This is a genomic window from Pseudoalteromonas sp. 31A1 (genome assembly GCF_011378815.1).
Classification (GTDB): domain Bacteria; phylum Pseudomonadota; class Gammaproteobacteria; order Enterobacterales; family Alteromonadaceae; genus Pseudoalteromonas; species Pseudoalteromonas arctica.
In genome coordinates this window covers 57,672-288,357 of the sequence record NZ_WTKY01000005.1, presented here as the reverse complement: position 1 = coordinate 288,357, position 230,686 = coordinate 57,672, and the positions used below count along the sequence as shown (strand labels likewise).

Below are 230,686 nucleotides of genomic sequence, written 5' to 3'. Positions count from 1 at the left end.
TACCCCTGATGCCTTTTGACCGGCAACGTTTAGTACTGAGTTTTGAATTAAAGTAATTTCACCATTAGCATTACGTGTGATTAAGTTACAGTACTGATTGTTTATACCTGTTGCGCTATCTACACAGCGATCAAGAATGTCTTGCGCGTTAATTGTGTCAATTGCATCTTCAAGTTCAATTTCCCAGTAATCAATAGTAAGTAGCGCGTTTTCTAAAAACTCTGGTTGGTAAACAATGCCTACAGTTGTACTTGTTGACTCTTCGCCTTTTACATCGCGGTTACCACTGCTTAAACCATCTAAAGAGGCTGAATCGTAATCTGAGTTAAAGTCACTCGCTACGCCTAATGCGGCACAGTTTGCAGTACGTGTTGCACCGTTTGATAAGTCACCTAAGTTTTCAGCGCGACACGGGTCGTCTACATTGTAGAAAGTTTGGCTTGCTGCACCAAATACTTCACTAATGTTTGGCGCACGAAGTGCTGCAGATTGAGTTACACGTACACGTAGTTCATCGTTTACAGTCCAATCAAGGCCAAGTTTCCAGCTAGTTGCTTCGCCAATCGTACTGTAGTCAGCATGACGTACTGCTGTATCAAACACTAAATCTTGAATAAGCGGTAAATCAGTTAAAATTGGCATCGTCGCTTCAAAGAATACTTCGCGAACGTTAAACGAGCCCTTATCTTCGCCCAGTGCGTTAAAAAAAGTACCTTCAGCGTTATCAGGCTCTTTAGTTTCGCTTTCTTCTTTACGGTACTCAGCACCAAATGCAACACCTACATAGCCCGCTGGTAATTCAAAAATAGCGCCATTAGCGAGTGAGCCAGAAATAACTGTTTGCTTAATAGTTGAAGTGCCAACAGATACCGTATTAATGTAATCAATGGCTTGTTGAGATGGCGAACCAAACCCCATAATATTTACAGGAACACAGCCATCAGCTTGGGCTGCAGCACTACGACATACTACGTTACCATTTGTATCTTCAACGGCATCAAGTGCATTAAAGTAATTTGCTACAATCATGTTAGCGCCATTTTCGCGCTCTAGATCAGTTTGGCCGTATACTATTGAGGTATCTAATTCCCAATCATCAAATACTGTGCCTTTTAAGCCGGTAACAAAGCGCGTTGTTTCACGCGTATTGTTTTCAATGCGGCGGCCAAGGTCGGTCATCATGCGGTTAACCATGATCGAATCAACACCTTGCTCTTCCATACGTGCTTTAATGGCTGGGTCTAGGTAAGGGTTGTCGATTTTGATGCTGTTTTCATCGTCAAAGAAGAAAAACGCAGGTTGACCTATGCTTTCGCCTTGGCTATTTACGTATTTTGCATCAAAGTAAACGTTTAAGTCGTCGGTAACATCGTAGTTAACTTTAAAGTTTACGTTGTAGCGCTCAAACTCAGGTTGAATCTCTTCAAATTGACCAAGATTAAACGAATCACAGTTTGCACACGACAAGCCATCTACATTATCACCTATGTATAAGTTGCGAGCGCTGCTGTCGGCATTAAAGCTATTAGTATATCCATCTTCAAGTGCATAAACACCGGCGTTATTAATAGCGTAATAACCTGCATTAGGCGTTAAAATTTTATCAGGGAAAGCTGCGCTATCTTTGTTTGCTTCTGTTTGGGCTTGATTACGTAAACTACTAAACGAAGTGCTAGTCCATGGGTGGTCAAGTGCGTTTAATGAATCCTGGCCTGAGTACTCAATAGCAAAAGCTGCATTACCACGATCGTTATCAAAGTTAGAGCCGTATGAGAACGTCGCTTTTTCGTTGTTGTAGCTGCTTAAATCGGCAAAACCACGTGTAACGCTAAAGTCCATGCCTTCAATGTTGTCTTTTAATATAAAGTTAACAACACCTGTTACCGCATCAGCACCGTATACAGCAGATGCACCACCAGTAATTATCTCTACACGTTCAACCCATACACTTGGAATAGTGTTGGTATCTACAGATTGAGAACCTGCAGAGCTTGATACATGACGCTTGCCATTTACAAGTACCAAAGTACGATCTGTACCCATGTTACGTAAATCAAGAATATTTAAACCCGCAGTACCAATAAAGCGGCCTGAGTTAGCCATAGAATATGTATTGCCAAGTGCTGGTAAATTGTTTAGCGCTTCACCAATGTTTACAGCGCCAGTGTTCATTAGCTGCTCGCCACTGATGACTGTAACAGGTGCAGGCGCAATCGCACCTTCACGTAAAATACGTGAACCCGTTACTTCAACACGTTCAATTTTTGTTGCTTGCTCATCTTGTGCAAGCACAGAATTACTTGCTGTTGCAGCAGCAGTAATTAATGCACATTTAATGCTAGTAGAAAGTAAGTTATGACGTTTCATTTGATTCCCAGAGAACATTTTTAGTAATTAAATACAATGTAGCTTTATTATGAGGGCGGCGATTATTGCATGCTGATTATTTTATTAAAAGTAGCTAACTCACTGTAAAGTAAGTAACTTGAAATAACCTGAAGAAATTTTGTTGTGTTTTTTGGTATTAATTACAAAAGCTTTTTAAATGATTTACTGAGGTTTTTTACATTTAGTTTTTCTTATGTATTTTAGTTATTAACATTGGTTTTTATTTGTTAAATTTTCAGTTGTTTTTTAAGTCAACTTTTTGCGGTTTATAATTATTCATATATAAATTTTTATTTATTTGAAGTTGCCAGTGAGTGTTATATGTACTTATTTGTAAAGGTTATGTGTGTTATTACTCTTTTAAAATGATTTTTATTAGATGTTTTTTATTCAAAAAAAATCGTTATTTGAATATTTTTCACTATTGCAGCTTTAAAATGATTAATTTGTAAACCCCCTTTACAGTTCAAAGTACTCATAACAGCTCGTAAAGTTACTTTACTACGTAAACTTGATACAATTTAGGTGTTTTTAATTAATAGGTTTGACCATGAAGTATTTAGTAATTATTTTTACCTTTGCGTTTAGTTCAATGTCTTTTGCGCAGCAAGAAGTCGATCTTGAAATAAATATGAAAAATACGGGCCTTGCTTATAAACAAGCAGTGCAGGCAACTCAACTTAGTGAATTTAATACTGCGATTGATGAATTTATAAAGCTAGTAAAAGTAAGTAAAACAGCTAAGTTTTACAAAAAACCTGAGCAGTCATTGCAGGGCCTTGATAAAGTGATTGCTCAAGCTGAACTTGCAAAAAAGGCAGCAATCGAGCAGGGGCTAAGTGCGGCAAAAGAACCACTGAAAAATATAGATAACTTACGTAAAAAATATCATGAGTTACACGAGCCTCCAGGGTTCTTTGAATTACTGTTCGGTTCATAAACCTAGACACTATGTATCTTTAGTAGCTACTTTTAAGCTAATTATGTTAAAGGTATCTGCAGCAATAAATATAAGGAAACACAATGGAAATTTCAGTTTCAATGTTAGAAGGCCAAAAGCAAAGCGCTAAATTTGGCGACCTAGAAGTAATAAGCGATCAAAGTGTAAACGCTGGTGGCAATGCAGAGCATCCAGAACCGTTTGATTATTTTTTAGTAAGTATGGTTTTATGTGCAGGTTTTTATGCGCGTAAGTTTTGCGAGCAGCGTGATATTTCAACGCAAGGTATGACGCTTACCCAAAACAACGAAAATGTAGATGACAACGGTAAAAAGTTATTTTCAATTGAGATTAACTTACCTGATGGTTTCCCTGATAAGTATAAAAAGGCGCTTATTGCAGCTGTAAATACCTGTACGGTAAAAAAAGTAATTCAGGCAGTGCCAGAGTTTTCAGTAGTGGTAAAATAGTCCCCCTAAATTAGGTAGCTTAAGCAAGCTACCTAATTATATGTTGAGCATCCCCGTTTAACTTATTTCTTTTTCATTCCTTGTACTGCTTTAAAGCGTGGGTTGTTTTTACAAATTACAAATACGCGGCCTTTGCGTTTTACAATTTGACACCCCGGACGTTGCTTAGCACTTTTAAGAGAGCTTAATACTTTCATACCTTTTCCTTTTTAACAGTCGATAAACTTTTAAAACGACGATTAAACTGCGCAACGCGACCATCTGTAGCGGTTGTTTTTTGCTTGCCTGTATAAAATGGGTGCGAGTCACTTGATACATCAATAGGTACGTATGGGTAAGTATTACCATCGATCTCGATTGTGCGATTGGTTTTAATGGTTGAGCCAATAATAAAGTAAGAATCGGCAGCGGTATCGTGAAAAGCAACCACGTGGTAATCAGGATGAATATTTGGTTTCATAATACGCCTCAATAAATGATATGTGATAGTATATCATTTTAATTTAACGTATTTATTCCCCCATTGCAAATTATTTAAATGTTCCTCAAAAAGGCCGTAATTGCTGGCTATTTGCGCAAACAAATCAAAAAAATAAGCACTTGAATCAAAAATGCTGGCTATTGGCGTTTAGGCTGTTATAACTATATTTAAGAGTTAAAACGTTAACAAATACGGTTATAAAGTTATTACAGAGGTTATGTATGAGTGACGCAACACAACAACAAGAACAAATTGATCAAGGGGTAATGGAAACCCTAAGAGAGCGCGACCACAGTACCTTGGCGCAACAAGTAAATCCTTTAACCTGCAACCATAACGATATTGTAGAATTACTAGCGCGGTATATGGCACTAAGCGAGCAAGAAGATGATGAGCTGTTTGATGATTGGTTTGATAACCTAACTAAAGAGCAACATACTGTTTTAAAAGTATTTGAAGTTTACCGTGGACAATATGAGCACCAAAATTAAAGTGTTTATTTTTGTAAGTATGCCAAATCCAGTGGTTATTTAAATAAAACTAAATAGCCACTACTACTTTTTCATTAAAGAGTAGCTATGTTGTATCAACCACTACTCCCACCTGTTTAAATCATAATTTTTTGCGGATTGAATCTTATATTTATTTAGGCACGACTTACTGATATTTATAAATATTTATTTATTGCTATTTTTAGGTAATGTTCTAGTTTGAATAGGCAGACTGTTTATAGTTTAAATAAGTTTATCGGATTATATACTCGAAAATATTCGCTCCAGTTTCGTAATTTATAAAACATTTAAAATTAATAGAGCTTTAATGATTAAACCTGAGATTCCAAATAACGAAGCTGAGCGATTACACGCGCTTAGAGCATTAAAAATTCTAGATACGTCTCATGAAGAGCGCTTTGATCGTGTTACTCGTATTGCCAAGCGTATGTTTAATGTTTCTATTTCATTGGTTACTTTGATTGACGAAGACCGCCAGTGGTTTAAATCAAGGCAGGGGCTTGATGCGCCTGAGCTTCCTCGCGAAACCTCATTTTGTGGCCACACCATAAATCAAGACGAGTTATTAATAATCCCAGATACAGCTCAAGACGAAAGATTTTTTGATAACCCCTTTGTTACAGGCGATCCTAAAGTACGCTTTTATGCAGGCTTTCCTTTAAAATTAAGGGAAGGAGTCATTATAGGCACTTTGTGCCTTGCCGATAATAAACCTAGACAACTCAATGATGAAGAAAAACAATTACTAAGAGATTTAGGCACGTTAGTCGAGCGAGAAATTCAATCAATTCAACTAGCCACAATTGATGAGTTAACAAGAATCTCTAATCGACGTGGCTTTTTAAACCTTGCCGAACATACGCTAAATGTATGTAGGCGAAACAAAGTATCAATGTCGTTTATTTTGTTTGATCTCAATAAGTTTAAACAAATTAATGATATTTATGGACACCACGAAGGCGATTTTGTATTAAATAAATTTGCACAAATTATGCTTAGTTCATTTCGTGATTGTGAAGTAATAGGTCGACTTGGCGGAGATGAATTTGTTGCGATGTTAAGCGACTCAGACGAGACAAAAGCAGAGTTTGTTTTACAAAGGTTTGCGGATGCAATAGCGCATGCTAATAATACCTTAAACAAGCCATACAAAATTGATTACAGTGTAGGAGTAACACACTTTAAACACGATACAGGTAAATCAGTTGAGGATATGATTCAAGATGCTGATGTTGCAATGTATCAGCAAAAAAAGCAGCAATCACTTTAGTGAACTGTTTAGTTTAATTGCTGCTTGAACTTCACTTAACTTCCTCATGCTAGTACGAATTTTATAATATGCCGTTATTCGCTATTGCAGTCATTTTTTGCAGCGGGTGATGCTAAAGACACATTTGGTTGCCAAACTCTGTTCCATATTTTATGAAGATTGTTTAATTTTGGCCTTTGACTTATTTTTTCAAAGTTACCAAGGTTTACTTCTGAATCATTTTTTTGACCCACTACAAAATTAAACACATAGTTGCATTCCATACCCATACGTAAATCAGAAAGTACAATATTGCTTTGCTGTTGGCGTACCGAATAAAACCCTTTAGTAAACCACTGCAAGCGTTTTATAGCCCATTCATCGCTAATATTATTTAACAATGAAGGCGTCGTTTGATAAGCCGTTAAAGTAACATCGTTGGGCGCGTCAAATACTGATGCATAACCCTCATAGTATTGCCCGTCAGACATCACAACAATACGCCATAGCAAAGTAGTTAGCGGAGCAGGCGTACTAACATACGCATTTACTGGTATTTGCCTGTTATTGAGGGCCGTTTTTACCTTGTTATCAATATTTATTTTTAAAATTAAAGCACAGAATAAATATAGGCTACTTAAAACTAAGGCTGCTGTATTTATACGATAAGCCGTTGCTGCTTTTATTTTGGGAATCAGCGTACATATTACGCCAATCAATAAAGGAAACGTATAAGCGGGATCAATAATAAACACACTAGAAACCGCAAAGGGGTACTCAGTAAAAGGCCAGAGTAGTTGTGTACCGTATACCGTTAGGCTGTCTAATAGGGCATGTGTAGATAAACTTAAAAATACTAGCCAAAACCAGCGCACTTTATAAATTTGCATTCCCGCGTGTACTTTTAATATTAGCCATACAATGAGCGGGCTAATTAATAAATGTATTAATAACGAATGGCTAAAGCCACGGTGATAAGTAAATGCTTCTACAGATCCGCCATATGGCAAAAATACATCTAAATCAGGGAGCGTGCCTAAAATTGCTCCCCATAAAACGGCTTTTCGACCTATTTTATTGCCTAACACCGCATAACCTACAGCACTGCCTAATGCTACCTGCGTTAAAGAATCCATTTTAATTAATACCTTTAATTACTACTTTTGTTATTTATACTTTTTGATTATTAAAAAGCGTCAAAAAATCGGTTAAACATTTAATAAGCATATTAATATTAATATACAGAGCTTATAAACTAAGCCTAAGCTTTATGAAATCTAAAAAAGCCACAATTCGCGATGATACCGCACTGTTTCGCCGCTGCTTGCGCTAAGCGAAAACGTAAATAAAATGAGTTTTACTAACGGCCAAGTTTACGAGCATGTAAGTTCGAATCTTATAAATCACCAATACGTATGGCTAAGTCTGTTTTATGCTCGAGTAAATTAATAGTACTGCCGTGTGAGGTTATATCAAGCGTTATGTGAGGGTATTATTTAGCGAATTCACCAATTAAAGGCGTAAGTTGATGCAATACAAAAGGGTTTGCCGCATCTATTAGCTGCTTGCCATTTGGCGCTTGTTTTAAAGCTTTATGGCGTTTTCATCTGTGCATAAAATATTTAGCCTTTCGCAGGCGTATTTTAAAAGTATAGCTTTCCTCGCATTTTAAATTAAGCAAAATAATACCCCGTGGCGACTTATAAGTCCTGTTCCCGTTTAAAATACGGATGGTCAATTTGTTACCATATTTGGAATGATAATTGCTTCTAATTATAAAAATAAAGTCGTCAATTTTTAGACACATGAGGCAAAAATGAATTTTGGAACTCTTTCTTCGCAGTTATACAATGACAATGGCTATTCAAGCCTAAGTAATTTAAATAAAAACACTGTAAAAACGGATGATCCTAGTAAAAGTCCAGAGGCTAAAGCAGACTCTTCTTTAAATAAAGACGCCGAAAAAACTACGAGCTCTACTGCAGCTACTGAAGACGCAAAGTCTATTATTAGCAGCGAAACAGAAGATTCGAGTGACAATTCAGCAGTTCAAATGAATAAAGCGATCGAGTCAATTAAAGATTTACAGAGTAAAATAAGAGAAATGACCAATAGTTCTGATACGCCCACAGAGGAAACGATAGAAGAGCTAAGCGAACTTAAAAAGCAACTCGATAGTGAGCTATCGTCGATACAATTAACAGTGCGAAAAAATGTATCTACTTTAATGGATTCAATGTTTTCATCATCTTCAGATAATAAAAATTCAGGTTTGCTTTTTAATAACCAAGCATAATTTAACTTGCTTTTTAATATAGTTATAAGCTTAGTCGTGGCTTTATAAAGTCTAAAAAAGCCACAATTCGAGACGATACCGCACTGTTTTTATAATAAACGGCTTGTATAATTTCTCGGTTATTTGGCGAGCTAATTGCATTGGGTAACACTTCAACTAATTTACCTGTTTTTAGGTCATTGCCAATCATAAAGTGAGAAAGTAGCGCAACGCCTTGGTTTGCAATACATAGTTGGCGCACTGTTTCGCCGCTGCTTGCGCTAAGTGAAAACGTGAATAAAGCGGGTTTTACTAATGGCCAGGTATTTAATTTAGGGGAGTCACTAAAACCAATTAACTTATGATTTTGTAAATCATCAATTTGCGCAATTGCTGTGTTGTTTTTTATATACTCTGGGCTGGCTACAATACGTAACTGACTGCTGCCGAGTTTACGAGCATGTAAGTTTGAGTCTTTTAAATCGCCAATGCGTATGGCTAAATCGGTTTTATGTTCAAGTAAATCAATAATGCTGTCGTGCGAGGTTATATCAAGCGTTATGTGAGGGTATTGCTTAGCAAATTCGCCAATTAAAGGCGTAAGTTGGTGTAATACAAAAGGGCTTGCAGCATCTATTCGCAGCTTACCACTTGGCGCTTGTTTTAAAAGCTTTATGGCTTCTTCACCGGTATAAAGCGTATTTAACCCCTCGCGCGCATATTTTATAAAAGTATGACCCTCTTCGGTAAGTTCTAATCGGCGTGTTGTTCTGTTTAGCAAAGTGCATTGCAATGTATTTTCAAGGCGTGATACAGCTCGCGACACTTTAGCCACCTGTTGATCGAGCAAATTAGCCGCACCCGAAAAGCTTCCGCAATCTACTACCGTTATAAACGTTTCTAAATCTTCAGTTTTTGAATGAACAGCCATAAGTATACCAACATCATCTTTGCATTATTAACAAAAGTATTTTGTCACTAATGCTGTTTTTTGCAAATGATATTTTAGCCAAACTACATTCTTCATATATTAATGAGGATATAACTATGCCATTGGCTTTGTGGGCGCTTACCTTAAGCGCATTTGCAATAGGAACAACTGAGTTTGTAATAGTGGGATTAGTACCCACCATTGCAAACGACTTGGGCGTAAGCCTACCTTCAGCGGGTTTGCTTGTAAGTTTATATGCGGTTGGCGTTGCTATTGGTGCGCCGGTGCTAACAGCTTTAACAGGTCGTTGGAATCGTAAAGTGGTATTAATAAGCTTAATGGGTTTGTTTGTACTGGGCAACTTACTTGCTTTGCAAGCGCCAAGTTACGAAACATTAATACTTGCGCGTATTTTAACGGGGCTTGCCCATGGTGTGTTTTTCTCAATTGGATCGATGATTGCCACAAGCTTAGTAAGTAAAGATAAAGAAGCCAGTGCAATTGCGATTATGTTTACCGGGCTTACTGTGGCATTAGTAACTGGTGTGCCATTAGGTACATGGATTGGCCAGCACTTTGGTTGGCGTGCTACGTTTTTAGTTGTGTCGGTATTAGGCTTAATTGCATTAATTGGCAGCTCTATTTTAGTACCAAAAAACTTAAAACAATCAATACCAGCAACGTTTAAAGAGCAACTACAAGTAATTGTAAAACCACGTTTATTACTCGTATATTTAATGACTATATTAGGCTACGGCGGCACGTTTACAGCGTTTACTTATTTAGCACCTATTTTAGAGCAACAAACAGGTTTTGCGCCTTCGGCTATTGCTTTAATAATGCTTGTTTACGGTGTATCGGTAGCGATAGGTAATATTTGGGGTGGAAAGTTAGCTGACAAACGCGGCCCAATTAGCGCACTAAGTATTATATTTAGCGCTTTGAGTATTATTTTACTGATATTTACCTTTACGATGGAATCAAAAATTGCCGCTGTACTTACTATTTTAGTCTGGGGCGCATTTGCTTTTGGTAATGTACCGGGCTTGCAACTTTATGTAGTAAAGCAAGCGCAAAAGCACACGCCAAATGCAGTAGATGTTGCATCAGGTTTAAACATAGCCGCATTTAATATTGGTATTGCACTTGGCTCAATTATTGGCGGTAGCGTAGTAGAGAATATGACCCTGCAAGATACAGCATGGATAGGCGCTGTTATCTCTGTTTTAGCACTCGGTGTTACACGCTACAGCGGTATGCTTGATAAACGTGAAATTCAGCAAGCGTAAACTATCCTCTGTTAAGGTTGAAACTAAAATTAATGACCTCATACCTGTTATGAGGTCATAGATTTTTAAGTGACAGTCGTAATAATAAGTAAAAGGTGTATTTCGTAAAGCTTCAGTGAAGTTTGTATTTCAAAACCGATTATTTTATAAGGATAAACCATGACACAACGTGTAATAGAAATGCCAGAACTCGGTATGGGAACATTCCGCTTAGAGGGCGACACTGCCTATAACTCAGTAAAAATGGCACTCGAAGTTGGGTTTCGCCATATTGATACCGCACAAATTTATGGCAACGAAGAGCAAGTAGGTCAAGCTATAAAAGACAGCAATATTCCGCGCAGTGAAATATTCTTAACTACCAAAGTGTGGAATAACAAATTAAATAAAAGCGATTTTATTCCAAGCGTTAAAAAGTCACTTGAAAAGCTACAAGTTGATTCGGTCGACTTACTGCTAATTCATTGGCCATCGCCTGCTAACGACGAGCCAATGAGTGAATACCTTACTGAATTATTAAAAGCAAAGCAGCTTGGTTTAACTAAGCACATTGGTGTTTCTAATTTCACTATTGCAAACTTAAATGAAGCAATGCAAACGCTTGACTCACGTGAAATATTTACCAATCAGGTTGAGGTACACCCGTACTTAACTAACACTAAATTGCGTGCTTTTTGTGCCCAGCACGACATTCATGTAACAGCATATATGCCATTTGTTGTAGGTAAGGTGCTTAAAGATCAAACCATTATCGATATTGCTAAAAAGCATGATGCAAGCCCGGCACAAGTTGTTTTAGCATGGGTTAACGCCAATGGCATGACGACAATTCCATCATCAACTAAGCGTAAAAACTTGGAAGATAACTTTAACGACCATGTTAAATTAGATGATGAAGACATAGCCCGCATTGATGGCTTAGATTGTGGCGACCGACAAGCAACACCAGACTTTGCGCCGCAGTGGGATCAGTAAACTTACCTCAAACGCAAAGTTAAATTAAATATTTTAAGGTGTAGATTATCTACACCTTAACTTTTAAAAGGAATACACATGTTAACGGTTATAGCTGCACTATCGTGCAAAAATATTGATGCAGATGTAATGCTTACAGCACTTGAAAACTTACAAAAGTCATCGCGCCAAGAAGTAGGGTGCTTACGTTATGAATTATCGGTAAAAAGTGATGCTGAGCATACTGACTATGTAGTTAGCGAACAATGGGCGTCTGATGAGCACTTTGAAGCGCATAAAAACGAGTCACACTTTAAAGCGTTTGGTACGCAAGTTACCGGGCTTTTAACCAACAGTAGTATTGATGTATATAGATCAATTGGTTAAGCGTTCCTATACCACTTAGCTAAATTACATATAACCAAGTAAATACTCAAACAGGTGCTGTTAACTTACATCACCTTCTATCCTCAGCCCAGCCGTCCTAAATACTCAATTCCCCCAATATATCAATGAAACCGAATAGGACTCTATTTTGTTAATTCGCAGTGTGGCGAAATCTAAAGTGCTCCATAAAATTATTAAAAGTCGTTTTTTGTATCACAGATTACTCTAATAAATGGCTTATTTAATTTATTGTTTACATTAAAGTTCTCTGGTGTAAATATAGAAACACTCATAGGCACTATTACGTGCCTTAGCGCATGGAAAGTATAGTGACCGATGTAACATCAATCACTAGAAAATTGCTAGCTGAAAAATCACAGCCAATAAAGCCTTAATAGTTTTAAGCTGTATCAATTTATATGGAGATAATAATGAAAAAATTAATGGCAATAGTCGCGTTTTTAGGCTTTGTCTCATTTGCACAAGCAAATGAGAGCTTTGTAGTGAACGCCAAATTTTATGATAATAAAAACCTAATTGGCTCACCTACTTTAGTTGTAAATTCAAACGAAGATGCATCAGTTTCAGTTGATAATTCCTATAGCTTTGCCCTTACACTAACGCCAATTGATGACTCGACCGTTAGCTTAGCAACCGACCTGAAATTAGGTGGAAAACATATGGCACCTTCTTTAGTCGTTGAGCTGGGCAAAGAAGCAAGCATAAACATTGATGGTAAAGAGCTTTCAGTTTTAGTAAATAAATCAAGCAGCTAATAAGTTAAAATTAGGAGTATAATTAATGAGAAACTCAAGAAATGAAATAGTAAAATATGGAGTCTCTTTTGGTACAGCCCTAGCAATTGCCATTTCATGGAGTGCTAATGAGTCTGTGTTATGGGCAATCTTGCATGGTTTTTTATCTTGGTTTTATGTTATTTGGCATGTAATTACGCGATAAGTTTTTCGCGCTCGCACTGATTGATTACGTTTACTGCGGTAAATGTTAATAGTCGAGCAATTACCATTCAAAATGATTAATTTAAAAATATAAAAGGAATAATTAATAATGAAAGGTGCGGGTGGAAGCTCTGGTGGTATTGGGCATTTTTTTATTGGTTTGATTATGATGTGCGGTGGCTTTTATATGCTGCTAAACGCAATTTCGGTGACCTCTAATTTTGGACTAAGTTCTCGTATTTATAGTGTTAATGCTTTAGGTGGCTTTGGCGTTACAGGCGGCATGGTTATGATCCCCTTTATTTTTGGTGTGGGTCTGATTTTTTATAATTCTAAAAATATTTTAGGCTGGGTGCTATCGCTAGGATCGTTAACCGCACTAATATTTGGCGTTATATCGAGTGTTCGATTTAGCATGCGGACTATGACGTCGTTTGATTTGATTGTTATTATAATTTTAGCGTTTGGCGGCTTAGGTCTGTTTTTACGATCGCTTAAATCTATTGATACTTAAATAATTACCACGCTTTGTTTTAAATACAATTTTAATTATAGGCATTTAACATTATGTTCTAATGCCTAAACTAGCACATTAATAAAGTAATCCTTCCTATTTACTGCTTAACCAGTAACGTATTTTAAAGAGATTTATGTGAACAACTCAATACAGCTAAAACTAATTGCTACTCACTTAATGGCACAAAGAGAAGAAAACCCAGCACGTTCAAACTTTCCTAAAGAGTTGGTATTAGACTCGACTGACGATGCAATAGAAGTACAAAAGTTGATGATTTATTTAAATGATCAAACTGTATATGGCTGGAAGTGTATGCTGCCTTTAGATAATGGCTCAATTATATTAGCACCTCTTTTACATGCACCTATAAAACAAGCTGAAAATTGCCAACTGTACACAACAAACAATAAAGCGCTGATAGAACCAGAAATTGCATTTATTTTGCAAAGCGATTTACCAAGTAATAAAACCTATACAAATGAAGACGTGGATACTGCATTTGCCAGCGCCCACTTAGCACTTGAGCTTATTCAAAAAAGGTTTGATGAAGACACTCCAAGCACTCACATTGAAAAACTGGCCGATGGTTTATCTAACCAAGGTGTGTATTTAGGCCCAAAAATAGATAAAGCCAAAGCGTATAACGCAAGTAGTGTAAACATTAACGTTAAGCAAACTGAGCTGGAGTTAAACCTTGCGGGTATTCACCCTGCCGAACTTGCGCAACTTCCACTTTATTGGGCGGTTAATTACTTATCAGGCAAAGGAATCAACTTAGAAGCAGGGCAAGTGTTTATAACAGGCTCTTACTGTGGTGTTGTTGAGCTTAATACTGATCAGTTAACCACAATTAGTTACGAAGACTTAGGGTCGTTTAGCACTACGTTTTTATCAAAGTAAATTTAAACGTTATTTAATAGACAAATCGTACTTTAAAATAAGCGCATCTATGTAACGGGTGCGCAATGTGTGTTGTTTTTCATGATCGGCGCCGTGCCCTAGTGCTTTGTTTAAAAGCTTCATGGCCGGGTGCAGTAGCGCTCTTTCGTCTTGGTTTAAGCTCGCTTTACTGCGCAGTTCGGTAATGTCGTCAACTAATAATCTTCCAATATCTACCGAGACTATTTCGTCTATTAATCCATTTTGAGTAAGTACGCCGTACTTACTGCATAAAAACTGTTGCCAAACTTGTTGTAGGTGCTCGTCTATTTCGCAGCCAAATAACTCTTCGTTAAACGTAAATCCTTGCTGAGCGAGTTTAGTTAGGCTTGCAGTATATTGCTGTGCAAAATAATTAAAAGCGTGGCTTGATGATTCTATTTTTTGTTTTAAAAGACCTTGCCCCCAATTAACACAGCCGCGCGGGTAATAGTCGTCATACTCTTCGCATTCATATAAGCCTGAATATGAGCTGCAGCTAAGTTGGCTTTTAATACAGTAACTTGGTTTGGGGAAAACACTTCGCTCTTGCCAAGCTAAAAGTATATCTGCATCTATATTTAATGCTTGGCACAGTTCATCGGTGTTATAAAAATGAGTTGCTAAGTAGTCAGATAAACGCATAAAGCCTCTGGTATCGTTAAAAATGGAATACTGTTTATATATACAGTTATTCATTTTGTATTACCAAACTTAATAACACAAGCGATTTTATAATTAAATGTGCGCTTACACCTCCAAAAGTATCGGCAATTATGTTACAAATAGCGCAAGTTTTATAAATAATGATTTTTTATGCGCACCCTAGAGAAAATTAAACAAGCAAGCCTTATTACAGCTATCAAAACGCCATACTTAGCAAACGGTGAAATAGACCTAGCAAAGTACGATGAACTCGTAGAAATACAAATTGCAGCGGGCGTTGATGGCGTTGTAGTCGGTGGCACAACAGGCGAAGGCCAGCTAATGAACTGGGAAGAGCATTTAATGCTTATAGCGCACAGTGCAAACAAGTATGGCGACGAACTAGTTATTGTCGGTAATACCGGTAGTAACAACACCCGTGAAGCGATTAAAGCAACTAAATATGGCTTTGCCAGCGGTATGGATGCAGCACTGCAAATTAATCCATATTACGGACGTACGTCTATTGCGGGTGTTAAAGAGCACTTTAAGCGCGTACTTGATATTGGACCTGCCTTTATTTACAACGTAGCAGGGCGAACAGGTCAAGACCTAACACCTGATATTATTGAGCCACTCGCTAAACATGAATATTTTATTGGTGTAAAAGAGTGTGGCGGTAATGAACGTATTGCCCATTATGAACAACAAGGTATTGCATGTTGGTCGGGTAACGATGACGAAAGTCACGATGCGCGCCACACACATAAAGCGCACGGTGTTATTTCGGTTACTTCTAACCTTATACCTGGTTTGTTCCGTCAGTTAATGGATACGCCAAGTAGCGAGCTAAATGCGTCGTTACAACCATTGATGAACTGGTTGTTCTGTGAACCAAACCCGATTGCTATTAATACCGCATTGATGATGACTGGCGCAGTAAACCCAGTATTTAGATTACCGTATTTACCGCTTAGTAATGAGCAGCAAGCTCAAGGCGAAGTATTAATTAATGAGTTGAATAACAACGATGTTGTTGGCGGCAAAGCTAAGTGTATTAAGCAAGGCGATATAGCCCTGCTTTCTTAGTAATATGAGCGAGCACTGAACAGCTTGCTAGTTCGGTGCTTTTTGTTAAAGATTATTTACTTCTATTGCTAAAATCGGTAAAATTCCCTCCCTTATTTTTAATAAAATACGTTGAACTGTGAAATTTGTTGTTGAAGAACTCGCTATATGGATAAAGCCCGAACAGCGACAAATAAAAGAGAGTAATTGGTTTGATTCCTCTGTATTAAATCTTAGTTGGGTGCCTGCTATGCAGCGACGCCGAATGACTTCCTTTATTAAAATGGCACTCTTTAGTGCTCATCAAGTAAGCACTCAAGGTAACTATGTTAATTTACCGAGTGTTTTTTCTTCTCGCCACGGTGATTTTCACAAAACGTCTAACTTACTTATTGATGTAGTAAATGATCAGCCACTGTCGCCCACTGGTTTTGGGTTAAGTGTGCATAATGCCGCATCGGGACTTTTTGGGATAATACAGGGTAATACAAGTGCTACAAATGCTATAGCTGCAGGAGCCGAAAGCTTTATTTATGCACTCGTAGATGGCTTTGTAAGACTTGCTGATAACGATCAGCAACACATGTTAATAGTTCATACCGACGAGACTCTCCCCGATATTTACGCTCAGTACGCCGATGAACAGCAAATAGCACACTCTATTGGTTTAATAATAAGAGCGCCGCAAAAAGGCGAACCCCATTTTAGTTTAAACAAAGTATTTAATACGGGCATGGAAAAAAGCGACTTACCAATGAGTATTCAATGCGCTAAAGCTTTGTATGAGCGAAGCAATACATTACTTGTTCATAACACGCTTGAGCACGATTGGCAGCTTACATACCATGCTTAAAAATGTACAAAGGTTATGTGGGTTGATTTGGCGGATTATTGCTACTGCATTTTGCTTTTCAGTTTTTGGGGTTGGTGGTTTACTATTAGCCTTTATTGTTTTTCCTGCTCAGCGCCTATTTCAAAGTGACTCAGTTAAACAAAATATTAAGGCTCGAAAAACAGTACATTACAGCTTCAAATGGTTTGTTAGTTTAATGCATGTAACGGGCGTTATTCGATTTCATGTCAACGATAAAGCAAAAATTGAAGGCTTAAAAGGGCAACTGATATTAGCAAACCATCCTTCTTTAATTGATGTTGTTGTTTTAATTTCGGTAGTAAAAAATGCAGATTGCGTAGTAAAGGCGCATTTATTTAAAAATCCTTTTATGCGCGGCGTTATTAAAAGCACCGGCTATATAAGTAATGACGATCCGCAGGAGCTATTACGAGAATGCGAGCGCAGTTTGCAAAAGGGTAATAACTTAATTGTATTTCCTGAAGGGACACGGACAGAGCCTCACAAAACATTAAAGTTTAAACGAGGCGCTGCAAATATTGCAATTAGATGTCATGCGCCCATTACTACTTTTTTAATTAAAATGAAGCCAAACACTTTAACCAAAGGCACACCTTGGTATAAGGTCGCGCCATATCAGGCGCATTTTACAATGGGGCTTGCGAGCCAGCAGTTTAATTGTGCAACGTACGACAGCGATATGCCTGCGATGCAATCACGCCAATTGACTAAAGATTTACAACATTATTTTACACAAGAGCTAAAAAATATATGAGCGAATTAAAAGAACAAATAAAACAACTGATTATCTCAAGCCTTGACCTTGAAGACATGACCACTGCTGACATACAAGATGATGACGCTTTATTTGTAGATGGCCTAGGACTAGACAGCATAGATGCATTAGAGCTTGGTCTTGCGATAAAGAAGCAATTTGATGTGAAAATAGATGCAAACTCTGATCAAACTAAAGCGCACTTTGCCTCAGTTAATTCTTTAGCAAAATTTATTGAACAAGCACGTTCTTAATATATAAAAGTAGGAAGAAAGATGAAAACCGCTGCTGAAATTTATGATGTATTACACGGCATTTTAGAAAACGAATTTGAAATAGACCCAGAAGATATTAGCTTAGAGGCTAACCTGTACCAAGATCTTGATTTAGACAGTATTGATGCAGTTGACTTAGTTGTAAAATTAAGAGAAATCACAGGTAAAAAAATTGAGCCTGATGCCTTTAAGCTTGTGCGCACAGTGCAAGACATAGTCACCGAAATAGAAAAGTTAGTTAACTAATACTATGTTAAAAGCAGTTTTAACAACGTTAATTATGATTTGCTTGGCTTGCTACCCTATTATTGTGTACGTAGGCCTTACGCGTTTTAATAGTCAGATTATTACAGTATTACTGCTATTTTTACTCGGGCTTAGACTTTGGTTAAGCAAAGCCCTGTTTGATAAAATGCCGTGGTTAAAGCCCGCTACATTTTTAGCAGCCATTACTATTTTGATTTCCAAGGTAATGGATAGCGACTTAGGGCTGCATTTGTATCCCGTAATCATTAATTTAGTTATGTTAGTTGTGTTTGCGTATTCTTTGTATAAAGGGCCTTCTATTATTGAAACCTTTGCGCGCATTACTGAGCCCTCACTTGATGAAAACGGTGTAATTTATACAAAAAAAGTAACGCTAGTGTGGTGTGTGTTTTTTGTATTAAACGGTGGTATTGCCCTGTACACCAGTATTTTTAGTAGCCTAGAAACCTGGGCTTTTTATAATGGTTTTATTGCTTACTTAGCTATGGGCACATTGTTTGCTATAGAGTGGCTAGTCAGACAAAAAGTAAAAAGGAACGCCGGTGTTTAATGCTTTTCAAAGTAATGCGATAAGAACATGTTTTAATCATACTGATAAGGATATTTCGGAGCGTCAGTTTGTTAGTGATATAAACGAAGTTTTAGCAAAGCTATCAACGTTAAATGCTAAATCATCGGTTGTTTTATACACCACAGACACCTACAAATTTGCCGTGTACTTATTTGCTTTGGCACTACACGGAAACACAGTGATTTTGCCGCCTAATGGGCAACCTGCAACGTTAAACTCCTTGCTTAAACAAACACCTTTTTTTATTGGTGAGTCTGAATTAGTAGCCGATTTAGAGGCTGATTTTTTAGATATAGGCACCTTAGTCAATCAACCTCACTTTGTATCTATTGAAACAATTAAATGGCCTCAAGAAGGCACAATTGTTTTTTACACGTCGGGCTCGTCGGGTAAAGCAAAGCCAATTGTAAAAACGTGGCAGGTAATAAATAAAGAATTAAGTACATTAATTAATAGCTACGCACTGATTGATAATCCTATTTTTATAGCGAGTGTTTCGCATCAGCATATATACGGCTTACTGTTTAGATTATTGTGGCCATTACGTGCAGGAAAGGTTGTAAATACAGAACTATTGCATTACCCAGAACATATAGCTACAAAGCTCAAGTTATTTAAAAAAGTAGTGTTTGTTTCAAGCCCAGCACAGTTAAAACGGTTATGTATTGATAATGTTTTAGTGGATGATAAGTCTCATTTACAATGGATTTTCTCATCAGGTGGACCGCTATTAAACGAAGATGCTGTATCGTTGTTTACGCAATTAAATAAACCAGTTACACAAGTTTTTGGTAGTACCGAAACAGGTGGTATTGCATATCGACAAGTTACTTCACTTGAAAAGGTTAGCCTTTGGCAGCCATTTTCGGGTATTAAAGTACGGGCTTTGGACGATCAGCGTTTAATTTTAAACTCACCGCTCGTTCGCGACAAAAATTACCCTTTAGATGATAGAGGCGAAGTACTTAAAAATGGTCAATTTAGATTATTAGGCCGATTCGATCGAATTATAAAATTAGAAGAAAAGCGATTAAGTTTAGATGAGCTAGAACAATATTTGTGTACTAGTGAGTGGGTAAGTGAAGCTAAAGTAATCGCCTTGCCTGGTGAGCGATTAATTCTAGGCGCTATTGTTGTGCTTACGCATAAAGGGCAGATGTTTTTTAATGGTGACGGTAAGTTAGCTACAAATAATTTATTAAAAGCGCATGCATTAGCGCGCTTTGAGCGAATTTGTATCCCTAAAAAGTGGCGTTTTGTAGAGCAATTACCATACAACTCACAGGCAAAGTTAAATTTAAAAGCATTGGAGAGTCTTTTTGCAAAAGTTGACTAAAACACAGCCTGATTTACTGTCTTGTGAAAAAGCAGAGCAAAAGTATAAATTAAGCTTACTAGTTCCTCATGATTTAGATTATTTCAAAGGACATTTTACGGATGGCCCAATACTCGCAGGTGTTGTGCAATTAGACTGGGCTGTGGCTGCAATTTGTAAATATTATAATGTTCAGCAACCTGTTAAAAATGTTGAAGTATTAAAATTTCAGGTAGTGATTACCCCAAGTATAACAATCGAATTATTACTTGAGCAAAAAGCAGAGAATAAATATACCTTTTCGTATAATTCAAATAAAGGACAGCATGCGTCTGGCCGTGTTGTTTTTGATAGCCTGATAAATGAATAACTTTTGTATTGTTATCCCAAATTATAATCACGTTACGGTTATTGATGATGTACTGAGCCAATTATCGTCATTTAATCTTCCTATTATTATGGTTGATGACGCAAGCAACGCCGAAGCTAAAAATGTGTTCAGTAAGCTCGATGCAAAACACGCGCAGTTGAGTGTAGTTGCCCACGACGATAATCAAGGCAAAGGCGGCGCGGTACAAACAGGCTTAAAGCAGGCACATAAGCTAGGTTTTTCGCATGCGATACAGATTGATGCAGATGGGCAGCATGACTTATCTGATATTAAAAAACTAATAGCGCTTTCAAACGCTCAGCCTAAAGCGCTTATAAGCTGTTGCCCAATATATGACGATTCAGTGCCTAAACACCGTTATTTAGCACGTTATTTAACGCATGTTTGGGTATGGATTGAAACGTTAAGTTTTACAATTGTAGATTCGATGTGTGGCTTTAGAGTGTATCCGCTTGAGCAAAGTACAAAGCTAATTGATGAGGTATCGCTTGGAAAACGTATGGATTTTGACCCCGAAATTTTAGTGCGTTTATATTGGCGCAATGTGCCTTTTGTATTTTTACCTAGCCAAGTAATTTACCCCGAAAATGGGCTTTCTCATTTTCAGCCATTACACGATAACGTGCGTATTTCGTGGTTACACACCCGCTTGTTTTTTGGAATGTTGATTCGCTCTCCTGTGTTAATTTGGCATAAATTAAAGAGGCGTTATGGCTGCTAAACACTGGTCTAAAATGCAAGAACGCGGTAATTTCTTAGGTATTCAAATACTGTTATTTGCTCATAAATTACTGGGTAGAAAAGGGCTGTGGATTATTTTGTTTCCTGTCGTTTTTTATCTTTTTTTAACAGGAAAAGTAGCGCGTGTAGCATCTAAAGCGTTTTTAGAGCAAGTTAATGTTTACCAAGGCTGCAAACAACCTGTTACGTTTAAAATGCAATTAGCGCACTTTTGTAGTTTTGCAGATAGCGCATTAGATAAAATTGATGCTTGGCTTGGGCGAATAACCCAACGTGATATTAAATACACGAATGAGCATTTATTTGCTGAGCTAGATGAGAAAAATCAAGGGGCTATTTTTATAGGTTCTCACTTGGGTAATTTAGAGGTGTGCAGGGCACTTAGCCAGCACCGCAGCAGTAAAAAAATAAATGTACTGGTGTTTACCCATCACGCTGTTGAATTTAATAAAATGCTTAAAAAGATTAACCCAGATGTGTCGGTTAATTTAATACAAGTGACTGATATGGGGCCTGACTTAGCTATTTTACTAAAAGAAAAAGTAGAGCAGGGAGAAATAATCGTTATTGTTGGTGACAGAACAAGCACAACAACGGCTTCTCGGTCGGTACAGGTACCATTTTTAGGCAAAAATGCCCCATTTTCACAGGGCCCTTTTATATTAGCCGCGCTGCTTGATTGCCCTGTTTACTTTTTGTTTTGTTTAAAGGATAAAAAAAGCAAAAAGTATCAAGTGATATTTGAACATTACAGCCAATCATTAAAAATGCCTCGACGAGAGCGACAGCAGGCGCTAACACTTATTATTACTGACTATGCACAGCGTTTGAGTTATTACGCAGCTTTATATCCTTATCAGTGGTTTAATTTTTACGATTTTTGGAAAAGTGATCAGCAGGTAGTGCGCGATCAATCAATGGAGAACAAGTGTGACTGAACAAAATATACAGCTTTTTGGCAATCAGCGATTATCAATTGAAGATATTGTTCGAGTTGCCTTTAATGAAACACAAGTGCAATTAAATAGCTGTGAAACTTTTAGCGTTAAAATTAATAGCGCTTTGCGTTTTTTAGACACACTTTTAAAAGAAGATGGCGTGATTTACGGCGTTACTACTGGTTACGGTGATTCTGTAACGGTGGCTGTACCCCTTGATTTAGTTGATGAATTACCTCTGCATTTAACTCGCTTTCACGGCTGTGGACTCGGGGATGTATTTAATAAAGTTCAAGGGCGTGCAATTTTAGCGACCCGCTTAACATCACTTTCACAGGGCTACTCTGGTATTAGCTGGGAAATGCTGCACCTACTTAAAGATTACTTAAATAACGATATAGTGCCTGTGATCCCGCAAGAAGGGTCCGTAGGTGCCAGTGGCGATTTAACACCGTTATCTTACGTTGCAGGTGCGATGGTAGGCGAGCGTGATGTGTTTTACAAAGACCAAGTACGTAACAGTGCAGAAGTTATGAAAGAAGTTGGCTTAGAACCACTAACACTAAGGCCAAAAGAAGGTCTTGCCGTTATGAATGGCACAGCGGTAATGACTGCATTAGCGTGTTTAGCGTTTGATAGGGCTAATTACTTAGCTAAACTGGCGAGCCGTATTACTGCATTATCAAGCTTAGCGCTTAAAGGAAATAGCCATCATTTTGATGAGATATTATTTTCAGTTAAGCCACATCCTGGGCAGCAACAAATTGCACGTTGGATAAGAGACGATTTAAACCATCACGATCACCCTCGTAATGCAGACAGACTTCAAGATAGGTATTCAATCCGTTGTGCACCTCATGTTATTGGTGTGCTGCAAGACAGTCTTCCGTTTTTTAGGCACATGATAGAAAACGAGCTTAACTCAGCAAACGATAACCCAATAATTGACGGCCAAGGTGAGCATGTATTACACGGCGGGCATTTTTACGGAGGCCATATTGCAATGGCAATGGATAGCATGAAAACAGCCGTTGCAAACCTTGCTGATTTAGCCGACAGACAAATCGCTTCTTTGGTTGATACTAAGTACAACAATGGGCTACCTTCAAACTTGTCTGATAGTGCACCAGAGCGCCGTTATATTAATCATGGTTTTAAAGCGGTTCAAATTGGCTGTAGTGCTTACACAGCAGAGGCATTAAAGCTAACCATGCCGGCCAGCGTTTTTTCTCGCTCTACGGAGTGTCATAATCAAGATAAAGTGAGTATGGGAACTATTGCGTCTCGCGATTGTTTACGTATTTTACAGCTAACAGAACAAGTGTTAGCAAGTACGTTATTAGCCAGTATTCAAGGTGTTAGATTGCGTATAAAACAAGGCGATCTTGAGTTTTCGACTTTAACGCAAGATATGCAAAACATGTATACCGATATAACTGATTACTTTGAAAACCTCACTGAGGATAGACCAATGGAAGCCGTGCTAAGGCAAACAATAGGGTATATTCAAACTAAACGTTGGGCGTTGTATGAATAGTAAAGGTGCATTATTAACGCATGTGGTAGAAATTGAAATTCCATTTCATGACTGCGACCCAATGAATGTTGTATGGCATGGAAATTACCCACGTTATTTAGAAGTAGCGCGCTGCGAGTTACTGCGTTTATTTGATTATGATTACCCGCAAATGCATGAATCGGGCTACGCGTGGCCAATTGTTGATATGCAAATAAAGTATGTTGCCTCAGCAGTATTTACTCAAAAAATTAAAGTAGCGGCTTACTTAAAAGAATACGAGAACCGACTACGGATTGATTACGTAATCACTGACTCGCTAACTAATAAGCGCCTTACTAAAGCCTCAACCACGCAAGTTGCGGTTGAGGTTAGCTCCAAAGAAATGCAATTTGAATCACCCGCTATTTTATTTAATAAGTTAAAAGCGGTTTTGAATTAAATTTTTATTTTATAGGCGATTAAATGAATTTTTTAAAATGTTTTACATTGAGCATAGCCATTAGCTTTTTGCTGTTTTGCTCTGTAGTAAATGCAGCAGCTATTAAAGGTGAGTTTAAGCAATATAAGCAATTTAATGGATTTGCTAAGCCTTTTATTTCGTCGGGTGTTTTTTCGTTAATTGATGAAAAGCTAATTTGGCAAGTGAAAATGCCTGTTGAGAGTATGCTCATAATAGAAAACGGCAAAGTGCTTGCACAAAATGCCAATGGTGAGTTAATACCACAACCCGGTAGCGAGCAATTTGTAGGATTACTGAGTGACTTACTTAGCGTAAATATGAGTGCTCTGGAAACACGTTTTGACATTGCTAAAATGCAAGACAGTTGCACACAGTTAATACCAAAAGAAGCGATGCTACAGCAATTATTTAGTGATTTTATTTTATGTGAAACTGCTAAGCAAGTGAGCAGTATTACACTAAATGAGCACTCAGGAAATAACACAAAAATTGAGTTTACTTATTCCAAATAAAATTATGTTTTTAAATAATGCAGTGGTTAATTAAGGGAATAGTGCAGTGACAAAACGAATTACCGTTATTGTAGGGTGGTTTAGCAGTTTAATTTTACTTTTTGCTGCAGCTTTTTGGCTGTCTAAACCAACGTTTAGCGCCGATATGTTTAGCTTATTGCCAAAGTCGCACTCCCAAATTGCACATGCGGAAGATGTTTTTTTTCAGCAAAATGCTAACCGTATTATGTTCTCGTTTGCAGGAAATAATAAAAATAAAGCATTTGATGATTTCCAAAAATGGCTCGACGATAATGCAATTAAAAGCACATTTAACTTTCCGTCCGTTAACGATTTAGCGCAAACATTCTCACCTTTCAAACATGCGTTATTAAGTGATACTTACAAGCAAACATTAAGCAAAAAAACAACGTTTGAACATTATTACCTTGAGCAATTAAATCAGTTAGGCAACCCATTTGTAAGTGCTACCTTAAGCAAAGATACAAGTTTGAGCCTAGCGGCATTTATAGAAGATAACTTAAAACAAAGCCAATTGTTTACGCTTGAACAAGGTCGTTTAACTCGACGTTTAAAAGGCGTTGAATACCGTGTCATTTTGGCAAACTTAGCGCCCGAAAATTTAGGGGTTAATAAATCAATTGATTTAGCTGGCGCGATAATTAAACAGATCAATATACTTAATAAAACCTACCCTGATTTAAGCATTACTTACTCTGGTGTGCTATTTCATACGGCTGAAAATGCTAAACAAGCTAAATACGAGATGAGCCTGTTTGGTGGCATTAGCTTATTAGCCCTTATTGCTATGGTATTTTGGGTATTTAGGCGTTTAAACAGTATTTTATTAGCAAGCTTTACCGTACTGAGCGCACTTATTGGTGGCGCTATCGCTATGGTGTTGCTGTTTAATACTATTCATTTATTAACGCTTGTTTTTGCAGTTACCTTGATTGGTATTGCCATTGATTATGCATTTCATGGTATGACTGACTTAGCCAAAAAAGAGCATGAAAAAGGCTACAGCAAAGGGACACAATCTGCGCTTTTACTCTCTCTTATTACGACTACGTTGGGTTATTGCTGCTTACTAGGTGCGCCACTAACGTTATTATCTCAAGTTGGTGTGTTTGTTATTGCGGGTTTAGTGAGTGCTTGGCTATTTACAGTTTTAGTTTTGCCATTGTGGCAATCTACACTCAGGTTATCGCCTTCGAGTTTATTGATGAGTCAAAAACTCATTAAGGTTTTTTTATACTGCAATAGTTTAAAAAAACCGATACTCATTACGTTATTAGCCCTTATAAGTGCGTTATTTTTAATAAAACCCATTAGCTTTAATGATGATGTAAAGCTATTAAATGCAAGCTCCGAACATTTAATGCTAAACGAAAAAAAGCATTTGTTATTACTTGGGCAATGGGATAGCCAAATTGTTTTTATGTTTGCAGATAGCGACGAAGCACTTTTACAAAAACAAGAGCAATTTTTAAAACGCTTAACCCAACTAAACCCTAATTTTAAACATAATAGCATTAGCCATTGGTTGCCTAGTTTACAAAAGCAGAGCGATAACCAAGCCTTGTTTGAACAGGCTAAAAATAAAGGGACTTTGGATATTGCAGAGCGCGTTACAGGGCAAGCGTTAACAAGTACAAAGGCACCGTTATTAACTTATAAAACACTCGCCACGAGTACATTTAAACCATTACTGCTTTCTCAAATGGTTGTTGAGTCAGAACAATCGATAACGTGGATGTCTATTTCGGGTATTTCATCTGATCAATTAATTAATGAAGTTGAAAAAAGTAAAGGTGTTTATATTTATAATAAACCTAAACAAATTAGTGCTTTATTAAGTGATTACCGTGAATATTTACTATTAAGCCTAGTGTTTGCGGGTTTTATTAGTTGGCTGCTTTTTAGTTGGCGATTTACGATTAAGATAGCGCTGCTGCAGGTGACCATTTTATCTGTTGTGGTGTTGAGCATGCTTTGGGTATGTAATGCGATTCAAGGTAGCTTGTCGTTATTTAATTTACTCGGTGCGTTACTTGTTATTGCCTTAGCAATTGATTACCTCGTTTTTTATCAAATAAATAAGTTAGAGCCCAAAAATGTGTTAGCGATTAGCTTATCGGCTGCGTCATCTATGTGGGTATTTGGCATGTTGAGTGCATCTGATACACCCGCTATTTTTAGCTTTGGGCTGAGTGTAATGGTAGGGATTTTAGCTATTTACTTTTTATCACCGCTGAGTGTTTTAAAGTCTCAAAAGGAACAATAATTTGAATAACCTTGAGCAGTACGATGTTGTTGTTATTGGCGCTGGGCCTTCGGGTGCATTGGCTAGTAGTCTTTTAGTTCAAAAGGGATGGCGGGTACTGGTACTTGAACAGCAGGTGTTTCCACGTTTTTCAATTGGTGAAAGCTTACTGCCGCAATGTATGGCGTACTTAGAAGACGCGGGTTTAATCGATACACTACATGACAATGCAGCGGCTTTAGGTTTTCAGTTTAAAGATGGCGCTGCTTTTCATCGGGCAGGGCAAAATACAACTATAAATTTCACTGAAAAATTTACTAAAGGCCCAGGCACTACGTATCAAGTGAAAAGAGCCGACTTTGACAAATTATTAGCAGAAAAAGCACAAGGACAAGGCGTAGAAATCAGATATAAGCACACGGTGGTTGACTACTGTGATGAGCCAAATGGTGCATCATTAGTGGTACACAATGAGCAGCAGCAAGCTTATCGCGTTAATGCCCGATTTGTATTGGACGCAAGTGGCTTTGGGCGTGTATTACCAAAATTGTTAGATTTAGAGCTTCCTTCTAACTTTCCTATTCGAAGCGCTCATTTTAGTCACTTTAAAGACAATATTAGTGATACAAGCTTCGATCGAAATAAAATTTTGATTACCGTACACCCTCAATATTCAGACGTGTGGTATTGGCTTATTCCCTTTAGTGATGGTACTGCGAGTATTGGGGTTGTGGCGCAGTCAAAGCGTTTTAATGATGATGAATCTAGCGATTTACTAAATCAATTTATAGAGCAAGACCCTTATTTAAAAACACTGTTAGCGCAGCGTGAGTTATTAACTCCAGCAAAAAATATAAAAGGCTACTCGGCAAATGTGAGTAAGTTATATGGTAAGCACTTTGCTTTATTGGGTAATGCGGGGGAATTTTTAGACCCGGTATTTTCATCAGGTGTAACAATTGCACTCAAATCTGCAAATTTAATTGCCCCACTTGTTGATCGCTATTTAAAAAACGAAGTCGTCGATTTTGACGCTCACTACGCACAGCCATTACAAGCTGGGGTCGATTGTTTTAGAACATTTGTAACAGGGTGGTACGATACGCGTTTTCAGGATGTGATATTTTACTCTGAACAAAATACTCAGGTGCGAGAAATGATTAGTGCTATTTTAGCGGGCTACGCATGGGATACAAATAACCCATTTGTTGCACAAAGTGAACGCCGTTTAAATGTGTTGGCTCAGTTATGTCAAAATTAATTAAGTATGTGGTGTGTAGTGTATTTATATTTGCTGTATTGAGCGCATGTACGAGTTTTACAGCATCTAAAAATAGAGTGTATCTATCACCTAATATTCAATTAAATATTAATAGTGTGCCAGCACAAATGTTTGATAAGTCTTGGCAGCATGTTTTGTATATTACGAATCAGCAAAACACACACACTGTATTTGCCCAATTAGCTATAAATGACAAAGGTGCAATTAAGTTATTGTTAATGACAGTGCAAGGCTTTCCGATTATGGAGCTTGAAAAACCTTTAAATGGCCCAGTAAAAACACGAAATATGCTGGCGGTAGAAGGGATAGACCCTCATTATATTTTAGCGGATATTGCATTAGTACATTGGCCAGTAGCATTTTTACAAAAGCAGTTAGAGGGTGCTTTAATAGAGCAGGTTGGCTCTAATCGGGAAGTATTTAACGATGAGGGTACATTTATCACCATTGACTATAGTGATGAGTCGACAACGTTGAACAATATTTTACATCAGTATCAAATAACATTTAAAAAGGTAGAACAGTGACATATTGGCTGAATGATTTAGGCATTGTGAGTGCGATGGGCATAGGCCAAGATGCAACCACAACAAGCTTAAATAAATATAACCCTGCAACTCCTTTATTAACTTTAAATAAAAGTTTAAGTGCTGAGCAAACTCCGCTGTATGTCGGGCAAGTTCAGTCTATTGCTTTATCAAATAATAAACGTATCAATACATTTATTGATCTAGCTTTAGAGCAGATTAAGCCAACCTTAGATAAACTTTCGCATATTGATAAGTCGCGTATCGCAATTGTAATGGGTACTAGTACATCAGGTATTCATGATGGCGAAAGAGCGCGTAAAAACTATGAAAGTACAAAACTCTGGCCTGATGACTTTAGTTACAGTGATCAAGAGTTAGCTACACCCGCTCATTATATTGCACATAAAATAGGGGCTCTAGGGCCTTGTTACAGTATTTCTACTGCGTGCACGTCGAGTAGCAAAGCGTTAATTAGCGCCCGAGCTTTGCTAAATGCTGATTTAGCCGATGTGGTAATTTGTGGTGGTGCGGATAGTTTGTGCCAATTAACAATTAATGGCTTTGACTCGCTCGCTTCTTTAAGCTCGGGTTTATGCCAGCCTTTTTCTAGCACCAGAGACGGCATTAATATTGGTGAAGGGGCCGCTTTATTTGTAATGACTAAAAATAAGCCAATAACAAATAACGGTGTTATGTTACTAGGCAGTGGCGAAAGCTCAGATGCGCATCATATGTCAGCCCCCGATCCTAATGGGATGGGCGCCCAAGCCTCAATGGAAAAAGCACTAAAAAGCGCAAAGTTATCCTGTGGTGATATTGATTATATTAACGCTCACGGTACGGCTACTGTAAAAAATGACGAAATGGAAGCACTTGCAATTAATCGCGTGTTTGGCAACAATACCCCGCTTAGCTCAAGTAAGCATTTAACAGGGCATACTCTTGGTGCTGCAGGTGCCATTGAAGCCGGTATATGTTGGTTATTATTAAAAGACAGCGGCCAACATATGCTGCCGTATAACGCGATTAAAGAAGGCAGTGATTTGGCTGATATAAAAATAATAAAACAAGCGTTTAAGCCCGCTCTTAAATACTGCTTATCTAATTCATTTGCGTTTGGCGGTAATAATGCCAGCTTAATATTGGGAGTTAACGTTGACTAATTACCCTATAGAGCAAGTAGTCCCGCACGATGCGCCTATGATTTTAATAGATAGCCTTTTAACACACAGCGAAGATGAAGCTCAATGCGGCGTTACTATCACTGAGCAAAGCCCTTTTTTTAGTCCTGCAATTAACGGCGTACCTAGCTATATTGGTGTTGAGTACATGGCGCAGTCTATTGCCGCTTACGCTGGTGCGTTAGCGAATGATGAAAATAAACCTGTAAAAATTGGTTTTTTAATTGGCACGCGAAAATATCAAACTTATCAACCGTGTTTTAAAAACGGCAGTAAGCTGACTATTGAAGTGAAAAAGCTATATCAAGAAGAGTCAGGTTTAAGTGTATTTGAATGCCAAATACTCGTGTGTGAAACTCTACTTTGCCAAGCAAAAATTAATGTATTTCAGCCTGAAAACCCGTTGGAATTTATAAGAGAAAATCAATGACAAAAAGAATTTTAGTTACGGGTTCAAGCCGTGGTATTGGTAAAGCTATTGCGTTAAAACTTGCTGAGCAAGGGTTTGATATTGCAGTACATTGCAGAGCGGGTGTTGAGCAAGCTCAAGCAACATGCGATGAAATTAATGCATTAGGTAGAGCCACCAGTTTATTACAATTTGATGTATGTGACAGAGAGCAGGCCAAAGCACAAATAATAGAAGATATAGCTCAGCATGGCGCTTATTATGGCGTGGTGTGTAATGCAGGTATTACTAACGATATGGCATTTCCTGCTATGCAAGGGGAAGACTGGGATTGTGTAATACGTACAGGCCTTGATGGGTTTTATAATGTAGTACACCCAACTGTAATGCCTATGGTACAAAGCCGTAAAGGTGGGCGAATAATTACAATGTCATCGGTGTCAGGTATTGCAGGTAACCGAGGACAAGTAAATTATAGTGCAGCAAAAGCCGGTATTATTGGGGCCACTAAAGCACTTGCATTAGAATTGGCAAAACGCAAAATCACAGTTAATTGTGTGGCACCTGGTTTAATAGAAACCGCGATGACTGATGAATTACCTATTGATGAAATGATGAAAATGATACCCCTTAAACGCATGGGGAGCGTTAAAGAAGTTGCGGGAACAGTCGCTTTTTTAATGTCTGATGATGCAGCTTACATAACACGCCAAGTGATTTCGGTTAATGGTGGCATGGTTTGATTAAACGCGTTGTTGTAACAGGGATGTCGGTGGTCACTGCATTGGGCGATGATTGGTCTGAATTCAAACAAGCCTTAATTAAAGGCGAAAATGCTGTTGTTACTATGCCAGAGTGGGATATAGCTGACGACCTCAATACTCGTTTAGCCGCGCCAGTTAAACACTTTGAGCGACCAAGTCATTACAAACGAAAACAAGTCCGTTCAATGGGGCGAGTGTCACTTATGTCAACTCGTGCTACTGAATGCGCACTTGAACAAGCCAAATTACTCGAGCACGAAAGTCTAACAGATGGCTCTACGGGCATAGCGTATGGCTCATCTACTGGCTCTACTGAGCCACTACTCGCCTTTGCAAATATGATGGAAACGGGGTCGATGTCAGGTGTAACAGCCACGAGTTACATTAAAATGATGGCACATACTGCCCCTGTAAATGTTGGTGTGTTTTTTGGTTTAAAAGGGCGTGTTATAACAACAAGCTCTGCTTGTACATCGGGATCTCAAGGAATAGGCTTCGCCTATGAAGCGATTAAGTTTGGCCGACAAAAAATAATGGTGGCTGGTGGAGCTGAAGAGTTATGTATTACTGAAGCCGCCGTATTTGATACGCTTTATGCAACATCTACAAAAAATGAAACACCAAAACAAACACCAAGACCTTTTGATAAAAATCGCGATGGCTTAGTGATAGGCGAAGGCGCGGGTACACTTATTTTAGAAGAATACGAACATGCAAAAGCGCGCGGAGCAACAATATTAGCTGAGGTGGTTGGTTTTGGTTGTAATTCTGATGGACAGCACGTTACTCAACCAACATCAAAAACAATGCAACTAGCGATAGAAATGGCACTGCAAGATGCCAATTTAGAACCAGGAAAAATTGGTTACGTTAATGCTCATGGTACATCAACAGATAAAGGTGATATTGCCGAGTCTCACGCAACGTTTAAAGCATTGGGCAGCAAACCTATTAGCTCGTTAAAAAGTTATTTGGGGCATACATTAGGTGCTTGTGGTGCAATAGAAGCATGGGCAAGCATTAATATGATGGCTGATAACTGGTTTGCACCAACAATTAATTTAGATAACGTTGATGACGAATGTGCTCAGCTTGATTACATAAGGCATCAAGGGCGTGAGATTAATACCGATTACGTGATGAGTAATAACTTTGCGTTTGGTGGTATTAACACCTCTTTAATATTTAAACGCTATAAAGTAGATTAAACACGTTAAAAGATAAGTTATGACTAACTGTTAGCTCGTTTTTACTGTATAATTTGCGACCCTTGATAATGTGGCCGTAGGTTATACAGCATGAATTTTAAATCTTTTAGTTTCGCTCCTGAAATCATCCAGGCGTTGGACGAACTTAACTATCACACCCTTACGCCCATTCAGCGCGCAGCAATTCCTGCTGTTCGTAAAGGTAAAGACGTTTTAGCCAGTGCACAAACTGGTACCGGCAAAACTGCCGCGTTTGCTTTACCTATCATCCAAAAATTGGTTGAGTCTGAACTCAGCACAACTAATGCACCTCATGCATTAGTACTTGCTCCAACGCGTGAACTTGCAGAACAAATTGCAAATAATTTTAGAGATTTTGCAAAGCATACATCACTTAAAGTCGTTAGCTTATTTGGTGGTGTTAGCACTGCCGGCCAAGCAAATGCTTTAAAAGAAGGTGTAGATATTGTTGTTGCAACGCCAGGTCGTTTATTTGATCATATTCGTTTAGGTAACTTAAGCCTTGCAAGTGTTAAGCACCTTGTTCTTGATGAAGCTGACCGTATGCTTGATATGGGCTTTATTGAAGATATGCAAAACGTTATTAAAAGCTGTGCAGAAGAGCGCCAGATTTTACTTTTCTCTGCTACATTCCCTGCAGCAATTAAACAATTTGCATCTAAAGTATTGAAACAAGCTGAAATAGTGCGTGTTGATCAAACTAACAGTACAGCAAGCACCGTTGAGCATGTTGTTTACCCAGTTGAAGAACGTCGTAAGCAAGAGCTACTTTCTGAATTGATTGGTAAGAAAAACTGGCAACAAGTGCTTGTCTTCGTAAACATGAAAGAAACAGCTGATGAGCTTGTTAAAGAGCTTAATCTTGATGGTATCCCGGCAGGTGTTTGCCACGGTGATAAATCTCAAGGTAACCGTCGTCGTGCTTTACGTGAATTTAAAGAAGGCAAGGTACGCGTATTAGTGGCTACAGAAGTCGCTGCTCGTGGTATTGATATTGATGGCTTACCTCGTGTAATTAATATTGATTTACCATGGCTTGCAGAAGATTACGTTCACCGTATTGGCCGTACAGGTCGTGCTGGTCGCCAAGGTCAAGCAATCTCATTTGTTAGCCGTGAAGAAGAAAACACTTTGTTTGAAATTGAAACGCTAATCGGCCAAAAAATCAAACGTGTATATTTAGAAGGTTATGAAGTAAGTAACCGTGAAGTACTAATTGATAAAATTGGTAAAAAACCAGCGCATTTACGCCGTACACGTTCTAACAAGTTATCAGGACAAGCAACCGGTGAAGCGAGAGCAGTAAATCGCTCACGTATTTCAAGCGTTCGTAAAAGCTTAAAAGGCGAAAAACTGTCACTTAAAAAGTCATAGTTAACGCCGTTTAGTTTAAAAAAAACCTGAGTTTACTCAGGTTTTTTTGTGCCTGGTGATAACACCTCGTCAATAATATTTGCGTATAAATAAGCCGCTTGCTCGTCCTCTTTATTTGCTATTATGGACAAACCAACCGGTAAACCACTTACTTTTCCGACCGGTAGGGTTATGTGCGTTGTGCCAGCAATAGCAGATAACGAACTACTACTGCCATTAAAATTATCACCATTAACTAAGTCAGTTTTCCAGGCGGGGGATACTGTAGGCGCTATAACAATATCAAGCTTGTTGTTTTTGTATACATTAACAATGGCTGTCGTTGCTAAAGTGCGATAGCGTTCTTTAGTCTCCTGGTATTTTTGTTTGTTAGTTAAATCAATAGCCTGTGATTGAACTAGGATGTCTTGCTCAAAGTGGGGCATTTCTGTTTTTTTATTTTGAATATTAAAATTAATAAGTGCTTTTAGGCTTTTAACAGCCACTTGTGTTGGAGTGTTTGCGAGGTAATGATTAATTTCGGCTTTGAAGTCATAAAGTAAAATATAGTATTCATCAACAAATAGCGTATCTAAGTTATCAGTAATATCTACATTAATAACAGTGTGCCCAGCCTGTTTTAATGCTTGTAACTGCTTGGCATAAAGGCGCTGCGTTTCAACTGTAAATTTGTCGCTAGGCAGTGCACCAATAATAAGTGATGATTTTGATTTTAGATTACCTGTTTTTAATTCAAACCCTGTAGTTGTCGCATCAAGGGAGTCTTCACCTTGCAAAACAGATAAAACCAGCAGCGAATCTTTAAGAGAATGCGCCATCGGCCCTACTGAATCTTGGCTACTTGAAAGAGGCACAACGCCTGAGCGTGATACTTGGCCCATACTCGGTTTTATTGCATAAACTCCATTTACTGAGGCAGGGCACGTAATTGAACCGTCTGTTTCAGTCCCTAATGCTATAGGCGCAAAGTTAAGTGCTACCGCAACAGCAGAACCTGCGCTAGAACCACATGGGTTACGTGTTACATCGTGCGCATTATGTGTTTGTCCGCCTACGGCACTCCAGCCTGAAGATGAATAGGATGAACGAAAATTTGCCCACTCACTTAAATTAGCTTTACCTAAAATTATAGCGCCCGCATTACGTAGTTGTTTAACAACAAAAGCATCATTATCAGTAACGTTATTTTTAAGTGCTAAAGAGCCAGCCGTTGTGGGAAGTGTGCCTTTAGTTTCTATATTATCTTTAAGAAGTACAGGTATTCCATGTAATGGCCCAGCCCAAGTTCCTTTGACGGCAAGTTCATCTAACGTTTTAGCTTGAGCAATAGCTGTAGGCTCTAAACTAATAACCGCATTATAGTGTGGATTAAGTTTATTAATTCGGTCTATATAATTTTGGGTGAGTTGCTGTGCATTAATAGAATTATTTTTATATGCACTGTGAATTTCATCGATGGTTTTTAGCTCTTGTGCTTTAGCGTTAAAAATTGCTAATACACTAAGCAACGAAAAGGTAAATGTTTTGATCATTGTTGAGGTGCTTGAGGTGTTATTATTTTCTATACATTTAGCACAAAAAAGCCTCACAAAGTGAGGCTTTTCGATAAACGGCTTAAAAAAGAGGTTTAAGCGTTTTCTAACATAGACAGTGCGACCGCTTCAGCCGCTTTAATACCATCAATACCCGCTGATAAAATACCGCCCGCGTAGCCTGCGCCTTCACCTGCAGGGTAAAGCCCTTTGGTGTTAATACTTTGGAATGTTTTATCACGCTTAATACTAATAGGCGACGAAGTACGTGTTTCAACGCCGGTTAGTAAACCGTCGTTAGTTGAAAAGCCACGAATTTGTTTATTAAACGCTGGTATCGCTTCGCGAAGGGCATCAATAGCAAATTGTGGTAGCACTTTACTCAAGTCAGTTAACTTAATACCGGGTGTGTAAGAGGGTTGTACTTCACCTAAGTTTTCTGATGATTTACCTTTCAAAAAGTCGCCAATTAACTGGGCTGGTGCATCGTAGTTGCTACCACCAAGCTCATACGCTTGCTCTTCAAGTTTACGTTGTAAGTCTATTCCAGCAAGTGGATTACCTGGGAAATCTTGCTCCGGTGATATGCCTACCACAATAGCGCTGTTAGCGTTGCGCTCACTTCGTGAATATTGGCTCATACCGTTGGTAACAACGCGGCCCTTTTCAGAGGTTGCAGCGACTACTGTGCCACCTGGGCACATACAAAAGCTGTAAACTGTGCGGCCATTGTCGCAATGATGAACAAGTTTATAATCGGCAGAGCCTAAAATTGGGTTTCCTGCATTTGCACCAAAACGACATTCATCGATCATTGATTGTTTATGTTCGATTCTAAAACCGACTGAGAATGGCTTTGCTTCAACATAAATCCCTTTTTTGTGGATCATATCAAACGTGTCACGTGCGCTGTGACCAACGGCTAATACAACATGGCGAGTGTTTAGTTGCTCGCCATTTGAAAGCGTTAAACCTGTTACTTGCCCGTCGTCTAAATGAATATCGTCAACACGTGTGCTAAAGCGAATTTCGCCGCCTAGTTCTATTATACGAGCGCGCATTTTTTCAATCATGGTGACAAGTTTAAACGTACCAATGTGTGGCTTACTTACGTATAAAATTTCATCGGGTGCGCCTGCTTCTACAAATTCAGTAATGACTTTACGACCGTAATGTTTTGGATCCTTTACTTGGCTGTATAACTTACCGTCTGAGAATGTACCTGCGCCACCTTCACCAAATTGTACATTTGATTCGGTATTAAGTGTGCGTTTACGCCAAAAGCCAAACGTGTCTTTTGTACGTTCACGTACCTCTTTACCGCGCTCTAATATAATGGGATTAAAGCCCATTTGAGCAAGTAATAAGCCTGCAAATAAACCACAAGGGCCAAAACCAATCACAACAGGGCGCTCTGTTATATTTTCGCTGGCGTGGGCTACAAATTTATAGTTTGTGTCTGGCGCTACTTTTACATGTTGGTCTTTTTCAAATGCCGCGAGTAGCTCGGCTTCGTTATCAACTTCTATATCGAGTGTATAAATCAGTAAAATAGCTGATTTTTTACGTGCATCATAACCACGCTTAAACACATTAAAACTGTGCAATTGTTCTGGTTGGATTTTTAGTTTATTTACAATTGCTTGACCAATTGCATCTTCGTCATGATCAAGTGGCAGCTTTATTTCGGTTAAACGTATCATTTATATCTCTTTTAGGTGTCATAGCGGGGTATTATTACCGCTCACAATAAGGGGATGCAGGGCACAACGGGTGTGCAAACATAAGGCGCGTATTTTACGTTAAAATAGGGTGATATGGCACTTATTTATTGTATTTTTGGAGTGGATGGGTATGATCCACAACTGTTGTTTAAAATCTTAGGTATTAAAATAGTATGGCGTTTGTAGTCACCGAAAATTGTATAAAATGTAAGTACACCGATTGCGTATCAGTGTGCCCGGCAGATGCATTTTTTGAAGGCCCTAATTTTTTAGCAATTAGCCCGATTGATTGTATCGATTGTGGTTTATGTGTCCCTGAGTGTTCAGCTGATGCTATATATCAAGAAGATGAATTACCAGAATCTCAAAAAGAGTTTACTGAATTGAATGCTGAACTTGCACTGGTCTGGCCGCGCATTACAGAGGTTAAACCTGCACCAGAGGACGCTGATGTATGGAATGGTATAGACGATAAACTTAAACTACTCGAAACATAATACGTAACAATTAGTTACTCCTTTATCATTAAATAGTTAATTTTTTATTTCAAAGTATTAACAAATGTACCTGGATAAATTACAATCCCCAGCTTAAGTTACTCCCTATGAGTAATTACAGTCTAAATGGATGTTTATGCAGTACTTTATAATTATAATAAAAAAGTTTACCTTCCTATTTTTAAGTTGCGTTTTATTACTCTCAAGCCTTGATGTAGCGGCTGGTAAACAGCAAGTATCCTTATCTCGTATTGATTCAAATATCACTATTGATGGTGTTATGGATGAAGCGCACTGGCAAAATGCGACACGTATACCTCTACTCTACCAAGATGAGCCTAACGAAAAAGGCACACCTCCTGTAAAAACTGATGCCTTTATTTACGAAGATGGCACAAACTTATATGTTGCCTTCATTGCAGAGGATCCAAACCCTGAACAAATTCGTGCATCACTTCGTGATCGCGATACGCTATGGGAAGACGACGTAGTCATTCTTGTTATTGATACATTTAATGATGAACGCAGTGGTTATGAATTTCATGTAAATCCCCTTGGTGCACAAGGCGATATACGAATGACCGACACCGATGGATGGAGTTCTGATACCTCATGGAATGCTATTTGGGATAGCGCAGGACAAATTAACGACAAAGGTTACATTGTTGAAATGCGTATTCCTTTTAAAGCACTGCGTTTTCCTGAAAATAAAAATGAGCTAACGTGGGGTTTTTCTGTAATGAGAAACTACCAACGAGATGTGCTATATCAGCTATCAAATATGGGGTTTGATAGAAATGTGAAATGCAGCCTTTGCCAGTTTGATAAGTTAGTGGGTTTTAGTGACATTGAATCGAGTAAAAATATCCAATTAACACCTACATTAACCACACTTCGTAACGATAATAAATCTGCGTTGCCAGGCGATTGGGATAAGGGTGATATAGATACTGAAGTGGGCTTAGATTTACGCTGGGGTTTAACAAAAGATGCTGTTTTAAACGCGACAATTAATCCTGATTTTTCGCAAGTAGAAACTGACTCTTTAGAGCTTGATGTAAATACAACCTTTTCAATTTATTACGCTGAAAAACGTCCTTTCTTTTTAGATGGTGCTTCTTACTTTAAAAGTAGCTTATTTGAGCTTTTATACACACGTACAATTGCAGAGCCTACTTTAGGTGCAAAATTAACGGGTAAAACGGGTGATCATAGTTATGCGTTAATGCTCGCTGATGACGACAATAGTAATATTTTACTGCCAACGAATCAGGGCTCTGGCTTTGCAAGCTTAAACGAAAAAACGAATGCAGCCGCAGGGCGTTATCAATATGACTTAGGTCAGCAAGGTACTATTGGTATTTCAAGCACGCACAGAGAAAGTGATGACTATCACAACACTGTATTATCAGTGGATGGAAGCTACTGGTTTAATCAATCGGATACTCTTTTGTATCAAGTATCATCTGCTGATACACGTAACTCTGAATTTTTAATTCAAAATTATAACTTATCTGAAACTCAGTCAGATGAAGCATATGCCCTGGAACTTACCCGCGATAAACGTGATTACAAATTATTTGCATCTTATGAAAATATTGGGCAGGACTACCGCACCGATTTAGGTTATCAAGCTAAAGTTGATTATGAAAAAGTAGGCTTTGGTGGCGGACAAACATGGTACAGAGATGAATCTGATTTACTTACCTCATGGTCATACGAAGCTGACTGGGATAAAACGTGGGCGCAAAACGGCGACTTACTTGAAGAAGAATACGAAAGCTTTTTAAGCTTTAAAGGCCAAAAACAATCTATTTTTGAAATTGGTTTAGTGCACCGTTATGAAAACTATAACGACAATTTTTATAATCAAAATATTGGTTTTATTTATACGGGCTTTAAACCCACTAAAGATTTAAAGCTTTCGTTATATATTGAATACGCTAGCCGCATTGATTATGCAAATGAGCAATTAGGCGATGCGTTTGACACTCAAACCCAAGTGGTTTGGGACATTAACGACCATTGGCAGCTCGATGTAAAACATAACTACAGTCAATTAGATAACCCGCAAGGGGATCGCGTATTTACTGCTAACTTGGTCGACTTTAGACTTCATTATAAATTTAGCATGCGTTCAATTCTTAAATTAATTTTACAATTTGAAGACATTGATAGAGACGAAAACGCCTACTTTTACCAAGTTAGTCAAATCAATAAAGACTATGGCAGCCAGCTTGTTTACTCATATAAAATTAATGCGCAAACACTGTTTTATTTGGGTTACTCAGATAGAGGTTACCAAGACGATTCTCTTAAAAATATTGAGCGAGATCAGCGTACATTTTTTACAAAAGTTAGCTATGCATGGCAGCTGTAATCGCTAAAAATTACAGTGCAGCAGAAATGCTCGTTATATTAGCCGGTTGTGCAGCAAAGCAGGATATTACTCGCTTTGAAACAAATAAACCTAAAACAGTATGTATTGCTGAGCATAAAGCTGTTAAAGAAGGTGTTATAGATGCGATGAAAAAAGGTTTTGCAAAGCATGATGTTGAAACTCGGGTAATTCCAGCCAATTATGTATTGAAACACCAAGACTACCAGACCGAATTACCAGGTGCGGATACGACAGGATGTAATGCAGTGGCTTACTACGTAGCAAATTGGCGTTGGGATATAGCGCTCTATATGGCATACGCAAATATTTGGATTAAAGACGTTGAAACGAATGAAAAAATAGCACAAGCATCTTATCGCACCGGTGGTGGATTGGATAAGTTTATAGACGCTGAAGAAAAAATTATAGAGCTTATTGACGGTATGTATTAAATTTTAAACAATTAGAACCTTTTTGTTTATTTTTGTTAATCCCACCTATACTATATATCAAATATAATTAGTTAATCCGTTATTGTTACAATTTTTTGTTATTCTAATGGCTTAGGATTATATCAATGCTTGCGTAGTACTAAATGCAAGCGATATAATCCGTTTTTGGTAATAGGTTTGATAGGAGAAGCAAAGTAGATGGATTTTTTTTATGAGTAAACTTAAGCCGCTCGGTTTTATTTTCCTAATCATAATTCTATTTTGTTTTTGCATAAACATAGAGTTAACGAATCAGATTAATCGTATAAATTTATTTAGTACCAGTATTGATATACGAAATTTCGAAATAACGAATACCACTCTTGATATGGCTCCTTGGTATAATCCGATCTTAAATGGCCACTATATAATTGAGCAGCCCACTGCCGACTTTTTGCTTATTAAAACCACTGACACCCAGTTTGTAGCTGCTGATTCAAGTAAGTTAATTATAATGACACTTGCATCACCTATTAATTTTTTACTTTTATGTATCTTAATATTTGGTTCTGGCCTGTACTTACGCAGAGAGCGTAGAAAGCGTCATTATAAAAATCAAATAGCGGAGCTTAATCTTCAAGCCAATAGCTTACTCACTGCATTTAATTTGCAAGTAAAACCGGCAGAGAACCCTTTGGGTGTAAGCAGCTTAAGCCAATCAATAAATAGTTTAAATACGCATGTGGCTAATTATGTAAAACAAACTCAAACCAGTATATGCCAAGATAAACTGACGTTATTAATTGACCGTCATGCATATATTGAACATATCGACAGACAAATTAATCATGCTAATCAAGAAGATCTCAAGTGTGCGCTCCTGTTTATAGACCTTGATGGTTTTAAACAAGTAAACGACTCGTTTGGTCACAGTTTTGGTGATGAAATATTAGTTCAAGTTGCTAGTAGACTCGCAAACGTTTTACGCCATCATAAATTAAGTAATATAAATGGTGCTAACCAGTTAGAGCAAAATTTATCCCGTTTAGGAGGCGATGAATTCTCCATTTTTATAGAACTGCTTGATGATAGCGATAGAGTTGTTGAAATTGCAAAGCACGTGCTAAGTGAGCTTGAAAAAGACTTCGTATTAGGTAATAAAATAGTAAAAATTAGTGCCAGTATTGGTATAGCTGCTTATCCAGAAAGTGCGTCAACGCCGCAAGCTCTTTTGCAATTAGCAGACGTGGCTATGTATAGAGCTAAAAGCGATGGTAAGGGAATATTTAAAGTTTACTCGCCAGAAATGGGTAATAAAATGCGCCGTTACCATTACTTACTTGAAGAGCTTCGTTTGGCGGTCGCTTGTAAAGATTTTTACTTATCTTTTCAACCGATTGTGCATGTTGAAGATTGCATGATTGATTACTTCGAAGCGCTTGCCCGATGGGATCACCCTGTAGAGGGTATGATCCCACCTTCAGAATTTATTCCAATAGCTGAAGAGTCTAATTTAATATTAGAACTTGGCGATTGGATTATGCTTGAATCGTGTCGACAAATGGCTGCTTGGCATAATGCAGGTATGCGAAAAGTCAAAATATCAGTAAATGTTTCAGGCATTCAATTAAAGCATCGTGATATTTATGATTGGATAATGAAGAAGCTTAAAAAAACCGGTTTACCGGCTACGTCTTTAATGCTTGAAATTACAGAATCAACGTTTATTAAAGCCAGTCCTAAAATAATTAAAGAGCTAAGCAGGCTAAGAGAAGAGGGCATCACCATTGCTATTGATGACTTTGGTACAGGTTTTAGCTCCCTAAGCACATTAGCTGATTTACCAATAGATGTTATTAAAATTGATCGCTCGTTTATAGCCCAAGCCAATAAAAGCCAAAAATATAACGATATATTAAATACAATTAGTGATCTTGGGAAAAAGCTAGGTCTTAAAATTGTAGCTGAAGGCGTTGAAGAAATAGGGCAGTTTGAACTTGTTAAAAAAATGGGTGTGAGTTCTGTTCAGGGTTATTTAGTAAGCCGACCTGAGTCATCAGCTAATGTAGGTAATAAAGTATTACGCAATAACACCAGTAACCTTTCAGCATCGGGTACAAGTGCTTGGGATATTGTTAGTTAGTTAGTTAGTTAGTTAGTTAGTTAGTTAGTTAGTTTACAAATAAAAATGCCACTCTAAGTAGAGTGGCATTTTTTGTTTAATCAGTAATTATTGTATTAAAGATCAAATGTGCGTGAAACAGCAAGTACGATACGCTCATCAGCATAATCGTAATCTAAGCTTGTGTTTTCAGCGGCCACTTCAATACCAAACCCTTCATAACTAGTTTGATATGCTAAACGGTAATGGTTGTATGATTTTTTCTCGTTTACGTCCCACGCCCATTTTTGTCCATCAAGCGAGTTTGAAATATCAAAGCTTGCACGTAGTGCATGATTTGGAGCCAGCTCATAGGTGTGTGCAATCATTGAGATTACATGGCCTCCACCTTGACCAAAGTAATCCCAGCTGTACCAAAAATTAAGCTCAGTTTGGCCGTACTCACTTGCGAAACCAAATTTAGTGTAAGCCTCAGCGTAGTTGCCATCGCTGTTATTACCTTGATAAGTGTAATACGCAATACCGTAGTCAACGCTAAATTGCTCATCAAGTTGTACATACTTACCTACATAGGCATCAAGCTCAAAATCAGTGTCGTCACCAAAATCTACATTTGAAGCCCATACACCTGCGTAAACACCACTATCAAAGGCGTAGTCCAAGCTACCTTGAATTGCAGGGTCGCTATCAGTTTGGCTCACACCATTAAAAGTGTAGTCAGACGCTGCCGTGATTGTTGTTGACCAATCAGCTGCTGCAGTCGTTGATAAAAGTGCAAATGGTAGTGCTACTACAAGTTGTTTTAGTTTGTTATTCATTATTAATCCCTAGTGTACTGTGTCTATTTTTGTGTAATCAATTGCGTTTGCTTTTGGTGAGCTATCTATATTCGTTACTGTTTTAAATTTACTGTAACAAATGAAGCCAGCACAGATAAAGAACAAGCCAATAACTAATGCGCCTACCCATTGAATTTGTAAAAATTCTAATTTAAACAATAGTGTAAGTAGTGATAGGGCAACAACATTTCCGATTATGTATTTCATTTTGCCAAAACGCTTTACGGTAAAGTTTAGGTTATCTGTATATAAACGCACTAACGAATCGAGAGAGTTAATTACAAATATGATACCTACAAATACCATGGCAAAGTTTTTAATACCTTGAGTAGGGATGCCCGCCTCATGGTAGTGATAAAGTACGCTAAACCAAATCGCAATCGGAATAGAAGGGAAAATCAACATCGCACCCAATACTTGGTATGTTTTAAGTCCACCAACAAAGCGTGATGTAAATTGACCAATCATTATGCTCCACGCAAACCACCAGAATAAGTAAAACTCATGGTAATCATTAAGCGGTAAAACAAATTCATTAATGTTGGCAAAGTAAGTACCAATAGAGCCTAAGTTATTCGTAAATGCTGACATTTGACTATCACCAATTACAAATGCGCCAGCCCACATAAAGGCGATTAAAGCTAAAAATAACCACGTAGTAGAAATACTTAAAATACGCACATATTTAATATCAGTACTTGAGTAAACCGCAAAACAGATAGCCGCAAACACAATTAAATAAAACTCAGAAACTATGCTTGTTCCATCACCTAATTCGGGTAAATACCACGGTAGGTTTGTAAGCAGTAAATAAGCGGTAAATGCACATGTACCAATAATTACAACATTATTGATAAATTTAACCCAAGGAATTTCGAAAAATTTCACTTTAGGTTCTATTACACAGAAATAAAAGCACGTAAGAAAGTAAAATCCCCAGATCAAAAATCCCCAATAGCCAAACTCAATAGCTAGTGGATTTGCAAACGCGTATTCTGGGCTTGCTTTTATGTCTGCATAACCTGCAAACTCAGTTAAAGGAAACATGATAAGGCCAACATCTAGGCCAGAAGTAAATAGTATTGCTATAAACGTAAAGGTTCGAACTGGTGTTACACCTACTACGCGAACATTACCCCATTTAATTAAAATAGTGATAATGGCAAGTAAGGTAAAAATGATCCCTGCATTAAGCCAAATAGTCATTGTTACCCTCCAGTAATGAATAAAAATAATTCATAAGCACTCCGTATTTTATTGTTTTATTCTCGCATTAACACAACGTAACCTATTTACATCGTGTGCCACTGCAAGGCACGCATTGGTTTAGCCCGACGAGACTAAACCTAAGCATGTGGCTAAAGTTAGATCTCCGAACTACGTTGTGTGTCTTGCCAGTTTGTTGTTATGGCAACATTCACATCCGATTTCTGTAATGGGTCTTTACCTAAAATTATGTCAGCTGCTTTTTCGGCAACCATAATAGTAGGCGCATTCAAGTTTCCGTTAGGAACAGTTGGGAATATAGATGAGTCAACAACACGTAGTCCTTCAATACCATGTACTTGCGTATTTGAGTTAACAACGGCCATATCATCTTCACCCATTTTGCATGAGCAAGAAGGGTGGTAGGCACTTTCTACGGCTTGGCGTACAAAGGCATCTATTTCTTCATCTGTTTGAATATGTTTACCGGGTTGAATTTCTTCATCGCGGTATTCATCAAAGGCACTTTGCTCGATTATGTCGCGTGTTAAGCGAACGCACGCTCTAAAGCCTTCAATATCGTCTTGGTGTTCAAGGTAATTAAATAAAATGGTTGGTGGTTGCTCAGGATTAGCAGAAGCAATAGTCACACTACCGCGACTTTTTGGTTTGTTATGACCAACATGTACCTGAAAACCATGACCTGAAAATGCACTTCTACCATCGTAACGCATAGCCGCTGGTAAAAAGTGATACTGAATATCTGGCCATTCAACACCTGGTTTTGAGCGAATAAACGCACACGATTCAAAATGATTCGTTGCCCCTAAGCCCGAACGCGTTAATAACCAGCGCGCACCAATCAACCCTTTTGAAACAATGCCTAGCTTGCCGTTAAGCGTGATAGGTTGCTTACACTTGTATTGAAAGTAAAACTCAAGATGATCTTGTAAGTTTTGACCAACACCTGGTAGATGATGCTGTACTTCAACGCCTGCTTTTTCAAGCGCTTGAGTATCACCAATACCAGAGAGTTGTAAAATATGTGGAGAGCCAATTGGCCCTGCACTTAGTACAACGTCTTTTGCAGCATGTGCAGTTTTAACGTCGCCATTTACTTTGTATTCAATGCCAGTGGCTTTTTTGCCATCTAAAATCACGCGTTGTGCTAGTGCACCGGTAATAATTGTTAAATTACTACGCGATTTAACAGGGTCTAAATACTCACGAGAAGCAGAGCTGCGCACGCCGTCTTTTACGGTCATGTGCATTGGGCCAAAACCTTCTTGCTGCGACGCATTATAATCATCTGTAGAAGCATAACCGGCTTGTACACCTGCTTTGATAAAGGTACGGTAAAGCGGGTTTTTCATTTCGTTGCCGTTATTAACGCCAAGCGGGCCTTTGCCACCACGGTAAGTATTTTCACCAAGGTAAAAGCTTTCTGCTTTTTGAAAATACGGTAAACACGATTGGTAATCCCAGCCGTTTGCACCGTGTTGCTGCCATTCGTCAAAATCTTTTGCGTGGCCACGTACGTATACCATGCCATTAATAGATGACGAGCCGCCTAATACTTTGCCTCGAGGACAATGCATTTCACGGTTATCTAAATGAGGCTCAGGTTGCGTATGAAACTGCCATGCGTATTTGTCACTATTCATAGGAATAGATAACGCGGTTGGCATTTTTATAAAAATACTTTTATCGCTACCGCCAGTTTCAAGTAGTAACACGCGGTTGCTTGAATCTTCAGATAAACGGTTTGCTAAAACACAACCCGCCGAACCCGCGCCAACAATAATATAGTCGTAATGATTACTCATAGTAGGGCGCCTTAAAATGGGCTTTCTATGTCGGCCATACCAACATAAATAGACTTAGTTTGCGTGTATTGATCAAGAGTTTGTATACCATTTTCACGGCCAATACCCGATTGCTTATAACCGCCAACCGGCATTTCAGCAGGTGAGTTACCGTATGCATTAATCCAACAAATACCGGCTTGTAACTTATGAATCACGCGGTGCGCACGTTTAATATCGCTAGTAAATACGCCTGCAGCTAAGCCTAGGTGAGTCCCGTTAGCGCGTGCAATAACATCGTCTTCGTCGTCAAAAACAAGCACGCTCATTACAGGGCCAAATATTTCTTCTTTAACGATAGTCATATCGTCATTACAATCAATAAACACAGTCGGTGCTACAAAATAGCCATTAGGTGCAGATTTAGGTGAAAGCGTTGTACCACCGGTTAATAGCGTTGCACCTTCTTCGATGCCTTTATTAACGTAGCTCATTACTAGTTCTTGGTGCTTTTTAGAAATAAGTGCGCCAAAGTTAGTATTTAAATCTTGTGGGTCGCCAGCAATAATGTTTTTCTCAGTGCGCGCTTTAAGCTCATCAATAAACTGCTGATATACATTTCTATGAACGTAAATACGTGTACAGTTAGTACAAATTTCGCCTTGCGTATAAAAGTTACCTAACATAGCAGCGCTAACCGCTTGCTCAATGTTGGCATCATCAAATACTAATAGTGGAGATTTACCACCAAGTTCCATCGTGACATCTTTTAAAGTACCGGCAGCACTTGCTACTACTTTTTTACCTGTGCCTACTTCACCCGTAAATGATACTTTATCAATATCGCTATGCTGCGTTAGCCACTGGCCTACATCGCCCGCGCCTTGAACAACATTAAACACACCTGCAGGTACGCCAGCTTCAACAAAGACTTCTGCAAGTTTAAGTGCGCCAAGTGGTGTTTCTTCAGATGGTTTGAATATAAATGCATTACCAGCTGCAAGGGCAGGGCCCGACTTCCAACACGCAATTTGTAGTGGGTAGTTCCATGCACCAATACCCGCACAAATACCTAATGGCTCTTTACGTGTGTAGTAAAAGTCATCACCAACCATTTGTTGTTGGCCTACTTGTGCTGGCGCAAGGCCTGCAAAGTATTCAATTACATCAGCGCCGGTTTCAATATCAACACAATTTGCTTCTTGCATTGGTTTACCGGTGTCAAGTACTTCTACAAGTGCCAGCTCATCGTTGCGCTCGCGTAAAATAGCCACTGCTTTTAATAAAATGCGGCTACGTTCAATGGGTGTCATTGCTGACCACTGAGCAAAACCTTGCTTTGCACTGGCAATGGCTGCGTTTTGAATAAATTCGTCGGCAATTTCTACTGCGTAAATAACCTCGCCCGTTGCTGGGTTTGTTACATCAAATGTTTTGCCGTTCTGGTTTGCAAGAAAATGGCCGTTAATAAAATTTTGATAGACAGGTGTAGTCACGCTAGGCTCCATATTGCTTGATAAGTGAAAGTACATAGCTTTTTGCTAACTTTTCACTGTGTTTAAACTGATTATTGTCTGATTTACTCAGCACTGCTCTTAACCATAGGCCATCGATCATTGCGGCGCTAAGTTCTGCAGCTTGCTTTGCTTGCTCAATAGGCATTAATTGCTTAAAAGAAAATGCTAAATTACTTTGCAAGCGTTTACTGTTTACGTTTTGTAGTCTGTGTAATTCTTCATCATGCATCGATTGCGCCCAAAAACTTAACCACGTTCGGGTTGTATCATTACGCTGTTGTACAAGCGCAAAGTTGGCTTCGATAATAATCATTAAACGTTCAATGGCATTCGTTTGGTTATTTACTTTACTTATTAAGCCTTGTTTTAAGCTTGTTAGTAAGTATCTAACAGTGGCTTCAATTAACCCCTGCTTACCACCAAAATAATGACTAATAATGCCTGACGATAAACCGGCATTTTTACTAATGCTGTTTATAGTTGTGCCTTGTAGTCCATTAGTTGCAACTGACTCTATAGTCGCGTCAATTAGCTGCTGACGTCTGACAGGTTCCATTCCGACTTTAGGCATAATTTTTATTAATTGAACGTTCAATAAACATAAGCTTAAGGTAATAGCTCTAACAATTCAAGGCTGAAGTAAATATCTAGATGCCAAAATGTAGATTAATCATTAATAAAAGCGCAACTAATGCGATAAAGAAGATAAGGTTTTACTTTGTTTTATTTTATTTAAAACAAAGGCTTGTGAATTTTATTTTGAAATTAAATAATAGTAATGATTTGTTTACAGCAATAAATGAATAAAATGATCAATAATCATTAGTGCAGTAATAGTTAGAGTACTAATAGTATTAAATTAATACAAAAGCGGGCTAAACCTGCAATTGCTTAGTGCTCTAATAAATTTATATAGAGAGTAAACTTTGTGGTTTTATCGTTTTAAAGGGCTTGGTTTTGAAAGGTCAGGTATTATTAATAACGCCTTTAAAAAGTAGGGGGTAACGTCTTAGTCTATTGCCAATATAGTCATCAGCTAAAATTTGCTGGCAAATAAAGTCTATATCTTTGCTTGCTTCAAAAACCCAATCAAAGCGCTCTATAGCCAGTAAAAAACCACGCTTTAGATGAGTTTGAGCACGGTACTGTTCTAAATTTTCTTGAATAATTGAGACTTTGCTTGGATCAGCTCTAAGCTCTTCTACTACTTGGTTTATAAAAGTAGTATTGAGCTTACTGGTAGGGCGGTGTCTGCGTTTTCGTGGTTGCATTAGCTCTCGTTTGCAATGTTATATAATTTTTTCAAAAAGTCGTCTTTATGCTTTTCATGTTCGTAGTCAAGGTGGTAAGTATTATGAAAACCAAAGCGCAGTTCAACGCCGCTACCTTGTAAATATATCGTATAGCCATCTACGTCTGAATAAGCTGTAACACCCTGATAATATTTACCTTCATTAGTCATTTCACCTTTTTGGATGATACGTTCATACACAGCCAAAATCTGTTTGTTATCGATTTCGTTTTTCATGTTTTATGCCCTTCCTTTAGTAACTCATACGATACAGATATGAGGGTCGATCATCTTAAAAACAATAGCTAAAAAAGTGTGATATTACTTTGTAATTTCGCTTTTTTAAATTATGCTCAAAACTCATTTATTGTTGAGCTTAGAGCATGATAGACAAGGCGTTACTACTAAAAACTCGTGAGTTATCGGATCAATTAATTGCATTGCAAACTCCAATTAGGATACTCGATGCTATTAATTGGGATAAACAAACTAAAGAGGAGTTTTTTAGACAGAAATGTCAAAAAAACCCACTCATCGATCGTGCATATTATCAACAGCGCGACCTTGGTTTTGTACCTAGCGAGTTACGCCAAGCATTTTCTACTTTGCACCGTAACATTATTAACCAATTGGGGCAGTTAAATCCGATTGCTCAATATATGGGAAAAATGTGCACCGAGTATAAAACGGTATTAAGTATGCTTGAGTATCGTGGAACGCCAGAGTTTCATGACTTATCGGTGGAGTTATTTGGTCACCCTAAAGACTTATTCCATGCTGGTGAGCCCTCACTTTCTGAGCTAGCTAATATGCTAGATAAACCGCTGCAAAATTTACTTATAGCCGACATACTGCCTGACGACCCTAAAAATATTGATGCTGTTGATGCTGTGCGTATTTTGTCTGAGCAAGTAAATGCCAGTATGACAGGGATAAACGTAGAGGTAATGCTTAGCGATGGTATTGTTAGTGATGCAGCCGCAGGTGCTAATAATATAAAGCTTAATCAAGATGTTAAGTTTTCTCAGCGTGAACTTGATATTTTAGAAGTTCACGAAGGGTGGATACACGTAGGTACCACTCAAAATGGTTTAGCACAGCCGTATTTAACATGTTTGAGTAAAGGCACGCCTAGCTCAACTATTACCCAAGAAGGCTTAGCAGTATTAACCGAAATTATTACTTTAAAATCGACACCAAGGCGTTTATCTAAATTAGTTAACCGTATTCAAGCGGTTACAAAGGTAATAGATGGCGCTGAATTTGTAGATATTTACCGTGACTATGTAGCGCAAGGTTTATCAAAAGATGACAGCTACACACTCGCGCAGCGTGTATTTAGAGGCAGTACGCCAACAGGCCTGCCTTTTACAAAAGATATTGCCTACATTAAAGGCTTTGTACTGGTTTATAACTTAATACGCGTGGCGATACAGCTTGGTCGAATCGATAGACTCCCTTTATTACTGGTAGGTAAAATATCGATAGATGATTTTAGATTAATATCGCAGCTTCATGATTTAGGTGTAATTGAGAGCCCGCAATTTGTGCCACCACACTTTAAAGACTTACGCGGTTTGGCAACTTGGTTGAGCTTTGGCCGCTTTATTGGCGATTTATCGTTTGAAAAGTTAGAAAACGATTATAAACCGTTATTTTTATAATTAATCAACATAACTTACCGACATAAAAAAAGCCCATAACGGGCTTTTTAAATAAAGTACTTTAGGTTTTGCTATCGAGCATTGGTGCTTTCAAATATTTTGTCAGCTGAGGCTGCAACAAAACCAGTATAAAGCTCACCGTCGGCTTTAGGGTAACGAATAGCAAACTCATAAAAACAGCTAGGGATGCTCATATCACCGTCACTAAAGGTAACAGAGTATTCATCAGCAAGTGTTGACGATTGCTCTAGTAACACCTCTGGTGAGCCTTTAACTTCACCGCCTGACGTATTAAGCGAAAAGCCGGCGTCTTTTAGGGCTTGGTTAACATCATGAATGTTATCAAACTTAGCAAGCGTATTAATATTTACTGTAAAGTGATTGGCGCGGTAACCCCACGCCGACATCCACGCTGCATACTCGCTTTCAGCTAGCAGCTGCTTATAAGTATCGGTGCTTACTTGCCAATGCGTGCCTGAATACAAAAAGTTATCAGCTGTTACTGCGCTTTCATCAATTTTGTCAACCATGTCGGTTACGATGGCTTGTAACTCAGGCGAGCATTTTTCAACTAATAGCTCAGAAATAAACACTTTTGGCTGATTAGGATCGCTATGCTCGTAGTGCTTTGCATAGAGTTTTTTAGCTTCAAAATGGTACTCACCACATTCTTTGTAACCAATAGCTAAAAAGTGAGCAGCGAGCTTTTCAAGACCCACTTTTTCAATATTAAACGTACGCAGCGCAATATGATCGTTAATAATGTCATCTTTTTGCGTTGACCCTAAAAGGTCATGAATTTTGTCTGCCGATGGTGTTACGTTTAAGTAGTTTTTCCAAAGGCTCTCAAATAATGTGTTTACATCAGTATGCATGTTAAATCCTTAAATCTAAAATTTTGGTTTTATTGCTTATTCAATTACCAAGCCTGGCGCTAGGGTTTGCGGTAAGCTCACTTTGTCTGACTCAACAGATGCCACAGGGTATGCACAATAATCGGCGGCATAATAGGCACTTGCTCTGTGATTACCACTGGCGCCTATGCCGCCAAATGGAGCCGCGCTAGAGGCACCCGTAATAGGGCGGTTCCAGTTAACAATACCTGCACGAATGCGCTTTAAGAAGTGAGTGTAATCATCTTCACTGTCGCTAAGTAAACCTGCAGATAAGCCAAAGCTTGTGTTGTTAGCTTCAATAATTGCGCTGTCAAAGTCGTTGTAACGATACACTTTAATAAGCGGTCCAAAATGCTCTTCATCTGGCATGTCGGTAATGTTTGTTACATCAATAATACCTGGGCTTACAAAACCGGTGCCTGATTTTAATTGCTTAAGTTCAACAAGGATTTGCGCGCCTTTTGACACTAATTCACTTTGCGCAGCGACCATACCCAGTGCTGCTTTTTCGCTTATCATTGCACCCATAAAAGGCTGCTCTGTAGCAAAACTGTCGTCTACAACTATGTTTTTAGTCGCGCTTATTAGCTTTTCTAAAATAGCATCGCCATTGAGCGATTTTTCAATAAATAAGCGGCGTGCACACGTACAGCGCTGACCTGAGGTAATAAAGCCTGATTGAATAATATCGTGCACAGCAGCGCTTACATCACTCACGTCTTTTACAATAAGAGGATTATTACCGCCCATTTCAAGTGCTAAAATTTTGCCAGGGTGCCCTGCAAATTGCTTATGTAGTAAGTGACCTGTGTTTGAGCTACCGGTAAAAAACAATCCATCTATATCTTTATGAGAAGCAAGCGCTTTGCCTGTTTCAATTTCACCTTGGACAAGGTTAATAACACCCGCTGGTAAGCCCGCTTTTAACCAAAGTGAGAGGGTGAATTCTGCAACGTGCGGTGTTAGTTCTGATGGCTTAAATACTACGGTGTTGCCTGCTAAAATTGCAGGAACAATATGCCCGTTTGGTAAATGCCCCGGAAAGTTATACGGGCCAAAAATAGCCACAACGCCATGCGGTTTGTGTCTAATAAACGCTTTAGCACCGGGCATTGGGTTTTCGGTTGTACCGGTACGCTCATGGTACGCTTTTACAGATATAGCTACTTTGCCTGTCATTGCGCCCACTTCGGTACGGGTTTCCCATAATGGCTTACCTGTTTCGCGTGCAATTATGGTCGCAAATTCTTCACTGTGTTCTTTTAATTGAGCTGCGAAGTTTTCAAGAATGGCTATACGCTCTTCAAGCGGCTTATCTGCCCATTGTACCTGTGCTGCTCTGGCTGCTTTTATAGCTGAGTTTACTTGCTGGGCGTTTGCGCCATTACCTTGCCATACCACATCGCCATTACTTGGATTGATTGACTCAAATGCTGGACCAAGGCCCACATGCCACTGGTTATTAATTAGGTGTGTATTCATAAATAATTTACAGGCGGAAAAATCGCGCTGCATCTCCTTGACTTAAATTAAGTGCTTTAGCCACATCTTGGCTAATGACGAGAGTATGTTTTGCATGATTGTAATGTGCGTCTTTGGTAAATGTTGCTCTAAAGCCACTTACGCCTTGATTACATACAGCCAGCGTATCAGAGCTATTTTGTGATATGTGATCAAGCTCACCAATAGTAATAGGGCAAACTTGAGAGTCGCGAATGCTGCGAATATTACCAAGCTTTGCTTCAACCGTTGGGCCTGCGTCAAATAAGTCAACGTAGCCTCTGTGCTCAAAACCTTCTTTTTCTAATAATTTTAGCGCAGGTTTTGTTTTTTCATGCACATGCCCAATAACTGCTTGGGCTTTCTTGCTAAGCAAGTTCACATAAATAGGGTATTTAGGCATTAACTCGCTAATAAATACCTTATCGCCTAAGCCAACTAAGTGATCAGCTTCTGGAAATTCAATACTAAAAAAGTGCTCTTGCAGCCATTGCCAAAAAGGAGAATGGCCGTCTTCGTCGCTAACACCGCGCATTTCTGCGATAACAGTATCGGCAAAACGCTCGCTATGCTGAGCCATAAACAAAAAGCGTGAACGCGATAAAAATCGACCCGTTAAACCTTTACGGCTATTTTCGCGCAAAAATAATGTGCATATTTCAGAGCAACCTGTGTAGTCGTTACACATGCTTAAAATATCAACGGTGTTATATACATTTAAAGTAGGCGAGTGGTGTACTGTTTTACCTAAATGATAATGATATAAAGGCACCGATAAACCTACTGCGGCTTCTATAGCGGTTGTGCCAATAACGTCACCTGTTTCACTGTCCTCTAAAACAAATAAATAGCTTTCATCAAGTGGCTGGTTAATGTTTTTGGCAAAGCTTTTTTCAGCACGTTCAATTTTTTCTTTAAGCTGTGCATCGTCCACAGGTAAAGAGGTGAACCCATAACCGGACTCAATCGCTATTTGTTTAAGCGCGTCAAAATCATTGGCAGTAATAGGACGTAATACTTGCATTTATTGCTTGCTCCAATAGCACGCCAGTAGGCGTGCTAATTTAAACTATATTAACCGTTTACTACATCGCTAACGGCTTTTTCAAAGCGCGCTAAGCCTTCTTTAATATCTTCAAACGGGATAACTAAAGACGGTGTAAAGCGAATTACATTCATGCCCGCTACAAGGTTCATTAAACCATTATTAGCACTGGCTACTAAAAAGTCGCGTGCACGTCCTTCAAATTTGTCATTTAGTACTGCGCCAATTAATAAGCCTTTACCACGTACTTCGCTAAATACGTTGTATTTTTCGTTGATTGCGTTTAATCCGTCACGGAATAATTGCTCCCGCTCTTTAACACCGTTTAGTACGTCAGGTGTATTTACTGTATCAAATGCCGCTTCGGCTACCGCACAAGCAAGTGCGTTTCCGCCATAAGTAGAACCATGAGTACCAATTTTTAAATGCTCAGCAATTGGTGTACGAGTGATCATAGCGCCAATTGGAAAACCACCACCCAATGCTTTTGCCGTTGTTAAAATGTCAGGAACAACCCCTAAACCTTCATAAGCGTATAAATCGCCTGTGCGACCAACACCTGTTTGTACTTCATCAAAAATAAGTAACGCGTTATGTTTAGTACAAAGTTCACGTACTTTTTTAGCAAATTCATCTGTTGGTGAAATAATACCGCCTTCACCTTGTAATGGTTCCATCATAACAGCACATGTTTTATCGCTGATCAGCGCTTCAAATGCCGCTATATCGTTAAAATCACAATGTACTATGTCAGCAGGTTTTGGACCAAAGCCGTCAGAATATGCAGCTTGCCCGCCCACAGTTACTGTAAAGAATGTGCGACCATGAAAACCTTTATTAAATGCAATAATTTGCGTTTTTTCAGCGCCATATACATCCAGTGCATAACGACGCGCTAGCTTAAGGGCTGCTTCGTTTGCTTCTGCGCCTGAGTTTGCAAAGTAAACTTTATCAGCGAATGTTGCTTCAACCATTTTTTGAGCTAAACGAAGTGCTGGCTCATTAGTCATAACATTCGATAAATGCCAAATTTTTTCGCCTTGCTCTTTTAATGCTTTAACTAATGCAGGATGACAGTGACCCAAACAGTTAACGGCAATACCACCAGCAAAATCGATAAACTCGTTATCATTTTGATCCCAAACGCGTGAACCTTCACCACGAACTGGAATGATTGCTGATGGATTATAGTTTGGTACCATTACGTCGTTAAATAAGTCTCTTGTTACTTGCATTTTTACACCTAAATTTAATGGGCTTAGATAAAAGATTAGTTGCTAACTCAAAGAAGAATATAGCCTTTATTCTTCAGCAAACACGTTATTATTTCTTGTAGAGGTCATTATCGAAGGTTAGCTATTAAAATTGCAGTGCTATTTTGTGAAAAATGATTAAAATAAAAGACAAAATAACGAAGAAAATAACCATTATGATAACTCCACAAGATGAAAAGCTACTTTCTGTACTAAAAACAAATGCTAGAGCGAGTATTTCTGACCTTGCTCGTATGCTTGACTTATCTCGTTCAACGGTACAAAGCCGTATGCTCAAACTAGAAGAAACGGGTGTAATTAAAGGCTATAGCGTTGATTATGGTGACGACTACCTCAGTAAAATGGTATCAGCTCATGTGTCTATAAAAGTAAGACAAAAATTAACAACTAAAACAAATATCGAGCTTAAGCAAATTGATGCAATTTCGCAGCTCTATGCCATAAGTGGTGAGTTTGATTTAATTGCTGTAGTACAGGCTCAAAATTTAGAGCAGCTTAGCCATTTACTAGACGATATAGGAAATCTGGATGGAGTAGAGCGCACAACATCTTCTGTTATTTTAGAAACTAAATTTAAGCGCTAGAGTCAGTGAGTTTTTGTTTTAGTCGTTAAGTGAACACTCTGTATACTTTAGGTAAGTAATAGAAAGGCTAGGGTTTGTTGATCTTTCAAGGTTGAATTTCAGTAGCCTGTTTAGTATTCAGGCAAGGCAGAGCCTATGCAGTGTGGTTACTCCCCATAAATGGGCGATAACGTAGCATTAATGCCAAACAGGCGCTGCTCAAAGGGTCCTTCCTAGGCGCTATTTACTCTTTGCTCGGTTTTTACTTATTCTTACATGGACGTAAGCCATTAGAACAACGCAGGAGCAGTTATTGAGCCCACTAGGTTACAAATCTCGCGCCGCGATTAAATAGCGCCTAGTTTGAACGGATTTTAATCCTCAAAGATCAACAGACCCTAGATATAAATGCATTAATTTAAATATTTAAGTGTACTTTTTATAAGCTAATAGCAGTAGAACATAGATTTAAATATTGAAGCCATTGATAAGATACAAAATTTTGTAAGGAGAATTTATGCTTTTTTAATATGGATGACTATACTCATTTTAATTTGTACAATATTTAGTAATGGATTATGCCTGCATATTTTTTTACCCTTTTATTGGGTTTAACTGAGCCTCTTCAGTTTGGAACAAACTTACCCACCACTGCACCTGATAATGCAGTCAACCAAGTTGAGTGTATTTTATTTGAAATGGGAGCCCCTTTTCAGCTACAAACCTTGCCATGGTTACGTGCACGTCGAGAAGTAAAGTTAGACCGCTTAGATGGTTATTTCACAACTCATTTAATGCCTGAAATGAAGGCCTATGGGCGCATATCATCCCCCATCTTTTTAGAAAGCTGGTACTGGTTTACTCATCCAGAGAGCATTAATAAACCAAAAAATAAAATGCGTTATGGTGCAGTAAGAGGGAGTTATCAGGCTAATTGGTTTAAAACTCAGAATATTATTGCTGAGGTAGAAGTAAATTCATTAGAAGAAATAGTAAATGTTATGCACCATAAGCGGATTGATAGAATTCTACTTGATTTAGACGATTTTGAATTAGCAGCCTCTAAGCTAGGCATTAATGAAGATGAGTATCAAAGAGAATTTTTTAGGTATGTGCCTTTGGGATTATTTGCTTCGCATTCACTTATTAAACGCTTCCCTAAATTTATGCAGCAGTTTGATGAAAATATAAATACTTGCGCGCAGGCTCCATTTTCACTATCAAAAAGTGAAGAAAAGCAAATACTTGATAGGTTGTCCAGTAGTGCTAAAACCTTACTAAACTTACCTAGTTTAGTAGAACAAGTTCAAATAAGTAATGAGTCTCCCTTAAGTGAATCTGAAATTAAAAAACTAGACCGGCTATGGATAAAAGAAAGTAAACAAGTTGAGCACCCTGATGGGTTAACTATGCTTAATTTACCGTTATCTAAAGTATTTAAAAAATGGCAATTACAATTTAAAGGTGTTGTTACTGAGCTGATATTGACTGATAACCAAGGAAAAAACATCGCTATTAGTAAGCTAACCAGTGACTACTGGCAAGGAGATGAAAATAAGTTTACTAAAATATTTAAACAGTCAAAAGATTTTAACTTTGATAGCGTCACATATGATGCATCAACACATCATTTTCAAGTTCAGCTAAGTTTTCCTGTTTTAGATGATAATAATAGTCATATTGGAGTGTTAATTTTAGGTGTTGATGTAGAAAAAGCACTTCATTCGTCAAACGCAAAGAGTAATTAACTCATTACCTTTCACATAAGTTAGCTAAGCTTTAATGCTTCAGCTTAGCTAACTATATGCTATGGAAGTGTTTTTTCTGAAATAGGTTTTTTTCTTATAACTTCTTTTTTGGCTTTATCAAGCTTTATAAAATAAGCATTACCGCCTATGCCTTTAAACTCTTCATCTGTAAATACAATCGTATTGTCATCAAAAAAGGTGACTGCTTCTTTTTGAGTAACAATCCCTAAGTCTATTTTTGATACATCACCAGAGAAAAACTTATCACCTTCAAAGTTTTCAAATAACCAAAGACTTGTTGAATCAAGTAAGACTAATTTTTTACGATCGGGGCTGAGCGCCGCAGAGGTTATCCAGCATAGTTTTTCAAGCGTGGTACACGTTTTAAAAGAGTCAATTAGCTCAGCATCAAAATTTGCTGCATGATCGCCCACTTTATACACTTTAGTAATACCATCGAAAGGTTCTGTGCGGTTTTTAGTAAATAAATATAAATGACGACCTAGTGCTACAAATGCTTCTAAATCAAAATTGCGGTCATTGGGTTTTATTGGACTGCCATCCATTTCAGGGTAGGTAAACTTAATTATTTCGGCTTGGGTTGTGTTTGTTTTTATATCTATAGGGTTTTCTATTTTATAAATAGTGAGCCATCTACGATCATTTTTGTTATTACCAAAATCCCCTAAAAAAAAGTGCCCAAATTTGTTTTGGGTCATGTCTTCCCAATCAATGTTTTTAGCGTTTTCAACCAAAATTTCTTTGGCGATAGAACCATCTTTGTTAAGGCGGTAAAGCTTGGGTTCGTTGCCTCCGTCGTTAATAGCCCATAGACGTTTTTGTTTATCAAATTCAATACCTGAGATTTCTTTTAATTTAGGATCAACTGAGATTTCTTTTTTACTATAAAGGGTATAGATTGAAGAACCAACAAGTGTGGCTATTATTAAAAAGATGATGGCTATAGTTATTAAAATGCTTTTTTTCAACATGAAAATTATGATATTTCAGAGTATTAAGATGCTGTGTATTATCGCTGATGAAAGTACAGAACAAAAGAATTTTATAAATTTAGGCAATACTTTTGGATTATTTAACTTTAAATTCGATTAAATAAATAATATGTGATGTACGCTTAGTTGGTTCAAATATTGCTCTGTACTACTGAGCTTTTTAAAAAAGATTGTTTATATACTAACCGCACTTTTTAAGTGCAGAAAAAATGAATTGTTGCACTGTAATAATGCGTAAATAAAGTTTTGGTTAACTTACAACGTGTTTAATGATTTTGAATGGAATCCACATCGCCTTTTTGTTTAGTTGTATGGCCTGTGGCAAAGATTAAGTACCCTTTTTGGTTTAGTTGGAGCCTGCTATGTTGAATAAACGTTTTTTTAAAACAAAAGATGAAGCTGAAGTAACCTTTGAATTTTCTCATCCAGAGGCAGAAGAAGTTTGCTTATTAGGCGAATTTAATGATTGGCAACCTGTGCCAATGAAGCTTAATAAAAAACAAGGTGTGTTTAAATTTAAACAACGCTTACCTATCGATCAACAATTTCACTTTCGTTATTTAATAAATGGAGACATTTGGGATAACGACCACCAAGCTGATGGTTATATTGGCAATACATTTGGCACAGAAAACAGCATAGTAAATACTCAACGCATTAATTAAGGCGATTCAATGGATGCTCTTTCGCAGTTGTTTTACCTGCATGGTATTGGCTTTGAATTCACTAAGTATACAGGTGAACAGGTGTTTTTTAGCGAAGACACGCGTAAACGTGCTTTGCAATGTTGCGGTGTTGATACAAATAACGAAGCCGAAATAACTCAACTAACTTATGATTTAGATGCATCGCTTTGGCTGGATTTAGTACCCAGTGTGAGTTTGGTTGACCAAAAAAAATGCGCTTTAAAGCTTCGTATAGACGAACGTCAGCAGTATTTAGCCGCCAACATTAATGTCCCTTCTCTTGGGATTAATATAGCGGTTGAGAACCTTTATAATTTGGCAGTTACAGGTGAATATTACTTACATGGCGTTCGCTATATTGAGCTGGCACTACCCATAGATAATATGCCAATTGGCTATCATGACGCCAATGTTCAGGTAGGTGAGCAACACGCTATTACACAAATTTGGTGCGTGCCTGAGCAAGTCTATCAAGTTGAAGACACAAAGCGCACAGGGTTATCTATTCAGCTTTACACATTAAAAAATAAAGCGCATTTAGGTATTGGCGACTTTGACGATTTACTAACGCTTACAAAATTATGCAGCTCGCAAAATATGGATTACATATTACTTAATCCACTGCATTTGTTATTTGCTGATATGCCAGAGCGTGCAAGCCCTTATAGCCCTAGTAGTCGGGCTTTATTAAACCCTCTTTATATTTCTATAGTATTAAGCGAAGACGCACAAAATAACACAGTTCTGCATGACCTCATGCAACGAGACGATGTAATTACACTTATAAAAAGTAATGATCAATTTATAGATTATGAAAATGTAAGCCGTATAAAGTATGCGTTATTTGAAGCGCTTTATAATCAGTTTGAATTAACGGCAAGTGATGAGCGTCGCCAAGCGTTTACTGATTTTTGTAATACTCATTCAACTACGTTAAATACCCTCGAGTCAGATAACTTAACATTTGATTATTACCTGCAGTGGCAAGCGCATACGCAATTGGCTCTGAGTCAACAAAGTTGTGCAGAGCGAGGTATGGCTATTGGCTTAATCAATGATTTAGCTGTTGGTTGTGCGGGTGATGGGGCCGAGTTTAAAAATCAGCAGTCGTTGTTTAGCCAAGGTGCAAGTGTAGGCGCTCCACCTGATCCATGGGCCGAAGCTGGCCAAAACTGGGGGCTTCCAGCACTAAATCCTCAAAGTCTTAGTAATAATCACTACCAATTCTATCGCTCGCTCATTCGCGCAAACATGCAAAATGTAGGTGGACTTAGAATTGACCACGTAATGGCTATTAGGCGCCTATGGTGGTGCTTTGAAAGCAATAGTGAACAAGGTGGCTGTTATGTTTACTACCCGTTTGAGCACTTACTCGCCATTTTAAAAATTGAATCACATATTAATCAGAGTATTGTTATTGGAGAAGATTTAGGCGTTGTGCCGCCAGAGGTAAGGCAGGCTTTGGCATCTAGCGGTATTTTTTCTAACAGCTTATTTTATTTTGAAAAACAACACAGTGGTGAGTTTTTATCGACTGATGAGCTAGCAACACAGTGTTTGTTAATGATAGCCAATCATGATGTACCGCCTTTTACAGGTTGGTGGCAGCATGCTGATTTAAATATTAAGCAACAATACAAGCTTATTACTTGCAATGAATACGAGCAATTAAAGCAACAACGAATAGAAGAGCAACATAGGATACTACGATTTATTAATCGCCATACCAATACAACCGAGCTTCTATTACATAGTAATTCAGTCGAAGTATATAACGCACTAGCATTATGTTTGGCGGGTTCTCAATCGCGTTTATTTGCAATACAAATAGATGATTTAGATGAGCAGAAGTATCCGGTTAATATCCCCGGGACAGACAAAGAATATCCTAATTGGCGACGTGTATTAACGCATACCAGTGAAGAAATTTTTACCAAAAATGCCTCACTTTTAGCTGCAATCGATTCAATAAGGAAAGGTTAAATGAGCAGTACAATTAATAAAAAATCTTCAGCGCAGGACAGCTCAGAGCTTGCTAATTCATTACAGGACAGCTCAGTACATGAAAATAGTTACGATGCACAAGTACATGCATTAAATACCGGACGATTTAAAGACCCATTTAGCTTTTTAGGGGCACATAAAACGGATGCTGAGGTTGAAATTCGTTTTTACTTACCTTGTGCAATAAGTGTGAGTGTTACATTAAATAATAAAAGTATTAAGGCGCAGCGCTACCAACAAAGTGACTTATTTATAGTCAAAGTTGATGCGCTGCCCACTGCGCCTTATCAATGCATTGCTCAGTACACAAATAGCAGCACTACCTTTTATGATGAATACAGCTTTGAAAGCACACTTGATGCAGAGGCAATGTATTTATTTAACGAAGGCAGCCTTGAACATGCTTACTCTCATTTTGGTGCACATTTTAGCACTCAACAAAATGTAGAGGGTGTGCGCTTTTGTGTATGGGCGCCTAATGCAGCAAGTGTCTCTATTATTGGTGAGTTTAATTTTTGGCAAGCTAATCGCCACTTTATGCGTTTCCATCCTGCAAGTGGTGTATGGGAGTTATTCGTACCAGGTCTTAAAGCCGACATGTGCTACAAATTTGCAATTACCGCCCAAAGTGGAGAAGTACTCGAAAAAGCTGACCCCTATGCATTTAAAATGCAACAAGCACCAGGTACTGCAAGTGTACTGCAGTATAAACCAGAACCTATAACGCTCGGCGCTCAGGCACTTCAAAACCGACAAAAGCGTAATCATATTGATGCGCCAATTAGTATTTATGAAGTGCATTTAGGCTCATGGCAACGCGCTGAAAACAACCGCTATTTAAGTTACACAGAGCTTGCTGACAAACTCGTTAGCTACGCCCTTGAAATGAATTTTACCCACCTTCAACTTATGCCAATAAGTGAATACCCGTTTGATGGTTCGTGGGGGTATCAGCCTGTTGGTTTATTTGCACCTACCAGTCGTTTTGGCGATTACAACAGCTTTAAATACTTTGTAGAGCAATGCCACAAAGCTAATTTAGGTATTTTACTTGATTGGGTGCCTGGGCATTTCCCCAGCGATCCGCATGGCTTACATCGATTCGATGGCACTCATTTATATGAGCATGCCGATAAGCGCCAAGGTTTTCATCCTGATTGGAATACCTACATTTATAACTACGACCGCCCTGAAGTTAAAAGCTTTTTGATTTCAAATGCTATGTATTGGTTACATCAATTTGGTTTAGATGGTCTGCGTGTAGATGCCGTAGCCTCTATGTTGTATTTAGATTACAGCCGAAAAGAAGGCGAGTGGATTGCTAATTGTTATGGCGGGCGCGAAAACTTAGGTGCAATTGAGTGCCTAAAGCAAGTCAATATGCGCAGCTATAAAAACAACCCAGGCATTATGATGGTGGCTGAGGAGTCAACAGCGTGGCCGGGTGTCACCCAAAGTGTTGAGCACAACGGCTTAGGCTTTGGCTATAAGTGGAATATGGGTTGGATGAACGATAGTTTGCATTACATGCAGCACGACCCTTTATACCGTCAGCATCATCATCACGAAATGACTTTTTCGATGGTATACGCTTTTAGTGAAAACTATATATTGCCATTAAGCCACGATGAAGTAGTCCACGGTAAAGGATCGTTAATTGAAAAAATGCCAGGCGATGATTGGCAGAAATTTGCTAATTTACGCGCTTACTACGCATTTATGTGGGCACATCCGGGTAAAAAACTCTTGTTTATGGGCGGTGAAATTGCACAGCGAAAAGAGTGGGGACACGATCATTCTATCGATTGGCATTTACTTGAGCACCAAAGCCATAACGGTATAAAGCACACCGTAAAAGCGCTCAATACCGTTTATAAAAACCAACCCGCATTGTATGAGTTAGATTCGAGCGCGGCTGGTTTTACCTGGATAGATAACAATAATAATCAGCAGAGCATTTTAAGCTTTGTTCGCTATGCTAAAAACGCAAAAGACTTTGTGGTTGTTATTGCTAATTTTATCCCCGCGTCATATGAAAACTACGTTATTGGCGTACCGAGTAAAGGGCGTTATAAAGTTGTTTTAAATACAGACGATACTCAGTTTTTTGGCTCTGGCGTTGAGGTAACTAAAGATTCATCGCAGATAGTTCAGGCAATAAATGAATCAAATCATGGCTTTAAACACAGTATTTCAATTGCCATTGGTGGCTTAACAACTATTTACTTACAAAAGGTTGATGATGAGTAACCAATTTGATGTAGCCCCCGGTAATGTAGAACCGCTAGGTTCTAGTGTTATTAATAATGGGGTTAACTTCGCGCTTTATGCGCCAGGTGCAAGCCAAGCCTATGTGTGTTTGTTTGATAAAAGTGGCCATTCAGAAATCCTAAAAATGGCGATGAATATCAACGAAGGGGGGGTTTGGAGTATTCATATTTCGCCATTAAGCGCAGGCGCACTTTATGGCTTTAGAGTTGAGGGTGAATATAACCCTAAAAATGGTCAACTATTTAACGAAAATAAGCTACTTATAGACCCGTACGCAAAAGACTTGTTTGGTGAGTTTACTTGGAGCGAACGCCATTACGGGCAAATGCCAATTGGCACTAAAAGCACCGTAAATAATACCATTGATATACCTAAATCAAAAGTAGCGGCTCCTACTTTGTATGCGGATAAAAAGCCAAACCACCGTTGGTCAAACACGGTTATTTACGAGTGTCATGTTAAGGGCACAACGTGTCGTCATCCTAAAATCCCTAAATCTCTTCAAGGAAAGTTTTTAGGGATAAGCCACCCAAGCTTTATTGAGCACTTACAAAGCTTTGGCGTTACAGCAGTTGAGCTTTTACCTGTTCATTCATTTATTAGTGAGCAATTTTTAACAGGAAAAGGGCTGCAAAACTACTGGGGTTATAACACGCTTAACTTTTTTACCCCTCATAAAGACTATTTGGTAAACGACGATATAAACGAGTTTAAGCAAATGGTGCAAGAGCTTCATGCAGCCGACATAGAAGTTATTTTAGATGTTGTTTATAACCATACAGCAGAGGCGGGGGCAGATGGCCCTATATTATCGCTAAGAGGCTTTGATAACTTAGCGTATTACCGCACAGTAGAGGGGCAGCCTGATGTATATATAAACGATACCGGCTGTGGCAATACCATAAATATTGACCACCCTAAAACACTGCAACTTGTACTTGATAGCCTTCGTTATTGGGTTGAGGTAATGGGGGTTGATGGTTTTAGGTTTGATTTAGCGACCATTTTAGGTCGCTCAAAAACAGGCTTTAGCTCCGCACATACTTTTTTACAAGTGGTAGCTCAAGACCCTGTGCTAAACAAGGTTAAGCTAATAAGCGAGCCGTGGGATATCGGCCCTGGTGGCTATCAGTTGGGTGCATTTCCGCCGCCGTGGCGAGAATGGAACGATCAATACCGCGATGTAATTAGGCGTTTTTGGCAAAGTGAAAAAGGCATTATAGCAAGCGTTGCAAAACGTTTGCATGGATCGTTTGATATTTTTGAGCACAGCCAGCGCGGACCACTCAATAGTATTAACTTTATAACGAGTCATGATGGTTTCACGCTTGCTGATTTAGTGAGTTATGAGGAAAAACATAACGAGGCTAATGGTGAACAAAACAGAGATGGGCACAGTGCAAATCATTCGTTTAACTGCGGAGTTGAAGGCTTTACCAGTGACTCAAAAATAAACGCACTGCGTTTGCAACAACAAAAGAACTTTTTACTTACTTTAATACTCTCAAAAGGTGTTCCCATGATTGCCGCTGGCAGCGAAATGGCGCACTCTCAAGGGGGTAATAACAATGCTTATTGCCAAAATAATCGCACTAGCTGGCTTGCCTGGAAAGATTCTCAACTTAATCATTCGCTAACACGATTTATTGATGATGCTTTAAAAATTAGACGCGGGCACAGTGCGTTCAAACACAGTGTATTTTTAGATGATATAGACGAGCGTTTTACCGTTAAGTGGTTTACCGAACAAGGTAAAACCATGACCGACGCTCATTGGCATGAAGATACCAGACAGTTTTTAATGTATAGCTTACTTGATAAGCAAAACAATCATGCATTACTGATGGTATTTAATGCCAGTAAAAAAACAGTTTTTTGCCAAATGCCGCCTTCGCCTATTAATGCGCCGTGGCAAATGGTTTTATCAAGTGTAAATAATGCATCTGTGAGTAGTAATGAAGATGTGATGGTTGAAATTTCAGCACAAAGTAGTTGGGTTTTTAGTGCTAATTTAGAGGATGTAAGTCATGGCTAAACAAAGTGAACAAGTGTGTGTAGTAAAGGGCTGGCAAGAAGGTCCTGTTATAGATGAAAGTACGCTTAAAGATGACTTAACACGGCATTTTTATTATACCCTAGGTCGCGATAAGGTCGGCGAATCAAGACTGTATTTATACCATGCTTTAGCGCTGACTATTCGCGACAGACTTGTTGCCCGCTGCAGAGAAACGAATCAACAAATTAAGCAAGAGAAACGCCGCAAAACGGCTTACCTTTCTCTTGAATTTTTAATGGGACGTGCGCTAGGTAATGCAATACTAAACCTAGATTTAGACGACCAAGTTGCTGCTGCATTACAAGAATACTGCACAACAGTAGAAACGCTTGAAGATGCCGAGCACGACGCAGGTTTAGGTAACGGTGGTTTAGGCCGCCTAGCTGCTTGTTTTTTAGATAGTTGTGCAAGTCTAGCGTTACCTGTCATTGGTTATGGCCTTCGTTACGAATACGGCATGTTTAACCAATCCATTAAAGATGGTAACCAAATTGAGCAACCAGATAACTGGCTGCGCGAAGGGCACCCATGGGAGCTAAGCGCGCCAGAGCATGCAAAACGTGTGAAATTTGGCGGCTACGTGCAAAGTTACACGGATAAATTTGGCCGAGAGCATCGTCAATGGATGAGTTCACAAGATGTATTAGCTGTCCCTTACGATGTCCCTGTCCCAGGTTATAAAAACAATATTGTAAATACGCTACGCTTATGGAAATCAGAAGCGACAGATGAATTTAATTTGACCGAATTTAATGCAGGCAGTTACTCAGAAGCCGTCGCACAAAAAAACCTAGCTGAACAAATTACCATGGTGCTGTATCCAAACGACAGCAGCGAAAATGGTAAAGAGCTTAGATTGCGCCAACAATACTTTTTATCATCTGCGAGTATTCAAGACGTAGTTGATCAGTGGGTTTCCCAACATGGCGAGAACTTTAGCGACTTTGCTGATTTTCATGTTTTTCAGTTAAACGATACACACCCAAGTATTGCTGTTGCAGAGCTGATGCGTATTTTAATTGATGATTACGAACTTGATTGGAACGATGCTTGGCAAATCACTACTAAAACAATGGCCTACACAAACCATACGCTACTTCCTGAAGCGCTTGAAAAGTGGTCTGTTTCGTTGTTTTCAAAATTATTACCACGCATTTTAGAAATAGTTTACGAGATAAACGCACGCTTTTTAGCACAAGTTGCACAGCAATGGCCGGGTGATGTTAATAAACAGCGTGCATTGTCGTTGATTGAAGAGGGCGATGAGCCGCAAATTCGTATGGCTTACTTAGCCATTGTAGGGAGTTACTCTGTAAATGGCGTAGCAGCACTGCATACCGAACTGTTAAAAGCGGGCTTATTTAAAGAGTTTTACGCGCTTTGGCCAGATAAGTTTAATAACAAAACAAATGGTGTTACCCCAAGACGTTGGCTTGCACATTGTAATCCCGTTTTAAGTAAATTAATCAGCGAAAAAATTGGTCATGACTGGGTTAAAAACTTTTCAACAATTAGCGACCTACGTCGCTTTTACGATGACAAAGCATTTCATGGGCAATGGCAAAATGCTAAACGCGAAAACAAACAGCGTTTAGTTGATTTAGTTAAGGCGCGCTGCGATGTTGATTTTGACGTATCGATGATGTTTGACGTACAAGTAAAACGTATTCACGAATACAAACGTCAGCTATTAAACATACTTCATGTGATTCATTTATATGACCGTATTCGCCGTGGTGATACCCAAGGGCTTGTTCCTCGCTGTGTTTTATTAGGTGGTAAAGCAGCACCGGGTTATTACATGGCTAAAAAAATTATTAAGCTTATTAATAACGTGGCAGAGGTTATAAATAAAGACCCGTTAGCAGCCCCGTATTTACGCGTCGCCTTTTTACCTAATTACAACGTAACCGCTATGGAAGTTATTTGTCCTGCAACCGATTTGTCAGAGCAAGTATCTACCGCAGGCAAAGAAGCGTCTGGTACTGGCAACATGAAGTTTATGATGAATGGTGCATTGACGATCGGCACGCTGGATGGTGCAAACATTGAAATTAGAGACGCCGTTGGTGCAGACAACTTCTTTTTGTTTGGGGCACAAGCTCATCAAATTGATGATATTAAGTCACGTTACAATCCTGAGCATTTAATCGCGCAAAATAGCGATTTAAATAATGTAATGCAACTACTCGAAAGCGGCCATTTTAACTTGTTTGAACCATGCTTATTTGACGATATTACAAATGCAATTAAGAGCCCGCACGATCCATGGCTTGTTGCGCACGATTTTGAAAGTTATGTAGCAGCTCAAAAAGAAGTAGATAAAGCGTACGCAGATCAAACCTACTGGACACAAATGAGTATTTTAAATACGGCAGCCAGTGGAATGTTTTCAAGTGATAGAACCATAAGCCAATACAGTGAAGACATTTGGCATTTAGAACCCCTCAATATTAGTGAAACAGACTTAACGACAACTAAAAGCCATGCCACTAACAGCCTAGACTAAATGGAGAGAGTATTATGCCCAATTATGCAAATCGCTACATAAGTAGCCTAACCAGAGAAACTTACGCGTTAATACTGGCAGGGGGTCGCGGTTCTCGCCTGCATGAGCTAACCGATTGGCGAGCAAAGCCAGCAGTTTACTTTGGTGGTAAACATCGAATTATTGATTTTCCACTATCAAACTGCATTAACTCGGGTGTGAGACGCGTTGGTATTGCCACACAATATAAATCGCATTCATTAATTCGCCATGTAAACCGCGCGTGGGGCCACTTTAAAAAAGAGCTGGGTGAGTCGGTTGAAATACTACCTGCATCTCAGCGCCAAGGTGATGATTGGTACTGTGGAACCGCAGATGCTGTTTTTCAAAACATAGATATTATTCGTCACGAACTCCCTAAATATGTGATGATTTTGTCTGGAGATCATGTGTATCGCATGGACTATGGCGCTTTATTGGCTGAACATGTGCAAAAGGGCGCAGATATGACAGTGTGTTGTATTGAAGTCCCAGTAGAGGAAGCCGCAGATACGTTTGGTGTAATGACCGTTGATGAAGAAAACAGAGTGTGTCGTTTTGATGAAAAACCAGCAATGCCGAGCTCCGTACCCGGCAAGCCAGGTACATGTTTAGCATCAATGGGGAATTACATTTTTAATACTGAATTTTTGTTTGAGCAACTTAAAAAAGATTCTGAGAATGAAGGCTCTGGCCGAGATTTTGGTCACGATATTATTCCAGCAATTATAGAAGAGCATAATGTATTTGCTTTCCCATTTAGAGATCCAGACCAAGAAGGGCAACCTTATTGGCGCGATGTAGGTACACTAGATTCGTTCTGGGAGGCTAATATGGAATTGGTAATGCCAGAACCACAACTTGATTTATACGACCCAACGTGGCCAATATGGACATATCAAGAGCAACTACCACCTGCTAAGTTTATTTTTGATGACGAAGATAGGCGCGGTATGGCATTAGACTCAACTGTGTCGGGTGGGTGTATTATTTCGGGCTCTGCGGTTAGAAAGTCACTCTTGTTTTCTAATGTCCACGTTCGCTCATTTTGTACCATTGAGCAGTCGGTAATTTTACCCGGTGCGGTTATAAATCGAGGTTGTAAAATTAAGCGTGCAATAATAGATAGAAGCTGTGAAATACCTGCAGGTCTTGAAATCGGTTTTGACAAAAAAACAGATGAAGAAAACGGCTTTAGGGTCTCTAAAAAAGGCATCGTTCTTGTTACCCGTGATATGCTCACTGAGCTTGCAAAAAAGTTAGAGCGCCAAGCGCGTGAGAATAAAAAGCTAGCGTAAAATACGTTAAATATTAAGCACGACAACAAAGCTTGCTCATTCATGAGCAAGCCCACACAGGTCTAAAGGAAGTAGTAAATTAATGCATGTATTAATGGTTGCAGCAGAAAATGACGCGTTACCAGGCGCAAAAGTAGGCGGTGTGGCAGATGTAGTACGCGATGCCCCAAGGGCGCTCGCAAAGCAAGGTATAACGGTTGACGTTGTTATTCCTGACTACGGGTTTGAGCCGCTTGAGCGTATTTATATAGGTGAAGTAACCGTTGCATTTAATGCTCAACCGCATGTATTAACAGTTTTTGAAGTACAACAAGCCCAAAATAATGTAAGCCAAATTGTTATTAGCCACCCGCTATTTAGTGAATCAGGTAGTGTATATTGTAATGATGCACCGGGGAGGCCTTTTGCAACCGATGCCACAAAATTTGCTCTATTTAATGCAGCTGTCTGCGAAGCATTATTACAAGGTGTATTAAAGCGCCCTACAGCGCTACATTTACATGATTGGCACAGCGCCTGCGTTGCAGTTTTACTTAAGTTTGAGCCACGTTATAGCTCACTTAATACCTTACCGATTGCCTACACAGTGCATAATATTGCACTGCAAGGTATAAGACCTTTTAAACACGACGACTCAAGCTTAGAGGCATGGTTTCCGTCACTTAGTTATAATGGCCAGCAACTATGCGACCCGCGTTACCCTCATTGCTTTAATCCTATGCGCAGTGCAATAAATCTTTGCGATAAAATACATGTTGTATCACCAACCTACAGCCAAGAGGTACTTGAACCTAGCAATTACGAGCATGGTTTTTTTGGTGGTGAAGGGCTTGAGCAAGATCTTCAAAACGCAGCAAGGCAAGGTAAGCTTGTTGGTATTTTAAATGGCTGTGAATACCCAAGTAACACTTTAGAAGAGGCTACAATCGCTGATTTTTATAGCCAAGCAGAAAACACATTGTTTGGTTGGATGGCAAATAGCGAGCAGTTACAAAGCGGCTATTATATTGCTCATCAACGACTACAACAATTTAAAGCTGTGGCTAATGATGGGCCACTAGTCACAAGCGTTGGCCGGCTTACAGAGCAAAAGGTTTTGTTATTGTGCCAGCAGGTAAATGGAACTTTAGCGATTGATAAAGTGTGCCAAGTAATTAATGAATATAACGGCAGGCTTATTGTTTTAGGCTCGGGTGACAAAGAACTCGAGAGCATATTTACAAAAGCAATGGCACGTAATTCCAATCTTTTATTTTTGAAAGGTTATGGTCAAGGTGTTGGCGATTTAATGTATCAATTAGGTGACTTATTTTTAATGCCAAGCTCATTTGAACCTTGCGGTATTAGCCAAATGCTAGCAATGCGTGCGGGGCAACCGTGTTTAGTTCACAGTGTTGGCGGACTAAAAGATACAGTTAAACACCACGAAAATGGTTTTAGCTTTAATGGAGATACGTTAGCAACGCAAACGAGTAATTTAATTAGCTGTTTAGACGAAACTCTCTTAATTAAAAAGCAAAATCCTAAAAAGTGGCATAAAATTAAGCACAGCGCAGAGCAAATGCGTTTTTCGTGGCCACAAGTGGCAACTGATTATATAACAACCTTATACCGGTAAATCGTTGCTGTACTTTAAAGTTTAGTGACAAATGTACCTGCTTAGGGTTTAATTACTTAGTATTATATAAAAACTAAGAAGTAGGTAATGTGTCTGTATTTGTTGCAAGGCAAGCAATATTCAATCGAAGTAAAAAAGTAGTAGCCTATGAGCTACTTTTTCGTGATAGTCCAAAAAATTATTTTCCAGATATTGCAGAAGGCCAAGCAACAGCAAGGCTTATTATGGAAAATCAATTAAATTTAGGTACACGCCATATTACATCAGGCAAAAAAGCGCTTATTAATATAGGACCAGAATCATTAAAACTCGATTTATGTGCTTTCCTACCATGCCAAGACGTTGTGATTGAGTTACTCGAAACCATAGAACCCACCGACGATAACTATGAACTATGCCGAGGTTTATTTCATAGTAACTACAAACTCGCACTCGATGACTTTGTATATAAACCACAGTGGGATCGTTTTTTAAAGCTTGTGAAGCTCATTAAATTTGATATTGCAATTACACCTCTTAGCGAAATACAGCCCATAATTAATAAGTTACAAGCGCATAAACAAATAAAAATACTAGCGGAAAAAATAGAAACCCAAGACGATTACAAGCTCGCCTTTGATATGGGATTTGATTATTTTCAAGGCTATTTTTTTGCAAAACCCACCATGATCAAACAAAATGACATTGACTATAACTATGGTTTAGTCGTCGCTATTTACGCCGAAATAATGAAAACAAGTCCAGATATAAAAGCTATATCGGGTCTGTTTGAGCTTGATGCTGCACTTGCATATAAATTGCTGCGTTTAATAAACAGCGGTGTGTTTCCTATACAAAGCCAAATATCGTCACTCAAGCAAGCGCTTGTGTATTTAGGGCATGAACGCCTTAAAAAGTTTGTGAGCCTTATTGTTACTGCTCATACCGCAGGTAAAAAACCGGCAGAGCTAATGCAAGTGTGTGTTGTACGCGCACGTTTTTGTGAGTTATTAGCAAAAAAGGTTAATAAGAGCCAGCCAGGCGAAGCATTTTTAACCGGATTATTTTCACTGCTCGATGCAATCCTTGATCAACCCATGAGCTTACTTGTTGAAAAGCTCCCTTTTCCTGATGAAATAAAAACGGCATTATTAGGGGATAAAAACACACTGTATTATATTTTAAATGTTGTTAAAGCATACGAAACAGGAAGCTGGTGGGCACTTGAGCAAGCGGTACTTTTGCTAAATATAGATAGTGCTATACTACCTCCACTTTACCAGCAGTCAGTCGATTGGGCTGACAGTTATAAGAATAATATTTAACGGATAATAGCTTTAATGCGCAATTATAATATGGACTTTATTCGCGGCGTTGCCGTGCTTGGCCTAGTTTACATGAATGCTTACGCCTTCGGCCTTTTTGAATACGGGTATACCTCTTTAACTAATCCTCCTGTTAGCGACTCAATTATTCACACCTTTAGCAGCGTGTTTGTAGATGGGCGTTTTAGAACGCTGTTTAGTTTGCTTTTTGGCGCCGGGCTTTACATTCAATGGCAACGTTATAAGTCTGAGGTGCAATTAAAAAGTAGGCTTTATTGGTTAATACTCTTTGGTTTAGCGCACGGGTTTTTACTTTGGGCAGGTGATATTTTATTTGTTTACGGTGTATCTGGCTGGTTTGTTATTAAATATTTAGAGAGTGATAGCAACGTACTTTTAAAAAGAGGACTTGAGTTTATTTTGTTATCGGGTGTAGCTACCGTGCTTGTTATATCTAGCGTACCCGATGAAGTGATTTACCGCGATTCAGCACAGTTTATAGATTTATATAACCCACACTATATTGATTACTTTATTAGTAACCTCGCCATGAACACATTGATGCTTGTTATGGTGCCAATAATGATAATGTGGATGTGCGTGGGTCTTATGCTCATTGGTATTTATTTATATAAACAAGATGTTTTTAGTAAAGGCTTAACGACTCAGCAATTAATAATTTGCGTTGCAATAACCATTATTTTTTGTGGTGTTAGGCTTTATGCATCACAGCTTAGTGGCAGCTTAGGGTATGGAGTGCAAGAATTTGTAAATATGTTTGCGGCGCTAGGTATGGCTACGCTTTATATTCATTTAATTGTTAAATTTTGCAATAACAAGGCACACGTCGGCACGCTTATTCAACAAGCAGGGCGCTTAGCATTTACTTTATATATTAGCCAAACACTCATGCAATTATTGTTATATAAAGTGCTATTTACGCACTGGGTACTCAGTTTTGATCGTATTGATTACTGGTTAGTAGCAACCGGTTTAGTTGTGCTGCAGCTCATATTTACCTTTATATACAGCCGCTATTTTAATCAAGGTCCGCTTGAATATGTATGGCGTAAATTAACGAAAGCAAAAATTAGTGCTTAAACGTCTATAAATAGTAAATTAGGGGCGAAAAAATAGTGTGGGTGGTTTACACTACTCGCCTTAAAAATTACTACGCTATAAGTGCCATGACCGAATTAAAACGTTTAAATAAATTTATTAGTGAAACAGGATTTTGTTCACGCCGCGAAGCCGATAAATATATTGAGCAAGGTCGTGTCAGCGTTAATGGCTACTCACCAGAAATGGGCGTAAAAGTAGCCGCTACCGATGTTGTATTAATTGATGGTAAACCGCTTAAAGCGACGCCAAAGCGCGTTTACATTGCCTACAATAAACCTGTTGGCATAACGTGTACTACCGAAAGTAAAATTCAAAGTAACATTATACGAGCGGTAAATTATCCTACACGTATATTCCCAATAGGGCGCTTAGATAGACCGTCTGAAGGGCTTATATTTTTAACTAACGAAGGCGACATCGTTAATAAGATTTTGCGTGCAGGTAATAATCACGAAAAAGAATACGTTGTTACGGTAGATAAACCGCTTAATCGTCAGTTTGTTACAAAAATGGCGAATGGCGTGCCTATTTTAGATACCGTCACTAAAGAATGTAAAGTAACGCAAAATGGCCCAAAAGAATTTAAAATAGTACTTACCCAAGGTTTAAACCGTCAAATACGCCGTATGTGTGAGTATTTAGGCTACGAAGTTGTAACGCTAAAGCGTACGCGCATAATGAACGTAACACTTAAAGGTTTAAAAGTAGGGCAGTGGCGTCATTTGTCAGATATTGAAATGGCGCAAATAAACGATTCAATTTCTGATTCTGGTAAAACCCAAGAGCACTCGCTTGATACTAATAAGCAATCAGAAAATAATGCACCTTTAGCACTTAAAAAACGTGATTTTCAGGGCGAAAACCCACGACGCTTTAATAATGGTGATCGAAATAATGAGCGTAGTACTGAGCGAAATACAAATCGTAACTCTGAGCGCAGCAACGCTAACGGAGAGCGCAAAAATGAGCGCAGTAATACTCCTTACCAAAAGCGTTCTACAACGTATGTGGGTAAGCCAAAAAGCATTAAAGAGAACAAGTCGTCTAATGCTAAATCAGACTCAAAACCAAGCTCGGACCGTATTCTCAGTCTAAAAAAATAATGTGCAGCTAAGTGGTATTCTACTACCACTGTATTTCTTGTACTATATTACCAAGTGGGCTTTTAACGCCCACTAAGTTTACGTTGTTATTTTGTAAACCCACCAATCTACCTTTATCTAAATACCATCTAAAAGTGTGCTTTTTATAGCTTTTTAAATCTAGTACAGTCAGTTTTGCGCAACTGTATTCATAATCAGTTGGACAAGTACCTACTTCGAGTAACTGATATTCTTGCTGCCATATATTATCGCCGTATTTATTAGCCAGTAACTTTACTGAAATACATACTGACGTCCACAACCATAAGTAAATTAAAATAGGTAAACCGATTGGTATAAATACTGAGCGGAATTTCCCGTGCTCAACAATATAATCTTTAACCGTATGTTTAAATTCAAAGTTATTCTTGTATTTTTTATATAGGTGCCTAAATAAAGCAACCGATAACACGATCGTCATTATTGGAAATAACGTAAATGTTAAGGTGTTATATATACCATTGGGAATAAAAGCGGGATCAGCTTGTTCATCCCATGCAAGTAAAACCAGTGGAGGAGCCGTTGCTAAAAGTAGCAGAGCGCTGTTGAATAGTTGTTTAAAGGTCACGGGGTATTCACTTATAAAATGCTGCTTGTATAAAGCCCAAACTAGCGCTTAATGTTTAGCTATTGAATGCTAAAGCCAATATAAAATAAGAGTATACCTAAATAAATTGTAATCGCCGATAACGAGTTTTTAGAGCGCAGGCGCTTAACAAGGTCGCGAGTGCCATCGAACATACCGGAAATAACCAAAAAGTATAAAAAGACTGCCCGCTATTAATACTGCAATTTTAAAGTTTTCCAAGGCTTTTCCATAATATTGAGTTAGATACTAAAATGCCACTGAGTTTAGTCAGTGGCATTTAACTATATTACGAATTTAGTATTTATCCATATTTACTTTGCAAAACCACCTAGAGGCTTTAATAGAAGTGGTGACAGTGCAGCATGTTTATCGGTTAGTTCTTTAGGTAAATCACCCAAATGAACCATACGTGTTGGTGTTGCTGCAGCAATCCAGCGCTCTGCATGATCATCCCAGTTTTGGATGTGTATGTGCGAGGCTTCTAAATCTCTAAAGCGCTCATAAACCATAATATCGCCATCGTCAGACATGTAATATTGGTAATTTAGTGTACCAGGCTCTGTTTTTGCACGTTCTACTTGTGAATTCATTACTTCACGAAAGGCATCTAACTGGCCAGGGTTTAGCTTGGCTTCAACAATCCAGCCAAAATTATCAAATGTCGTATCACCGTTTTTGTTAATTTGACTCGTTTGTTCTTCTTCGCGAGAAAAGCCACCAAATGGTTTTAGCCAAAGAGGGCTTAAAGCCGCATGACGCTCACGAACATCATCAGGTAATTCGCCTAAATGCACCATGCGTGTAGGTGCAGCAGCCGCCATCCAACGTGCTGAATGATCGTCCCAATTTTCAATATGTTCGTGTGAAGAGTCTGCATCAGCAAAGCGTTCGTAAACTAAAACATCGCCAGCATCAGACATATAATATTGATAATTTTTAGTGCCAACTTCATTAAGTGCGCGATTAACTTGTGAATTCATCACCGCTTTAAAGTTTTCAAGTTCACCAGCATTAAGTTTAGCTTCTACTATCCATCCAAAATTTTTAAACATGACTTTCTCTACTTAAATAAATTGCCTCTGTATAAGTGAGGCTAAAAAGTTAAAGGCAATTTCTATCGCCCTAGTTAGCATACCTATCGCTTAATTGGTAAGTGCTTAGATAACGAAGCTAAGTGTACAGAGTATTTAAATATTGATAATAATCGCATTTACTTAATCAGTTTATAGTAAATGTATATAATAGTGGTTAGCCTATTTTGCAGGCCATTTAAATTTTTAAGTTAAAATTGCTTTATAGACGTGTTGTTAAGCTATTTACAAGTACACTTAGTTATATGAAGGGTAAGCTGTTAAGATGCGCCGTCTTAATAATGTAGAAAGGTTATAGAAGTAACATGTCAAAATTTTTCTTTATGGGTAAGCCCGACATAATGGGTAAAAATAACAGTAATGGATTTGCGCCAAATCGTACCGCAAAGGTAGGCACAGAGTTGCACCCGTTAACGCTAATTGTAAACTCAGCTGAACGACAATCAGAAATAGAAGCAATACTAGAAGAGCATTCGCTGTTTGCTTCAATTGAAGTTAAAGCAGACGTACCAGAAGATATTCGCGAACTAGACTTTGCGCTTAGCAAGTCAACACCACAAGTATTTGATAAAGTACCAGAGCGTAACGCACCTTGTGTATGTGGTAGCGGCAAAAAATATAAGAAGTGTTGCGGTTAGTTTCTTAACAACTAAATATGTAGCCTTTCTTTTTTCATCGGTATTAAATAAAAATGCCACAGGATTTTGAGCCTGTAGCATTTTTTAATGTTAACCAATTATATGTTTAACTACTTACGTGGCTCGTAATCAATTCTAAATATAACCGTGTAAAGTACTGGCACTACAATGAGGGTTAGTATGGTAGCAAAGCCTAAACCAAACATAATCGTTACCGCCATTGACTGAAAAAACACGTCAAATAACAGCGGGATCATACCCAAAATAGTCGTTATAGCTGCCATTGCAACTGGTCGCACACGGCTCACACCAGAGTCAAACACGGCTTCATAGGGCGATTTACCTTCCCTTAATTCAAGATTTATTTGATCAACTAATACAATACCGTTTTTAATTAGCATACCGCTTAAGCTTAACAAACCAAGTAGCCCCATAAAGCTAAACGGCGCATTCATAGCTAACAAACCCGCGCTTACACCAATAATAGCCAACGGCACAGTTGCCCAAATAACAAGTGGCTGTTTGAGCGAGTTAAAAAGTAGTACGGTTACTGCAAACATAGCTAAATAACCCAGCGGTAATGAGCCAAATATTGCTTTTTGCGCCTTGCTTGATGACTCAAACTCGCCGCCCCATTCTAGTTGGTAACCACGCGGTAGTTCCATGTTCTCTATCGGACCGCGAATACGGGCAAATAGTTTTGCAGGTGTTTCATCCCCTAATACATTATTATCGGCCATTACTGTAATAGTACGTTTGCGATCGCGGCGCATTATTAGGCTGTCTTCCCACTGCACATCAAATTCGTCTACAACTTGAGTCACTGGTACAAATACACCAAGAACTGGGCTGTATATTTGAAGGTCGTGTACGCTTTCTACGTTTAAGCGCTCGTTAGCAGGAGAGCGAGCAATAATGGGTAGCAATTGCGTGCCATCGCGATATACGCCCACTTGTTTACCCGATAAGCTCGTTAGTAATACATTGTCTAAGTCTGATTTACTAATGCCTAATCGACGTGCTTTTTGCTCGTTAAATTGCGGGCGAATCATTTTAGTACGTGCGCGCCAGTCATCACGAATATTATAGGCGCCATCGTCGCTACCAATCAATTCTTCGGCTGTAGCAGCGAGTTGTCTTAAAATAACAGGATCAGGGCCCGAAAAACGTGCTTCTATTTTTGCATCAGTAGAGGGGCCAATTTCCATCGGTTTAATTTTAAGCTGTGCAGAGAGTGCATGATTGCTTGAGTAATCACGCACTGTTTGCATTACAGTTGCTACGGCTTCTCTGTCGGCAACACGAATAATTAATTGCCCGTACGCGGGATATGATTTTTCTGGCGCGTAGGTAAGCATAAAGCGCGGTGCACCTTGGCCTGTTGTACTTGTTACTTCTTCAACAAGGTCTTCTTTTTGTAAAAACTCTTCAAGTTTTTTAACGCCCTCAAGGGTTGATCGAATATCAGAGCCTTGCTCTTGCCAGTAATCTACATAAAACATAGGTGTATTAGAGGCAGGAAAAAACGACTGTTTTACAGAGCCAAAACCAATAACCGCAGTACACAGTAAAACAACCATTAATATAAGCGTGGTTTTTCTAAAGTGCAGCGCTAAATCTAAAATCGCTTTGTAACCATTAAAAATAAAGCCTTTGTATGGGTCTTCATCTTCTTGGCCTTCTTCGTTTTTAAATTCGTTTTCTTTAAACATTAAATTGGCAAAAAATGGCGTTAGCGTAATGGCTGTTATCCAGCTTAATAAAAGCGAAATAAACAACACCCAAAACAAGCTACCGGCAAATTCACCACTGGCATCAGAGCTTAAACCAATTGGCGCAAATGCAGTTACTGCAATAACTGTTGCACCTAGTAAAGGCCATTTTGTTTGCTCAACAATATTAACAGCCGCTTTGAGTTTTGTTTGGCCACGTTTGAGGTTTATCAGTATGCCTTCGGTGACGACTATTGCGTTATCGACCAGCATACCAAGAGCAATAATAAGTGCCCCAAGCGATATACGTTGCAAGTCGATAGCAAACAACTTCATAAATATAAACGTACCCAGTACAGTAAGCAGTAAAATACCACCAATTAAAATGCCGCTTTTTAAACCCATAAATAACAGCAGTACAACAATAACAATCGCAATGGCTTCAAGTAAGCTGATAATAAAACCATCAACCGATTTTTGAACCTCTTGTGGTTGGTTGTATACCGAATTTATGTGAATACCATGAGGGCGTTGATATTCAAGTGATGCTAAATGCTCGTCTATGTTTTTACCCACATCAACCACGTTAACACCCGACATAAACGACACGCCAATAAGTAAAGCTTGCTGAGAGTTATAACGAATAATGTTATTTGGTACTTCTGCGTACTCTCTGTAAACCTTTGCTACATCGCCTAAATAAATAAGCTCATTGGCACCTGATTTTGAAATTAATAAGGTTTCGAGCTCTTTTACATCTTTAAATTCACCAGTAGGATGCAAGCGAATTGATTCATCGCCCACGCGAATTTTACCCGCGTTAGATACCGTATTTTGCGATTGCAATAACTGGAATATATGGCTTGGCGCAATACCTAATTGAGCGAGTTTACGCGTAGAAACTTCAACCATTACTTGCGCTTGTTGTTGGCCCGCAACGGTTACTTTACTAACGCCTTTAACCAATACCAGTTCGCGCTTTAAAAAATCGATGTAATCTTTAAGCTCATCATACGAATAACCATCGCCGGTTACCGAATACATAACACCGTAAACATCGGCAAAGTCGTCCAAAATAGTGCTTGGGTAAACACCACTGGGTAATGACGGAGAAAGGTCGTTAATTTTACGACGCATTTCATCCCAAATTTGGCGAAGCTGTTCTTTACGATAATTGCTTTTCATTTCTACAGAAATTTGTGATTTACCGTTAGATGAAATAGACGTAACGTAATCGACATAAGGCAATTGCTGAATCGCGTTTTCAATCGGAAAAGTGACTTCTTCTTCAACTTGCTGCGGCGAAGCGCCAGGGTACATGGTAATAACCATGGCTTTTTTAAGCGTAAACTCAGGGTCTTCTAGTTGCCCTAAATCAAAGTACGACACACTACCGCCAATTAATAGCAGCAGCGTAAACATCCAACTGATTACTTTTTTCTCTATGGAGAGTTGTGCAAAGCTCATAATTATAAGCCTCGCTCTTTATTCCATGCTCTTACTTTCATGCCTTCTTTTAGTGAATGCACACCGGCAGAAACCACAATTTGGCCTTCTTCAATACCGCTTAATACTTCAATGCCATCGCGGTGCAACTGGCCAACCTTTACAGCTTGTTTATGCACTTGGCTAGTTTTTGAATCAAAAAGCCATACGTAGGCGTTATCTTCAATTGATTCTTGCGGCTCAGAAAACACCGACTCGATAGGTAAGATTGTATAAGCAACTTGCGAGCGCGTTACTTTACTTAAATCAATAAGCACGCTACCCGTCATACCGGCTAGTAAATTAAAGTCCTCAGGTACTGGTAGCGAAAATACAACTTTATAAGTAAGTGTTGCAGGATCTGCTTGGGTATCCCACTCTTTAATATCAAGTATGTATTCTTTGTCGTCAAAGCCATCAAACTTTACAGTAGGGTGGTAATCGGTGCCTTTTTTAAAGCGAGCGACTATTTTTTCAGGAACCTGAATTTCTACGTCCATTAAATCGCGTGTTTCTAAGCGTAATATATTTTGCTTTGCTTGAATATTTTCAAAGTTTTTAACAAACACCTTAGCCACTGTGCCTGAAAATGGTGCGCGTAGTTCACTGTACTCAAGGTTCGTTTGTGCAATTCTAAATGCAGATTCAGCAATTTGCATATTAGCAGTGGCTTGATCTAATTCTGATTGGCTGGTGATTTTTTTCTCAAACAATTGCTCAATACGACCAAGTTGTGATTTTGCCAGTTCAAAGCGTGCTTTACGCTCGTCAAACTGTAGCTGAAAATCTTCTGGGTCTAGCTTTGCTAATAAATCACCTTTTTCAACGTGTTCACCAGCAAGAACCGGAAACTTAATAAGTTCGCCATTTACTCTAAAAGCAAGGTACGAGCCTTGGTTTGCAACAACTTCAGCAGGAAAACTACGAATGTTAGTTTGAGAATCATGACCTATGTTGAATAATTTAACTGGGCGAATGGGCTCTTCTTTAACTTGTTGTTCTGGCTCAGAACAGGCTATTAAGCTAAGTAAAGTCGTTGTTAATAAACATAGACGAAAGAGTTTCATGTCTTCTCCGTTGCAATGATGGCAAAATAATTAAGTGCAGCATACGCTGCAAACATATAAAATAAAAATCATTAAATTTTAGAAACTCAATAAGTTTTACTTATAATGTTGCAGAGTGCTATATGAAGCTGAATCAATTAATAATTTTAGATGCCATAGTGCAAAGCGCGAGCTTAAGCGGGGCAGCACTAAAGCTACATAAAACACAGCCAGCGCTTACACTCGCTATTAAAAATCTAGAAGAAAAAATAGGGTTTGAGTTACTAGACAGAAGTAAGTACCGATTACAGCTTACTGAAAAAGGGCGTATTTTTCATCGCGAAGCGAAGCAACTCTTGCATGCCAACGACGAGCTGGCACAACTTGCTAAAGAATTGGCACTCGGTAATGAGCCCCAATTTAGAATTTGTTACGAACAACTTTGCCATATGCAAAGTTACAACGAGATCATAAGTAATACTTTTAGGTTGTTTACAAGCACAGAATTTAGCTTAACAAGCGGAAAACGCTTTATTTCATTAGAGCAAGTAAACAGCGGACAAGCCGAATTAGGCATTGGCCCGTGGTTTGATTTATTTCATGCAACAGGCGATTTAGAAAGCGTCCCCATAGGTAGGCTCGATATTGGCATTGTGAGCGCTAAAGGCGTACTCCCTCAAAAACTCACCTATAGCGAACTGCAAACGTATCCGTGTTTAGCCATGTTTGAAAGTGACTTGAGTATCGACAGCGACAGGCTATCGTACTCAAAAGGCTCCGCCATGATGAAAATTGATGATGTATCGACTTTAAAATCGTTTTTACTCTCAGGCGCAGGTTGGGCAATGATGAGCCTAGAGCACTGCGACTCTGAAATAAAAGCAGGTTTACTTCAAGAAATACACATAACTGACCGAGAGCATAAATTTAGCGCGCAAATTAGAGCCTTTAGGCAGCATGCAATGCATCACGGCCCTGTAGCGCGTACTATTTGGGAGCAATTTAAACAATTAAGTAAGGAATACTCCAGGACCAGTTAACAATGGATATTGATAAAGAAACACTTATTTTTACTGTCATTGGCTCAATACCAGCAGGCTCTGTGGCAAGCTACGGGCAAGTTGCAGGACTTGCGGGCTACCCGCAAAACTCACGGTTGGTCGGGCGCTTATTAAAAGTGATGCCAAACGACTCGGTTATACCTTGGCATCGCGTAGTGAATAGCCAAGGTAAAATATCGTTTCCAGCGGGTAGTGAAAAATACCAAGAACAACGCGAAAAGTTATTATCAGAAGGTGTATTGTTTAAAAACGACAAAGTGAATATGCGCGAGTGCCGGTGGGAGTGACATGATTATTATCGGCAGGTAAGTGCCAGTGTAGGTCGGATAAGCGAAGCGCCATCCGGCACAGCAAAATACCTTGCCAATTATTATCAACATTTCACGTTGTCGAGTGGCTGGAGAGTGCCATAAGGAGACATTGAAGATTCTTAATGTGTGAAGTCAGGATTTGACCCCATTCTCTCCAGCTAACGGCCTTTACTTATATCTATGGGTGACAAAGAGTAAATTAGCCAGAGACAACTCAAAGGGCATGTTTAGCATTTATGTAATTTAAAGTTATAAAAATAATCACTCACACAGTTAGTAGATTATAATTCGTGTCTCCATAACAATGAGGGTAAATTTTTATTGTTATTTTTACCTAATTTGATACTTTGTAAAAAGGAAAAAAATAGCTAAGGAACAGCGTGATAGTACACTTAAATTACGATCTGATTAAGCGTTTTCATTTTATAGAACTTATTGTATTTTGGGAAAATCGCTTAACTACTAAACACATACAGCAACACTTCAACATAAGCCGTTCAAGTGCATCTAAATACATACAAGATTACTTAAAACAGCATTCTGATTTTTTGGTTTACAACAACTCAAAAAAAGGATATCAAGCTACAAAATACTTTATACCAGAGTATGGTACACACGATCTTGGTACTTATTTAAGTATTACCCAGCAAGGTATTCAAAGCGAATATTATAATCACTTTACTGCAATGCAATCCCCCCTAATGCCAGTAAACCCTCAAAAGGTAAGTGGTATATTACACGCACTTAAACATAAACAACGAATAGATGTAGGTTATGCTTCTGTATCAAGTCCTGAGTTCGAATCACGTATTATTAGTCCGCATAATTTAGTTTTTGATGGCACTCGCTGGCATGTACGTGCGTATTGTGAAAAAAATCGAGATTTTAGAGACTTTGTTCTTACTCGTTTTAATGGTGAGTGTGAAATAGAAGGGCCCGCAGAGTACGACCAACAACACGACACATTATGGCAAACCCAACTTATTGTTAGCATAGAGCCCGACCCTCGATTAACCGCTAATAAGGCAAGAATAATAGCGCTCGATCACCAAATGAATCAGCAATCAAATGGCCATTACACACGCAATATAAAAATACGCGCCGCTTTACTACTTTATGTATTAAAACAACTACGTGTAGACAGTTACCAAGTAAACCCCGAAGCGCAACAAATTATACTCAGCCCCAATTGCTTAGCTAACTTACAGCCTTATATGCCATAGTATTTAACGAGCAACGCAAATAATAATAAACTAAAAATATGCATAAAATTACGACAGGTGATAAACGTACAGTGTTGCCCAAAAGCTAAACAGCCAGTAATTTAAAGGGAATAACAATAAAGGATGAAAGTAATGGATGATTTTAGCCCAAGTGACTTAAAAACAATTTTACACTCAAAACGTGCCAATATGTATTACCTAGAATACTGCCGTGTTATGCAAAAAGATGGGCGTGTTTTGTACCTTACCGAAGCTAAAAACGAAAACCAATACTTTAACGTGCCTATTGCTAATACCACCGTACTATTACTAGGAAATGGTACATCAATAACGCAAGCCGCAATGCGAATGTTATCACAAGCGGGTGTGCTCGTTGGTTTTTCTGGTGGAGGAGGTACTCCTTTATATATGGCGTGCGAGGTCGAATGGTTTACACCACAAAGCGAGTATAGACCAACCGAATATTTACATGGATGGCTACAGTTTTGGTTTGAAGACGAAAAACGTTTATTAGCCGCAAAAACAATGCAGCAAGCCCGTATTAGTTACTTACAAAAAGTATGGAACAAAGATCGCGATTTAAAAAACGAAGGGTTTGACTTTAATAGTGAACAAATGCAAAAAGCATTAAGTACGTTTGAAGCACGCACTAGTGCAGCAACTAAACAATCAGAGTTACTCCTTACTGAAGCGCAATTAACCAAAGTACTTTATAAATACGCCGCTAATAATACCAGCACCGCAGCATTTAAACGCGAGCACCAAAGCACCGACAAAGCCAACGACTTTTTAAATCATGGTAACTACCTTGCCTACGGATTAGCGGCAAGCTGTTTATGGGTGTTAGGCATTCCTCATGGTTTTGCTGTAATGCATGGAAAAACCAGACGCGGCGCCTTAGTGTTTGATGTAGCAGATTTAATAAAAGATGCCATTGTTCTACCTTGGGCATTTATATGCGCCAAAGAAAATGCCACAGAGCAAGAGTTTCGCCAGCAAGTATTACAAGCCTTTACAGATCATAAAGCACTCGACTACATGTTTGATACGATTAAAGCAATTGCACTGCAAAATTACTCACAAAACCACATAGAGAAACATAATTTATGATGGTTACGTTTGTATCGCAGTGCGAAAAAAACGCGCTGAAAAAAACACGTCGCGTACTCGACGCCTTTGCTAACAGAATAGGCGACAACACCTGGCAAACCCTGATCACCGAAGAAGGTTTATTAACAGTAAAAAAAATGCTCAGGCAAACCGCAAGCAAAAGTACTGCACTGAGCTGCCATTGGATACGTTCACGCAGCCGTAGTCAATTTATATGGGTGATAGGAAATAAAAGTAAATTTAATAGTGAAGGTATCGTGGCAGTTAATAACACAAAGAAAAACTTATTAAACAGCGAAATAGAAAGTGACTGGAAGTATTTGCCCTTAATTAAATCACTAGTGGGGATTTCTGCCTTATTACATGATTGGGGAAAAGCATCACAATTATTCCAAGAAAAATTAAAACCTAATAGCAAAAATAAATTTAAAGGTGATCCGTTACGGCACGAATGGATTTCTGTTCTATTGCTCAATGCGTTAGTGAATAATAATGCTGATGAGGTTTGGTTAAATGAACTTATTACAGTGGGTGTTAAAGAGAACCAATTAAAAGAAACAATTAAAAAAGAAAATTTAAAGCCGCTTAATGAATTACCTGATGGAGCTAAATTACTCGCATGGTTAATTGTTTCACATCACCGATTACCTAACTACTCTCATAGTATAAAAGAAACTAGAAATGAGTGGCTAGGTGTACAGTCTGAAAACATTGATGTATTACTAGAACGTATAACTCAAGAGTGGGGTTATGAAAACAAGCAAGACGAAGCTGAATATAATAGACGCGTTAAACAATGTTTTGAGTTCCCCAATGGTCTGTTATCAGAATCTAAAGAGTGGCGCAGGCAAATAAATCGATGGGCAATAAGCCTAAAAAACAATCTACCTTTACTTGAATCAGCAATGCAAGATGGTAGTTATCGTTTGGTGTTACACCATACGCGTTTATGCTTAATGTTAGGTGATCATTTTTATTCATCACAAGGTGCGGCTAAAAATTGGCAAGATAGTACAGGGTTATTTGCTAATACAGATAGAGATACAAGTGAGCTAAAACAAAAGCTTGATGAACATTTAATAGGTGTCGCAAAAAACGCATTAAACACAGCTCATTTATTACCAGCATTTGAACAAGAGCCTCCTGTTTCAAACGATATTCAAGTACTAAGAAAGGCAAGTCCTGATGTCTTTAAATGGCAAGACAAAGCCGTTACAAAAATTAATGACTGGAAAAAAAAGCAAGATAAAAAAGCGTCGGGATTTTTCGCAGTAAACATGGCAAGTACAGGCTGTGGTAAAACTTTTGCTAACGCTAAAGTCATGCGCGCTTTGTCGGTTGACGGTAAAAGCTTACGTTATATTTTAGCTCTTGGTTTACGCACATTAACCTTACAAACTGGCGATGAATACCGCGATAGAATAGGGCTAACTAAATCTGATTTAGCGGTACTAATTGGCTCAAGAGCTGTTGCTGAATTACATAACCAGCGCGAAATAAAACAAGATGAAATATCAGATGAAGTGTTAGGTTCTGAATCAAGAGAAGCCTTACTAGATGAGTTTATTGATTATGATTGTGAAATCCCCGAAGAAGGATTAAGCACAGTATTAACCTGCACTAAAGATAAACAATTTCTATATGCTCCTGTACTCGCGTGTACTATCGATCACATGATGGCAGCAACAGAAACTAAACGAGGTGGGCGATATATTCTACCGAGTTTACGATTAATGTCGTCAGACTTAGTGATAGATGAAATAGACGACTTTACCGGTGATGATTTAATAGCTATTGGCAGACTTATTCATTTAGCAGGCATGTTAGGTAGAAAAGTGATGATTTCATCAGCAACTATTCCACCTGATTTAGCGTTAGGTTATTTCAATGCTTACAAAAAAGGTTGGCAAATTTTCACTGATAGCCGAGATGAAGCCAAAGCTGAAATAGGGTGTGCGTGGGTAGATGAATTCACTACACATGTACATAGCGTGAAAGTTCAACAAAGTGGCAGCGCCCTTGAGCAATATCAAACCAACCATAGTCAGTTTATTGATAAACGAGTGGTTAATTTACATAAACAAGTCGCCAAGCGTAAAGCTAATATAGTTGCTTGCCCGTTATTATCTGCAGATTCATCAACACCAGAAAATCGAACTGAGGAAAGTAAACAAACTCATTATTTTTCAACAGTAAAAAAAGCTATTTTAATTAAGCATGAGCAACATAATAGTATTGATGCTAAAACAGGTCTAAAAGTATCATTTGGTGTTGTACGTGTAGCGAATATAACCCCTTGTGTTGAATTAACTAAATATTTATTACAAGCTGATTACCCACAAAATACACAAGTAAAAGTAATGGCTTATCACAGCCAGCAAGTACTACTTTTGCGTCATGAACAAGAAAAACACCTTGATGCCGTATTAAAAAGAAAAGAAAAAGCCAGCGAGCCACAACAAGCATTTTCGAATTCAATAATTCGACAACATTTAGACTCATGTAGTGAAAGTAATAGCACCGTAAAAAATATCATCTTTATTTTAGTTGCCACACCCGTGGAAGAAGTAGGGCGCGACCATGATTTTGATTGGGCCGTTATCGAACCATCTTCTTACCGATCTGTAGTGCAATTGGCGGGGCGAGTGAGACGCCATCGAACCGATGCTGTTGAACTACCTAATATTGGCATCATGCAATATAACCTTAAAGCCTTTAAAAACAATGATAAGCAAGGTGAAAAGTATTTTATTAAACCAGGTTACGAAGATGGTTGGGATAAAACATTACATAATCATGATATTAATAAATTAGTAAATGAATCGTCGATTAGCGAGAGTCTAAATGCCATACCTAGGATAAAAGTACCTATCCAAACTGATAAACAGTTATTAGCATTTATTGAGCACAAAGTAACTGCGGCACAATTAACAAACTTTTCTGCATGTGGCGCAAACACTCTACAAGGGTATTTAACTGAAACATGGTACTTAACTGCTTTACCACAAGTATTAACTCCTTTTAGAAAAAGTGAAGCCAGTATTAATTTATTTTTGTTTTATAACGAAAAGAAAGACAGTTGTTATTTCACCCAAAAAGATGATGCTGGCAAAGCATTAGTCGATATGAATAACGAAGTCGTTAATCGCGAAAATATACTTAATATTACCAGAATAGAATTAACAGAAAAAGAACAACAAAATTTATGGCTTGATCGTAATTACCAAGAATTATTAGCGAATTACATTAGTGAGCCGTGGCTAATAAGCCTTAAACGAGTGTCACTTCGGTATGGTGAAATAAACATGGTAGAGCGTGAAAATGCACAATACGAATATAACGACCAGTTTGGGCTGGTTAAAGTGAATAAAATAGGAGGTCAGTAATGTTAGATCCTGCAATACAAAATTACTTCGTTGAACGCAAAGAAGCCTGGTTAAAAAAGAATGTAAAAGCATCAATGGAAGAGAACGAAATAAAAGAACAAGAGCTATTGTGTGACCAGCTGTTCTCATTAAATGAATGGTTACCTAATGCTGCGAAAAGGGCAGGGCAAATATCTCTGTCTACTCACCCTTGTACTTTTAGCCACCCTAGCGCACGTAAAAATAAAAATGGCTATGTTTCATCTGTTTTAGCTGAAATTGATAGAGTTGCAGATGGTTATTTAAAAACCGGGAATGTGGAAGTAGATACCGATGCGTTAGGTAATGCTGCGGCTTTAGATGTATATAAATTTTTAACCTTGACTATGCAAGATGGCAATAATTTACTAACTCATATTCAACAAGAAACAGATTTAGCAAAAGTATTACTAACTATTAAGTCTACTAGTTATCAAGATTTGAAAGTTGGATTTTTAGCCATGGTAGAAGGGTCAACTGAAAGTATAACTAGCTCTAAAATTAAGCAGGTTTACTTTCCTGTTGATGATGATTATCACCAACTATCGCTGTTAACCAATTCAGGGATGGTTTATCAATTACGTTCACGACTTGATAAATTACGTTTTTCAGATGAAGTAAAAGAATTGCGTGATAAAAAGCGAAAAAATGAATTTAGCGAGCAGGGTTATAGTGAAATATATGGCTTAACCACCATAGGTTATGGTGGAACAAAGCCACAAAATATCAGCGTGTTAAATAATCAAAATGGCGGTAAAGCGCACCTTTTATCGTCATTACCGCCGAGTATTGAAAAGCGAAATGTTCACTTTCCTAAAAGTGATTTTTTTACAGAGTCATTTAAAAAGTATGAATACGCCGATAATTTCAAAGCACTGCATAAACTATTTCAGACTGACCATAACAATATAAAACTTCGTGATGCGAGAGATCGTAACCTTCAACAAATCATAGATTTACTGATTGAGAAAATGTGGGCGGTTCGTGCGGTTTCACAAACGCAATACCACGCACAAACGTCTTCACTATCAAATATACAACGAACTTGGCTACATGATGACTTTGCAGATGAAAGAGAAAAATCAGAACAATGGCTAGATACACTTATCACTGAAATATCTGCATGGTTAACGCGTAGTTATGAAAAAGTATTAGATAAACAAGCGATTAAATTAGGTGAAGCAGAGCGTTTATTATTTGTCGACATTGTTGACCGTAATAGGGAGTTTTTAAAATGAGCAATATAAAACGACTACTTTTATTACCGCATATAGAAGTACATAACGCTAATGCCCTTTCAAGCCCTTTTACTATTGGCTTTCCCGCAATGACAGCATGGCTTGGTGCGGTGCACGCATTACAACGAAGATTGAATTCTAAAGGTCATAGCAGTATTAATTTTGAGAGCGTTGGGGTAGTTAGTCATCAATGTGATTTACAAACACATAAAGGAATTGATGACTTTGTTCATTCAATTATTGGCACAGGTAACCCGTTAGATAAAACAGGTTCAAGAAGTGCGTTTATAGAAGAAGCACGTTGTCATTTAGATGTGTCATTAGTGATTGAATATAGTGGCATTGAAAAAAATGACGAACAAAATCTAAAAGAAAATATCACTCATCTACTTAATAGCAGAATGAAAATGGCTGGTGGCGATATTTTAACGTTTAAAGAGCCTCAATTTTTTAAAGTCGAAAATGGAAATGCAGCAGACCTTGCAGTATTAACACGAAAGCTTATGCCGGGTTACGCCATCATTGAACGCCGAGATTTAATGGTTGAGGCTATGAAAACAGGCCAAGATGCGATGGATGCACTTATTAACTATCTTGCCATTCACCATCAATGTGAAAAATCACTTGTTGAAGATACAGATAAAATAACTTGGACAAGCAAGCGAAAAAGCAAAGGGTGGATAGTACCTATAGCGACAGGTTTTCATGGTTTAACTGACTTAGGTAAAGCTAAAAATCAGCGTGATCCTAATACCCCACATCGTTTTGCTGAAAGTGTTGTGACGTTAGGTGAATTTAAAATGCCACACAGTATTAAATCAATCGATGAAATATTGTGGCGTTATCAAACAGACAGAACAAATAATTTATACCTTTGTGCTCAAACACAAAAAACTATTCAAACCGAAGATGAAATTGAAAACGCTTATTACGAATAACTTAATTTATTAAGAAGGAAATTATCATGGCTACAAAAAATGACACGGCATCAGTACTAGCATTTGAAAAGAAATTAGTACCGTCAGATGGTTACATGTATGGCACGCAATGGGATGATCGTAACAATAAAGTTAATCAAACGTCATTGGAGTTAATTGAAAAGTCAGTACGAGGGACTATTTCAAACAGATTAAAGGCGGCGATTAAAAGTGATCCCGTTAAATTAAATGCAGAGGTAGAAAAAGCTAACTTACAAACTGTTGATAGCTGTGCACTTGCACCAGAGCAAGATACTTTAAAACTGCACTTTACATTAAAAGTGTTAGGTGGCGTACAAACCCCTTCAGCCTGTAACAACGCATTATTTAAAGAAAGCTACAGTAAAGCGGTATCAACTTATGTTGAAAAAGAAGGCTTTAAAGAATTAGGAAAACGCTATGCACTTAACTTAGCGAATGCACGCTTTTTATGGCGTAATCGTGTTGGTGCCGAAAATATAGAAGTACAAGTAAACGCATTAAATAAAAACAGTAAGCAATCATGGGTATTTGACGCAACGCAATTTAGTACGCGTCATTTTAATCATGATGACAAACAAGTTACTGAATTGGGCGAACGTATCGCAGCTGCACTATCAAGTGAAGATGATTTCTTAATGTTGGAAGTTAATTGCTTTGTGCAGGTAGGTAAGGCACAAGAAGTGTACCCAAGTGAAGAGTTAGTGCTTGATAAAGGTAAAGGTAAAAAAAGTAAAATATTGTATTCAGTAAAAGGCATCGCAGCGATGCATTCTCAAAAGTTAGGTAATGCGCTACGTAGTATTGATACGTGGTATCCAGAGTATGACGATGAAGAAAAAACAGCAGGTCCAATAGCAATAGAACCTTATGGAGCAGTGACCAATTTAGGTAAAGCGTATAGAACACCAAAAGATAAACAAGATTTTTATACCTTTTTTGATAAATGGGCACGTGGTACTGAGTTAGACAGAATCGAAGATGAACATTATGTAATGGCTATATTAGTACGTGGTGGTGTATTTGGCGAAAGTGATAAGTAGCCTTTATTTAATACTTTATTCAATAAAGGAGGGAATCAAATGAAATATTATCTCGATATAACTCTATTGCCAGAAGCCGATATTACTCTAGGTTTTATTTGGCAAAAGGTCTATCAACAAATCCATATTGCATTGGTTGATAACAAAGTAGGTAAGAGCGAATCGGCAATTGCAGTGAGTTTTCCTCGCTATGGCACTGAAAAAAATAGCGAGCAAGCTTTTCCGCTTGGAAACCAATTAAGGTTACTGGCAAATGCAGAGTCGCAACTAACTGAATTAAACATAGCTAAGTGGCTTAATCGCTTTGAAGATTACGTGCATATAAAATCAATAAAACCCGTACCAGACAAGGTGGCACACGCGAGTTTTGTTAGGGTGCAAGTCAAAGGTGAAGCGCGTATAGAAAAAGATATGCTTAGCAAAGCGCAGCGTTGGTCTGAAAAATCTGGACAACCGCTTGATATTTGCTTAGCCGAGCTTGAAAAAAGTAAACCTAAAGCGAATAGCAACGCACCTTTTATTTGGTTAGAAAGCCAAGAAACGAAACAACGTGATTTAGCTAGCAGTAGAAAATTTCCACTGTTTATCAAAAAGGTAGACGTTGCCGAGCAACAATTTGGAAAGTTTAATTGTTATGGTTTGAGTGTAAATCATAGCCATAAAGAAAAACTGGCAAGTATTCCCCAGTTTTAACCTTTATTTTTGCTCTTTAAAAATAAGAAACTAAAACAACAAGTTACAACAAGCGATAAAAATAAGGTAAAAATTCATATTTTACCTTAATCCACTGTTGTAACTTGTTTTTTGCGTGATATTCTATTGTTCACTGCCGCACAGGCAGCTTAGAAAATTATTTTATTGTATAAACCCGTGAAATACTCGTTCACTGCCGCACAGGCAGCTTAGAAAACCCCGTTAAATAGCATTCGCCCTGCCCTTCGGTTCACTGCCGCACAGGCAGCTTAGAAAATCAACATCAATACCAACATCACCCACGCTTAGTTCACTGCCGCACAGGCAGCTTAGAAATGCTCACACATAATTAATCTATCTGTATTGCCGTTCACTGCCGCACAGGCAGCTTAGAAAAGCCCTTATGATGATTCAATAATGAGCGAAATGTTCACTGCCGCACAGGCAGCTTAGAAAATTCACACACAAGTCATCATTAATAACCGTGAGTTCACTGCCGCACAGGCAGCTTAGAAAATTGCAGAAATTACCGCAGGATATTCCGAATCGTTCACTGCCGCACAGGCAGCTTAGAAAACGGCGGGGCGTGGGGCGAGGAAGGGCGTACCGTTCACTGCCGCACAGGCAGCTTAGAAAAATTAGGGCTCGCCTGCGGTAATGATAAAGATGTTCACTGCCGCACAGGCAGCTTAGAAAGTTGAAGATATGGCAAATAAAGCCAAGTTAAAGTTCACTGCCGCACAGGCAGCTTAGAAAAGTAGCACAGCTAAAGAATGCGCGCTTTGAAGGTTCACTGCCGCACAGGCAGCTTAGAAATATTCAACATCAATAATTTAAATAGTGTTTACGTTCACTGCCGCACAGGCAGCTTAGAAATGTTACAGCAGCCGCCACCCGCCGCCAAGCGAGTTCACTGCCGCACAGGCAGCTTAGAAAATCTAGTGACGGATTCCAAGAACGTACCGTAAGTTCACTGCCGCACAGGCAGCTTAGAAAAATAACCGCCGCTTGTAACCATGCGGGCTTACGTTCACTGCCGCACAGGCAGCTTAGAAAGCTAATCACATTTTAAAACAAAGGTGGCGCAGGTTCACTGCCGCACAGGCAGCTTAGAAAATTCAACCGCTGTAATCGGTATCGTGGCTTTCGTTCACTGCCGCACAGGCAGCTTAGAAAGCTACAAGTGGCCCTGCTTAACATGATGACAAGTTCACTGCCGCACAGGCAGCTTAGAAAATCAAGTTTCCGATACTATGGCTCATTGATTGGTTCACTGCCGCACAGGCAGCTTAGAAAGCGCCCATAACCTTGTATTGACCTTTCATAGTGTTCACTGCCGCACAGGCAGCTTAGAAAATTGCAGCATAAGCTTTACCACCGTTTTTAAGGTTCACTGCCGCACAGGCAGCTTAGAAATAAAACATGGTCTGCTGGTTGGACTGACATGGGTTCACTGCCGCACAGGCAGCTTAGAAAAATCTGAATTGCTCCAGGTAAAATACTGTGGCGTTCACTGCCGCACAGGCAGCTTAGAAAGACCTAACGACTACGAAAGCGTTGATTCCTCAGTTCACTGCCGCACAGGCAGCTTAGAAAGCTACATGCAATCAAAGGCTATGTATGAAATGGTTCACTGCCGCACAGGCAGCTTAGAAATTACCACTGTGTAGGTTCTGATGTTAAGGTAGGTTCACTGCCGCACAGGCAGCTTAGAAAAAGGCATCGGCAGCAGCAGAGCAGATGGGCAAGTTCACTGCCGCACAGGCAGCTTAGAAATTGATAACGATGCAATTATAAGTTTAATTAAGGTTCACTGCCGCACAGGCAGCTTAGAAATCGCCCGATATTATGAATGCGTTGCTAATATCGTTCACTGCCGCACAGGCAGCTTAGAAAATATAGCAGCCGCCACCCGCCGCCAAGCGAGTTCACTGCCGCACAGGCAGCTTAGAAAATCTAGTGACGGATTCCAAGAACGTACCGTAAGTTCACTGCCGCACAGGCAGCTTAGAAAAATCGGTAACTTTTTAGCACAAGTACAGTTCGGTTCACTGCCGCACAGGCAGCTTAGAAAATTCAATCATATCAGCGATGCTGTATTCAACCGTTCACTGCCGCACAGGCAGCTTAGAAATAAAGGTAACTTTGCATTATCTCAAGGTGATTGTTCACTGCCGCACAGGCAGCTTAGAAACGCCGCCAAGTTACCCGACATAGCCAATGCATGTTCACTGCCGCACAGGCAGCTTAGAAATAGAACAACAACAAATCTAGCATGTACTTGGTGTTCACTGCCGCACAGGCAGCTTAGAAAAAGAGGAAAACGAAATTATGTGTCAATTAGTTGTTCACTGCCGCACAGGCAGCTTAGAAAATTCGAGCGCGACAATTAGCTTGAGCAGGGCAGTTCACTGCCGCACAGGCAGCTTAGAAAATTCAACCGCTGTAATCGGTATCGTGGCTTTCATTCACTGCCGCACAGGCAGCTTAGAAATATTCATGCCTCATTCGGTAATTTTTTAATAAGTTCACTGCCGCACAGGCAGCTTAGAAAAAACGCAGGCTTTTTCCTAAACTCTGAAAAGCGTTCACTGCCGCACAGGCAGCTTAGAAAGGTCAAATAGCAAAAACACCAACCGCTAAAAAGTTCACTGCCGCACAGGCAGCTTAGAAATGTCTAGCATGACGCAGACACGCGACCTTCACGTTCACTGCCGCACAGGCAGCTTAGAAAATTCACGGCACGCACCGTAGAAATATCATTTAGTTCACTGCCGCACAGGCAGCTTAGAAAATTGAGTTCACTTAGGGTCCTCAACAACAAGCTCTACAGCTGCATATGCAGCTGTAGAGGTCAATTAACTTGCTCTCTAACTTACTCAATAAACATAGTTACTAATCGAAATATAATGGCAAGCACACCCGGCAATTACAAACAAATGCCAAATTGCATGGCTAAACTGGGTGCTTTTAGCACTGTAAAAAAAAGTGCCTAAACTATAAAAAATACCGCCGGCAAGTAGCCAGTAAAGTGCTTTTACATCAACACTTGAATAAAGCGGATATACAATAGCCAGTGCAAACCAACCCATGAGTAAGTAGGTGGCGAGTGATATTTTTTTATTACCGTTTTTTACAAATACTTTGTACGCAACGCCCGCCAGTGCCACAGTCCATATAAATGTAAGTGTTGCCCATGACCAAGCACCGGTTAATGAGATTAATAAAAAGGGAGTGTAGGTGCCGGCAATTAATAAGTATATGGCGCAGTGATCGCACTTTTTATAAAAGGCTCTTAAGCGCGGTTGAATACTGGCATGGTACAAAGTGGATGACAAAAACAGTACAAATAGACTGCTGCCATAAATTGCAGTACTAATATACGCTTTAGTGCTGGTGGCTTGGCTAAATAAATCCCACATAACAAACGCGGCAAATATAATACCGAGTGCATGGCTGATTACGTTTAATTTCTCTTCTTTACGGGAATAAGGCGTTTCTAACGACATAACTGTTCCTACCACTATTGGAATTAATTTCAGTGTACAACTGTACGCTGAAGGTTTCAATCTTAGCTGTGAGTAATTCTAAATAACTTTATTTGATACGCTACTTTATCTTTTACTTGATTTTAAAGAGAATTAATTCACTATGTTGGTGTCTAGTGTAATACATATTACGAGCTGAAATAACCATGAAACAAGATCTAAAAGCTGCTTTACTTACCGCCATTGTTTATCCTGGAGCGGGGCATTTTTCTTTAAAAAAACACTTTATAGGCGCTATTTTTGCGGGCGTATTTTCTGTTCTTTTAATTTTAACCCTACAAGATATATTTGCGATTGCACAGTGTACTGCAAATGAAATTGTAAACGGAAAAATCCCCATGTCGGTTACGGCCATTTTAAAAGCTGCGCAACAACCATCTGACGCTTGCGCTCAACTCGCTGAATATAAATATTTACCTTTAATGATTATAATTTGGGTGCTGAGCATGATGGATGCATACCGTTTGGGCAGAAAAGCGCTGCCCACTAAAAAATAAGCCACTTAATTAGAACTCGGTTTGGTTGGCTTATTAATTTTCTTCCGCATATTTATCCCTGATATTTAGCTATTATTGATGGCGGTAATAATTATTATTACCGCCTTTTCATTTTTATACATATTTTTTGTAACCGAAATTTTTTGCCCGCATCATGTAAACATCGTGTAAATGCCTGTATATACCCAGTAAAATCCTCAAACCTCGTTAAATCGCTCACTTGTTGATATTTAGTTAACTAAAATCCTTATCTTTGTACCTTTTTATTCATTTAATGTTAATAAATAAATGGTACTTTCTGCTCGCCAAATTAACTTTATTTGACTATTAAGTATTGGTTTGGTGTCAATTTATTACGTCAAGCAATGACGACTGATAATTTCAATTTAAGGAAATACGATGAATAACAGTTCAAATAATCACAAAAGAAAGGATTTTAAAGTGGCGAGCTTATCGTTAGCTTTATTATTAGGATGCTCAGCAATGGCCAATGCCGCTGTTGAAAAGTTAACGGTGAGTGGAAATCAAATTCTTGCAGGTGGGGAAAGCACAAGCTTTGCAGGACCTAGCCTATTTTGGAGTAACACGGGGTGGGGCGCTGAAAAATTTTATACAGCAGAAACAGTAGCAAAGGCAAAAACTGAATTTAATGCAACATTAATTCGTGCAGCTATTGGGCATGGCACAAGTACGGGTGGTAGTTTGAACTTTGATTGGGAGGGCAATATGAGCCGTCTTGATACTGTTGTAAACGCAGCTATTGTTGAAGATATGTACGTTATTATTGATTTTCATAGCCATGAAGCACATACCGATCAAGCAACTGCAGTTCGCTTTTTTGAAGACGTAGCTACCAAATATGGGCAGTACGACAATGTTATTTATGAAATTTATAACGAGCCGTTACAAATCTCGTGGGTTAACGATATTAAGCCTTACGCAGAAACAGTTATTGATAAAATTAGAGCAATCGATCCTGATAACTTAATTGTGGTTGGAACGCCTACGTGGTCGCAAGATGTTGATGTGGCATCACAAAACCCAATTGATCGCGCCAATATTGCTTACACTCTGCATTTTTATGCTGGCACGCATGGTCAATCGTATCGAAATAAAGCACAAACAGCACTCGATAACGGCATTGCACTATTCGCCACAGAGTGGGGAACAGTTAATGCTGATGGCAATGGTGGTGTTAATATCAATGAAACCGATGCATGGATGGCATTTTTTAAAACAAACAATATTAGCCACGCTAACTGGGCTTTAAACGATAAAAACGAAGGTGCTTCGTTATTTACTCCAGGCGGTAGTTGGAATTCACTAACATCGTCAGGCTCTAAAGTTAAAGAGATCATTCAAGGTTGGGGTGGTGGTAGTAGCAATGTTGATTTAGATAGCGACGGGGATGGCGTAAGTGACAGCCTTGATCAGTGCGATAATACTTCCGCAGGTACAACGGTTGATAGTATTGGTTGTGCAGTAACTGACAGCGATGCCGATGGTATAAGCGATAATGTTGATCAATGCCCTAATACACCTGCAGGTGAAACTGTTAATAATATAGGTTGTGTTGTTGAAGTAGTTGAGCCACAAAGCGATGCGGATAACGATGGTGTGAATGATGATATTGATCAGTGCCCAGATACACCCGCTGGTACAAGTGTTGATACAAACGGATGCAGTGTTGTAAGTTCAACAGATTGTAACGGTATTAATGCATACCCTAATTGGGTGAACAAAGATTACTCAGGTGGTCCGTTTACTCACAATAACACTGACGATAAAATGCAATATGAAGGTAATGCATACAGTGCAAATTGGTATACAAACAGTCTTCCAGGAAGTGATGCTTCGTGGACGCTTCTTTATACTTGTAATTAAGCACGTTAAATAAAATATGCGAAGAAGGTAAATAATACATTTACCTTCTTTTTAAAAGTATTAGCCTTTATAAACACTTTGGTGTTGTTCAACAATATTGTAGCTTGGTGAGTTTATGTTATCTATATAGCGCCAATCGGTTGTGATTTGCTCTTTAGTAATAGTCAGTAGCATATACCCACGGTGCGATAGGTCACAATAATTTAAGTCGTTTATTAACAATGAAAGCGAGTCAGCCATTTGCTTTGCTTGTGCAGTATTAAGCGCTAAATAATGCTCCATACCCGGGGATGTAACGCCAGGTGTTGCAAACTCTACTCCTACGCTTTCGCCTTTTGCATTTTTTAATGTGCCATGCCACGCATTGTGCGTATCACCTGCAACCACGACTAACTTTTTATTTAATGCAGTAACGCTTTTGTATAATGCTTCGCGCTCGCTGGGGTAACCATCCCAAGCATCTAAATTATAAGGCATTAAAGTATTTACGCGTGCGAGTTGCGCGGGTGTTACCGCTTTATTAGCTAACACGGCTTTTTTAATGGCAACAAGCTCTTTTAACACCTGAGGTATTTTAGTGCGATCGGACTGCGAGAATATTTCAGTAGGTAGCCACATTTTAGTCATCAATACTTGCTGGCCCAAGACTTGCCATTTTGCATTTGATTTAGTTATTGCACTCGTGAGCCAGTTTAGTTGTGTGTTACCTAGTAACTGCCTATTTGTATTATTTAAATCGCTCGCAAAGCGCGCAACATCCATTTGTTTGGTCTCTAGGTTTTTATAGTCGCTGTAAGCGAGTTGTTTATCGCGTGCTATTACGCGCGTATCTAGCATGTGTAAGCTTATTAAATTACCAAAATCGAAGGTGCGGTATATTTGCGGGCTTTGCTCGCCCCTAGGCGGCCTAATTGGCAGCCATTCGTAATAGGCTTGAATGGCTGCTGCACGGCGTTTAAAAAAGTCACCTTCGTCAGGGGTATGATTTTCAGCTCCTTCTTTATATGTGTCATTAGCAACTTCGTGGTCATCCCATATAGCAATAAAAGGCGCTGCGGCATGCAGTGCTTGTAGGCCTTTGTCTGTTCTGTAAATAGCATAGCGTTTACGATAGTCACTAAGTGTAATAATTTCACCGCTGTTATCGGCTGCTAATTGGCGGCCAATGTTTTCTGCATTTTGTGTGGCGTACCCGCCCATTGGGTATTCGTAAATGTAATCTCCCAAATGCAGTACTACATCTAAATCTTTTTGCTTAGCGGCATCTGTGTAGGCATTAAAATACCCCGCAGGGTAGTTTGAGCAAGACACAACAACCATTTTTATTTGTTCAATATTACTAACCGGCAGAGTTTTAGCGCGGCCAATAGGGCTTTGTGTATTTAACCCAATAAAGCGATAAAAGTATTCTGTATTTGGAGTAAGGTCTTGCACATCTATTTTTATTGTAAAGTCGCGGCTTTTATCGGTTTGTTCGCGCCCGCTGCGAATGATGTTTTTAAATTGAGAATCACTTGCCAACTCCCAAGCAACAATTACTTCTGACGTTAATTGAGAAGTCGTTGCGCGTGTCCATATTATTAAAGCATGACTGAGCGGATCGCCACTTGCTACCCCGTGTTTAAATTCAATTGCTGATAGAGGCTTGCTCATTAATGTTTGAGCACAACCTGTAATGGCGCTCGATACCGCAACTGTAAATATGCTTGCTGCTGAGGTTTTTAAGAAATTTCGACGAGATGAAAGAGTCATAATGCACTTTTTTAATTATTAATAGTGGTGCGCACTTTAACGATTAGATATGACGTTTTTATAAACGATAAATGTATTTACTGTGACCGTATTAATACACTTAAAGCTCTTTTATTTATTAACTAAAAAATAGTCAAAAAATTAAATTAAATGGTTAAATTAACGAGGCATGAATTACTCGAATCAAACAACCGTACATAAAGTCTTTTAATTACATTGGTTTATATTTTATTTTTATGTTGGCACAACCCTTGAGTATATAACTACGTCTAAACAATACACAAACAAGGAATACCATTATGAAACATTCAATTAAAATCGCTATGGCAAGTTTATTAGTATTAGGTTCTGCGCAAGTACATGCAGTCGAAGTGGACCTAGATGTAACTGATATATTAACTCAAAGTGTAGCAAGCTACGTAAAGCAAACCACAATCGAGCTTGAAAAATCACTAAAGGAAACGCTTTATTTTGATGCTAAAACTGTTTTAGAGAGTTTACTAGATGAGCCAGTTTTAACAGATAGCGCAACGATTAAAAATACTGACGCTAGCGTTAAAAACGTAAAATAAACCACTTAAAGGATTAAGACGATGAGCAGTGAACTTGGATTATTTGCATTAATGTTAGCACCCGTAGTAAGCATGATTAGTGCTTATTACTCGGTTCAAGTGTTTAAAGCTATGGGAGGTTGGTTTAATCTTTAACCAATTATATAGCTGGTAATTAATTCGATTCATACAAAGCTGATCGACTTAGCAAAAGCGCACGTAAGTAAAGGCAGAGTGTTTGAAATAAGTAGACTTTATGAAACGTGCGATTTTTCCATTACCCATTTTTATGTTACCTGAAGGTTTTACGCGATTACGCATATTTGAGCCTCGTTATTTAAATATGGTTAAAACCGCATTAAAAAATAATTCAGGGTTTGTGCTTTGTACATTTGAGCACGACACGCCATTTAATATAAGTGCGCAAGGTTGCCTTGTCGATATTATCGATTTTGACCAAGACGATAACGACGTACTATTAATTGATGTATTTGCCTCGCAAAATGTGCAAATAAACGATGTTTACCAAGACGAAGACGAACTACGTCATGGCTTAGTGTCGCCTTGCAATACGCCTTATTGGTATAAGGATTCTAACAACGACATTGGCGATCATTACCTATTACACTACGCGCTTAAAAACGTATTTGCAGGTAATTCAGAGCTTAATTTATTGTACAAAAAAACTCATTTTGACAAGTTGCCTTGGATTGCAGCACGTTGGCTTGAGCTCCTACCTATATCAATTGAGAAAAAACAGCAACTTGCGTTTGAAACGAACTTTGATAACTTGCTGAGTTTCCTCCATACTGTGATTAATAACGAATTTGCCTAAATTTTATGATCCTAAATTAATTATTGCCCGTATTACTTAATACAAAAGCAATAACGGGATAAATTATTATGGTAAGTCAACAACAGTCACCACGTTGTGAACCTAATACAGGTAAGTACACTGCCATGCCAGAAACGCCGAGTAAAGAGCTCATGCAAGCGCTTATAGATGTTGCGCAATCACGCGATAAAAAAGCATTTTCCTATTTATTTGAATACTTTGCGCCAAAAATTAAACGCTTTGGAATTAAGCAGTTTGGTGTTGAAGCGCAAGCTATGGAGCTTGTGCAAGAGACACTAACGTCAGTTTGGCGTAAAGCACATTTGTATCACAGTGAAAAAGGTGCGGCGACTACGTGGGTTTATACCGTTATGCGTAACGCTTCATTCGATATGCTTCGTAAAATGAAAAGTAATAAAGAAGAAAATATAAGCGAAGACATTTGGCCGTTATTAAACGACTCACAAGATACACATCACGAATACAGTGATCATTTAGAAGATAAGCAAATTAAACGCTACCTCGATAAATTACCTATTGCTCAACGCGAAGTGGTAAGAGGCGTTTATTTTCAAGACATGTCGCAAGAGCAACTTGCGCATCAACTTAATATTCCAGTAGGCACGGTAAAATCACGATTACGTTTGGCCTTGCAAAAATTACGTAATGAAATGGGAGATCAGCATGATTAAACATCACCCGAGTGAAACTTTACTGACACAGTATTGCGATGCATCACTTGCTACATCACTAAGTTTAGCCGTATCTATACATGTAGATATGTGCCCTGTGTGCCAAGCTAAAGTAGCCAAAATTGAAGCAAGTAATGCGGACGCATTATTTAGTGAAGAGCCAGCCAAATTTGAGAAACCTCAAACTGAGCAATCTGAATTACTTGAAGAATTTGAATTAAACGTACTTGATATGATCATGTCTGATGATTCTATCGATGAGGTTTATGAAGTTGAGCCTGTGTCTGTAAGTATTAACGAACACAATTATCAGCTGCCGCGTGCTTTAACACGTATTTCTCATAGCAAATTTACACAAGTTGGTAAGCTAGCGCGTTCTCGTGTTGCATTAGATGATGGCGCGCTGCGTTCAAGCTTATTGCATATTGATGCTGGTGGTGAAATTCCTGAGCATACACATACCGGATTTGAAGTTACTTTACTACTAGACGGTGAGTTTAGTGATGAAGATGGTAATTACGTACCAGGCGACTTTATTTGGCAAGATGGTAGTCATCAACATACACCTTTAACGAAAGATGGATGTTTATGCTTTACAGTTGTCAGTAGTGCGCTACATTTTAATAAGGGCTTCAGCAAGTTACTAAATCCAATCGGTAATTTGATTTACTAAGAGAACATATGCAAACAGATATAATAAAAATAGGTATAAGCGCCTGCTTAGCAGGCGAAAAAGTCAGATTTGACACAGGACATAAAAAGTCTAATTTTTGCATGGATGAATTAGGCAAACACGTTGAATATACACGTTTTTGTCCGGAGGTAGCAGTAGGTTTACCGATACCTCGTCCAACTATTCGTCAAGTTAAAGTAGGCGATACTATTAAAGTATGTCGCCCAGATGGTAGCGGCGAAGTAGGGCAACAACTTACCGAATATGGTAAAAAAATTGCAACTGAACAAGCTAAAGAACTAAGCGGATTCGTATTTTGTGCTAAAAGCCCGAGCTGTGGCATGGAGCGCATTAAAATATACAACGAAGCTGGTACAGGCAATACCTCAGAAGGTGTTGGTTTTTTTGCTGAGCAAATAATGAAGCATAACCCATTGTTGCCATGTGAAGAAAATGGACGTTTAAACGACATGCACTTACGTGAAAACTTTGTGATGAGAATTTACGTTTTTAAAAATTGGCAAAAGCTAGTACAAGAGCCGCTGTCGGTTCACAAGCTTACTCAATTTCATTCTCAGTATAAGTACTTGTTAATGGCTCATAATTACCAAGCTTATCGCGACTTAGGTAACCTACTAGGAACATATGTAGGTGACGATATAAGCGCAGTTGCTGATGAATATATTTTAGGTTTGATGACAGGTCTTAAAAAGCCAGCTTCTCGAAGAAATAACTGCAACACGCTGATGCATTTACAAGGTTACTTTAAAACATTTTTATCGAAGGTTGAAAAACAAGAACTTCGTGATGCAATAGATGAATATCGCGAAGGGTTGGTGCCATTATATGTACCACTTACCTTGTTAAAACATCATTTGAAGGTTCACCCAAATGAGTACCTTGAAAAACAAGTGTTTTTTAACCCTTATCCTCACGATTTAAAATTACGATTTGGTATTTAATGGATACATTATTTTGGTTTAGGCGCGATTTGCGCCTTTTTTCTAACGAGGCGTTAATTCAAGCGCTTAATAATGGCGCTAAACACGCCATTTTTTTTGTGTCTGAAAAACAGTGGCAACAACATCAAGCTGCGCCTATTCAGATTGACCTACTCAAGCGCCGAGTTGCTTACCTTCAATCACAGCTTGCTGATGTCGGTATTACTTTACACATTATTGAAGCGCCAAGCTTTTGCGATTGTGAGCGTGAACTTATTAATTTTTGTAAGTTAAACGATGTAAAACATGTAATAGCTAATGCAGAATACGAGCTTAATGAAGTAAATCGCGATAAGGCAATTTTGCATGAATGCGATGAGCTTTCTATTACTTTTACCTTGTACGAAGGCGATTTAATTGCACCTGTTGGCACGGTTAAAAACCAAAGTAATGAAATGTACAAAGTGTTTACTCCGTTTAAGCGAGCGTGGTTAAAGCAGTACCAAGATACACACTTTAGTTTGCCACAATGGCCTTTAGCTTCTGAGCCAATAAAGTTTGATGAAAGTGACTTACTAAAAAGTGATGGAAGCTCTGATAAGTGGCCGGTTGACGATGAAACACTAGCAACCGTGGTCGATAACTTTATATGCGATAAGCTAACAAGCTACGACGATCAGCGTGATATTCCTAGCATAAAGGGTACATCGGGTTTAAGCCCTTATTTAGCATTGGGTATTGTAGGTACTAAGCAGCTACTTATTAATATTCAACAGCGTTATCCAGATATTTTAACTACGTCGAAAAGTAAAACCTTTACGTGGATTAACGAGCTGATATGGCGTGAGTTTTACAGACACTTAATTGCTGAGTTTCCTAAGCTTTCGCGCGGCGATAACTTTAACGAAAAGTATAACGCGGTAGTGTGGCGTAAAAACGAAAGTGAATTTAAAGCATGGTGCGAAGGGCGTACAGGTTACCCGTTAGTGGATGCTGCAATGCTACAACTAAAGCAAACCGGTTGGATGCATAACCGTTTGCGCATGGTTGTTGCGAGCTTTTTAACCAAGCATTTATTAATAGATTGGCGTGAAGGTGAGCGCTTTTTTATGCAGCACTTAATTGATGGCGATTTAGCTTCAAATAACGGTGGTTGGCAGTGGGCAGCTAGTACGGGGTGTGATGCTCAGCCTTATTTTAGAGTGTTTAATCCTATCAGGCAAAGCGAGCGCTTTGATCCAACAGGCAAGTTTATCCGTAAGTATTTACCAGAGCTTGAAAACGTGCCAGATAAACACATTCATTTTCCTCACACTTATTTAGCCACAATAGGTAAAGATAAAGAATGTTACTGGCCAGCAATAGTTGATCATAAAGCGGCACGAGAACGTGCACTTGCTGCATTTAAGGTGTGATATGGATAACCCGTTACCAGTAGATAAGTTTGTTGAAATATACCAACAGCTTGATAGTACAAATCTTGATTTATTAAGTGATATTTACTGTGACAACATACAGTTTATAGACCCCATGCATGAAATTAATGGCATTGTGGAATTACGCAGATACTTTGCTAACTTGTACAGTAACGTTAAACATTGCCAGTTTGATATTAGTGATTCGTTTAATAGCGGCAATAACGCTTTCATCTATTGGACTATGCACTACGCACATCCAAAACTTTCATCAGGTAAAACCATATCAGTGGAAGGTCATAGTAAGCTTATTTTTGAAAATGGCAAAATTATCAAACACCGAGATTACTTTAATGTAGGCGAGTTGTTATATAAGCATATTCCTTTACTTGGTAGTGTTATAAAGCTAATTGATAAAAGGGCAGGTTAATTATGATCACACTTATAACGGGAGCTACTTCAGGTATTGGTGAGCAGCTAGCAATTAAATATGCGCAGTTGGGAGATACGGTTATTGCCTGTGGTCGTAATAGTGAAAAGCTCGCTGAGCTTGCTAAATACGACAATATTCAAGCATGCAAATTTGATGCAACTAATCTACAAGACATTAAAGAGTCTACTATTGGCTTTCCTCATTTTGACCGTGTTATTTTAAACGCGGGTAACTGTGAATATATAGATGACGCGCGAAATTTTGATAGTGCATTGTTTGAACGTGTAATAAACGTAAATTTACTCTCTATGGGGTATTGCCTTGAGGCGCTACTTCCTAAAATAAATTCAGGTGGTCAGCTTGTTTTGGTCAGCTCAAGTGTTACCTATCTTGCGCTACCTCGCTCAGAAGCTTATGGAGCCTCAAAGGCTGGCGTTAGCTATTTAGCTAAAAGCTTAGCTGTTGATTTAAATGATGTTGATGTGACTTTAGTTCATCCTGGTTTTGTGAAAACTCCGCTTACTAATAAAAATGATTTTCCAATGCCGATGGCAGTTACCGCACAAAAAGCGGCTGACTACATGATTAAAGGAATACATAAACGGCGTAAAGACGTTCACTTTCCGTATCGTTTTACACTTATATTAAAAGCACTGCGCATTTTGCCGCTCCCGATTTGGCTTAAAATCGCAAAAGGATTAGCCCGTTGAAAAAAATAGCAATAATAGGAACTGGTGTATCTGGTTTAACATGTGGGCATTTGCTTCACAAACATTACGATGTAACCGTATTTGAAAAAAATGATTATATTGGTGGTCATACAGCAACTGTTGATGTTGATGTATGTGGTATAAAATACGCAATAGACACCGGTTTTATTGTGTTTAACAACAGAACTTACCCTTATTTCGAAAAGTTACTTTCACGAATCGGCGTAGACAAACAAGAAACACAAATGAGCTTTAGTGTTCATAACGAAGCTACTGGTTTTGAATATAACGGCCATACGTTTACAAGTTTATTTGCACAGCGTCGCAATATTTTTAGACCTAAGTTTTGGCGTTTATTGTACGACATTGTTAGGTTTAACAAGCTATGTAAAGCTTTGCACGAAAAAGATGATTACCAAGTAGACCAATCATTAGGGCAACTTTTAATTGACAATCACTTTAATGACTTTTTTAAATACCATTACATTCTTCCAATGGGCGCGGCTATTTGGTCTACCAGTATTAAAGAAATGGAAAATGTAGGCGTTGAATTTTTTGTTAAGTTCTTTTTTAATCATGGCCTTTTAGATGTAACAAACAGACCACAGTGGTATGTAGTACCAGGTGGCTCTCGTCAGTATATTAAGCCACTGATCAGAGGTTTTGCTGATAAAATTAAACTTAATACAGATATTAAATCTGTTACGCGTCAAAATGATGAAGTAACAATAGAGTTTGCCAATGGTGAGCAAAGTAAGTTTGATAAAGTAATATTTGCTTGTCATTCAGATCAGGCGCTTGCACTTCTTGGTGATGCAACTGAGCAAGAAAAGTCAGTATTGGGTGCAATAGCTTACACTGAGAATTCAGTTGTGCTGCACACCGATACAAATCTTTTACCAGATAGAAAAGCGGCATGGGCAAGTTGGAACTACCTACTTAATAACAACACTGATAAAGCAGCTGTTGTTACTTACCAAATGAATATTTTGCAAGGTATACAATCGGATACACAGTTTTGTGTAACGCTTAATCATCTTGAAGGAATAAACCAGAGTAAAATTTTGCGCGAGTTTACTTATCATCACCCTGTATTTAACCAAGAGTCAATTGCTGCTCAAAAGCTTAAACACAGTATTGATGGACAAAACAATAGTTATTTTTGTGGTGCTTATTGGTACAATGGTTTCCATGAAGATGGCGTACACAGTGGTGTAGATGTAGCCAAGCAACTTGGGGTCGAATTTGACTAGTGCAGTGTATTTAGGCGATGTAAAACATCGCCGTTTTGCTGTTAAAGAACATCGTTTTAGTTACCCTTTGTATATGATGTGGGTAGATTTAAATAATCCTCAACAACTAAATGGTGTGCATAAGCACATAGGTACATCAGGCTTAAAAGCGTTAAAATTTAATGAAGCTGATTATCTTAAAGATACCTCAGAACTTGCGAAACGACCTCTTATTGAGCGTGCGCATGATCAACTTGCCAATTTAGGTATTACTGAAACCTTTTCTCATATTTACATGTTAGGGCAGTTTCGTTGTTTTGGTGTGTATTTTAGCCCTGTTAATTTTTACTTTTTTGGCCACAACGACACCCGTTTTAAGTACATGATAGCTGAAGTGAGTAATACACCATGGAACGAACGTCATTATTATTTAGTCCCTTTAGAAAAAAAAGTGAACTTTAAGAAGGTTTTTTCCGTATCACCTTTTATGAATCTGGATATGAACTATCATTGGCATGTTAAACAATCGCCTGATAAAACATTGATACACATTGAAAATAAGCGAAATGAAGAGTTATTATTTGATGCAACACTTCGCTTGAAACGTAAAGAACTCACTAACGAAGAGATTAATAAGTTGTTTAAACGTTTTCCGGCCATGACATGGTCTATTTTCAAAGGTATTTATTATCAAGCGTTAAAGTTGTTTATAAAGCGAGTGCCTTTTTTAGGTCACTCAGGTAAGCCATAAAGCACATCGATAGTCAGGACAATTAATAGGTATTTTAATGGATAAAGTGTCGAGCTTAAATTGCGAGCAAAGTACGAGTTGGTTAACTAATATATATAAAAAATTAGTGACTAAGGCTTTCGCGTCAATTAAAACAGGTCAAATAATTTTAATTGACGCAAATGAACGTACAGTTTTTGGTGATGCATCGTCAGCACTAAAAGCAACAGTAACAGTTAATGATAAAGCTATGTATAAAGCGTTTGCGTTATCTGGAAGCGTTGGCGCTGGCGAAGCGTATATTTTGGGACATTGGTCTTGTGACAACTTAACTTCATTCATCGAGATATTTGCTATAAATGAAAAGCAACTTGATGAGTTTGAAAAAAAATTCGCATTTTTTAGTAATATTGCACACCGGTTTAATCACATAAAAAACAAAAATTCAGAATCGGGATCTAAGAAAAATATTGTTGCTCATTACGACTTAGGTAACGATTTGTATGAATCATTTTTAAGTAAAGAAATGCTTTATTCAAGTGCTGTATATCCTACAAAAGAAGCCACACTTGAAGAGGCTCAGCAATACAAGCTTAAACGCATTTGTGAGCAAGTTGAGCTTCAAAAAAATGATTCAGTAATTGAAATTGGTACAGGGTGGGGGGCATTTGCTATATATGCAGCCACACATTACGATTGCCATGTAACAACAACAACCATATCTGATGAGCAACATGATTATGTAGCTAACAAGATTGTTGAACTTGGTCTTGAAAGTAAAATAACATTACTCAAGCTCGATTACAGGCTACTAAAAGGTAAATACGACAAGCTTGTTTCTATCGAGATGATAGAAGCGGTTGGTCATGATTATTTGCCGAGCTTTTTCACTCAGTGTGGTGAGCTTTTAAAAGACGACGGCGCCATGCTTATACAAGCAATTACTATTGGCGATCAGCGTTATAAGCACTACTTAAAAAACTCTGACTTTATTCAGCAGTATATTTTTCCGGGCGGATGTTTGCCATCGCTTAACGAAATGAGTGAGCAGATTAAAAATAATACCGATATGGTTATCCATACTGTTAATGATATTGGCGCTCACTACGCACGAACATTAGCAGATTGGCGAACTCGTTTTATAAAAAGCTGGCCTGATTTAGACCGCTCTAAATTTGATGAACGCTTTTATCGTTTATGGTTATTTTATTTTGCTTATTGTGAAGGTGCGTTTAGAGCCAGAGCAACAAGTACAGTACATTTAATGGCGCGTAAACCTCGTTTTACTAGTGATAACGATGATATTGCGCTCGGTTACTAATTTTGTTTTATTTCAAGCAGTGTGGTTTTTATCACTGCTGCTTGAAGCCAATTCGCTACTTTTTAGTGGCTTGATTATTGTTTTAATGTTTTGTTTGTCAAAGCAGAAAAAACAAGACTCTTTACTGTTAATTAAAGCCCTACCTTTAGCACTATTGTTAGAATTTATAGCGGTAAAGTTAGGCTTGTTAGAATTTAAAGTTTATCCCTTCCCTCTATGGCTCGTCTTTTTATGGGCTGCATTATTACTTTCTTTGAATACCTCTATGGTTTTTTTGAGTAAATTAAAGCTTTGGCAGGCCTTTTTGGTATGTATGGCATTTGCACCAGCAAGTTATTGGGCTGGAGCGCGCTTTGAAGTAATAAGCCTAGAATTACCTTTATGGCAATTTTGGCTTGTTTACGGGGCGCTTTGGTCTACAGTGTTTACTGTTATTCTTTTTATAAACCAAAAAATCAAGTTATTCATCAATCGCTGATCTTCCACAATTTCTATTTCGTAACATTACCCAGTTATTCAAAGGGAGCTTATTTTGAAATTTTTACTAAAGGCAGTTACTTTTTATTTGCTTACCACTTCAATTGTTTTAGCTAACACACAATTTAATAAAGTAGGCGAAGCACGAATGGAGTATTTATTTTGGGATGTATATGACGCTGTGCTATTTACCCCTTCAGGTAATTACAGCGCAGGAACACATCCTGTTAAGTTTAAGCTTACCTATTTACGTGACTTTGACGCTAAAGAAATAGTAAAAGCAACAAATGAGCAGTGGCAACATCTTGGAAAAGCAGGGCTGGCAGATAAATACGACCGTAAATTGTTGTCTATTTGGCCTGATATAAAAAAGGGTGACTCACTAACATTGGTGACAAATGAGCAAGGTATGAGCACTTTTTATCATAATGATGAAAAAATGGGTGAAATTGATGAACCTCAATTTTCGAGTGACTTTTTAGCTATTTGGCTTGATGAAAAAACCTCTGAGCCAAAACTACGAAAGCAATTATTAGGGAATTAATATGAACATATTAAACACGTTAAAAGCAGCTGTTATGAGCCTCTCGGCTCTACTTTTAATTAGCTGTTCGGCACCAAATGTTGAACATTATAAAAATACATCGCCAAATTTCGACTTTAAAACGTTTTTTAGCGGAAATTTGAAAGCCTATGGTGTTGTACAAGACTTTAAAGGCGAATTGACCCGAAAGCTTGTCGTAGATATGAATGCGACTTGGGACGGTAACCAGGGCGTTATTGAAGAAGACTTTATTTATGATGATGGCGAAACCCAAAAGCGAATCTGGAAAATAACGTTAAATGAAGACAATAGTTTAACGGGGACAGCAGCTGATGTTATAGGTACAGCAAAAGGCAAAAGTGACGGCAGCGTATTTCATTGGAATTATGATGTAGAGCTTCCATACGATGGCAGTACTTTAGAAGTGAATTTTGACGATTGGATGTACCTGGTTACACAATCGCGCTTGATAAACCGCACATCTATTGTTAAGTTTGGAGTCGAGGTCGGGGAAGTGACCTTAGTTATCGAAAAAATATAGCTTATTTACCCAGTTGCTTAACTTGCGCCAAAATTGTACTCAAATTAAGTCTTTGTTAACCCAACACGCTGTATTCTACCGAGAATTATTTAAATTTTACTCATTTTTTAAGAATTTAAGCAAAAAATGCAATTTGCTGTTGCTAACTCTTTAAAAATGCATAAAGATAGGTTTTGCGAAGGCAAAATAATAACGAATAGGAATCTAACAATGAATAAAGCTCAATTAGTTGAAAAAATTGCTACTGATGCAGAAATCTCTAAAGCCGCTGCTACTCGTGCTCTTGACGCGTTTACAGGTGCTGTAACTTCTTCTTTAAAAGAAGGTGATTCAGTAGCATTAGTTGGTTTTGGTACTTTCTCAGTAAAAGAACGTGCAGCTCGCACTGGCCGTAACCCACAAACGGGTGCTGAGATCCAAATCGCAGCGGCAACTATCCCAAGCTTTAAAGCAGGTAAAGGTCTTAAAGACCAAGTAAACCCTTAATAGGTTTAACGAATTAAAATAAAAAAAGAGCTATTTAGCTCTTTTTTTTTATGTTTAATAAAGACATCAATTGATGCCTTTATATTATAAATTTATGCTTTTAAGGCTTTATCGCCTCGGCCAATGCCAACAGCACCAGAACGTACAACTTCAATAATATCGGTTTCATGGCGAAGTGTGTCTAAAAACGATTCTATTTTGTCTGTACTGCTCACTAGTTGCAGGCTATAGCTTTGCCGGCCCATATCTAAAATAACACCCTGGAACACATCAACTACGCGGGTAACCGCTGCACGAGTCGTCTCGTCTTGAGCAAATACCTTAACAAGCAATAACTCTCGCTCAATGTGACTCATTTCTGTTAAATCGATAATTTTAAGCACGTCGACTAATTTGTTAACTTGTTTAGTAATTTGCTCAACGACTCTGTCATCACCCATAGTGGTAATAGTAATACGCGACAATGACTGATCGTCTGTAGTGCCTACAGTTAGGCTGTCGATGTTATATGCGCGCTGTGAAAAAAGCCCAACAATACGCGACAGTGCACCTGGTTCGTTTTCCAATAGAATAGATAAAATACGACGCATTATGCTTTTACTCCTTTACGTAACCACATCTCATCAATGCCACCTAACTTGATTTGCATTGGGTATACATGTTCTTTCTCGTCTACAAGAATATCTAAAAAGACTAAACGATCGTTTATGCTCATAGCTTTATCGATAGCAGGTTGTAACTCATCAAGTGTGTTTACTTGTATGCCTACATGCCCGTAGCTTTCAACTAACTTAACAAAATCAGGCAGTGAGTCCATGTAAGATGATGAATGACGACCGCCGTAAACCATATCTTGCCATTGGCGTACCATACCTAAAGAGCGGTTATTGAGTGATACAACTTTTACAGCTAGGTTGTACTGCAAGCAGGTAGATAGCTCTTGAATATTCATTTGAATAGAGCCATCACCCGTAATACATACAGATTCTTTATCAGGAAAGGCTAATTTTACGCCCATAGCAGCAGGTAAGCCAAAGCCCATAGTGCCTAGGCCGCCTGAATTTATCCACTGACGAGGATGCTTAAATGGGTAATATTGCGCTGCAAACATTTGGTGCTGACCAACGTCAGAACTTACGTAAGCATCGCCATTAGTGGCTTTATAAACAGCTTCAATTACGGCTTGTGGCTTAATTTTGTCGCCATCTGTGTTGTAGCTTAAACATTTTTGTTCACGCCAGCTGATAATTTGGCGCCACCAATCTTCTTGTGCGCTGCGATCAATTTTAATAGGGCTTTTATCAATGCCAGCTTGTAGTTGTTCTAGTACTGTAGCTAAGCAACCTACAACTGGTATGTGCGCTTTAATTGTTTTAGAAATAGAAGTTGGATCTACATCTACATGTACAATTGTGGCATTTGGACAAAACTTTTTAACGTTATTAGTTACTCGATCATCAAAACGAGCACCAAGCGCTAAAATCACATCGGCGTTTGCCATTGCTTTGTTAGCCTCAAGCGTACCGTGCATGCCTAGCATACCTACAAAGTTTGGATGTACACCTGATATACCACCCAGCCCCATTAAAGTATTTGTAATAGGTGCATTTAACGATTCAACTAAATGCGTTAATTGCTCTGATGTATTTGAAATAACAATACCGCCGCCAGAGTAAATAACCAGTTTTTTGGCTTCTAAAATAGTGGTAACGGCTTTACGAATTTGTTTTGAGTGCCCTTTAGTATTAGGGCTGTATGTTCTTAGTTCTGTTGTTTTAGGGAAATCGTATGCAAACTTAATTGCAGGGTTAAGCATATCTTTAGGAAGCTCAACCACAACAGGGCCTGGGCGACCTGTACTCGCAATATAAAAAGCTTTAGCTAAGATAGTAGGAATTTCTTTAGCGCTTCTACAGTTAAAGCTATGTTTAACTACAGGACGAGAACAGCCAACAATATCAGTTTCTTGGAATGCATCGTCACCAATTAAACTTGTAGGAACTTGGCCTGACAATACAACCATAGGAATTGAATCCATATAAGCAGTTGCAATGCCTGTTATGCAGTTTGTAGCGCCTGGGCCTGAGGTTGCAAGTACAACACCAACTTCGCCTGTAGCACGAGCATAGCCATCAGCCATATGCGTTGCAGCTTGTTCATGACGAACTAATATATGTTCAATATCATCTTGCTGAAAAAGTGCATCATATAAGTCTAAAACCGAACCACCGGGGTAGCCAAATATGTATTTTACCTTTAACTCTTTTAATGCCTGAACTACTAGTTCAGAGCCATTATATTCTTGTTTGCTCATCCTCATTCCTCTGTGCGCTTTTTTATGCATAAAAAAACCCCCGCGTAGTGCGAGGGTTTTTAAAAAGCAGTATCACCTTTTAATACATCCCCGCTGGGCTTATAACTAAGACCAGTACGAGTACGACTAAAAGGTTAATTTGTGTGTTCATAGTTTTTACTCTACTTAGCAAAACACTGCTTTTAAATTAAAAATTCTGTATAGGTTTATTTTTAAGGGTTTTGAACCCTTATGTCAACCTTGAAAGTGGTTTTTTGCATTTTAAATTCGTTTTGTAGCTTTTCTTAATTTAAATCTGCAGAAATACTGTATTTAACTGAGTTAACTAGCAGAAATTATGCGTTTTAGGTTGTGTGTTTGATTTTAGTTATAAAAGAGTGTGAAAGACCATTAACTTTTATTGCACATGTTAACTATATGTTTTTATCGCATGTTTAAATTTCTATTATTAGGTATGATTACTACATAATTATGTTTGAGGAAAACACAGTGAAAAAAGTGACGTTAATTGCGCTTTTAACTACGCTATTAAGCCCTATAGTAGCGGCTAATAATTTAAGCCCGCATGATGTTGGTATAACTAACGAAGAACGTATTTTATATTGGCTTAAAAAAAGAGACCAAATATCCTCTAGTGAGTTAGATAGTTCATTTAAGTCATATATGAGTAACAAAGAAGTTGCCAATCACTCAATTAAAAATGGCTTTAGGCGATTTAAATCTTCCTCTACGGATTTTTCAAACACAAATAAAAAACAAGCCGCTTTTTCAACGTCGCTAGTGCCTGATCAAAGCGTTAATGATGTAAAAGTGTTAGCTATCTTAATTGATTTTCCTGACCTCAAACATGACGATGATCGACTTGTACAGCAAGACACCGACATGTTTTACGCTGATTATTCAACTGAACACTATCAGCAAATGCTTTTTAATACTCAAGGTTATGCGGGCCCTGATGGACAAAGCTTATCAACGGCTGCAGATTATTATAAAGCAGCGTCTGGTAATAGCTTAAACTTTAACGGGCAAGTATATGGCTGGGTAACCGCTGATAGTAATGCAAAAACATATGGTGAACGCCAAGGCAGTACGCGTGATAAAAATGCGCCCGCTTTAGTCAAAGAAGCGGTAGAAAAAGCCGTTGCACAATTTAATATTAATTTAGCCGATTATGATTTAACCGATTTAGATGATATTGATGGCGATGGAATTATTAACGAACCCAATGGCATTATTGACCATGTAATGATTTTTCATTCAAGTATTGGCGAGGAAGCGGGTGGTGGCTACCTAAGCACCGACGCTATTTGGTCGCACCGCTACTATGTATTTGATGAAAGTAGCGGGCCGAGCGAGATTGCAGGCAGCAATATAAAGCTCTTTGGTTATACAATTAATCCAATTGATGCTGGGATTGGCGTGGTGGTACATGAGTTTGGGCATGACTTGGGATTATTAGATGAATACGACTTACAATCTAACACGGTAGGTGAGCCTGTCGCGTCTTGGTCAGTTATGTCGACAGGAAGTTGGGCAGGTTCTCCACGAGGCTCAGAGCCTGTTATGTTTAGCCCTTATGCGCTTGAATATTTACAAAATCGATACCAGGGTAATTGGGTTAATCAGCTCACGCTTGATATGGATGAGATAGATGCTAACGCACAGCAAACATTAATTAATACTGCGAGTACTTCACAACTACAAAGCCAAATAAAAATAACACTGCCATCTCGACTCGAAAAATTTAAAACGCCAGTAGAAGGCGATTTTCAATACTATTCAAATACGGGCGACAATGTTAGTAACAGCTTAGTTAATACAGTAACGCTACCAAACACAACTGAGGCACTTACTTTAAGCTTTATTGCTTATTACAGTATTGAGCGCGACTATGATTTAGTACAGGTAAAAGTAAATGGGGAGCCTATTGCTAGTAATTATACGCAAGCAATTAACCCATACTATGGTGACATTGGTCCGTATATATCAGGTGATTCATTTTTTAATAGTGATGCTAAGCAACCTAACGGCTATTTAACTCATAAGTTTGATTTATCAGCTTATGCTGGGCAAATCATTGATCTAAAAATTGAATACATAACAGATGCGAACACACATTATTATGGTTTTGTTGTGGATGATATGCGTATTGTGCAAAGTGATACTTTAATTTGGCAAAATAATGCACAAGATCAAATTAACACCGAGTTTAATGGCTTTGAAAAAATAGGTAGTTACACATATGCATCGCCATCACATTACTATTTACAATTGCGTTCATACACAGGCGTTGACAGTAGTTTGCAAGCAGAGCAGTACTCACCGGGATTATTATTGTGGTATAGCAATGAATCTCAAGCAGATAACAACACGACAGAGCATCCAGGTAGTGGTTTTGCATTAGTGGTAGATGCTGATCAGCGCTCGATAAATAAAGGCAGTACGCAAACTCCGGCTGCTTCAGCAATTCAAATTCGTGATGCTGCTTTTAGTTTATATCCACAGCGAGCTGGATTAGGTGATGATGATTTATCTGCTATTACAGAGTTTACTGATAAAACCGACTATAGCTTTTCAGCGCAACAGTCATCGGGCGTTGCCCTCCCACAGGTTGGCTTTGGGTTTAATATTATAAGCCAGTCAGCTGATAGTGAAGATATAGAAGTAGAGCTTAATTACGATGTTACTAAAGGTATTAATTTTACCAAAACAGGTTTAATCGTTAATTTTAATGTAGAAGGTTTTGCACTCACGCCTGCGGATAAATTCACGTGGAGTTTTGACGATGGTAGCTCAAGCACAGAGTTAACGCCTACTCATGAATATCAAGACTATGGCACCTATAGCGTTGAGTTTATGGCAAGTAATGATACTTCACAGCAAGTAGCTATAGCTCAAGTTACATTAGTTGAGCCATTATCTGTAAATGAAATTGAATATGAAATAAACCAAGGAATATTAACAGCTCAAGCTTCGTTTACAGGTGGAGTCGCACCGTATACCTATAATTGGCAGCTAGGGGATGGAAGTACTTTAACGACGCAATCGCTCACTTATAATTATTTATACTCTGGTGATTACCAAGTAACGCTTACAGTGACAGATAACGAAGGCACGGAGCAAACTAAAGCGGTTGATGTAACGGCAACTGTTCCGCTTAGCATAGACGCAAACGTTACAGTAAATGATTTAAGCGCTCAATTTAATGCGCAAGTAACTGGCGGCTTTAATAGTTATACTTACAGTTGGGATTTTGGTGATGGCAGTGCGGTATCAAACTTACAAAACCCAAGGCATACTTATCAGACTGGCGGTGCATTTAGTGTAACGTTGAATGTTACTGATACTCAAACAAATGATACTTTTACTAAAGAGTTATCTCTTACAGTGCAAAAGCAACAAAGTAGTTCGGGTTCAAGTGGCGGATCATTGGCAGGTTTATTAGTGTTATTACTTTTATGCTTACCTAGGATAAAGCGCAGCTAGCAAATAAAAAAAAGCCCGCTAAATTAGCGGGCTATTTAAATTAATAACAAATATTAATTATAAACGGTCAATTACTGATTGAGTGAAATCAGTTGTACCGTGGCTGCCGCCTAAATCGCGAGTTGTACGGTCGCCTGATTTAATTACATCAGCAACAGCACTACGAATACGCTCTGCTGTATCGCCCATATCTAAATGCTCAAGCATTTGGATAGACGCTAAAATTACAGATGTTGGGTTAGCTAGGTTTTTGCCAGCAATATCTGGTGCACTACCGTGTACAGCTTCAAAAATTGCAGCGTCTTCACCAATGTTAGCACCTGGAGCCATACCTAAACCGCCAACTAAACCAGCACAAAGGTCAGATAAAATATCACCAAATAAGTTAGTCGTAACAATTACGTCAAACTCTTCAGGTGTCATTACCAGTTTCATACACGTTGCATCAACAATCATTTCATTTGATTCAATTTGTGGGTAACGCTCAGCTACTTCACGTGCTACTTTTAAAAACAAACCAGATGTTGATTTTAAAATGTTAGCTTTATGAACAGCAGTTACTTTTTTACGACCTTCACGTACCGCTAGCTCATATGCAAAAGTTACGATTTTTTCTGCGCCTTCACGCGTAATTATCGATTTTGCTTCTGCTTCATTACCGTCTTCACTTACTATTTGGCCTGCACCTGAGTACATACCTTGCGTATTTTCACGAATAGTAATGATATCAATATCGTCGTAACGCGCTTTAGTGCCAACAAATGATTTAACAGGGCGTACGTTAGCGTATAAACCAAATTGCTTACGAAGTGTTACGTTAATAGACGTAAAACCTTCACCTACAGGCGTTGTTAATGGGCCTTTAAGAGTGATTTTGTTTCTAGCTATTGTATCAACCGTGTCTTGTGGAAGTAACTCACCTGTTTTTTCAAGTGCAGCTAGGCCAGCATCAACAAATTCATAATCAAAGTCGCAACCTGCGGCTTTTAATATTTCAAGTGCTGAGTCGATAATGCTCGGACCGATGCCGTCGCCTTTGATCACTGTGATGGTTTGTTTGGCCATTGACTTTTCCTTTAAAGAGTTTGATTTGCACATAAATTATTACCCTGAGAGGGTAATCGCTTGTTAGATCATTTATGTGAACGTGCTTGAAAATTTAAGGGCGCATTTATATCAACTTATCACCCATTTTGCTAGTTTATACAAGAAATACTGGGTATACACCAAAGTTATAATGGGTATAAAGACGTTAAATAGGTTTCCATAAATTAAATACTATTAAATAACGCGAGAGATTCTAATTTTTGATTAAAATCAGTTGGGTTTTGCCAATTTAGTATTTTCAGTTGTTCGTTTAATGTTTGCAGTTGCCACGCTGTTAGCGCGAGTTCTGGTTTAAAAACACTCTGGGCAACAATTTTAAGTGTGATCCAGAGTTTATGAGAATCAGTTAAGTGTTTTTTAGGTGTTTGCTCTGCTTCTAAAAGTGCCGTTGTCCATGGGTTGTCACTTAATAAATGAGTAAGCTGTTGCGTTAGTTGCTCGTTATTAATTGAATCTACTCCAAAAAATGAGCAAATAGGGGCACTCAATGTTTTATTTGGTGTGTCGTCAATCAGCGTTTTACGAGAAAGCTGTGTACTGCATTGCGTTAATAAAAAATGAGCATAAGCATATAAAGGTAATGTAATGTGTTCAAACTGGTCGTGTTTATTTTTACTGACTAATAAGGCCATTATTTTCACTAAACCATTTAATCTGTTAGTAACGTAGGCTTGCAGAGGGTGTGGGGTAACATTAACTAATTGCTCAAAAACAACTCTTTGAATTATCGCAGGTGCATTATAATAACCGACCATCGATAAACTATGCTTTAAGTCTTTAGCGGCCTGATGCTCCTTATTATAAGGTTTTACTGCCTCACATAAATTAGCAACTACCTGAGGGTGAGCCGCCATTAGCTGGCTTAGCCCTTTATAGCTATATTCGTGCTGTGACTTAATATTACTTATTAGTTCAAGTAAAGACTGTGCTTTATCAACGCCAACCACACTTTTTGACTTAACATGTTCACTGTTAAACACTTTGAAGCTAATGGTTTTATCAGCGCAATGCCATTGTTTTGGGTTGTCGTTAAGGGTTGCTTTAACGCTAAACCAAGCTAATTTATTTGGATTAGTGTTACTAATTAAAATATGTTTTTGCTGCGCATCAGTCGCTAAATAAATCATGGTTTGCTCGGCATAAAAAACGCGGCTTCCCGGTAATAGTGGCCCCAAATGGGCTATAAGTGATTTGATTAGCTGCAGTGCAAACAAATTTGGTGTGCGAATATACAAGTCAGTAAGTGCTTTAAATAAACTCATGTGTTTATTAGCCGTATTACTAGTAATGTTCATACTAATAATATTTGCTAAAGCAATTAGTGTTATGCCCCCATCGTAAAGCATTATTTTAGGAGCACTTACCAATGCTTGTTTATATTTACTTAACTTAGCTAATAATTGCGTAACGGGTTTGGCAGAATCGCCACTGGATAACATTACTTTAGCAGCTAACTGATGACGCATTTTCCATATGTTTTTATCAGAGTCTTGAAAAGGTGTTTGCTCACAGAGCTTGTTTAATTGCGCTCCAACACATAAATGCTCAATGAGTGAAGCCGCTATGTATAGCTCGCTTAGGGCATTGTTATAGTGTTGAGATTTACAAAGTGCAGCGGTTATTACACTTTGACTAACAACTAAGTTGGTGGCATAAGAATAATTAGGATTATAAAGTGTTAAACGAGCTTGTAATGCGAATGGCTGTTCACTATAGAGCACTCTATATTGCTCAGCTAGCTTACTTGCCATGGGGTATAAGGCTGTCCATTTTTGTTTATTGTTATAATAGCTTAAAAACAGCTGCGTATTATTAAGCAGCTGCTCTAAAGTAGTTGAAACAGCTTCATCCATTAAACCTTCACCTAATTTTGTTCTTGATATTTATTATATGCACTAGGACCCCATAAAAATAGCTGCCCATTTTTAAATAATAACCCAGTACATTCATCCATAGTGGTTATACCGTCAGATGTTTTATGCTGTGTACGGTAAAAAACAATCTGAAATACCTGTTCACCATCTCGTTTGGCATAAGTAAGGTCGGGGCTGCCTAAATAATCAAGCACAGTATTTAGTGTTGTTGGCTGCTCAAGTGATAGTTTTTCGATATAACGTTTATTAAAAGCTTCTCGGTCTTGCCAGATCATAGCCTGAGGATCGTCTTTATAAAAGGTGATCACCAACGCTGCTATCAGTGCATATAGCCCTAAACCTAAGATTAAATATCGGATAAATTTTTTCAATATGGTTTACTCTGACTCCGGTAACTAATAATAGTATACGTTTTGTAATGTTTAGAGGCTATTAACTTGCGACTAATTAAGTCTTAACTGCTTTAAACTAAAGCCTAAATTTATATCGGTGCGTAAACTAACCAAGTGCTTTGAGATTACGTACATATCCATATTAGCGGCTAACTTTGCTTTAATACTCGGGCTTAGAGATTCATCTTCTGCCGCATGCTCAATTGAATGATAGTTATTAACTATTTGCTGCGCAGACTTAGTACCTATTCCTTTTACTCCCGGAATATCATTTGTTTTATCACCCGCTAATGCCCAAAAATCAACGAGCTTATTTTGCTCAACACCAAAACGCTCTTTTATACTTGTCTCATCTAAATAGAGTTTTTTAAAGTAATCATAAACTGTAATGTAGGGGCCTATATAGGGTAAAAAGCCTTTATCAGTAGAGACAACAGTATTAGCTATTTGATTATTTGATGCCTTAAACGCAAGCGTTGCAATAATGTCATCGGCTTCATCGTTAATAGGCTCAAATACAACAATACCGGTTTCTTCTATTGCGGTTTTAAAGTGCTCTAAGGCATCTTTTAGCACTTGAGGCATTGGGGCACGGGAGTGTTTGTAGTCTTTATAAAAATGATAACGCCAGCTTTTGTCACCATCAAATACCGCAATCGCATGGGTTGCATTACTTGTATTTAAAAGCTTTTTACATGCATGAGCTACACGTGCACAGCACGTTTGTATCATTTGTTCATCGCTGTGATGTTTTTGATTAGCGTCAACGGCGTAAATGCGCCTAATTAAATTAAGCGCATCAATAAGAAGTAAATGGGGTTTCAAACTATAAAACTCATGCTTTTATTTTGTAACACGGAATGTATTTGCTGCCAGGGAGTTTCATACGCCCTTGATCAACAAATGCTTGTAATAACGTATCCATATTTTCCATAAGGGCAGGCTCGCCACTTAAAATGTATGGACCGTTTTGCTTAATGGCTTTAACGCCTTCGTCTTTTACATTTCCAGCTACAATACCTGAAAAAGCTCTGCGTAAATTAGCCGCTAATAACTGCTTTGGTTGATCAAGATGTAAATCAAGACTTGCCATATTTTCGTGTGTTGGTGCAAAAGGTTGTTGAAAATCGTTATCGATTTTTAACGTCCAGTTAAAGTAGTAGGCATCGCCTTCACTTTTACGGTAATCACGAACATTGGCCATAGCCGATCTTAGCTTTTGTCCAACTAACTCAGGATTATCAATAATAACTTCAAACTTATCTAATGCTTCTTTACCAAGCGTCATTTCAACAAATTCACACAGCTCTTTAAAGTACGCTTCACTTTCTTTAGGGCCAGTTAAAATCACAGGCAAACATTGTTTGGTGTTATCTGGATGAAGTAATATGCCTAATAAATATAGCAATTCTTCAGCAGTACCTGCGCCACCAGGAAAAATGATAATAGCGTGAGCTGTTCTTATAAAAGCTTCAAGGCGCTTTTCAATGTCAGGTAAAATAACTAATTCGTTAACAATAGGGTTTGGTGGCTCTGCAGCAATAATGCTTGGCTCTGTTAGGCCTAAGTAACGGTTATTGGTATTGCGCTGTTTTGCATGGCCAATAGTGGCACCTTTCATTGGGCCTTTCATGGCACCAGGGCCACAACCAGTACAAATATTTAATCCACGTAAGCCAAGCTCGTAACCCACTTGTTTTGTGTATTTATATTCAACTTCGTTTATTGAGTGTCCGCCCCAGCAAACAACCATACTTGGCTCGCTATTAACACGCAAAGCACCGGCATTTCTGAGCATATCGAATACCATATGAGTAATGGCTTTTTGCTCTTTTAAATCTTTTTCGTATTTTTGACAAATAAACAAAATATCGCGAATAACAGAAAATATATGCTCGTGAATTCCGGTAATTATTTCGCCATCAACAAATGCGGTTTCGGGTGGGTTTTCAAGCTCAATTTTAATGCCTCGTTCGCGGCTTACTAAACGAATATCAAAATCTTTGTATTTGTCGTATATATCGCTACTTTCGTCGGTATGGCTACCTACATTAAGCACTGCTAGTACGCAGTTTCTAAATAACTTATAACGCTCACTAGCAGAAGATTGCTCTAATAAATCAACTTCTAATTGCGACAGTAAATCTAAAACCCCAGTTGGGTTTAACTGTATTAACATAGACGTTCTCCTTACTGCTAAATCGTAAAAAACTACTTGTCATAAAATTTATAATGGCTATGACATTATTTACTGGTACAAAGTCTATCTCGTCCTGAATTTTTGGCCTCGTAAAGAGCATCATCTGCTCGATCAAATGCCTTTAACAGAGTATCGCCTTTTTTAAACTGAGTTGCACCTACCGAAATAGTGATCTCAATTTGTTTTTCTCTAAATTTAAAAGGTATATTTTTAATTACCTTTCTTACTTTATCCAGAGGTAATGTTGCGTTTTCAAGCGACACACCTGGCATTAACAATACAAATTCTTCACCGCCGTAACGCGCTATAAAATCGGACTTTCTTACCGATTTTTGCAACGCTTTTGATATAACCTGTAAGGTAATGTCACCTGCGGTATGGCCAAATCTATCATTGATAGATTTAAAGTGGTCAACATCAATAACCGCAAGCGTAACATCTGATGGCTGCACATTAAACAAATGCATTTCGTGATTGTAACGTTCATCAAATGCAGCTCGGTTAGGCAGTTTTGTAAGCCCATCAAGTAAACTTTTAAAGCGCTGTTCGTTTAAACGTTTTTTATACGTTGTTAACTTATCTTCTAAAGTAATAATTCGTTTGTTTATTTCACTAAAGCTAGTGCTAAGCATTTCTCTGTCTTTTCGTTCTAGCTTTTCTTTTGCTAGAAAATCTTCGCTTAGTGATTTTAATTCGTTATCTACAAGTTCTTTTAAAGATGAGATTGACGTTGCTTTTTGTGTTTGTTCGTTGAGGTTTTTTATTTTTAGTTCAATGCTTTTATTTAACGAATCAAACTCAATACTCATCGATTCTGAGTGTCTACTAGTAGAGACAATAGAATTATGTAGATCTTCGAGGGTTTGATTTAATGAAACTAAAAAGCTTTGTGCAGATTTACGCTCTTTGCTAATGTTTTTTACTACGACTTCAATTATGTTAATCGCAACATCGAGTAATGCATCGATTGTGTCACTTTCTGTAATATTATTTTTTATACTATTAATTTGTAGTGTAGCTTCTTCTTCAAGTATAAGTTCGTTAGCTAGCTCAAGTAGTTTTTTTGCACGAGCCTGTTTTACAGGGCGCTGATTATCGGCTTGAGGGTCTTGCTTAGTTAGCAATGCTTCATGATAAAAAAGAATAAGTTGATCAAGTAGCGGAATATAACCATGGGTTGACTGAACGTTATTAATCTCTTGATCGAGTAAATTTCTCAGGGCTCTGCGAGTATCGTCAGGTAAACCTTTAGTTTTTTGTAACTGTTTACCTGCATTTTGTACACTGTTGAATAAATCACGTTGCTGAGCTTGCTGAATCGATTCTTGATTTTTAAGTAATATCAAAGTTTCACTAACAAGGGGGGAGAGGTCTTCAAAGCTCATACCTTTATTGAGTGCACTTCTAAATTTAGCAAGGCGATTATCTAACTCAATATCAAGCCCTTTACAGCTTAGCGAAAGTTTAGCTGCAAAGTCGCACAAAATATCCACTTGATGTTTGCGTGCACTCTCAATAGCCATACGAGCATCAATTGCTTGTTTGAGTTTTTTATCTGTTGGATTAGATCTTTCAGACACCTAAGCGTACCGCCATCAAATTAATTTTATTATCTTCAGTTTACAACAAATTTTTATTATGTGTAGTTATCTAGTAAAAAACTTAGAAATTTTAATAAGCTACTACGTATAAACTCGTATACGGGGCAATTTGTCGTATTTAATTCACTTTTAAATAGGGGCTTGCTAGTCTTGCAGGCAATTAAGTTTCCACTAAGAGTTTCTATGAAAAAGTTATTAGCCCTATCTATTTTAGCTGCATGTTCAGCACCTGTATTTGCCGATGTAAATTATTCTTTAGAAATTTCGCAACCACAACATCATTTAGGCGATGTAAGTGTTGAGTTTCCAAAAACAGCGCAAGCACATCTTGATATAAAACTTCCTGCATGGCGAACGGGTCGCTACGAAATGCTAAACCTTGCCAATGGCATTCGTTACTTCAAAGCTAAAGATGAAGATGGTAAAGAGTTAAAATGGGAAAAAATTGATCACAGTACATGGCGTGTACACCTTAATGAGCCAACAGAAGTTAATGTTGACTACCAGGTGTATGCAAATGAGCTTGGTAAGCGCGCTCGCCACATTGACGACAGCCATGCATTTATAGATGCATCAGGCTTTTTTATGTTTAGTGAATCATTTCGCCAAGAGCCAGTAACCGTTAATTTAGAAGTGCCTAAAAAGTGGCGCTCTGTATCGGGTATGGATAATTTAAAAGGCAAAAATTCATTTAAAGCAGCAGATTACGACGTACTTGTTGATTCACCAATCGAAACGGGTATTAACCAACTACACACATTTGAAGTAGATGGCCGTGAATACGATTTAGTTATATGGGGCGACGGTAACTACGATGTAGAGCAAATGCTTACCGATCTTAAAAAATTAGTTGCTACTGGTAATGTAATTTGGGATGGCTATCCGTATGAACGTTATGTATTTATGGTACATGCTACGTCGGGTGCTGGTGGTGCTACAGAGCATTTAAACTCTACAATTATTCAACGTCCACGCGATCGATTTGGTAGCCGCGAAGATTACCTAGCCTTTATTAGCACCGCTGCGCATGAGTTTGTTCATACGTGGAATGTTAAAGCATACCGCCCTCAAGGTTTGGTGCCTTACGATTACACGAACATGAACTACTCAAAACTACTGTGGATCGCTGAAGGTTCAACAAGTTATTTTGAAGACCATTTAATGGTTCGCTCTGGTATTGAAACCACAGATGAATTTTTTAAAGTGATGAGCAAAACCATTAATCGCCATTTACAAACACCGGGCCGTGAAGTGCAAAGCGCAAGCGAAACAAGCTTTGATAAATGGATTAATCAAGGTGGCGATCATGCACGTAACTACAGCACCAACATTTATTCTGAGGGCTCGTTACTCTCTTTAGCTTTAGATATCGACTTACTTGAAAAAAGCCAAGGTAAAATAAGCTATCGCGACGTGCACAAAGCACTTTATAACAATCATAAAATGCCAGCCGGTTTTACAGGCGTAGACGTGCTTAATATTTTAAAAGACTTAACAGGGCGTGATTACTCAAGCTGGTGGCAGGAAAATGTAGAATCGCCAGCAAGTATCAACTTTGACGAACTACTTACTAAAGTAGGCTTGAAATTTGAGCGACCAGAAAAAGCAAAAGCGCTTGCAAGTATTGATGCTACCGCTAAAAACACAGGCGAGTTACTTACGTTAAGTTACGTTCGCCGTGGTGGCAGTGCGTGGAAAGCAGGTTTAACTACCGATGATAAAATTGTCGCTATAAACAAACATCACGTAGGTAAAGATTTAAAAACCAGCTTAGAAACGTTTAAAAAAGGCGATAAAGTAACCATTGACTATCTTCGTCGCGATGCTCTTGAAAGCTTAACATTAGTATTATCAGAAGATTTTGATAAGCCTAAAAAAGTAGTTGCTGATAAAGAGGCAACGCCTGAGCAAAAAGCACTATTCAAAGCATGGATTGGCGTGGAACATCCAAATGATGTGACAAAAAAATAAATTCAGTTTTTATAGCGTTTAAATATAGTTAACAATTATTAAAAAAGAGCTTCGGCTCTTTTTTTGTTTTGTATAATGGCGTATATAATGTACATGGAAATTTAATATTAAAATTAAATTTAATTATTATTTAGTATTTCTCTATTATTAAATAAAATTATTTATGGATATAGCCTCAAAATGAAATTAGATAACCCGACTTCAAACTTAACCCATCAATTTGTAATTAACGACTATTTGCATCAGTTATTTGATGCGGTAAATGTTATTTCTGTTCAAGGTTATGACAATGAACGTCGTGTTATTTATTGGAATGAAGGCAGTGAGCGACTTTATGGATATACCAAAGAAGAAGCCATAGGACAAAAAATAGAAGACCTTATAATTCCAGAGCCAATGTGTGAGTTAGTTATTAACGCACATAGTGATTGGGTAAAAAAAGATATAGAAATTCCAGCATCTGAAATTATCTTACAAGACAAAGATGGAAACAATGTATCGGTTTTTTCCAGCCATGTTATGTTTACAAATCAATATAATACAAAACAAATGTACTGTATTGATATTGATTTATCTGAGGTTAAAAAGGCACAAGCGGATGCGTCATTTAATGAGCATATGCTAAAAACTATTTTTGGAGCAATTCCTGACTTATTTTTCTTGATGGAAAACGATGGAACTATTATTGAGTATCATGCCAGTAATGAGACCGACCTCTATACCAAGCCAAAGCAATTTATTGGTAAAAGAATGGGTGATGTCCTCCCTCATGATGTAGCCAAAAAATTTGAAACCTATATCAGCCTTGTATTAGAAAAAGAACAGATGATGAGCTTTAAATACGAGCTAGCTTTGCCCCATGGGCTCGTTTTTTTTGAAGCAAGAATAAATAAAATAACAGAACATAACCAGTTAATGGTTATTATTCGAGATATTACAGAACAGCATAAATCAGATGAAATAATTAGACATCAAGCGTATTACGATAGTCTAACTTTACTCCCAAATCGTTTTTTAGCACTTGATCGTTTGTCGCAATTACTTATTGAAGCACAAAGAAATAACGAGAAAGCGGCAGTACTGTTTTTGGATTTAGATGATTTTAAAAAAATAAATGACTCTTTAGGCCATGAAACAGGAGACAAACTTTTAATTGAATCAGCGCAAAGGCTGCAAGAGGCACTGCGAAAAGACGACACGGTAGGGCGCCTAGGTGGAGATGAGTTTATCGTATTACTACGAGGTATAACTGATCACCATGCAGCGCTAAAAATCACTGAAAAACTGGTCAATAACTTTAGAGCCCCTTTTAAAATTGAGGGCCGGGAACACATACTAACAGCGAGTATTGGTGTAGCCATATACCCAGAAAATGGTACAACCGTTGCTGATCTATTACGAAATGCTGACACTGCAATGTATCAAGCAAAATCATATGGCCGTAATACTTATTCATTTTTTACTAAAAAGATGAATGTAATTATTCAGCGCCGACTCGTAATAGAAGAGCAGATGCGTGGCGCCCTTGAGCGTAATGAATTTGAGTTATTCTACCAGCCCCAATTTGACGCCAAAAATAAACACATCATTGGTGCAGAAGCGTTATTACGCTGGCATAACCCTGTGCTAGGTAATGTAACACCCGATGAGTTTATACCTATTGCCGAAAATACAGGATTAATTGTACCTATTGGTAAGTTTGTAATTAGCCAAGCATTACACTTTTTAAACACATGGCAAAGTACCTGTAAACGCCAACAAAAATACACCATGGCTGTTAACTTATCTCCTCGCCAATTTAGAGACGTAGGGTTGCTCAGTTTTATTCAAAACTCATTGAGTGAAGCAAACGTAAACCCCGAAAGTTTAGAGCTTGAAATAACTGAGGGAGTATTGATGAGTTGCCACACTAATGTTGTTGATATACTGACTGAAATTACTGCATTAGGCATTAACTTATCAATGGATGACTTTGGTACAGGTTATTCATCATTAAGTTATTTGAGAGAATACCCTTTTAATGTACTTAAAATAGATAGAAGTTTTATTGATGGTATTGTGTTAAATAATGAAGATTGCAATCTAGTGAGAGCAATCATTGCCATGTCGCACAGTTTAGGACTGACAGTGGTAGCCGAAGGTGTAGAAACAAAAGAGCAGCATACTTTATTGAACGAATTGGGTTGTGATTTTATGCAAGGCTTCTATTTTAGTAAACCAATACCAGCAAAACAGTTTCTTGATTTTTCGATGAATTTTGATAAAAAGTAAGATTAAACACTCGATTGTAACAATTCATTGCACGGCTATTGACCTTATTGTCCCATCGCGAGTAACCTGTTATAGAAACAAATAAAAAGGATTCTATAATGCGTTTAAAACCTCTTGTAGCTACATTAGTAGCCACATTTTCTTTATCACTTTCAAGTAGTGCCATAGCCGATGAAGGCATGTGGCAACCACACCAACTTCCAGAGTTAGAATCAATTTTAAAAGCTAAAGGGCTTGAAATTGATGTTGAATCTATTTCTAAATTAACCGAATTCCCAATGAATGCGGTAATTAGCCTAGGTGGCTGTACAGCATCGTTTGTATCGCCAAAAGGCTTAGTGGTTACAAATCATCACTGTGTTTATGGCTCAGTACAATATAACTCAACGCCTGAGAACAACATTTTAGAAAATGGCTTTTTAGCTAAAAGTCCTGCTGAGGATTTACCAGCAGCACCGGGTTCACGCGTATACGTAACAAAAACGGTTACCAACGTAACAGATGAAGTAATTAAAGGTACTAACGAGCTAACAGCAAAAGCACGCTACGATGCACTCGAAAAAAACGAAAAAGCACTAGTAGCACAATGTGAAGCTGATGAAAGCTATCGTTGTAATGTATATTCGTTTCACGGTGGTTTAGAGTTTTACCTAATTAAGTCACTTGAAATAAAAGACGTACGTTTATCTTATGCACCGGCAATGGGCGTAGGTAAATACGGCGGCGATATAGATAACTGGATGTGGCCGCGCCACACAGGCGACTTTGGTTTTTACCGTGCCTATGTAGGCAAAGATGGAAAACCTGCAGAGTACAGCAAAGACAACGTACCTTACGTACCAGACTCTTACCTAAAAGTAAGTGCCAAAGGCGTGCAAGAAGGCGACTTTGTAATGGTTACAGGCTACCCAGGGCGTACTAACCGCTACCGCATTGCAACAGAGGTAGATAACGTATTTAACGACAGTTACCCTAAAGCACGCGTTCATAACTCAAAATACGTGTCGCTTATTGAAGAAAACTCAGAAGACGGCAGTAAAGCGCGTATTGCTTACGAAAGTACCATTGCAGGTTATAACAACTATATTAAAAACTATGGTTCGATGATCGAAAGCTTCAAAAAAGGCACTATGCTTGAGCGCAAAAAACAGTTTGAGCAAGACCTAACACAATGGATCAATAGTGATGGTGAGCGTAAAGAACAATACGGAAGCGTATTAGGTGAGCTATCTGAGCTAATTGCACAATCACAAGAGCACAGTGAACGCGACCGTATGTTAGGTTATGTGCACCGCTCACAAATGATCAGCACAGCACGACGTTTATACCGCTTAGCTTACGAAAAACAACAGCCAAATAGCGAACGTGAATCTGGTTATCAAGAACGTGACTTACCGCGCATTAAAGCAGGGCTTGAGCGCATGACGCGCCGTTATGATAGCAAAGTAGACAAAGCTATTTTACTGCACTTTTTAGAGCTATATGCAGCACTTCCAAAAGAAGAGCGTTTTAGCGACGTTGATAACGTATTTAAAGTACAAAATGGGTTTGATAAAGCAACTCAAAGCGCATTGCTAGACAACATGTATGAACAGTCAAGACTTGATAATGCCACTGTTCGCAATTCATTATTTGAGCAATCGTTTAGCCAGCTAAATCAAAGCCAAGACCCATTTGTGCAGTACGCTAAAGCAATCTTTAAAGTAATGAAAGCTGAGGAAGATAAATCAAAAGCACTTGCAGGTAAATTACAAGCAGCTCGCCCAGAGCTAATGAGCGCAATCATTGCGTTTAACAAAGCTAAAAACAAACCTGTATATGCCGATGCTAACAGTACACTACGCGTAACCTATGGCACCGTAGGCGGCTACTCACCTCAAGATGGCTTGGTAGCAACACCGTTTACATCGCTTGAAGGGTTACTAGCTAAAAACACCGATGTTGACCCATTTAATGCGCCTAAAAAGTTACAAGAGCAAATTAAAGCCAAGCTTTACGGTGATTACACGGGTGGTATGAATACAGTACCCGTTAACTTTTTATCAAATGTAGACACTACCGGTGGTAACTCAGGTTCGCCAACACTTAACGGCAAAGCAGAGCTTGTAGGCTTACTGTTTGACGGTGTTTACGAAAGTATTATTGGTGATTGGGATTATAACCCAGAGCTTAATCGCTCAATCCACGTTGATTCACGCTACATGCTGTGGGTAATGGATAAAGTAGATAATGCACAAAACTTGTTAGACGAAATGACAATCGTAAAATAAGTAATTAGTGAGATAACAGAAGGGCGCTTACCGTAATGGAAGCGCCTATTCAAAAGAGGCTTAAAACAATTAAAGCAAGCATCATGCGTAGTTATTACTTATACGCTTTCTTTGTAAGAAAATAACCACCTAAACTATGGAATATAATGCAATGGACTGTAACGATACCTTAGCAACCTTAAGTAAGCAGTTAAAAAATAATGATACAGTTATAATAAACTTAGAAGATGGTTTTAGTTTTAAACACCAGGGCATCTATAACTTTGAAAGGTTTATCGGTTTTTTTGATTGGTCTATATCGAACAAGCGCGTCTTAATTGATATGACTCATTGTCATGGTGCTAATTACCAAGCATTGTCATTAATTGTTCTTTATGCATGGAAACTAAAATCACAACGTTGCAGTGTTACTTTTAAAGAGTCAGAGGCGACACAAGGTGCTAGTAATATGTTTCGTAGCCTAGGCGGGCGTGGAACTTTTACGGTAATGATGCATGAACATGTGAATTTTAAAGGTAGTAATTTCAAACCTTTATTTGCATTGAGAAACAATAATGATTTTAAAAAAATAATAGAATCTGCTGAGTCTTATACCAATGATTTTAATGTGGAATTTACTAAGACATTAAGATATGTTTTAAGTGAGCTTTTATATAATACTCGAGAGCACGGCCAATCTCATTACCCGTATGGAAATAAAACGTTCACATTACCTTCACTTTGTCAATTTTCTTGGTACAAAAACAAGAGTGAGGTTTCATTTATAATTGCGGATAATGGTATTGGTATTAAACAGCATTTAGAACAAGCATACCCAGGACAAGAAAGTCATGCTGAAGCTATTTTAAAAGCTATGAAGCCAAAAGTTTCAGGTACATTTGGCACAAATGACCCATATAGGAATAAGAACAATGCAGGCATCGGATTATTTTTATCCACAAATATAATTCGTCGATTAAATGCTGAAATGCATATAATATCTGGCGATGCTGTTGTTCATATTTCACCACGAGATATTACCTCTAAAAAATTAAATTCATTTTGGCCTGGAACATTTGTACTTGTAACAATAAAAGTTGATAAAGAAACCTCTGAACATTCTCTTGAGGAAATGCTTCGTGGTTTTCGAGAAGAGGCATTATTAGAACAGTCAAAAGCGGATTCTGATGAGAAAGAAGGACAGCTATATATAAATGTATCTAATTATTTTGGCTTTTTTGCAGAAGATAAAGAAGCAGCAATTAAGTTTAAGGAAGATAAGATATTTCCAGCTTTAGAAAGTGGAAAGAAAATTATTTTAGATTTTAAAGGAATAGAAAGCTCCCCCCATAGTTTTTTAAGTGCTCTTTTAGCCTCTCCAATCAAGTCGGCAGGTATGAGGGCATTTAAAATATTTAAAGTAGTCAACGCCACGCCAGATATAAGAGAAACAGTAGACTTTATAATGGATGAAAATACAGAGTAGTTAGATAAATGGCAAATATTATAGGGTTTATTCAGTGAGAGTATAAAGTAACCATATGGGCAAAAAGTTATAAAGCCCATTTATCTTCATATGCATTTAATACACATTATAATTCTCTAAGTATTTTATTAAAATTTCACTTCAACACCCTTTAATATATTTCATGTGCATTTTATAGCCAAGAAGTGCTAGCTTAGTGGTAAATTAATTGAAGGAAATAATTATGAAATTAGAGTCATTAGCACTGCACCACGGTTACGAATCTGAGGCTACGACCAAATCGGCAGCCGTGCCTATTTACAATACTTCTTCTTATACATTTGATAACACGCAGCATGGCGCTGATTTATTCGATTTAAAAGTACCTGGAAATATTTACACCCGCATAATGAACCCAACCAATGCCGTACTTGAGCAGCGTGTTGCCGCGATGGAAGGGGGCATTGGTGGGCTGGCTGTTGCCTCTGGGATGGCTGCTATTACGTATGCTATTCAATGTTTGTGTGAAGTCGGTACTAATATTGTAAGCACCAGCCAAGTGTATGGTGGCACGTATAACTTATTTGCTCATACACTACCTAGGCAAGGTATTGAAGCGCGCATGATTAAAGCCGATGATTTTACCGCGTTCGAGAATGCCATTGACGACAACACCCGCGCTGTTTTTTGTGAATCTATTGGTAATCCGGCAGGTAATATTGTTGATATTGAACGTTTAGCACGTATTGCACACAGCAAAGGTGTGCCGCTTATTGTTGATAATACCGTGGCTACGCCGTATTTATGCCGCCCATTTGAGCTGGGCGCCGATATAGTGGTTCACTCACTTACAAAGTATATAAACGGGCACGGTACTGCCATTGGCGGGATGATTGTAGACTCAGGTAAATTTGACTGGAAAGCGAATGCTACGCGCTTTGCAATGATGAACGAGCCCGATCCGTCGTATCACAATGTGGTTTATACCGAAGCCTTTGCTGAAGCTGCATTTATTGGACGTTGTAGAGTAGTGCCACTTAGAAATACCGGCGCAGCGCTTGCACCTAAAAACGCATCTGACATTTTAATTGGCCTTGAAACCTTAGGCTTAAGAATGGATCGCCACTGCGAAAATACACAGCAATTAGCTGAGTATTTAGAAAATCATCCAAAAGTGCTTTGGGTTAATTACGCAGGGCTTAAATCAAGCCCGTATAACGCAATGAGTCAAAAAATTACCAGTGGCAAAGCATCCGGTATTTTAAGCTTTGGCATTGCTGGTGGGCTAGAGGCTGGCACTCGTTTTATTGATGCACTAAACATGATTTTACGCTTAGTTAATATTGGCGATGCTAAGTCACTTGCGTGTCATCCTGCGTCAACCACACACCGCCAATTAAACGATGAAGAATTAGCAAATGCAGGCGTAAGTCGCGATTTAATTAGGTTGTCGGTTGGTATTGAAAACATTGCAGACATAATTGCCGATGTAAGCCAAGCGCTCGATAAAGCATAACGTTAATTTATAGCCTCGAGGTATCGAGGCTTTTAGCTCTATTGCGCTTTTGAGATATCGGCTCGTGGTGTTTCTAAAATCGCTTTTTTTTCATCTTCAGATAATATTATCCAATCAAAAATTTCTTCGTTGGTACGCCCGCAACCAGTGCAATAACCGCTACGCCTTTCGCATATTCCTAAACAGTCAGTTTTAAATTTAGATGGTTTTTTGTTTTGATTTAATTGGCGCATAATTAAAGTCCTAACGGTGGTGCAATTTCAAAGCGAGTAGTGAAGCCATTACCTTCTTGATTGGTGGAGAGGGTAATCACTGGGGTTTTAGTATCAAGTACAAAGGTGCTATAAATTGAACTTGCTGTTTCTTTTTGGCTTTCAAACCAGCCTGTATTGGTTAAGCATTGGCGTAATTGTAGAGCTAGTTTTTGATGAGATGTTATTGTTTGCGTTTGTGTTTTAACAGGCGTTTGGCATTGGTAGCTTGCTTGCTCTGACTTATTTAAAGTAACCGTACAGGTTGCTCCAATAATATGAGTATTAGTACGCCATTTATTAGTAAACTGGTTATTTACTTTATCTGTTTTTATTGAATTAAAACCAGATTCATAACCATTTATTAGGTTATTTATGGTGCTGCATTCATCGAGTGTTACTATGGTTTTTACAGACTGATTCGTTGTAGTAGTAGTTGCTGTAGTTGTAGCAGTCTGATTAGTTTTGCCCGTACAGCCCGCTAAAATAAACGCGACAACTAAAATAAATGCGACGAAGGAAGGAGTTATATAGTTTTTCATAGTTCACAGTAACCGATTAATTGAGCCTCGCACTATACCATACATAATTTACTCAACTAAAAGCGAAAAACAAAAAGGCCCATATAAATATGAGCCTCCTTGTTAATCACAACTAATGCTATTTATGGCGACCTTGCAAGCATTTAACTACATCTTCAAGGGCTAAGCCTTGGCGTTGTAGCAATACAGTAAGGTGATAAATCAAATCAGCAGATTCGTTTGTTAGCTCATCGTTATCGTGTTTCATAGCGGCAAGGGCTACTTCTACGCCTTCTTCACCTACTTTTTGACAACTACGGCTTAAGTCTTTTGCAAACAATGACGCTGTGTAGCTTTTTTCAGGGTCGTCGTTTTTACGCGCAACAATCACATCTTCTAACTGTGCTAAAAAGCTTAAACTTGGTTTTGCATCATCACCAAAACAGCTTTGTGTGCCTAAGTGGCACGTTGGGCCTTCTGGGTTGGCAAGTACTAAAATTGAATCGTAGTCACAATCTGTATGAACAGATACTACGTTTAAGTAGTTTTCTGATGACTCGCCTTTAGTCCATAATCGTGATTTTGAACGCGAGTAAAACGTCACTTTATTGCTCTCAAGCGTTACATTTAGTGCTTCGCTGTTCATAAAGCCTTGCATTAAAATAACACCAGAGCGGGCATCTTGAATAATAGCAGGGATCATTTCACTTTTAGCGAAATCGACTTGAGCTTGGTTTTGTTGTGTTACTTGCATAATCTTGCTGCCACTTGGTTATCTGTTAAAAATTGTTTAAGTTCGCCAATGTTAATCACATTTTTATGAAAAACGCTGGCGGCTAATGCACCATCTACTTTACTTTGTTTAAATACATCAACAAAATCTTGCATAGAGCCCGCACCGCCTGAGGCGATTAAAGGAATGTTACATAGCTCGCGAATTTTACTGAGTTGCTCGTTGTCGTAACCGTTACGAACGCCATCTTGGTTCATGCAGTTTAATACAATTTCGCCTGCACCCAAGTCTTGTACGCGTTTAACCCATTCCTCGGTTTTATAACGCGTACGGCTTGATGCATTAGGATCGCCAGTAAGCTGATAAACTAAATACTCGCCAGTAGTTTCATCAAAAAAGCTGTCTATGCCGACTACTACACATTGCTTACCAAACTCATCGTGTAATTCTTTAATAAGTTCAGGGCGTGCAATAGCAGGGCTGTTAATACTTATTTTGTCTGCGCCGTGCTCTAAAACACGCGCTGCATCAGCAACCGATTTAATACCGCCGGCTACACAAAATGGAATATCGATATTACGTGCAATGTTCTCTACCCAATTTACATCAAGAAGGCGTTTTTCAACGCTTGCACTGATCTCGTAAAAAACCAGTTCATCTGCACCGGCTTCACTGTAGGCTTTAGCCATTGTTAAAATGTCGCCAACAACTTCATGGCCTTTAAACTTAACGCCTTTAACTACTTGGCCGTCTTTAACGTCTAAACACGGAATTATGCGTTTTGATAACATGCCAATGCCTCCTCAACGCTAAATGCGCCATCAAGCAATGATTTACCTAAAATAACGCCGCCAACACCGAGCTCTTTAAGTTTTTTAATGTCGTCAAGTGAGCTTACACCCCCTGAGGCTTGCACTTTAATTGTGCTGTTGTGGCGAGTTAGATCTTCGTAAAGCTCAAATGATGGACCCGTCATGGTGCCATCTTTACTGATGTCCGTGCATAAAAAGTCAATAACACCTAAGCCCACGTAAAAATCAACCAGCTCAAGTAAACCAAACTCAGATTCACTTAACCAACCGTGTGTGGCAGGTGCCCAGCCAGTGGCTGTTTTATTTACATCAAGCGCAATAACAAAGTGCTCTGCACCAAATTGTTCAATCCAGGCTTTTACTTGTTCGCGTTTTTCTACTGCCATTGAACCAATAACAACTTGGTTTGCACCGGCTTTTAGCCAATCACTTACATCTTGCTCTGAGCGAATACCGCCGCCCACTTGGTACGGTACGTTAAGTGCTTTGGTCGCAGCTTGAATATGTTTCCACTGTTTTTTACTTGGATCGCGCGCACCTTCTAAATCAACAAGATGTAGTTTACCTGCGCCGCTGTCGGCGTATTCTTTTAAACGCGCGCCAAGTTCGAAAGGGTAAAACTGTGCTGTGTCGTATTTACCTTGGTACAAGCGCACAATTTGATTTTGTAATACGTCTAATGCTGGAATAATCACAAATAATCTCTTTTTTGTTAGTTAATGGGCAGCTTATAACTGCCAATCAACAAAATTTTGTAATAAACGTGCGCCAACTTTTGCGCTGCGCTCTGGGTGAAATTGCATGCCCGCGTAATTGTCTTTAGCAACAATGGCTGAAAAGGTTTGACCATATTCGCCGCTCACTAGTGTGGCGTCGTTTACAGTGTGCGCAAAGCTATGAACAAAATACACTTGCTCATCGAGCGTCAGCCCTTTAGTTAATGCATGCTCTTTATTAACGCTTAAGTTATTCCAACCCATATGCGGCGACGTTAAATTGCCTACATCAAGCGCTTTTACTTGCCCTGGTATTTTACCTAGGCACTGTACGTTACCTTCTTCGGTGCTTTCGCACAGTAACTGCATACCTAAACAAATACCCATAAGCGGGCGCTGGTATTCATTTATAGCTTGTTGCCAGCCGTTATCTACTAGGCGTTTCATAGCAACCGACGCATGACCTACACCTGGTAATATAGCGCGCTCAAAACCCGCTAATTGCTCTGGTGAAGTAATTACTGTTGGCGTTTGCCCTAAGCGTTCAAATGCAAAACGTACTGAATTTATATTGGCACAACCGGTATTAATTATGGCAATCATAAACATCCCTTAGAGCTGGCTGTTTGTTGGGTGGTGTCTTGTGCTACTGCCATGCGAAGGGCGCGCGAAAACGCTTTAAATAAACCTTCTACTTGGTGATGGCAGTTCCCGTCGCTTACCGATAAAATAAGGCTAATCGCGGCATTATCACTTAAGCTTTTGAAAAAATGCTCAACCATTTGTACGTCTAAGTCGCCGGCTTTTTCGCGGCTAAAATTAGCGTTTAATACAAATGATGCACGACCCGATAAATCAATTTGTGCTTCAGCTTTACATTCATCCATAGGTAGCGCAAAACCATAGCGTGCAATTTGCGATTTAGTGCCAAGCGCCTGTTTAAGTGCAACACCTAAAGCAATACCAATGTCTTCAACAAGGTGGTGCTCATCTATGTGTAAATCGCCTTTGGCTTTAATGTTTAAACCAATGTTTGCGTGCGTACGAATTTGATCAAGCATGTGATCAAAAAAGCCAAGTCCGGTGTCTATGCTGCCATTTTTAGTTTGATCTAGGTTTATTGCCACATCAATTTGGGTTTCTTTGGTGTTGCGTGTAACACGACCTTCGCGGTTTGCCGTGGTCAATTTAGTTACTATTGCACTCCAATCGCCGTCGTATAAAATACCTTCACAACATAAGTTTTGCGCAAGGCCAATATCAGTTTCACGGTCGCCAATAACAAAAGAGCGTGCTAAATCTACTTTTCCTGAGCGCATAAGCTCGGTAAGTAAGCCTGTTTTAGGTTTACGGCAATCACAGTTTTGCTCGTTAAAGTGTGGGCAAATTAATACGGTCTCAAAGCTAATGCCTTGGCTTTGCATTATGTCCATCATTTTGTCTTGTGCTATGTCAAAATCAGCAGTAGGGAAGCTGTCTGTGCCTAAACCATCTTGGTTTGAAACCATCACTAAACGGTAACCTGCAGCTTGTAATTGCAATAACGCAGGGATAACGCCAGGTAAAAATGCTAGCTTTTCAAGGCTATCTACCTGTTTGTCGGTAACAGGCTCTTCAATGATAGTGCCGTCGCGGTCGATAAATAAATAGGGGTTACTCATGATACTTCGTTTCCTGCTAAAGATGCTGCGGTAGCCGGCGTTTGTAAGCCATCTAACCAAATTTTTACTTGTTCGAGTTCTTGTTCACTGCCAATAGAAATTCGTAGCCAGTCGTCTTCACCGTATAGCGTAAAAGCGCGCATAACCAAACCTTGCTCAAGTGCAATTTTAAAGTAGTTTTTATCGGCTAATTTTAAAGTAACAAAGTTACCTTCACCAGTGAGAATTTTTAATGCAGCAGGGGAGGCGTTTAGCCAATCCACTAATTTAGCTTTTAAGCTATTTAAAATAGTCACTTGGCGGCGCATTGATGTAATTGCATCAGGTGCAATTGCTTGCGCTGCAATACTTGCTACTACGCCCGATACCGGATACGGCGCAATGACTTTACGAATTGGCGTAAGTACACTTGCTTGTGCAAGGGTAAAGCCGGTTCTAAGTCCTGCTAGCGCAAAGGCTTTAGATAACGTACGCAGAACCACTACATTACTAAACTCATTAATAAGCTTAGTCGCGCTTTGCTCTGGGCAAAACTCTATATAGGCTTCATCAACAATTACTAGTGCTTTACCCGCAAGTGCTGTAGCAATCGCCTTTACTTTATCAAGTGGTGTTAGGCTGCCCGTTGGATTATTTGGGTTACAAATAAATACTAGTTTTGAGCTGCCAACAGCTGCGACTATTTCGTCAGCACTGCCACTTAATAATAATTCTTGGGTAAGCGCGTTAATACCAACGTTGTGTGTATCGGCGGTAACTTTGTACATACCGTAGGTGGGTAAAAATAGTGCAATACTATCTTTAGCTGGTTCACAGTATGTGCGCACTAAAAGCTCAATGCCTTCATCTGCGCCGCGCGTCATTAATATATTTTCGCTTTCAAGCTCTGTATAAGCGGCGTAACGGTCAATAACCAGTTGTGGTTGTGGATCGGGGTAGCGATTTAAATCTTCAATACTCAGTTCAAGATTTTTAGCATACGGGCTTTCGTTAGCATTTAGCCACGTAGTACCGGTTAGCTTTTCACTTTTTGCAGAGCTGTAAGCAGCAAGGGCTGCAATATTTTTAGGTAATAAGCTAGACGCTTGTGCGCTCTCATTGCTCATTTTTAATTGCCTCTAAACGAATTGAAACCGCATTAGCGTGGGCATCAAGGCCTTCTGCATCTGCAAGTGGTAAAATAGCTTTCGAAAGCTCAGTTAATCCACTTTTACTTATTGTTTGCACGGTATACGTGCGGAAAAAATCAAGCAAGTTTAAGCTTGAGTACGTTGCACTGTAGCCATACGTTGGTAATACGTGGTTAGTACCCGATGCGTAATCGCCTGCAGATTCTGGCGTGTAGTCGCCTACAAATACTGAGCCTGCATTTTTAACTTTATCTAGGTATGGTGTTGCATCAGCTAACTGTAAAATTAAGTGCTCTGGTCCGTACTGCGCCGATACGTCAAATGCTTGCTCAATTGAATCAACTAAAATAAGCGATGAATTAGCGAGCGCTTTTTCGGCCGTGTCTTTTCGGCTTAAGTTAGCTAGTTGCCGTGTAAGCGCCTGCTGTGTTTGTTCTATTATACTTTCGCTGTTACATAATAAAATAACTTGCGAGTCTGCACCGTGCTCTGCTTGTGAGAGTAAATCGGCGGCTATAAATTCTGGGTTCGCACGTTCATCTGCAATAACAAGTACTTCAGACGGACCTGCTGGCATATCAATTGCCATACCCGGAATAGTTTGCGCAACAAGCTGTTTAGCCATTGTTACAAAGCTATTACCTGGGCCAAATATTTTGTTCACTTTAGGAACCGATTCGGTGCCATACGCCATTGCTGCAATTGCGCCTGCGCCACCACTTTCTATTAAAGTAGTAATACCGCATAACTTAGCTGCATATAAAATAGCAGGGTTAATGGCTTTATCACCTTGTACTGGTGTAGCAAGTACAACGGTTTTTGCGCCGCTTAATTGCGCCAATACACCCTGCATAATAACCGACGATGGCAGTGGAGCACTGCCACCGGGTACATAAATACCGACTGCTTCGATGGCTTGATATTTCAGTTCACATACAACGCCTGGTTGGGTCGATAATTTAATATCTTTTGGCAATTGCGCTTCGTGAAAACGTTTAACGTTTGCATAAGCGGTATCAATTGCGTATTTAAGCTCTGCACTTAGTGATTGCTCTGATGCGTTAATTTCATCAAGCGGAACACATAAGCGAGGGTTAGATCTATTATCAAACTCTTTAGCCATGCTAAGTAAGGCTTTATCGCCTTGCTCTTTTACGTTAGCTAAAATAGTTTTGCATATAGCTTCAACCTTGGCACTGGCAGAAACTGCAGGGCGCATTAGCGCCGCTGCTTGTACTTGTGAAGATTCCTCATTCCAACGAAGCATGGCACTTACTCCATCATTTTTTCAATTGGCATAACTAAAATAGAGTTAGCGCCTAGGGCTTTTAACTGCTCCATTGTTTCCCAAAATAATGTTTCGCTGCTTACCATGTGAAGTGCTACGTATTCATCGTTACCCGCAAGGGCAAGTAGAGTAGGTTGACCAGAACCTGGTAAAATTTCACAAATTTCATCAAGTTTGTTTTTTGGTGCGTGTAGCATGATGTATTTGCTTTCTTTAGCTTGTCTAACACCACGTAGGCGCGGCATAAGCTTATTGATTAGTGCTAGTTTGTCAGCATCTTGAAGGTCTTTATTTTGAATTAAACACGCGTTTGATTCTAAAATTGTTTCGCCTTGAATTAAGCCGTTAGCTTCAAGTGTTGCGCCAGTAGATACTAAATCACAAATTGCATCAGATAAACCCGCACGCGGTGCTACTTCAACAGAACCCGTAAGCATTACTGTACTTGCGTTAATGCCTTCGCGCTTTAACCACTGAGTTAAAATTTCTGGGTAGGTAGTTGCAATACGTTTGCCTTCAAACCAGCTCTTATCGCGAGTGCCAAGCTCTTGTGGCCATGCAAGTGCAAGACGACAGTAACCAAAGTCTAGTTTTGAAAGTTTGGTTACTTCACTTGGAACACCTTGTCGTTCACGTTCTGCTTGAACTTCTACTAGTACGTTTTCGCCAACTATGCCTAAGTCACATACACCGTCCATTACTAAACCCGGAATATCGTCATCGCGCACACGTAGTACGTCAATTGGCATATTAGTTGAGTGTGCAATTAAGCGTTGTTCACGAAGGTTAAGTTTAACACCTAACTGTTTTAGCAGATCTTGACAATCTTTAGATAGGCGGCCACCTTTTTGGATGGCGATACGTAGACGATTACTGTTGTTCATTATTCATTTTCCTTTAATTTAAAAACTAAAAACCCCGAGGGGAACCTCAGGGCGAAAATGAATCAATGTTATTTGAATCGCCAGAGGTTCCTTTTAGGAATAACCTCTCAGCGAAAGACCTGACAGGTTATTCCGGTGAATGGTGGTGATGATGTACTGTTGTCAGGTTTAAGCGCATTTTTTATCCTATGTAACTGCCCGTTGTTTTGTTAACGTGCAGTTGTTATCTGTTTAAATAAATTTCGCATTCATAAAAACATAAACAGCTATATTATGGCAAGTTTTTTTTAGCTTAATTAAAGCATATGTTATAACTGTCGATAATATTAAGGTAATAAGCGCAATTTTAGCGAACAATTGTTTGTTTATTATTCAAATTAAGCATTTTGACAATCAAACAGTTAAAATAAGGAAGTATGTATGGATATTATGATTCCTTATTTAGGAAGAATAACTAGGCTAGAAGTTGAGACAAAAAGTGCTTTTCATATTGCGGGTGTGCAAAGTGGCGCTGCGGCTGAAAAAGTTGAACTAGAGAATAAAAAAAGGCGTGAGTTACAAAAAAAGAAAAATCTCAATATGCTTGATGATCAAAATAATAAAAAAAAGTCTAACTTAGATGATGACGAAAATCCCCATTTAGATACATGGGCATAGGTTACAGTTAATAGTTTAAAGTTATTTGTAGATTGCTAGAATTCAAAAAGGGAAGCCTATTTACTAGGCTTCCCTTTTTTGTTGAACTAATTACTTCTGGCTTTTACTTTTGAATATATAAAAGCTAAATATAGCGAATACACAAACTTGAGCCGCAATACCTTGCCATGTCGATTTTATACCAAGCCATGCAATATCAAAGCTCATTGGTAGTGACGCAATACCTATTATATCGGCCTCTTGTAGTGCAATAACGGCTTTGCCCATAAGCACAAATGAGAGTGCAAATAATAGGTAAGTGGTAATTGCAAAAAACTTAGCAACCGGTAATTTAATTGAGTATTTAATTAATACCCACGTAATAATAGCCAGTATTGCTACACCGATGGCAAAACCCGATGCAATAGATGAATATTGAGCCGGCGAGCTTTGTGTTAATAATGACTGGTAAAATAGTACGGTTTCGAATACTTCACGGTATACGGCAATAAAAGAAAGCCCTGCTAACCCCCATAATGTACCCGACTCAAGACGCTTATCTATATTGTCTTTTATGTATTTTTGCCATTGTTGCGCACTGGTTTTACTGTGCATCCATACGCCAACATACAGTAAAATAACAGCGGCAAATAATGCACCTGCACCTTCCATAACTTCGCGACTTGCACCACTTATTTCTATTAATGTTTGCGCAGCAGCCCATGTTAAGCCACCTGCAATAAGTGCGGTTATCCAGCCAACATGTACATATTTAAGCGCATCTTGACGTTTAGTTTTAATAAGTACGGTCATAAGGGCAATAATAACGAGGAGTGCTTCTAAGCCTTCGCGTAGCAATATAACTAAACTTGCTGAGAGGAGTGCACCATCAGTTAGTTTGGTTTCGTTTAGCATGCTATCTGCTTTCGCGAGTTGAGCTAGCGCCGCACTTACTTTATCGCCAACGATGGCAGTATCTTTCTCGTTTTTGAAGGTTTGACGCAGGTTCATCAGTTGTACTTCGATGTTTTTACGCAAAGCTTCGTCGTAAGCATTTAAGTTATTTTCAACAAGTTCAAAGCCATCTAAGTATGCGCTAATTGCTAAGTCACTCGCTTGAGAGTAATTACCTTTAGCATGCGCGGCTTGCGCTGCAAGTAACTGCGTTCGAGTAACCGTTATCGGATTTTTTTTACCGGTAAATAATTGCTCTGGATTACCACGTAACCATTTAACGTAGTGTGCTTGCGCTTCACTTTGACCTGCCGATAATTGTGCAGGGTTTAGGTTTACAATTTGCGAAGCGGTAACATTTTGATCTACATTTTGCGGTTTTTTAACGTCTTTAAATGCCAAGCTACCTACATAAAAAGCTAAAGACCAACGTTGTTGTTCGTTAAATTGAGTAAACGCAACCATTGGCGTGTCGTTAATACCGTTACTTACAGCGTCAAACAAACCCATTAATGAGCGGTTAGTTGCGCGTTCTTCATCGGTAAAGTTGGTAGGCTCTGGTGATAAGTTTTTTGCAAGCGGGCCGTCGCCTTGACCACTTGGGCCGTGACACATTGAACAGTTAGCAGCAAAAAGCGCTTTGGTTTGCTCAACAGGTAGTAGTGACGTAGGTAACGATAGCTGCGGCATAAAGACAAGAAGTGATTCACGAAGCGCAGAGCTTGCTGCGCGTACATCGGCAACGCTTGCTTTATTGGCAATCGCTGAATGCAAGGCTTTAGCTTGTACCTTTACTGTGTCGAACTCATTTGTTTGGCTTGATAGCTGTCCAGCTTGCTCAATAATAACGTGCGCAAATTCAGTCATTTCTTGATATTCGTCGGGGTCGAGTATTTCACCATTCCCAACAGCTGCTACGTAATCAACACCTACGTACTCTGCAAGCTGTGCAATTTGCTTTATTTTTATTTGTTGATCGGGTGAGGCAGAAACGCTAAAGCTTGCCGTCATCATGATCAAAAGTGCAAAAATGAAATTAAGCTGACGCTTGCTTACAGACACAAAGTTAATAAACATGTGAGAATTATTTATGGACATTGAAAAGCCCTGCAGAGGAAAAGCCAAAATTATAATTGTTTTCATTTGCATTTCAAGCAGATTAATTTAAACAAAGCAGATAAATAAAAAGGATAACAATTTATAGAACTTTAAAGTGTTTTTGTAACACGTGAGTAACAGTAACCAAGTGATTTTTATAATTACTTGGTTACTGAATGTGTTGCAGACAAAGCATTTATTATTTGGCTTGCTCAGCTGACTTAATGCTGCTTTGAATAAGCGGCGAAATAGTTAAGCCTTGTACAATAATAGAAAATATAACCACTACGTAAGTAACAATAACGATTAGGTTATGTAGGTCTGAACCGCCTACAAAAACTTGCTCGCGTGGGATTGCTGCCGCCATTGCCAGAGCAAGGCCACCACGTAGTCCACCCCAGGTCAAAATTTTAACACTGTGTTTATCGTAAGTTCTAAAGCGTTTAAAAATTACAAATGGTGCACCTACACTTATAAAGCGTGCTAGCAGTACAACAGGTACCATTAATAACCCTAAACCAATTTCGCCAAGCGTGATTGGCATAGTGACTATTAGCATACCTATTATTAAAAACAGTAGAGCGTTTAGAAAGCTGTCGGTTGCATGCCAAAAATCTTTTACGTAGCGGGTGTCTTCGGGACCCGTACGCTCGGTTGCTTTAGTGCGGGTAATATTACCCATTAATATGCCACTGGTTACCATGGCAAGTGCGCCAGATATTTCCCAAATATTTGCTGCAGCAAAACCTGCTGTTGGGATAGTTAAGGTAATTAATAGGCGAATATTTACATCGCGGCTATTAATAATTAAAAAGTGGCCAACTAATGCAATGACTAAACCAAACGCAATGCCCCCTATTGCATCAACAAAGAATAGCTCTGCTATGTCACCAAATTGTGCATCTGTGCCATAAAAAGCAACAGAAAATATAGTGGTAAATATAACTAAACCAATACCATCGTTAAATAGCGACTCACCTTCTACTTGAACTGAGATGCCTTCTGGCGCTCGCATTTGTTTAATAATAGCAAGTACAGCGATAGGGTCGGTTGGGCTAATAAGCGCGCCAAACAGTAAACAATAAATAAAAGGAACATCAAAACCAAAAACTGAAAATAAATAAAAGCTCAAATAACCCACTATAAATGTGGAAGCAATGGTTGAAAACAATACCAGGGCAGTAATTTCCCACCGCTGCTTACGCAGGGCAAGTAGGTTTATTTCGAGCGCACCCGCGTAGAGTAAAAACCCCAACATGCCTTTAAGTAGTAACTCGTTAAAGTCAATACTGGAAACAATTTGGGTCATTGCTAATGCGTTCTGATCGCCTAATAATTTTACTGCAATAATCAGTAATAAAGAAATAACCACAGAGCCAGTAGTAATGGCAATGGTAGTTTGCATTTTGAGGATGTACTGGTTTGCAAAGGCTATAAAAATTGCAATTGCAGAGAGAAAACAAATGAGGTACCAAGCATTCATTGATTAACCTTAACTATTTTTTAAACGACACACAAAAAGGAGGATTATAAACCCGCGTATGTTACTCCTGTAATATTTGAGAGTCACAGTATTTATGCCTAAATATAGCTTTTAATACGGATTGTTTTTAGTAAGAGTTAATAGGAAATGTGGCTTTGTAAATATTGTCATTATTAAATTAAATGTACGTTATAAATACAGTGTTTGTTGTAAACTTTAGTGGTTAATCACATTATTGAAACGTGTGTTGCATCATAAAATAAAAGTCGATTTTGTAATTACTTGCCCTAAATGCTTTGCTTACGTAAAATCCCGCTATTATTTATTTTAAAGTGATTGGTATTATCAAACAGCTGTTTAGTGCAACCGGGCCTTTGGCGTCATCGTTAGATGGATATACGCCTCGCCAACCACAAATTGATATGGCAGTAGCTGTTGCAGATGCATTAAAAAACAGTTCGCAATTAGTTGTTGAAGCAGGCACGGGTACTGGTAAAACATTTGCATATTTAGCCCCTGCACTTAAATCAAAAGGCCGAACGATAATATCGACTGGTTCTAAAGCCTTACAAGAACAGTTATACCACCGCGATTTACCTCAATTAGTGAAAGCACTTGGTGCTTCTAAAAAAACCGCCTTATTAAAAGGGCGTGCCAATTACTTATGTACCTACCGACTTAATCAGCATGTTGCGCATGTGCCTACTGATGACTCCGACGTAATGCACCAACTAGCTATGGTGGCTAAGTTTGCCAGTGAAACGCAATCGGGCGATTTAGCCGATTGTATTGGTATAGAAGATGATGCCAAAGTGCTGCCTTATGTAAACTCAACAGCCGATAATTGTTTAGGCAAAGAATGCCCAGACTTTCAAAGCTGCTATATACGTAAAGCACGTTTAACTGCGGCCGATGCTGATGTGGTTGTTATTAACCACCATTTGTTTTTTGCCGACATGGCCGTAAAAGAAAGTGGCTTTGCTGAACTTATGCCAAAAGCCGATGCGTATATATTTGATGAAGCCCATCAGTTAAGTGAAATTGCCAGTGATTATTTTGGTGAGAGCATTAGCACTAAAAAGCTGGTGGATTTAATTAATGATTTACGTGCTATATATAGAGCCGAAATTCCCGATATGCTGCAGCTAGGTAAAAGCTTAAATAAGCTTGAAACAAGCGTTGCTGATTTACGATTACAGTTTGGTGTTGATGGCAGTAGAGGCGATTGGCGAGAAAAGCTCAGCGACAAGCAAATATGTGCGGCGCTTCATCGTGTGATCAGTGATTTAGATTTTGTTTATCAAGTACTTAAACTTTGCCTAGATAGAAGCGATAAAATAGAGCATCCGTTTGAGCGTGCCTTGGCATTTAAAGGGCAGTTAGAACGTGTTTTTGATACGGCTCAAACCGGCTTTAGTTACTGGTATGAAACAACGCGCCGTTATTTAACAATCAATATAACCCCACTAAATGTATCAGCTAAATTTGCTCAAATGATGCAAGACACGGGCGCAGGCTTTGTATTTACATCAGCAACACTTTCGGTCGACAACAAACTCGAGCATTTTAATGCAAGCCTTGGTTTAAAACCAAAGCAAAGCATGATGGTAGATAGCCCATTTGATTACCCTAATCAGGCGCTGCTGTGTTTACCGCGTTACTTACCCGAATCGCACGCGGATAATATGCCCCACGCAATAGTAAAATTAACACTTGAGCTTATAAAATCAGCACAAGGGCGTTGTTTTGTGTTATTTACGAGCTATCGAATGATGCACTTAGTTGCCGAAGGACTCACCACGCAAATAGACTACCCAGTTTATATGCAAGGGCAAATGTCTAAGCGTATTATTTTAGAGAAATTTACGCGCCATGGAAATGCGGTATTACTCGGCACGGCTTCTTTTTGGGAAGGCGTTGATGTACGCGGCAGTACGTTAAGCTGTGTTATTATAGACAAATTGCCATTTGCAGCCCCTGACGATCCATTACTACAAGCTAAAATGCAAGATTGCCAAATGCAGGGTAAAGACCCTTTTTCACACATACAATTACCACAAGCTGTTATTGCACTTAAACAAGGTGTTGGGCGTTTAATTCGAGATAGTAAAGACAAAGGCGTACTTGTAATATGTGATAATCGCTTAGTTACACGACAATATGGCCAAGTATTTTTAAAAAGCTTACCGCCGATGCGCCGCACGCGAAGCTTAGAAGATGCCAATACATTTTTAAAACAAATTAATTAGAGTAATAAAATGATCAAAAGTAATATTCTTGCCCTTGATGCTTCAACAGAAGCACTTTCAATTGTTTTACATTTTCAGGGCCAAACATTTCATCATTTTGAAGAATGTCCGCAGCAGCACAGTCAAAAAATATTGCCACTTGTGGATGAGCTATTAACTAAAGCAAACTGTAAATTAAAAGACTTAGATGTCATTGGTTTTGGCCAAGGCCCGGGCAGTTTTACTGGTGTGCGTATTAGTGTAGCAATAGCACAAGGTTTAGCGTATTCAACTAATTTGCCGCTTGTAGGTGTGTCTACTTTGGCTATTATGGCGCAACAAGCGTTTGAACAAAACGGTAGTCTTAGTGTTTATCCAAGCATAGATGCACGCATGGGTGAGATATACTTTGCACATTACCAAGCGCAAAATAATCTAATGCTTTTAGTTAACCAAGAGTGCGTTATAAAACCTGATTTACTAAACAATGACTATATAGCGACCAGTGAGCCATCTGTAGCGGTGGGCACAGGCTTTAAAACCTATCCTGATGCGCTTAATGACTTTGAAAACGTGACAATTAATACTGATATTACATTGCCTGATGCGCGTTATATGTTAGCGCATGTTGAAGCCGCGTTTTTAGCGGGTGACGTTGTAAAAGCGAGTGACGCTCAACCTAAATATGTGCGAGATACGGTAACGTGGAAAAAGCTACCAGGACGTGAGTAGCCATATCTTGAATTCAAGTATTATTTGCAAATTGGTTGTTTTTAAATCATAATTTTATGCAATATTAAGGTTGGAGACGCGTAATGACGCTGCCTATTGGTTCAGGTTTTTTTACCGGAGATATTCCGGGTAGGGTTAGCCCTACTAAAGTTGTTACTAATAAACCACAGAGTTTATTAGACCAGCCGGCTGCTCAAAAAACGAATACCGATTATGTAAAAAGCAGTGTCGAGGGCGTCGAACTGGCTAATCAACTGTTTAAAAGCAGTGCTAAAAGCAATGAATACAGCCAAACAATTTACGACCAACCGACAGCTCAAGTAAGTAAAGCGATTTCTACTTATACTGAATTTGCCAATTTAGAACGCAGAGCCGAAGTACAAAATTTAATAGGCGTTGATATATACGCTTAAAGCTCATTCAAACGTTTTAGATAAATACAGTGATAAAATTCAATAAAAAGCCCGAACATGTGTTCGGGCTTTTTATGTTCAAAACGAGGTGAAATTATACCAATTCGCTTAATTAAGTGATCTATTTTGAGGGAAGAAAATCGTGTCGATAACAAGGCAAAAATTTCGTTATTTAGTTGTTCTATATCAGAAATTTTTAACGTAGTTAACGTCAGATTTAACCCCTCAAATTGATTAAGTATTATTGCGGATTGGTATTACTGTTCAATAAAGCCAATTAGCTTATCGGCAATATCAGTATTATTTTGTGAGCCAATAAATTGCTCACTGCCTTTGCCATAGGCAAATACTTGAACGTCTACAGCGGTGTGTCCGCCGGTTGTCCAGCCAGTAAAGCTCGCATCACTAATAATACTTTTAACAGCTAAATTAAGCGCTTTTTCGCCCATTTTTTTAGCTTGCTCAAGTTTGATTTGGTTTTCAGTTGTAAATTCAATATTGGTGTTAGCAGTCCATACTGGTTTTAAGTCTTTAGACTCCATAAGTTTGTCTGTTAACTTACTAGCCGTTGCCTTAACACCTTTAATTACGTCTGTTTCCCATTTAAATTGGCCGTGCGAACCAATAGTTAGGCCTCCCGTTGAGTGATCGGCTGTAACCACAAGTATAGTGTCTTTATTTTTATCAACGTATGCTTTTGCTTTTTCGATTGATTTAGCAAAGTCGTCCATTTCAGCCATCGCACAGGCTATATCGTTAGAGTGACCACACCAATCAATTTGGCTGCCCTCAATCATTACAAAAAAGCCTTCTTCGTTTTGGTTATCTAGTAAACCAAGTGCTTTAGATGTTAACTGAGTCAGGCGAGTTGGGTTTATATCAAGTGCAAATGGCAGGCCTTTGCTTGCATACAAACCTATGGCAGGTATTTGTGTAATTTGGCCCAGATTATTAATATCGTCGCCATATTGGTAACCTGCGGCTTTAAATTCTTCAACTAAATTACGGTCATCTCGAATAAAATATTTAGTACCGCCACCAAGCATTAAATCAACGGGTAATTTACCAGCAATCTTATTATCAATATAATCGTTGGCAATATCATCGTAGTTGTAACGAGATTCATTGTGAGCTGTAAAACTCGCTGGTGTTGCATGATTTATTTGTGACGTTACAACAAGCGCTGTTGTCATACCGCGCTCTTTTGCTATTTCGAGCATGGTTTTAACTGGCTTTTTATCTGTATCTACAGCAACCGCGCCATTATAACTTTTATGACCGCTACTAAGCGCTGTAGCACCTGCTGCACTGTCAGTTACATAAGTATGGTCGTCAGGGTAGGTATGCGCCATGCCTTTTAAAATAGTGTCAAAAACCGTACCTTCGACTTCTTTTGTTGCAGGGTCATCTTTAAAATAGCGATAAGCCGTGGTGTAAGCCGGACCCATACCGTCACCAATCATATAAATTACATTTTTAGGTGCTGATTCTGCGTAAGCACCAGAAGCGGTGCATAAAAGTGCCAATAAGCTGATCTGTTTTTTCATGGTTGTACCTTATGAGTGTACCTTATTTAATAGCCGCTGATATTGTATACAGATAGGATGATAAATAAATGAATATCTGAGATATTTATAATTTATACTTTGATTTTATATACATAGAATTGTAGTTAACGCTGTTAGTTCTATTTATTTAAATTATACTAGTTATAAGCTATCTATATATGGTGCTCTCACCTTTTATTTGTTTAAAAGGTACTCAATATTAATATGTTAAAAAACCTTTGCTTATCACACCATTTTTAAGTTGTTGAAAATATTGAGTTTGATTTTCTACTCAGTGCTATATTTGATACCAGGAAGATAATTAAATCGTGAATTTCGCACCATTTCCTAAGTTAGTGGTCTGACAACTTGTATGCTATAAATAATGATGCTCTAAATTAATAAAGGACTTACCATGCAGCCGTTTAATATTGAAACCAATAATTTAAATATTCATGGCTTAAAAGTAGGTTCAGGGAACGAAATAGTAATAGCGCTACATGGGTGGTTAGACAACTGCCATAGCTTTATGCCAATGTTAAACAACGTTAACCCAAAGCACACTTGGTACTGCATTGACTTTGTTGGGCACGGTTTATCAAGTTGGCGAAGTGATGACGCACACTATTATTTTATTGATTATATTGATGATGTGTACCAACTTATAAATGCGCTTGGTGTTAAAAAAGTACATTTAGTGGGTCATTCAATGGGGGCTATGGTTGCAGGACTTTTGGCTAGTTGTTTTGGCGATTATGTTAAGTCTGTTACCTTTATAGAGGGTATTGGTTGTGTTACAACGCCAAGTGAAGGTGTATGCGAACAGCTAAAAAGTGCGGTATTAAATAGAGCGCGTTTAAAAAATAAAAAGTCGAGAACTTATAAATCGAAAGAACTTATTTATGAAGCACGTGCTCAAACAACCGATTTAAATAGTGAGCTTATTACGCTCTTAATGCAGCGAAATATAAAACAGACTTCAGATGGTTTTACGTTAACAACAGATCCAAAGCTTAAAAATCACTCAGGTTTTAGGTTTGATGAAGCGCAATGTATTGGTGCAATAAAAGATTTAGCTGCACCATGTCAATTAATTTTAGGTAACGAAGGTTATTCGTTTGTAAAACAAAATTTGGCAAAGTATATTAGTTATTACAATAACTTGAAGGTAATTGAAGTAGAGGGTGGGCATCATTGCCATATGCAAAGTAGTGAGTTATGTTTTGAGCATATTCAAGACTTTATGCTGCAAAATGGTGCATGTTAATTGTAAGTTTACGTGAAATGTGGGATTATTCCTGCATTAGAGTATTTGCTCAATTGTTAAAGCGCCTTACTTAGATTAAGGTTAATAAAAATATAATTATAAACAGGGGCTAAGAGTGGAAAAAATCTGGCTTAAGCGCTACCCAGAGGGTATGCCTGAAACAATCGATCCTGAGCATTACAACTCGTTACTCGAAGTGTTCGAAAAAAGTTTTTCTGATTACAAAGATCTACCTGCATTTACTAATATGGGTAAAACGTTATCGTATGACGAAATTGACACCGCAACCAAAAAAGTTGCTTCCTATATTCAAAATGATTTGGGTCTTAAAAAAGGTGACAAAGTTGCCGTAATGATGCCTAACTTACTGCAAACACCAGTCACAATTTTAGGTGTTTTGCGTGCAGGTTGTGTGGTTGTAAATGTTAACCCACTTTATACTGTGCGCGAATTAGAGCATCAGTTAAAAGATTCCGACACTACCGCTATTTTCATTCTAGCAAACTTTGCTGACACGCTCGAAAAGTCACTTGCTCATACCGATGTTAAACACATTGTAGTAACGCAAGTAGGCGATATGGTTGGCGGGCTTAAAAAGCATATAGTTAACTTTGTTGTGAAGCACATTAAAAAAATGGTGCCAAAATTCAACTTACCGAACACAATTAACTTTTCAGACGTTTTAGCTGCGGATGAAGCTAAATACACGCGTCCTGAAATGAGCTTGTCTGATCTTGCTTTTTTACAGTACACCGGTGGCACAACAGGTGTATCTAAAGGTGCAATGCTTAGCCACGGTAATATGGTCGGTAACCTTGAGCAAGTTTCAGGTTGTTTAGATAAAGTGTTAAATCGTGGTACAGAAGTCGTTATTACTGCTTTACCGCTTTATCATATCTTTGCTTTAACAGCTAATTGCTTAACGTTTATGAAATACGGTGGCTTAAACGTACTTATTACTAATCCACGTGATATGCCTGGGTTTGTTAAAGAGCTTGGCCAACATAACTTCACCGCTATTACTGGCGTAAACACACTATTTAATGGTTTATTAAATACTCCAGGTTTTGCTGATCTAGATTTTAGCCACTTAAAAATGTCGTTAGGCGGTGGTATGGCGGTTCAACGTCCTGTTGCCGAAAAATGGCAAAAAGTGACTGGTTCAAAACTAATGGAAGGCTACGGACTTACTGAATGTGCTCCTTTAGTTACTATTAGTCCTTTTGATTTAAAAGCATACAATGGCTCTATTGGTTTACCTGCGCCTAATACCGATATTAAGTTAATGCTTGATAATGGTGAAGAAGCCGCAAAAGGCGAGCCAGGTGAGCTTTGGGTTAAAGGCCCGCAAGTAATGGTTGGTTATTACAAACGACCAGATGCAACCGCTGAATGTTTAAAAGACGGCTGGTTTGCTACAGGTGATATTGCGACTTATGATGATGAAGGTTTCTTCTTTATTGTAGATCGTAAAAAAGACATGATCATTGTATCTGGCTTTAATGTTTTTCCTAATGAGATTGAAGAAGTAGTGGCTATGCACGAAGGTGTACTAGAAGTAGCCGCTATTGGTATTCCTCATGATGTAAGTGGTGAACAAGTTAAAGTTTTTGTTGTGAAAAAAGACCCTTCTTTAACTGAAAAAGATATAATAAGTCACTGTCGTGAAAATTTAACTAATTACAAGGTCCCCAAACTGGTAGAGTTTAGGGATGAGTTACCTAAAACTAACGTAGGTAAGATACTCCGAAGAGCCTTGAAAGATTAGCAACCTATAAAAAAGCCGACATATGTCGGCTTTTTTATTGTAGGAGATTAAGTGCAATACCAATTGATCGAAACCCAAAATCAACTGAACACTTTTGTTGAACAAATAAAAAACAAACCTATTTTAGCTATCGATACTGAGTTTATGCGTCGTCGTACTTTGTATCCTGAAGTTGCACTTATCCAAGTTTTTGATGGTGAACACTTAGCACTTATAGATCCATTAGCTGAGCTTTCACTATTTGATTTTTGGGAAATACTAAAAGATCCCGCAGTTTTAAAAGTACTGCATTCTCCTTCAGAAGATATTGAAGTTTTTCAAAAGTACGCAGGCTTTGTTCCAGCCCCGTTATTTGATACACAATTTGCATTACAATTACTTGGTGAAGGCAACTGTATGGGTTTTGCCCTTATGGTAAAAGAGCTGCAAGGTATTGAAATAGATAAAAGTGAGTCACGTACTAATTGGCTACAACGCCCGTTAACTAAAAAACAACTAGATTACGCTGCCGCTGATACATTTCATTTATTACCATGTTTTGAGCTGATTATCGATCGCATTAATGCCGCTGGCTTTTTTGATATTGTAATAAACGAGAGTGAGCTGATTGCTAAAAAACGTGCATTTCAGACCCCAGACGAGCTTTTATATAAAGATATTAAAAATGCATGGCAACTTAAACCGCACGAATTAGCGGTGTTAAAAGAGCTTGCTGTATGGCGAAGAAACAAAGCCATTAAGAAAAATTTGGCACTTAATTTCGTGTTAAAAGAACATAACATGACTGAAATTGCTAAGCGCGGCCCTTCAAGTTTAAACGCTCTTAGGCAAATTCCAGGTGTTGAGGCTATTGAAGTTAATCGCTCTGGTGTAGATATAATAAAGTGTATTGAAGTTGCTAAAGAAGTCCCAGATGCTGAGCATCCAGATGTGCTTAAGCGCTTAATTGATTTTCCTACCTATAAAAAAGTAGCGAAAGATATAAAACAAAAAATCACTAAAGTAGCTAAAGAGCACAATATACCAGAAGACGTTATGGCCTCTAAAAAGCAAATCAATCAATTGATTAGTTGGAATTGGAAGTTAACGCCTGATCAAAAACAGAGTCATATAAAGCCTGACTTACTGAGCTCTTGGCGATATACCTACGTTAAAGATGCTTTAAAAGAGTGGGATACTTAACGCTAAATATATACCTTTAACTGTGTGATAAGGGTCTTTTGATTCATATTACATGGTTAAAAAGTTTTAGTTGAGCGCAGGTATTAAAGCGTAGGTATTCACACAGTAATTATTACAAAGTAAATACAAATAAAAAGGGCGCTTATAAAGCGCCCTTTCTTCGATTACTTTTTTTCTTCATCAGGTAGTGTAACGTTTAGCTCAAGTACGGCTAAATCGTCTTCGTTCTGATCGAACTGAACCTGAACTGCATCGCTACTTACGTTCACGTATTTACGGATCACATCTAAAATATCTTGTTTTAATTGTGGTAAGTAATCCGGCGTTCCTCGTTGAGAACGCTCGTGCGCGACAATGATCTGCAATCGCTCTTTTGCTAATGACGCACTGTTTTTCTTTTCTGAGCGGAAGTAGTCAAGTAAAGACACGTTAACCTCCAAAAATCCGTTTAAATAAGCCTTTTTTCTCAACGTCTAAGAAGCGAAAATCGACAGTTTCACCTAGTAGGCGATTAATTGCGTCAGAGTAAGCTTGGCCTGCATCAGATTCTGTATCTAATATAACAGGTTGGCCTGAGTTTGAAGCACTTAACACCGCTTGCGATTCAGGGATCACACCTAGCAGTGGAATAGATAGAATATCTTGTACGTCTTCTACCGATAGCATTTCACCTTTTTCAACACGACTAGGATTATAGCGTGTTAATAGTAAGTGTTCTTTAATGTTTTCTAGGCCTTCTTCAGCTCGTTTTGATTTGCTGTGTAGAATACCTAAAATACGATCTGAATCTCGAACTGACGACACTTCTGGATTTGTTGTCACGATTGCTTCGTCAGCAAAGTACATTGCCATCATAGCGCCAGCTTCAATACCTGCTGGTGAATCACATACTATGTAATCAAAGTCTTCTTTTAATTCGTTTAGTACGCGCTCAACACCTTCACGGGTTAATGCATCTTTATCACGAGTTTGTGAAGCGGGTAGTAAAAATAATTTATCTACACGTTTATCTTTAATTAGCGCCTGGTTAAGTTTTGCCTCACCATTTATTACGTTTACAAAGTCATAAACAACACGGCGTTCACAACCCATAATTAAATCTAAGTTACGTAAACCAATATCAAAGTCGATAATAACTGTTTTATAGCCTTTTAACGCTAAGCCTGTGCCAATTGCAGCACTTGATGTTGTTTTGCCAACACCGCCTTTACCAGAGGTAACGACAATTACTTTTGCCATGAGATTTATCCTTTAACCAAAGCTGAAATTTCTAATGATTCGTCTTTTTGTTGTATTTGCACTGCATTTCCCCAATGTTCACCTTGTAGCGAATCACTGATCCAGTAGTTACCATCTATTGAAACTAGTTCGGCTTCAAGTTTTTGGCAAAAAATGTGTGCTTCTTTAAAACCTTTTGCGCCTGCAATAGCGCGGCCGCGTAACGTGCCATATATATGTACATTACCATCGGCAATAACTTCAGCGCCGTGACTTACTGCACCAAGCACGATTAAATCGCGGTCTTTAGCATAAACTTGCTGGCCAGAGCGAACGGTACCGCTAATAATTTGCGCCGGCAAATGCACTGTTTTTTCTACAATAGACGTATTAGCCTCTTGTTTAACAGGTTCGCTCTTAACGTCTTGTGAATAATTTAAAACAGATAAGCCAGCCGCTTTAGCTTGGGCATGTTGCTCATCAGAGCCATTACACACACCAACTGCATTAAAGCTCATGCGCTCAATCAACGATTTTAAGTGTACAAAATCGAGTGAACTGTTTTTAACTTCAAGTAAATTAACAACAATAGGGGCACCTTCAAAAAACCTAGGTGCTTGGGCTATTTTTATATACAACTGTTCTGCTAGAAGGGCTATATCAGTACTATAAAGATGCAAAACTGATAACGTAAAAAGATTCCCTTTTAACTCAAAAATTTGGTCCGACATACACGCTCAATTGAATTGTCTGATTAAAAATCAATATTAGATAAACGTAGGCTGAATAAGGCCTTTATTGAAATTTCTAATCTAAATTTTCTAACTTATTATTACTCTCATGTTATAGTGTGCAGCATTGTTAAGCAAGAATTTATAGGGTCATAATGCTCACTGCTGTATATAAAAGTAAGAAAAAAGCGGATACCTTCTTATTTGTTGAAAAAAGAGATGATTTTAGTAAAGTTCCGGAACCTTTAATGGTCATGTTTGGTCAACCTCATTACGTTATGATCATAAACTTAGCTAAACGTGAACATTTAGGTGGAGCCGATTTAGAAACTGTAAAAGCAGCATTATCAAACCCTGATAAAGGCTACTACTTACAAATTCCACCGCCAGAGGAAAACTTGCTAAGTCAATTACGAAAAGAAAATGGAGTTGATAGTGATTAAAAAACTGACCGTTTTATTATGTGGAGTTTGCTTAAGCGGCTCTGTAATGGCTAAAACACAAGCTGAGTTTCAAACATATTTAACTGATTTAAAGCAAGAAGCGATATCTAAAGGTTACGAAGCGAAGCTTATTGATGATGCTTTTGCAACAGCAACCTATAAAGAGAAAGTGGTGTCGGCTGATAAAAACCAGCCAGAAGTAAAAGAAACACTTGAAACGTATTTACCAAAACGTGTACCTCAATGGAAAATTGATCGTGCACGTAAGCTCTACGCAGAAAACAAAGAGGTACTTGAACAAGTAGCTAAAGAGTTCGGCGTACAAGCTCGTTTTATAGTGGCACTTTGGGGACTTGAAAGTAATTTTGGTACCATTCAAGGTGGCCATAATGTTATTTCATCTTTAGTGACGCTTGCTTTTGATGGACGCAGAGAAGCGCTTTATAAACGCCAGCTTTGGGCAGCACTGGATATTTTAAAATCGGGTCACATTACCTTAGATAAATTTAAAGGGTCGTGGGCTGGTGCTATGGGGCAAACACAATTTATGCCTACATCGTTCAACGCTTACGCGGTTGATTACAATAACGATGGTCGTAAAGACATTTGGACCACAAAAGAAGATGCTTTTGCTTCAATTGCTAATTATTTAAAGCAAGAAGGGTGGAACGATTCGCTTACTTGGGGACGCCAAGTTCAGTTACCTGAAAACTTTGATAGTAAATATGTTTTAGTACGTGGTACTAAAACACGTAAGCAGTGGTTAGAGTATTGGAATGACTCAGAGCGTTCATTAGCTGATTGGCAAGCACTGGGTGTTCGTAAAGCCGATGGTTCTGATTTACCTAATGTAGACGTACGTGCTGCACTGGTTATGCCTGATGACATAAATGGACGCATGTACTTAGCGTACGATAACTACAAAGTGTTTATGCACTGGAATCGCTCGTATTACTTTGCCACCAGCGTAGGTTATTTGTCAGATAGAATTGGATATCCAAAAATCTAATTATTAAAATATGTATATAAATAAAGCCGCAATTGCGGCTTTATTCTTTCTTAAAAATCTTATCTTTTAGGTCAATAACTTTTCCAATACCAGAGCCTAGCTTCATCAGCTTATTGAGTTGTTCTGGCGTTAAACGTTGTAGCTCTGATGACCATTTTGTTACGGTTTCAAGCAGGTTATGAATTTCACCCATTTGTTTTTGCGCGTATAGTTCGTCGTCGTTACTGGCTTCGTCTAATAAGTTATCGCGCAGCAATGTTAGGGTGGGCTCAACTTCGCGTTTTTTACGTTCTTCAAATACACGATTAGCCATATCCCAAATATCGCCAGCAGGGGCGTAGTACTCTTTTCGATCGCCTGGAATATGCTGTACTTTAATCAATTGCCACGATTGCAGTTCTTTAATACCCATACTTACATTACCGCGAGAAATACTAAGCGCATCAGCAATCTCGTTGGCTGTCATCGGGTTTTTAGTAATAATCAGCAAACCACACATTTGCCCGATTGTACGATTAAATCCCCAGCGGCTGCCCATCTCACCACAATGCATTACGAAGGCAAAATTCTTTTCGGATAAACTCATTGCTTAATAACTTTCAGTAATTTCAGAAACTAAATGCTAGCACGCTCATTTTGGATAGCAAGTTCTTAGCCACTTTATAAATCAATTTAAACGACTAAAGTATGATTTAGATTAATATTCATACATCTATATTGGGATATGTTGTACACACAACAGTGCGTAAATAAATCCTTTTTTATTTTTTCAAATACGATGGAATGACTATGAAAGCTGCAATTAATAATGAATACAAAGGTAAATTACAAATAACAGACTTACCAATCCCTGAGGTTGGAATAAATGATGTTTTAGTTAAAATAGCGGCCTGTGGTGTTTGCCATACTGATTTACATGCCTGCCATGGTGATTGGCCAGTAAAACCTAAAATGCCATTAGTACCAGGGCATGAAGGTGTTGGTGTTATTGATAAAGTTGGTAGCAACATAAAGCATTTAAAAGTTGGCGACAGAGTGGGTGTTCCTTGGCTTTATAGTGCATGCGGACACTGTGAGTTTTGCTTAGATGGTAAAGAAACACTGTGTTTATCGCAGCATAATACTGGCTATTCTATTGATGGTAGTTATGCAGAGTATTGCTTAGCGCATGGTGATTACGTTGTAAAAATACCAGAAGGACTCGGGTTTTCTGAGGCTGCTCCATTATTTTGCGCAGGTGTTACAACGTATAAAGCATTAAAAGTATCCGGTGCTAAACCGGGGCAATGGGTTGCTATTGTTGGTGTAGGTGGGCTTGGTCATTTAGCAGTACAGTACGCTAAAGCAATGGGCTTTAATGTAATAGCTGTTGATACAGGTAAAGAAAAGCTCGCACTTGCTAAAGAGCTTGGCGCAGATATAACCCTCGACTTTAAAGAAGTTGTTCCTAGCGAAGCTATTTTTGAACAAGTTGGTGGCGCGCATGGCGTTGTGTGTACTGCGGTATCTAAAGCTGGGTTTGAACAAGCTTATAAAAGTGTACGCCGTGGTGGTAAATGTGTATTAGTGGGATTACCTCCAGAGGATATGCCACTGCCTATTTTTGATACCGTACTTAATGGCGTATCAGTAGTGGGATCTATTGTCGGTACACGTAAAGATTTACAAGAATGTTTAGAGTTTGCCGCTCAAGGTAAAGTAAAAGCGATTATTGAAGAAAAGCGTTTAGAGGACATTAATGAAATTTTTGATGATATGCTCAAAGGTGAAATTAACGGCCGCATAGTAGTTACTATTTAATCTAAATTAAGCGTTTATAAAACACAAAAAAAGCACGGCTTCTAAATTAGAAAACCGTGCTTTTTAAATACTAAACCAATTAAAGTGTGTAACTAAAACTTAGTTTTGCATTACGCTCTTCGCCTGGCATACCACCTAAAAACATTGCTTTTGAGTAATATTTTTTGTTGAATAAGTTATTTAAGTTTAACTGCATATGCCATTTATCAGTTGTATACGATACCGCTGTATCGTAAATCGTGTAACTTGGTACATAACCATCAGGAATCGAGAATGAACTTGAATTAGTACTTCTGTTATCTACAAACGTAATACCACCACTTATATTTACAGCTTCAGGTAAGTTAAACATATCTGCGTAGTAAGTTACCCACGTGCTCGCTGTTACGTAAGGCACACCTTTTTGGCGTGTGTCGTAACTGCTGCTATTAGGATTACTTTTGTCACGTGCATCTTGATAAATACCGTTTATGTTTACTTTCCACTTATCATTTAGGTAAGCATTTAAATCAAGTTCTATACCTTTGGTTTCTTCTTTACCGTCATAAAAGCTCTCAACTACGTTGTCGGCAGAAACACCTGCTTCATATAATGGATTGCTATACTCTAAATTTGTACGCGAGCTTTCAAATACAACAATTGAAGCAAGTAGCTGATCGTCAAACGCTTTAAATCTAAAACCTAAATCGTTACTTAATGACTCAGAATCTTCTCTGTCGGCTTCGTTACCTGCAACAGAGCCTAAAACACTGTAAGCAGTACGACCTTTTGAATGATTTACAAATACAGATAAATCTTCAGTTGGCTGATACGTTGCACCTAAATTATACGTTAAACCGCTATCTGAAGTATTCGCTTCAGGTGTTGGGTCTGCATTGCTTGAACTATAGCGCTCATCTACACCAAAGTGCTCGTAAGTTTGCTCAATACGGTTATAAGCAACACCTACGCGCGTTGTAAGCTCTTCAGTTATATAACCTACGTGTTGAATGCCTAAGCCCCATGCTTGTACTTTTTTATTGTAGTCGCTGGTTTTAAGTGGATCGAAGTCATCAAAGTTGCCAGATGGCCAATTTGGTTCTCTTATATCGTAAATATACGGCAATGAACCTTGGTACGTTACATCACCATCATTGTTTGTGAGTACGTAATCTTGATCCCATATTGAGAATTGTTTAAAACGAATATCTCTATCTTCGTAGTTTGCGTTAACAAGCAATTCGTTATCTACGTCGCCTAACATAAAGTCATAACGTAAATCTAAAAAGTACTGCCATGATTTTTCATCTGCTTCTACTTGGCGGTATTCTTGGCGGCGTGCTGCATACGGGTAAAGTACACCGTCTTCAACTAACGGAGCACGTGGGTCATTATTTATAATTCCATCACGAGTAGAGTAAACGTAGTTATAAGCACCTGTTTGGCGCGCAAAACTTGATGTGTAGTTACGGTACTGTAGTTGCTGGTTTAAAAACAAATCGTCAGTAATGTAATAGTTATGCGTTAATTTAAAACGCAGTTCTTCACCTTCGTTAGCATCAGCCATTGGTGAAATAATACCATTTGTGCCAAAGCTATAAGGTGTTAATCCATCAGATGCAGATAGCGAATTAGCAAGTTGGTCGCGTTGTGCATCACTTAACTGTACGCCGCTTCCTGTCGGATCGTTTACTAAATCGGCACCGGTTACTTCACCCGCGCTTAAACCATTTGCAGTTTCTGCATTGTAAATACGAATAGGGTGGCCAATAGAATCAACCGCTATTTCATCTTTTATATATGCTGCAGAAAGCATGATGTTTTGTCTGTCGTTTAGTACGTATTTAAGCGAGGTATAAATTTCGTCGCGATCTTCTTTTAAATCGCGAAAGCCGTCACTTGACGCTGTTTTAGCCATTACACGATAGGCCAAGTCATCTGTTATAGCGTTAGTGCTATCAAACGATAATGAATAGCTATCCCACTGGCCAAGCTCAGCCGATACTTTGTGTTTTTCTTCAAACTCTGGCTTTTTCTCTATTAGGTTAATTACGCCACCCGCACTACCAATGCCATATAAACCTGTTGCTGGGCCTTTTAAAACCTCAACAGATTCAACATTTGTAAGTGAACGAGTTGGGTTAAATGTATTACCCAGGCCTGCACCACCATACATACCATCGTAGGTGTAGTTTGCATCTAAACCACGAATTACTAAGTTATCACCAATACCGTAGTTATTACCTGCTTGTGTTAAACCACTTACGTTTCTAACTAAATCTTGTAGGCTATCTACACCTTGAGATTCAATAAGTTCACGGTCAATAATCACAACCGGTGCAGGTGTTTCCATTAAAGACATGTCTGATTTAGTAGCAAGACCTGAGCTCATCACCACGCGGTTTTGTTTTTCGTATACGCTGATGCGTTCAATATCAGCATCAACTTGTGTATTTTGGGCAAATGCCATATTTGCATTTAAACAAGCAAGAGTAATAAGAGAGTACTTAAACGTTTTCATAGAGTGATAACTATTCGCGTTATTGAATTTGCGCGAATGATAATGGTTATTGTTTTTAAAGTGAATAGAAAGTTCATTTTATTTGATTAAATAAAACTGTTCGGATAATTAATAAACAAAACCAAGCCTAACAAAGGTACGTTGTACCTTTATTAGGATGTTTGAGATGGGTGAGGGGTTTATTAAGACTAAGTAAGCTCAGCCTTAATAGTGTGTATTTACAATTGGTTTTTATAAACAACACCTGCTTTCATTACAAAGGGTACTGACTCTAAGGTTTTAATGTTTTTAAGCGGGTTTTCTTTCACAGCAATTATATCAGCAGCAAATCCGGTTTTAATTTGCCCTAACTGAGTATCCATTTTTAATAACTTAGCGCTATTAATAGTGGATGCTTGAATGGCTTGTAGTTCTGTCATGCCAAATTCAACCATGCGGCTAAACTGTTTTGCATTATCTCCGTGCGGGTAAATTGCTGCATCCGTTCCAAAGACCATTTTCACACCCGCTTTTACAGCACGGCTAAAGCTATCACGTTGCCTTTTAGAAACTTGGCGTTCTTTATTTAGATTTTCTTCGCCTACGCCGTTTTGCTCGCCATAAGTTAGCGTGTATTCGGTGTTATAAATATCCATAGAAAGCCAAGTTCCATGCTCTTTGGCAAGGGCTATGGCTTCGTCATCTAAAAAGCTGGCGTGCTCTACGCTATCAACACCTGCTTTAATGGCTGTTTTAATCCCGCTTGTACCGTGTGCATGAGCTGCAACAGGTAAATCTCGCATATGGGCTTCATCAACAATGGCTTTCATTTCTTCAAAAGAATACTGCTGTGCACCTACTTTAGTCCCTTTTGAAAATACTCCACCTGTGGCGCAAAACTTAATAGCGTTTGCCCCGTATTTAATGTTTTCGCGTACTTTTATACGCGCAGCCCATGGACCGTCTGCGACGCCACTTGAAGTATATTTAAGCTCAGGAGGTAGGCGGTTGTTATCACAGTGCCCGCCGGTAATTCCGAGTGATGGCCCCGCAGCCCAAATACGAGGGCCAACTATGTCACCCGCATTTATGCCGTCACGCACCGCTATAACGCTGTAACCTTCTGCGCCAACATTACGAACTGTTGTAAATCCGGCTTCTAAGGTTTTTTTAGCAAAATAAGCCGCTTTAATTGCCATTCTAGGAACTGACTGGCCTAAACGTTCACTGCGTGGAACCGTTGGATCGCTGGTTAAATGCACATGCATATCCATCAAACCTGGCATAAGGGTTAAATCAGGTAGTTGAATATATTTATCATCTTTAGTCAGCGTTGGTTTTTTATTTTGTTCAATGTTTGTAATTACGCCATCATTAATAGTAATTAAGGGGGATTTAATGAGCTTGCCATCTTCAACATCAACCATGGCTTTAGCCGATAAGTAAGTAACGGCATGGGTATTAAAAGTGGTTAAGCAAAGTAAGGCAATAGAGGTACTGAGTAGTCGTTTTTTCATTTTATTTTTCTTTTAAATCATATTTGAATTAATAGAAATGTAACAAGTTCAGATAAAAGTGCAAATTTAATACGATGAATGCAATCTGTCGTAATTTCTTTATTAAGCGCTGTTAAATGCGCATAATTAAAAAACGATATTAAAAAGGATTATCATGAAATCAATTAAATTAGCATTAGTTGCCAGTGGCGTTATGTTTGCTTTAAGTGGCTGTATGAATACTGGGCTTAATACAAGCACTAACACCAGTGCGCAGCTAAACACAGTTAACGCATCGGCAGGTATTGTTTCAGAGCTTTCGGCAGAGCAACAGCTTGATGTACTTGTTGCACAGTATTACGATGAATCGCTTACATATAGCCCTATAAGCGCAACGTACAGTGGCCGTAACGAGTTTAACGATCAATTTACGCCAGCTATCTCAAAAGAAAATAGAGCAAAAAAAGCGGCTTTTTATAAAAAATATCAACAGCGATTAAACTTTATAGATAAAGCACAGTTAACAGGGCAGTCGCTTTTAAGTTTTGAAATATTAGAGCGCGACCTTGCACTAAAATTAGAGGGCATGCAGTTTCCTGATTATTTATTACCAATTAATCAAATGGCGGGTGCGCATAACACGTTTGCAGGTTTTGGCTCAGGTCAAAGCGCTCAGCCGTTTAATTCAGTTGAAGATTACACTGCTTTTATGTCGCGCAGCGAAGGTTTTGTAAAGTGGCTTACTAGTGTAGAGCGCTCAATGGCTCAAGGTATTAAACTAGGTATTACCTTGCCAAAGCCTCTGGCTGAAAAACTGCAACCACAATTTGCGGCTCATGTAGTTAAAAATGCTGAAGACTCACTATTTTGGGGACCAATTAAAAAATTACCAGAATCGTTTAGCGCACAGCAAAAGCAAAAAATTACAGCGCAGTATCGCGAACTGATTATGCAGCACTTACTACCGGCTTATAAAAGCATGAGTGACTTTTTAGCTAATCAGTATATTCCTAATAGCCGTGAGAGCGTTGGTTATAGTGATTTACCAAACGGTAAAGCATGGTACGAATACCAAATTAAGAAAAACACGACGCTTAGCTTATCTGCAGACGAAATTCATGAGATTGGTTTAAGTGAAGTGTCGCGCATTTTAAGCGAAATGAAAAAAGTAAAGGAAACCGTAGGCTTTAAAGGCGAGTTATCTGATTTTTTTGACCACTTACGTAATTCAGACGAGTTTTACTATAATACGCCTGAGGAGCTAATTGCGGCATATGAAAACGTTAAGAAAAAAATAGATGCGCGTTTGCCTCTGCTTTTTAACATAGCACCAAAAGCACCTTACGTTGTAAAAGCGGTTGAAGCTTACAGAGCGCAGTCGGCTGCAGGTGCGTCGTATGCATCTCCTGCACCTGATGGCTCTCGCCCAGGCATTTTTTATATCAATACGTATAACTTAAAAGCACAGCCGAAATTTTTACTCGAAACCTTATCTATTCACGAAGCTGCGCCAGGACATCACTTTCAAATAGCTCTGCAACAAGAAATAGACGGCTTACCTGACTTTCGCAAATTTGGTGGTTACACCGTATTTGCAGAAGGTTGGGCACTTTACGCAGAAAGCTTAGGCAAAGAGCTAGGCTTATTTACCGACCCTTACATGTGGTACGGGCGTTTATCAGACGAGCAATTACGTGCAATGCGTTTAGTGCTTGATACTGGTTTTCATGCAAAAGGGTGGACGCGTCAGCAGGGTATTGATTACATGCTTGCTAACTCATCTATGGCTAAAAGTGACGTAATAGCTGAAGTTGAGCGTTATATTGCATGGCCGGGGCAGGCGCTTTCTTACAAGTTAGGGCAGTTTAAAATCCAAGAACTACGTGATTATTCTAAAAAAGAACTCGGCGATAAATTTGATATTAAAGCGTTCCACACGCAAATATTAATTGATGGTGCATTACCAATGCCAATTTTAGAGGAAAAAATTAAGCGTTGGGTTAAATCGCAAAGCTAATTTTTAGCGCAAAGCCAGTACTTTGAAAGGGTATTGGCTTTGCGCCATTTGCAGCAATACGGTAGAATGCGCGCTCTTTAGGGGGCACGAGTAAACTATGTTTGATCAACAATTAGCAAATACACAATTTTGGCTTAAAAAAAGCTTAAGCGACATGAGTCAAAACGAATGGGAAGCCATTTGTGATGGATGCGGAAAATGTTGTTTAAATACGTTTATTGATAGCGAAGATGAAGACGAATTTACCGCCACCGATCAGTTACGTGAAGGTGAGCAGTTAATATTTACTAATATTGTGTGTCAGTATCTTGATAACAACACCTGTGGTTGTAGCGAGTACGAAAACCGCCAAACGCTTGTTCCTTCTTGTGTAAAACTCACAAAAGAAAACCTTAAAGACATCTTTTTTATGCCGCAAAGTTGCAGTTACCGCCGTTTACACGAAGGGCGTGGCTTGGCTTCTTGGCATCCGTTATTAAATAATGGCGATAAAACAAAAATGCACGAGTTAGGGATTTCTGTAAAAGATAAAACAGTAAAAGATTGCGATGTAAAGCTAGACGACTTTGATTTATACATTGCAGAGTGGCCAACAAAGGACGCTGATTAATGAGCAAACAACAAGCGGTAATTGGTTTAATTAATCCTAAAAGCCCGACTAATGTTGGTGGCGTATTGCGTGCTGCAGGGTGTTACGACGCTAAACAGGTTTTTTTTACTGGTAATCGTTATTTAAACGCCAAGAAATTTCATACCGACACAAAAAATGTACTTGAGCGTATCCCGCTTACCGAAACTGATAGTTTAGAAGTAGTAAAGCCAGAGGGTGCAACCGTTGTTGTTATTGAACTTATTGAAGGTGCAACGCCTTTACCTGAGTTTAAACACCCTGAAAATGCATTTTATATATTTGGTCCTGAAGACGGCTCAATCCCAAAAGATGTTTTAAAGTGGTGCGATGAGGTTGTTTATATTCCCACTATTGGCTGTATGAACCTAGCGGCAACCTGTAATGTAGTTTTGTACGACCGATTAGCTAAATTAGGCGGCGTTGAGAGCAGCGATACAACAATTATAAGCTCGCGCGATACAAATAATAAAATGAAATGGGAAAAAGCATCTGATTAAGGTTTATCAGTGCAAAAAGTTTAGTTGTAACTAAACTTAAAAACATGATTAATCATAAATAGATTTTTACATGCGCTGGTTTTATTTTATATTATTACTGACAAGTAGTAATTGTTTTGCAGAAACGTCAGTTGAATATTATCAAAATGGTATTCAACATGTTTTAAATGGGCATTATCACAAATCAGGAGTGCTCTATGAAGCGAAAACTCCCAAACAAACACTCCATTTAGCCACACTCGACTGGCCTCCTTATATTGGTAGTAATTTATGTAATAAAGGATGGGTTTATCAGTTTTCTATTGCCTTATTAAATAGTAAGGGCTACAGCGTATATATTGAATTTTTGCCTTGGGCAAGAGCTGTACGAAATGTAGAACTAGGCAAAGCTGATATATTAATGCCTGAATACTTTATAGAAGATACAGCCCCCTCCGATTATGTTAATGGTAAAACACGTCGAGAATTACTTGGTTTATCTAATTCGTTTAAAGGTGGCGAAATTGCATTTTTAAAACGAAAAGGTGATAAGGATCGTTTCACTGGAAACTTAAAATCGCTTAAAGGGCAAAAAATTGGGGTTGTTCGTGGGTATCAAAACACACCTGAGTTTGATGCCATGATGGATAATAATGAGTTTGAAATTATTACCTCTGTTGATGATTTACAGCTTGTTCAGCTTCTGGTTGCTAAACGTGTTGATTTGATTATAGGCGACCCTCAAGTTCTTAAATTCTCAGTAACTTATTCTTCTTTAACTAAACCTGAAAAACAATCTTTGCTTTCTTCTATTGAGCAAGAAAGCATTCCTCTGCAATACAACCCTTTATATTTTGCTATTAGTAAGCTTACACCTAAATGGCTTTTAGTCTTAGAGGACATAAATGAAGGGCTTTATCAGTTTCATAATAGTGGCGAGATAGAGCGTATTATCAATATGACAAATACTCAATGCAAGCCATAAAATTGGAACGTTCCTTTGTTGCGCTGACTAATTTATATATAAACATGTAGAATCGTTTTCAACTTGTTAATGGAGTGAAAACGACGTGAGTGAAATAAATACAAATCAATCATTCGCGGTCAACGAACAGCCAAATAAAAATTATCTGTTTCCACTGACTGCAATGACGACCCTATTTTTTTTATGGGGTTTTATTACTGTTTTAAACGATGTACTAATACCACGATTAAAAGGCGTATTTGATTTAAGCTTTTTTGAAGCGATGCTAGTACAGTTTTGCTTTTTTGGTGCTTATTTTATTGTTTCTATCCCTGCGGGGATTTTAGTTAAGCAGTTTGGTTATAAAAAAGGGATTTTAACTGGTTTAATTGTAGCTTCAATTGGGTGCATGTTGTTTTATCCTGCTGTTGTAGTACATGAATATTGGCTATTTTTGAGCGCTTTATTTGTACTTGCCGCTGGTGTAACGGTGCTTCAGGTTTCTGCCAATCCTTATGTTGCAGCTCTTGGGAGCGAAAAAACAGCTTCTTCTCGTTTAAATTTGGCACAAGCACTTAATGCGCTTGGTACTACCGTTGGGCCTTATGTAGGTGGTTTATTATTTTTTGGTACAGCGGGTAGTCTAGCTGCCTCTGCAGCAACCGCTGAGTCTGTAAAAGTGCCTTATTTAATGCTCGCTGGTGCCTTATTACTTATCGCTATTATATTTGCCTTTATAAAGCTTCCAGAAATTGAAGCCCATAAAGAGGAAAATAATGCTGCAGTAGAATCTCGTTCATTAACTCAAGCACCGCACTTAACTATGGGTGTACTTGCTATATTTTGCTACGTAGGCGGGGAAGTTGCCATTGGCAGCTTTTTAGTTAATTACTTTGGTGAGGCGCACATTGCAGGGCTTGAAGAGCATACTGCGGCTGCACTTATTAGTTATTACTGGGGCGGGGCAATGGTAGGACGTTTTATTGGCTCTGTATTATTACAAAAGATAGCACCTTCTAAAGCTATAGCGTTTAATGCATTTAGTATTATTGCGCTATTGCTGATCACTATTTTTACTCAAGGTGACGTCGCTTTATACTCAGTATTGGCAATTGGTTTATTTAACTCAATTATGTTCCCGACTATATTTTCAGTTGCTATTGAGCGACTAGGATCGTTGACCAGTAAAGGTTCTGGTTGGTTATGCTTAGCTATTGTAGGCGGTGCACTTGTACCATTACTTCAAGGCTTTATAGCCGATACAGTAAATATACAGCAAAGCTTTTTTGTTCCGATGCTCTGTTATATATTTATTGCTTGGTACGGTTTAAATGTTGTTCGCTTAGCAAATAAGTGGCAATAACAGACTATTAAATAGTGACTGAATACGTATTCAGTCACTTATAAATCTTCATTTACTAAGAACGTTCCATTTTAATAATCAAGCTCATCATTTTTTCTTTAAATTATCGAATTACCTTTAGCCCCTTGCAATTAAGTACTACTTTACTATTGATTTATATTAAAACTTTATCTATAAGTCTTAATTTTTAGGACATTTACGTAAATTTTTGCTAAAAGTATTAGGTTAATAACGAAAGAATAATAAAAGGGCTTATATGCTTAACTCGTTAAAATTTACGTCTAAGGTGACTATTGCAGCTTCTTTAGTTTTAGTACTAGTTTTGGGATTATTTACTGTTAATAACTACATTGCCATACGCAAGCAAACCGAGCAGCAGTTAAGCCTAGTATTACAACAAAATTCCGAATCTGTGTCGCAAAATATAGCGAGTTGGTTAAATGCAAAGCTGGCGATAGTTATATCAATTGCTAGAACACACAAAGCGAATGATTCTAAAGCCCTCACCCTTTCACAATTAAATACTGCAGAGATTGCTGGAAGCTTTAAAAATACTTACATAGGAAAATCTAGCGGCACGTTTATATTAAACGATCAATCAGTTGTTTTACCTGCTGATTTTGATGCGACCTCTCGCCCTTGGTATAAATTAGTCGAAAACAAATCAAATACCGCTTTTACAACTCCCTATATTGATGTAACAACTAACGAGCTTACAATTTCAGCGGTAGTACCCATGCTACAAAATGGCCAGTTTAGCGGCGTTGCAGGTGCCGATATTGATATGCAAACAGTGACTAAAATTATTAACGATATTGATTTTTTAGGTCTCGGTTATGGTTTTTTACTCGATAACAAAGGTCAAGTGTTAAGCCATCCTAATGCTAAGTTAAACTTAAAAAATACATCAGACATTTTTGGTACTAATACGCCCTTGCAAAGTGAGTTTACCCAATACGAGATAAACGGAGAGTCTAAGCTTATCTCGTTTACAAAAATCAGTGGTATTGAAAACGTAGATTGGTACCTAGGTGTTGTTATCGATAAAGATAGAGCATATATGAGTGTATCGACCTTTGGCCAAACTGCGGCCGTTTTTATGGTGATAGGGATCATTACTATCATTATTATGATGCAGCTTTTATTACGCTATTTAATGCAGCCTATGAACCGTTTAAACGATGCCATTAAAGATATAGCACAAGGCGAAGGCGATTTAACAAGGCGCTTAACCGTTGAAAATGATGATGAGTTTGGCGACTTAAGCCATTCATTTAATATTTTTATCGAAAAAATTCAGCATTCAATAGAGCAAGTAAAAGAGTCCACAGAGCAATTAGATACAGCAATTGAGAGCTTGGTATCACAAACACATTCATCGCTGTCTATGTATGACGACCAAAGCAAGCGTACCGATAGCGTGGCAGCGGCTATTAACCAGTTTTCAGCTACATCTATGGATATTTCAAATAATGCAGAGAGTGCATCGCAGCTTGCTAAAAATGTTGATGAGCACTCAACACAAAATCAAGAAGCATTAAGTCATAGTGTTGCAACCATCCACCAGCTTTCGGCTAATATGGAGAAAGCTCAGCAAACTATAAATAGTTTAAATACACATACAGCCAGCATTGGCCAAGTGCTTGAAGTTATTAAAGGTGTAAGTGAGCAAACTAATCTATTGGCACTAAATGCAGCAATAGAAGCCGCTAGAGCAGGAGAGGCAGGACGCGGTTTTGCCGTTGTAGCAGATGAAGTACGCCAATTAGCACACCGCACTCAACAATCAACGCAAGAAATTGAAGACACGGTGAGCCAGTTACAAAAAGGCTCAAACCTTGCTGTAGAGCTTATGAAAACAAGCCTTCAAGACAGTGAAAAAAGCGTACAACAAGCAGATGCCGTCGGCAATTTAATGAGTCATGTTATACAAGCTATTAAGCAAATTAACGATGCAAATCATTCTGTAGCCAGTGCAACCGATGAGCAAAACCAAGTTGTTAAGTTATTAGATACTGATATTCAAACAATTAGTGCGCTTTCTATACAAGGCAAGGCTAACTTAAATGACACACTTAACGAATGTACCAAACTAAAACAGCAGTTTAGTGCCTTAGAAAATATGGTTCAAAAGTTTAAAGTATAAAATTAATGACTAAAAAAAATGTAAATAAACCAAACTGGCTCAGTCTAATAAATATCGACAGTGTTTATAGCTCAGACATGCAACGCAAAGCGTTTTCTTTATTTACCATGATTGGGATATCAATTGTGGTGATTGCTGTATTAGTGTTTTTGAATTATAAGGTTTACTCACCGATACTCACTGCTTCATTAATTATCGTTAACATTACAAATATAAGCTGTTCTATCTACTTTATAAGAACGGGTAATCTTCAAGTAGTGGCATTAATAAGTATGAGCATTGTGTGCATGATGTTTGTTGCACTTGTTTATACCGGTGGTAAAGACAACACCGCGCTATATTGGCTAATGTTTTATCCTGTAGTGACGTTTGCATCTTTAGGGGTCAGATTAGGTGCTTGGTTAGGTTTTACTTTACTGTTTTCTTGTATTGTTATTTTATACGGCCCTGATTTTGGTCAAGTTAGCTATGGCGACGTAGAAAAAACACGATTTATAGCGTCCTTTTCTATGGTGTTTTTATTCTCATTTATTGGTGAGTATTTTAGGCATAAAAGCCACATGGCTATTGCCGATATTACGCTCGAGCAAAAACAAGATGCTTATACCGACCCCCTTACTGGTATAGCAAACAGACGTTTCATTACCTCTCATTTTTTAAAGCTTGCCCAAACACGCCCAGAGCAGTACTTACCTTTTTCAATTTTGTTAATTGATTTAGATAACTTCAAATCTTTAAACGATACGCATGGTCACGATTTTGGTGATACGGTATTGATTGAATTTACCAAGCTCCTTGAATCTCAGTTTTTGGCAACTGCGTTAAAGGCCCGTTATGGTGGTGAGGAGTTTGTTGTTATTTTACCGCAGGTTACTGTTGCTACAGCCAATGTAATAGCAAACAAATTTCGAGAGGCTGTTGCAGGGCACGTTATATTTACTGATGACAAGCAGCGTATTTCAATAACCTGTAGTATTGGTATTTCCCAAGTAAATAAAGTAACTGATTATGATGATTCGTTAAAACAAGCTGATGAAGCTCTTTATAGTGCAAAGGCTGCTGGTCGTAATAGTGTCGTCTCGAACTAGTTGAAGGATTAATATGTCTCAAAGTAAATTAATATATGTTCATGACCCAATGTGTAGCTGGTGTTGGGGTTACTCACCAACCTGGCTTAAGCTAAAATCAGAGCTTGCTGGTAAAGTAGCAATTGAATATAAAGTAGGTGGATTAGCACCTGATAGCCAAGACCCAATGCCACAAAATATGAAAGAGATGCTTGAGGGTACTTGGCATAAAATTTCAGCGCAGTTAGGTACGCAATTTAATTATAACTTTTGGCGTAATTGCCAGCCAAGGCGTTCAACGTATCCCGCATGTAGAGCCGCACTTATAGCGCGTAAAGCGGATAAAGAAGCTCAAATGGTGGCTGCAATTCAACATGCTTATTACCTAAATGCGCAAAACCCGTCAGATGAAAGTACATTAATTAGTTTGGCTGAAAAAATTGGCTTAGATAAAAATGAGTTTACTGCGCAGCTAACGTCAAGCGAGCTTAATGATGAATTTAAAGCTGAGTTATCCTTTGTTCGTACACTACCAATCCAAGGTTTTCCCTCACTAGTGCTTATTAAAGGTAATAAAGCATACCCAATTGAAATAAATTACACTGATTGGCATTATTCCCTTAATCAAATTAATTCAATTTTAAAATAATCCAGCCTGTTTATAGGGCATTTGGCTAACAAATGCTCTTATCATCTTAAAAACCCCCTCGTAAGTCTTAATTATTACCATTGTCATAAAAGCGACTTTTTTGCGCAACATCCTTGTCATGTTTCATCTATAAACTCCTGCTCATTGAAATTATTAAGTCATAAATTATTTATATAACAAAGTTTATGACCTAAAAAAACAAACTAGCAAATCCGCTAACTAACGAGTAAAGGTGTATGCGATGAAAGGCGTTAAACCATTAATCTTAGCTGGTATTGTGGCCGCAAGTGCAGCAGTACACGCAAACGATTTAGATAAGGTTATTGATAAAAGCAGTGAAATTAATAAATCAGCTGCGCAATCACAAACAAAAATAGACAAGATTGCAGATTCAATGCAAGGACGTTTACAGCAATTTAAAACCCTCAATAAAGAAATTGATGGTTTAGCTGTTTACAACGCTCAGCTAACTAAACAGTTAAATAATCAAGTAGAAGAGATGGAATCTTTAAACCTGTCTATGGATCAGGTTTCTATTATTGAACGTCAAATTACGCCGCTAATGCTTAGAATGATTGAAGGCCTTGAGCAGTTTGTATCTTTAGATATTCCATTTTTAGCTGATGAGCGCACTAAGCGCGTTACATCTTTAAATGAAATGATGAATCGTGCTGATATCAATTCAAGTGAAAAATTTCGCCGTGTACTTGAAGCCTATCAAGTAGAAGTAGACTACGGGCGCACTATTGAAGCCTATACCGCACTTTTAAACGTGGATGACAAAGAGCGTGAAGTCGATTTTTTACGCATTGGCCGTTTAGAGCTTATTTACTTAACACGCGATGGTAAAAAAGCAGGTAGTTGGAATGCAGAGACAAAATCATTTGAAGCATTACCAGACTCTACAATAAGCCAAATTAATAAAGGCTTACGTATTGCGCGTAAGCAACTTGCCCCAGATATGTTAACTCTGCCAGTACATGCAGCAGAATAAGAGGTTAAAAATGAAATTGTTTACTCAAATGACAAAAATAGCTCTTTTTGCTGCAAGCCTAAGCATTACTGGTGCAAGTATAGCGGCAGAGCCAATGAACTTAGATTCATTACTTAAAACGCTCGAAAATGGTCAATCAGCTCAAAGCGAGCAAAATAAGCAGCGCGAACAAGAGTTTACTGCTCGTCAAAACGAGCAAGTACAAACGCTTAAAAATACCCAAGCAAAGCGTAATCAAATGCTGGTGGAATCTGAGCGCTTAGAAACGCAGTTTGAAGAAAATGAAGTAAAACTTGCTAACTTAACAGACACGCTTTCTAAACGAATGGGTTCCCTTAAAGAATTGTTTGGCGTGTTACAGCAAGTAGCAGGTGATTCTAGTAATAAGTTTGCGACATCAATTATATCTTCCCAGATTGCTGGGCGTAGTACGTTTATGGATGACCTTGCTCAAAAAATGGGTTCAACTTCAAAACTTGCTTCAATAGAAGATATTGAGAAAGTATGGTTTGAACTACAGCGCGAAATGACCGAGCAAGGCAAAGTAAGTCGTTTTAATGCAAGTGTCATTGTTGAAGGCGGTACTAAAGCACAGCAAGAAGTTGTGCGAGTGGGCGCATTTAACCTTATATCAAACGGTAAGTATTTAGAGTTTAATTCCTCGACTAATTCTTTGAGCGAATTAACTCGCCAACCTGTATCGCGCTTTACTGCAACAGCAGAAGAGCTACAAAGCACTAAAAGCGGTGTGGTGCAATTTGCACTTGACCCAACAGGCGGCTCTATTCTTGGTTTATTAGTACAAGCACCCGATACCCAAGAGCGTGTTCATCAAGGTGGCACTGTTGGTTATGTGATTTTAGGTGTGGGTGTTATTGCACTACTTATATCACTAGAGCGTTTTTTCTCATTATTGATTATGGGCGGTAAAATTCGTCGTCAGCTTAAAGATACAGTTGCACGTGATGACAATCCGCTTGGACGTGTAATGAAAGTAAAAGATCAATTTCCGAGTGTTTCACACGACACACTTGAGCTTAAATTAAGTGAAGCTATTTTACGTGAAATGCCAAAAGTGACGCGTAATTTAACACTTATTAAAATCATCTCTGTTGTTGCACCGCTGTTAGGTTTATTAGGTACGGTAACAGGCATGATCAATACATTTCAAGCAATCACCTTATTTGGTACTGGGGATCCTAAGCTTATGGCTGGCGGTATTTCTCAAGCACTAGTAACAACGGTACTCGGCTTAGTGGTCGCAATACCAACGGTATTTTTATACACCTTACTTAATACGCGCGCTAAAAATATTTTGTTAACTATTCAAGAGCAGAGCGCCGGTATTATCGCAGAGCGTAGCGAGAAGGGAGCATAAACCATGGTGCTATTGATTGATTCAATCAATGCTATCCGTGATTTTCTCGACACTGGTGGCCAAGTTCTCTTGGTCATCGGGGTGTTAATCTTCGCGATGTGGTTATTGATACTCGAGCGATTTATTTACTTTTTCAACGGTTTTAGAAGCTATAAACAGGGTGTGAAAACCGATTGGATTAACCGTGCAGAACGTAATAGTTGGAACGCAGAGCAAATACGCGAAGCGATGATATCGCGAGCAGGTATGCGCTTAAACACCAATCTTTCTTTGATTAATGTGATGGTTGCCTTGTGCCCACTACTTGGTTTGTTAGGCACTGTAACGGGCATGATAGAAGTGTTTGATGTAATGGCAATTACCGGCACAGGGAGTGCCCGTTCAATGGCATCAGGGGTATCTAAAGCAACTATCCCGACAATGGCAGGCATGGTAGGTGCGTTATCTGGGGTATTTGCCTCAACGTATTTACAACGAAAAGCTAAGCGCGAAGTAGAACTACTACAAGACAGCATGGTTTTAGACCATTAAGCAAAATTTTGATAAGCGGCTTCTATAAAGCCGCTTATCCTAGGAGAATAAAAATGAGAGCACCGTTAGGAAACCTATTTCAAGAAGACGAAGCTGAAGAAATAAACATGACTCCAATGCTAGACGTTGTATTTATTATGCTTATTTTCTTTATTGTCACTGCCTCTTTTGTTAAAGAAGCGGGTATTGATGTAAATCGCCCAGAAGCCGCAACAGCGGTTAAAAAAGAGCGTGCAAATATTTTAGTGGCTATTTCTGATACAGGCGAGATTTGGATTAATAAACGCCAAATTGATGTACGTGCAGTACAAGCGAATATCGAGCGTTTAAAAGCAGAAAATCCACAAGGTAGCGTTGTTATTCAAGCGGATAAAAAAGCGACTACCGAAATGTTAATAAAGGTGATGGATGCCTCGCGCGCGGCAGGCGCATTTGATGTATCAATTGCCGCACAAGATGCGTCGTAAGGGCTAGTTATGTTGCGATATTTAGTTGCATTAGTGATAGCCAGTGTAGTGACCTTTATGTTGTTTTTAGGCATGCAGGCACTTATTACTGGCGGTGAAGGGGCTATGACGGATCCGGTAAAGGGTAATGTACTTGATTTTGTTCGTTTGAAAAAAGAAGAAACCGTACAAAAAAAAGAACGTAAACCTCAAAAGCCACCAACACCAAAAGAGCCGCCACCGCCTATGGAGTCGCCGCAAATGCAAAGTAGCGATGCGACAGCAAATGCTAATAACTTTGATTTTGCTGCCAATGTAGATGCAGATGTAAATTTAGCCGGCGGTTTAGCACTAGAGACAAGTGATGGTGAATATTTACCAATTGTAAAAGTGGCCCCCGTGTATCCGCGCCGTGCGCTATCTCGTGGCATTGAAGGTTACGTTATTGTTGAGTTTACAGTAACTAAGCAAGGCACAGTACGCGACCCACAAGTAGTAAAAGCAGAGCCTGAGTCACTGTTTGATCGAGCCGCGATGGATGCAGCCCTTAAATTTAAATATAAACCACGTGTAGTAAGCGGTGAAGCCGTTGAAGTAGCGGGTGTTCAGAATAAAATATCTTTCCAAATTAGCGGTTAATGAAGTAACTAACCACAAGTAAACGGACAGAAATGCGAGGCGATTATGAAACCATTTATTAAATCAGTTATGAAATTAAACCCTATGGCTAAACTTTTGAAAGTGACTTTATTGTGTACCGCTGCAGTGAGTACAAGTATTGTTGCACCAAGTGCCTTAAACCTAATACCAGGGCTAAACGTAGCTACTGCATATGCAGAGCAAGAGCAAAAAACAAAACGTGTACCAGCGCTTCGCGAAAAGGTTTATAGCCAGCTTGCTCGTGCGCAAAAACTTGCTGATGATGGTGATGTTAAAGCAGGCCTTGAGGCACTTGATAGCATTCAAGAACGTGCTTCAAGCATGAACTCGTATGAAGTGGCAATGATGCATAACTTTTACGGGTTTATTTATTACAACGAAAACGACTTACCAAAAGCGATTGCCTCGTTTGAAAAAGTGGTCGCAGAGGAAGCTATTCCTGAGTCACTTCGTTTAAGCACTACCTTTAGTTTGGCGCAACTGGCTATGGCTAATAGTGATTACACTAAAGTTATCGCATTTTTAGATGACTGGGACAGTATTAACACTAAGCCTAAAACAGAAGCTTATTACTTATTAAGAGCTCAAACTTATTATCAGTTAAAAGATTATAAAAAAGGGCTTGAGTACATATCTCAAGTGATTGCTTTAAGTGATAGCGAAGGAAAATTCCCTAAAGAGAACTGGTTAGTGCTACAGCGTGCCATGTATTACTCGCTCAATCAAACTGACAAAGTTGTTGCTGTACTTGAGCGCATGGTAAAGCTTTATAATAAGCCTGAGTATTGGGTGCAGTTATCGGGTATGTATGGCGAAACAGGGCAAGAAAAACAACAATTGGCGGTCATTGAAGCGGCTTACCAACAAGGTTTTTTAACCTCTAAATCTGATTTACGTCAATTAGCACAAGTGTATTTATATAACGGCTTAGCGTTTAAAGCCGCAGACGTTATGAGCGATGCTATTGAAAAAGGGATTGCAGAGCAAAACGCTAAAAACTATGCCTTTGTAGCTGAGGCGATGATCCAAGCAAAAGAAGACGAAAAATCAATAAAATACTTTGTAAAAGCAGCCGATTTATCACCCAGTGGTAAGTATGATCAACGCTTAGCTGAAGTGTATGTTAACACTGAGCAATATGAAGAAGCGGCCGACGCAGCGCGTAAAGCACTTGATAAAGGCTCACTTGATTTTGAATCAAATGCATTTGTAGCCTTGGGTATGGCTCAGTACAACTTACAAAATTTTGATGCCTCTATTTTAGCGTTCGAACAAGCCGAAAAACATAAAAAATCACAGCGTTTAGCACAACAATGGATTAAATATGTAAAGCGCGAGAAAGTGCATGCAGAAACATTAAGAACGGCACTGCTTTAAGCTTTAGTAATTACTTTTAAATATAATTTCATAATCGCAAATCCAAACCACACTATTTTTAGTGTGGTTTTTTATGTTTTTAATAAATTAACCACTTGAATTTTATGTAAATAACTTTGTCATCTTATGTTTATTAAAGTGTAACTGTAATGTCATATAGCTACCGTAAGGTAGGCGCTGCTGATAACTCAAGTGACCTTAAAGCATTACTTAATGTTTTAAGGTGACTTGAGTTTATTTAAAGCACTTAACAAAATAATTAAATACTTTAACGGAGTGAACAATGAAATTATCTGACTTATTTAAAGTTAGTTTGATTGCAACTGCAGTATCTTTAGCGGGTTGTGGTGGTGACTTAGTAGTATCTGAAGGCGACACAACAATAAATGAAGGCGACACAGTTACTAATGTTGTTGAAGGTGGCAGTGGTACAGTAGATGAAACATCATCGCGTGATGATTCGCAAAATGCAACTACGGGTTTCCCTGCTGATATCGACAATGCACTTGTTCAAGGTTTAGCAGCGGATGTCTCAAGTGAATTTCCAGCAATAACAGATAAACCAGTGTATCGCTTAAGTGCTGATACAACATTGATTGCTGATGTTTCACTAACTAATGATGCACATTGGATTGTGAATGGTCGTACTGCTGTGGGTAATGACCGCGCAGATAGTACAACGCTTTATATTCAGCAAGGTACAACGATTATTGGTGAATCAGGTGATGACTTTTTAGTTGTGCGTCGTGGTTCACAAATTGAATCAGTCGGCACTGCAAGCCAGCCAATTACGATGACGTCAATTCAAGATGTTACGGGTAGCGAGACAGCAATTGGCCAATGGGGTGGTTTGGTATTACTTGGTAATGCACCTGCAAACTCATGTGGAGACCAACAAGGTGAAGCAACAGCAGACGAACTTGCTAACTGTGGCGTGTCAGCTGAAGGTGATGCAGGTCAGTTTGGTGGTAATATTAGCGATGATAATTCTGGTACTCTAAAATATGTACTTGTTAAGCAAGCAGGTAAAACACTTGGTAATGGCGATGAGTTAAATGGTATTACGTTTGCTGGTGTTGGCTCTGCAACTACGGTTGATTATATCCAGGTTCATGAAAACCTTGATGACGGTATCGAGTTTTTTGGTGGTACGGTTAATGTAAGTAATGTAGTGCTGACTAACATTGGTGATGATTCACTTGATTGGTCTTTTGGTTGGACGGGTTCGGCTACTAATGTTTATATTCAACAAGCGGCTAACGTAGGCGATAACGCTATTGAAGCTGATAACTCTGAGTTTGATTCAAGCGCCACACCATTAACACTGCCTACTATATCTAACGTAACAATCGTCGGTGCAGAAGGTAATAATGGTATTCGTCTACGCGCTGGTACTGCGGGCGCTCTTAAAAATGTATTTGTAACGGGTCCAGCTACTTACGAAAACTGTTTACGTGTAGGGTCTGATTCAGTTCCTCGCGCTGAAGATGGCACACTAACGATTGTAAACTCTATTGTGGCGTGTCAAACAACGGCAAATAACTTTGGCAGCGAAGTAATTAATGGTGGCGACGTTCAATCTTGGTTTGAAGGTCAAGACGGTAACCAAGTACTTACGCCTGCAGAGCTTATGCTTGCTGATGACGGTTACACGCCACTTGCTGGTTCACCGCTTATCGCAAATGGTCAAATTGGTGCTTTTGATGGTTCAACTAACTGGATGGAAGGTTGGACTGTCGGTATTAATGGCGGCTTCCCTACTGATATTGATAACGCGCTTGCACAAGGCTTAGCATTAGATGTTTCTAGTGAATTTCCAGCAATTACAGATAAACCAGTATACCGTTTAACTGAAGATACAACGTTCACAGCAGATGTAACGCTTACTAACGATGCACATTGGATTTTAAATGGTCGTACAGCCGTTGGTAATGACCGTGCAGATGCAACTATATTATATGTTCAAGCTGGTACAACGCTAATTGGTGAAACAGGTGATGACTTTTTAGTTGTACGTCGTGGTTCACAAATTAATGCCAATGGTAATGCAACTGCGCCAATCACTATGACATCTATTCAAGATGTAACAGGCGCTGAAACAACGATTGGTCAATGGGGCGGCTTGGTATTATTAGGTAATGCACCCGCTAACTCTTGTGGCGATCAAACCGGTGAAACGACAGCTGAAGAATTAGCTAACTGTGGTGTATCAGCTGAGGGTGACGCTGGTCAGTTTGGTGGTGATATTAGCGATGATAACTCAGGTGTTCTTCGTTATATTGTTGTTAAACATGCAGGTAAAACGCTGGGTAATGGCGATGAACTTAACGGTATCTCATTTGCAGGTGTTGGTTCACAAACGAAAGTTGAATACATTCAAATTCACCAAAACCTAGATGATGGTGTTGAGTTTTTTGGTGGCACAGTTAATGTTCGTAACATTGTACTAACTGATATTGGCGACGATGCATTCGATTGGTCATTTGGTTGGTCGGGTCGTGCACAAAATATCTATATTCAACAAAGTTCAGTTGAGGGTGATAACGCAATAGAAGCTGATAACTCAGAATTCGATTCAAATGCGACACCATTGACTAAACCGCTTATTTCTAACGTAACAATTGTTGGTGCTGATGGTACTAACGGTGTTCGTTTACGTGCAGGTACTGCAGGTGTGCTACGAAATGTTGTTATAACGGGCCCTGAAGGTTACTCAAACTGTTTACGTGTAGGCTCAGACTCTGCTGCTAATGCAGAATCGGGTGAGTTGTCTATCGAAAACTCAGCAGTTGCATGTAGTGAAGATAATAACTTTGGTTCACAAGCAATTGGTAGTGGCAATGTGCAGTCTTGGTTTGAAGGTCAAGCGGGCAACTTAACGCTTACGGCTTCAGCACTTAATTTAGCGACAGACGGCTTTACACCAAAATCGGGTTCACCTTTATTAGGTGCTGGTGGGGATTCATCAGAGCTTGACTCGTTCTTTACCAAAACAGATTACATCGGCGCATTTGATGGCGATAATAATTGGATGGATGGTTGGACAGTTGCTATTACACCAAGCTTTCCTGACGATATTGCTAATGCATTAGCACAAGGACTTGCAACCGATGTTTCTGCTAGCTTCCCTACAATTACAGACAAACCTGTATATCAATTAACCTCTGATGTTGTATTTACATCTGATGTAACACTGACTAACGATGCGCATTGGATTTTAAAAGGACGTACAGCCGTTGGTAATGACCGCGCTGACAACACAACACTTTATGTTCAGTTTGGTACAACATTAATTGGTGAGTCGGGTGATGACTTCTTAGTTGTTCGCCGTGGTTCTAAAATTGAAGCGGTAGGCAGTGTAAATCAACCAATTACTATGACGTCAATCCAGGATATGACGGGCGGCGAAACTACGATTGGTCAATGGGGAGGTTTAGTATTATTGGGTAATGCACCTGCTAACTCATGTGGCGACCAACAAGGTGAAGCTACCGCAGAAGAACTTGCCAGTTGTGGTGTGTCTGCTGAAGGTGACGCAGGCCAGTTCGGTGGTAATGACCCTGAAGATAATTCAGGTACGCTAAAGTATGTTGCAGTTAAGCAAGCGGGTAAAACGCTGGGTAATGGCGATGAACTTAACGGTATTACACTTGCGGGTGTTGGTCGTCAGACTGAACTAGATTACATTCACGTTCATGAAAATCTAGACGATGGTGTTGAATTTTTTGGTGGTACTGCAAATATTAGTCACCTTGTTTTAACAAGCATAGGTGATGATTCACTCGACTGGTCATTCGGTTGGACGGGTAAAGCGCAATATGTACTGATCAAACAATCAGACTCAGAGGGCGACAATGCAATTGAAGCAGATAACTCTGAGTTTGATTCAAGTGCAACGCCACTAACAATGCCAACTATTTCTAATGTAACAATTATTGGTAATGTGGGTGTAAATGGTATCCGCTTACGTGCAGGTACTGCGGGTATGCTTAAAAACGTAGTGGTTACAGGTGGTGCAGACTATTCAAACTGTTTACGAGTAGGCTCTGATTCAGCGCCGCGAGCAGAGGACGGTACATTAACTGTTACTCACTCAATTGTTGCGTGTGAAACCGCTAACAACTTTGGTACGCAGGCAATTGGTGCAGGTAATGTTGAATCTTGGTTCTTAGAACAAGCAGGTAATTCAGTTCAAGCAGCCGCTGACCTTGGGCTAGCAGATAATGGATATATGCCAACTGCTGAGTCGTTACTACTTGGTAATGGCTTTGATTCATCAAGCTTAGATAGTTACTTTGATACAGTAGATTACATTGGTGCAATGGATGCACAAACAGACTGGACAGCAGGTTGGGTAAAAGTAGGCCTTTAACCCAAACCACATTATAGCCGAGCGAAAGCTCGGCTAATGTCTTGTTTTGTTTCGGAGTATAAAAATGAAATCTTTTAAACCCTCTACACTTGCTTTATCAAAGTTAAACTACGCTGTAATGGCTGCGTTACTTGGTTTATCAGTAAATACAGCCACGGCTGCTGAGCAGCAAGTAGAAGAGCAAGAAATAGAAGAAGTTGTTGCTGTAGGGCAGCGATTAAAGGGCAGTGCGGGTGCTGTACTGCAAGAACGTCAAAACCAAGCGTTTGTTGCTGATATTATGGGTGCAGACCAAATATCACGTACCGGTGATGGCGATGCGGCTTCTGCACTTCGTCGTGTTACTGGCTTAACGTTAGTTGATGGCAAATTTATTTATGTGCGTGGTTTGGGGGAGCGCTACTCAAGTACTCAGCTAAATAGCATGTATGTACCAAGTCCTGATCCTACTCGCTCAGTAGTTCCTTTGGATTTATTTCCATCTGAAATTATTGAAAGCTTGAGTGTGCAAAAATCGTTTTCACCGGATATGCCAGCGCATTTTGGTGGTGGTAATGTAAATATTCGCACTAAATCAATTCCATCTGACTTCCTATTTAAAGTGCAAGTAGGCACATCATATAATACGTCTAATAGTGACACTGGTTACTTTTACAGTGGCGGTGATGACGATTGGATGGGGCGAGATGACGGTTCACGCGGATTATCTGATGTTTTTACTACTGCGCTTACTAGTGACGCTGGTCTTGAGGGTAATATAAACACTACGTTAGCTGAGCGTAAAAGCCTGATTCAATCGCTTGATTGGGATGTAGGTATTTCAGAAAAGGATGTTGACCCTGCTATGAATTTCTCTATTGCCTTAGGTGATAGATTTGAAAGTGAGGTCGGTACTTTTGGTGTGCTTGCGGCAGTGTCTTACGATAATGAATGGGAAGTTGTTCAAGAACAAAGTGGTTCTAGCCTTGGTAGTTTAGGCTGTGAAGACAAATGTTTTGCGCAGTATTACGATGGTACATCTACAGAACAAAATGTTCGTTGGAGTGGCACATTAAACTTAGGGTATGAGTTTAACTCAAATCATAAGTTTGAACTGACTAATATTGCACTTCATGACATGAGCGATCGTGTTCGTAACCGCGATTACTTTGATGCCAACGAAACAGAAGAAGGTGTTACTGAATTACGCCGAGTTGATATTACGTATGAAGAACGCGAAATGTTTTCAACTCAGTTAAAAGGGACGCATAACTTTCCAAAATTAAATAATCTGTTTTTTGATTGGTATGGTGGTTTAAGCCGAGCTAACCGTAATGCGCCTGGTGGATTAGATGTTGTTTATCAGCAAAATATTGTTGATGGCGTATTAGAATCTGAACAACTGCAAGATGTAGCGGCTACTAATATTACGCGTGAGTATCAAGTGTTGCACGATGATGTTGAAACGTTTGGCTGGAATATGGGTATGCCTTTTTATGGTGACGGCTATGAGCTTGAGTTAAAAATAGGCGGCGATTTTTCAGAGAAAAAACGTGATGCAAGTAATGTGAAGTTTGGCATTACGCACCGTGGTATAAATGATGAATATTCGTTCGGTTCTAACGTAAGCGATATTTTTGCTGATGAAAACACGGCGGATGACGCTTTTTATTCAAGTGTAACTGGCTCAGGTATTTTTGATGACGGTACCACTGATGGTGATAAGTACAGTGCAGCGCATAAATTAGATGCTTATTATTTTATGGCCGATTACTTTTATCAAAACACTTGGCGTTTTACTGGTGGCGTTAGATGGGAAGATTTTTCACAAGTATCAGTCGGTTATGAAGCGCATACTAATTTCTTTGAAAATACGCTACAAGAAATTCAAGATGTAGCTATTAATGAAGATAACTTTTTTCCTTCTTTAGCTGTTACGTACATCATGGATGAAGAAATGCAATTTCGCTTAAATTTAAGTGAAACAACCATTCGCCCTGATCTACGTGATGTAAGCTCTTCTTTCTTTGTTGACCCGTTAACTGAGTTTCTAGTGCGTGGTTCTCCAAGTTTACAAAGCTCTAATTTAAAAAATGTTGATTTTAGGTTTGAATGGTATATGCCATCAGGTAATAACCTTTCTGTTGCATTGTTTTATAAAGACATTGAAAACCCAATTGAAATGGTTGAGCTTGCGGGCGTAGGGGGAGCATCTCCACAGTTATTAACAGCAAATGCTCAGTCGGGTAAATTGTCGGGTATTGAAGTTGATTTTTTAACTGACTTTGGCTTTATAAATAAAGAGTGGTCTTCAGCATTTTTGTCAGGCAACGTTACGCTATCTGACTCAAGTGTTAATTTGGGGATTAATGATTCAGACGGTGTTGACTCACTGTTTGAAACACAGCTTAAAGAAGCCCTTGAGGCCGATACGGTATCGAATATTGTAACTAACAATGAGCGTCGTTTAGTTGGTCACTCTGAGTGGGTTGCAAACTTACAAATGGGCTATGACTCAGATGATGGATTTCATTCTACTTCATTAATTTATAATGTGTTTGGTCCTCGTATAATTGTACCTGGTACACGTGGTAATGAAGATGCAGAAGAAAAGTCGTTTCACTCAGTTGATTTAGTTTATTCTTACTTCCCTAACTTTAACTCTAAAGTTAATTTTAAGGTTAAGAATATGCTTGGCCAAGAAAAAGAAATTGAACAAGAAGGTCTTACCCTTTGGGGACAAGACACCGGCACTGAGTTTAGTTTAAGTTATAGCTATGAGTTTTAAGCTTTATTTTAAATAAAACTCTAGCAATGAAATAATAAACGTCACTATCTATTAGCTCTGTATTTTAATACAGAGCTTTTTGTGTTTATGCTCAGTATGAAAAATATTTAAGTTCTGTTTTATTCGCTAGTTTTAGCCGTCTACGAGTGTTAGTTTAGCGTTAATGAAAATTAAATCTCACGCAATGAATTTAATTTTTAATGTATTAAGGCATCTTTTATGAATCAAACAGTGGAACAAACAATGAAAAAAGTAGGATTAGTCGGTTGGCGTGGCATGGTTGGCTCTGTGTTATTAGAACGTATGCAGCAGCAAAGTGATTTTGCCCATATCGACACCACCTTTTTCACCACCTCACAAGCGGGTCAACCAGGCCCAGATATAGCCGGCGACGCAAAACCATTACTTGATGCAAGTGACATTAGCAAACTTGCTAAAATGGATATTATTGTTACGTGTCAAGGCGGCGATTACACCAATGCGGTATATCCAAAACTTCGAGAGTCTGGTTGGGATGGTTACTGGATTGATGCAGCTTCAGCACTGCGTATGAGTGAGGACAGCATAATAGTGCTTGATCCTGTAAACAAAGATGTAATTGAACAAGGCTTAGCGCAGGGCGTTAAAACCTTTGTGGGCGGTAACTGTACAGTATCGTTGATGTTACTTGCATTAGGTGGTTTATTTGAGCAAGACCTAATTGAATGGGTAAGCCCAATGACTTACCAAGCGGCGTCGGGCGCTGGTGCACGAAATATGAAAGAGCTTATTGCACAAATGGGCGCTATTCATGCAAGTGTTGCAGATAAAATAGATAATCCAAGCTCTGCTATTTTAGAAATTGATAAAATAGTAAGCGAAACGATGGCGTCGAGTGATTTACCACAAGACCAATTTGGTGTGCCACTTGCCGGTAGCTTGATCCCGTGGATTGACGTCCCTATGCCAAGCGGTCAGTCAAAAGAAGAATGGAAAGCGCAGGTAGAAGCGAATAAAATTTTAGGCTCTTCAAAGCAACCAGTACCTATTGACGGTTTATGTGTACGTATTGGCGCTATGCGTTGTCACTCTCAAGCGATGACCATTAAGTTACGTGAAGATTTGAGCGTAGAAAAAATTGAAGAAATTTTAGCGTCTCATAACGAGTGGGTTAAAGTAATTCCGAACGAGCGTGAAATTAGCTCAACAGATTTAACACCCGTTAAAGTAACAGGCACTTTAAGCATTCCTGTTGGCCGTATTCGTAAATTAGCGATGGGGCCAAAATACATCAGCGCATTTACAGTAGGCGATCAGCTTTTATGGGGAGCGGCAGAGCCACTTCGTCGTATGCTACGCATAATTGTTGATGATGAGTAATATATAATCAGTATTAACAAAAGGGGTTGGCAATTTGCCAGCCCTTTTTAGTTTAATGGCTTATAAAACAGCTTAAGAGGCTTAAACAATACTTTTTTATGAATGTTCACTGTTGTTTATTATTGAACTTAAGTAAACTGTTTACATTGTGAAACAGCCTATTCAAGTAACATTAATGACCTCTCATATAAATAACTTTGCCAATAAGCGATTAGCATTTGTTAGCTCCTATTTTAGTTCTGCAATTGCTATAAACACGGTTGTTTCTTGTTTTCTTATTTTTAGCAGTATTAACCACAGCGCCTCGCAAGAAAAATTTTACTGGCTTTTTACGTTATCATTTATTTCATTACTTCGAATAGCCAGCCATGTATTTGTTAACAACAGCCATGCTTTTAAATATCATCTGTATTTTATTGGTTTATTATTAACTGCTTTAACGTGGGCTGCTTTTCCTATTTTGTTTTATGAAAACATGGGAATACAGGAGAAATTTGTCTCTCTGGTTGTTTTTAGCTCCCTAGCTGGTGGCGGTGTTAATGTTTTAGCCTCTGATATCCGTTCATCACTGTCGTACATAACCTGCTTGTTGGTTCCATTTAGTATTTTATTACTTTTACAGCCAATAGAAGATGAAAATGTATTAGGTGTTTTAGGACTCGTTTTATGGTTTATTTTATGTTTTGTAACGGCTATACGCAGTGCAAAAGATGTAAAGTCATCCATTAATAATGAACTTAAGTTAGATCAATTCATTGAAAACTTAGAAAATGAAGTGCAAGTTCGTACTGAAAAAATAATCCTTTTAGAGCAAAAAGACAATCTAACTAAATTGTTTAACAGGGGAAGTTTTGTTTCTAATGTTGAACTTGATTTAGCCGATCAAAACGATGATATTAAAGCTGTTTTATTTTTAGATATGGATGACTTTAAAATCATCAACGATAAATATGGCCATGATTTTGGTGACTTTGTATTAGCTCAAACAGGTAAACGCTTAGTTGAAACACAAACTCAAGGCGACTTTATTGCGTGTAGATGGGGAGGGGACGAGTTTATTTTTTATTCTCGTAATAACACCGAAGACGAGCTTTTTGACTGTGTTTTTAGATTAGTTAAAACTTTAACGAAAACAGTGAGTATGGATAGCTATCAAGTAAACCCTTCTTTTAAGGTTGGGCTGTATTTTACGCGCGAAAAATTTATCCTTGAAGACGCGATTAAATACGCTGATGTTGCTATGTACGAAGGTAAGAAAAACCGTAACGAAATATCGGTATTTGACGAGCGGATGCATGAATCGCTTAAAAGAGAAGAAGTACTTCGTAGTTCGATTAAAGAATGTGTAGAAAAAGGTGATTTTCATCTTTGCTATCAACCTATTGTTGATATAACTACAAACGATATAACCACGTTTGAAGTACTACTTCGTTGGCAATTTAATGATGAATTTATTCCGCCTTCAGAATTTATAGATATTGCTGAGCGATATGGAAAAATTAATATATTAGGTGAGTTTGTACTTGAGCAAGCTATTGCGAGCCTAAGTAAGTTAAATGCGGTAAATAGTAATATTGGACTGTCTATTAATGTGTCGGTGTTGCAACTAGAAAACCATAACTTTTTAGAATTTTTGGTTGGGCTTTTAAATAGATACGCAGTTAAACCATACAATGTCCATTTAGAAATAACAGAAACAGTGATGATTAAAAATTTACCGTATTTGTCAAAAGTGATTACGGCCATAAAAAATACCGGTGTACGTATTTCAATAGATGACTTTGGTACTGGTTTTTCTTCTATATCAGTTTTAAAAGAGCTATCAGTTGATTATATTAAAATAGATAAATCTTACATTGATAATATTTGTGAATGCTCAAAAGATAAAAGTATTGTATCTGCGGTAACTAACATGTCGCACATGATTGGTTGCCAAGTAATAGCGGAGGGCGTAGAAAACACAGCTCAGTTAACGTTATTACAAAGTTTACAAATTGATAAATACCAAGGCTTTATATTCAGTAAACCAGTTAGATTTGCCGATGCGCTTAAACTTATTAGTTAGAACGCTGACTTTTTAGACTCAAAGTTTGTTTTATCTAGGTTCGATTTAAGCGTGCCGTGTGTTTCTTGCTCGCTGCGAGCGGTAACTTCTTTTGTGTTATTCTATTAGCTTACATTCATATGAAAATAACTTAAAACGGAGCAATACGCCTCGTTTTTTTAATGCTATTTGCCTAAAGATGCTGCCGAAAATTCAACCTAAAAAGATAGGTAGGCCTTAGTAATAATGAACTTTTATTGACTTAATTCGCTTATATGAACTACCTGATTACGCCCTCCACTTTTAGCATGATAGAGTGCTTTATCTGCCTCATTTATTGCGCTTTCAATTGCGGTTTTATTACATTTAATATTTATTACGCCAAAACTTGCCGTAACATTAATTACTTTATCATTAAAATGAATCGGATTACTGGCGAGTGCGTTTCTTAGTTTTTCGGGGAATGCTTTAGCTGTAGGCTCGTCGTTACGTGCTATTAATAAGGTAAATTCTTCGCCACCAATTCGGCCAAACAAATCATCTGGATTTATGCAGTCTTGCATTATTTTCGCCGCTTCTACTAACACCACATCACCTCCTGCATGTCCAAACTCATCGTTTATTTTTTTAAATTTATCTATATCCCAATAAATTAAGCTTACGTACTTATAATTATTAAGTTTATCTTTTAGTTGCTCTTGGCTTTTATTATAAAACCCACGCCTATTTAAGCAGCCCGTAAGTACATCAGTCATTGCAAGATGGTTCATTTTTTCGGCTAAATCAGACGCCATTATGAATATTATAAATACGGCCATGCCTACATGAGCAGCAGGGACTGTCATAAAATTAATTAACGTATACAGCGCTATATATTCTTCATTTACTTGGCTACCTTGTAGTAACGCTATGCTTGCTGCAACAAATAAAAGTAATCCACATAGCGTATAAGTAATACTAGCGCCTATTTCAGCAGGGAGTGATTTTTGCTTATGCCTGAAAATAATAACCGCACTTAGTATCAGTAAGATCACATCGTAATACACATACAACGACATAAATAAGCCAACATGCACATTTATGGCTGTAAAATAATAAACAGCAGCAAGAGTTACTATTGCCGAGATGATTAAATAGCGAATTTTTATACTCGAATTTACCCTAATGCAATGCCCCCATGTACCAAGTAGCACAGAGCCTACTGAGAAGCTGCTTCCTAACATCCAATATAGTGTGTGAGAGTCAAATAATGGTTCTGCTAATATTGTTGCCCATTGGCATGCAGAGAGTGCGAATGCGATTGTCCAAAGCATGGCATATTGCTTTTTACCTAACGTAAACCACGACATTAAAAATATGACAGACCAAATAACACTGGTTAAAAATAGGGTAACTAATATATAAAAAACAGGGTTCATGTATTTTTATTCTTGTTTGCGTTAATTTTACTTTAGTAGATGAAAGCAGTTTATTCGAATCAATGCAGGTTATTAGTTGGCAAAAGTATAGATAGATAAGGATGGGAATCATTTCATTAAGCGGTGTATTTGAATAGTGGTATATCCCTTGCTGTAGTGACTGTAGTTTAGAGTTTAAGCTTATATGGCTTTGCTCTATTTGTAATTTTATACCTAACAGGTACTTAAGTTACAAATATTAGTAATTTTTACACGTTTATTTATGTACTTAATTAAAAAGTTTAACTAATTAGAGCCTGTTTATCTTTCGAGGTTAAATGTGCAGCCGTACGTTTGGTTTTTAGGTATGGTTGAGTTTATGTTGTGTGGTTGTTCTTCATAAATAGGCGATAACGCAGCATAAATGCCAAACATACGTTGCCCTACATAGAACAGAGTTTAATCCTTAAAGGTCAATAGGCCCTGGTTTTTAGCAAAGGAAATTACAATGCATTTTTCATCTACAACATTTCACACCAAATATTTTAAAGGTGTAATAGCGCTGATTGTATTGCTTATACTAATGCGAATAGCCGCGCCTTATGTAGTTCAATACTACGTAAATTATCAGTTAAAACATACGCAAGGTGTTACGGGGCATGTTGGTGATGTAGATTTGTTTTTATATCGCGGTGCCTACGCAATTGACGACGTTGAAATTTACGCTGTTGATGCAACTTCAGCTCCGAAGCCTTTACTGAGTATTCAAACTCTTGATTTTTCACTCGCGTGGTCAGCCCTTTTAAAGGGTAATTTAGTAACAAACATGGCCTTTACGCGTCCTGAAATAGTTATTTACGATAAAGACCCCAATGCTTCTGAGCAAAATAAACAAGTAAAAGACGAAACTACCTGGGTAGGGCTCGCCAATAACTTAGTACTGTTTTCTATTGATACCTTAACAATTGAGCAAGGAAAGTTAACCTTAGTTAATTCAACTAACAGCGGTGAAAATCCTACTTTTATATCAAGTATTAACGCCAAAATTGAAAATATAACGAATGCGCAAAACCTATCAAAAACACTTGTGACTACTCTAAACGTAGAGGGAGCATTAATGGGGCAGGCTGCATTAAAGCTTAATGGCAAATTAGACCCTTTTAGCAAACAGGCTAATTTTGATTTAAACGCAGAGGTACAGCGTTTTTCAGTTAAAAATTTAGACACTGTATTTAAAGTGTACACACCGTTTGATATTGAAGCCGGTGGCATTGATGGAGCAATGGAGCTTGTAGCTAAAGATAATAACTTAAATGGTTATGTAAAAGCGGGCGTTCAAAACTTGAGTGTGTTTTCGTGGCGTGAAGATATAGAAAAAGATGACGATGGAATATTTACGGCCATATTTGAAGGTAGTGTTGATTTGCTCAGCTCTATACTTGAAAACGATGAATCTAAGCTTGTAGCTGCACGTATTCCCATAGAGGGGCAATTGGATAATGCAGATGTATCGACTTTCCAAGCAGTTATTTCGGTGCTAAAAAATGCTTTTTTTGATGCCTTTAAAATGAAAGTCGATAACGTTATTTCTTTTGAAGATACAGATAATAAATCTAATACCGAGGGAAATTAAAGCGCTTTGGTAATTTTAGTTTAATTAGAATTTTAAACGGCACCCACTTTTTAAACTTTAAGTGGGTGCTTTAGTACTCTGAACAGATTAGTTTTTGCGGTTACTCAAAAGCTCTTTAAGCTCAGCAATTTGTGATTGCAGCTCGTTTACTTGCCCTTGCGTTGCAGGTAATGAGCTATCATCTGCGAGCTCTTCTCGTGCTTTGCGGTGCTCCTCACTCATAACTTCTAAAATGGCACCTACCATCATGTTTAAAAATACAAATGCGGTTAAAAATATAAACGTAAGGTAATAAATCCAGCTTAGTTCGTACACCGCCATTGTTTCGTACATTATATCGGTCCAATCTTCAAACGTTGCCACCCTAAATAAGGTAAGCATTGAGATTGATACGTCTTGCCAAAGTACGGGGTTTATTTCAGCAAACATCATGCTGCCCATTGCTGCGTATATATAAAAAATAACAAACATTAATAGGGCTATATAACCCATTTGCGGAATAGCTTTAAGGAGTGAATTAACCAATAAGCGCAGCTCTGGGATCATCGATACCAATCGCAATACTCTAAATATGCGCAGTAGACGAGCAATTAACATAGTAGAGCCAGCAGCAGGATATAAACTGCCCAATACTATGATGGTGTCGAATATGTTCCACCCCTTCGAAAAGAAGTGTTTTATGCCTTTGCTTGCAACATAGCGGATTATTAGTTCAATTAAAAAGAATGCGGTAATGCCAACGTCCATCCAATTTAGAGCAAGCTCTACGGTAGGATGTAGTGAGTAAGTGTGTGCACCTACTGTAAGAGCAGAAACAATAATTACAGCTATAACAAATGATTGAAATATCTTGCTTTTGTCTATACGCTGAAACAACTTTTGTAACTGCGACATCATAGAAATAGATCCTTTGGGATTAAGATTTTATGGCGCTAATATACAATAATATTGTAATAATTTAACGCTTTTTCGATATAGAAAGTGTAAGGAAATTTAATGTTTATCAATAAACTAAAAAGTAGCGCATTACTTATTGTTGGATTATGTGTTTTAGCTGGTTGTAGCTCTGACGCGCGTTTTCATGAAGTTCAATCGGCGCGCCTTGATGAATGTAACTATAAAGCCGACAAAGAATATTACGAATGCCTAGATAAACAAGACTCTAACTACGAAGAGTTTAAAAAACAGCAACAAGCAGAAACTAAATAAGTAACCTTTATATTTATGACTAAAACTCAAAAGCAGCGCGATAAGCACATTCGACTAGCACTTACTAATGCATGCGAGGCAATAAAAGAAAGCGTAATTGGTTTTGATTATCTAACGCATACCATTGACTTAAATAACGAGGCCAATACGTTAAAAGTACAGTGCTATTTTAACGATGATATAGCCCTTGAAAGTGCAAAACCGCAACTTAACGAATTAACAAATATAATACTCAAAGAGCTTACGAGTATTAAGTTGAACGCAAAACCAGCACATATTTCATTTTCCGCCAATTAACAGAGCTTTTGTTGGTTTGATAGCACATGGACGTTATAATTAGATAAATTATTTTTAGGGTTTAAATTATGGCTGTTCCTACGCGTTCGCAAATTTCACCAGGTATCACAGTAAATATTGTATTAAAAGAAGATCAACGCAGCGGTACGTTAACCGAAGGTGTTGTTGAGCGTCTTTTAACAAAGTCACCTAATCACCCTCACGGCATTAAAGTGCGTTTAGAAGATGGTCAAGTTGGCCGAGTAAAAGAGATTTTATAATGGCAGCGTTAACAGAACAGGCTTTTTGGGAATTAGTAACAACGCCTGATTTAGGGCTCGATCCGCAAAGTGCTAGCGATAACCTAAAAACTAAACTTAATGATTTAAGCGATCAACACCTTATTGATTTTGATAAGCATTTTGGCATACATATGCGCAAATGCTTTACCTGGGATTTGTTTGGCGCCGCCTTTGTTATGGCTGGATGTAACGACGATTACGGTTTTAGCGAATTTAGATGTTGGTTAATTTCGCGCGGTAAAACAGTTTTCGAAAACGCCTTAGAAAATGCTGATTCGATAGCGCAGTGTACACCCGTTTATTACTTAAACGAGCAGCCTTATCCGTACATTGATGAGTATGACTTAATAGCCGGTTTATTATTTGAAGAACGCAGTGAAGACGAATTGCCGTTTATCCCATCTGGCAGTGATGAACCCAAAGGTAAACGTTTTAAAGACAAACCTAAGTTTTTAAAGCAAAGCTACCCTTTATTATTTGCAAAGTACTGGCAATAAAATAAATACCAATTCGTATAACTAGTTAAACAATCTAATGAGTTCAATTGACCCTTACAATTAAGCGCATTGGTATAAATCGTTTTGTTGTTTAAGTACGTATTAGATAAAGTGCTTAACAACAAAATGGTTTGTAATGAGTATCTAGGGCATGTTTACCTTTGGTGGTTGAATTTGTTCGATCCAAGAAGGATTTAATCGCGGCGCGAAATTTGTAAACTAGTGGGCTCGACAACTGCTCCTGGGTTATTCTAGTAAGAATAAGTAAAAACCGAGCAAAGCTTCCGCGTCCTACTCACGCGCTCGCTCCTGTAATACGACTTCTCTCCTTTTATAGTAAATCTCTGTTATAGTTGTTAAAAGTTATAAAAGCTAAGTGATTAGGCATTTTGCTATTATTTAACACGCTGACTCACGAGGATACACCCACGAAATGAAATATTTAACACTCGCTTTATTAACTGTCGCTTTTACAAGTGCAAATGCTTTTTCTGAGCCGAGTAATAAAACACGATTTATACCGTTTTTAAAGTCAAAACTGGGGGCATACGAAGTTGTGTCGACCAATTCAGGGTTATGCGTTAATAGCGATTTGAGTTTGACAGACGAAAGTGATTTAAGTGCAGGTTTTAAACTTGGAGAACAAATTGTATTTGGATCGCTCCACAATGGTACTCGCACTATTAAAAAACCAAACTTTTGTTTTATAACCAGTACGCTTAAATATAAAAGTGATGGCCTTGAAAACGGTTTAAGAATGAGCCGTTGTGAAAACCCTGCAAACGAAAAAACAATCAGTCAAAGTATCAAATTCTTAGCTGATAACACACTAAAATACACATTAAGCGAACCTAGTGTAGAGTGCACATTTAAAAAAGCAGACGAGAGCAAATAAAGCATCTAGTAAGTAGTAAATCATTCGCAGTATATTTTAGGGATATCGCGCCAACGCGTAGTGTACTGCGGCGATAAAAAATCACGGTTCATGTGCCATCGGTCATTTAATTTACTGCTTGCAAGGCTGAGCATCCCTTTTCCGTATCGATTGTTAATTGTGTCTAGGCATTGCATAAGCTTTGGATTATCAGGGCTCTTATTAAATAAGTCATTTTGCTGAAACTGTTCTGATATTAGCTCTACCGCGCCCACACCACACTTATAAAACCGAACTCCCGGTTGGTAAATATTATTAAATACCTCAGATACAGCATTAGCCATCACGCAGGTGTCGTTAGTGGGTGAGGGGAACTTATATACAAACGACTTTTTATAATATCTGTTTTCGTGCGCGCCACTGGCTGCAAAAATATAAAGCTGGTAGGTGAGCGAACGTTGCGCTCTTAGTTTATTAGCCACTGTGGTTACATGGTTAATTAGCGCCGTTTTAAGGGCTGTTGGCTCGCATATGCGCTCTCCAAAACTACGGGTCGAATAAATCTCTCGCTTGTCTTGTCGTACATCGTCCCAGTTTAAACATGTTATCCCGTTAAGTTCGCTTACTGTACGTTCAACAACCACACTAAATGCACGGCGCATTGCTTTAGGGTTTTGCTGAGCAAGGTCCCAAGCGGTGTGTATATTCATTATTTTAAGCTTTTTAGCTAGTCGCCGGCCTATTCCCCACACATCTTCGCAGCTCATTCTTTGTAAAATAGCTTGGCGAGTTTGCTCGCTATTTATTACTGCAACACCATTAAAGCCACTGAGCTTTTTAGCGGCATGGTTAGCGGCTTTTGCTAAAGTAGGGGTCGGGCCAAAACCAACACCTACAGGAAGCTTTGTTTCGCGCCATACTGTGCGCCTTATTGTATGGCCGTATTCATGCCAGTCTTTAATTAATGATGTGTAGCCATTAAAGTGCAAAAACGATTCATCAATACTGTATATGTGCTGTGTATCGCAAAAGCGGCCAATAATATTCATCATTTTGTCGCTTAAATCAGCGTAAAGCTCATAATTGCTAGATCGAATAACTACGTTATTTTGCTCAAGTAAATGCTTAACTTTAAAGTACGGGCCAAATTTAGGAATATTTAAGCGCCGAGCAATAGGACAAATAGCGCATACACAGCCATCGTTATTGGTAAGTACAACCACGGGTTTGGAGCGAATAGCAGGGTCGAATACTTTTTCGGCACTGGCATAAAATGACACAGCATCAACTAAGGCATACATTTTAGTAACTCTGGGCTTTGCCTGTGCATTCTTATTGATAGCGTTACTACGCCTTCTAGCTGAAATTCGTCTGAAGAGGTTAGTTGTACAGGCTTATGTAAAGAAGAAGCCGAAAGCAGCCTCGCATTGGTTTTATCAAGTAGTTTGCATACAAAAAGACCATTTAAGTTAGCAACAATAACGTCACCATTTTCTGCAGGCTCTGCACGGTCGATTACTAATAAGTCCCCTTCAAAAATTCCGACTTCTTGCATAGAGTTACCCGATGCAATACCAATAAACGTAGCATCTGGATGCTTTATTAAAAGCTCATCAAGGGTTACACCTAGCTCGGTGTACTGCGCTGCGGGGGATTCAAAACCACACACGCCTGCTTCTATATAAATGGGAATGACAAACATAACACAACCTAAAACGCATATACTGTATAAGTGTACAGTATATGCGTTTTGTGTAAGTTATGCCAAGAAATGTATGGCTGATCAATCCATGTTTTTGATCATTTGTTGTGCGGTATCTAAAAAGTCTTTGATTTGTTGAGGGTTTAAGTTTTTACACATTTGATTATTTATTTTTTTCTCTGAGGCTAATAACTTATCAAAAAGAACTTTACCTTGCTCTGTGAGCGACAAAATAAAGCAGCGTTTATCGTGCTCACTCGCCTGTTTATTAATTAAATTTAAGCCAATAAGATCTTTAATTAAACGTGCTATTTGCGCTTTGTCGCGCTGTGTTTTAGTAACTATATCGTTAGCCGTACAGTTATTTACGTTCGCGATAATATGTATGCAGCGTACGTGCATAGCATTAATACCAAGTTCGCCTGCGTTAATTGCTTCACGAATTGTGACACGGTAATTTTGCATTAGTTCAAACAGCGTATTTGATAAAGGTGTATTCATAGAGCTCTCAATATGGTTGACAAAGTCAATTAAATTGTTATAGTTGATTTTATCAACCAATGGGGCGTTGTGCAATGACTGCTTTTATAGCAGTTAATTATTTAAACCTAAGTTTTGTAAACGAGGTGATTTAAAATGGGTAAACAAGTTCGCAAAGCAACAGTATTAAGCACTGAGCAAATTACACCGCACTTACAGCGCATTGTTGTAGGCTCAGACGATTTTGCAGATATAACCTCCGCGCACATTGGTAATTATGTAAAAGTACTGTTCCCAAAAAATGGTGAAGTAGATTTTAACTTAAAAACAGCGTGTATGCGATCATACACAATAAGGCATGTGGATGCGCAAACCGGCGCACTAACGCTTGATTTTGTTATAAATATGCACCAAGGCCCCGCGACTAACTGGGCTAAAATTGCAAAAGTAGGCGACGCGCTAGGTATAGCTGGACCAGGCCCTAAAAAATTAGATAATTACGCGCACCCTCATTATATATTATTGGGCGATTTAACCTCAGTAAATGCTATAAAAGGCTATGTGCAGCAGTTACCTGAAGCTGCAAAAATTGATGCATTTGTACATGCCCCTACTGAGCAAGACATTATCGATTTAGAAACAAATCGCGATATAAACTGGTTAATTACCAATAATGCCGATACAGCAATGCTAAGTGCACTTAAAAATTTGCACATTACAGAGCAGCCACCTATTGTGTTTATGGCACTGGAGGCAGGCCTTGTACGTACAGTAAAAACACTGCTAACTGAGCACCTTAATATACCGCGCGGTAATATTGTATCCTCTGGTTATTGGAAAAAAGGCGTAGACTCAGAAGGCTATAAAAAGCTGCGCCAACGTGATGCACAGCTTGCTTGAATACCTTAGAGCAAAATAACATATACCTATTTTGCTTTAATACCTCTGCGTAACTTGAATTGACCTAATAGCAGACCCATTTAAGTGTTTTATGCTAATGATGTAATCCATTATTAGCATGCATTTTTAGGAGCTGCTATTTTGTTAACTTCCATTCCTTTTTCGTTACTCGAACTTGCCCCCATGATCAAAGGGGACAGCGTTACTAACACTCTTCATAAAAGTACTAAATACGCCCAACGTGCAGATGAACTTGGCTTTAACCGTTTTTGGCTTGCTGAGCATCATAATATGCCTGGTATAATTTGCGCTGCCACTTCTATTTTGGTTGGCCATATTGCAGGTAATACCAAAAAGATACGCGTTGGATCGGGCGGTATTATGCTGCCAAACCACTCCCCATTAGTTGTTGCTGAACAATTTGGTACGTTAGAGAGCTTATATCCAGGGCGAATAGATTTAGGACTAGGGCGCGCACCAGGCAGCGACCCTGTAACGAGTCGTGCATTAAACAACGATATGAGCCGTGCAGAAAACTTCCCGGGTGAAGTAACTGAACTGCAAACATTGTTAGGTCCTTACAACGGTACGCACCCTATACGTGCTATACCGGGTGAGGACACAAACGTTCCTATTTGGTTATTAGGCTCGAGTTTATTTAGCGCGCAACTAGCGGCGCAAAAAGGGTTACCGTATGTATTTGCAGGACATTTTGCACCGCGCTTCGTGCACGATGCAATAGCGTTGTATAAGCGCGAATTTAAAGCATCAAGCGACCTTGATAAGCCATACGTAATGCTTGCACTGCCTTTAGTGGCAGCAGACACCGACGATGAAGCGCAATACTTGTCGACTACTTCTAAGCAACGTGTGCTCGAACTGATACGCGGTAACGAGCTGTGGCTAAAACCACCTGTTGAAAGTATGGACGGGTTGTGGAGCGAACAAGAACGCGCTCATGTAGAGAACTTTTTAAGTCTAAGCGTAGTAGGCGGACATGTAAGTATTAAACACAAGTTAGAGATGATAGCGAAGCAGCTAGAAGTAGATGAGTTTATATTTACCAATGATGTATTCGATAGTGAAAAACGCCACCGTGCACTCGAAATTTTAATGGAAATAAAACACTAAAATATAGTTAGTTAAGCAAGCGTACACTCTGGGCTTGTTAACATACAGACATCATCAAAAGTTAAACTTTTTTAACTCATTTTATTAACTTTAAGTGATGTCTGTATTTGTTATTTAAATATTCAAAGTAAATTTGATTGCTATTTTTAGTATATATTTTGCTTTATATATCGTTCTGTTTTTTCAATCGAACTGATTTAAATAATCAATTTTAAGATATCACTTTTATTTTTTATAATGTATGTATTAAACCAAACATCATTAAATAAAGGTAGGTTCACCGTGAAGTCTCTAAATAGCGCAACAGCTAATTCAGTTAACAAAACAGCGCAACCAAAAGTTGCACTGATTGCTGAAGGTGGCGGGCAGCGAGGGATCTTCACAGCTGGCGTACTTGATGCGTGGTTAGAGCAAGAATATGACCCATTCGATTTATTCATTGGCACCTCTGCAGGTTCGCAAAACTTAACTAGTTACTTAGCGCGTCAAAAAGGCTATGCCAAACGCCTAATTAGAGGGCTTTCGCGTAACAAACGTTTTTTTCAGCTTGGTCGCGGATTAGTGGGTAAACACATAGTTGACCTAGATTGGTACTTTGACAAAACCACTGAAGTAAAAAGAGCGATAGACTTTAAAACAGCAAAAATAAGTTTAGGCGAACGTGAGCTACTTATTACAGCTACTAATGCGCGAGACAGAAAGCCATATTACTTATCGCCAACAGGTGAAGATAATCAATGGCGCAATCTTTTAAAAGCATCAAGCGCACTGCCATTTTTGTACAAAGAGGGTGTAAAATTAACACCTTGGTCAAGTGCAAAAACAGCGAGCGAAACTCACTTAGTTGAAGAACAAACACAAGCTGATTTTTATCTTGATGGCGGCCTAGCTGCACCACTCCCAGTACGTGAAGCTTACAATCGAGGCGCTCGTAAAATTGTGGTAATAAGAACAGTTGACGCTAATTTTCAGGCGCAATCTGCATGGGTACAAAAGCTAAGAACATTTGCTATTGCATCAGGCTATTGTCCAAAAACATTAGACTACTTAATACAGCACGAGAAAGCGTATTTAGATGAACTTGAATTTATTGCAAACCCACCTGATGATGTAGAAATAATACAAATTTTTGCAGACGAAAAACTGCATAGCAAATTATTAGGCAGTTCAAATAACGATTTACGTTTTGATCATAAATTAGGCTTAGATGCTGGTCGCTCATACTTAGCAATGCAAAATTTACAGATTAACAGCAACAACCATTACAGTGCACCTACACAATACAGCTATAACTAATTAAATATAATTACAAAAAAAGCGCATAACTTTATGCGCTATTTTTTTGCCATTTTTAATCCTCATTGCGCCTAAACCTTACTGCATCAAAATAAAAACTATTGCATCCCGCACGCATACGCAAAATAAAATACTGAATCTTAAAAAGATATTATTGATTTTTTAACTAATCAATATAAAGTGTAGGTGTGATTTATTATTCACATTTATAGAAATAAAATTCAATGTTAAATGTGCTTACTTACAGATTATTAAACACCAATACACACTTCACTATCGGGTAAAGCCAAACTTAAACACTATTATGTTTAACGCATAATGAGCTGCCGGAGTTTTAAAGTTGAGTAGCGCTACATGCAGAGTTTAAAGTCGGTGCTAACATAAAGTAAAAGTATAAAATAAAAAAGGATTAGTAATGTTCGATACCGTCGTCAAAAGTGTAAACAACCTTTTGTGGGGAGAGGGTCAGGTACTTATTTATATACTTTTGTTTACAGGTATATGGTTTTCGGTACGACTAAAAGCAATTCAAATACTTAAATTTAAACATATGTTTAGCCTTTTAAAAGGCAGCAGTAAATGTAAAAAAGACGACATTTCATCATTCCAAGCGTTGTGTACAGGGCTTTGCGCACGAGTAGGGACAGGTAATTTAGCCGGTGTGGCAGTGGCAATTTCACTTGGCGGCAGCGGCGCTATATTTTGGATGTGGGTAATCGCCATATTGGGCATGGCTACAGGCTTTGCCGAAAGCGTACTTGGGCAAGTATATAAAGTGCGCGATAGTGGCGGCGAGTTTAGAGGCGGCCCTGCGTATTATATTCAACAAGGTTTGGGTAGCCGGGCGTTTGCAATTGTGTTTGCCGCGTGTTTGTTTTTAGGTTACGGCTTTACGTTTAGCGCAATGCAAACTAACACAATTACCGACGCGCTTAATTACGCGTTTGAAGTTCCTACATTTTATTCAGGTCTGGTTATTACCGTACTCGCAGGCTCAATTATACTCGGTGGCTTTAAAGCAATTGCCCGGTTTGCAGAGCGCGTTGTACCAATAATGGGCATTGTGTTTGTACTGGCAGCCGTAATTATTACTATTATAAACTTCACTCAAGTACCCGCAATGCTTAAAGATATATTTTTATCGGCGTTCGGTTTACAAGAAGCCGGCGCCGGTGCAATGGGCGCAGCCATTAAAAACGGTATACAACGTGGTTTATATTCTAACGAGGCGGGCGCAGGTAGTGTGCCGCATGCATCAGCAAGTGCAAGCCCTATTCCTAATCATCCTGTAACGCAAGGTTACATACAAATGTTAGGCGTATTTTTCGATACAATCGTACTGTGTAGCTGTACTGCGGTGATCATTTTATTAGCCGATGTAGACATAAGCGGCGAAATGGAAGGTATTCGCTTAACGCAAAGCGCCATGACCGCTCACTTAGCACAAGGTGGTGTTTACTTTGTAGCAGCTGCAATTACCTTATTTGCGTTTACCTCGGTAGTGGCAAATTACGCCTATGCAGAGAGTAACTTGCACCTCTTTAAGCTCGACAACAAAGTAGGGCGCGGCATTTACACTTTGCTTTATTTATCAATGATGTTGTGGGGCGCATCAGCCACGTTAAAAGAAGTATGGGATTTAGCCGATATTGCCTTAGGGTTAATGACAGTGGTTAACGTTATCGCTATTATACTGTTAACGCCGACTATTTTGTCTGTTACCAGCGATTACCACGCGCAAAGAGACAAAGGTTTAGAGCCCGAATTTAAAGTAAAAGATGTAAAAGTACAGGGTAAATGCGAAGACGGCATTTGGGACTGATTAACGTATTTTAAGCACTTTTAACGATAAAAAGCGGTTTTATGGCAACATAAAATCGCTTTTTGTTTTGAATAATTATTCACTTTAAGTTTTAAATAAACAACTAAAATAACCAATAATAAAGGCACTATTTTTTAGATGATTGAGATCCACGCAGGTAAAGCCGCAGCAAAAATAATAAACGAACAAGGCTTTAAACCAGAACTTTTCACCTCTTTTTTAGGCGCAAGTGGTGGCCCAAAATGGTTTACATTATTTGGTTTAGATAAATATATTTTTGGTGAATTTTTTAAAAACCGAACCCAGCCTCTTAATTTAATTGGATCATCAGCTGGCGCTTTTCGTTCTGCGTGTTTTGCACAAAAAGATCCTGTTGCAGCTATTGAGCGCTTAGCAAAATCGTATTCGCAAACCCGATACTCGAGTAATAAACCAACACCAAATGAAATTACAATAAAAGCGCGCGCATTACTTGAAGATGTATTTGGTGATAACGGCGTAACCGAAATTATAAACAACCCCGTATTTAAAGCGCACTTTATAGTGGCTAAATCGAATGGGTTCATAGCCAGCGAAAATAAATTAATACAGTTAATGGGTTTATCAAAAAGTTATATGTTAAACCGCGTTAACCGAAAATTATTAGGCTCGCAATATGAGCGTTTTATATTTGGCCCAGCAACAAGCGACTTATCAATTACCGACAGCTACAATTTTAAAACACAAAACATAGCACTCACACAAACAAACTTAAAAGATGCATTACTTGCATCAGGCTCTATACCGCTTGTTATGCAAGGTATAAAAAATATTGCAGGCTCACCACCTGGAATATATCGCGACGGCGGAATTATTGACTACCACTTTGATTTAAAAATAAATAACCCAGGCTTAATTTTATATCCGCATTTTAATTCAGAGCCAAAAGCAGGGTGGTTCGATAAAAATTTAAAACGCAAAGTGTCACCTATTAATTACGATAATGTAGTGATGATCACCCCATCAAAAGAATTTATAGCAAGCTTACCTTACGGAAAAATTCCAGACAGGAATGACTTTACCGATCTAGATGCAGACACACGTATTAAATATTGGAATACCGTTTTTAGTGAAACTGAAAAATTAGCTGAAGCGTTTGATACTAAATTAAATAATGAAAACTTTAATTTATTATCATATTACTAATTTGATAACTGAAAATTGGCAACTCATAAATTACAGTATGTACTCTATAAATATTTCATATTAAATTCAGTGTGTTAAATTAACTGTCAAAAAGGACAGATTGTTTTTTGTATAATACCTTAAATCAACTAAAATTAACTCTCACATGATTTAAGGATTAGATAATGTTACATAAAGAAATAGAAGCAGCAGAAAAGTGGCATCTAGTAGAAGATAAAATAGATAAATTAGTTAGAGAATTTACTGAGTTTAACCTTGAAAAAGAAGGGAATATTCATACACCAGAAGCAGACGAATATCGAAAAGACTTATTAAAGCTTCATGAAAAATCGTCTGAACTCTTCAAGGTTTTCGTTTATACAAATTGAAAAAGGGCGAAAGCCCTTAACTTAATTATTTAAAAATATAATTATATTCTCTGTAATCACTTAGGGTTTTACAGTTTTCATAATGATAATGAAAAAATCTAGTTGTTGGTTCCAAGTTAGAAAAAGAGTTAGATGTAAGTGTATCAGAAACTACCAATTGGTCGATTAATCTAAATAAAGCTGAGTCATCAAGCTCTATTAATAATTTAGCAAGCTCACTATCAAGGTAAGGAAGTAGGTTAAGTAATTTATTTATATCCTTTTGAACATTTAGTGAATAAAATTTTAGGTACTCAAGCCAAGTTATGCCTTCACCAATGGATTCAAACTTCAAATCAGTTATTACAGAGTTAGTATCTACTTTAGATAAGATAACCTTCATTTCGTTATAAGATATATTGCCTGCAACCTTTATATCAGGTGGGTCAAAAATATTATTAAAAATATTATCAATCAGAATATTATTTCTAGAAGTTATACGAAATAATACAGTATAAATATAGGTAGAAATATTCTCCTTATCTTTTAATTCCTTTCTATATACAACCACATAGTAAAATATATAACTAGTTATAAAGGATAAAGATATTGTATAAATAAGCTTCTCAAAATCACTTCCCCAATAAAATATGCTTGGAATGTAGTTTGAAAAAAACACGATAATTAAAAGTAAGGTTATGGTTAAGGCTAGTAAAAAATTTAAGTGTTTACTGGGTAGAACTCTTTTAGTTATGTACACTATTTTAACTTCCTGTTCTTTCTGAAATTTCCCAAATAATATTTAATAACTGATGCTGTAAATCAGATAAATAAACATTCTGAGTTTTATGATTTGCTTTCAGTGTTTTATACATCACTTCGGATTTCCTTGCCGACCACTTTAACGCTGAACTAACTGAACATCCGAGGGTTTAACTTTCTCTAAGAAGTAAACATTGTATAATCTTTTATCGAAATTATACAGTCTGCCTACGCACCTTTTTCGGGTAAATATCCTCGATATATTATAGCTACTAGGTTTTCTTTGGGTAGGCTAGCTTTACATACTAATCATAGCTACTGATTTACCTTTCACTCAAACCTAGCTCTTTAGTTGCTTAGTATATAGTTAGTCAAATAGTGTAAGTAATTATAAACATGGTAACTTTTATACAAATTATGATTGATTAGGTAGTATAAATACTGAAAAAATTAGTAGGGACTTATATAACGTGAATACATAATCATAGAACGCCTTATACTGTAGCTGCCCATAAATTACGTTATGTTAAATTGGTTGAGTTTTAATAAAGCGAGCGTGATTATACAAACCTGCTCGCTTTTAGGAGAGTAATTTGGTGGTTAATTAAGCTCTGAATCAACCCAAAACTTAGTTCCCTTTAATACAGCTTGTAGTGCAAGGCCATTTTCGGTTACAGAATATACAGTAACTTGATCTGCAATCGCTTCGGCAACTAGTGCACCGCCTTTATCTTCATATTTTGCTGCTGCATCAGCGTTTCCGCCAAATGCCCAACCATGTTCAATAAATCTATTTAGTGCAGCTTGGTTATGAAAAACCATTACAACGTTAAAATCTTTAACGCCTAAACCAAGTCCTAAACCGGCTTCGCCCATATTCATGTAAGTCGATTTACCTGTGAGATTATTTCTAACAACACCGTAACCACCGCCAAAGCTAGCAAGCACTACATTTACATTTGCGTTATCGAATACAGCATAACCAGCAGAGTTAGCAATTTGTTTTTTAACATCAGGTTTTTCAGCATATAATTTATCTAATGTGTTTGCTTTCATACTTTGTACAAGTGAACGTTTTTCGCTTGGCGATGCACTACCTGTAGTAGCACACCCAGTTAACGCAACAGTTAAAGCAAGTACACTTAGTATAATTAGTTTTTTCATAATGTTTTCCTTAATAAGATATAGCAACCAACAACCATAGAATAATCACGGTATTAAAATAATTAGAACTTTACTATGTCCAATACTAGACAGTATCGGACTTTAACGTTATTCTGTAAGTCTATTATTTAATTGAATATTTATACATTATGCTTGTTGCTTTGGTTGATACGTTAAAACAATTAAGATATCAAATTGCCCATCTAGATGACGGTACTCTCAATTCAGAATACCCAGAACTTGCATCCTTTATACAGGAAATTGGCTTGACTGTAACTGAATCAAAAGCCGATCTGACATTCTTGTATCAGTTTTTATATGTTTATGGCCGAAAGTCAGAAGCCACTTATAGTCGTTTTCGAAATGAGCTTGAACGCTTTTATTTATGGTCATGGTTAATCGCAGAAAAATCAGTATTCGATTTAAAACGTGAAGATATTGAAGCTTACGTTGATTTTATGGTCGAACCCGATAAAGCATGGGCTGCAACTTCAGTGCAATGGCGTTATAAAGATGAACAAGGAATTCGTCGATTAAACCAAAACTGGCGCCCTTTTATGCTTAAAGAATCCATTGCTAGTCAGCAAACTTTATCGTCTATGTTTACTGCTCTAAATGTATTTTATAAGTTTGCCTTACTAGAAGAAAAAACATTTGCTAACTTTGTCCCTGTTGTTAAAAAAAATAGTCCATACTTAGTTGTTCAATCACAAATTCAAATTCCAGACACATTAAGCGATATTCAATGGGAATACGTTTTTGGTGTAACGCGTGATTTATGCGAACATAACCCTGATTTAGAGCGAAACTTATTTACGCTTGCCTGCTTAAAAGGTCTTTATTTACGAATTTCAGAATTATCTGAGCGCCCACAATGGTCGCCGGTGATGTCTCATTTTTGGCAAGATAATGATGGCTTTTGGTTTTTACGTATAATGGGAAAAGGTAATAAATTACGAGATGTAACCTTAAGCGATGATTTTGTTGAATATTTAAAACGTTATAGACTATACAGAGGTTTACCTGCCCTTCCCCGTGTTGATGAATCAGATCCCTTGGTTCATAAAATTCGCGGGCAAGGTGGTATGACCGTAAGGCAAATTAGGCGTTTAGTTCAACAAAGTTTTGATTATGCACAGCAATCATTACTTGATGATGGTTTTAAAGATGATGCTGAACAACTTGGCGCTGCAACTGCGCATTGGCTTCGCCATACTGGTGCAACACATGATGCACAAACCAGACCGCTCAAACATTTATCAGAAGATTTAGGTCATTCTAAAATTGCGACTACCGATCAAATTTATATTCAAACAAATATTAAAGAGCGAGCAAAGTCAGGACTTAAAAGGAAAATTTAATGGAGTATTTAGTAATAGCATTTATAGGCGGATTATTTTTAATTTATTCTTTAACACTTCGCCAGTTAGAAAAAACAGAAGTAACAGGCCCAATGTTTTTTGTTGTTGGCGGAATATGTTTAGCTTCAATGCTACCCAACGAAGGGGATAAAATAAAAGAAGGCGTTGATCTTTTATTACCATTTATAGAGCTTACGCTATGTATTTTTTTATTTTCTGATGCAGCTAAATCAAAGTTGAGTGTATTAAGGCATAGTTTTCAGTATCCTAGTTTGCTGTTGTTTGTTGCCCTACCCTTAACTTTGTTACTTGGTATTGCTGTTGCTTTATTTTTCTTTGCTGAGCTTTCACTTATTCAAGCAGCGTTGCTCGCTATTATTTTAACACCTACTGATGCGGCATTAAGTAAAGGGTTACTAGAAAGTACACAAGTGCCTGAAAAAATACGCGAAGGAATAAATACTGAAAGTGGTTTGAACGATGGATTATGCGTACCCATATTTTTAATATTTATATTACTCGCTAAAAATCCTGATTCAGCTATTACTGCAACACAAACATTAAGTGTGTTTGGCCGAGAGCTTGGCTTGGCTTTATTAATAGCTATTACAAGTATTGTTGTTTTTATACCGAGTTTAAACTTTGCAATGAAACGTCATTACTTTGCACAAAATACCAGTCCGTTTTTATTACTCGGTTTTGCTATGGCTGTGTTTTCTGTCACTCAGTATTTTCATGGCAGTGGATTTATTGCGGTGTTTATTGCAGGCTTATTATTTGATAAATTTTCGACCGAAGAAGTTAGAACAGAATTAATTGAAGACTCAGAGCATATCGCAGATTTCACATCGTTAATGATTTGGTGCTTGTTCGGGTTTGTTTGTGCTTACTTAGTTATTCCTAAATTAAATACTGAAATTATAATTTACGCTTTGTTAAGTACAACATTGATTAGAATAATTCCAGTTATGCTGTCTCTGCAGTTTACGGCATTGAGTATTAAAGAGCGTTTTACATTTGCGTGGTTTGGACCAAGAGGATTAGCATCAATTGTTTTTACATTGATGGTGATAGATACGCAAATAGAAAACAAATATCAAATAGCGACAATAGCAATGACGACTATTTTGTTTAGTGTATTTATACATGGTATTAGCACTAAACCTATTGCCGATAGTTTTGTTAAAAAATAATTATTTAAACTAGGTAAATTAAGAATACGTATTAAAAAAGGCGTAACGGTTATTTTCATCACTGATGAAGTTAATCGTTGCGCCTTTTTGTATTTAATAAATAATTTACTAAATTTGTATTTAGATAAAACTATTTAAGTACTCTTATTTAAGTACTCTTATTTAAGTGAGCTTATTTTATAAAGTTATTTAAGAACCTGTGCTAGTAATTCAATTGGGTGTTTTGGTTTAAATTGTTCAAAACGTTTAACTTGGCTACGACAAGAAAATCCCGTAGATAAAAGTTGCTCAGGTTTATTTTTATCTACAATTGGTTTCCAGCTCATTTCGTAAAGCGCACGTGAGTTATCTTGATTTTGTGCTTCGTGGCCATAAGTTCCCGCCATTCCACAACAACCTGTATTTGTTGTTTTTAATGTTAAACCAATATCATTGAAAATTGTTTGCCATACATTTGCTGCTTTTGGCAGCGCAGTTGTTTCAGTACAATGACTCAGTAATGTAAATTCGGTATCTGTATTTTGTTTTGCGCTTAGTGATTTAAACGATTGTGTTTCGAGCCATTCATGGGCAAGTTGCACATTAAATTCACCACGGTTATTTTCTAAAATTGTATTATATTCATCGCGGTAACACATAACGAGTGACGCGTCTAAACCGACTAACGGTGCATTAATATCATTTAATTTATTTAAAAACTCGGCTGCATTTTTAGCTGTAACTTTAAATTCATGTAAAAAACCTTTTACGTGTTGCGGTTTACCATTTGGTTTAAAAGGTAATAGCATTGGTTTTTTGCCAAGTTGGGTTATTAAAGTAATAAAACTTTCTACTAATTCCGCTTCGTAAAAGCTCGTAAATGGGTCTTGTACTATTAATACATATTCACTTTGTTGCTCTGCATTTAATTTATTTAGTAAATCAAAATCGAATTTTTGTGTTTTAGTAACACGCTTTGAAAGTGCAGGAATACTTAACTGTGGTGTATCAACATAGCCAACCGTTTTTTTAATAACATTACTAACTAATGATGTTTTAACAATTGGATTTATGACTTTAGCGAACTTTGCCATTAATGGCGCGCTGTTTTCTATGTTACCAACAAGGTAATCTTTTAGCGGGCGTGCATAATAACTATGATAATAATTTAAAAAGCGCGAACGAAAAGTGGGTACATCTACTTTAATTGGACATGCTGTTGTACATGCCTTACATGCTAAACATTCATCCATTGACGCTTTTACTTCGTGAGAAAAGTCGTAAATACCTTTTCGTTTTTCGCGGCTATGAACAAAACGTTCCCACCAGGTAATGACTTCACCTTTGTTAAGTTGCTTTTCTACTTCGAGCAAATCTACATTTTTTGACTCTTGTAGACGAAGCCATTCGCGCATTAAACTTGCGCGTCCTTTTGGTGAATTACGGCGATCGCCAGTTACTTTATACGATGGACACATAGGTGAATTTTCATCGTAATTAAAGCATATGCCATTACCATTACAGGTCATTGCATTGTTAAAACTGGTTTTAACTTCTATTGATATTTGCTTATCGAAGTGCGATCTCTTTTGTCCATCTACACTAACTAGTGAGTCTTCACTATCGATAGGAGTACATATTTTACCGGGGTTAATGCGATTGTTAGGATCGAAAGCTGTTTTTATTTTTCGAAGTTGCGTATATAAATGCTCACCAAAAAACTCAGGGCTATATTCACTACGGTAACCTTTACCGTGCTCGCCCCACATTAAACCGCCGTACTTAGCGGTTAGTTTTACGACCTGATCTGAAATAGTTCTAAGTAGTTTTTCTTGTTCTGGGTCACACATATCAAGTGCTGGGCGTACGTGTAAAACGCCCGCATCAACATGGCCAAACATACCATACTGTAAATTATGACTGTCGAGTAATGCTCTAAATTCGACAATATAATCTGCTAAATTTTCAGGCGGTACAGCGGTGTCTTCTGCAAAGGCGAGAGGTTTTTGGCTGCCTTTTACATTACCTAATAAACCCACTGACTTTTTACGCATTGCGTAAATTTTTAGTATATCGCTTTTATCACTGGTTAACTGATAACCAATAACGCCATTAGTTTGATTTTTTACGCATTCATCTAGAAGCTTACAAAGCGTGTCTACTTTGTCTTTTATATCATCGTTTGATACTGCATTAAACTCGACCATGTTAAGGCCTTGCATATCTTTATTTGGTACGTCGGTTATTAAGTCCGATACTAAATTCCAAATGATATCTTCACGCGCTAAGTTTAAAACTTTGCTATCAACGGTTTCTACCGATGTTGCACGTGCATCGACTAAAAATGGTGAATGACGAAGTGCTGAGTCAAAACTATCATACTTAATATTAATAAGCGTTTTGAATTCGGCAATAGGCGTTAGGTTTAATTTTGCTTCAGTTACTATACCTAATGAGCCTTCTGAACCCGTTATTAGTCGGCTCATGTCAAAGGTAAGTAAGTCATCACTTAGTACATGCTCTAGGTCGTAGCCGGTTAAAAAACGATTTAACCGTGGAAACTTAGCTAAAATAGCAGCGCGTTCATTAACTGATATATCTAAAACTGTTTTATATAAACTACCAATTAGTGAGTCTTGATTCGCTATAATTTGTGCTTTGTCGATGTCTATTGGGGAGGTGCACATAGGTGTGCCATCAACTAAATAAGTTGTTAGCCCTAAAACATGATCGCTCGTTTTACCGTAAACTAACGAGCCTTGCCCCGATGCGTCAGTACTTATCATGCCACCAATAGTTGCCCTGTTACTGGTAGATAAATCGGGTGAGAAGAAAAAGCCATAAGGTTTTAAAAAGTCATTAAGTTGATCTTTTATTACGCCGGTTTGAACGCGTACCCAGCCTTCTTCTACATTTATTTCGAGGATTTCGCGCATATAGCGAGACAAATCTACAACAATACCAGGTGTTAACGATTGTCCGTTTGTGCCTGTTCCACCGCCACGAGGACCAAAAGTTAATGATAAAAACGGGTCGCGAGATGCTGTTTGCAATGCGAGCTGAATATCTTTTTCACTTTTTGGAAAAATAACACCTTGCGGTATTTGCTGATACACACTGTTATCGGTTGAAGCGGTAATACGCGTTGCATAACTTGCGTCGGTATCTCCGGTAAAACCTTGGTTTGCAATGGTATTTAGGTAGTTTGCGACAAGTTCTGTCGCGGCATCTTGCTGTGTAATTGTTGCTATCATGACGGCGATATTTTAGGGCATTTGACTAATTATATCATGGTGATGGCGAATAGAAATTGAAGATTTTACAGTTTGTAACACTCTTTTAGTCGATTTTAATGCAGCTTAAATTATACTCATACTAACAAGTAATGAGGTGTGTTATATGAAAAAATTACTATTACAGATCAGTGGCGTGTTATTTATTTTGCTAGGATTATTTTTTGCGATTGTAGCTAGGGCGTGTTGACCTTTGGTTGTTGAATTTGCAGCAGTATGTTTGGTTTTTAGGCAAGACAGAGCCTATGTAGTGTGGTTGCTCCCCATAAATAGGCGATAACGCAGCATAAATACCAAACATGCGCTGCCCAATGGGTTCTTTCTAGGGACGATTAACTCTTTGTTGCTCGGTTTTTACTTAGCCCACTAGGTTACAAACCTCGCGCCGCGATTAAATCGCCCCTAGATTGAACAAATTTCAATCCACAAAGATCAACACGCCCTTAGCCTTCACTTATATTTTTTATGGCGGGTTTATTGTGTTTTTCGTTTTACTACCCTAAAACGCGACATTACTTATCACTTTGTCAAAAGGCGTTAACTAAATCATGTGCTTATTTAGATAAAAAATTAGCCCGTTAATTTACTTTTAATTGAGTATAAAAAAATGCCAGCAATTTATTGCTGGCATTTTTTATAGCTTACCTATTTATTACTTTGCTAATTTTTTAGCTAGGTATAACCATGTTTCTATTACTGTATCTGGGTTTAATGAAACAGAGTCAATACCCTGCTCTACTAACCATGCTGCAAAGTCTTCGTGATCTGAAGGACCTTGACCACAAATACCTACGTACTTTCCTTTTGCTTTAGCTGTTTTAATTGCCATAGAAAGTAGCTTTTTAATTGCAGGGTCACGCTCATCAAATAAATGTGCGATTAAACCAGAATCACGATCAAGACCAAGCGTTAACTGTGTTAAATCGTTAGAGCCGATAGAAAAACCATCAAACATTTCTAAAAATTCATCTGCAAGTAATGCATTTGAAGGTAGCTCACACATCATGATTACTTTAAGACCATTTTCGCCACGTTTAAGGCCATGCTCTTCTAGTAGTTCAATTACGCGTTTGCCTTCTTCAAGGGTACGTACGAATGGGATCATGATTTCAATATTCGCCATATCCATGTCGTTTCTTACACGTTTTATTGCTTCACACTCTAGTGCAAAACAATCGCGGAAGTCTTCAGAGATATAACGTGCGGCACCACGAAAACCAATCATTGGGTTTTCTTCTTCTGGCTCGTATTGCTGACCACCAACTAGGTTTGCGTATTCGTTTGATTTAAAATCAGACATACGAACAATTACACGCTCTGGTGCAAATGCACACCCTAGAGTAGAAATACCTTCAACCAGTTTTGTTATGTAAAATTCTACTGGTGATTCGTAACCGGCAATCATGTCAGTAATTTCTGCTTTTAATGCATCTGTTTGAGCATCAAAATTTAATAACGCTTTAGGATGAACGCCAATCATACGGTTGATAATAAATTCAACTCGCGCAAGGCCAACACCTGCATGCGGTAAGCGTGCAAAGTCAAATGCACGATCGGGGTTACCCACGTTCATCATAACTTTCATTGGAAGTTCTGGCATTTTATCAACGCGTGACGTTAGTATTTCAAAATCTAAAATACCTTCGTAAATAAAGCCGGTATCGCCTTCGGCGCACGATACAGTGACTTCTTGTCCCGCTTTAATTAAATCAGTTGCGTTACCACACCCTACAACTGCTGGAATACCAAGTTCGCGTGCAATTATTGCCGCGTGACACGTACGTCCACCACGATTTGTAACAATCGCTGCAGCACGTTTCATGATTGGTTCCCAATCAGGGTCGGTCATATCGGTTACTAAAATGTCGCCTACTTGTACCTGATCCATTTCTTTAATTGAATCAAGAACACGAACAACACCGCTACCAATTTTATGACCAATTGCACGGCCTTCAACAACAACGTTGCTTGTACCATTTAATTGAAAGCGTTCCATTACGTTAGAGTCTTCGTTTGAGCGAACAGTTTCTGGACGTGCTTGAACTATATATAGTTTGCCGTCGTTACCGTCTTTTGCCCATTCGATGTCCATAGGACGACCGTAATGTTTTTCGATGATTACAGCTTGCTTGGCAAGTTCTTGCACTTCTTCATCTGTAATCGAAAATTTATTTGAAAGCTCAGGGGCAACATCAACGATGTCTACTTGCTTACCGTGTGCTTTATCTTCTGAGTAAATCATTTGAATGGCTTTAGAACCAATGTTACGACGTACTACTGAAGGTTTATTTTTAAGGAGTGTTGGTTTATGAACATAAAACTCATCAGGGTTAACTGCGCCCTGTACAACCATTTCACCTAAGCCGTAGCTTGATGTAATAAATACAACGTCTTCAAAACCAGACTCTGTATCAATGCTAAACATTACGCCAGATGCTGACTTATCTGAACGTACCATGCGCTGAATACCCGCTGATAGGGCCACACCACGGTGATCGTAACCTTGGTGAACTCGATATGAGATTGCACGGTCGTTAAATAATGAAGCAAATACGTGTTTAATAGCGACCATGACTGAATCGATACCAACAACGTTAAGGAAAGTTTCTTGTTGCCCTGCGAATGATGCATCTGGCATATCTTCAGCGGTAGCTGATGAACGTACTGCGAATGATACATCTGCTGCAGTATCGCCATGGAGTTGGCTATATGCGTCGCGAATGGCTTGATCTAGGTTTGGTTGGAATGGTGTGTCGATTATCCATTGGCGGATGTCGGCACCGACTTTAGCGAGTGTATTTACATCATCAACATCGAGTGTATCTAGAATGTTGTGAATTTTTGCTGTGAGTCCTGATTGATCTAAAAACTCATTAAAAGCATCTGCGGTAGTTGCGAAACCACCCGGTACTTGTACACCAGCGTTTGCTAGGTTTGAAATCATTTCACCAAGTGAAGCGTTTTTACCGCCAACTCGAGGAACATCTTGCATACCAAGCTCTTGATACCAGAGAACGTATTCTTGCACGGATCTTTCTCCAAAAAAAACAAATTGTAGGTCTAACTGTGAGAGTTAAGAAAGAAAACCTTTTATAAAGGTCATCATCATTCTACACTGGCAATAGTCCTCACGTAAACCGTGAGAAACCCATTTTAGGGATTTAAACGCAATAAAAAGGTTAATTATGAGAACTGCTTTTTATATATCAGATGGAACCGCTATTACTTCAGAGGTATTTGGGCATGCGACTTTGTCGTTGTTTCCTATCGATTTTAATCATAAAACAATTCCATTTGTAGAAACTGAAGAGAAAGCGCACGAAATTAAAGCATTAATTAATGCAACCGCTGCAAAAACAGGCGAAAAGCCATTTGTTTTTTTTACTTTTGTTAACCACAATTTAAGTGAAATTATAAAATCGGCTGATGCAGTCACGTATGACTTTTTAACTACATATAGCGAAAAAATAGAAAAAGAACTCAATGTAGCCCCAGTTCCTAAAATGCATCGTACGCATTCTATCCACGAAAAAAGTTATGATTTTAGAATTGATGCGGTTAACTATGCACTTATGAATGATGATGGCGGAAATATTAAAAACTTTTCTGAAGCAGACATCATTTTAATTGGTGTTAGCAGAAGTGGTAAAACACCCACAAGCTTATACTTAGCACTGCAGTACGGCATCAAAGCGGCTAACTACCCTATTACAGAAGAAGATTTAGATAATGAAGGTTTGCCTAAATGTTTAGTCCCTTACAAACATAAGTTATTTGGACTGACGATTGACCCTGAGAGACTTGCGGCTATTAGGCATCGACGTATGGCGAACTCTAAGTATGCTTCAATTAAACAGTGTCGTATTGAGGTTCGCGAAGTGGAAATGTTGTATAAGCGTCATAAAATTGCTTACTTTAATTCTACGCATCATTCTGTTGAAGAAATATCTGCAAAAATATTGATAGAAACAGACTTGGAGCGACGTAAGTACTAACTTACTAATAAAATTAAAAACAAAAAACCGCAACTAAGCGGTTTTTTTAGTATCAATAAATATTATTTACGTGCGTCTTTTAGTAAATCAGCTACTAAAAAGCCTAACTCTAATACTTGGTCGGCATTAAGGCGTGGATCACACTGCGTTTTGTAACGCTGTGCTAGGTCATCGTCAGATAAACCGTAAGCACCGCCAGTACACTCTGTAACGTGCTGGCCTGTCATTTCTAGGTGAACACCACCTGCGTATGAACCTTCAGCTTTGTGTACAGCGAAGAATTGACTAATCTCGCGCATAATATTGTCGAAGTTACGTGTTTTGTAACCTGATGTCGCTTTTTCAGTGTTACCGTGCATTGGATCTGAGCTCCAAATTACTTTACGGCCTTCTTGTTGAACTCTTCTTACTAGTGCTGGAAGTTTTTCAGGAAGTATATCTGCACCCATACGCGTAATTAGCGTTAAACGACCAGGAATGTTATCTGGGTTTAATGCATCAATTAAACGAATTAGGTCATCTGGGTCCATACCTGGGCCAACTTTAACACCAATTGGGTTTTTAATGCCTTTAAAAAATTCAATATGTGCATGGTCTAGTTGACGAGTACGTTCACCAATCCAAACAAAGTGAGCAGAACAATCGTACCAATCACCAGATAAGTGGTCGCGACGAGTAAGCGCCTCTTCGTAACCAAGTAGTAACGCTTCGTGAGAAGTGTATAAATCGGTTTCTTTTAAGCTTGGCGCAATTGTAGAGTTAATTCCGCACACTTCCATAAACTCTAGTGCGTCTTGAATTTTATCAGCAAGTTGTTGGTATTTTTCTTTAAGTGGATTTGCAGCAACAAAGCCCATGTTCCAACGATTTACCTGGTGAAGATCGGCAAGGCCACCTTGTGCAAAGGCACGTAATAAGTTTAACGTAGCGGCACTATGATGGTATGCAGTCATTAAGCGTTGTGGATCGGGTATACGTGCTTCTTCTGTAAACTCGATATTATTAATAATGTCGCCACGGTAAGATGGTAAAGACACGCCATTAATTGTTTCTAAGTCTGCTGAACGTGGTTTAGCATATTGACCGGCCATACGCGCAATTTTAACTACAGGGCATTTACCGCCGTAAGTTAATACAACAGCCATCTGTAAGATTGTTTTGAACGTATCGCGAATGTTAGCAGCATTAAAGTCACTAAATGATTCTGCACAGTCACCACCTTGAAGTAAAAATGCACGACCTTCGCACACGTCTTCAAGTTGTTTGAATAGGCTTCTTGTTTCTTCAGCAAAAACCAAAGGCGGAGCCGTCTTTAATTGGCCTTCAACTGATTTAAGTATTTCTTGATCCGGGTACTGTGGCTGCTGCAGTATTGGCAGCTCTCTCCAGCTATTTGGGTTCCACGATTGCATAATTTTTCCTCATTCCTACATTACCTGATAAGAAGAAATTAACGTATGCAGGCCCCTATGTTCAAGGACTAAATTCACTATTTTCCAATTATTTAGTTATGAGTTAAGTATAAAAGTAATCTTACTTAACCTAGGTGGTTATATAACATACACTTTAGTTTTATTTCGAAGAAACTAAAGTGTTTAAATACATGCGTTTAGAGCTAACTATTTACAATTTTAACGCATTGAGAATAAATAGTACATAAGGGTATGTTATACGTAATTTTACTGGGAACACATCATACTTAAATGGCAGCTTCTGTAATCTTAACTTTACACGGATAATTAATTAATAGCTATCAAGTGCTATGTGCAGACCTTAATGTATGATATGAGCGTTTGTGGTAATCATTTATCTGCGCTTTAAATCCTAGACGCATAGTCTTGTATAGCACTCGTATGCAGGACTATATTCACAAGTGCCACAACTTAAAGGTGTGGTAGGCCATTAAGTTTTCTCTTCAAAGTGATAGTGCTAATTTACAATTCATCATGATTAAAGCCGCTACTGCTTGAAGTATCCTTAAAGAGGAACTGATATCAAAAAGCATTTGTAGTCATTGTAACCTTTAGCCTGATCACCTACTACGTAGATAATCTAGTACTTGGCGTATTAGCCTTTTTATATACGACAAAGTAAATACTCCAATGTCATATGAATTAGTAAGGAGTTTCAATCTTTCTTCATTTATATATTCCCACCTGAAAGAACACATCATACATAATTTAATTATTATGTTACTACAAGCCTCGAGTACTATTTGTTATTTGTTTAGACAAAGCAAAGTGCATGTAATAATATAAGACTAGTAAGATGTGTTCTTTGAGGTGTGTAATGGTAACTAAAGTACAAATTAGAAGTCAGTTTGATTTAATGAACGAATTAACTTTGAGGTTGATTGAAGAACTAAAAGAGTGTGAATTCTCCAAAGCGGAATATTATCAATTACCAGATGTAAGTAGTTTCGATGAGAGTAAAGTTCCAGAATCTATACTTGTTTCTAAAATCACTGGAGTACCTGCTCAAAAATCAATCCTAAACTCTTTTTCAGACATGTATAAAAAATCAGGATTAAGCAGTCGTGTTTTAAAAAGGCACCCTGGTTTGCTCGTTATTAAAAATGCAGATAAACAAGCTTTACATAATCGTATAGCTCAAGTAAATAAAGCTAAAGCTACGTTTAAAGAATGTATTTTAGCTATTGATAGCAACGATGCTCGATTTGAAGCAGTTCACAATGCTATACCAAATTTAATAACGCTTGCTGCGTATCGTAAAATTCATAGTGAAAGCGAATCGCCATTTTCGGTTAGGTTTACTTGGATGCACAAACACGCAACTAAAACGCTGACTAAAAAAATGGCTCTCGAAATGCTCGACAAATCGGCCAGTTATCGAAATCCAAGAATGATAGATCAACAAAAATGGCAATCACTTGTAGCTCAAGAACAATTACGGGTTGCTAGTTTAGGCGAAAAGGAAAAACTTAGAATTCGCCGCCCTACTCGAGTGAGTCCACAGGTAAATGTGAGATATACGGCGCAAAATCGCTATCATGTGAGTGCTGCATTACCCTTTATTCTGATTAATCCAGAACCAGACGTAAAATTAGGTATATTACCTGATTATCAAAAACCCGATACTCACCCTCGTAAGCGCGAGTATGATTTTTTGGTTGATAGGTTATATTTAGAACAGGTTGAGCGGTAGTCATTATGTTAAAAAGACCACATAGTGTGGCCTTTTTAGTTATGCGTACAGTATTTAAAATGACGGTTATTATTTTTCTACTATTTCTTCAATTTTATCTTCATCAATCAGCACGGCATTTTCAACAATGCGTTTACCGCCTTGGATTTCAATGCGTTTATTGTGTTTGTTCAATGTAAGTATTTCATCGCAAAACTGATCAGACGGGTGCATTTCATATGTGTAATCGATAATGTTACCGGTTTTGTCATCTTTAACGTTTGTAATGCTGTATTCTGATATTGCACCTTTTTCAATCAAATCTTTCATTGTGGTGGTCATATCACGACGAAGTGCTTTTAATTTATTTTCGGTAATATCATCAGTTGAATAAATAGATCCGTATTTTTCCATAATAGAAAGTAATCTAAAATGGTACGTTTTACCTGGTGCTGCATAACGCCAAAGGTGATACAAACGAAGCATCATCCAACGCGATAATCCACGTTTTAATTCTTGTGCGCTATTAAAGTAATACCCTTTGTATTCAAGGTTATCAATCATGTTATGAACAAATGCATTTAAACAGGCGACGCATTTTACATTGCCACCCTGACCTTTTTTGCCACTAAAATGCAGTGACGATAAAAAGTTCATGTTTGACTCGTAAAACGAATCATCTATATCAGAATTTTTAGTATCTGTTGCCGAATATTTAAATGAAAGTTTAGAACCTTGCAATGCTTCAAGTGACTCTTTTATTGCAGGATATGGCATTGACTGCCCTACCGCTTTGAGCTCTTGTGCTAATTCGTTCATAGAAAAAACAACCGCGTATTGAATACCGGATTTAAAATTAATTTTAACTATTTTGCCTTTAGAAGCTAAACGAATAAGTGCTCGCTCTACTTTTTCTTCTCTATCTGATGGCCAAACAAGGTATTCAACATCTTCGCCATCTTTGCGTGTACTTACAACAGCTGGCGTTATTTTTATTTCGCCATCGTACAAAATACCATCTACTTTTTCAGATATTTTACGCGTAATAATTGTTTTTTTAGGCGCTTCTTCAAGTGGCAATTTTTTATAGCCCGAGCGAACAAAGCGTCCCCACAAATCATAGTGATTAAACGTGTTTGAATATGCACGTAATCCATGTGCTGCATTTTCAATAGAAATTCGCACGTCTTTGTTGTCTGTAAATAGTGCTAAACTTTCGTTATCTATTGCACTTTCCACCCCGTGGATTTGGCCCCTAAGTGTATCGGGCAAGTTATCTACCGAGATGTTGACCTTTCGGCTCATTGTTCTTATTTCCATTTTTATTGCGACAGCTAATAACAACACATTAAGCAACAAAAGTTAAATGTTTAAGTTAGTATAAAAGTGATCTGACTTTAAATAAAACGTTTGGATCACTATTATACTAAGTGATGTACATTACTTACGATTTCAGATCATATTTATACTAACTGGACTATCACAAATCTAATTTTTACTAACTCAGCTGTTATTTTGTCCATTACAATGGCTTAATTTTAAAATTAAGCACGACAAATACACCAAAAAATATATTCCCCTGTGGATAAAGCCTTATCGAGTTAGAATAGATCTGATCTGTACCAAGTACAGATCAGATCTATACTAATTAAAAGCGTATTTTTATGTTGCGACTAGTGTATAACTTTATAATTTACTTAGTAAAAAACTGATCTGCAGGGCTCTTTTTGTTCATAACTTCATGCGTAACCTGTGCATAACTCTATATTTAAAATAGACCTTAGTAAAAAGCTGATCCGCAGGTAGATAAAGATCTGATCTTAACCAAGTATAAACCTGATCTGCTTTTTTAAACATTATTCATATAAATCATAATGTTATGTGCTATTTTTACACCCTTAACCTTTATTACCTTATATATTTAACCACCTTTAAACTTCTTTATTTATACTAAGCAATATTAAAGGTGTAAAAATATTTTTAGATGTCTTGTTTTTAAAATGCATGTCGTCTTAAATAGTTGTTTACAGCTATTTGAATGGACATTATACTAACTGCCTAACTTTGAGGAAGAAAGTATGTCTATCAACAATAACGCATTAAGTACCTATCGGCTTTTGAAAGCCACAGCTGAAGTTGCTGAAAAATCATTAGAAGGACGTATTCAGCACTACCGTGCCCATCTTAAATCAGAAGAAAAAGAATTAAGAACGTATACACAAAAAGCAGCTGCTGATTTATTAGGTTGTAATAATCGTACTTTAAAAAGACGTCATGATAATGGTGACTTCGATGATTTAAACATAAAACGCGGTGCTAACGGTCACTATGCTTACACATTAGTAAATATTTTTGCTATGGCCGATATTATGGACATTAAACCAGATCATCGTACTGGTGATGACAAACTGCAAGTTATTGTAATTAATTCTCTCAAAGGCGGCTGCGGTAAAACTACCAGTATGGTTAATATAGCGGCAGCGCTTGCAACTACAAATATTAAACGTTATCGCATTGGTATTATAGATTTAGACCCACAAGGCTCTTCTTCAAGCTTTTTTCCTTCAAGTGAGCACGACCCGATTACTGTTGGTGATTTAATGCGTGATTGCATAGATTTAGACGAGGGTGAAACATGGCCTGAATTTGTGTCTAACTCATTTTTACCAACGCATATCCCAAATATTCGTGTATTACCATCGGGTATGGATGACTTTTACTTTGAACACGAAACGGCAACATTGCTCAAAGATACCTCAAATTATGAGCAAACTCGCCATTACCACAAGTTACTTGAGAAAGTAATTGATCCCGTTAAAGACGAGTTTGATATTATCTTAATTGACACAGCACCTACCCTTAACTTCATGTTTTATAATGCATTAATGGCCTCTACGGCGTTGCTTATTCCTGTTCATCCGGAAGCTGTAGATTTTGATGCTAATAACAAATATTTAAAACGACTAGGTGAGATTTACCATACAGTTGCAGCACTTGGCCATGAGGGCTGGGACTTTATGCAATTTTTAGTGACCAACTATGTGAAAGGTAATCACTCACAGCGCGATATCGTCAAAGATGTTCGTAGTGCATTTGGTCGCCAAGTAATGAGCTACCCAATCAATCACAGCTCCGCGATTACCGCTAGTTCATCGTCTTTCAACACTATTTTTGATCAAAAAGCATCAGACAGCTTAGCAAGTCGTGAGTCATTAATGCGCGCTCAAGAAAATATTAAAGATGTGGTCGATGAGCTAGAAATGCTTATTCGTTCAAATTGGCAGTCAACTCAATCAACACTCAATACCCCTAAGTAAGGATGTTAAATAAAAATGGCTAAAAAACGTAAAAATGACACCCGCTTAGATCCATTTGCAACTGCTGTAGGCAGCAGTAGTCTTGATGCATTACTAGAACAAGCCAATGCTGGCGATGTAATTAGAATGCCTGCACCGAGTGACCCCGCTCGTCAAATTACGCTTGTTTGTAAAGTGATCGCACATGCTGATATTGAATCTACCACTGGTGTATATGGCAAAAATCGTCGTGTACAGGCACTTCTAAACGAAAAGTCAGTATCAGACATTCTTCCTGCAATTCGTGAGGATGGTCGAAATCAACATCCTGCCCTACTTTGGGATCAAGGTGACAAAAGTTTAGTTCTGGCAGGTTCACGTCGTCGTATGGCCTGTATTTTAGGTAACGCAGATTATTTAGTACTTAGTTCAAGCGATTTTACTGATCAAGATGCAAAAATTTTAGCGGTATCTTCAGATCAATACATTGCTCCTAGTTTATGGGAGCTTGGCCAAGCATACCAACAAACTAAAAATGAGCTTATTGAGCAAGGTAAAAAAGGATCTTACAGAGAGATTGCCGCGGTAGAAGGTGTATCGCATACTGCAATTGCAGATGCAATTAAAGCTTATGAGCAAATTCCTGCTGATGTCATTGCGCTTTACCCTACTGCTAATCACGTAGGTCGCGAAGTCGCTAAAAAGCTTGTTAGCGCAAAGGAGCGAGACGAAGAGGCGTTTAATCAACTTGTTAGTGCCCTTGCTAGTGATGAAGAGTTAAATGCGATTACAAGCGACGACAAGCGTGCAATGGCGATCACTAGATGCCTAACTTCAGAGCCACAAGTAGCTGTTAAGCGCGAAGCTGTACTAGAAAATAACTTCATATCGGTACAACGCAATTTAAAAAGCGGTGATGTCTCTATCAAAATTGATAATAAAGTAATGACAGACAAGCGCTTAGAGCAATTAACTAAGTTATTAAGTGCCTTTAATTAGTTAGTTAAATAATGATCTGTCAGGCATATTTACTTAGTTAAATAGTGATCTGGCAGATTGTTTTGTTAGTAAAAATCTGATCTTTACTAGCCTATTTCCTCTTTAAATAATCATATTCCTTCTTCAAGATCACTTTTTTACTAACTAATCTCCTCTTTTTAGCTACATTCCTTCATTTATTATTATTGTTAGTAAAATCGTGATCTGTAATGCCTACTTTTATGTTTCTAACTATATGTAACTTCTACCATTGCAGTTGTTTTAAATATTATTTTGTAAAATTGGATGCTTATTTTTACTTACAAACCGATTTTTTACTAAGTTATCAGCTCCAACCAGTTTATATCTTGTTAATAGTGCTTTAGCTCAGAGCACATAAGGCATATACTGGCAGGATTATTTTTAAAATTTAATGCTTAGAGTGACATGTCTGCTAACTTATCAAAAAATGATTTAATGGCTATTTTTGAAGAAATTAAAAATGAGCAGGCTACCCAGTTTCCTCTGTCTGAACGCTTTATCAAAAAACTTTTCCGTGAAAATGTTTTAGATAAAGGCAAAGAATATTACAAGAAAGGTCAAATCACTTGGCTAGAACACACCCCTAATTTTTCTGTAGTCGACTCTACTGTACAAGTGGATAATGGATCATCGTTTAACCAACGTATTGAGATCAGTAAAGTACCAACTGGCTATTCTGTTGATACGCATTGTACGTGTAATGCAAAAACTAAATGCAGACACTTAGCTGCTATTTTATTTAAGCTCAAAATAGAGCACTCTGGTGAATATGGCGAAGATTATTTTATTAATGACTGGTTTAGCGAATTAAGCGCACTTAAAAGTGGTGATCAAAACACGCCATCGCAAGTATTATTATTTGTATTAGATATTGAAAATAACAAAGTATTCTTAACACCTAAAATAGCGAATGTTGAGACTAAAAAGAATTACACGCTAGGTCGAAACCTGACTGAGCAGCAGTTAAATAGTTTTGTAACGCCGAGTGACTTACTCGAAAGTGATTTTAGATTATTTAGTTGGATACGCTCACAAAATGCAGTGGGAAGTATTGAGCTAAAAGGCCAGTGGGGTTTTAGTGCCTTACAACAGTTGATAGCTACAGAACGCCTGTTTTTCCAGCGTTCTCGAGTACCAATTAAAGCGCAATCTGGCCAAGCATTAAGTTTTAGTTGGGAGCAAGATAAAGATCTTTCCCAATTAGTTATTAAGCTTGAGCAAACACAAAACTGGGCTTTATTAAAAACAACACCACCTACTTACCTCGATTTAGATCATTTAAAAGCGGGCCGTCTTCGCACCCCATTGAGTGCAGACGAAATAGCACATTTACAAACTATGCCTGCTTTGCATGACGCTAATTTTGATAGAATATACAAGCAGCTTGCCGATAACTTTGGTGCAGGTGTAATACCCCACCCTACTAATTTACAGCCAACATTGCCTAAAATCTCTAGTAATGCTGTTTTAAAAGTAACTATGGGCGATCAAGGTTTATCTCTTTCGTTGTTATTTAAGTATAAAAATAAAAACTATTTAGCAGGTGCAGCACCTGCAAGTACGATTAATAGTGCATTTGAAAATACGGTAACGAATGAGCTAATAAATCTAGGTTTTGAATTTTGTAAAGGGGGTTTACAAAGTGAACTGGTATTTACAAAGCAGTCTTCAATCCATTTGCATTGGCTAATATACGAAGTATTCCCTGGCTTTAAGCAACGTGGTTGGCAAGTAAGTGTAAGTAAAGTAACGAGTCCTAATCCGCAGTGTGAAGTTAGTTTACATGTACACCGCGCAGCAGGGCATCAAATGCACTGCAAAGTATTGCTATGTGATGCTAAAGCATCGCTGTTGTTTACTAATACTGACCCGCTATATCAGTCATTAAATCGCCAAAGTGAACTATTTTACTACTATCCGCTTGGTCGTGAATTTGGGGTTATCAATAAGTCAGCAATTAACTTATTAAATGAATTTAAAGAGCGTTTTGAATTTGTAAAAACACGAGACGAATTTAATATTCCGCTTTCGTATTTACCTGAATTAGTAAAGCACACTGCTATAAACGTAGAGCTTCACGACGACTCATTAGAGCTATACTTACAAGAGCTAAATAGTCCCGATAAAGCAATTACTAAGGTTTCATTACATGGCTTAAATGACTCAGTAACACTTCGTGAGTACCAACAGCAAGGTGTTGACTGGCTTAGCTTTTTAAAACGTCACCAATTAGGTGGTATTTTAGCTGATGACATGGGCCTGGGTAAAACCTTGCAAGTTATTGCATTTTTAGCCAGTACATTTAACCGCCCGCAAGCAGGCCCTACACTTATAGTGTGTCCAACTAGTTTGGTGAGTAACTGGAAAAACGAAATTATTAAGTTTGCTAAAAGCTTAAAAGTCACCACTATTTTTGGTTCAAATCGTAACGATCCTTTACAGCACTTAGCGCAAGCGCAGTGTATACTTACTACATATCCACTTTTAAAGCGTGATATTGCATATTATTCGCCATTATATTTTGAAAATATAATCCTCGACGAAGCACAATACATTAAAAACGATACCGCACAGGTTTCGCGATTAGTTAAACGCTTAAATGCCGACTTTAAACTTTGTTTAAGTGGTACTCCAATCGAGAATAATTTACTTGAGCTTAAATCGTTACTCGATTTTGCTATGCCATCGTTACTTGGGTCTCAAGCCCACTTTAAGCAGCACTTTCAAACGCCTATTGAGCGTGAAGCTGATATGGAGAGAGCTGAGCAGTTAAAAGCGTTAATTATGCCTTTTATAATGCGCCGCACTAAAGCACAAGTAGCGCAAGAGCTGCCTGAAAAAACAGAGCTAACTAAAGAGTTTGAGTTTGAGCCTAAGCAAAAAGAAATGTATCAAGGTATTACACGTTCATTAGAAGAGAAGCTAATAGACTTATTTGCCGAACAAGGCGCACAAAAAAGTAAACTTGCATTTTTAGAGGCACTTTTAAAGTTAAGGCAAATTTGTTGCCACCCTAAATTAATAGATCCAGACACTCAAGCAGGCTCTGCTAAGCTTGAATGGTTAACAACACACTTACCGCTTATGTTAAGTCTCGGTCGTAAAATTATTATATTTAGTCAGTTCACATCGGCACTTGATTTAATAGCCCAACGCCTCGAAGAAATAAACATTAACTTTAGTATGCTTACAGGCCAAACGCGCCACCGCGATAAAGTAATCGACGAGTTTACCAGTGGTAAAACATCAGTGTTTTTAATTAGCTTAAAAGCTGGCGGTACAGGCCTTAACCTTACACAAGCCGATACAGTTATTCACTTTGATCCATGGTGGAACCCAGCTGTAGAAAAACAAGCGACTGATAGAGCTTACCGTATTGGCCAAACTAACCCTGTATTTGTGTATAAGCTCATAATGAGTAATTCAATAGAGCAAAAAGTATTTAAAATGCAACAAGACAAACAGGCCCTTGTAGATGCGTTATTTACTGATAAATCAATGAGCTTTACAAAGTTTGATGAACAACAAATGTTATCGCTAATTAAAAACTAAATTGATTTAAAAAGTTTTGATCTTTTTATGAACTTAATTAAAAAGCGGACGTCTACTATTATGCTTGTTGGTTAATTGCAGTTAGCACAAGCATCATGTTGATTCCCCATTTAGTTACTAATTTTAGTAATGATTAAGCCAGCCCATTTTGAGTTGGCTTTTTTTATGCCTAAAATTTAGCGTTCGGCACTTATTTTAAAAGTTTTTACTTTTTTATGAACTTAATTAAAAAACGGACGTCTACTATTATGCTTGTTGATTAATTGCAGTTAATACAAGTTTTCATGTTGATTCCCCCCATTTAGTTACTAATTTTAGTAATGATTGAGCCAGCCCATTTTGAGTTGGCTTTTTTTATGTCCAAAATTTAGTGTGCAGTACTTATTTTAAAAGTTTTTATTTTTTTATGAACTTAATTAAAAAAGTGGCGTCTATTATTATGCTTGTTGATTAATTGCAGTTAATACAAGTTTTCATGTTGATTCCCCCCATTTAGTTACTAATTTTAGTAATGATTGAGCCAGCCCATTTTGAGTTGGCTTTTTTTATGTCCAAAATTTAGCATTCAATTTTTATTTTAAAAGTTTTGATCTTTTTATGAACTTAATTCAAAGAGCGGCGTCTACTATTATGCTTGTTGATTAATTGCAGTTAATACAGGTTTTATGTTGATTTCCCCCTATTTGATTACTAATTTTAGTAATGATTAAGCTAGTTCATTTTGAACTGGCTTTTTTTATGCCCATAATTTGATTTGTTTAAATCAACCCGAATAAAAATAAATGATCTTTCGTAAATTAATTTGAATTAATTATTTTGTTTTCCGGTCTACTCTAATGCCTGTTGTTATATAGCCTCACCCAGTAATATTAGTTATTTTGGTGATTATGTATTTAAGTTGCAGCTTACTCGGGCACATGTTGATTTTCCCTTTGATTACTTAATTTAGTAATACTTGACCAGCTTATTTTGAGCTGGTTTTTTTATGTCTGTAATTTCTTTGCTCCCCTACTTCTATTGCTTGTTATTGGTTATGATGGCATGTCTCTAAATTTTATAAGTTTATTTTATGCTCACTCAAGTACTCACTAATATTGATTGGCTAAGCGCCGGTGCTGGTGTTGCGTTAGGCGTTGTATTTTACGGCGTTGTATCAACACAGCTTCGCAAAAAGCTACATCTACAAATAAGCGAACAGCAGCAACAGCTTTCTCTATTACAAAATCAATTTGATAATAAAGAGCTGCAATATAGCGCCTTGCAAGAAGATCACGAACTGCTAGAACATACTCACCAAGAACAGCGCGATGAAGCCCAGCATTTTAAAACGCGTTTTAGCGAACAAGAAAAACAAAGCATTCAATACAATCACTTTTGGCGTAAAGCCGAAGGCGAGCTTGCAGCGCTTCGTGAGCAATATAACCAACGCGATGTTGAATATAATAATATGCGCACCACCCTTGAGCAAAAACAACAAAGCTTTACCGAGCAACTCGCGCAAATTGAGCAAAGTAAAAATATGCTCAAAAAAGAATTTGAAAACCTAGCCAATAAGATTCTAGAAGAAAAATCACAAAGCTTTAAAACCTTAAATCAAGAAAGCATTGAACAATTATTAAAACCGGTTCAAGGAGAGCTAAAAGGCTTTAGAGAAAAAATGGAATCAATACATGTTGAAGACATAAAACAACGAACCGCGCTTAAAACCGAGCTATTGCATTTGCAAGCTAAAAGCCAAGCTATAACAGATCAAGCCGACAAGCTCAGCAACGCGCTACAAGGGCAAAAGAAAACCCAAGGTAATTGGGGCGAACTCATGCTCGAAAACGTCTTAGATAGCGCTGGCTTACGTGCTGGCGTTGATTATAAGCGCGAAGTGTCGTTTAACACTGAAGATGGCCGCTTACGCCCTGATGTAGTTGTTTACTTACCACAAGGCCGCCACTTAGTCATTGATGCTAAAACATCATTAAATGCTTATACACGCTATGTGAACGCTGAAAATGAGCTAGATGCTAATCAAGCAATTAAAGAGCATGTAAACGCCGTTACAGCACGTATTAATGAGCTTGCGAGTAAATCGTACGACCGTCTACCAGGGCTTAATTCGCCTGAAGTTGTGGTTATGTTTGTACCAATAGAATCAGCTTTTGTAGAAGCACTTAAATATCAAAGTGATATTTACCAACAAGCAATCGAAAAAAATATACTGGTAGCTACACCTACTACCTTGCTTACTAGTTTAAATATTGTTAAACAGCTTTGGCGTTTTGAAGAGCAAACCAAATACTCAAAAGAGCTGGCAAATCGCGCTGAGCGTTTTTATAACAAGCTCAATGGTTTTTTATTAAGTATGGAAGGCGTAGGTAAGCAGCTTGATAAAGCGAAAGAAAGTTACGACAAAGCGTTCTCGCAATTATACCGCGGTAAAGGTAATTTAATTAAACAAGCAGCAGAGTTTAAAGAGCTTGGTGTATCGGTACAAAAAGAGTTACCTAGTGAGAGCGTTGAACGTGCGCAGCTAGAGCTTGATTAGATTTATTAAGTGTTTTCAATTAAGTATGTTGAATAATGTACGTTAGAAACCAGAGGTGTTTATGAATAATAAGATTATAGGTATTGTTTTAATCGTTATAGGTATCGCTTTAATTATGTGGGGATATGACGTTTATGATGCGGCGGCTTCGCAGTTAAGCCGTGCATTTAGTGGTGATACACCAATAGAAGCATGGGCGGGTATTATTGGCGGCGCCATCTGTGTGTTAATTGGTATTAAAAAGTTAAAGTGATATTTTTATTCATCACTTTAACATTAAGGATAATTTTTAACGTTAATTCAAATTACAATGGACATGCTATAAAATCATATCTTCATCGTTAGTTTGTTTGAACTAATTTTCTGATGCTCTTCTGAAATAGGAGAGCTGTTACAACAATTGTATTGAACAATTATTTCATTACTTTCAATCTTGAAATGCTTATTTAAATCAAGCGATGTTAAATAAATTTGTCCTGGTTCAAGTTTTAGGTAATCGTCAGGAAATTTAGATGCGCGTAGCTTTAAATATTTTATTCTTGGTATTTTTGTTCCCGCCTGATCATAAATATCGAGGCAAGCGAGAGTGTATCTTTGATTT

The 230,686-nt window shown here is 38.3% G+C and carries 196 protein-coding genes, 1 pseudogene and 1 CRISPR repeat array (2 of these 198 only partly in view); of the genes and pseudogenes, 131 read left to right on the top strand and 66 right to left on the bottom strand.

The window, feature by feature from the left end:
• On the bottom strand, positions 1 to 2,367 hold the 5' portion of the coding sequence (locus GQR52_RS07915) for a TonB-dependent receptor (protein ID WP_165728068.1). The gene continues 474 nt to the left of window position 1, outside the view; only the first 2,367 of its 2,841 coding nucleotides appear in the window; the start codon lies at positions 2,365 to 2,367; its stop codon lies beyond the left edge, outside the window.
• Positions 2,368 to 2,938: 571 nt separating this feature from the next.
• Here GQR52_RS07915 and GQR52_RS07910 point away from each other — a divergent pair.
• Entirely contained in the window at positions 2,939 to 3,328 is a 390-nt protein-coding gene (locus GQR52_RS07910; RefSeq protein ID WP_165728067.1) for a cytochrome b562, read from the top strand.
• An 83-nt stretch (positions 3,329 to 3,411) separates the two neighbouring features.
• Entirely contained in the window at positions 3,412 to 3,798 is a 387-nt protein-coding gene (locus tag GQR52_RS07905; protein ID WP_002958670.1) for an OsmC family protein, read from the top strand.
• Between the two features lie 62 nt (positions 3,799 to 3,860).
• Here the strand turns inward: GQR52_RS07905 and ykgO are convergent, their stop codons facing one another.
• Both ykgO and GQR52_RS07895 read right to left on the bottom strand, forming a co-directional pair.
• A complete protein-coding gene (gene ykgO, locus GQR52_RS07900; protein WP_002958669.1) occupies positions 3,861 to 3,995 on the bottom strand; it encodes a type B 50S ribosomal protein L36 in 135 nt (44 codons plus the stop codon).
• Positions 3,992 to 4,258 carry a type B 50S ribosomal protein L31 gene (locus GQR52_RS07895; RefSeq protein ID WP_165728066.1) on the bottom strand — a complete coding sequence of 89 codons (267 nt, stop codon included), beginning with the start codon at positions 4,256 to 4,258 and terminating at the stop codon, positions 3,992 to 3,994. The genes ykgO and GQR52_RS07895 overlap by 4 nt, the downstream gene beginning before the upstream one ends.
• 242 nt (positions 4,259 to 4,500) lie before the next feature.
• Between GQR52_RS07895 and GQR52_RS07890 the strand changes: the two genes are divergently transcribed.
• Positions 4,501 to 4,770 (top strand): hypothetical protein, encoded by a 270-nt coding sequence (locus GQR52_RS07890; RefSeq protein ID WP_007580861.1) that lies wholly within the window; start codon positions 4,501 to 4,503, stop codon positions 4,768 to 4,770.
• A gap of 328 nt (positions 4,771 to 5,098) precedes the next feature.
• Entirely contained in the window at positions 5,099 to 6,061 is a 963-nt protein-coding gene (locus GQR52_RS07885; RefSeq protein WP_024593037.1) for a sensor domain-containing diguanylate cyclase, read from the top strand.
• Positions 6,062 to 6,135: 74 nt separating this feature from the next.
• Here GQR52_RS07885 and GQR52_RS07880 read toward each other — a convergent pair whose 3' ends face one another.
• Together GQR52_RS07880 and GQR52_RS20515 are read right to left on the bottom strand one after the other, a co-directional pair.
• Entirely contained in the window at positions 6,136 to 7,176 is a 1,041-nt protein-coding gene (locus tag GQR52_RS07880; protein ID WP_165728065.1) for a metal-dependent hydrolase, read from the bottom strand.
• 263 nt (positions 7,177 to 7,439) lie between these two features.
• Positions 7,440 to 7,687 (bottom strand): annotated as a pseudogene (locus GQR52_RS20515) (LysR family transcriptional regulator); the annotation flags it as partial.
• A gap of 169 nt (positions 7,688 to 7,856) precedes the next feature.
• On the opposite strand from GQR52_RS20515, the gene GQR52_RS07875 reads away from it, so the two are divergent.
• Positions 7,857 to 8,336 (top strand): hypothetical protein, encoded by a 480-nt coding sequence (locus tag GQR52_RS07875; protein WP_165728064.1) that lies wholly within the window; start codon positions 7,857 to 7,859, stop codon positions 8,334 to 8,336.
• Between the two features lie 22 nt (positions 8,337 to 8,358).
• Here GQR52_RS07875 and GQR52_RS07870 read toward each other — a convergent pair whose 3' ends face one another.
• A complete protein-coding gene (locus tag GQR52_RS07870; RefSeq protein ID WP_165728063.1) occupies positions 8,359 to 9,246 on the bottom strand; it encodes a LysR family transcriptional regulator in 888 nt (295 codons plus the stop codon).
• 116 nt (positions 9,247 to 9,362) lie between these two features.
• Between GQR52_RS07870 and GQR52_RS07865 the strand changes: the two genes are divergently transcribed.
• The 6 genes from GQR52_RS07865 (at position 9,363) to GQR52_RS07840 (ending at position 14,252) form a co-directional block, all read left to right on the top strand.
• Positions 9,363 to 10,535: an MFS transporter gene (locus GQR52_RS07865; RefSeq protein WP_165728062.1), complete on the top strand. Its 1,173-nt coding sequence runs from the start codon at positions 9,363 to 9,365 to the stop codon at positions 10,533 to 10,535.
• A 159-nt stretch (positions 10,536 to 10,694) separates the two neighbouring features.
• A complete protein-coding gene (gene dkgB, locus GQR52_RS07860) occupies positions 10,695 to 11,510 on the top strand; it encodes a 2,5-didehydrogluconate reductase DkgB (RefSeq protein ID WP_165728061.1) in 816 nt (271 codons plus the stop codon).
• 78 nt (positions 11,511 to 11,588) lie between these two features.
• Positions 11,589 to 11,876: a putative quinol monooxygenase gene (locus GQR52_RS07855; RefSeq protein ID WP_165728060.1), complete on the top strand. Its 288-nt coding sequence runs from the start codon at positions 11,589 to 11,591 to the stop codon at positions 11,874 to 11,876.
• A 431-nt stretch (positions 11,877 to 12,307) separates the two neighbouring features.
• The gene (locus GQR52_RS07850; protein ID WP_165728059.1) at positions 12,308 to 12,652 is read left to right on the top strand and encodes a hypothetical protein; all 345 of its coding nucleotides are present in this window, start codon (positions 12,308 to 12,310) and stop codon (positions 12,650 to 12,652) included.
• 292 nt (positions 12,653 to 12,944) lie between these two features.
• Positions 12,945 to 13,349, top strand: coding sequence for a hypothetical protein (locus GQR52_RS07845; protein ID WP_002958658.1), 405 nt, complete (start codon positions 12,945 to 12,947; stop codon positions 13,347 to 13,349).
• 138 nt (positions 13,350 to 13,487) lie between these two features.
• On the top strand, positions 13,488 to 14,252 hold the full coding sequence (locus GQR52_RS07840) for a 2-keto-4-pentenoate hydratase (protein ID WP_165728058.1): 765 nt from the start codon (positions 13,488 to 13,490) through the stop codon (positions 14,250 to 14,252).
• A 9-nt stretch (positions 14,253 to 14,261) separates the two neighbouring features.
• Here GQR52_RS07840 and GQR52_RS07835 read toward each other — a convergent pair whose 3' ends face one another.
• Positions 14,262 to 14,915 carry a DUF6058 family natural product biosynthesis protein gene (locus GQR52_RS07835; RefSeq protein ID WP_165728074.1) on the bottom strand — a complete coding sequence of 218 codons (654 nt, stop codon included), beginning with the start codon at positions 14,913 to 14,915 and terminating at the stop codon, positions 14,262 to 14,264.
• A 171-nt stretch (positions 14,916 to 15,086) separates the two neighbouring features.
• Between GQR52_RS07835 and dapA the strand changes: the two genes are divergently transcribed.
• From dapA to GQR52_RS07730, 21 genes are all read left to right on the top strand, one after another.
• On the top strand, positions 15,087 to 16,004 hold the full coding sequence (gene dapA, locus GQR52_RS07830; RefSeq protein ID WP_165728057.1) for a 4-hydroxy-tetrahydrodipicolinate synthase: 918 nt from the start codon (positions 15,087 to 15,089) through the stop codon (positions 16,002 to 16,004).
• A 118-nt stretch (positions 16,005 to 16,122) separates the two neighbouring features.
• Complete coding sequence (locus GQR52_RS07825; protein ID WP_173585785.1) at positions 16,123 to 16,836, top strand: beta-ketoacyl synthase chain length factor; 714 nt, start codon at positions 16,123 to 16,125, stop codon at positions 16,834 to 16,836.
• The gene (locus tag GQR52_RS07820) at positions 16,829 to 17,611 is read left to right on the top strand and encodes a lysophospholipid acyltransferase family protein (protein WP_206017434.1); all 783 of its coding nucleotides are present in this window, start codon (positions 16,829 to 16,831) and stop codon (positions 17,609 to 17,611) included. Before GQR52_RS07825 ends, GQR52_RS07820 begins: the two co-directional genes overlap by 8 nt.
• Positions 17,608 to 17,865, top strand: a complete 258-nt coding sequence (locus GQR52_RS07815) for a phosphopantetheine-binding protein (RefSeq protein WP_007580830.1) — start codon at positions 17,608 to 17,610, stop codon at positions 17,863 to 17,865. Before GQR52_RS07820 ends, GQR52_RS07815 begins: the two co-directional genes overlap by 4 nt.
• 21 nt (positions 17,866 to 17,886) lie before the next feature.
• Positions 17,887 to 18,132: an acyl carrier protein gene (locus GQR52_RS07810; protein ID WP_002958648.1), complete on the top strand. Its 246-nt coding sequence runs from the start codon at positions 17,887 to 17,889 to the stop codon at positions 18,130 to 18,132.
• A 4-nt stretch (positions 18,133 to 18,136) separates the two neighbouring features.
• Positions 18,137 to 18,703, top strand: a complete 567-nt coding sequence (locus GQR52_RS07805) for a hypothetical protein (RefSeq protein ID WP_165728056.1) — start codon at positions 18,137 to 18,139, stop codon at positions 18,701 to 18,703.
• The gene (locus GQR52_RS07800) at positions 18,696 to 20,060 is read left to right on the top strand and encodes an AMP-binding protein (protein ID WP_165728055.1); all 1,365 of its coding nucleotides are present in this window, start codon (positions 18,696 to 18,698) and stop codon (positions 20,058 to 20,060) included. Before GQR52_RS07805 ends, GQR52_RS07800 begins: the two co-directional genes overlap by 8 nt.
• On the top strand, positions 20,044 to 20,409 hold the full coding sequence (locus tag GQR52_RS07795) for a thioester dehydrase (protein ID WP_165728054.1): 366 nt from the start codon (positions 20,044 to 20,046) through the stop codon (positions 20,407 to 20,409). The genes GQR52_RS07800 and GQR52_RS07795 overlap by 17 nt, the downstream gene beginning before the upstream one ends.
• Positions 20,402 to 21,151, top strand: coding sequence for a glycosyltransferase family 2 protein (locus tag GQR52_RS07790; protein ID WP_165728053.1), 750 nt, complete (start codon positions 20,402 to 20,404; stop codon positions 21,149 to 21,151). Before GQR52_RS07795 ends, GQR52_RS07790 begins: the two co-directional genes overlap by 8 nt.
• The gene (locus GQR52_RS07785; RefSeq protein ID WP_165728052.1) at positions 21,141 to 22,109 is read left to right on the top strand and encodes an acyltransferase; all 969 of its coding nucleotides are present in this window, start codon (positions 21,141 to 21,143) and stop codon (positions 22,107 to 22,109) included. The genes GQR52_RS07790 and GQR52_RS07785 overlap by 11 nt, the downstream gene beginning before the upstream one ends.
• The gene (locus tag GQR52_RS07780; RefSeq protein ID WP_024593020.1) at positions 22,102 to 23,646 is read left to right on the top strand and encodes an aromatic amino acid ammonia-lyase; all 1,545 of its coding nucleotides are present in this window, start codon (positions 22,102 to 22,104) and stop codon (positions 23,644 to 23,646) included. Before GQR52_RS07785 ends, GQR52_RS07780 begins: the two co-directional genes overlap by 8 nt.
• The gene (locus tag GQR52_RS07775; RefSeq protein WP_007580812.1) at positions 23,639 to 24,067 is read left to right on the top strand and encodes an acyl-CoA thioesterase; all 429 of its coding nucleotides are present in this window, start codon (positions 23,639 to 23,641) and stop codon (positions 24,065 to 24,067) included. The genes GQR52_RS07780 and GQR52_RS07775 overlap by 8 nt, the downstream gene beginning before the upstream one ends.
• Before the next feature lie 23 nt (positions 24,068 to 24,090).
• Positions 24,091 to 24,600, top strand: coding sequence for an outer membrane lipoprotein carrier protein LolA (locus tag GQR52_RS07770; protein WP_101216993.1), 510 nt, complete (start codon positions 24,091 to 24,093; stop codon positions 24,598 to 24,600).
• 46 nt (positions 24,601 to 24,646) lie between these two features.
• Positions 24,647 to 26,887, top strand: a complete 2,241-nt coding sequence (locus GQR52_RS07765) for a transporter (protein ID WP_165728051.1) — start codon at positions 24,647 to 24,649, stop codon at positions 26,885 to 26,887.
• 1 nt (position 26,888) lies between these two features.
• Positions 26,889 to 28,127, top strand: a complete 1,239-nt coding sequence (locus GQR52_RS07760) for an NAD(P)/FAD-dependent oxidoreductase (RefSeq protein ID WP_165728050.1) — start codon at positions 26,889 to 26,891, stop codon at positions 28,125 to 28,127.
• A complete protein-coding gene (locus tag GQR52_RS07755) occupies positions 28,115 to 28,675 on the top strand; it encodes a DUF3261 domain-containing protein (RefSeq protein ID WP_024591750.1) in 561 nt (186 codons plus the stop codon). Before GQR52_RS07760 ends, GQR52_RS07755 begins: the two co-directional genes overlap by 13 nt.
• Positions 28,672 to 29,841, top strand: a complete 1,170-nt coding sequence (locus GQR52_RS07750; RefSeq protein ID WP_165728049.1) for a beta-ketoacyl-ACP synthase — start codon at positions 28,672 to 28,674, stop codon at positions 29,839 to 29,841. The genes GQR52_RS07755 and GQR52_RS07750 overlap by 4 nt, the downstream gene beginning before the upstream one ends.
• Positions 29,834 to 30,289 carry a hotdog family protein gene (locus tag GQR52_RS07745; protein ID WP_024591752.1) on the top strand — a complete coding sequence of 152 codons (456 nt, stop codon included), beginning with the start codon at positions 29,834 to 29,836 and terminating at the stop codon, positions 30,287 to 30,289. Before GQR52_RS07750 ends, GQR52_RS07745 begins: the two co-directional genes overlap by 8 nt.
• A complete protein-coding gene (fabG, locus tag GQR52_RS07740) occupies positions 30,286 to 31,011 on the top strand; it encodes a 3-oxoacyl-ACP reductase FabG (RefSeq protein WP_007580797.1) in 726 nt (241 codons plus the stop codon). Before GQR52_RS07745 ends, fabG begins: the two co-directional genes overlap by 4 nt.
• Complete coding sequence (locus GQR52_RS07735; RefSeq protein ID WP_165728072.1) at positions 31,011 to 32,240, top strand: beta-ketoacyl-ACP synthase; 1,230 nt, start codon at positions 31,011 to 31,013, stop codon at positions 32,238 to 32,240. Before fabG ends, GQR52_RS07735 begins: the two co-directional genes overlap by 1 nt.
• A 90-nt stretch (positions 32,241 to 32,330) precedes the next feature.
• A complete protein-coding gene (locus tag GQR52_RS07730) occupies positions 32,331 to 33,635 on the top strand; it encodes a DEAD/DEAH box helicase (RefSeq protein WP_002958629.1) in 1,305 nt (434 codons plus the stop codon).
• Positions 33,636 to 33,667: 32 nt separating this feature from the next.
• On the opposite strand, the gene GQR52_RS07725 is transcribed toward GQR52_RS07730, so the two are convergent.
• Both GQR52_RS07725 and GQR52_RS07720 read right to left on the bottom strand, forming a co-directional pair.
• The gene (locus GQR52_RS07725) at positions 33,668 to 35,167 is read right to left on the bottom strand and encodes an amidase family protein (RefSeq protein WP_165728048.1); all 1,500 of its coding nucleotides are present in this window, start codon (positions 35,165 to 35,167) and stop codon (positions 33,668 to 33,670) included.
• Positions 35,168 to 35,262: 95 nt separating this feature from the next.
• A complete protein-coding gene (locus tag GQR52_RS07720; protein ID WP_165728047.1) occupies positions 35,263 to 36,870 on the bottom strand; it encodes an NAD(P)/FAD-dependent oxidoreductase in 1,608 nt (535 codons plus the stop codon).
• A 194-nt stretch (positions 36,871 to 37,064) separates the two neighbouring features.
• Here GQR52_RS07720 and fdxA point away from each other — a divergent pair, with 194 nt between their 5' ends.
• The 4 genes from fdxA (at position 37,065) to GQR52_RS07700 (ending at position 42,342) form a co-directional block, all read left to right on the top strand.
• The gene (gene fdxA / locus GQR52_RS07715; RefSeq protein WP_002958626.1) at positions 37,065 to 37,388 is read left to right on the top strand and encodes a ferredoxin FdxA; all 324 of its coding nucleotides are present in this window, start codon (positions 37,065 to 37,067) and stop codon (positions 37,386 to 37,388) included.
• Positions 37,389 to 37,524: 136 nt separating this feature from the next.
• Positions 37,525 to 39,768: a carbohydrate binding family 9 domain-containing protein gene (locus tag GQR52_RS07710; RefSeq protein WP_165728046.1), complete on the top strand. Its 2,244-nt coding sequence runs from the start codon at positions 37,525 to 37,527 to the stop codon at positions 39,766 to 39,768.
• Entirely contained in the window at positions 39,756 to 40,220 is a 465-nt protein-coding gene (locus tag GQR52_RS07705; RefSeq protein ID WP_165728045.1) for an Sbal_3080 family lipoprotein, read from the top strand. The genes GQR52_RS07710 and GQR52_RS07705 overlap by 13 nt, the downstream gene beginning before the upstream one ends.
• Before the next feature lie 211 nt (positions 40,221 to 40,431).
• Complete coding sequence (locus GQR52_RS07700) at positions 40,432 to 42,342, top strand: bifunctional diguanylate cyclase/phosphodiesterase (RefSeq protein ID WP_165728044.1); 1,911 nt, start codon at positions 40,432 to 40,434, stop codon at positions 42,340 to 42,342.
• A 95-nt stretch (positions 42,343 to 42,437) separates the two neighbouring features.
• Here the strand turns inward: GQR52_RS07700 and GQR52_RS07695 are convergent, their stop codons facing one another.
• From GQR52_RS07695 to GQR52_RS07665, 7 genes are all read right to left on the bottom strand, one after another.
• A complete protein-coding gene (locus tag GQR52_RS07695; RefSeq protein WP_165728043.1) occupies positions 42,438 to 43,139 on the bottom strand; it encodes a TorF family putative porin in 702 nt (233 codons plus the stop codon).
• Positions 43,140 to 43,148: 9 nt separating this feature from the next.
• Positions 43,149 to 44,366 (bottom strand): BCCT family transporter, encoded by a 1,218-nt coding sequence (locus tag GQR52_RS07690; RefSeq protein ID WP_165728042.1) that lies wholly within the window; start codon positions 44,364 to 44,366, stop codon positions 43,149 to 43,151.
• Between the two features lie 158 nt (positions 44,367 to 44,524).
• Positions 44,525 to 46,192, bottom strand: coding sequence for a choline dehydrogenase (betA, locus tag GQR52_RS07685; protein WP_165728041.1), 1,668 nt, complete (start codon positions 46,190 to 46,192; stop codon positions 44,525 to 44,527).
• 11 nt (positions 46,193 to 46,203) lie between these two features.
• Complete coding sequence (betB, locus tag GQR52_RS07680; RefSeq protein WP_165728040.1) at positions 46,204 to 47,667, bottom strand: betaine-aldehyde dehydrogenase; 1,464 nt, start codon at positions 47,665 to 47,667, stop codon at positions 46,204 to 46,206.
• A 1-nt stretch (position 47,668) separates the two neighbouring features.
• The gene (gene betI, locus GQR52_RS07675; protein WP_010553010.1) at positions 47,669 to 48,244 is read right to left on the bottom strand and encodes a transcriptional regulator BetI; all 576 of its coding nucleotides are present in this window, start codon (positions 48,242 to 48,244) and stop codon (positions 47,669 to 47,671) included.
• A gap of 409 nt (positions 48,245 to 48,653) precedes the next feature.
• A complete protein-coding gene (locus tag GQR52_RS07670) occupies positions 48,654 to 48,959 on the bottom strand; it encodes a hypothetical protein (protein ID WP_165728039.1) in 306 nt (101 codons plus the stop codon).
• Positions 48,959 to 49,216 (bottom strand): DUF3081 domain-containing protein, encoded by a 258-nt coding sequence (locus tag GQR52_RS07665; RefSeq protein WP_101216982.1) that lies wholly within the window; start codon positions 49,214 to 49,216, stop codon positions 48,959 to 48,961. Before GQR52_RS07665 ends, GQR52_RS07670 begins: the two co-directional genes overlap by 1 nt.
• 146 nt (positions 49,217 to 49,362) lie before the next feature.
• On the opposite strand from GQR52_RS07665, the gene GQR52_RS07660 reads away from it, so the two are divergent.
• On the top strand, positions 49,363 to 50,643 hold the full coding sequence (locus tag GQR52_RS07660; RefSeq protein WP_101216981.1) for a flavohemoglobin expression-modulating QEGLA motif protein: 1,281 nt from the start codon (positions 49,363 to 49,365) through the stop codon (positions 50,641 to 50,643).
• Positions 50,644 to 50,714: 71 nt separating this feature from the next.
• Here GQR52_RS07660 and GQR52_RS07655 read toward each other — a convergent pair whose 3' ends face one another.
• The 4 genes from GQR52_RS07655 to GQR52_RS07640 are packed head-to-tail and all read right to left on the bottom strand — an operon-like array spanning position 50,715 to position 55,319.
• Positions 50,715 to 51,518 (bottom strand): DUF1338 domain-containing protein, encoded by an 804-nt coding sequence (locus tag GQR52_RS07655; protein WP_007580767.1) that lies wholly within the window; start codon positions 51,516 to 51,518, stop codon positions 50,715 to 50,717.
• 36 nt (positions 51,519 to 51,554) lie between these two features.
• Positions 51,555 to 53,021, bottom strand: coding sequence for a succinylglutamate-semialdehyde dehydrogenase (gene astD / locus GQR52_RS07650; protein WP_165728038.1), 1,467 nt, complete (start codon positions 53,019 to 53,021; stop codon positions 51,555 to 51,557).
• 7 nt (positions 53,022 to 53,028) lie between these two features.
• Positions 53,029 to 54,063: an arginine N-succinyltransferase gene (gene astA, locus GQR52_RS07645; RefSeq protein WP_165728037.1), complete on the bottom strand. Its 1,035-nt coding sequence runs from the start codon at positions 54,061 to 54,063 to the stop codon at positions 53,029 to 53,031.
• Positions 54,064 to 54,113: 50 nt separating this feature from the next.
• On the bottom strand, positions 54,114 to 55,319 hold the full coding sequence (locus GQR52_RS07640) for an aspartate aminotransferase family protein (protein WP_007580760.1): 1,206 nt from the start codon (positions 55,317 to 55,319) through the stop codon (positions 54,114 to 54,116).
• Positions 55,320 to 55,513: 194 nt separating this feature from the next.
• Here GQR52_RS07640 and GQR52_RS07635 point away from each other — a divergent pair, with 194 nt between their 5' ends.
• Both GQR52_RS07635 and GQR52_RS07630 read left to right on the top strand, forming a co-directional pair.
• Positions 55,514 to 55,942: an Lrp/AsnC family transcriptional regulator gene (locus GQR52_RS07635; RefSeq protein ID WP_002958609.1), complete on the top strand. Its 429-nt coding sequence runs from the start codon at positions 55,514 to 55,516 to the stop codon at positions 55,940 to 55,942.
• A 557-nt stretch (positions 55,943 to 56,499) separates the two neighbouring features.
• On the top strand, positions 56,500 to 57,669 hold the full coding sequence (locus GQR52_RS07630; RefSeq protein ID WP_007580758.1) for a cache domain-containing protein: 1,170 nt from the start codon (positions 56,500 to 56,502) through the stop codon (positions 57,667 to 57,669).
• Between the two features lie 59 nt (positions 57,670 to 57,728).
• On the opposite strand, the gene GQR52_RS07625 is transcribed toward GQR52_RS07630, so the two are convergent.
• Entirely contained in the window at positions 57,729 to 58,661 is a 933-nt protein-coding gene (locus GQR52_RS07625; RefSeq protein ID WP_007580756.1) for a hypothetical protein, read from the bottom strand.
• Between the two features lie 383 nt (positions 58,662 to 59,044).
• On the opposite strand from GQR52_RS07625, the gene GQR52_RS07620 reads away from it, so the two are divergent.
• The 10 genes from GQR52_RS07620 to rluF all read left to right on the top strand — a co-directional run bounded on the left by GQR52_RS07620 (position 59,045) and on the right by rluF (position 74,671).
• Positions 59,045 to 59,347: an isoamylase early set domain-containing protein gene (locus GQR52_RS07620; RefSeq protein ID WP_007580752.1), complete on the top strand. Its 303-nt coding sequence runs from the start codon at positions 59,045 to 59,047 to the stop codon at positions 59,345 to 59,347.
• 9 nt (positions 59,348 to 59,356) lie between these two features.
• Positions 59,357 to 61,351 carry a 4-alpha-glucanotransferase gene (malQ, locus tag GQR52_RS07615; protein ID WP_165728036.1) on the top strand — a complete coding sequence of 665 codons (1,995 nt, stop codon included), beginning with the start codon at positions 59,357 to 59,359 and terminating at the stop codon, positions 61,349 to 61,351.
• Positions 61,352 to 63,622 (top strand): 1,4-alpha-glucan branching protein GlgB, encoded by a 2,271-nt coding sequence (gene glgB, locus GQR52_RS07610; RefSeq protein ID WP_165728035.1) that lies wholly within the window; start codon positions 61,352 to 61,354, stop codon positions 63,620 to 63,622.
• Positions 63,615 to 65,678 (top strand): glycogen debranching protein GlgX, encoded by a 2,064-nt coding sequence (gene glgX, locus GQR52_RS07605; RefSeq protein WP_165728034.1) that lies wholly within the window; start codon positions 63,615 to 63,617, stop codon positions 65,676 to 65,678. The genes glgB and glgX overlap by 8 nt, the downstream gene beginning before the upstream one ends.
• Entirely contained in the window at positions 65,671 to 68,208 is a 2,538-nt protein-coding gene (locus tag GQR52_RS07600; protein ID WP_121954772.1) for a glycogen/starch/alpha-glucan phosphorylase, read from the top strand. The genes glgX and GQR52_RS07600 overlap by 8 nt, the downstream gene beginning before the upstream one ends.
• A 14-nt stretch (positions 68,209 to 68,222) precedes the next feature.
• The gene (glgC, locus tag GQR52_RS07595; RefSeq protein WP_165728033.1) at positions 68,223 to 69,524 is read left to right on the top strand and encodes a glucose-1-phosphate adenylyltransferase; all 1,302 of its coding nucleotides are present in this window, start codon (positions 68,223 to 68,225) and stop codon (positions 69,522 to 69,524) included.
• A gap of 82 nt (positions 69,525 to 69,606) precedes the next feature.
• The gene (locus GQR52_RS07590; protein WP_165728032.1) at positions 69,607 to 71,142 is read left to right on the top strand and encodes a glycogen/starch synthase; all 1,536 of its coding nucleotides are present in this window, start codon (positions 69,607 to 69,609) and stop codon (positions 71,140 to 71,142) included.
• 89 nt (positions 71,143 to 71,231) lie between these two features.
• Positions 71,232 to 72,446: an HDOD domain-containing protein gene (locus GQR52_RS07585; RefSeq protein WP_165728031.1), complete on the top strand. Its 1,215-nt coding sequence runs from the start codon at positions 71,232 to 71,234 to the stop codon at positions 72,444 to 72,446.
• Positions 72,447 to 72,476: 30 nt separating this feature from the next.
• Positions 72,477 to 73,547 carry a DUF418 domain-containing protein gene (locus GQR52_RS07580; RefSeq protein ID WP_165728071.1) on the top strand — a complete coding sequence of 357 codons (1,071 nt, stop codon included), beginning with the start codon at positions 72,477 to 72,479 and terminating at the stop codon, positions 73,545 to 73,547.
• Positions 73,548 to 73,633: 86 nt separating this feature from the next.
• Entirely contained in the window at positions 73,634 to 74,671 is a 1,038-nt protein-coding gene (rluF, locus tag GQR52_RS07575; RefSeq protein WP_165728030.1) for a 23S rRNA pseudouridine(2604) synthase RluF, read from the top strand.
• A 22-nt stretch (positions 74,672 to 74,693) separates the two neighbouring features.
• Here rluF and GQR52_RS07570 read toward each other — a convergent pair whose 3' ends face one another.
• Entirely contained in the window at positions 74,694 to 75,278 is a 585-nt protein-coding gene (locus tag GQR52_RS07570; RefSeq protein ID WP_165728029.1) for a hypothetical protein, read from the bottom strand.
• 332 nt (positions 75,279 to 75,610) lie between these two features.
• Complete coding sequence (locus tag GQR52_RS07565; RefSeq protein ID WP_149603664.1) at positions 75,611 to 76,351, bottom strand: antibiotic biosynthesis monooxygenase; 741 nt, start codon at positions 76,349 to 76,351, stop codon at positions 75,611 to 75,613.
• Positions 76,352 to 76,695: 344 nt separating this feature from the next.
• On the opposite strand from GQR52_RS07565, the gene GQR52_RS07560 reads away from it, so the two are divergent.
• Positions 76,696 to 77,028: a PBPRA1643 family SWIM/SEC-C metal-binding motif protein gene (locus tag GQR52_RS07560; protein ID WP_010552992.1), complete on the top strand. Its 333-nt coding sequence runs from the start codon at positions 76,696 to 76,698 to the stop codon at positions 77,026 to 77,028.
• 110 nt (positions 77,029 to 77,138) lie between these two features.
• On the opposite strand, the gene GQR52_RS07555 is transcribed toward GQR52_RS07560, so the two are convergent.
• Together GQR52_RS07555 and GQR52_RS07550 are read right to left on the bottom strand one after the other, a co-directional pair.
• Entirely contained in the window at positions 77,139 to 80,207 is a 3,069-nt protein-coding gene (locus tag GQR52_RS07555) for an efflux RND transporter permease subunit (protein WP_165728028.1), read from the bottom strand.
• 2 nt (positions 80,208 to 80,209) lie between these two features.
• Positions 80,210 to 81,292 carry an efflux RND transporter periplasmic adaptor subunit gene (locus GQR52_RS07550; protein WP_165728027.1) on the bottom strand — a complete coding sequence of 361 codons (1,083 nt, stop codon included), beginning with the start codon at positions 81,290 to 81,292 and terminating at the stop codon, positions 80,210 to 80,212.
• Between the two features lie 122 nt (positions 81,293 to 81,414).
• On the opposite strand from GQR52_RS07550, the gene GQR52_RS07545 reads away from it, so the two are divergent.
• From GQR52_RS07545 to cas6f, 9 genes are all read left to right on the top strand, one after another.
• Positions 81,415 to 82,311: a LysR family transcriptional regulator gene (locus GQR52_RS07545; protein WP_165728026.1), complete on the top strand. Its 897-nt coding sequence runs from the start codon at positions 81,415 to 81,417 to the stop codon at positions 82,309 to 82,311.
• A gap of 2 nt (positions 82,312 to 82,313) precedes the next feature.
• The gene (locus GQR52_RS07540; protein ID WP_165728025.1) at positions 82,314 to 82,619 is read left to right on the top strand and encodes an MGMT family protein; all 306 of its coding nucleotides are present in this window, start codon (positions 82,314 to 82,316) and stop codon (positions 82,617 to 82,619) included.
• A 404-nt stretch (positions 82,620 to 83,023) separates the two neighbouring features.
• Positions 83,024 to 83,866 carry a WYL domain-containing protein gene (locus tag GQR52_RS20680; protein ID WP_024592169.1) on the top strand — a complete coding sequence of 281 codons (843 nt, stop codon included), beginning with the start codon at positions 83,024 to 83,026 and terminating at the stop codon, positions 83,864 to 83,866.
• Positions 83,867 to 83,998: 132 nt separating this feature from the next.
• Positions 83,999 to 84,976, top strand: a complete 978-nt coding sequence (cas1f, locus tag GQR52_RS07530) for a type I-F CRISPR-associated endonuclease Cas1f (protein WP_165728024.1) — start codon at positions 83,999 to 84,001, stop codon at positions 84,974 to 84,976.
• Positions 84,973 to 88,362 carry a type I-F CRISPR-associated helicase Cas3f gene (gene cas3f / locus GQR52_RS07525; RefSeq protein WP_165728023.1) on the top strand — a complete coding sequence of 1,130 codons (3,390 nt, stop codon included), beginning with the start codon at positions 84,973 to 84,975 and terminating at the stop codon, positions 88,360 to 88,362. The genes cas1f and cas3f overlap by 4 nt, the downstream gene beginning before the upstream one ends.
• Positions 88,362 to 89,618: a type I-F CRISPR-associated protein Csy1 gene (gene csy1 / locus GQR52_RS07520; protein WP_165728022.1), complete on the top strand. Its 1,257-nt coding sequence runs from the start codon at positions 88,362 to 88,364 to the stop codon at positions 89,616 to 89,618. Before cas3f ends, csy1 begins: the two co-directional genes overlap by 1 nt.
• Entirely contained in the window at positions 89,615 to 90,556 is a 942-nt protein-coding gene (csy2, locus tag GQR52_RS07515; RefSeq protein ID WP_165728021.1) for a type I-F CRISPR-associated protein Csy2, read from the top strand. Before csy1 ends, csy2 begins: the two co-directional genes overlap by 4 nt.
• A 26-nt stretch (positions 90,557 to 90,582) precedes the next feature.
• Complete coding sequence (csy3, locus tag GQR52_RS07510) at positions 90,583 to 91,617, top strand: type I-F CRISPR-associated protein Csy3 (RefSeq protein ID WP_165728020.1); 1,035 nt, start codon at positions 90,583 to 90,585, stop codon at positions 91,615 to 91,617.
• A 39-nt stretch (positions 91,618 to 91,656) separates the two neighbouring features.
• Positions 91,657 to 92,310, top strand: coding sequence for a type I-F CRISPR-associated endoribonuclease Cas6/Csy4 (gene cas6f / locus GQR52_RS07505; RefSeq protein ID WP_165728019.1), 654 nt, complete (start codon positions 91,657 to 91,659; stop codon positions 92,308 to 92,310).
• Positions 92,311 to 92,438: 128 nt separating this feature from the next.
• A CRISPR array of direct repeats spans positions 92,439 to 95,104; the repeat unit is 28 nt; unit sequence GTTCACTGCCGCACAGGCAGCTTAGAAA.
• A gap of 85 nt (positions 95,105 to 95,189) precedes the next feature.
• On the opposite strand, the gene GQR52_RS07500 is transcribed toward cas6f, so the two are convergent.
• Positions 95,190 to 95,819, bottom strand: a complete 630-nt coding sequence (locus GQR52_RS07500; protein ID WP_165728018.1) for a hemolysin III family protein — start codon at positions 95,817 to 95,819, stop codon at positions 95,190 to 95,192.
• A 185-nt stretch (positions 95,820 to 96,004) separates the two neighbouring features.
• Between GQR52_RS07500 and GQR52_RS07495 the strand changes: the two genes are divergently transcribed.
• Positions 96,005 to 96,355 (top strand): hypothetical protein, encoded by a 351-nt coding sequence (locus GQR52_RS07495; protein WP_165728017.1) that lies wholly within the window; start codon positions 96,005 to 96,007, stop codon positions 96,353 to 96,355.
• Positions 96,356 to 96,754: 399 nt separating this feature from the next.
• On the top strand, positions 96,755 to 98,239 hold the full coding sequence (locus tag GQR52_RS07490) for a cellulase family glycosylhydrolase (protein WP_165728016.1): 1,485 nt from the start codon (positions 96,755 to 96,757) through the stop codon (positions 98,237 to 98,239).
• 60 nt (positions 98,240 to 98,299) lie between these two features.
• Here GQR52_RS07490 and GQR52_RS07485 read toward each other — a convergent pair whose 3' ends face one another.
• Positions 98,300 to 99,991 (bottom strand): alkaline phosphatase D family protein, encoded by a 1,692-nt coding sequence (locus GQR52_RS07485; RefSeq protein ID WP_165728015.1) that lies wholly within the window; start codon positions 99,989 to 99,991, stop codon positions 98,300 to 98,302.
• A 299-nt stretch (positions 99,992 to 100,290) separates the two neighbouring features.
• Between GQR52_RS07485 and GQR52_RS07480 the strand changes: the two genes are divergently transcribed.
• From GQR52_RS07480 to GQR52_RS07410, 15 genes are all read left to right on the top strand, one after another.
• A complete protein-coding gene (locus GQR52_RS07480) occupies positions 100,291 to 100,563 on the top strand; it encodes a hypothetical protein (RefSeq protein ID WP_165728014.1) in 273 nt (90 codons plus the stop codon).
• Between the two features lie 235 nt (positions 100,564 to 100,798).
• Positions 100,799 to 101,377: an LON peptidase substrate-binding domain-containing protein gene (locus GQR52_RS07475; protein ID WP_165728013.1), complete on the top strand. Its 579-nt coding sequence runs from the start codon at positions 100,799 to 100,801 to the stop codon at positions 101,375 to 101,377.
• Positions 101,378 to 101,445: 68 nt separating this feature from the next.
• Positions 101,446 to 102,069, top strand: coding sequence for a sigma-70 family RNA polymerase sigma factor (locus tag GQR52_RS07470; RefSeq protein WP_010552978.1), 624 nt, complete (start codon positions 101,446 to 101,448; stop codon positions 102,067 to 102,069).
• On the top strand, positions 102,062 to 102,742 hold the full coding sequence (locus GQR52_RS07465; RefSeq protein ID WP_165728012.1) for a ChrR family anti-sigma-E factor: 681 nt from the start codon (positions 102,062 to 102,064) through the stop codon (positions 102,740 to 102,742). The genes GQR52_RS07470 and GQR52_RS07465 overlap by 8 nt, the downstream gene beginning before the upstream one ends.
• A gap of 8 nt (positions 102,743 to 102,750) precedes the next feature.
• Entirely contained in the window at positions 102,751 to 103,704 is a 954-nt protein-coding gene (locus GQR52_RS07460) for a DUF523 and DUF1722 domain-containing protein (RefSeq protein WP_165728011.1), read from the top strand.
• Positions 103,704 to 105,098 (top strand): deoxyribodipyrimidine photo-lyase, encoded by a 1,395-nt coding sequence (gene phrB, locus GQR52_RS07455; protein ID WP_165728010.1) that lies wholly within the window; start codon positions 103,704 to 103,706, stop codon positions 105,096 to 105,098. The genes GQR52_RS07460 and phrB overlap by 1 nt, the downstream gene beginning before the upstream one ends.
• A gap of 1 nt (position 105,099) precedes the next feature.
• Positions 105,100 to 105,528 carry a nuclear transport factor 2 family protein gene (locus GQR52_RS07450; RefSeq protein WP_165728009.1) on the top strand — a complete coding sequence of 143 codons (429 nt, stop codon included), beginning with the start codon at positions 105,100 to 105,102 and terminating at the stop codon, positions 105,526 to 105,528.
• A gap of 2 nt (positions 105,529 to 105,530) precedes the next feature.
• Positions 105,531 to 106,241 carry an SDR family NAD(P)-dependent oxidoreductase gene (locus GQR52_RS07445; protein WP_165728008.1) on the top strand — a complete coding sequence of 237 codons (711 nt, stop codon included), beginning with the start codon at positions 105,531 to 105,533 and terminating at the stop codon, positions 106,239 to 106,241.
• Positions 106,238 to 107,494, top strand: coding sequence for an FAD-dependent oxidoreductase (locus tag GQR52_RS07440; protein ID WP_165728007.1), 1,257 nt, complete (start codon positions 106,238 to 106,240; stop codon positions 107,492 to 107,494). The genes GQR52_RS07445 and GQR52_RS07440 overlap by 4 nt, the downstream gene beginning before the upstream one ends.
• Positions 107,487 to 108,224, top strand: a complete 738-nt coding sequence (locus tag GQR52_RS07435; protein ID WP_010552975.1) for a DUF1365 domain-containing protein — start codon at positions 107,487 to 107,489, stop codon at positions 108,222 to 108,224. Before GQR52_RS07440 ends, GQR52_RS07435 begins: the two co-directional genes overlap by 8 nt.
• A gap of 37 nt (positions 108,225 to 108,261) precedes the next feature.
• Positions 108,262 to 109,524, top strand: coding sequence for a cyclopropane-fatty-acyl-phospholipid synthase family protein (locus GQR52_RS07430; protein ID WP_165728006.1), 1,263 nt, complete (start codon positions 108,262 to 108,264; stop codon positions 109,522 to 109,524).
• Positions 109,502 to 110,002, top strand: coding sequence for a DUF2878 domain-containing protein (locus GQR52_RS07425; RefSeq protein WP_165728005.1), 501 nt, complete (start codon positions 109,502 to 109,504; stop codon positions 110,000 to 110,002). The genes GQR52_RS07430 and GQR52_RS07425 overlap by 23 nt, the downstream gene beginning before the upstream one ends.
• 54 nt (positions 110,003 to 110,056) lie before the next feature.
• Positions 110,057 to 110,545, top strand: a complete 489-nt coding sequence (locus tag GQR52_RS07420; protein WP_165725497.1) for a chalcone isomerase family protein — start codon at positions 110,057 to 110,059, stop codon at positions 110,543 to 110,545.
• Between the two features lies 1 nt (position 110,546).
• Entirely contained in the window at positions 110,547 to 111,086 is a 540-nt protein-coding gene (locus tag GQR52_RS07415; RefSeq protein ID WP_024592211.1) for a DUF3833 domain-containing protein, read from the top strand.
• A 210-nt stretch (positions 111,087 to 111,296) separates the two neighbouring features.
• Positions 111,297 to 111,572: an HU family DNA-binding protein gene (locus GQR52_RS07410; protein WP_002962474.1), complete on the top strand. Its 276-nt coding sequence runs from the start codon at positions 111,297 to 111,299 to the stop codon at positions 111,570 to 111,572.
• Between the two features lie 92 nt (positions 111,573 to 111,664).
• Here GQR52_RS07410 and ilvN read toward each other — a convergent pair whose 3' ends face one another.
• Positions 111,665 to 112,162, bottom strand: a complete 498-nt coding sequence (ilvN, locus tag GQR52_RS07405) for an acetolactate synthase small subunit (protein ID WP_007580691.1) — start codon at positions 112,160 to 112,162, stop codon at positions 111,665 to 111,667.
• Entirely contained in the window at positions 112,162 to 113,886 is a 1,725-nt protein-coding gene (locus GQR52_RS07400; RefSeq protein WP_165728004.1) for an acetolactate synthase 3 large subunit, read from the bottom strand. The genes ilvN and GQR52_RS07400 overlap by 1 nt, the downstream gene beginning before the upstream one ends.
• A 489-nt stretch (positions 113,887 to 114,375) precedes the next feature.
• On the opposite strand from GQR52_RS07400, the gene GQR52_RS07395 reads away from it, so the two are divergent.
• Positions 114,376 to 117,372: an immune inhibitor A domain-containing protein gene (locus tag GQR52_RS07395; protein WP_165728003.1), complete on the top strand. Its 2,997-nt coding sequence runs from the start codon at positions 114,376 to 114,378 to the stop codon at positions 117,370 to 117,372.
• A gap of 57 nt (positions 117,373 to 117,429) precedes the next feature.
• Here GQR52_RS07395 and GQR52_RS07390 read toward each other — a convergent pair whose 3' ends face one another.
• The 6 genes from GQR52_RS07390 to GQR52_RS07365 all read right to left on the bottom strand — a co-directional run bounded on the left by GQR52_RS07390 (position 117,430) and on the right by GQR52_RS07365 (position 124,525).
• The gene (locus tag GQR52_RS07390) at positions 117,430 to 118,437 is read right to left on the bottom strand and encodes an isocitrate dehydrogenase (protein WP_007580684.1); all 1,008 of its coding nucleotides are present in this window, start codon (positions 118,435 to 118,437) and stop codon (positions 117,430 to 117,432) included.
• Positions 118,438 to 118,643: 206 nt separating this feature from the next.
• The gene (locus GQR52_RS07385) at positions 118,644 to 120,332 is read right to left on the bottom strand and encodes a hypothetical protein (protein ID WP_165728002.1); all 1,689 of its coding nucleotides are present in this window, start codon (positions 120,330 to 120,332) and stop codon (positions 118,644 to 118,646) included.
• 11 nt (positions 120,333 to 120,343) lie between these two features.
• Positions 120,344 to 120,727 (bottom strand): DUF3192 domain-containing protein, encoded by a 384-nt coding sequence (locus GQR52_RS07380; protein WP_024591078.1) that lies wholly within the window; start codon positions 120,725 to 120,727, stop codon positions 120,344 to 120,346.
• Positions 120,728 to 120,796: 69 nt separating this feature from the next.
• Positions 120,797 to 121,570 carry a flap endonuclease Xni gene (xni, locus tag GQR52_RS07375; protein ID WP_165728001.1) on the bottom strand — a complete coding sequence of 258 codons (774 nt, stop codon included), beginning with the start codon at positions 121,568 to 121,570 and terminating at the stop codon, positions 120,797 to 120,799.
• A gap of 10 nt (positions 121,571 to 121,580) precedes the next feature.
• Positions 121,581 to 122,924, bottom strand: a complete 1,344-nt coding sequence (gene ppnN / locus GQR52_RS07370) for a nucleotide 5'-monophosphate nucleosidase PpnN (RefSeq protein ID WP_007580678.1) — start codon at positions 122,922 to 122,924, stop codon at positions 121,581 to 121,583.
• A gap of 65 nt (positions 122,925 to 122,989) precedes the next feature.
• On the bottom strand, positions 122,990 to 124,525 hold the full coding sequence (locus tag GQR52_RS07365; RefSeq protein WP_165728000.1) for a GGDEF domain-containing protein: 1,536 nt from the start codon (positions 124,523 to 124,525) through the stop codon (positions 122,990 to 122,992).
• Positions 124,526 to 124,729: 204 nt separating this feature from the next.
• On the opposite strand from GQR52_RS07365, the gene GQR52_RS07360 reads away from it, so the two are divergent.
• From GQR52_RS07360 to GQR52_RS07340, 5 genes are all read left to right on the top strand, one after another.
• Positions 124,730 to 126,517 (top strand): PDZ domain-containing protein, encoded by a 1,788-nt coding sequence (locus GQR52_RS07360; protein ID WP_165727999.1) that lies wholly within the window; start codon positions 124,730 to 124,732, stop codon positions 126,515 to 126,517.
• Positions 126,518 to 126,697: 180 nt separating this feature from the next.
• Entirely contained in the window at positions 126,698 to 128,788 is a 2,091-nt protein-coding gene (locus tag GQR52_RS07355; protein WP_165727998.1) for a bifunctional diguanylate cyclase/phosphodiesterase, read from the top strand.
• Positions 128,789 to 128,886: 98 nt separating this feature from the next.
• Positions 128,887 to 131,058: a S46 family peptidase gene (locus GQR52_RS07350; protein ID WP_165727997.1), complete on the top strand. Its 2,172-nt coding sequence runs from the start codon at positions 128,887 to 128,889 to the stop codon at positions 131,056 to 131,058.
• Positions 131,059 to 131,209: 151 nt separating this feature from the next.
• Entirely contained in the window at positions 131,210 to 132,523 is a 1,314-nt protein-coding gene (locus GQR52_RS07345; RefSeq protein ID WP_165727996.1) for a DUF4325 domain-containing protein, read from the top strand.
• 223 nt (positions 132,524 to 132,746) lie between these two features.
• Positions 132,747 to 134,018, top strand: a complete 1,272-nt coding sequence (locus GQR52_RS07340; RefSeq protein ID WP_165727995.1) for an aminotransferase class I/II-fold pyridoxal phosphate-dependent enzyme — start codon at positions 132,747 to 132,749, stop codon at positions 134,016 to 134,018.
• Between the two features lie 38 nt (positions 134,019 to 134,056).
• On the opposite strand, the gene GQR52_RS07335 is transcribed toward GQR52_RS07340, so the two are convergent.
• The 10 genes from GQR52_RS07335 to hisG all read right to left on the bottom strand — a co-directional run bounded on the left by GQR52_RS07335 (position 134,057) and on the right by hisG (position 142,014).
• The gene (locus GQR52_RS07335; RefSeq protein ID WP_165727994.1) at positions 134,057 to 134,251 is read right to left on the bottom strand and encodes a DUF1289 domain-containing protein; all 195 of its coding nucleotides are present in this window, start codon (positions 134,249 to 134,251) and stop codon (positions 134,057 to 134,059) included.
• 2 nt (positions 134,252 to 134,253) lie between these two features.
• Positions 134,254 to 134,811 (bottom strand): hypothetical protein, encoded by a 558-nt coding sequence (locus GQR52_RS07330; RefSeq protein ID WP_165727993.1) that lies wholly within the window; start codon positions 134,809 to 134,811, stop codon positions 134,254 to 134,256.
• A gap of 118 nt (positions 134,812 to 134,929) precedes the next feature.
• The gene (gene hisIE, locus GQR52_RS07325) at positions 134,930 to 135,544 is read right to left on the bottom strand and encodes a bifunctional phosphoribosyl-AMP cyclohydrolase/phosphoribosyl-ATP diphosphatase HisIE (protein ID WP_165727992.1); all 615 of its coding nucleotides are present in this window, start codon (positions 135,542 to 135,544) and stop codon (positions 134,930 to 134,932) included.
• Positions 135,535 to 136,314, bottom strand: a complete 780-nt coding sequence (gene hisF, locus GQR52_RS07320; protein WP_165727991.1) for an imidazole glycerol phosphate synthase subunit HisF — start codon at positions 136,312 to 136,314, stop codon at positions 135,535 to 135,537. The genes hisIE and hisF overlap by 10 nt, the downstream gene beginning before the upstream one ends.
• Positions 136,296 to 137,030, bottom strand: a complete 735-nt coding sequence (locus tag GQR52_RS07315) for a 1-(5-phosphoribosyl)-5-[(5-phosphoribosylamino)methylideneamino] imidazole-4-carboxamide isomerase (protein WP_010552951.1) — start codon at positions 137,028 to 137,030, stop codon at positions 136,296 to 136,298. Before GQR52_RS07315 ends, hisF begins: the two co-directional genes overlap by 19 nt.
• Before the next feature lie 33 nt (positions 137,031 to 137,063).
• Entirely contained in the window at positions 137,064 to 137,654 is a 591-nt protein-coding gene (hisH, locus tag GQR52_RS07310; protein WP_002960265.1) for an imidazole glycerol phosphate synthase subunit HisH, read from the bottom strand.
• The gene (hisB, locus tag GQR52_RS07305; RefSeq protein ID WP_165727990.1) at positions 137,651 to 138,712 is read right to left on the bottom strand and encodes a bifunctional histidinol-phosphatase/imidazoleglycerol-phosphate dehydratase HisB; all 1,062 of its coding nucleotides are present in this window, start codon (positions 138,710 to 138,712) and stop codon (positions 137,651 to 137,653) included. Before hisB ends, hisH begins: the two co-directional genes overlap by 4 nt.
• Complete coding sequence (gene hisC, locus GQR52_RS07300) at positions 138,709 to 139,818, bottom strand: histidinol-phosphate transaminase (RefSeq protein WP_165727989.1); 1,110 nt, start codon at positions 139,816 to 139,818, stop codon at positions 138,709 to 138,711. The genes hisB and hisC overlap by 4 nt, the downstream gene beginning before the upstream one ends.
• Positions 139,808 to 141,109, bottom strand: a complete 1,302-nt coding sequence (hisD, locus tag GQR52_RS07295; RefSeq protein WP_165727988.1) for a histidinol dehydrogenase — start codon at positions 141,107 to 141,109, stop codon at positions 139,808 to 139,810. The genes hisC and hisD overlap by 11 nt, the downstream gene beginning before the upstream one ends.
• 5 nt (positions 141,110 to 141,114) lie before the next feature.
• Positions 141,115 to 142,014 carry an ATP phosphoribosyltransferase gene (hisG, locus tag GQR52_RS07290; protein WP_165727987.1) on the bottom strand — a complete coding sequence of 300 codons (900 nt, stop codon included), beginning with the start codon at positions 142,012 to 142,014 and terminating at the stop codon, positions 141,115 to 141,117.
• 420 nt (positions 142,015 to 142,434) lie between these two features.
• On the opposite strand from hisG, the gene GQR52_RS07285 reads away from it, so the two are divergent.
• Positions 142,435 to 142,671, top strand: a complete 237-nt coding sequence (locus GQR52_RS07285) for a hypothetical protein (RefSeq protein ID WP_165727986.1) — start codon at positions 142,435 to 142,437, stop codon at positions 142,669 to 142,671.
• Positions 142,672 to 142,761: 90 nt separating this feature from the next.
• On the opposite strand, the gene GQR52_RS07280 is transcribed toward GQR52_RS07285, so the two are convergent.
• Both GQR52_RS07280 and GQR52_RS07275 read right to left on the bottom strand, forming a co-directional pair.
• The gene (locus tag GQR52_RS07280; protein ID WP_165728070.1) at positions 142,762 to 144,618 is read right to left on the bottom strand and encodes a cytochrome c/FTR1 family iron permease; all 1,857 of its coding nucleotides are present in this window, start codon (positions 144,616 to 144,618) and stop codon (positions 142,762 to 142,764) included.
• A gap of 283 nt (positions 144,619 to 144,901) precedes the next feature.
• Positions 144,902 to 146,185 carry a sodium:proton antiporter gene (locus GQR52_RS07275; protein WP_007580638.1) on the bottom strand — a complete coding sequence of 428 codons (1,284 nt, stop codon included), beginning with the start codon at positions 146,183 to 146,185 and terminating at the stop codon, positions 144,902 to 144,904.
• 332 nt (positions 146,186 to 146,517) lie between these two features.
• Between GQR52_RS07275 and GQR52_RS07270 the strand changes: the two genes are divergently transcribed.
• From GQR52_RS07270 to GQR52_RS07260, 3 genes are all read left to right on the top strand, one after another.
• Positions 146,518 to 148,434, top strand: a complete 1,917-nt coding sequence (locus tag GQR52_RS07270) for an ATP-dependent DNA helicase (protein ID WP_101163490.1) — start codon at positions 146,518 to 146,520, stop codon at positions 148,432 to 148,434.
• A 9-nt stretch (positions 148,435 to 148,443) separates the two neighbouring features.
• Complete coding sequence (gene tsaB / locus GQR52_RS07265) at positions 148,444 to 149,145, top strand: tRNA (adenosine(37)-N6)-threonylcarbamoyltransferase complex dimerization subunit type 1 TsaB (RefSeq protein WP_024591060.1); 702 nt, start codon at positions 148,444 to 148,446, stop codon at positions 149,143 to 149,145.
• 83 nt (positions 149,146 to 149,228) lie between these two features.
• Positions 149,229 to 149,558 carry a hypothetical protein gene (locus GQR52_RS07260; RefSeq protein ID WP_007580633.1) on the top strand — a complete coding sequence of 110 codons (330 nt, stop codon included), beginning with the start codon at positions 149,229 to 149,231 and terminating at the stop codon, positions 149,556 to 149,558.
• A gap of 257 nt (positions 149,559 to 149,815) precedes the next feature.
• Here GQR52_RS07260 and GQR52_RS07255 read toward each other — a convergent pair whose 3' ends face one another.
• Positions 149,816 to 151,105: an alkaline phosphatase gene (locus GQR52_RS07255; protein ID WP_007580632.1), complete on the bottom strand. Its 1,290-nt coding sequence runs from the start codon at positions 151,103 to 151,105 to the stop codon at positions 149,816 to 149,818.
• Between the two features lie 415 nt (positions 151,106 to 151,520).
• On the opposite strand from GQR52_RS07255, the gene GQR52_RS07250 reads away from it, so the two are divergent.
• From GQR52_RS07250 to rnd, 3 genes are all read left to right on the top strand, one after another.
• Positions 151,521 to 152,372 carry an alpha/beta hydrolase gene (locus GQR52_RS07250; protein WP_165727985.1) on the top strand — a complete coding sequence of 284 codons (852 nt, stop codon included), beginning with the start codon at positions 151,521 to 151,523 and terminating at the stop codon, positions 152,370 to 152,372.
• A 115-nt stretch (positions 152,373 to 152,487) separates the two neighbouring features.
• Positions 152,488 to 154,140 carry a long-chain-fatty-acid--CoA ligase FadD gene (gene fadD, locus GQR52_RS07245; RefSeq protein WP_165727984.1) on the top strand — a complete coding sequence of 551 codons (1,653 nt, stop codon included), beginning with the start codon at positions 152,488 to 152,490 and terminating at the stop codon, positions 154,138 to 154,140.
• A 51-nt stretch (positions 154,141 to 154,191) separates the two neighbouring features.
• Positions 154,192 to 155,322: a ribonuclease D gene (rnd, locus tag GQR52_RS07240; protein WP_165727983.1), complete on the top strand. Its 1,131-nt coding sequence runs from the start codon at positions 154,192 to 154,194 to the stop codon at positions 155,320 to 155,322.
• 164 nt (positions 155,323 to 155,486) lie between these two features.
• On the opposite strand, the gene minE is transcribed toward rnd, so the two are convergent.
• From minE to minC, 3 genes are read right to left on the bottom strand one after another with little or no spacing between them, the layout of a single operon-like run.
• Complete coding sequence (gene minE, locus GQR52_RS07235) at positions 155,487 to 155,750, bottom strand: cell division topological specificity factor MinE (RefSeq protein ID WP_007377619.1); 264 nt, start codon at positions 155,748 to 155,750, stop codon at positions 155,487 to 155,489.
• A 1-nt stretch (position 155,751) separates the two neighbouring features.
• Complete coding sequence (gene minD / locus GQR52_RS07230; protein WP_165727982.1) at positions 155,752 to 156,561, bottom strand: septum site-determining protein MinD; 810 nt, start codon at positions 156,559 to 156,561, stop codon at positions 155,752 to 155,754.
• 5 nt (positions 156,562 to 156,566) lie between these two features.
• Positions 156,567 to 157,271 carry a septum site-determining protein MinC gene (minC, locus tag GQR52_RS07225; RefSeq protein WP_165727981.1) on the bottom strand — a complete coding sequence of 235 codons (705 nt, stop codon included), beginning with the start codon at positions 157,269 to 157,271 and terminating at the stop codon, positions 156,567 to 156,569.
• Between the two features lie 155 nt (positions 157,272 to 157,426).
• On the opposite strand from minC, the gene GQR52_RS07220 reads away from it, so the two are divergent.
• The gene (locus GQR52_RS07220; protein WP_165727980.1) at positions 157,427 to 157,714 is read left to right on the top strand and encodes a YcgL domain-containing protein; all 288 of its coding nucleotides are present in this window, start codon (positions 157,427 to 157,429) and stop codon (positions 157,712 to 157,714) included.
• A complete protein-coding gene (locus tag GQR52_RS07215; protein ID WP_165727979.1) occupies positions 157,707 to 158,723 on the top strand; it encodes a lytic murein transglycosylase in 1,017 nt (338 codons plus the stop codon). The genes GQR52_RS07220 and GQR52_RS07215 overlap by 8 nt, the downstream gene beginning before the upstream one ends.
• A gap of 40 nt (positions 158,724 to 158,763) precedes the next feature.
• On the opposite strand, the gene GQR52_RS07210 is transcribed toward GQR52_RS07215, so the two are convergent.
• A complete protein-coding gene (locus tag GQR52_RS07210) occupies positions 158,764 to 159,309 on the bottom strand; it encodes a MarR family transcriptional regulator (RefSeq protein WP_165727978.1) in 546 nt (181 codons plus the stop codon).
• A gap of 203 nt (positions 159,310 to 159,512) precedes the next feature.
• On the opposite strand from GQR52_RS07210, the gene adhP reads away from it, so the two are divergent.
• Positions 159,513 to 160,523, top strand: a complete 1,011-nt coding sequence (adhP, locus tag GQR52_RS07205; protein WP_076924691.1) for an alcohol dehydrogenase AdhP — start codon at positions 159,513 to 159,515, stop codon at positions 160,521 to 160,523.
• A gap of 79 nt (positions 160,524 to 160,602) precedes the next feature.
• Here adhP and GQR52_RS07200 read toward each other — a convergent pair whose 3' ends face one another.
• Entirely contained in the window at positions 160,603 to 163,023 is a 2,421-nt protein-coding gene (locus GQR52_RS07200) for a TonB-dependent receptor (protein WP_165727977.1), read from the bottom strand.
• Between the two features lie 218 nt (positions 163,024 to 163,241).
• The gene (locus GQR52_RS07195; RefSeq protein WP_165727976.1) at positions 163,242 to 164,519 is read right to left on the bottom strand and encodes an amidohydrolase family protein; all 1,278 of its coding nucleotides are present in this window, start codon (positions 164,517 to 164,519) and stop codon (positions 163,242 to 163,244) included.
• A gap of 154 nt (positions 164,520 to 164,673) precedes the next feature.
• On the opposite strand from GQR52_RS07195, the gene GQR52_RS07190 reads away from it, so the two are divergent.
• From GQR52_RS07190 to GQR52_RS07105, 18 genes are all read left to right on the top strand, one after another.
• Positions 164,674 to 166,515, top strand: a complete 1,842-nt coding sequence (locus GQR52_RS07190) for a DUF885 domain-containing protein (RefSeq protein ID WP_165727975.1) — start codon at positions 164,674 to 164,676, stop codon at positions 166,513 to 166,515.
• A gap of 97 nt (positions 166,516 to 166,612) precedes the next feature.
• Entirely contained in the window at positions 166,613 to 167,125 is a 513-nt protein-coding gene (locus GQR52_RS07185) for a YcgN family cysteine cluster protein (protein WP_165727974.1), read from the top strand.
• Positions 167,125 to 167,643 (top strand): RNA methyltransferase, encoded by a 519-nt coding sequence (locus tag GQR52_RS07180; protein WP_165727973.1) that lies wholly within the window; start codon positions 167,125 to 167,127, stop codon positions 167,641 to 167,643. Before GQR52_RS07185 ends, GQR52_RS07180 begins: the two co-directional genes overlap by 1 nt.
• Before the next feature lie 70 nt (positions 167,644 to 167,713).
• The gene (locus tag GQR52_RS07175) at positions 167,714 to 168,607 is read left to right on the top strand and encodes a transporter substrate-binding domain-containing protein (RefSeq protein ID WP_165727972.1); all 894 of its coding nucleotides are present in this window, start codon (positions 167,714 to 167,716) and stop codon (positions 168,605 to 168,607) included.
• 85 nt (positions 168,608 to 168,692) lie between these two features.
• Positions 168,693 to 169,949 (top strand): sugar MFS transporter, encoded by a 1,257-nt coding sequence (locus tag GQR52_RS07170; protein WP_165727971.1) that lies wholly within the window; start codon positions 168,693 to 168,695, stop codon positions 169,947 to 169,949.
• Positions 169,950 to 170,205: 256 nt separating this feature from the next.
• Positions 170,206 to 172,095 carry a methyl-accepting chemotaxis protein gene (locus tag GQR52_RS07165; protein ID WP_165727970.1) on the top strand — a complete coding sequence of 630 codons (1,890 nt, stop codon included), beginning with the start codon at positions 170,206 to 170,208 and terminating at the stop codon, positions 172,093 to 172,095.
• A 5-nt stretch (positions 172,096 to 172,100) separates the two neighbouring features.
• The gene (locus GQR52_RS07160; protein ID WP_165727969.1) at positions 172,101 to 173,183 is read left to right on the top strand and encodes a GGDEF domain-containing protein; all 1,083 of its coding nucleotides are present in this window, start codon (positions 172,101 to 172,103) and stop codon (positions 173,181 to 173,183) included.
• A 13-nt stretch (positions 173,184 to 173,196) separates the two neighbouring features.
• Entirely contained in the window at positions 173,197 to 173,811 is a 615-nt protein-coding gene (locus GQR52_RS07155; RefSeq protein WP_024593978.1) for a DsbA family protein, read from the top strand.
• A gap of 241 nt (positions 173,812 to 174,052) precedes the next feature.
• Positions 174,053 to 174,805 carry a DUF3450 domain-containing protein gene (locus GQR52_RS07150; protein ID WP_024593979.1) on the top strand — a complete coding sequence of 251 codons (753 nt, stop codon included), beginning with the start codon at positions 174,053 to 174,055 and terminating at the stop codon, positions 174,803 to 174,805.
• A 10-nt stretch (positions 174,806 to 174,815) separates the two neighbouring features.
• Positions 174,816 to 176,183 carry a MotA/TolQ/ExbB proton channel family protein gene (locus tag GQR52_RS07145; RefSeq protein WP_165727968.1) on the top strand — a complete coding sequence of 456 codons (1,368 nt, stop codon included), beginning with the start codon at positions 174,816 to 174,818 and terminating at the stop codon, positions 176,181 to 176,183.
• 3 nt (positions 176,184 to 176,186) lie between these two features.
• Positions 176,187 to 176,714 carry a MotA/TolQ/ExbB proton channel family protein gene (locus GQR52_RS07140; RefSeq protein ID WP_024593980.1) on the top strand — a complete coding sequence of 176 codons (528 nt, stop codon included), beginning with the start codon at positions 176,187 to 176,189 and terminating at the stop codon, positions 176,712 to 176,714.
• A 53-nt stretch (positions 176,715 to 176,767) separates the two neighbouring features.
• The gene (locus GQR52_RS07135) at positions 176,768 to 177,181 is read left to right on the top strand and encodes a biopolymer transporter ExbD (RefSeq protein WP_004334764.1); all 414 of its coding nucleotides are present in this window, start codon (positions 176,768 to 176,770) and stop codon (positions 177,179 to 177,181) included.
• 12 nt (positions 177,182 to 177,193) lie between these two features.
• On the top strand, positions 177,194 to 177,799 hold the full coding sequence (locus GQR52_RS07130) for an energy transducer TonB (RefSeq protein ID WP_206017422.1): 606 nt from the start codon (positions 177,194 to 177,196) through the stop codon (positions 177,797 to 177,799).
• A 69-nt stretch (positions 177,800 to 177,868) separates the two neighbouring features.
• The gene (locus tag GQR52_RS07125; protein ID WP_165728069.1) at positions 177,869 to 179,197 is read left to right on the top strand and encodes a tetratricopeptide repeat protein; all 1,329 of its coding nucleotides are present in this window, start codon (positions 177,869 to 177,871) and stop codon (positions 179,195 to 179,197) included.
• A gap of 283 nt (positions 179,198 to 179,480) precedes the next feature.
• Positions 179,481 to 183,569, top strand: a complete 4,089-nt coding sequence (locus GQR52_RS07120) for a hypothetical protein (RefSeq protein WP_165727966.1) — start codon at positions 179,481 to 179,483, stop codon at positions 183,567 to 183,569.
• 64 nt (positions 183,570 to 183,633) lie between these two features.
• Positions 183,634 to 186,336 (top strand): TonB-dependent receptor, encoded by a 2,703-nt coding sequence (locus GQR52_RS07115; RefSeq protein ID WP_165727965.1) that lies wholly within the window; start codon positions 183,634 to 183,636, stop codon positions 186,334 to 186,336.
• A 219-nt stretch (positions 186,337 to 186,555) separates the two neighbouring features.
• Complete coding sequence (gene asd / locus GQR52_RS07110) at positions 186,556 to 187,695, top strand: aspartate-semialdehyde dehydrogenase (protein WP_165727964.1); 1,140 nt, start codon at positions 186,556 to 186,558, stop codon at positions 187,693 to 187,695.
• 175 nt (positions 187,696 to 187,870) lie between these two features.
• Entirely contained in the window at positions 187,871 to 189,760 is a 1,890-nt protein-coding gene (locus tag GQR52_RS07105; RefSeq protein ID WP_206017417.1) for a bifunctional diguanylate cyclase/phosphodiesterase, read from the top strand.
• 233 nt (positions 189,761 to 189,993) lie between these two features.
• Here GQR52_RS07105 and GQR52_RS07100 read toward each other — a convergent pair whose 3' ends face one another.
• The gene (locus GQR52_RS07100; RefSeq protein ID WP_165727962.1) at positions 189,994 to 191,157 is read right to left on the bottom strand and encodes a GGDEF domain-containing protein; all 1,164 of its coding nucleotides are present in this window, start codon (positions 191,155 to 191,157) and stop codon (positions 189,994 to 189,996) included.
• 487 nt (positions 191,158 to 191,644) lie between these two features.
• Here GQR52_RS07100 and GQR52_RS07095 point away from each other — a divergent pair, with 487 nt between their 5' ends.
• On the top strand, positions 191,645 to 192,769 hold the full coding sequence (locus tag GQR52_RS07095) for a DUF748 domain-containing protein (protein WP_165727961.1): 1,125 nt from the start codon (positions 191,645 to 191,647) through the stop codon (positions 192,767 to 192,769).
• An 87-nt stretch (positions 192,770 to 192,856) separates the two neighbouring features.
• Here the strand turns inward: GQR52_RS07095 and GQR52_RS07090 are convergent, their stop codons facing one another.
• Positions 192,857 to 193,666 carry an ion transporter gene (locus GQR52_RS07090; protein WP_165727960.1) on the bottom strand — a complete coding sequence of 270 codons (810 nt, stop codon included), beginning with the start codon at positions 193,664 to 193,666 and terminating at the stop codon, positions 192,857 to 192,859.
• A 99-nt stretch (positions 193,667 to 193,765) separates the two neighbouring features.
• Between GQR52_RS07090 and GQR52_RS07085 the strand changes: the two genes are divergently transcribed.
• The 5 genes from GQR52_RS07085 to GQR52_RS07065 all read left to right on the top strand — a co-directional run bounded on the left by GQR52_RS07085 (position 193,766) and on the right by GQR52_RS07065 (position 195,948).
• On the top strand, positions 193,766 to 193,978 hold the full coding sequence (locus tag GQR52_RS07085) for a hypothetical protein (RefSeq protein WP_007583226.1): 213 nt from the start codon (positions 193,766 to 193,768) through the stop codon (positions 193,976 to 193,978).
• Positions 193,979 to 193,993: 15 nt separating this feature from the next.
• Positions 193,994 to 194,275 carry a hypothetical protein gene (locus GQR52_RS07080; RefSeq protein WP_007583225.1) on the top strand — a complete coding sequence of 94 codons (282 nt, stop codon included), beginning with the start codon at positions 193,994 to 193,996 and terminating at the stop codon, positions 194,273 to 194,275.
• Between the two features lie 68 nt (positions 194,276 to 194,343).
• Positions 194,344 to 194,535, top strand: coding sequence for a YwbE family protein (locus tag GQR52_RS07075; RefSeq protein WP_007377588.1), 192 nt, complete (start codon positions 194,344 to 194,346; stop codon positions 194,533 to 194,535).
• Positions 194,535 to 195,053 carry a DUF4240 domain-containing protein gene (locus GQR52_RS07070; RefSeq protein WP_165727959.1) on the top strand — a complete coding sequence of 173 codons (519 nt, stop codon included), beginning with the start codon at positions 194,535 to 194,537 and terminating at the stop codon, positions 195,051 to 195,053. Before GQR52_RS07075 ends, GQR52_RS07070 begins: the two co-directional genes overlap by 1 nt.
• A 433-nt stretch (positions 195,054 to 195,486) precedes the next feature.
• Positions 195,487 to 195,948, top strand: a complete 462-nt coding sequence (locus tag GQR52_RS07065; protein WP_010552920.1) for a hypothetical protein — start codon at positions 195,487 to 195,489, stop codon at positions 195,946 to 195,948.
• A gap of 20 nt (positions 195,949 to 195,968) precedes the next feature.
• On the opposite strand, the gene GQR52_RS07060 is transcribed toward GQR52_RS07065, so the two are convergent.
• The 3 genes from GQR52_RS07060 to GQR52_RS07050 all read right to left on the bottom strand — a co-directional run bounded on the left by GQR52_RS07060 (position 195,969) and on the right by GQR52_RS07050 (position 198,130).
• On the bottom strand, positions 195,969 to 197,228 hold the full coding sequence (locus GQR52_RS07060) for a Y-family DNA polymerase (RefSeq protein ID WP_165727958.1): 1,260 nt from the start codon (positions 197,226 to 197,228) through the stop codon (positions 195,969 to 195,971).
• Positions 197,216 to 197,629 carry a S24 family peptidase gene (locus tag GQR52_RS07055; protein WP_165727957.1) on the bottom strand — a complete coding sequence of 138 codons (414 nt, stop codon included), beginning with the start codon at positions 197,627 to 197,629 and terminating at the stop codon, positions 197,216 to 197,218. The genes GQR52_RS07060 and GQR52_RS07055 overlap by 13 nt, the downstream gene beginning before the upstream one ends.
• Before the next feature lie 81 nt (positions 197,630 to 197,710).
• Complete coding sequence (locus GQR52_RS07050) at positions 197,711 to 198,130, bottom strand: MarR family transcriptional regulator (RefSeq protein WP_010552917.1); 420 nt, start codon at positions 198,128 to 198,130, stop codon at positions 197,711 to 197,713.
• Positions 198,131 to 198,265: 135 nt separating this feature from the next.
• Here GQR52_RS07050 and GQR52_RS07045 point away from each other — a divergent pair, with 135 nt between their 5' ends.
• From GQR52_RS07045 to GQR52_RS07020, 6 genes are all read left to right on the top strand, one after another.
• Positions 198,266 to 199,009 (top strand): siderophore-interacting protein, encoded by a 744-nt coding sequence (locus GQR52_RS07045; RefSeq protein ID WP_165727956.1) that lies wholly within the window; start codon positions 198,266 to 198,268, stop codon positions 199,007 to 199,009.
• 141 nt (positions 199,010 to 199,150) lie between these two features.
• Complete coding sequence (locus GQR52_RS07040; protein ID WP_165727955.1) at positions 199,151 to 200,140, top strand: LLM class flavin-dependent oxidoreductase; 990 nt, start codon at positions 199,151 to 199,153, stop codon at positions 200,138 to 200,140.
• 282 nt (positions 200,141 to 200,422) lie between these two features.
• Positions 200,423 to 201,436, top strand: coding sequence for a patatin family protein (locus GQR52_RS07035; RefSeq protein WP_165727954.1), 1,014 nt, complete (start codon positions 200,423 to 200,425; stop codon positions 201,434 to 201,436).
• A gap of 415 nt (positions 201,437 to 201,851) precedes the next feature.
• The gene (locus GQR52_RS07030) at positions 201,852 to 203,258 is read left to right on the top strand and encodes an alanine/glycine:cation symporter family protein (protein WP_165727953.1); all 1,407 of its coding nucleotides are present in this window, start codon (positions 201,852 to 201,854) and stop codon (positions 203,256 to 203,258) included.
• A 138-nt stretch (positions 203,259 to 203,396) separates the two neighbouring features.
• Complete coding sequence (locus GQR52_RS07025; RefSeq protein WP_165727952.1) at positions 203,397 to 204,443, top strand: patatin-like phospholipase family protein; 1,047 nt, start codon at positions 203,397 to 203,399, stop codon at positions 204,441 to 204,443.
• A gap of 164 nt (positions 204,444 to 204,607) precedes the next feature.
• Entirely contained in the window at positions 204,608 to 204,811 is a 204-nt protein-coding gene (locus tag GQR52_RS07020; protein ID WP_165727951.1) for a hypothetical protein, read from the top strand.
• 25 nt (positions 204,812 to 204,836) lie between these two features.
• Here the strand turns inward: GQR52_RS07020 and GQR52_RS07015 are convergent, their stop codons facing one another.
• The gene (locus GQR52_RS07015) at positions 204,837 to 205,550 is read right to left on the bottom strand and encodes a hypothetical protein (protein WP_165727950.1); all 714 of its coding nucleotides are present in this window, start codon (positions 205,548 to 205,550) and stop codon (positions 204,837 to 204,839) included.
• Between the two features lie 602 nt (positions 205,551 to 206,152).
• Positions 206,153 to 206,716 carry a YSC84-related protein gene (locus tag GQR52_RS07010; RefSeq protein ID WP_007583197.1) on the bottom strand — a complete coding sequence of 188 codons (564 nt, stop codon included), beginning with the start codon at positions 206,714 to 206,716 and terminating at the stop codon, positions 206,153 to 206,155.
• 149 nt (positions 206,717 to 206,865) lie between these two features.
• Between GQR52_RS07010 and GQR52_RS07005 the strand changes: the two genes are divergently transcribed.
• On the top strand, positions 206,866 to 208,077 hold the full coding sequence (locus GQR52_RS07005; RefSeq protein WP_007583195.1) for a tyrosine-type recombinase/integrase: 1,212 nt from the start codon (positions 206,866 to 206,868) through the stop codon (positions 208,075 to 208,077).
• A complete protein-coding gene (locus GQR52_RS07000; RefSeq protein ID WP_165727949.1) occupies positions 208,077 to 209,270 on the top strand; it encodes a cation:proton antiporter in 1,194 nt (397 codons plus the stop codon). The genes GQR52_RS07005 and GQR52_RS07000 overlap by 1 nt, the downstream gene beginning before the upstream one ends.
• A 185-nt stretch (positions 209,271 to 209,455) precedes the next feature.
• Here GQR52_RS07000 and GQR52_RS06995 read toward each other — a convergent pair whose 3' ends face one another.
• On the bottom strand, positions 209,456 to 212,503 hold the full coding sequence (locus tag GQR52_RS06995) for an FAD-binding and (Fe-S)-binding domain-containing protein (RefSeq protein ID WP_165727948.1): 3,048 nt from the start codon (positions 212,501 to 212,503) through the stop codon (positions 209,456 to 209,458).
• Positions 212,504 to 213,194: 691 nt separating this feature from the next.
• Positions 213,195 to 215,570 carry a phosphoenolpyruvate synthase gene (gene ppsA / locus GQR52_RS06990; protein WP_165727947.1) on the bottom strand — a complete coding sequence of 792 codons (2,376 nt, stop codon included), beginning with the start codon at positions 215,568 to 215,570 and terminating at the stop codon, positions 213,195 to 213,197.
• A gap of 157 nt (positions 215,571 to 215,727) precedes the next feature.
• On the opposite strand from ppsA, the gene GQR52_RS06985 reads away from it, so the two are divergent.
• Entirely contained in the window at positions 215,728 to 216,537 is an 810-nt protein-coding gene (locus GQR52_RS06985; protein WP_007583184.1) for a pyruvate, water dikinase regulatory protein, read from the top strand.
• 62 nt (positions 216,538 to 216,599) lie between these two features.
• On the opposite strand, the gene GQR52_RS06980 is transcribed toward GQR52_RS06985, so the two are convergent.
• The gene (locus GQR52_RS06980) at positions 216,600 to 217,949 is read right to left on the bottom strand and encodes a 3-deoxy-7-phosphoheptulonate synthase class II (RefSeq protein WP_165727946.1); all 1,350 of its coding nucleotides are present in this window, start codon (positions 217,947 to 217,949) and stop codon (positions 216,600 to 216,602) included.
• A gap of 877 nt (positions 217,950 to 218,826) precedes the next feature.
• On the opposite strand from GQR52_RS06980, the gene GQR52_RS06975 reads away from it, so the two are divergent.
• On the top strand, positions 218,827 to 219,702 hold the full coding sequence (locus tag GQR52_RS06975) for a DNA replication terminus site-binding protein (RefSeq protein WP_165727945.1): 876 nt from the start codon (positions 218,827 to 218,829) through the stop codon (positions 219,700 to 219,702).
• A gap of 69 nt (positions 219,703 to 219,771) precedes the next feature.
• Here the strand turns inward: GQR52_RS06975 and GQR52_RS06970 are convergent, their stop codons facing one another.
• The gene (locus GQR52_RS06970) at positions 219,772 to 220,986 is read right to left on the bottom strand and encodes a hypothetical protein (RefSeq protein WP_024591590.1); all 1,215 of its coding nucleotides are present in this window, start codon (positions 220,984 to 220,986) and stop codon (positions 219,772 to 219,774) included.
• A gap of 773 nt (positions 220,987 to 221,759) precedes the next feature.
• On the opposite strand from GQR52_RS06970, the gene GQR52_RS06965 reads away from it, so the two are divergent.
• The 5 genes from GQR52_RS06965 to GQR52_RS06945 all read left to right on the top strand — a co-directional run bounded on the left by GQR52_RS06965 (position 221,760) and on the right by GQR52_RS06945 (position 230,338).
• Entirely contained in the window at positions 221,760 to 222,998 is a 1,239-nt protein-coding gene (locus tag GQR52_RS06965) for an AAA family ATPase (protein ID WP_165727944.1), read from the top strand.
• Between the two features lie 15 nt (positions 222,999 to 223,013).
• Positions 223,014 to 223,976: a transcriptional regulator gene (locus GQR52_RS06960; RefSeq protein ID WP_165727943.1), complete on the top strand. Its 963-nt coding sequence runs from the start codon at positions 223,014 to 223,016 to the stop codon at positions 223,974 to 223,976.
• A gap of 426 nt (positions 223,977 to 224,402) precedes the next feature.
• On the top strand, positions 224,403 to 227,549 hold the full coding sequence (locus tag GQR52_RS06955; RefSeq protein ID WP_010552907.1) for a DEAD/DEAH box helicase: 3,147 nt from the start codon (positions 224,403 to 224,405) through the stop codon (positions 227,547 to 227,549).
• Positions 227,550 to 228,618: 1,069 nt separating this feature from the next.
• The gene (gene rmuC / locus GQR52_RS06950; protein WP_165727942.1) at positions 228,619 to 230,085 is read left to right on the top strand and encodes a DNA recombination protein RmuC; all 1,467 of its coding nucleotides are present in this window, start codon (positions 228,619 to 228,621) and stop codon (positions 230,083 to 230,085) included.
• Positions 230,086 to 230,146: 61 nt separating this feature from the next.
• A complete protein-coding gene (locus GQR52_RS06945; RefSeq protein ID WP_007583678.1) occupies positions 230,147 to 230,338 on the top strand; it encodes a DUF3185 family protein in 192 nt (63 codons plus the stop codon).
• A gap of 74 nt (positions 230,339 to 230,412) precedes the next feature.
• On the opposite strand, the gene GQR52_RS06940 is transcribed toward GQR52_RS06945, so the two are convergent.
• Positions 230,413 to 230,686, bottom strand: the 3' portion of a protein-coding gene (locus GQR52_RS06940; protein WP_165727941.1) for a hypothetical protein. The gene runs 107 nt beyond the window's last position; 274 of the gene's 381 nt are visible here — the last part of the coding sequence; its start codon lies off the right edge, out of view; its stop codon occupies positions 230,413 to 230,415.

Bases quoted from the DNA above. Each gene is read 5' to 3' on its own strand.
- GQR52_RS07910 (WP_165728067.1), top strand. From the start codon at position 2,939: ATGAAGTATTTAGTAATTATTTTTACCTTTGCGTTTAGTTCAATGTCT.
- GQR52_RS07905 (WP_002958670.1), top strand. From the start codon at position 3,412: ATGGAAATTTCAGTTTCAATGTTAGAAGGCCAAAAGCAAAGCGCTAAA.
- ykgO (WP_002958669.1), bottom strand. From the start codon at position 3,995: ATGAAAGTATTAAGCTCTCTTAAAAGTGCTAAGCAACGTCCGGGGTGT.
- GQR52_RS07895 (WP_165728066.1), bottom strand. From the start codon at position 4,258: ATGAAACCAAATATTCATCCTGATTACCACGTGGTTGCTTTTCACGAT.
- GQR52_RS07890 (WP_007580861.1), top strand. From the start codon at position 4,501: ATGAGTGACGCAACACAACAACAAGAACAAATTGATCAAGGGGTAATG.
- GQR52_RS07885 (WP_024593037.1), top strand. From the start codon at position 5,099: ATGATTAAACCTGAGATTCCAAATAACGAAGCTGAGCGATTACACGCG.
- GQR52_RS07880 (WP_165728065.1), bottom strand. From the start codon at position 7,176: ATGGATTCTTTAACGCAGGTAGCATTAGGCAGTGCTGTAGGTTATGCG.
- GQR52_RS07875 (WP_165728064.1), top strand. From the start codon at position 7,857: ATGAATTTTGGAACTCTTTCTTCGCAGTTATACAATGACAATGGCTAT.
- GQR52_RS07870 (WP_165728063.1), bottom strand. From the start codon at position 9,246: ATGGCTGTTCATTCAAAAACTGAAGATTTAGAAACGTTTATAACGGTA.
- GQR52_RS07865 (WP_165728062.1), top strand. From the start codon at position 9,363: ATGCCATTGGCTTTGTGGGCGCTTACCTTAAGCGCATTTGCAATAGGA.
- dkgB (WP_165728061.1), top strand. From the start codon at position 10,695: ATGACACAACGTGTAATAGAAATGCCAGAACTCGGTATGGGAACATTC.
- GQR52_RS07855 (WP_165728060.1), top strand. From the start codon at position 11,589: ATGTTAACGGTTATAGCTGCACTATCGTGCAAAAATATTGATGCAGAT.
- GQR52_RS07850 (WP_165728059.1), top strand. From the start codon at position 12,308: ATGAAAAAATTAATGGCAATAGTCGCGTTTTTAGGCTTTGTCTCATTT.
- GQR52_RS07845 (WP_002958658.1), top strand. From the start codon at position 12,945: ATGAAAGGTGCGGGTGGAAGCTCTGGTGGTATTGGGCATTTTTTTATT.
- GQR52_RS07835 (WP_165728074.1), bottom strand. From the start codon at position 14,915: ATGCGTTTATCTGACTACTTAGCAACTCATTTTTATAACACCGATGAA.
- dapA (WP_165728057.1), top strand. From the start codon at position 15,087: ATGCGCACCCTAGAGAAAATTAAACAAGCAAGCCTTATTACAGCTATC.
- GQR52_RS07820 (WP_206017434.1), top strand. From the start codon at position 16,829: ATGCTTAAAAATGTACAAAGGTTATGTGGGTTGATTTGGCGGATTATT.
- GQR52_RS07815 (WP_007580830.1), top strand. From the start codon at position 17,608: ATGAGCGAATTAAAAGAACAAATAAAACAACTGATTATCTCAAGCCTT.
- GQR52_RS07810 (WP_002958648.1), top strand. From the start codon at position 17,887: ATGAAAACCGCTGCTGAAATTTATGATGTATTACACGGCATTTTAGAA.
- GQR52_RS07805 (WP_165728056.1), top strand. From the start codon at position 18,137: ATGTTAAAAGCAGTTTTAACAACGTTAATTATGATTTGCTTGGCTTGC.
- GQR52_RS07790 (WP_165728053.1), top strand. From the start codon at position 20,402: ATGAATAACTTTTGTATTGTTATCCCAAATTATAATCACGTTACGGTT.
- GQR52_RS07785 (WP_165728052.1), top strand. From the start codon at position 21,141: ATGGCTGCTAAACACTGGTCTAAAATGCAAGAACGCGGTAATTTCTTA.
- GQR52_RS07775 (WP_007580812.1), top strand. From the start codon at position 23,639: ATGAATAGTAAAGGTGCATTATTAACGCATGTGGTAGAAATTGAAATT.
- GQR52_RS07770 (WP_101216993.1), top strand. From the start codon at position 24,091: ATGAATTTTTTAAAATGTTTTACATTGAGCATAGCCATTAGCTTTTTG.
- GQR52_RS07755 (WP_024591750.1), top strand. From the start codon at position 28,115: ATGTCAAAATTAATTAAGTATGTGGTGTGTAGTGTATTTATATTTGCT.
- fabG (WP_007580797.1), top strand. From the start codon at position 30,286: ATGACAAAAAGAATTTTAGTTACGGGTTCAAGCCGTGGTATTGGTAAA.
- GQR52_RS07730 (WP_002958629.1), top strand. From the start codon at position 32,331: ATGAATTTTAAATCTTTTAGTTTCGCTCCTGAAATCATCCAGGCGTTG.
- GQR52_RS07725 (WP_165728048.1), bottom strand. From the start codon at position 35,167: ATGATCAAAACATTTACCTTTTCGTTGCTTAGTGTATTAGCAATTTTT.
- GQR52_RS07720 (WP_165728047.1), bottom strand. From the start codon at position 36,870: ATGATACGTTTAACCGAAATAAAGCTGCCACTTGATCATGACGAAGAT.
- fdxA (WP_002958626.1), top strand. From the start codon at position 37,065: ATGGCGTTTGTAGTCACCGAAAATTGTATAAAATGTAAGTACACCGAT.
- GQR52_RS07710 (WP_165728046.1), top strand. From the start codon at position 37,525: ATGCAGTACTTTATAATTATAATAAAAAAGTTTACCTTCCTATTTTTA.
- GQR52_RS07705 (WP_165728045.1), top strand. From the start codon at position 39,756: ATGGCAGCTGTAATCGCTAAAAATTACAGTGCAGCAGAAATGCTCGTT.
- GQR52_RS07700 (WP_165728044.1), top strand. From the start codon at position 40,432: ATGAGTAAACTTAAGCCGCTCGGTTTTATTTTCCTAATCATAATTCTA.
- GQR52_RS07695 (WP_165728043.1), bottom strand. From the start codon at position 43,139: ATGAATAACAAACTAAAACAACTTGTAGTAGCACTACCATTTGCACTT.
- GQR52_RS07690 (WP_165728042.1), bottom strand. From the start codon at position 44,366: ATGACTATTTGGCTTAATGCAGGGATCATTTTTACCTTACTTGCCATT.
- betA (WP_165728041.1), bottom strand. From the start codon at position 46,192: ATGAGTAATCATTACGACTATATTATTGTTGGCGCGGGTTCGGCGGGT.
- betI (WP_010553010.1), bottom strand. From the start codon at position 48,244: ATGGAACCTGTCAGACGTCAGCAGCTAATTGACGCGACTATAGAGTCA.
- GQR52_RS07670 (WP_165728039.1), bottom strand. From the start codon at position 48,959: ATGCAACCACGAAAACGCAGACACCGCCCTACCAGTAAGCTCAATACT.
- GQR52_RS07665 (WP_101216982.1), bottom strand. From the start codon at position 49,216: ATGAAAAACGAAATCGATAACAAACAGATTTTGGCTGTGTATGAACGT.
- GQR52_RS07660 (WP_101216981.1), top strand. From the start codon at position 49,363: ATGATAGACAAGGCGTTACTACTAAAAACTCGTGAGTTATCGGATCAA.
- GQR52_RS07655 (WP_007580767.1), bottom strand. From the start codon at position 51,518: ATGCATACTGATGTAAACACATTATTTGAGAGCCTTTGGAAAAACTAC.
- astD (WP_165728038.1), bottom strand. From the start codon at position 53,021: ATGAATACACACCTAATTAATAACCAGTGGCATGTGGGCCTTGGTCCA.
- astA (WP_165728037.1), bottom strand. From the start codon at position 54,063: ATGCAAGTATTACGTCCTATTACTGCCAATGATTTTGACGCGCTTAAA.
- GQR52_RS07640 (WP_007580760.1), bottom strand. From the start codon at position 55,319: ATGCAAGTAACAAGAGACTTATTTAACGACGTAATGGTACCAAACTAT.
- GQR52_RS07635 (WP_002958609.1), top strand. From the start codon at position 55,514: ATGATAACTCCACAAGATGAAAAGCTACTTTCTGTACTAAAAACAAAT.
- GQR52_RS07630 (WP_007580758.1), top strand. From the start codon at position 56,500: ATGCCTGCATATTTTTTTACCCTTTTATTGGGTTTAACTGAGCCTCTT.
- GQR52_RS07625 (WP_007580756.1), bottom strand. From the start codon at position 58,661: ATGTTGAAAAAAAGCATTTTAATAACTATAGCCATCATCTTTTTAATA.
- GQR52_RS07620 (WP_007580752.1), top strand. From the start codon at position 59,045: ATGTTGAATAAACGTTTTTTTAAAACAAAAGATGAAGCTGAAGTAACC.
- malQ (WP_165728036.1), top strand. From the start codon at position 59,357: ATGGATGCTCTTTCGCAGTTGTTTTACCTGCATGGTATTGGCTTTGAA.
- glgB (WP_165728035.1), top strand. From the start codon at position 61,352: ATGAGCAGTACAATTAATAAAAAATCTTCAGCGCAGGACAGCTCAGAG.
- glgX (WP_165728034.1), top strand. From the start codon at position 63,615: ATGAGTAACCAATTTGATGTAGCCCCCGGTAATGTAGAACCGCTAGGT.
- GQR52_RS07600 (WP_121954772.1), top strand. From the start codon at position 65,671: ATGGCTAAACAAAGTGAACAAGTGTGTGTAGTAAAGGGCTGGCAAGAA.
- glgC (WP_165728033.1), top strand. From the start codon at position 68,223: ATGCCCAATTATGCAAATCGCTACATAAGTAGCCTAACCAGAGAAACT.
- GQR52_RS07590 (WP_165728032.1), top strand. From the start codon at position 69,607: ATGCATGTATTAATGGTTGCAGCAGAAAATGACGCGTTACCAGGCGCA.
- GQR52_RS07580 (WP_165728071.1), top strand. From the start codon at position 72,477: ATGGACTTTATTCGCGGCGTTGCCGTGCTTGGCCTAGTTTACATGAAT.
- rluF (WP_165728030.1), top strand. From the start codon at position 73,634: ATGACCGAATTAAAACGTTTAAATAAATTTATTAGTGAAACAGGATTT.
- GQR52_RS07565 (WP_149603664.1), bottom strand. From the start codon at position 76,351: ATGTTTAAAAATTTTGGATGGATAGTAGAAGCTAAACTTAATGCTGGT.
- GQR52_RS07560 (WP_010552992.1), top strand. From the start codon at position 76,696: ATGTCAAAATTTTTCTTTATGGGTAAGCCCGACATAATGGGTAAAAAT.
- GQR52_RS07555 (WP_165728028.1), bottom strand. From the start codon at position 80,207: ATGAGCTTTGCACAACTCTCCATAGAGAAAAAAGTAATCAGTTGGATG.
- GQR52_RS07550 (WP_165728027.1), bottom strand. From the start codon at position 81,292: ATGAAACTCTTTCGTCTATGTTTATTAACAACGACTTTACTTAGCTTA.
- GQR52_RS07545 (WP_165728026.1), top strand. From the start codon at position 81,415: ATGAAGCTGAATCAATTAATAATTTTAGATGCCATAGTGCAAAGCGCG.
- GQR52_RS07540 (WP_165728025.1), top strand. From the start codon at position 82,314: ATGGATATTGATAAAGAAACACTTATTTTTACTGTCATTGGCTCAATA.
- cas1f (WP_165728024.1), top strand. From the start codon at position 83,999: ATGGATGATTTTAGCCCAAGTGACTTAAAAACAATTTTACACTCAAAA.
- cas3f (WP_165728023.1), top strand. From the start codon at position 84,973: ATGATGGTTACGTTTGTATCGCAGTGCGAAAAAAACGCGCTGAAAAAA.
- csy1 (WP_165728022.1), top strand. From the start codon at position 88,362: ATGTTAGATCCTGCAATACAAAATTACTTCGTTGAACGCAAAGAAGCC.
- csy2 (WP_165728021.1), top strand. From the start codon at position 89,615: ATGAGCAATATAAAACGACTACTTTTATTACCGCATATAGAAGTACAT.
- csy3 (WP_165728020.1), top strand. From the start codon at position 90,583: ATGGCTACAAAAAATGACACGGCATCAGTACTAGCATTTGAAAAGAAA.
- cas6f (WP_165728019.1), top strand. From the start codon at position 91,657: ATGAAATATTATCTCGATATAACTCTATTGCCAGAAGCCGATATTACT.
- GQR52_RS07500 (WP_165728018.1), bottom strand. From the start codon at position 95,819: ATGTCGTTAGAAACGCCTTATTCCCGTAAAGAAGAGAAATTAAACGTA.
- GQR52_RS07495 (WP_165728017.1), top strand. From the start codon at position 96,005: ATGAAACAAGATCTAAAAGCTGCTTTACTTACCGCCATTGTTTATCCT.
- GQR52_RS07490 (WP_165728016.1), top strand. From the start codon at position 96,755: ATGAATAACAGTTCAAATAATCACAAAAGAAAGGATTTTAAAGTGGCG.
- GQR52_RS07485 (WP_165728015.1), bottom strand. From the start codon at position 99,991: ATGACTCTTTCATCTCGTCGAAATTTCTTAAAAACCTCAGCAGCAAGC.
- GQR52_RS07480 (WP_165728014.1), top strand. From the start codon at position 100,291: ATGAAACATTCAATTAAAATCGCTATGGCAAGTTTATTAGTATTAGGT.
- GQR52_RS07475 (WP_165728013.1), top strand. From the start codon at position 100,799: ATGAAACGTGCGATTTTTCCATTACCCATTTTTATGTTACCTGAAGGT.
- GQR52_RS07470 (WP_010552978.1), top strand. From the start codon at position 101,446: ATGGTAAGTCAACAACAGTCACCACGTTGTGAACCTAATACAGGTAAG.
- GQR52_RS07465 (WP_165728012.1), top strand. From the start codon at position 102,062: ATGATTAAACATCACCCGAGTGAAACTTTACTGACACAGTATTGCGAT.
- GQR52_RS07460 (WP_165728011.1), top strand. From the start codon at position 102,751: ATGCAAACAGATATAATAAAAATAGGTATAAGCGCCTGCTTAGCAGGC.
- phrB (WP_165728010.1), top strand. From the start codon at position 103,704: ATGGATACATTATTTTGGTTTAGGCGCGATTTGCGCCTTTTTTCTAAC.
- GQR52_RS07450 (WP_165728009.1), top strand. From the start codon at position 105,100: ATGGATAACCCGTTACCAGTAGATAAGTTTGTTGAAATATACCAACAG.
- GQR52_RS07445 (WP_165728008.1), top strand. From the start codon at position 105,531: ATGATCACACTTATAACGGGAGCTACTTCAGGTATTGGTGAGCAGCTA.
- GQR52_RS07430 (WP_165728006.1), top strand. From the start codon at position 108,262: ATGGATAAAGTGTCGAGCTTAAATTGCGAGCAAAGTACGAGTTGGTTA.
- GQR52_RS07425 (WP_165728005.1), top strand. From the start codon at position 109,502: ATGATATTGCGCTCGGTTACTAATTTTGTTTTATTTCAAGCAGTGTGG.
- GQR52_RS07415 (WP_024592211.1), top strand. From the start codon at position 110,547: ATGAACATATTAAACACGTTAAAAGCAGCTGTTATGAGCCTCTCGGCT.
- GQR52_RS07410 (WP_002962474.1), top strand. From the start codon at position 111,297: ATGAATAAAGCTCAATTAGTTGAAAAAATTGCTACTGATGCAGAAATC.
- ilvN (WP_007580691.1), bottom strand. From the start codon at position 112,162: ATGCGTCGTATTTTATCTATTCTATTGGAAAACGAACCAGGTGCACTG.
- GQR52_RS07400 (WP_165728004.1), bottom strand. From the start codon at position 113,886: ATGAGCAAACAAGAATATAATGGCTCTGAACTAGTAGTTCAGGCATTA.
- GQR52_RS07390 (WP_007580684.1), bottom strand. From the start codon at position 118,437: ATGGCCAAACAAACCATCACAGTGATCAAAGGCGACGGCATCGGTCCG.
- GQR52_RS07385 (WP_165728002.1), bottom strand. From the start codon at position 120,332: ATGGATGAAGCTGTTTCAACTACTTTAGAGCAGCTGCTTAATAATACG.
- ppnN (WP_007580678.1), bottom strand. From the start codon at position 122,924: ATGTTAATACAGTTAAACCCAACTGGGGTTTTAGATTTACTGTCGCAA.
- GQR52_RS07360 (WP_165727999.1), top strand. From the start codon at position 124,730: ATGAAAAAGTTATTAGCCCTATCTATTTTAGCTGCATGTTCAGCACCT.
- GQR52_RS07355 (WP_165727998.1), top strand. From the start codon at position 126,698: ATGAAATTAGATAACCCGACTTCAAACTTAACCCATCAATTTGTAATT.
- GQR52_RS07350 (WP_165727997.1), top strand. From the start codon at position 128,887: ATGCGTTTAAAACCTCTTGTAGCTACATTAGTAGCCACATTTTCTTTA.
- GQR52_RS07345 (WP_165727996.1), top strand. From the start codon at position 131,210: ATGGACTGTAACGATACCTTAGCAACCTTAAGTAAGCAGTTAAAAAAT.
- GQR52_RS07340 (WP_165727995.1), top strand. From the start codon at position 132,747: ATGAAATTAGAGTCATTAGCACTGCACCACGGTTACGAATCTGAGGCT.
- GQR52_RS07335 (WP_165727994.1), bottom strand. From the start codon at position 134,251: ATGCGCCAATTAAATCAAAACAAAAAACCATCTAAATTTAAAACTGAC.
- GQR52_RS07330 (WP_165727993.1), bottom strand. From the start codon at position 134,811: ATGAAAAACTATATAACTCCTTCCTTCGTCGCATTTATTTTAGTTGTC.
- hisIE (WP_165727992.1), bottom strand. From the start codon at position 135,544: ATGCAAGTAACACAACAAAACCAAGCTCAAGTCGATTTCGCTAAAAGT.
- hisF (WP_165727991.1), bottom strand. From the start codon at position 136,314: ATGTTATCAAAACGCATAATTCCGTGTTTAGACGTTAAAGACGGCCAA.
- hisH (WP_002960265.1), bottom strand. From the start codon at position 137,654: ATGATTGCCATAATTAATACCGGTTGTGCCAATATAAATTCAGTACGT.
- hisB (WP_165727990.1), bottom strand. From the start codon at position 138,712: ATGAGTAACCCCTATTTATTTATCGACCGCGACGGCACTATCATTGAA.
- hisC (WP_165727989.1), bottom strand. From the start codon at position 139,818: ATGAGCAATGAGAGCGCACAAGCGTCTAGCTTATTACCTAAAAATATT.
- hisD (WP_165727988.1), bottom strand. From the start codon at position 141,109: ATGCTTCGTTGGAATGAGGAATCTTCACAAGTACAAGCAGCGGCGCTA.
- hisG (WP_165727987.1), bottom strand. From the start codon at position 142,014: ATGAACAACAGTAATCGTCTACGTATCGCCATCCAAAAAGGTGGCCGC.
- GQR52_RS07285 (WP_165727986.1), top strand. From the start codon at position 142,435: ATGGATATTATGATTCCTTATTTAGGAAGAATAACTAGGCTAGAAGTT.
- GQR52_RS07280 (WP_165728070.1), bottom strand. From the start codon at position 144,618: ATGATGACGGCAAGCTTTAGCGTTTCTGCCTCACCCGATCAACAAATA.
- GQR52_RS07275 (WP_007580638.1), bottom strand. From the start codon at position 146,185: ATGAATGCTTGGTACCTCATTTGTTTTCTCTCTGCAATTGCAATTTTT.
- tsaB (WP_024591060.1), top strand. From the start codon at position 148,444: ATGATCAAAAGTAATATTCTTGCCCTTGATGCTTCAACAGAAGCACTT.
- GQR52_RS07260 (WP_007580633.1), top strand. From the start codon at position 149,229: ATGACGCTGCCTATTGGTTCAGGTTTTTTTACCGGAGATATTCCGGGT.
- GQR52_RS07255 (WP_007580632.1), bottom strand. From the start codon at position 151,105: ATGAAAAAACAGATCAGCTTATTGGCACTTTTATGCACCGCTTCTGGT.
- GQR52_RS07250 (WP_165727985.1), top strand. From the start codon at position 151,521: ATGCAGCCGTTTAATATTGAAACCAATAATTTAAATATTCATGGCTTA.
- minD (WP_165727982.1), bottom strand. From the start codon at position 156,561: ATGGCAAAAGTAATTGTCGTTACCTCTGGTAAAGGCGGTGTTGGCAAA.
- minC (WP_165727981.1), bottom strand. From the start codon at position 157,271: ATGTCGGACCAAATTTTTGAGTTAAAAGGGAATCTTTTTACGTTATCA.
- GQR52_RS07220 (WP_165727980.1), top strand. From the start codon at position 157,427: ATGCTCACTGCTGTATATAAAAGTAAGAAAAAAGCGGATACCTTCTTA.
- GQR52_RS07210 (WP_165727978.1), bottom strand. From the start codon at position 159,309: ATGAGTTTATCCGAAAAGAATTTTGCCTTCGTAATGCATTGTGGTGAG.
- adhP (WP_076924691.1), top strand. From the start codon at position 159,513: ATGAAAGCTGCAATTAATAATGAATACAAAGGTAAATTACAAATAACA.
- GQR52_RS07200 (WP_165727977.1), bottom strand. From the start codon at position 163,023: ATGAAAACGTTTAAGTACTCTCTTATTACTCTTGCTTGTTTAAATGCA.
- GQR52_RS07195 (WP_165727976.1), bottom strand. From the start codon at position 164,519: ATGAAAAAACGACTACTCAGTACCTCTATTGCCTTACTTTGCTTAACC.
- GQR52_RS07190 (WP_165727975.1), top strand. From the start codon at position 164,674: ATGAAATCAATTAAATTAGCATTAGTTGCCAGTGGCGTTATGTTTGCT.
- GQR52_RS07185 (WP_165727974.1), top strand. From the start codon at position 166,613: ATGTTTGATCAACAATTAGCAAATACACAATTTTGGCTTAAAAAAAGC.
- GQR52_RS07180 (WP_165727973.1), top strand. From the start codon at position 167,125: ATGAGCAAACAACAAGCGGTAATTGGTTTAATTAATCCTAAAAGCCCG.
- GQR52_RS07175 (WP_165727972.1), top strand. From the start codon at position 167,714: ATGCGCTGGTTTTATTTTATATTATTACTGACAAGTAGTAATTGTTTT.
- GQR52_RS07165 (WP_165727970.1), top strand. From the start codon at position 170,206: ATGCTTAACTCGTTAAAATTTACGTCTAAGGTGACTATTGCAGCTTCT.
- GQR52_RS07160 (WP_165727969.1), top strand. From the start codon at position 172,101: ATGACTAAAAAAAATGTAAATAAACCAAACTGGCTCAGTCTAATAAAT.
- GQR52_RS07155 (WP_024593978.1), top strand. From the start codon at position 173,197: ATGTCTCAAAGTAAATTAATATATGTTCATGACCCAATGTGTAGCTGG.
- GQR52_RS07150 (WP_024593979.1), top strand. From the start codon at position 174,053: ATGAAAGGCGTTAAACCATTAATCTTAGCTGGTATTGTGGCCGCAAGT.
- GQR52_RS07145 (WP_165727968.1), top strand. From the start codon at position 174,816: ATGAAATTGTTTACTCAAATGACAAAAATAGCTCTTTTTGCTGCAAGC.
- GQR52_RS07140 (WP_024593980.1), top strand. From the start codon at position 176,187: ATGGTGCTATTGATTGATTCAATCAATGCTATCCGTGATTTTCTCGAC.
- GQR52_RS07135 (WP_004334764.1), top strand. From the start codon at position 176,768: ATGAGAGCACCGTTAGGAAACCTATTTCAAGAAGACGAAGCTGAAGAA.
- GQR52_RS07125 (WP_165728069.1), top strand. From the start codon at position 177,869: ATGAAATTAAACCCTATGGCTAAACTTTTGAAAGTGACTTTATTGTGT.
- GQR52_RS07120 (WP_165727966.1), top strand. From the start codon at position 179,481: ATGAAATTATCTGACTTATTTAAAGTTAGTTTGATTGCAACTGCAGTA.
- GQR52_RS07115 (WP_165727965.1), top strand. From the start codon at position 183,634: ATGAAATCTTTTAAACCCTCTACACTTGCTTTATCAAAGTTAAACTAC.
- asd (WP_165727964.1), top strand. From the start codon at position 186,556: ATGAATCAAACAGTGGAACAAACAATGAAAAAAGTAGGATTAGTCGGT.
- GQR52_RS07105 (WP_206017417.1), top strand. From the start codon at position 187,871: ATGACCTCTCATATAAATAACTTTGCCAATAAGCGATTAGCATTTGTT.
- GQR52_RS07100 (WP_165727962.1), bottom strand. From the start codon at position 191,157: ATGAACCCTGTTTTTTATATATTAGTTACCCTATTTTTAACCAGTGTT.
- GQR52_RS07095 (WP_165727961.1), top strand. From the start codon at position 191,645: ATGCATTTTTCATCTACAACATTTCACACCAAATATTTTAAAGGTGTA.
- GQR52_RS07090 (WP_165727960.1), bottom strand. From the start codon at position 193,666: ATGATGTCGCAGTTACAAAAGTTGTTTCAGCGTATAGACAAAAGCAAG.
- GQR52_RS07085 (WP_007583226.1), top strand. From the start codon at position 193,766: ATGTTTATCAATAAACTAAAAAGTAGCGCATTACTTATTGTTGGATTA.
- GQR52_RS07080 (WP_007583225.1), top strand. From the start codon at position 193,994: ATGACTAAAACTCAAAAGCAGCGCGATAAGCACATTCGACTAGCACTT.
- GQR52_RS07075 (WP_007377588.1), top strand. From the start codon at position 194,344: ATGGCTGTTCCTACGCGTTCGCAAATTTCACCAGGTATCACAGTAAAT.
- GQR52_RS07070 (WP_165727959.1), top strand. From the start codon at position 194,535: ATGGCAGCGTTAACAGAACAGGCTTTTTGGGAATTAGTAACAACGCCT.
- GQR52_RS07065 (WP_010552920.1), top strand. From the start codon at position 195,487: ATGAAATATTTAACACTCGCTTTATTAACTGTCGCTTTTACAAGTGCA.
- GQR52_RS07060 (WP_165727958.1), bottom strand. From the start codon at position 197,228: ATGTATGCCTTAGTTGATGCTGTGTCATTTTATGCCAGTGCCGAAAAA.
- GQR52_RS07055 (WP_165727957.1), bottom strand. From the start codon at position 197,629: ATGTTTGTCATTCCCATTTATATAGAAGCAGGCGTGTGTGGTTTTGAA.
- GQR52_RS07050 (WP_010552917.1), bottom strand. From the start codon at position 198,130: ATGAATACACCTTTATCAAATACGCTGTTTGAACTAATGCAAAATTAC.
- GQR52_RS07045 (WP_165727956.1), top strand. From the start codon at position 198,266: ATGGGTAAACAAGTTCGCAAAGCAACAGTATTAAGCACTGAGCAAATT.
- GQR52_RS07030 (WP_165727953.1), top strand. From the start codon at position 201,852: ATGTTCGATACCGTCGTCAAAAGTGTAAACAACCTTTTGTGGGGAGAG.
- GQR52_RS07025 (WP_165727952.1), top strand. From the start codon at position 203,397: ATGATTGAGATCCACGCAGGTAAAGCCGCAGCAAAAATAATAAACGAA.
- GQR52_RS07020 (WP_165727951.1), top strand. From the start codon at position 204,608: ATGTTACATAAAGAAATAGAAGCAGCAGAAAAGTGGCATCTAGTAGAA.
- GQR52_RS07010 (WP_007583197.1), bottom strand. From the start codon at position 206,716: ATGAAAAAACTAATTATACTAAGTGTACTTGCTTTAACTGTTGCGTTA.
- GQR52_RS07005 (WP_007583195.1), top strand. From the start codon at position 206,866: ATGCTTGTTGCTTTGGTTGATACGTTAAAACAATTAAGATATCAAATT.
- GQR52_RS07000 (WP_165727949.1), top strand. From the start codon at position 208,077: ATGGAGTATTTAGTAATAGCATTTATAGGCGGATTATTTTTAATTTAT.
- GQR52_RS06995 (WP_165727948.1), bottom strand. From the start codon at position 212,503: ATGATAGCAACAATTACACAGCAAGATGCCGCGACAGAACTTGTCGCA.
- GQR52_RS06985 (WP_007583184.1), top strand. From the start codon at position 215,728: ATGAGAACTGCTTTTTATATATCAGATGGAACCGCTATTACTTCAGAG.
- GQR52_RS06980 (WP_165727946.1), bottom strand. From the start codon at position 217,949: ATGCAATCGTGGAACCCAAATAGCTGGAGAGAGCTGCCAATACTGCAG.
- GQR52_RS06975 (WP_165727945.1), top strand. From the start codon at position 218,827: ATGGTAACTAAAGTACAAATTAGAAGTCAGTTTGATTTAATGAACGAA.
- GQR52_RS06970 (WP_024591590.1), bottom strand. From the start codon at position 220,986: ATGAGCCGAAAGGTCAACATCTCGGTAGATAACTTGCCCGATACACTT.
- GQR52_RS06965 (WP_165727944.1), top strand. From the start codon at position 221,760: ATGTCTATCAACAATAACGCATTAAGTACCTATCGGCTTTTGAAAGCC.
- GQR52_RS06960 (WP_165727943.1), top strand. From the start codon at position 223,014: ATGGCTAAAAAACGTAAAAATGACACCCGCTTAGATCCATTTGCAACT.
- GQR52_RS06955 (WP_010552907.1), top strand. From the start codon at position 224,403: ATGTCTGCTAACTTATCAAAAAATGATTTAATGGCTATTTTTGAAGAA.
- rmuC (WP_165727942.1), top strand. From the start codon at position 228,619: ATGCTCACTCAAGTACTCACTAATATTGATTGGCTAAGCGCCGGTGCT.
- GQR52_RS06945 (WP_007583678.1), top strand. From the start codon at position 230,147: ATGAATAATAAGATTATAGGTATTGTTTTAATCGTTATAGGTATCGCT.